Here is a 230,686-nt window from a genome sequence, read left to right on the forward strand (position 1 = left end):
ATCGCGCAGGACGCCGCCGGCCTGTGGAGCGTGGACGTGCCGGCCACCGCCCGCCGCCGTGGCGAAATCCGCCGCGAGCGCCTGGCCCGTGCCGTGCCGACCAGCGAGTGGATGCGCGAGGAGCGCGAACGCGTGCTGACCAAGCATGCCTCGCAGCAGGTGCGCCACATGTTCACCACCAGCTTCGGCCTGTCGGCGAAGTTCCTCGGCGACTTCCGCCGCTTCTGGAACCTGCCGGAGAGCTGGACGCTGACCGAAGCCGAACTGGAAGTGCCGTCCTACGGCTCGACCTATCGCATGGACCTGTCACTGCTGCCCGACGTGCACACCGTCGTGCTGGTCGAAGAGTGATGCGGCCGCATCAGCTCCCCTGAACAATTCACGGAGATAGTCCGATGTCCATGTACACGCAGGAACAGGTCAACAAGCTGGTCGACGGCAAGCTCGACTGGGATACCACGATGCGCATGCTGTCGATGCCGAAGGATCAGGAGCGCTTCCAGCTCTACCTGAAGTCGCTGCAGCAGAAGGTCGACTGGGAAGATCTCATCGTGCTGCCGCTCGGTCCGCACCTCTACATCGCCCAGTCGGCGGCGACCAAGCAGTGGAAGATCAAGTGCGACTGCGGTCACGAGTTCTGTGACTACCGCGAGAACTGGAAGCTGCACGCCCACATCTACGTGCGCGACACGCCCGAGGCGATGGCCGAGGTCTACCCGCAGCTGATGGCGCCCGACACCCAGTGGCAGGTGTATCGCGAGTACTACTGCCCGCAGTGCGGCACGATGCACGACGTCGAGGCACCGACCCCGTGGTACCCGGTGATCCACGACTTCGAGCCCGACATCGAGGGCTTCTACCAGGAGTGGATGGGCCTGCCGGTGCCGGAACGCGCCGACTGAGCCACCCGAGTCCGGGCACGGCTGCGCAGGCAGTCGTGCCCGCCGGCAGCGTCCCGGAGCCCCCGGGACGCCTGCCCCGTCGGCCACCAGGAGAGAGGCACGATGAAAGCACTGGTCTATCAGGGGCCCGGCCGGAAGGCCTGGGTGGACAAGCCGCAACCCGAGATCGTCAAACCCACCGACGCCATCGTGCGCATCACCCGCACGACGATCTGCGGCACCGATCTGCACATCCTCAAAGGCGACGTGCCCACCGTCGAAGCCGGCCGCACCCTCGGCCACGAAGGTGTCGGCGTCATCGAGGCGGTCGGCAGCGCCGTCACCAGTTTCCGTCCCGGCGACCGGGTGCTGATTTCCTGCATCAGTGCCTGCGGCCGCTGTGCCAACTGCAAGCAGCAGCTCTACGCCCACTGCTCGGATGGCGGCTGGATTCTCGGCCATCTGATCGACGGCACGCAGGCCGAGTACGTGCGCATCCCGCATGCCGACAACAGCCTGCATCACATTCCGGCCGGCGCCGATGAAGAAGCGCTGGTGATGCTCAGCGACATCCTGCCGACCGGGCTGGAAATCGGCGTGCTCAACGGCCAGGTCAAACCCGGCGACACGGTGCTCATCGTCGGCGCCGGGCCGGTCGGCATGGCGGCGCTGCTGACGGCGCAGTTCTACTCGCCGGCGCGGCTGATCATGGTCGACATGGATGAAAACCGGCTGGCCGCGGCACGCCGGCTCGGCGCCACCCACACCCTCAATGCGGCTCAGGGCGCGGTGATCGAACAGATCATGGCGCTGAGCGGCGGCCGCGGCGTCGATGTCGCCATCGAGGCGGTCGGCGTGCCGGCGACTTTCGACATCTGTCAGGAAGTCGTCGCGCCCGGCGGCCATATCGCCAACGTCGGCGTCCACGGCGTGCCGGTCAGTCTGCACATCGAGAAGCTGTGGCTCCGCAACATCACGCTGACCACCGGGCTGGTCAACACCAGCACCACACCGATGCTGCTGCAGGTGGTGCAGGCCGGTCGCGTGGCGCCGGGCAGCCTGATCACCCACCACTTTCCGCTGCAGCAGATCCTGGAGGCGTACCGCGTATTCGCGAATGCCGCCGAGGAAAACGCGATGAAGGTGATCCTCGTCGCCGACTGAGGACAGCCCCCCTCACGCCACTGGCCGCGCCCGACTGGCGCACCGGCCTCCCCCGGAGATTTCGACATGGCGAACAAACTCTATCCGAGCGCGGCCGCCGCGCTCGCCGACATCCTCGCCGACGGGCAGACGCTCGCCGTCGGCGGGTTCGGCCTCTGCGGCATCCCCGAAGCGCTGATCGTCGCGCTGCGCGACAGCGGCGTGCGCAATCTGACCTGCATCTCCAACAATGCCGGCGTCGACGGCTTCGGCCTCGGCCTGCTGCTGGCGACCCGGCAGATCCGCAAGATGATCTCGTCCTACGTCGGCGAGAACCGCGAGTTCGAACGCCAGTACCTGAGCGGCGAGCTGGAGCTGGAATTCACGCCGCAAGGCACGCTGGCCGAAAAGCTGCGCGCCGGTGGCGCCGGCATCCCGGCCTTCTTCACCCGCACCGGCGTCGGCACACCGATCGCCGAGGGCAAGGAAACCCGCGAGTTCGACGGCGAAACCTATCTGCTCGAACCGGCGCTGCGTGCCGACGTGGCACTGGTCAAGGCGTGGAAGGCCGACAGCGCCGGCAACCTCGTCTACCGCAAGACCGCGCGCAACTTCAATCCGCAGGTGGCCACCGCCGGACGCGTCACCGTCGCCGAGGTCGAGGAGATCGTCCCGCTCGGCACGCTCGACCCCGACACCATCCACACGCCCGGCGCTTTCATTCAGCGTCTGGTGCTCAATCCGGCGCCGGAAAAGCGCATCGAACAACGCACCGTGCGCCCGCGCGCCGCGGTCTCTGCCTGAGGATTGCCCGCATGTCCTGGACCCGCGATGAAATGGCGGCGCGCGCGGCGCTCGAACTGCACGACGGCTACTGCGTCAACCTCGGCATCGGCCTGCCGACGCTGGTCGCCAACCACATTCCGCCCGGTATCGACGTCTGGCTGCAGTCGGAAAACGGCCTGCTCGGCATCGGCCCGTTCCCGAGTGACGATGCCGTCGACGCCGACCTGATCAATGCCGGCAAGCAGACGGTGACCGCCGTGCCCGGCGCGGCGTTTTTCTCCTCGGCCGACTCCTTTGCGATGATCCGCGGCGGCCACATCGACCTCGCCATCCTCGGTGCGATGCAGGTCTCGGCCAGCGGCGATCTGGCCAACTGGATGATCCCCGGCAAGATGATCAAGGGCATGGGTGGGGCGATGGATCTGGTCGCCGGCGTCAAGCGCGTCGTCGTGCTGATGGAACACACCGCCAAGGACGGTGCGTCGAAGATCCTGCCGGCCTGCACGCTGCCGCTGACCGGCCAGCGTGTGGTCAACCGCATCATCACTGAGCTCGGCGTACTCGATGTCGGCGACGACGGCCTGCACCTGGTCGAGCTCGCCCCGGACGTCAGCCTGGCCGCCCTGCGCGCCGCCACCGGCGCACCGGTAAACGCTGATAAACAGGTGTCTCCTCCACCTCGGCCAGTGGGGGCTGGCTGAGGGTCGCTCTCCATCACCCCCACTGCGGGAGCGGTCGAGGCGTCGTGCCGCTCCCGCCTTTTTCTGCTGGCTGCGGAGAGGCCGCCATGAACATCGCTCACCTGCTCAACAACACGGCGCAGCGCTACGGCACGCGCCCGGCAGTGGCGCTGCACGATCGCGTGCTGCTGTCCTACCGCGAACTGGCGCAGCGCACGCGTCGCGTCGCCGCCGCGCTGCGCGCGCGCGGGCTGGCACCGGGCGACCGCGTCGGCCTGGCGATGGGCAATTACCCGGAATACTTCGAGATCCTGTTCGGCTGCTGGCAGGCCGGGCTGATCGCGGTGCCGATGAACCCGCGCCTGCACCCGAGCGAATTCGCCTGGATTCTCGGCCACAGCGGCGCCCGGCTGTGCTTCGTCGGCCCGGAGCTGGCCGGCGAGCTGGCGGCGTATCAGCACGACTGCCCGACGCTGCAGCGGCTGATCGCCATCGATGCGCCCGAATATCACGCCATCGCCGAGTATCCCGCCGGACTCGATTGCGCCGAGGTCGATGCGGCGGCGCCGGCCTGGCTGTTCTACACCAGCGGCACCACCGGCCGGCCGAAGGGCGCGATGCTGAGTCATCGCAATCTGCTGGCGATGACATTGGCCTACTTCGCCGATCTCGACCGCCCCGGGCCGCAGGACGCGATGCTGCATCTGGCACCGCTGTCGCACGGTTCCGGCCTGTACATGCTGCCGCACATCGCCCGTGGCGCCTGTCAGGTGATTCCAGAGAGCGACCATTTCGACCCGGAGGAAGTCTGGACGCTGCTGCGCGAGTATCCGGGCCTGAGCTTCTTTGCCGCGCCAGTGATGCTTCGCCGCCTGTGCACCAGCCACGTCGATGAAGCAGCGCTGCGTCATCTGCGCACCATCGTCTACGGTGGCGCGCCGATGTACCTGGCTGATCTGCGCTCGGCGCTCGATGTGCTCGGACCGAAGCTCGCGCAGATTTACGGCCAGGGTGAAAGCCCGATGACCATCACCGCGCTCGATCGCAGCGCCCACGCCGATATCGCCCATGCCGATTACGAGGCCCGCCTGGCCTCGGTCGGCTACCCGCGCAGCGGCGTCGAGGTGCGCGTCGTCGACGAGCTCGGTCAGCCGCTGGCCGACGGCGAAGCCGGTGAAGTCGTGGTTCGCGGCGACGTGGTGATGTCCGGCTACTGGCAGGACCCGGTGGCCAGCGCCCGCGCCCTGCAGGGCGGCTGGCTGCATACCGGCGATGTCGGCAGCTTCGGTGGCGACGGCTTTCTGATGCTGCGCGACCGCAGCAAGGATCTGATCATCAGCGGCGGCAGCAACATCTACCCGCGCGAGGTCGAGGAAGTCCTGCTGCGCCATCCGGGGGTGGCCGAGGTCTCGGTGATCGGCTGCCCGGATGCCGAATGGGGTGAGCAGGTGGTCGCCTGCCTGGTCGCCCGCGACCCGCAGCTGACACCGGGCAACGCCGAACTCGATGAGCTGTGTCTGCAGCACATCGCCCGCTACAAGCGCCCGAAGCAATACCTCTGGCTGCCGATGCTGCCGCGCAACAGCACCGGCAAAGTGCTCAAACGCGAGCTGCGCGCGCGCTTCAGTTGATCTCTGTCAGGCTGGCAGTCACAAATCTGTCATGCGCAGTCTCCGTGTGCCGACATATCCTGTCAGTACAAGAGGAGACGAGGATGGATACCAGCAGGCTACGCATCGAGGGCCGGTTCTGGCTGCAGCGCGACGAGCAGCCATTTCTCGGCCGGGGGCGTGTCGAACTGCTCGAACGTATCGACAGCTGCGGGTCGATCGCCGAGGCGGCACGACTGATGGGCATGGGCTACAAGACGGCGTGGGATAATGTCGATGCCATCAACAATCTGGCCGAACAGCCGTTGGTGGAACGGCAGAAAGGCGGCAAACACGGCGGCGGCACACGGCTGACCGCTTACGGCAAAGAGGTCATCGCGCTCTACCGCGAGCTCGAATCGGCGCACAGCCGCCTGCTCGACGGTCTGGTCGAGCGCTACCCGGCGGCAGCCGGTGTGCAGGCCCTGCTCGGCCGGCTCGGCATCGTCGCCAGTGCGCGCAATCAGCTGCTCACCCGCATCTGCAGCATCGAGCAGGAAGGCTGTGTGGCGCGCATCGAGCTCGATCTCGGTGGCGATGACCGGTTGTATGCGGAGCTGCTGCCGTCGAGCGTGCAGCGCCTGGCGCTGCAGAACGGCAGCTGGGTGATCGCGCTGATTAAGGCGACGGCCCTGCGTCTGTGCGGCGCGGCCGAAGCGGCACCACCCGTCGGCAACCGCTTCGTGGCGCGGATCGAACGCATCGGCGACGAGGGTGAAGTCGTCGTCAAACTCGGCGGCGGACGCATGCTGCACGCCGTGATGCCCTCCGGCACGCCATCCTGGCTGGCCGAAGGGGCGCAAGTGCGGATCATGGTCGAGCCTACGGATGTCATCCTGCTGACGACCGACATCCCCGTCCCGCGGACAGCGGCAGTGCAGGACACCTGAACCGGATCAGGGCTTGGTGAAACCGTAGCGTTCGAGTACCGCAATGCCAGCCGGTGAACGGACATACTCGATGAAGGACTTGCCAAGTTCGGCATTCTGCGTGGTCTTGATCTGCGCGATCGGGTACACGATCGGCTTTTCCAGAGGCACGCTGAAGGCGACTTTCACGTGCTCCTTGTCGGTTGCGGCGTCGGTGGCAAATACGAAGCCGACCTCCACCTCGCCGCGGCTGACGTAGTTCAGGCTCTGGCGCACGTTATCGGCGAGCACCAGCTTCGGCTCCAGCGACGCCCACAGCTTCGCCACTTCGAGGGCCGACTTGGCATAGCGGCCGTTCGGCACCGACGACGGATTGCCGATCGCGATGCGCTTGACCTCGTCAGCCTTCAGGTCGCTCAGCTTTTCCAGCTTCACTTTTGAATCCGCCGGCGTGACGACGACCAGCTGGTTGCCGGCAAAGTTGACGCGCGTGCCATCGAGGACATGCCCGCCGTCAGCCGCGCGATTCATGGTCTCCTGGTCGGCCGAAGCAAACACGTCCACTGGCGCGCCCTGGGAAATCTGCTGCAGCAGTGCGCCCGAGGCCGCGAAGTTCATCGTGACCTTGGCATCGGGATGCGCGGCTTCGAAGCCCTGACCGATTTCCTTGAACGCATTGGTCAGACTCGCCGCGGCAGAAACGATCAGCTCGCCAGCGGATACCGAAAGCGGCAGCAGCAGCGCTGCACACAGAGTTGCCAGGCGGTGGCGTGGCCGAATATTCATGGCAATAACAACCTCTCAGATCGGAATTGGCCGCAGTCGCGGCCCGGGAACGCTCGGGGGATGTTCGCAACGGCGATATGTCAGCAGTAACATATCGCAAAAGCAGACTCCAGCCGTGGATGTGCCTGCGGGCACCCGCTCGCCCGTTCCGTCCACCCTCCGCCGCGAGATCCGTCCGATGCCCGACACGCCACCGACCGAACTGCAGGCCGACAGCCGCTTCTGGCTGGAACGCGAGGGACGCCCGTTCCTCGGCCACTCCCGCGCCGAACTGCTCGAACACATCGATGCCACCGGCTCGATCGCCGAAGCCGCCCGCGCGATGGGCATGAGTTACAAGAACGCCTGGGATACCGTCGACGCGATGAACAACCTCGCCGAAGAGGCACTGGTCGAGCGTCAGAAAGGCGGTCGTCACGGCGGCGGTTCGTCGCTCACCGAATACGGACGGCGGGCGGTCGGCCTGTTCCGCGAGCTCGAACGCATCCACGCCCGCCTGCTCTCGGCGCTGGCCGAACGGCGCAGCGAAGCGGCCGAGGCACAGGCGCTGTACCTGCGCCTCGGACTGACGGTCAGCGCCAGCAACCAGCTGCTGGGCCGCGTGCGCGAGGTGCTCGACAACGGGCGCCGCCACGACGTCGTGCTCGACATCGGCGGCCTGCCGCTGCGTGCACGTCTGACCCGTTCGGCGATCAGCCGGCTGTCGCTGGCCCCCGAACGGGCGGTGATGGCGCTGATCAAGGCGACGACGATCAAGGTCTACCGCCACGACATACCGCAGGGCGACAACGTCTTCCGCGGTGTCATCGAAAGTGACGGTGACAGCGATCACCTCGCCATCCGCCTCAATCAGGGACGCGTGGTCTACGCCACCGGCTGCGTCGATGCACCACGACCACCGGCCGCCGGCACCGCGGTATGGGTGTCGATCGATCCCGAGGACGTCATGCTCGCGGTCGCCGACCCGGCGCTGCCGCTCTGAGGCGGAGCGTCCTCGCGCAGACGACCGTCCCGCAGCCAGAGCACGCGATCGGCCAGTCGCGCGCGATCCTCAGCCTGGTGTGTCACCAGCAGCGTGGCCAGCCCGAGTTCGCGCTGCAGCGTCAGCAGCAGGTCGCGCACGCTGTTACCCGTGTCGAGATCGAGATCGCTGAACGGCTCATCGAGCAGCAGCAGCGCCGGACGGCCGGCCAGCGCACGGGCCAGCGCCGCCCGCTGACGCTCCCCTCCGCTGACCTGCACCGGACGGCGCGCCAGCAGCGCCCCCAGGCCAACACGCTGCAGCCAGTGCGCGGCAGCCTCATGCTCCTGACGCCGGCCGAGGTGCAGGCGGCGCAGGCCGAGGCGGACGTTGTCGAGCAGACTCAGATGCGGGAACAGGTGCAGATCCTGGTCGACGTAACCCAGTCCGCGCGCATACACCGGCACACCGAGCAGGTCGCGCTCACCGAGCCAGACCTCGCCGTGCACCGGCGGCTGCAGACCGGCGACCGCCTTCAGCAGGGTGCTCTTGCCGGCTCCGGACGGCCCGCAGACGCAGACGATGCTGCCGGCGGCGACATCGAGATCGATACCGCTGAGGCAGCCAGCCGCCAACCCGCGGATGCGCAGGGCCGCGCCGCTCATGCCGGCAGCTCCGGGCGGCGCAGCAGACGCAGCGCGAGCAGCAGTCCGGCCGCGAGCAGCAGCTGCAGCAGTGCACAGACCACGGCGGTATCGGTATCGCCGCTGGCGATGTTCAGGTAGACCGCCATCGGCAGCGTTTCGGTGCGCAGGCGCGTGGCGCCGGCGACCATCAGCGTGGCGCCGAATTCACCGAGCGCCCGTGCCCAGGCGAGCACGGCCCCGGCCGCGATACCACGCATCGCCATTGGCAATTCGACATGGACGAATACTGCCAGCGGCTTCAGGCCGAGCGTGCTGGCACAGGCGGCATAGCCACTGTCGAGTGCGGCGAAGCTCGCCACCGAGCTGCGCAGCACCACCGCCATCGCGATGTACGCCTGCGCCAGCACCGCCCCGGCCGGCGAGAACAGCAGCTCGATGCCGAGGCTCGCCAGCGGTTCGCCGAGCATGCGCCGGCCGAACAGAAACAGCAGGCCGACGCCGACCACCAGCGGTGGCATCACCAGCGGCAGGTCGAGCACGGTTTCCAGCAGCATGCGGCCGCGGCCGCGCCACTGGCGCAGTGCCCAGGCCCCCGGTACACCGAGCAGCAGCGCGATCGCCAGCGCGGCCAGCGACACGCCGAGCGACTGCAGCAGCGCGAAGCGCACCTCCATCGACCCCAGCACTGCCAGCACCGTTGCCAGCTCGACACGCATACCGAGGGCGACGATCACAGCGACCACCAGCAGCGCGAACAGCAGCAGTGGCAGCAGAGCAAGACGCAGAAACACAGTCGAGGTCAGTGCGCGGCAGGGGCCGGCATCGCCATGTCGGCCGCGGTGGCGCGCGGGAAGCCGAAATGCTCGAAGGTAGTCAGCCCTTCCTCGCTGGCCATGAACTCGGCGAAGCGCTTGGCCAGCGCCGGATCAGCGGATGAGCGCAGCACCACGGCACCGGCGATTTCCGGCTTGAACCAGCCCGCCGGAATCGGCCGCAACACCAGTTTGTCGGCATGCTCGGCGTAATCGGTCGCGCCGATGATCGCCGCATCGACATCGCCATCGGCAACATAGAGCGCGAGCTGCTTGACGGTGGCGGCGCGCACCACGACGTTGGCTTCGATTTCGCTGCGCAGGCCTGAGTGATCGAGGATTTCAGCCGCGGTGCGTCCCAGCGCCATCGCTTGCGGGTCCCCCAAACCGATCTTGACGCCCGGTTTAGCCAGGTCAGCAAAAGTCTCGATGCGCTGCGCCGCAGCACGGTTGACGGCAATCACCGGCGCATGCTGCACCAGTGGCAACACCGCCAGTACTTCATTGCCGGCCTGCAGCGGCTCGGCATAACGCAGTGAACCTGGCACGAAGACATCACCACGGCCGCTTTCACGAATTCGGTTGAGCAGCGCGCCGGAGCCACCGTATTCGATCTGCACCGCGACATGTTCACGCTGCTGGAAACGCTCGGCCAGCTGCTGCACCGGCGAGCGCAGGCCGGCACCGGCAAACACCAGCAGCTCGGCCGCCGCCGCCGCGTGCACCAGCAACAGGCCAAGGCTCCCGCACAGAACCACCCGAGACCATCGACGCACCTTCACCCACTCCACGATCATTCCTCCGAGCGTTATCTCAGCCAGAACATAACGCTGTTTATCATGCGGTTTTTTGCATCGCAACAAAGGCAATGCTGCAGCGCTGGAGGAATCGGGAGCGCGCGCTGGGCCCGATCGGGTCCGCGCGTGTTGATAATCCGAAAGAAACGGCTCAGTCCTGAGCCGTGAGGGTGCCGCGCAGCTCGGCCAGCGTTTGCGGCTGACGTCCGTCCGCGGACTCTGCCACCGCCTGCAGCCAGGCTTCGAAAGCTGCCTGCCGCTGCGGCCAGTCGCAGTCCAGCATCGCGAACCAGGCGGTGTCACGGTTGCGGCCCTTGACCACCAGATGCTGGCGGAATACGCCCTCGAAACAGAAGCCGAAGCGTTCGGCGGCCCGCCGGGAACGGCGGTTCAGCGCATCGCACTTCCATTCCAGACGTCGGTAGCCAAGCTCGAAGGCGCGCCGCGCCAGCAGATAGATGGCCTCGGTCGCCGCCGTGCTGCGCTGCAGCGAGGCACCGAACCAGATATGACCGATTTCGATGACGCCGTGCTCGGGCGTGATGCGCAGATACGCCGCCATGCCGCAAGTGCACCCGCTGTGCTTGTCGACCAGCGCAAAAAACAGCGGATCGCTCGACGCAGCCTGCCGCTGCAGCCACTCGCCGAAAGCCTGGGCATCGGCGAACGGGCCGTAGGCCATGTAATCCCACAGATGCGGATCGCCACTGCAGGCGGCGGCATACAGCGCCGCGCCATGCCGTTCAGGATCGAGGGCTTCGAGACGCACGCAGCGCCCTTCGCAGTTTTCGGCACTGGGCAGCGGCACCGGACGCCAGTCGAGTGGCTGCCCCAGCGGGAATTCATCGGACATCGGACTGACCTCATCGAAGGGATCGCGGAGACGGCGCAGTATGGCCGTATCGCCCTGCGCTCACCCACTCATTGCGGATCAGAAAGCTCGCGGACGACCGGCGCCACCGCCGGCGGCAACTGGATCGTGAAGCAGGCCCCCTGTCCGCTGTTGTAGTACGCGAGCACACCGTCGAGGTCACGAATGATGCCGTAGGACAAGGCCAGTCCCAGCCCTGTCCCCTGACCCACCGGTTTGGTGGTGAAAAACGGCTCGAAGATGCGATCGCCGATGTCAGCGGGCACACCGCCGCCGCTGTCGCACACACACACCCCGGCCGCGCCGTCGCGTAACGGCGCGACGGTGATCAGTGCTGCGACGTCCGCACCCTCGCGACGACGGCGGGCGTTGATCGCATCGCGGGCATTGAGCAGCAGATTGATCAGTACCTGTTCGAGCAGCAGCAGATCGCCAAGCAGATGCATCGTCTCCAGCGCGGTATCGATGCGCAGCTCGATGCCGGCTTCGCTGAGCTGCGATCCGATGATCGTCAGCGCGCCCCGCAGCGCTTCGGCCGGTTCGATCGGCGCAATGTGTTTGTCGCTGCGCCGTCCATAGATGCGCATGTGATCGATGATGCGCGAAGCGCGGGTGACGTTGCGTTCGAGCTTGTCGAGCTTGCGCAGCAGGTATTCCTCGTCGAGTGCACCAGCGGCATGACGCGCAGCGACGTTGTCGAGTGTCAGGCGCATCGCGTTCAGCGGCTGGTTGAGCTCGTGCGCCAGCCCGGTGGCCATCTCGCCCAGGGTCACCAGTTTTCCCGACTGGTAGATCGCCAGTTCCGCTTCGTGCTGTTCGGTCAGGTCGAGGCCGATACCGACCAGATGACGCAGCGTACCCGCACTGTCATGCACGCCGGTCAGCGTCCAGGCGATCGAGCGCAGGCGCCCGCGCGTATCGGCCACCTGAGTTTCGCTGTGCATCGGTAACTGCTGACAGACGGCGTCGAAGGGACGGCGCGTCACGGCATTGAGCCAGGTGCCGTCCACCTCGGGACCGAAGGTCTGCTCGAACAGCGCATTCGCCATCACCAGCCGACCCTCACCGTCGGCGACAAAGACGATCGCGCCGGCGGTATCGATGATGCTGCGCATGAACTGCTGTTCGCGCGCGGCCGCCCAGGCTTCACGGTCGCGGCGCTCGGCGAGCAGGCGCTCATGGGCGTAGCGACGCAGCAGCCAGCCTGCCAGCACGATCATCAGCAACAGCGCCAGAAACAGCCCGCTGTAGGTCATGATGCTGCTGCGCAGTCCGTCGAAAGCCGTCGCGCGCGGCAGGCTGACCTCGACGATCAGCGGAAAATCCTTGATCCGGCGGTAGCTGACGAAAGCCGCCTCTCCCGTGGTGGCGTCGATGTTTTCATAGTCGCCCTCCGCCGCCGCCGCGTAGTGGGTAAACAGCGGACCGTGGCGGTAGTTGCGCTCGACCATCGCCGCAAAACGATCGACCTGCGAAGTCGCCCGCAGCTGGCCGTCCTCACCGAACAGGGAAACGACGATATCGTCACCGCTGGTCAGCGATTTATAGAAACGGCTCAGGTACAGCGGATCGAAGGACACGACGGCAACCCCCCGGAAGGCCCCGCTGTCGTCGACGATGCGCCGCGTGTACTGGATCGACCACTTGTGGCTGGCACGCCCCAGCAGCGCCTTGCTGATGTAGGTGCTGTCGGCATCCGGCTGCAGGTAATAGCGATAGTGCTCACGATCGGACAGGTCGATACCGATGCTCGAAGTACCGGTACTGGTGGCGTAGAGCCTGCCGCGGGCATCGATGATGGCGTACTGCACGGCCACATCGTCGACGTGCAGCAATTCCTGCAGACGTGCGGTCAACTCGGCGATATCGGGATAGCGCACGAAGTAGTCGGCAACGTAGCGGCTCTGCTGATCGAGCGCACGAAACGTGCGATAGATATGCTCATCGAAAGCACGCGCCAGCGTCGACGTGGCCTGCTGCGCGGTATCGATGCGATGTACGTACTCCTCCCGAATCGCCGTCGCCGTGATCAGCCCTGCCAGTAACAGCACACAGGCCGCGCCGATCACGTAGAGCGTGGTCAAAGAGCGAGTTCCTTCGAGCTTCCGAGCGGTGACCACGGTGAAGCCTCCCCATCGCTGAGATCCCGAACAGATGTTTAACCGCCAACAGGCTATGAAGCTGTGAGCGGTGTCTCTACTCTCAATTAGATCTAGTGCTGCTGACGGAAGAGTGTTCATGACCCATGTCGGGCCAAGCCGTATCCTGCTGGTCGAAGACGATGACGATGCCCGTGAAGAACTGGCCGAAGCGCTGGAGGCCGCCGCCTACACCTGTCGGGCAGTCGCTACGGCAGAGGCGGCTATCACCGCTTTCAGCGAAGAGGCCTTCGCTGTCGTCATCTCCGATCTCAAGCTGCCGACGGCCGACGGCAATGCTCTGATCCGCCAGCTCGGCGCGATCGCTCAGCGGGAAGGGCGCAACTGGCGCGCCATCCTCATCAGCGGCCATGCGGAAAAACACGATGTGATCGCCGCGATGCGCAGCGGCGTCATCGATTACATCGACAAACCGATCGAGACCGTACAGCTGGTTTGCGCCATTCAGCGCGCCGAGCAGCAACTGGCGGCGGAACACACGCAGGCCGACGCCCGCATCGAGCACATGAGTGCAACGCTGCACCAGCTCGGCCAATCGGTGCAGGCCCTGCGTGAGCACATCGAGCGCGGACAGCAGCGCCCGCTCGAATCCAGCGTGGAAGCCGCGCACGCTCCACTGCCTGAATTAACACCGCGGATGTGGGAGGTGCTCCGACACATCCGTGCCGGCAAGTCGAACTACGTGATCGCCTGCGACATGGGCATCTCGGAGAACACCGTCAAGCTCTACGTGTCGCAGATCCTGCACGCGACACCAGCGACCAACCGCACGCAGCTCGCGCTCTACGCCGAGCGCTGGCTGCCACGAGCCGAAGCCAGCGGCCTGCTGCCAAAGACATCGGCAGACTCCTGAGCTCATCGAGCCCACACGGCGGCCCCATGGCCCGTTTGCCAGGCAAACGGGCCCGTCCGAGACCTGCGACGAGAATCAGTCTTCGACCGGCGCCTGTGCAGCAATCACCGGCGTCATCGAACGCACGTCCGCGTTCTGCCCGCGCTGACGCAGCGCGTGATCCATCAGCACGATGGCCATCATCGCCTCGGCGATCGGCGTGGCGCGGATGCCGACACAGGGATCGTGGCGGCCGTGCGTCACCACTTCCACCGGCTCGCCGGCGCTGTCGATGCTGCGTCCCGGCAGGCGAATGCTGGAGGTCGGCTTCAGCGCGATGTGCGCGATGATGTCCTGGCCGGTGGAGATACCGCCGAGAATGCCGCCGGCGTGGTTGCTGAGAAACCCCTCCGGCGTCAGCTCATCGCGAAACTCCGTACCCAGCGCCTCGACACACTCGAAGCCGTCACCGATTTCCACGCCCTTGACGGCGTTGATGCTCATCAGCGCGTGTGCCAAATCGGCATCCAGCCGATCGAAAATCGGCTCGCCGAAACCGACCGGCACATGCTGCGCCACCACGGTGACCCGAGCACCGACGGAATTGCCGGACTTTCGCAGCTGATCCATGAAGATTTCGAGGTCATTGACCTTGGCCGGATCAGGGCAGAAGAACGGGTTGTTGCCGACTTCTTCCCAGATCAGCGCATTCGGCCGGATCGGCCCGAGCTGCGACAGGTAGCCACGCACGGTCATGCCGAACTGCTGGTGCAGCCACTTCTTGGCGATCGCGCCGGCGGCGACGCGCATCGCCGTCTCGCGCGCCGACGAACGGCCGCCACCGCGGTAGTCACGCAGACCATACTTCTGCTGATAGGTGTAATCGGCGTGGCCCGGGCGGAAGGTACTGGCGATCTTCGAATAATCCTGCGAGCGCTGATCCGTGTTTTCGATCAGCAGCGCGATCGGACACCCCGTCGTCCGCCCCTCGAAAACACCGGAGAGGATACGCACCCGATCCTCTTCCCGACGCTGGGTGGTATGACGACTGGTGCCCGGCTTGCGACGATCGAGATCGCCCTGCAGATCGGCCTCGCTCAGTTCGAGTCCAGGCGGGCAGCCATCGACAATCCCCACCAGCGCTGCGCCATGCGACTCGCCGGCAGTAGTGACAGTAAAAAGCTTGCCGTAGCTATTTCCAGACATGGTGAGGCCATCTGCTTGTGGAGCGGGTGCGCATTGTCGGCCGTGGCAGCAAACGCGCAAAGCGTTTTCTCATTTCGTCACATTTGCAGCGCCAGCCACACAGTTAGCGCACGCCGCTCAATACGCCCCATCCCCCTTCAACACCACTTTGATGGTCCGCAGCAGGATCACCACGTCATACCAGAGCGACCAGTTGCGCACGTACCAGGCGTCCAGATTGACACGCGTAGCATAAGTCGTATCGCTGCGGCCGCTGATCTGCCAAAGCCCGGTGATGCCCGGCCGCGCTTCCAGGTAATACTCCAGCTGATCACCGTACTCTTTCAATTCATCCCGAATAACCGGTCTGGGGCCAACGAGACTCATCTCGCCTCTCAGTACGTTCCATAACTGCGGCAGTTCGTCGAGGCTCGTTTTCTCAACAGGGCACCGATCCGTGTGACGCGGGGATCATTTTTCAGTTTGCGATCCTTTTCCCATTCCGCCAGCGCGGCCGGATCATTCTTCAGTAACTCCTGCAAGCGCAGCTGTGCATCAGGCACCATGGTTCTGAATTTCAGACAGCGGAAGGTATTGCCGCACTGCCCGATACGTTCATGGGCGAATACAGCCGCGCCACCATCCCTACGCACCGCCCAGGCAAGCCAAGCCAGCAACGGTGACAACAGCAGCAACAGCAGGGCTGAAACACTTATATCGAACAAGCGTTTTGCCAGCTGATGACCATAACGCCCAAGGTTATTCTTGACCTGCAGCAGCAGGACTTCATGGCTGAAAAAATGCCCCACGTCCATTCCACACAGGGGCAAACCGCGCAACGCTGGAATGACATATAACTCCGACGTCATACGCTGCAGGGAATGCAGCAAATGGGTATGAGCATTCAACCCACCCATTTCCAGCGCGACCACGATGACCGGTTTCTCCCATTCCACGAACATTTCCGCAGGATCACCGTGCAACGGTCGCACAGGGACTCGGCGTCCCTTCAAGGTACGTGTCCCATCGCAGGGAACCGGCTCGCCGTCCGGAACGAAAAAGCCCACGACCTTCAACCCCATCCAGCGCTCATCAGTCAATGCGGCGCCGCTTTCGAGTGCGTTGAAACCACCACCCACGATCACCGCCGGACGCTCCCAGCGATTGAATGCGCGCAGCACGGCACGGGCAAACCTGCGTGCGAATGGCAAGCCAAATACCGCCAGCGTCCAGGTCAGCAGCATCCCCAGGCGACTGGTGTCCGCCTTCACCAGCATTAACAAAGTAAAATTGACCAGTGCCAGTTTAAAGACGATTTCAACGATCTGTCGTACTTCATCCCAGAATGGCTGGCGCTTTGAATAATGGCCACGCACCCAAAATCGGTTAATTCCAATGGCGGCGGCAACCAGCGCATAAAGACTTGCATCGACCAGGCCGTTACGCGCCAACCAGATATCAAAAGAAAGATCTGAAATGTGATCGTTCAACCATGCCGACCACTGTCCCACCATAAAGCAGAGCAGTAAACAAATAGCATCAAAAATTATGATAGTGCTTTGTACGATGAAAAGATTCGTATCCAGCCACACCCGTTTACACGGATAATTCCGAAGCACTGGCTTAATCAACTTTGAGCTATCAACGTCTTCAGCCATCATAACTAAAACCTATTGTGTAATCTTTCTAGTTACACCGCAAAAAGCGACATGTTTGACTTATGTCCAAGACACAACAAAAAGTCACGCACATGAAACTTTGTTTGGTGCTTCAGTTCCTCCTTAGCATCCCTGCCAAAACATCTCGATAATCAATCGCGCCGACTTCCGGCGGATTCCTTAAACCACTGGTAAGTCTGTTCGATCCCCTCGCGCAGACCGATCCGCGCCCGCCAACCCAGCGCATTGAGCCGGTTCACATCCATCAACTTGCGTGGCGTGCCATCCGGCTTGCTCAGATCCTGCACGATCTCGCCCTTGAAACCAACAACGTCCCGGATGATTTCAGCCACTTCACGAATAGTCACATCATCGCCAATCCCGACATTAACGAAATCTTCACCGGAATAATGTTGCATCAGGAAAACCGCGGCGGCGCCGAGGTCATCGACATGCAGGAATTCCCGCCGCGGCGTGCCGGTTCCCCACATGACCACCTGCGCATCATCACGATGTTTAGCATCGTGAAACTTGCGGATCAGTGCGGGTAAGACATGAGATGTTTCCAAATTGAAATTATCGCCCGGCCCATAAAGATTAGTCGGCATCAGGGCAATGGCGTCGAAACCATATTGACGGCGATAAGCCTGACACATCTTGATACCGGCAATCTTGGCAATCGCATACCACTCGTTGGTCGGTTCCAGCTCGCCGGTGAGCAGGCAGCTTTCCGGCATCGGTTGCGGAGCAAATTTCGGGTAGATGCATGAAGAACCGAGGAATTGCAGCTTCTTCACACCGTGCAGCCAGGCCGAGTGAATGACGTTGGTCTGAATGGCCAGATTGTCGCGGAGGAATTCCGCCGGATAACTCGCATTGGCCTGAATTCCGCCAACCTTGGCGGCGGCAAGAAAGACATACTCCGGCTGCTCGGCGGCGAAAAAGGCCTCGACGGCACCCTGATCGGTCAGATCGAGCTCGGCATGCGTGCGCAAAACGAAATGGTCATAGCCAGCCGCCTGCAGGCTGCGCAGGATAGCTCCGCCGGCGAGACCGCGATGGCCGGCCACGTAAATCTTGGCGTGCGGGTCCATAGCGCTCCCTCACTCGTGATAATTGAAAGACTTGAAGCCGGCAAGTTTCACCAGGCTGTCACGCTTGGCGATCTTGAAGTCCTCTTCGACCATTTCGCGCACGAGCTCATCGAAGCTTGTCGTCGGAGTCCAGCCGAGTTTTTCACGCGCCTTGGTCGGATCGCCGAGCAGGGTCTCCACTTCTGCCGGGCGGAAATAGCGTGGATCGACAGCCACAATTTTCTGCCCGGGCCGGACATGGAGGTTCTCACCCTCCACTTTCTCAACGATACCGACTTCTTCGACGCCCTCGCCTTCAAATCGCAACGTGATACCCAGCTGTGCAGCGGCGCGCTGGACGAAATCGCGAACCGAGTACTGCACACCGGTCGCAATGACGAAATCTTCCGCCTGTGCCTGTTGCAGCATCAGCCACTGCATTTGCACGTAATCACGAGCATGCCCCCAATCGCGCAGGGAGTTCAGATTACCCAGGTACAGGCAGTCCTGCAGACCAATCGCAATCCGTGCAATTGCCCGGGTAATTTTTCGTGTGACGAAAGTTTCACCACGCAGCGGTGATTCGTGGTTGAACAGGATTCCGTTACAGGCATACATACCGTATGACTCACGATAATTAACGGTAATCCAGTAACCATACAATTTAGCGACCGCATACGGTGAACGTGGATAGAACGGCGTGGTTTCCTTCTGCGGAATCTCCTGCACCAGACCATACAGCTCCGAAGTCGAAGCCTGGTAGAAACGGGTCTTGTGCTCCAATCCAAGAATACGAATCGCCTCAAGCAGACGTAGTGTGCCGAGAGCATCACTGTTTGCAGTGTATTCGGGACTCTCGAACGATACGGCCACATGTGACTGCGCACCGAGATTATAAACCTCGTCCGGTTGCACCTCCTGCATAACACGGATCAGATTGGTCGAATCCGTCAAATCTCCGTAATGCAGCACGAAATGACGATTTTCGACATGCGGATCCTGATACAGGTGATCGATGCGGTCAGTATTGAACAGCGACGAGCGCCGTTTGATGCCATGCACTTCATAACCTTTTTTCAGCAGGAACTCTGACAGGTAGGCACCATCCTGACCAGTGACGCCGGTAATAAGTGCACGCTTATTCATGACAGCCTCTAAAATTTGAGCAAGAACCCGGTTACAAACACAAAAATTTATTTCTGTAACCAATAACGGTGATGCATGCTTAGTTTTTTCTTAACGGCAGGAGATAACTTTTTCTCGCTTCTGCCAAGCTTATATCCCGCAAATTTCAAAAACGTTCTGATGCAAGCAGACGGAATCAACCATGGAGCCTGTCTGGATAACATTTTTAATTCAGAAGATACAAATCGAGCGCCCTCACCTTCCGCTCCACCAAACTGATCCTGCAGCCAAGGCTCCCTGGAGTGAAAGACACCAATATCAAAATATCGTTTAAAATCCTCAAAAAAACCATAATCGTGTGAATGAAATACACAAGCCTCGGCGCAGTAGGCGACCTTCCAATCAGACAAAATCATTTTCGCAGCCACATAGGTATCTTCGTTCATAATGGTATTCGACGGAAACCCGCCAACCTGCTGCAAAGCAGATGTCCGATAAGCCGCAAAAGAATTAGATATAAAAGCTGTTTTTATTCCAAATTTATTGATATCTGCTTTGCTTTTAACACAGCTGGATGCTGGATAATTGAACAACCGTGCATGCGCACCAATAAGACCTGAATCTTTGTGTGGTAACTGCCGTCCATAGGCAGCACCAACCTTTTCATCGCAAAAACAATGCATCAGGTGCTCGATAGATTCACGGTGCGAAAACAAGGCGTCTTGTGTACAAAAAACTACAAATTCCAGATTATTCAAAAAATTCACACCAAACTGCCGGGTCCCTCCATGATTAAAGTCAACCTTGTTTATCTCATAAATCTTGCACCCTGCCGCCCGCGCCAGACGCACAGTGTCATCAGTTGAGCCCGAATCGATCACCAGACATCCCATCTCTGGAAGGCATGTCTGCTCTCGATATGCCTCCAGCCACTGCTCCCATACAGAACCAGGATTTAGAGTTGGAACAATTAACGCTCCCGGGAAAAACTTCGCAGTCATTACGACAACTCTTGTTGAGACTGAACCAACACATCCGCAGTCTTTTTCGCCGCGATATCCCAAGAAAAATCTTGCGCCCGGACTTTTCCTGCATTTTCAAATGCAGACACCGAGGCAGTATCGTCACACAAGGTTCGCAACCCTTCACCAATTGCGTCAAGCGAGTACGGATCAACAGCAATCCCTGCGTCTCCCATAATCTCCATCAAAACGGTCTTATCACTGGTCAAAACGGGAATACCGGAAGCCATCGCCTCCAAAACAGGTAAGCCAAAACCTTCATAGACCGACAGATAAGCAAACCCCCGAGCTCCCTGATACAGAGCCGGTAAAACATCATCCGGAACTCGTCCGACGAATTTTACGTTCGGGATATCATCAGGCAGATCAACTTCATTAAAAATTTTTGTATTACCAACACCACCGACCACCACCAGCAACATATCGTCATCAAGCTTGCTCTGAACCAAACTCCAAGCTTTCAATAAGCGAGCAAGATTCTTTCTTGGCTCGATCGAACCAACTGTCAGCAGATAACGTTTGTACTTGCAACCATAACGAGCACCGACATCAAATACATCTTCGTCTGAACACATTCCAAACCGATTATCCACGCCATTGTAGATCACCTCAATTTTCTCAGACTCCACCCCGCAGGCATCGGCAATGCGCGCTCTGGAGAAAGATGAAACGGTGATTATTTTATGTACATTTCGCACCAGCGGTGGAACAATAAAATTAAACCATGTAGAAAACTGCTTGCCAAACCACTCCGGATGATCGATCGGTGCGATATCATGCAAAGTCAAGACCTGATTCCTACAGTATATTGGCCCGGTATTACTCGGGCTCCATAAAATATCTTTTTTACCCACAGAAAACGGCAAAACAGTTTGTTCCCAAAAATGCCCCAACATGCCTTTGCCATTAACTTTTGGCGAAACACGCCTAAACCCTAAATCAAGCCTTTTATTCAGCTCCAACAAATATCGCTGAGCTCCGGTGAGCCCACCAAGCAAAGTTCTTTCATTAACAATAAACATATTCGATAATCTCTTCAAAAAACAGCCCCAGCAATTCGCTTTTCGAAAACAACCCTGACATTATAAACAACAAAAAATGCTATTAACATTTTCGGTATACTGTACATACTCATCACGTAAAACCCAGACCAAAAAAATCCAAAAACCGACAACCACAGCAATGCAATTGAAAATCTTACCTCATTGCCCTTAAAGGCAAATTGTTTACAGAAGCCAATACAGTTACCCAAAATAATTCCAGACAACAAAGGTACTATAACAACCCCGATCCAGCCAAAAGCCGAGTACCCCCAAATAGAAACAGGAAGACGAAAGCCTCCTGAAGATATTTCAGATACTTCTCCGCCATTTGTAATTTCAAGAGCATATACAGCCGGGTTCCATTCAAAATTACCAGGTACCATGCCACCCCAAAAAGTTTTCCCAAATGTCCATTGATGATGCTGCACAAACGCATCTAAAAATAGCAAATGATCAGAAATATCAGGTACCCCTTGCGCTATTAATTCAACAATACCTAAATCGTTATCAAAAATCCCCAAAAGATAAAAAACCGCACTTCCAAATGGAAAAATAAAGACAATAAGCAACAAATAAGCAATAAAAGCTTTACCACCTTTAGATGCGCAATAAATACCTAATGCCGTCAGTACTCCAAAGACAGCAGGGGCACGAGTCAAACTAAGGGCAATACCAACAACAGCAAAAAAGCATAATGCTCCAATAAGAATATTTTTTGCTCTATACCATAAAATACACGCCACCGGCACTAACGAAACCAGCAACATATATGATGATCTATATAGAACAGCAACTCTTATATATGCATCATGGTAAGGGCCTTTAAAAAATTTCGCCGCGAGGGGATCTTGTGCAAACATAGGAACGAATCCCATCGCTAAAAATGATAAAAACAACCCAACAACCCCGACCATCATTAAAACCATGATTTTTTTATAAACTAAAGCAAAACACTCAATTTCGTTTCCATCAAATGTCCGTGAAAAACCAAAAACTCTCAAACTTGGCAAGCCGGCACCACAAAACAATCCAATTAAATAAAAAACAGCACCAACCAATAAAATATCTCGATATAACAGGACGACATTTACTGATGTTTGATCAAAAACATTTAAAAAACAAATAGGCAAAACATGCGCCGTGATTGCAAACCCCAAATTCAAATGAGCCAATACATTCCAACGACTAAACCAAATAAAATATGTTCCGAGAGAATAAGTCAACAAAGAAAATAAAATCAAGAATTTATCGCTTTCGCTCATGAGCGCACGACCCAAAAAACACTAAAAATCAAAACCAGAATTACAACTTAACCTTATCTAGTCTTGAAAATATTTTTCTATAAAAAGATACGGCTCTATCAAATCCTGCCTTTTCCAAATTTTGCCGGATAAATATTTTTATCACATCGGAGACCACCCAAAAAAAATTTTTAATCGACGCTATTCCATGTTTTTCTCTAATAACAAAAACCTCTTTCTGGGTTGCGAACCAATGGCAATCTGACACTCCTCCTCTAGCCATATTTGCAACAACTTCATCAATGTAACTGAAACAAACGCCCCTCTTCTTAAAACGCAATATCAATTCATAATCCATTGCTCTTTTATATACTAAATCGAACACTCCATACCTATCATAAATTTCTTTTGGAACAAAAACTGTCGGATGCATAACAGACATTAGTCTGTCCATAATTTCGTCATTACCTCCAACCTCATAATAAGGCGTATTTTCGTCCGACCAGAAACGAACACGCCCATGTATTACACACTTGTTATTTTTCTTATATGCCTCGGCAATTTTGTAAAAAACATTATTTTCATACCAATCATCTGAATTCAAAAGCCCTATGACATCACCCGATGCCTTGGCAATACCTTTGTTGAATGCATCACTAATACCCTTATCCTTTTCACTGACCCAAAAATACAGTTTATCCTCATATTTTTTAATCACATCAACAGTTCCGTCCGTAGAACCACCATCAATAATTATATACTGAAGGTTATGGTAATTTTGAGAAAGAACGCTTTGTATCGCTCTTTCGATAAATTTCTCACCATTAAAGACAACAGTTACAACACTAATCTTTGGAAAATCGTCAACATTACTCATATCAGCATCACCAAGATTCAGTTCATGATCCAGCAACAGCTTCACGAAAGACTTTTTCTATATTATTAGAAAAAATGTCCTGCCTGTATCTACGTTCAGCAGTCAACCTAGCTGAATCTGTCATTTTTTTACCAGCCATTGATGAAACGTCATCAAAAACCAGCAATATGCTTTCAGCAAGTTTTTTCGTGGAAAAGCCATCCACTAAATAACCATTAACTCCATGATCAATAATTTCAGGAATTCCACCAACGGAAAAAGCGACGCACGGCAAACCACAGGACATGGACTCAAGCAAGGTGTTGGGCAAATTATCCTGCATCGATGGTGTTACAAAAACATCTGCAGCCCCGTAAAGCGTTGCGAGCTGAGTTTCATCAAAAATATTACCAACATAATGAGTGACAAGATTAATGCACTGATTCTCAGGTTTTTCTTTCGAGCCAAAAACTACAGCTTCAATCTTATTTTTTAATCCTTTAGACGCGATTTCATTCAATGCATCGCGCAAATAATTAAAGCCTTTCCGTGGATCAGAAGTACTGCTCGCTGCACCAAAGAGAATTAATTTTTTATCCGCTGGCAAGTTCCATTTTTTTCGACATAAAAGTTTATCCAGTGGACGAAAGATTTCCGTATCCAAGCCATTTGAAACAACATGTATTCTCTGATTCTTAAACAACATACTCGATTGCGCCTGAAACGCCATCCACTGACTCGGCGCAATTAATAAAAAACGTTTATTTTTCCACGACTTTATTTTCCTTCTCCAGACCCACTGATCCAGATCCAGTCCTTTATATTCTTGAGGACGATTTTTTTTTGTATACCCCTCGATAAACCGAAGTGTCATCAAGGGGTCGAAATAATGCTCAGCACCACAAAAAGGCCAAGTATCATGTAAGGTCCAGACAATCGGCTTACGTATCTCAGCAATTTCTTCAATCGAAATTGTTTCGTCGCAAACCCAATGTAAATTAACGACATCCGCGTCAGTGGAGTTTATATATTCAGCCAGTCCAGTTCTAAATACCGCAGGACTATGTAACACCGTATTTGATGTAGTTTGCAAACGCATCAGCCGCCGGGCCAATTGTCGACGGATACCAGCCATTAGTTTCGGCCACCCGTCCTGCACGATCTGTACGATCGACGGATCATCGTGGCTCTTGCGCACGACCAGCATCTCTGATGCAACGCCGTTTTTTTGTAACGCGATATGCAACCTGTGCGCAGCTATTGCTGCGCCACCGCCAGCATCTGCATGTGAAACCAGCAGAACTTTCATGAGGAAACTGCCTGGCGACCGAATTCTTTAGCCAGTATTGCGCTAAAAACAGAGGAAAACTCCAGCGCAGGCCGATCAACTACAGATTGCGACATTTGTCTGTGTAACAAGTCTGCAAGGCGGTTCGCATCAACATCGCGTAAATCAAGACACGGCACATTGAAACGTTGAGCAACCGATGCAACCTTACCCTGCCCCAGGGTGTAATCGAGCGCGACTGTCGGTAGCCCGCACGCAATAGAAAAAACAGAGGCATGAAAACGCATGGTTAAAGCCACATGCGCCTCTAAAAATGCCTCAAGATATTTTATTGGAGCGAGCTCTTCTGCCAAAAAACGTCTATCCAGCGCTTTTTTTATCGGCGTTGATGTTAATAATTTTCGATAAAAGAAACGGTCATCGTCACCGAAGTGATTGGTGCACATCGGCAGAGGAAGGATCACGAGTGATGGTTCGCGCTCGACTACCAGTTCCAACGCTGAGATCACCGCAGCTTCGAAACGATGCTTTATATCCAAAGCCTCAGGCTGGGACAGATGCGCAGCGTATTCACGATATGGCCAGTCCCGTAATCCCAACAACAGTGTCGGTCGATTCGTACGCGTTACGTGGCATTTATCAGCGTTAATCTTAACCCACTCGAATGCTGGATCTTCGGCGACGAAATCCCTGCCTGAAGAAATAACACCGAGTGCTTGCGCAGCCTTACTGGATGAATCATCTCGGTAGATTCGATAGCTTGCAGATTGCAGTAAATGTTTAATTGCCGCATTTTTATAGGCATCCCCCAAAGGCCCTACACCGCAGCCTGCAATTACTGACGGAACACCAAGCCCTTTTGCGATAGAGAACAGAGCATCCATGTCCGCCATCTCATCGATAGCCATCAATGGGCCACCGCCAAAGACAAGCAACGCTACTTCGCCCATACGCTTGGCAGCCTGCTGTACATCCACAATTTCTACCGGCGCAAGCTCCGGCATTTGCTCACAAGTTGAGCGTGATATGTATGAATTCAAACTTGCCAATAATAATTTAGAGTCTGGAAAAACGCTGCGGATAGAAGCCATCACGCCACCAAGGATAGCTTTATCACCAAGAGTTTCGGTACCGTACCAACCACAAACTAATATAGTTAAAGTATTTTTAGATGATGATTCACTACGATAGACAACGTTACTGAGTACACTTTTCTCGCGCTTTAAGAATCGCTGGCGAGCACGACGCTTTAACCATGTTTTCAAGCCTGGGAGACGCTTTATATCTGCTGCCTCCAAGCCAAATTTACCCAGCACTTCATTGAACGTTTCACGCAGTAAAACATTGCCTGCAGGCAGGCCAACGTAGTCATGTGCGCATTGAGCACAGTTGTTTTTAATAATTTCTTCCAGTTTTGGTTTATTCTCAAAATAAAGCTTTTCTGCATCTTCAACACGGGCATCGCCAAGCACCGGACTTTGTACGGCACAGTAAAGCAGCTCCCCTCTTGCAGATACCGTAACCCCCCGATGCTGCCAGTCGCATCCTGCTGTTCTAGGCGCATTTTCTATCAGTTGACCGATGAGCGACTGATAGAAATACCGTTGCTGCCACGACGGTTCATAATGCTTTATCAGTCCCCACAAAAACTCAGAAAAATGCACTCTAGCCTTAAAATCCAGATCATAAGGTCGAGTGAATATCCAAGTGCGTTTGCCGATCTGACGCGACTCCGCGGGTGCCGTGTACAATCGCTGATGAGGCACGCCCAAGCGATACTTAATATAAATATCACGTTCACGTGCGAAATCATAAAGATCATGTATACCGTAAACATTTTCACGTATTACGGTGCAGCCTATCCGGGTACTGTCGACACCTTCGTGCTGGCAAACATGCTCAAGCACTTTTATTGCATTACTAAAATTCCCCGGCCGTCCACGAACCCTGTCATGCACTTCACCGACGCCATCCAGAGAGACCATGACGTCCAGATAACCAGCGTGCTTTTTTACAACGGCCGCGAGATGATCGATCCTTTCCGCAACGCGATCAGCTTTTGTTCCATTCGTAATAAGGGAAATATGCCTGAGCTTCGGAAGCTTCTGATACAGAATATCCGCAATATCAGGCAAATCCGGGCGCAACGTCGGTTCGCCACCGTTTAACCCAATCCCTCTGACCTCAGAAAACAGAGGGTTAGAGAAAATTTTTTCTACTTCCGCCAGATTGACCTGTGTATCAAAATGCTGCTGCCAGATATTACACATCTGACATTTTGCATCACAGATATCATTTACTGGAAACTGTACGACCTGTGGTTTTCGCAGTTTCCAAGGTTTTTTTTGAAATGACTCAACAATATCAACAATTCGTCTGACAGCCACCACGGACTCCCCTAATTGCGAAATCGCCAACCATCAGCCTGATTTTAACTTCGCTGCTTTAAATGGAGACCAAATACCCTCTCCTTCACTCGGCCTTTCAATTTTCTTTTTCACGACAGCCGGGACACCCGCGACGAGACAACCAGCTGGCACATCAGCGACAACAACACTACCTGCAGCAATAACGGCGCCGTCGCCAATCGATACGCCGCCAAGAATCGTGACATTCACACCGCACCATACACCATTACCGATTATTATTGGTTTATTTATTGGCGCCATCGTCACTAAGTCATGAGCTCCGGAATTTATTGTGAGATTTCCGGCTGAAAGGAAATCATCCCCAATTGAAATCGGTGCGTAATTCCATATTCTGGCAAATCCACCAATAGAGCAACGCTCACCTAAGCTTAAATTTCCGGGCAATCGGATATAGACGTTATTGCCAACATTGACAGAGCCAGAACATTTTACACTTAGCGCACGTAGATACAGCCATGCAAATGGCTTCCAGCAGCGATGGCGCCCGCCAACCAGCCGAAATTCGAAATCCCGCAAAAATTCCAAAAGATAAACCAGCACCGACCTGAATGGAAACATCTCGCTTAGCTCCCTCAGGCTGCCAACAACAAAGATCGCAATTTGAGAAGACCCATTTTTTTCATAGGCGGATAAAACAAATCAAAAATAAAATAGGCGAACATAAAACTCAGCATCGTAGCAATGGCGGCACCAACAGGACCATAAACAGGAATCAGCGCAAAATTAAGCACAAGATTAATCACTGCCCCAAGCACATTACGAAACAGATTCAGACGAATTTTTTTCTCATTGACCAGCCAAGCGCCGGATACCTGAGCAAAGCAAACCATCAGTCCGCACCAGATGTGTATATATAAAACTGGTACCGACTCAACATAATCAGCGCCATAGACAAGTGGTATAAAATATGCGGCACTACTGAAAGTGATGATGAGAACGACATAAGACAAACCAACCAAAGCATTCATTAGCCGCCCCAGACGCTTCCAGTACAAAGCGTCTCCATGCTCTCGGCTTGCCACTATCGTTGGGAAAGCAGATGCAACAATTGCCACCGGCACGAAATACCACATTTCTGAAATTTTCGAAGCCGCACTGAACACTCCGACGGCATCAGGCCCTGCCAGGTTGGCCAGCATAATCTGATCAATGCGCATAAATAGCATTCCGCTGAATGCTGCAATAATTTCACTCCAAGACTCTGTCAGCATATTTTTTGCCGCCTTGAAATTAAACTGATTAAAATACAATGCTCCCCATTTCATCTTATATGTTATTTTCACAGCGACAGCGCTGAGTATCACATCAACCAAACACATAACCACAAATACTTGAAGACCTGCACCAAGAAAAAGCAAAATCATTTTTAAAACAGCCGAACCAAAGAAAACTATACTTCTGGCGCAGGCCACCGGTCTTGAATTTGTTCTGGCCTGGAACAATAATTCAAAAGTTTCAAAAGGCGTGAAAAAAAGACTAAAAGAAATAATGAATATATAATCCATGCGGGACTGGTTAAAAATAACACCAACGGCCACGCACACAACAAACAAAACAACTGCCGCCGACACTCTCATGCAAAATGCAGTAATAATTATTTCTTTCTCTTTTTCAGCATCTCCGCTTACATTGACAAGCTCTCGTACAACAATGCGATTCAGCCCCAAGGCGCTGATTATCGAAAACAAGCTTATGTATGCCTGTAGAAAACTCAGATTACCAAACTCCATTGGCCCCAGATGTCTGGCGATCAGGACACCGACAAACAAGCCAAGCAGCATCCGAGAAATCTGCTCGAACAACATCCAGCTGCTGTTGCCAAGTATTTTTCTAGTATTTGATCCAACTCTGGACAACACATATTTATGAAACATTTACATATGCATCCGTCATTGCACTAGCTATTCTTCGGAATTCTGCTGCGCCTTGGTTGGATATGCACGTTTCACAAGACTATGGATACACCCTAGAATCAGGCCAATAAAAAATCCTGCAATAATGATAACCAGTCTTTTAGGTCTGACTTTCTCTTCTGGCACTACCGGCGGATCGATAACCTTGAATGCAAATTCCGCATTGGCATTCGCCAGCATGCCTTTCTTGACTTCTGCCTCCATCAGTCGATAAATCGCCTGCTGCAATTCAACCGATGTCGCTGCCTTGGCCTGCTCCTGCAGATAAGCGAGATTATTTTCGACATGCTGCACGGCCTGTTGCCGCAGGTAGGCATTGGTGCGAGCAACCAGACCTGCAGCCCAGCGGGCTGCCAGCTCTGGATCTTTCCATTCAACCGATAAAGTCACCAAACCGGTTTTTTTATCGACATCGACTTTGCGAACTTTTTTCTCAATCAGCTTGAAGGCATCCCAAAGTGTCGGAATATCTTCCGGATCGGAGTCTTTCCAAGCGTTTTTATCCTGATCCCAGTCACTCGCAAACAAGATCGGCAGCAGATTGTTTTCCTTGACGTAGAGATCGGTCAGCACGCGTGACTGCAAGACTGCAATCGCTTCGTCTTTGCTACTGCTCGCCGTCCCGTTGACGTTGATACCGGCCAAAGCAGCGAGCCCGCCCAGCTGGCTGGTGACGCTGCTACCAGCATTTCCCTGATCATCAGTGACGGGAGATAACAGGACCTGGGCCTGGTAAATCGGGGTTATTACAAATGCCACGACGGTAGCCAGCAGCGCCGTCGCCAGCGTAATCAGCACGATACGCCGTCGGCCTTCACGCAAGGTATGCCAGATGTCGGCGAGGTTGATCTCGCTTTTCTGGGATGCCTGAGCCAACGGGGGATACGGGACGAAAAACCCCCCTCCCTGCATTGGGCTGGGGGCGGAGTCATTACGCTGCTCGTTCATCACAGTGCTCCGACCGAATGGAATGCAGCGACCGTCAGACCAACTTGTCCGATGATCTTGGTGACTTCACTCCAAAAGGCGAGCGGCTTCATGCGCTCAACATCCAGAGGCACGATGATGGTGTCGCCCGGTTGGATACTGGTCGCGGAGCGCGCAAAAATTCCGCTGCTGAAGAAGCCCTGATTGGCCGTATCGACCTGGCCGTTGGCGCGAACGATATAAATACGGGCGAGGTCCGCTTTAGGCGTCGTGCCACCGCTTTGACGGATGTAGTCGTCACGATCGAGATCGGACCGATACAGATGCGAGGTGCCATGAAACACTTCGCCGAGCACGGTCACTTCCTGAGTGTCACGCGGAACCACCAGACGATCACCGGGCTTGAGGGAGACATCCAGCTCCTCGTACTCCTCACGCGACATGCCGGCGATTTCCGGCCCCGCCAGCAGCGCCGGCAGGTTGATCACCAAGCGTCCGATGGCCTTGGTCGAGCGAATCTGCTGCACGACACTGCGGCTGACGGAGATGGCTTCCCTGTCGACATTGGCAGTGTTGGAATCCGTCGACTGCGTGCGCTCCAGTTGGGACTGCGCCAGTTCCGCCTCGATGCGTGCGGCCAGCTTGTCCATTTCATCCTGCTCACGCTGGCGCAGCGACTCGCGCGTGAACACCGCGCCACGCGGGAAGGCATACGTCGTCAGCCCGCCGGCGCGACGCAGCACGCTCGAAAGCGTCTCGCCGCGGCGGATGGTGTAATTGCCGGGGAAGCGCACCTCGCCAACCAGTTCGACGCTTTCCGCCTCCCCCCAGTTGGTGACCGGCTTGATGACCAGTCGATCATGCGGCTGCAACAGCACATTGGTATCCGGCCGACCGTCGAGAGCATCGCGCAGGGCGAAATTGACGTGGTCGACTTCGCGGACCTTGCCTTCGATGACCGCGAAGCGATTGAGCTCGGCGCCTAACGAGTAGGCGGATTCAGCCAGACCGCCGGCGACCTCGACGAGGTCGGCAATGCGCATGCCGGTATTGAGCGGGTAACGTCCCGGTTTTCGCACGGCACCGTCGATCTCGACGATGGCAGCACCGTCGCCGCGCACGGCCTGAGCCTGCAATTCATTGAGAATCGGCGCGAGCAGTTCCTGGCGATCCGCCGCCTTGCTGAAGACATAGAGTTCATCGCGCGGACGCAACTGGACGTTGGCGCCCGAGCGGGGATTCTGCAGGGCATCACCGAGCTTGATGGCGATCGTCTCGACGCGGCGTCCGCCTTCGACTTCACGTCGCAGCAAGGCGTACTCCAAATCGGTTTCCGGCAGGACGTCGAGGTTGGCCCGGATCGCGTCACGCACCGTCATACCCCCAACCAAGGGGTAGTCGCCCGGATGACGCAAGTTTCCCGACAGGGTGACGACCGGCTCCGGGCCGCCATTGCGCGTCTGCTGACGCAGCTGAAAGATCACGGGCGTCAAGGTCTTCGCGCGATCCTCGTCGAGGCCGAGCACGAGGACTTCGTCGCCCGGTTGCAGCAGCGGATCGCTGGCACCGCGTGGATGCGCCAGCGCGGCCCCCAGATCGGCGGACAGCACCTGCAGATTACGGGTGGGACGCTGCTCGCGCAGGATCAGCACATAGCCGGTATCGGGGCGCGGCTGCAGTTCACGCGTGGAACGCACGATCTGCGACAAGCGCATGCCCTTGCGCCACGGCACCGGGCCGGGCCGCAGCACATGGCCGCTGAGTGTGACGGAACTCTCGCGCTGCTGCAGAACGGACGGAACCCGCAGAATGTCGCCGTTGTTCAACTCGAAACGACCACTGGCGGCATTGTTCAGATCGAGATCGACCAGGGTGCGATCCTGATGCGCATCGATGCGTTCGAGCTGCGTGCCGGCCGTGTAGGCAGCCGGCTCCAGCCCGCCGGCCAGTGCGATCAGATCCGACACGCTGTGTTCGGTCGTCAGTTCATAGACCGCCGGACGGCGGACCGCCCCGTCGATACCAACCGTTTTGCCGACCGGCGGGACGAAGATCACGTCGCCGGGCTGCAGCCGGGCATCGTTACGGGTGTCGCCGCGCAGCAGCAGATCGTACAGATCAAGGGTAGCGACGATCTCTCCGCTGCGCTTCAGCTGTATGTTGCGCAGAGAACCGATCGGCTTGATGCCGCCACTCGCCAGCAGCGCGTTGGTCAGCGTCGACAGCGCGCTGACCGTGTAAGACCCCGGGCGGACCGCTTCGCCGAGCACGAAGACCCGGATCGAGCGCAGGGCACCCAGCGTCACATTGGCCCGCATGCCGATCATCTGCGTGGCGACGCGCTGCTCGATCTGCGCCCGCAGTTCGGAGAACTTCATGCCGGCGACCGGCACCGGACCGATATTTGGAAAATTGAGCGTACCGTCACGCGATACGGTCAGATCGAACTGGGCATTTTCCTTACCGAACAACTGGATCTGCACGACGTCGCCCGGACCTATCACGTAATCGACCGGCACCGGAATATCCGTGACCGGCGCGAAGGTCGACGCCGCGCCGGTGAACAGGTCGTAGCCAAACGGCCTGAGCCCGCCCGTTTCGCCGGTGTTCTCGATCGACGGCGACGGCGCGACGACGGCATCCCGATTGGTATCGGTACTGGCCGCTGCGGATACCACCGCCTCCTGTGCTGGCGCCGCCGGTGGCTCCAGGAACAGCAGCAACGCCGAGCGCTGTTCCTCGCTGAGGGTCCTCAGCGCTTCCATGACATCGTCAGGCAGGCCGCCCGGTTCGCGCCGTTCGCGCAGGGCACTGGCCAGATTGCGCCGATCCTGCAAGCTGAGGAGGGCCAGACGCCGCGCCAGCGACGACGGCAGCAGGTCGACTCCGCGCTCATTACTCAGGTCGGGACCGGCCGCCGCCTGGCTGACACTTGTCCAGGACAGTGCAAGTCCGCTGAGAATCAGCAGAATCCCCAGGAGCAACAGGTGTCTCCAGCACTTCAGCTCAGTCATATCGGCCTTTCCGGTTTATCCAATTTCTGTGCAGCCCCGTCTTCACCCGCAGACCTCTTCCTCAGCGGCCAAAGCCGGTCATCGGGTCGATCTTCATGCTGTTGGGACGGTTGAATTCGACGAGTCGGTAGAGATCGGACGGCGACACGACCATCTGCCCGACGTCACGACTCCATGGCGACAAAGCCATGCCTGCCGTGGAACGAGTATCCCGTGTCAGCAGGCTGCTCATCGGAATCGTGACGAAAAAACCTTTGTCGTAATACGGATTCGAAGGTGATCCCGGCGAAGTGATGTCGTCGCCGTTCGTCATCGTGTACCAGATGCCGATCTCGACACCGGAATCGAAACGGCGCGACAGCTCGAAGCGGACACCATCGTCCTTGGCCAGGAAACGGCCGGCGCGCAGCGTTGCCGTCACGCCCAGTTCCGGCAGGCGATAGTGCAGACTGGCAATGCCGGTCAAGGTGTTGTAGTCGCGGAAGCCGAAAGCACTGTAGGGATCGCGCTGGCGCAGCGCGTCGACCGCGATGTCGAACGCCCAGTTGCGCTCCTCAGGCCAGTAGAGCAGCTGCCCGCCCGCGCCCGCGAACATTTCTTCGTAGTAACCGGCCGAACCGCGCGCGTACCACTCCTTCGCCGGTTTGTAGAACTGGTTGAGCAGCAGGCGGTCGACACGGACCCGCTGTCCGCTCTTGTATTCAGCCACATCGCTGCGCACATGCGGCAGCAGGCTGTTGGACGGCTGGGTCACGCCACTGATGTTTTCGTAGATCGAGGCGCGCGCACTGCCGCTGGCGTAGAGACCATCACCCAACTGACGCGAAGCACTGACCCGCGTATAGACGTCATAGCGCAGGGCGCCGCTGGGGTCATTGAAAAAGGTATCGAGCTGAACCGGGCTCCAGGTCAAACTCGAACCCGGCGTATTTTCCGTGCGCAGGGCCAGAACCTTGCTCTCTTCCGTAATTTCGCCTTCGATTGCAGGGTCGGGTTTGTCGTCGAAGTCGAGCAGGTCTTCGCGCACGACGAAGGCGAAATAATCAGGATCACTGTTGTAGACGGCGACTGAGTTGCGCAGTGTGCGCAGCGGCAACTTGCCGGCAAAATACAGCTCCAGACCGCGAATGTCCTGGAACTGATAGGAAAGCAGCGGCATGTCGGCCGCCAGATAGGTGATCTCGATACGTTCGAGCCCTTTGGGCCCGCCCAGCACGATCGTGCGCGCTGCCCGGCCGACCGCGCGCCCCACCCGAGTGATACGACCGTTGGAAATCGACGCGCGCAATGTCGTGCCGTCGAGTGCCAGCCGCACATTGCGAAACCCCTGCTTGAGCAGGGCATCGACCAGCTCGCGCTGGTAGGACGCATCCGCCAGCCAGACGTCGACCGGCACCTGGGGGCCCGTCGGTTTATACGGCGCAGGCTCGTTGATCTTGGGTACGAACTCCGGCGCCATCAGCGGCAGCGACAAAAACAAGTTCGCCTGCCACTGTCCGTCGGTCGTACTCAACTGCGCGCCCCACAGCCGGTCGCGATACTCCAGCCCGTAGGCCCAGCCACCTTTACGCTCGGCCGCACCACTCTCGGCGGCAAACGGATCGGCGGCGTAGTCGATGGTATTGCGCTCGACCAGCAGGGCTGCGCCGCCCAGCCAGTCCGGCTTGAAACGTGCACCGCCGAATACACCCGACAGGCGATCGGTGCCGTACCCCAGAGTCAGATCGAACGCCGACACCCGTTTGGAGAACGCGATGTAGTTCGCGCCAAACAGCTGCGTGCCGAGAAAGTCCTGCGTGCCGATCGCCACCTGCGGCAACCAGTCTGTCTCTTCAAAGGCCATCCATTTGGCGTCGAAGGCCTTGTCCTTGTAGTCGCCATACTTGCTGTTGTTGGCGAACCCCTGAACGTGGCTAATCCGTGTATAGCGGCCGGAAACTTCCAGGCTTGGCAGCAAGGTCACGCTTCCCCAGAAAGTACGGTACGGATCGTCCCATGCGTATCCCACGCGCAGCTCACCGTCCGGCTCGATGCGAGCATCCGGCATGCTGATCAGACCTGACTGACCGGTCAGCGACGGTTCAGCCCACGCCGCCATCAGCGGCATGTACAAGCAACAGAACAGGATTGCGGTTCCGCGGTGGCGGCGCGGACTCGTCGACATCAAAAAACTCATCGCTGGCTAGGCTTCAGACACTAAAAAGGCTCCTGGCGGCCGACCAGGAGCCCCCTTTCGATGCACACCGAGGCGGCGGCAATCCAACCCCGCCTCACACCATAAGAAACGGTATCAGTGGTGGCTGGCAGGCGTGTGCTGCGGAGGAGTCACAGTACCGTCGCCGCCGTCGTTGTCATCGCCACCGGCGGCAATCGCCAAACCAACCGCCAGCGCGCCGGCAACCGCCAGCGGCACGACGGGAACCGCTGCGGGCGGCGGTGTCGGCGTACCGGGTGCCTGCGAAACCGGCTGTTCCGGCGGCATATCCGGTTTTCCCTGCGGATACCACGGCTCGGCATTCACCGGCAGCACCAGCGTCATCCCGAGCGCGCACGCCACGAGAATCGAATTCTGCTTGCACCAAGACATGGCGCGGACCTCCCGAAGAGTGATTGACGAGCGGTTTTTATCATACCCGGCACCAAGCATTGAAGCGCCGAATACAGGAACAATATCAACGCACATGCCACATTCCGAACTGAATCTGAACATGGCGCGAAGACGCGCACTGTTATTCCTCTCGGCGCAATAAATCGGTAACGCCGTGCATGAAGAATGTTTCATCTGCCCGCCGAACACCAGCAATACCTCTCCACCCCCTGTTCCGCGGCATTCCGACAGCCTATCGAGACCCGACCCATGCGCCAGTCCCTGATTCCTCTCGCCCTGCTGCTTGCCGGCGTTGCCAGCACCGCCGCCCACGCCTCGCCGGTGCTGCTTGCCGTCGGCACGCTGGATGCCAGCGGCGGCGATCTGTCCACGGCCACGGCCGCTGCGCTGGAAAACGGCGTCGCCGGCAATCTGCTCGGCGGTATCGGCTCCGGGCTGGCCTGGGCCGGCGGCAACACCTTCCTCGCGCTGCCGGATCGCGGCCCCAACGCGACCAGCTACAACGCGCTGATCGACGACACAAGCTCCTACATCCCGCGTTTCCAGACCGTGACGCTGACGCTGACTGCCAATCCGGTCGGCTCGACGCTGCCCTACTCGCTGACACCGACGCTGAGCGCCACAACGCTGCTGTCGAGCAGCACACCGCTGGTCTACGGCTCGGGCGCGGGGCTCGGTGTCGGCAGCGGCGCACCGGCACTCAACGCCGTCGACAATACCTATTACTTCAGCGGCCGTTCGGACAATTTCGATGCCAGCGCCAGCTCGACCAATCCGGACAATGCGCGCCTCGACCCAGAGAGCATCCGCGTCTCCAACGACGGCAAGAGCGTGTTCATCAGCGACGAATACGGCCCCTACGTCTATCAGTTCGACCGCGCCAGCGGCGAGCGCATCCGCACCTACACGCTGCCCGACCGTTTCGCCGCGACCACGCTGAGCGCGCAGGGCGATGTCGAGATCAGCGCCAACAGCAGTGGTCGTGTCGCCAACAAGGGCATGGAGGGTCTGGCGCTGACGCCGGACGGCAAAACGCTGGTCGGCATCATGCAGAGCCCGCTGCTGCAGGACGGCGGCACCGCCGCCGACACCGTGCGCATCGTCACCATCGACGTCGAGACCGGTGCGACCAAGGAATACGCCTACAAGCTGACCAACATCGGCACCGCCGCCGCACCGAAATATCCGACAGTCAGTGAAATCGTCGCCATCAACGACCACGAGTTCATCATCGACGAGCGCGACGGCAAGGGCCTCGGCGACGACAGCAAGGCGAAGTACAAGATGCTGTATCGCATCGACCTCGACGGGGCGACCGAAGTCTCGGCGATCACCGATCAGGCGGCACTGGCGGCCGCCGCGGTCGGCAAGACCGAATTCCTCGACGTCAAGACCGCGCTGGCCGACTACTTCGGCAGCGACAAGCTGGTGCCGGCGAAGATCGAGGGCCTGGCCTTCGGTGCCGACATGCTGATCGACGGCGTGCTGATGCACACGCTTTACGTCGCCAACGACAACGACTTCCTCAGCGAGGTCGACGATCCGCTCGGCAGCGGCGGCACGATCGCCAACCCGAACCAGTTCTTCGTCTTCGGCATCGCCGCCACCGCCGATGACGGCTTCGTCAGCCAGGCGTTCATCCCCGAGCCGGGCAGCGTCGCATTGTTCGGTCTCGGCCTGGCCGGCCTGGCCGCGCGTCGCCGCCGGCGCTGAAGCACAGCCATCGCGGCCTCAGCGCAGCGTTTCCGCCCACTGCGCCTCGGCCCAGCCCAACCGGGCGAAGGTCGCCTGCAGATCGGCCCCCGGCGGGCAGCGCAGATCGAGCGTTTCTCCAGTCGCGAACGGCTGCGGCAGGCGCAGCCGTGCAGCGTGCAGCAGCAGACGGTGGCTGGCGCAGTGCTCGCGGAACGCCCGGTTGTGACGGCCGTCGCCGTGTGTCGTATCACCGATCAGGTGATGCGAGATGTGGTGAAAATGCTTGCGGATCTGGTGCAACCGCCCGCTCAGCGGGCGCACTTCGAGCAGGGCATAGCGCGCGCTGGCGTAGCGGCCGACGGCGATCGGCAGCTCGGCACAGGCCAGTCGGCGCCATGTGGTCACGGCCGGCTGTGCGGCGCGGCCGGGCTCCTCGACCAGCGGATAGTCGATCGTGCCTGCCGCCGCCGGCCAGCCGCGCACCACGGCGAGATAGCGTTTATCGACGGCCTGCACCTCCCAGGCGGCGCAGGCCGCCCGCGCCGCTTCGGCATCCAGGCCGAACAGCACCACCCCCGAGGTCGGCCGGTCGAGACGGTGGACGATGTACACGCGCCGGCGGATCTGGTCACGCAGGCGCTGCAGCAGGAAATCATCGACGCGTTCGGCGATATCACTGCGATGCATCAGCAGGTCGGCCGGTTTGGCAACGGCGATGAAGCGCTCGTCGCGATAGAGCACGTCCAGATGTCGATCACGAGACATAACGACAACAACTCAAGAAAAATTTTTAACGGTTCAGACCTTGCTCCCCACTTTACGCCGCACGTCCAATGAGAAAGGACGCTCAACGAAAGCGAACAGCACGCTGGACATGACAAACGTCAAAATAAAAGCAACGACAATCGCGCTCCAGAACCAGCCAAATGCATGCCCCGACGGCGGCACCAGCTTGGCAAACAACAGAAAAAACCCATTCAAGACCATGCCGTGCAACAGATAATACGAGTAACTGATATTACCAAGCCATCGCACTGGCTTATAACGCAGGGTTTTAGAAAACCAACCATCAGAAGAAAAGCAGCCAACACACAGCGATATGAATGAAACAGCAAGAACAGCAAATTTCAACTGCCCATTGAATGCATAAACATTATGCATCACTGTAATGACCAAAGCGCCCGCCGCCCCCGCCACACCGAATACGCCACCCATCCTCAATTTTTTACCAGAAGACATGATTTCATAAGTCAAGATGCCAGCAATAAACATGGCAAAGCGGACATGTCCGCCAAAAACATCAGGCCAGATCAATACGCAGCTCGCCAGCAGAACAAAAAATATCTGCCTGTTTACAGACGACCACATACGTAAACCAAACACTTCTATGATGATCGGAACCGACAAATAAAAAAACATTTCATAGCTCAACGACCATGCGACGGTAATGATAGGTTCAATATCAAAAATGCCCGGAAACAGCAGAAAATTCTCCGACAAATAGCGCACAGCCGACCATAGCTGCACTGGAATCCTGTTATATTCCGGAAAAACATAAGATAAACCCAAATAAACAAAAAAAACCAAACTGAAAACTGGATAAATTCTTTCCACCCGCCGCCTCAAATAATCAATATATCCCTGCCTGCGCTTTATCAAAGACCCATAGATCAAGTATCCACTTAGAACAAAAAACAGATCCACACCTATATTACCCAGTGATCTGACGACTGAGGTTACTGCAAAAAAGCTTTTGCCATCAATAATCCATGGTTCAACCAACGTAGTGAAATGCACCAGAAAAACAAGAAACACCGCCAGGCCTCGCAACCCCTCGATTACATACATCGTTGCATGCCCGGAATGATTTATCTCATAAAGACTGTTCAGCCTCACCAATATGCTCATTTATATAACAGCCATCGCATACAGAAACTCCACTTCAAGCGCTTTAATGACGCACCACCTATTGCAACCATGCGATGACGTCACGCCTTTCACTGCAAAAAATAATGAATCGTCATGTAGTCCATGAACCAGGCGACATAGCATCAGCTGTAGTCACAGACGACGCGGCAGTGCTTCAGCAGCCAGCCAGCAGCGCGCGCAGATCAGCAACGAAGCGGTCGCGCTGCCAGAAATGCGGGTTGTGGTCAGTCCCGGCGTAGATTTCGAGCCGCGAGCCGTGGATCGCGGCAGCCACGTGGCGGGCTGTCGCCTGCGAGTAGAAATTGCTCTGCGCGCCGTAGACCAGCAGCGTCGGCCGGTCGATCAGGGCCAGAGCCGGACGGAAGTCGGTCGCCGTCAGTGACGCCCAGCAGGCGGTCAGCGCCGGCTGGTCGAGGGCGGCCAAATGCTCGCGCACACGCTGGAATTTTTCCGGCTCATGGGCATAGCGCTCGCGCATGCGCGGGTTGTGGCCGGCGGCGGCCAGTTCGAGCACGGATTCGGCGAAATCCTCGCGCTGGCGGGCGATGAACCAGCGATTGCGCAGCGCATCGAAGTCGCCGTAGATGCCGAACGACCAGTCCTCGTCGGTCAGCAGCTTCGGCGACTGGTCGATCAGGCACAGCCCGCCGATCACCGCCGTGCCGTGGCGCTTGATGTACTCCCAGATCGTCAGCACGCCCATCGAATGCCCGACCAGCAGCGGCCGCTGCAGGCCGAAATGCGCAATCAGCTCATCGAGGTCGTCGGCCATGCGCTGCACACTCGCCGCCTGCCCCTGCAGCGGGTGACCGGCATGCGCGCGGGCATCCCAGGCGAAGCTCTCGACCTCATCGGCGAGCGCCGTCGTGGTGTGCGTCCAATCGGCGTGGGTCGAAGTCCAGCCGTGCAGGAACACGACAGGCCGGCCGCGACCGCGGCGCTTCAGGTACAGCGTCTGACCATCGGAAGCGGTAAAGGAAACCAGCGGCTGCGTCATCGATGAAGTCTCTTGTGCATGGCGCGGTGAAGCTCTGCGCCCCCGAGCAGCGGCGGGCGCAGCGGTTGCGGCACGGGCTCAGCGCCCGTCCTTCATCGCTTCGAGTTCGTCCCAGCGCAGGTAGGCGGTTTCGAGCTCCTCGCCGAGCGCTGTCAGCCGCGCCAGCACGGCGGCCTGTGCCTCCTGCGGCTGCTGGTAGAAATTCGCCTCGCCGGTACGCGCGCTCAGCTCGGCCTGCTCGGTTTCGAGCGCTTCGATGCGTGCTGGCAGGCCGTCGAGTTCGCGCTGGTCCTTGTAGCTCAACTTGGCGGTCTTCTTCGCCGGCTCGGCTTTCGGCGCCGGCCTGGCCGCCTCGGGCGCACGCTCCACCGGCTTCGGCCTGGCGGGCTCGCGGCGCTGGCGCAGCCAGTCGCTGTAACCGCCGACGTATTCGCCGATGCGGGCATCGCCTTCGAAGACGAAGCAGCCGGTGACGACGTTGTCGAGGAAGGCACGATCGTGCGAGACCAGCAGCAGCGTGCCGGCATAGCCCATCAGCAGTTCTTCGAGCAGTTCCAGGGTTTCGATGTCGAGGTCGTTGGTCGGCTCGTCCATCACCAGCAGGTTGGCCGGCTGGCTGAACAGCCGCGCCAGCAGCAGGCGGTTGCGCTCGCCGCCGGACAGCGACTTCACCGGTGTGCGCGTGCGCTCCGGCGCGAACAGGAAGTCCTGCAGGTAACTGATGACGTGGCGGCGCTCGCCGTTGATCTCGATGAACTCGCGGCCTTCGGCGAGGTTGTCGATGACGGTTTTTTCCGGATCGAGCTGCGCACGCAGCTGGTCGAAGTAGGCGATCTCCAGTTTGGTGCCGAGGCGCACCGTGCCGCTGTCGGGCGCCAGGCGGCCGAGCAGCAGGCGCAGCAGCGTGGTCTTGCCGGCACCGTTCGGCCCGATCAGGCCGATGCGGTCGCCGCGCATGATGCGGGTGGAGAAATCGCGCACCACCGGCTGGCCGTCCCAGGCGTAGCTGAGCTGCGTTGCCTCGATCACCAGCTTGCCCGAGCTGGCGGCTTCTTCGAGGTTGAAGTTGGCCTTGCCCTGCAGCTCGCGGCGCTGCGCGCGCTCCTCGCGCAGCGCCTTCAGCGCACGCACGCGGCCCTCGTTGCGGGTGCGCCGCGCCTTGATGCCCTGGCGGATCCAGGCTTCCTCCTGCGCGAGCTTCTTGTCGAACAGCGCGTTGTGGCGCGCCTCCTCCTCCAGCGCGGCGGCTTTCTTGTCGAGGAAGTTGCGGTAGTCACCGGGCCAGGAGGTGAGCTGGCCGCGGTCGAGTTCGAGGATGCGCGTGGCGAGGCGTTCGAGCAGCGCGCGGTCGTGGGTGACGAACAGCACGCCGCCGCGAAATTCCAGCAGCTGTTCTTCCAGCCACTGGATGGCTTCGACGTCGAGGTGGTTGGTCGGCTCGTCGAGCAGCAGCAGATCGGGTTCGCAGACCAGCGCACGGCCGAGCAGCACGCGCCGACGCCAGCCGCCGGAGAGCTCGCCGAGCGTGGCGTCGGCCGGCAGCTGCAGCCGCGAGAGAATCTGCTCGACGCGCAGCGTCAGGCTCCAGCCGTCGCGCGCTTCGAGCTCGTGCTGCAGGCGCTCCATGCGCTTGAGCAGGGCCTCGGAATGATCGCTGGCGATGGCGTGGGTCAGCGCGTGGTACTCGGCGAGCAGGCGGCCGACCTCGGGCAAACCATCGGCGACCATCTCGAACACCGTCGCCGTGCCGACCTCGGGCATTTCCTGTTCGAGGCGGGCGATCTTCAGGCCCGGCTGGCGCCAGACCTCGCCGCTGTCGGCGTGCACGGCGTCGTCGACGATCTTCAGCAATGTCGACTTGCCGGCGCCGTTGCGCCCGATCAGGCAGACGCGCTCGCCGGCGTCGATCTGGAAGCTCGCATGGTCGAGCAGCGCGTGCAGACCGAAGGCGACGGAAACGTTATCGAAACTGAGCAGGGGCATGACGGGAACACTGGCAAGCGACGGAAAGTAAGTGATTCTACCAAGCCCGCCCGGCCCCCGGCCGCTCAGCAGCCGATCTCCGCTTCCTGCAGCGGTGATTCCTGACTCGCTTCGAGGATTTCCACGAAGCTTTCGCGCCAGCGCCGGGTGTCGTAGTCGCGCAGCGCCGCCATCAGCGTGTTCCAGCGCTCGCGGCGTTCATGCACGCGCATCTGCAGACCGGTATGGATCGCCTCGGCGACGGCATCGGCGTCGTAGGGATTGACGATCAGCGCCGCGTCGAGCTGCTCGGCGGCGCCGGCGAAGCGCGACAGCACCAGCACGCCGGGATTGTCCGGGTCCTGCGCGGCGATGTACTCCTTGGCGACCAGGTTCATGCCGTCGCGCAGCGGCGTCACCAGGCCGATGCGCGCACAGCGGTAGAAGCCGGCCAGCGCCACCCGCGACAGCGCGCGGTTGAGGTAGCGGATCGGCGCCCAGTCGAAGTCGGCGAAACGGCCGTTGATGTGGCCGGCCAGCGTCTCCAGCGTGTTGCGGATGTCGTTGTACTCGGGGACGTCCTCACGGCTGCTCGGCGCGATCTGCAGGAAGCTGACGCCGCCGAGGTGCTCCGGGTGGCGTTCGAGCAGGCGCTCGAAAGCGGCGAAGCGCTGCGGCAGGCCCTTGGAATAATCCAGGCGGTCGACGCCGACGATCAGCTCGCGGCCGACCAGGCTGCTGCGCAGCCGGCGCTCGTAGTCGCGCGCGGTGATGGTGCCGGCGAGGTGGGCGAAGTCCTCGACGTCGATGCCGACCGGGAACACCTCGACGCGCACGCTGCGGCCGAAGGCATACAGCCATTCATCGTCGCAGCAGTAACCGCCGATCTCGTGGACCACGTACTCGCGCAGCGCTCGGCGGTCGGCCTCGGTCTGCACGCCGATCAGGTCGTAGGCGAACAGCGACTGCACCAGGTCGGCATGTCCGGGCAGCGTGGTCAGCACCGACGGCGACGGAAACGGAATGTGCAGGAAAAACCCCATGCGCTGCGAACAGCCGAGCCCGCGCAGGTAACGGCCGAGCGGGATCAGCTGGTAGTCGTGCACCCAGATCAGGTCATCGGTATTGAGCAACGGTGCCAGCCGTTCGCCGAACAGACGATTGATTGCCAGGTAGCCGGCCTCGAAGTTGCGGTCGTAGACCACCAGGTCGGTGCGAAAGTGAAACAGCGGCCACAGCGAACGGTTGGCGTAGCCGTTGTAGTAGGCCTCGAACAGATCGCGCGGCAGGTCGAGCACCGCATAGCGCACCTTGCCGCGGCGCTGTTCGTGCAGGCTGGGCTCGCCCTCATCGAGCACCGTGCCGCTCCAGCCGAACCACAAGCCCTGATGCTGCTGCAGGGCTTCTTCGAGGGCCACCGCGAGGCCGCCGGCGGCCTGGCCATCGTTACGCGGCAGCGTGACGCGGTTCGATACCATCACCAGGCGGCTCACAGCACGTCCTCCCAGCGCCGGCTCAGGCGCATCGCACAGTAGATCATGCCGACCAGCGAGTAGGTCTGCGGGTAGTTGCCCCACAGCTCGCCGGTAACCGGGTCGAGATCCTCAGACAGCAGACCGATGTGATTGCAGCGCGCCAGCACCTCCTCGAAGATCACCCGCGCCTCGTCACGGCGACCGATCGCCGCCAGCGCCTGGATGTACCAGAAGGTGCAGATGTTGAACGCCGTCTCCGGCGTGCCGAAGTCATCGGCGGCGGCGTAGCGGAACATGTGCCGGCCGCGCAGCAGCTCGCGGCCGATCGCCTCGACGGTGCCGACGAAGCGCGGGTCGTGCGGCGGCAGGAAGTTGACCTCCGCCATCAGCAGCAGGCTGGCGTCGAGGTTCTCGCCATCGAAGGCATCGACGAAGCTGTTGCGCTCGGCGTTCCAGGCACGTTCACAGATGCGCGCATGGATCAGCTGCGCACGCTCCGCCCAGTAGCCGGCGCGCGCGCTCAGGCCGAGGTGCGCGGCGATCTTGGCCAGCCGATCGCAGGCCGCCCAGCACATCAGGCTCGACGAGGTGTGGATCTTCGCCATCGTGCGCAGCTCCCACATGCCGGCGTCGGGCTGGTCGTGCAGGCGGAAGGCCTGCTCGCCGACGGCTTCGAGCTGGTAGAAGTCCGCCTCGCCGGCCGGGCGCAGCAGGCGCTCATCGAAGAAGGCCTGCGTGGTCGCCAGGATCACATCGCCGTAGACGTCGTGCTGGTGGTGCTCATGGGCCTGATTGCCGACACGCACCGGGCCCATGCCGCGGTAGCCGGCCAGCGCTTCCTCCTGACGCTCGATCAGATGCTCTTCCAGACCGATGCCGAACACCGGCTGCAGATGCCCGTCCCGGCTGTTGGCGACGATGTTGCGCAGATAGCGCAGGTAGTTCTCCATGATGCCGACCGTGCCCAGACGGTTGAGCGCGTGGACGACGAAGAAGGCATCGCGCAGCCAGCAGTAGCGGTAGTCCCAGTTGCGGCCGGTGTTCGGCGCCTCCGGAATCGAGGTGGTCATCGCCGCGATGATCGCGCCGGTTTCCTCGTAGCTGCACAGCTTGAGCGTGATCGCCGCGCGCACCACCTGCTTCTGGTAATCCAGCGGCACCGCCAGCGTGCGCACCCATTCGCGCCAGTATTCGACGGTCTTGTCGAAAAAGCGCTCACCGAGTTCGAGCGGGCTTTCCGGGACCGACTCATCGGGGCCGAGCAGCAGCGTCAGCGGCCCTTCGAGCAGGAACGGCGTCTCGCCGATGACGTAGGACACCGGCGCATTGGTGGTCAGCCGCAGCGTGTCCTGCGGGCCGACGTAGCGGGCGTGATTGCTGCCGCGGGTGACCACCGGCTCGCTGGCGCCGTAGCCGAACACCGGGCGCAGCCGCAGCGTGATGCGCGGCCGCCCGGCCAGCGGACGGATGCGGCGCACGATCATCAGCGGCCGGTACTGGCGGCCGTGGAGCATGAAGCGGGGGGCGAAGTCGGTGATTTCGAGCGCGCTGCCGTCAGCCGAGGCCAGGCGCGTGACCAGCACAGCGGTGTTGTCGAGATAGCGCTGTTCGCAGCGGCTGAGGCCGTCGAGCACGATCTCGAAACGGCCGCCGCGCCGGGGCGACGCGGCGGCGCCGTCGTTGAGCAGATCGGCGAACACCGGGTCGCCGTCGAAGCGGGGCAGGCAGCACCAGACGATGCGGCCTTGAGGATCAATGAGCGCGCTGTATGCGCAGTTACCGATGACACCTAGGTTCAGATCGGACATGCAACCTCCGGGGCTCAGTCCTGCGGGGGGGCGGTCGCCAGCAGATGCAGCCAGTCGAGCACGGCGGCCACATCCGGCAGCTGGTAACGCGCGGCGGTCGCCGGGCTCATGCCACCGACGCGGATGCCGAAGCCGCCGAGCGCCTGTGCCATGCGAAAACCGAATTCGTCGGTGATGTCGTCACCGATGAACACCGGCTGGCGACCGTGAAACGGCGGGTGCTGCAGGAAAGCGGCGACCATGTGGCCTTTGTCGTGGCCGCTCGGACGCAGCTCGCAGACGCATTTGCCGTCGAGGCGGGTGAGCTGCCCCGCCGAGTCGGCGACCAGCCGGTCGATCAGATGACGGCAGGCGGCTTCGCGTTGCGGCGCCGCGCGGTAATGCAGCGCGATCGACAGCTGCTTGTCTTCGAGATGCACGTCCGGGTGATGGTCGATGAATTCGGCCAGTTCACCGCGCACCGCCGCCAGCGGCGCTGCGGCCTGCTCGTCACGGAACTGGCGGCCATCGGCCCAGCGCATCTCCAGACCGTGCAGGCCGGCGGCCGGCAGCTGCAGTGGCGCGAGGAAGGCATCGATCTGGGCCAGCGGCCGGCCGCTGACGATCGCCAGTGCACCACCGAGCGAGTGGCTGGCCTGGGCGAGCAGACCGGGCAGGCGGGAAGCCGGCTGAACGGCTTCGGGACGTGCCGCGATATCGACCAGCGTGCCGTCGAAATCGAGGAAAACCGCCATCGACGCAGAGTCGGGTTGGGGCATGATTGCGGGGTCCTCGCTTTGTAACAGGGACTTGACTTTCACCATAACATTCATTCGGAACTTCTGCGCAACCGCAATTTCGGCAGGCGCGCTAAGCTGGATGGCCTCCGATCCCGTCGAGAAACCCCGCGCATGCCAGCCCCGCTCCTGCCTCTCACCCCGGCCGTCGCCGTCGATGACGACGCCCTGCGCGCCGCCCTCGCCTGCGCCGAACGCTGCGCCGACGACGCCGGCGCGGTGATCCGCCCGCACTTCCGTGCCCGCCTCGTCGTCGACGACAAAGCCGGTGACGACGAGCTCTACGATCCGGTCACCATCGCCGACCGCGACGCCGAAACCGTCATCCGCAACCGCCTCGAACTGGAGCGGCCGCTCGACGGCCTCTATGGCGAGGAGCACGGTTTTCGCCCCGGCCGCTCCGGCCTGACCTGGGTGATCGACCCGATCGACGGCACCCGCGCCTTCATCAGCGGCATGCCGCTGTGGGGCACGCTGATCGCGCTCTACGACGGCGAACGGCCGATCGCCGGCGTCATGGACCAGCCGTTCACCGGCGAACGCTTCATCGGCTCACGCCTTGGCGCCACGCTGACCCACGGCGGCCGCACGACGCCGCTCGCCACCCGCCCCTGCGCGCAGCTGGAAGACGCCGTGCTGTATTCGACGCACCCGAAGCTGTTCACCGGCGCCTTCGAGCAGGCGGCCTTCGCCGACCTCTGCGCCCGCGTGCGCATGACGCGCTTTTCCGGCGACTGCTACGCCTACTGCATGCTCGCCGCCGGCCAGATCGACCTGATCGTCGAATCCGGCCTCAAACCCTACGACGTGCAGGCGCTGATCCCGATCATCGAGGCCGCCGGTGGCCGCATGAGCGGCTGGAAGGGCGAAAGCGGCGCCCACGGCGGGCGCATCGTCGCCGCCGGCGATCCGCTCCTGCACGCCGCAGCGCTCGAAGTGCTCGCCGAGGTGCCGTAACGCCATGCCGCCCCTGATCGAAGTCCGCGCGCTGGTCAAGCAGTACCCCGGCCTGCGCGCCGTCGACGGCGTCAGCTTCGCCATCGCGCCCGGCGTCTGCTTCGGCCTGCTCGGCCCCAACGGCGCCGGCAAGACCACCACCATCGAGATGATGGAAGGCATCAGCGAGCCGAGCGGCGGCGCCATCCTCTACAAGGGCGAACCGCTCGGCGCACGCTTTCGCGAAGAAGCCGGCATCATGTTCCAGAGCACCGCGCTGCAGGACTTCCTGACGGTGCGCGAATGCCTGCGCTTTTTCTCGCGGCTCTACCCGCGCCGCGCATCGCTCGACGAGCTGATCCAGGCCTGCGCGCTGGAAGAATTCCTCGACCGCGACCACCGCAAGCTCTCCGGCGGCCAGCGCCAGCGCCTGCTGCTCGCCGTCGCGCTGGTCAACGACCCCGACATCGTCTTCCTCGACGAGCCGACCACCGGCCTCGATCCGCAGGCGCGGCGCAAATTCTGGATGCTGGTCAACGCCATCAAGCAGCGCGGCAAGACCGTGGTGCTGACCACGCACTACATGGACGAGGCCTACCAGCTCTGCGACACCATCGCCATCATGGACCGCGGCCGCATCATCGCCGAGGGCAGCCCCGACGCCCTGCTCGCCCAGCATTTCGACGACCGCATCCTGCAGCTGCCGCTGGCCGACATCGACGGCCACGCCCTGCCGCCCGGCATGCAGGCCACCCGCCGTCGCGACCTCGCCGAGATTCCGACGCGCGACATCAACGCCGCCCTCGGCGCGCTGATCGCCGAAGGCATTCCGCTCGATCGCCTCGGCATCCGTGCCCGCACCCTCGATGACCTGTTCCTCGAACTGACCGGCAAGGAACTGCGCGAAGCCTGAGCCCCGCAACCCGTCACCACCAAGGATGGTCCCGATGCCCACCCCCTCCTCCCTGCGCCGCCTGCTCGCGCTGCTGCCCCTGCTCGCCAGCCTCGGCGCCCAGGCCGAAACCGCCGTCACCGACCAGCGCGGCGTCACCGTGCCGCTCGCCCTGCCGGCGCAGCGCGTGGTGTTCATCCCGCCGGTGATGTGGACTTACCTGACCGTCGACCAGGGCAGCCAGCACCTGGTCGGCACCAGTGCCTTCGCCCGCCGCGTCATCCAGCAGGGCCTGCTCGGCGAGCGCTACCCGGCCGCCGCCGAACTGCCGGACGTCACTAGCAACGGCTTTTTCGCGCCCAACGTCGAGGCGATCCTCGCGCTGCATCCCGACGTCATCTTCCAGACCAGCCAGATCGGCGCCGACGCTTACGCACCGCTGGAACAGCTCGGCCTGCCGGTGCTGGCCATCACCGGCGCCCACGGCGAGGCCGACTTCATCCGCTGGACGCGGCTCGCCGGCACCGTCGCCGGGCGCGATACGGCGGCACAGGCGCTGGTCGACCGCTTCGAACGCGAACGCGCCCGCCAGGAGGCGCGCTGGGCGGCGCTGCCCGACGCCGCCCGCCCGCGCGTGCTGCAACTGATGAGCATCGAACCGCTGCGCGCCCTCGCCGGCGGCAGCGCCATCGATCAGGCCATCCGCCACGCCGGCGGCCGCAACGTCGCTGCCGGCCTCAGCCGCTTCGGCACCATCGCCTTCGAGCAGGTGCTGGCCTGGGACCCGGACGTGATCCTGCTCAGCGGCTGGCCCGAGGAAAAAACCGTCCCCGCCGACCTGTTCGCCTCGGCCCAGTGGTCGGTACTGCGCGCCGTGCGCGAAAAGCGCGTCTACAAAGTCCCGCTCGGCGGCCAGCGCTTCGACGGCATCGTCGAAGCCCCGCTGTACTGGCAATGGCTCGCCGAACTCCTCCACCCCGAACGCAGCGAACCCCGCTTCCGCGACCTGTTCCGCAGCATCTACCGCGACACCTATCAGCTCGAACTGAGCGACGAGCGCATCGACACGGCGATCTACGCGCAGGCAAACCGGGAGTCGGCGGGATTCGGGAGATTGGTGGAACGGTGAATAACAACTCACGCATAAAGAGAGGCTGTTGGTCGTTTGAAGAGCAAAAAGCGTTTATAAAAACACATGTATGTTTGTGATAGGCATCACATTAAAATCATAAATTTTAATTTATATTTTAAAACATCAAAATGTTTTCCATAGGAACAGCAACTATAGAGTTTAATAAAACCATTTATTGCTCTTTAAATAATAATAAATAAAGATAATTTTTTAAAAACCTAATCAGAGCACAACAATTCACACCGTTAGGAGATTTTATGCCCGAGCAACAAAACAAAATCGCACTAATATGGGATTTCGACAAAACATTAATCCCTGAATATATGCAAGCGCCTTTATTTGATAAATACGGCATTGATCAAAAAGTATTTTGGGACGAAGTCAACTCAATTCCAGTGAAACTTGAAAAATCCGGATACAGAGTAAACAAAGAAATTTATTACCTTAATCATATATTAACTTACATAAAACAAGATCGCCTTAACGGACTCGACAATAAAACACTAAAAGAGTTAGGCAAAAAAATAGATTTTTTCCCAGGCGTGCTCGATTTTTTTCCTAAAATAAAAGAAATTATTGAAAAAAACGCAGAGTTTTCATCATTTGACATTGAAATAGAGCACTACATTATCAGTACTGGATTGGCCGAAATGATTAAGGGGTCAGACATAGCCCCTTTCGTTTGTGACATTTGGGGATGCGAGTATCTTGAAGAGCCTGATAGTGAAGGGAAAAAAACTTTATCTCAAATAATATATTCCATAGACAATACGACAAAAACAAAAGCCATTTTTGAAATAAACAAAGGGGTCAACAAACATCCAGAATACATTAACGTAAATTCATTGTTATCTGAAGAAGAGCGTAGAATACCTTTTTGCAACATGATATACATTGCAGATGGCCCTAGTGATATCCCTGTGTTTTCTGTAGTCAAACGCAATGGGGGACTCACTTATGCAGTATATAAACAGGGCGATGAAAAATCATTTGAACAGGCAGACAACCTAAGAGTCGATGGTCGCATCCACATGTATGGCCCAGCTAATTTCGAGGAAGATTCGCAAACAAGCAACTGGCTTATTCTTCAAGTCAAAAACATCGCCAAACGAATAGTTGAATCAAAAAAATCCATTTACACCAAAGCGGGCAGCCGCATTCCAGCGCACATCGTTGACGAAATATCAAACAACAACTAAGAGCACAATCCTAAATTTATTTAAAATATCAGGCCCCGGTTGATTCCTGACCTGCTTTATGAATCATTCCGGCTTGTCTTTCTGTCACTGCTTGAGCGCCTCGACCGGTGGTAGCGCCGGGCGGGCTCGTCAGGCATTTGCGGCAGGTACTGGATGTCGACGTGCAGGTAGCCCGGGTCATAGGGCTTGAAGCCTTTGGGCCGCGTAGCCAGCTCGGATATCGGCGGACACACGTCTTCGAGCCGCGCCATGCCGTGGCGGCACAGGCAGCATTTCACTCCTGAGCGGCTGACCTGAGCGTTGATGAAAGCGCGGGTGACGACCAGCAGGCCATCGAGCGGCAGCCGCCGCGTGCGGCGCAGCTTCCACCACGATCGCTTCCTGGACGCTGCTGAGAGTCGTCTGCAGGCGGTGCGCGGTATGCACGGTCCAGCGAGTCCTCGCGCGCCTGCCACTTGCGCGCCGTCATCTCACCGATTCCGTAACGCTGCGCCAAGACGGCCGCCGGTTCAGCCGACGCCTGCAACTCGGCGCGGATCTCCGGAGCGGTACGGGCGCTTTTGTGCAGGCGCATCAGCATCGATCGGACTCCGCACGGGGGGTTACACCGCGACGGCAGGACCGCACGAGCGCGGAAAAGTGGGTCGCTGCATTTTGCTATAGCACCGTCCTGAACCTGACATTGTGCTAACGGTGGAGACCTCAGAGCCGACGCTCTTCGAGGAGCGTTGGACAATCTGGCCCGTAATTGCGTTGTACGGGCTAACGCGCTTGGCATCAGTATCAAGTAGTCTCAGATCAGATATTTAAAGGAAACCTCAATGCCTGAAATTAGCGAGAACGCCCTGCTGATGTCGATCCAGGCGATTCACCAGATCGCCGAGCAGAACAGCAGCGAACGGAACGCTGTGACCGGGCAGGAACAGGCCGATTACGACGAAATTATCGAGGCTTATGAGATCGTGGCAATGGAGCTACGCGAGGTTTACGAGAAAGCGCGTGCGGAAGGTAGCGACCTGCCCCCTTACTCCAGCCTCGTAAGCTGACCGCCCCCGCACAGCACTGAATGAGCATCTCAAACAAGAAAGTCGCCTGACTCTTTAAAAAATGAATTCCGGCACAGTCATGTGAACGAGCCCACGGGCTGTTTGCGCGGCTCGGTCGTCGACAATCCGCATGATGCGCCGGCTGCTTTACCGCGGCATCAGCGCGAACACGCCCCAGCCCAGGTATTCACGCGTGTACGTGGCGTAGCGCTCGGGCTCCGAGCTCAGCTGGGCTCGGACTTCTTTCGCGAACTCGTCGTCGGGATTGGCCTCCAGCCATCGGCGCATGGTGAGCCACTTGGCTGCCTCGTATCGGTCCCAGCCGTCCTGATCCGCCAGAACCATTTCCACGACATCGCAGCCAAGGCGGCTGAACGACGCGAGCAGTTCCGGGAGCAGGAGGAAGTCGGCGATCGAATTGGCAAGACAGCCCCGGGCGACCTCTTCCGTCGGCGGCAGCTGCCGCCAGTAAGGCTCACCGATGAGGATGATCCCTCCCGCGCGCAGGCTCCGTGCCAGCAGCTCGATCGTGCCGGCGACACCGCCACCGATCCACGTGGCACCGACGCAGGCGGCCACATCGACCTTCTCATCCGCGACATAGCCGGCCGCATCGTCATGAATGAAGCTGACTCGATCAGCGACGCCAAGCGCTTCAGCACGATGTTTCGCCTGCTCGCTGAACAACGCACTCATGTCGATGCCGGTGCCCACGATGCCGTGGTCACGCGCCCAGGTGCACAGCATCTCCCCTGAGCCACTGCCGAGGTCGAGCACCCGGGCCCCTGATTGCAGACGCAGCGCCGCGCCGAGCGTGGCGAGCTTTTCTGCTGTGATCGGGTTGTGAATGCGGTGAGCACTCTCGGTGATGTTGAATATCCGCGGGATGTCCACTGTGGAAAATATCCTTACGGGTGTGAATGGATTCCATGCCGGCATTGAGCCACGCCGCGAAGCGCTACCGGCCTGAATGAATCATTATCTTTTTCAACCAGAAAACGATCTGGCTGCGTTGGCAGCTTGAAAGATGAAATGAATATCTTCACGCAGATCATCGCGTTTTGCTAATGCCAGAAAACAGATTTCGCCCGGCAAGCGCCTGGATCATTTGATCTTGGCAGGAAAATTGTTCACCAAACATTATTCGCTGACATCGAAACGATTAATTCCAGCCGATGATCGAATCTCACCGCCGCCCGAACACCGGCACGAACCCCAGCTCGCCCCCGTCCTCTCCCCCCACCCGCACCCTCCGTAATTCGATGCCATACAGGCGGGTCAGCGCGGCTTCGCTGAGGACTTCGCGGCTCGGGCCCCACAGGGCGCTGGCGTCGGGCATCAGCAGCAGGGCACTGTCGGCGACGCTGCTCGCGTGCTGCGGCTGGTGGGTGGTGAAGACGACGCTCAGGCCACGACGGGCGGCGAGCTTAGCGATGTGGTCGAGGATGATTTTCTGGTTGCGCAGATCGAGCGCGGCGCTCGGTTCGTCGAGGATCAGCAGTTCGCTCTCGGCCGCGAGGGCGCGGGCGAACAGCACCAGCTGGCGCTGGCCGCCGGAGAGCGTGGTGAACGCGCGTGCCGCCAGGGCGGCGATGCCCAGTTCGTCGAGCGCGGCGTGGGCGATCGCGTGGTCGTGGCGCGTCGGTGAGCGCAGCAGGCCGACGTGGCGGGCGCGGCCCATCAGCACCATGTCCAGCACGCTGTAGGGGAACGGCGTATTCAGCGCCTGCGGCACGTAGCCGATGCTGCCATCGACCGCGACCGTGCCCTGCGTCGGCCGCAGCTGGCCGAGCAGGATGTTGAGCAGCGTGGTCTTGCCACGGCCGTTCGGGCCGAGGATGGCGAGCACTTCGCCGCGACGCACCACGCCACTCAGCTCGCGGAACAGCCAGTCCTCGGCACCGTAGCGGTGACCGAGGCCGTCGAGGCGGATCGCTAGCTCCATAAGCCCCCCCCGCTGCGCCGCCGCCACAGCAGATAGGCGAACAGCGGCGTGCCGAGCAGCGCGGCGAGCAGGCCGACCGGCAGCTCCTGCGCACCGAGGCTGCGGGCGAGATCGTCGATCGCCAGCATCAGCAGCGCACCGAGCAGCGCCGAGGCCGGCAGCAGCACGCGGTGATCCGGGCCGACCAGCCGCCGCGCCAGATGCGGCACGATCAGCCCGACCCAGCCGATGCCGCCGGACACCGCCACCTGCGCGCCGACCAGCAGCGCCACCAGCGTCAGCAGCAGCCAGCGCGTCGCCACTACGGGCACGCCGAGGCTGGCGGCATCGGCGGCGTCGAGCGACAGCAGGTTGATGCGCCAGCGCAGCCGGTAGAGCAGCACGCCGCCGAGCAGCACCGGGCCGGCGAGCAGCGCCAGGCGCTGCGGATCGATGCGCGCGAAGCTGCCCATCAGCCAGTAGACGATGCCCGGCAGCTGCCGCTCCGGGTCGGCGCAGTAGACCAGCAGACTGACCAGTGCCGAGCAGAACTGGCCGATCACCAGCCCGGCGAGCACCAGCGTCATCAGCTCGCGCGGATCGCTGCGCCGGCTGATGGCGAACACCAGCGCCAGCGCCGCCAGGCCGCCGGCGAAGGCCAGCCCGGCCACCGCCAGACCCGGCCAGGCGAAGAACAGCGCCAGCACGCCACCACCGGCCGCGCCGCCGGAAATGCCGACGATGCCGGCATCGACCAGCGGATTGCGGAACACCCCCTGCAGCGTCGCGCCGGCCAGCGCCAGCGCCGCGCCGGCGAGCAGCGCGGCGAGCACGCGCGGCAGCCGCAGCTGCCAGACCACCAGCTGTTCGGCGGCGCTCCAGTGCACCTCGACCGGCCACAGCGGCGCGCGCAGGATGTCGACGACCGTGGCGAACGGCACGCTGTAGCGGCCGATGCCCAGCGAAGCCAGCGCCAGCAGCACCAGCAGCGCGCTGCCGATGACCGCGAGCAGGCGCCGGCGTGCCGGGGCGCCGCTCAAAAGTCGACGCTCAATGCCACGTTGACGCTGCGCCCGGCTTCGAGGATGTCGGCGGTGGCGCTGCTCGACTGGTAGACGCTGTAGCGCTTGTCGAACAGATTGCTGATGCCGAAATCGACGCGCAGCTGCCTGTGCGCCTGCCAGCTCAGCATCAGATCGTGCACGGCGTAGCCGGCGCGGCGGCGCAGCTCGGTGTCGTCGTAGTCCTGCGCGGCGACGAACAGCGCGTTCCAGTGCAGCGTCAGCTGCGGATCGGCGAAGCGGTAATCGAGCTGCCAGCTCAGCTTGTCCGGCGGTGAGAACAGGTTCTCGCCGCTGTCGGCGTCCTCGATGCGCACGCGGCTGTAGCCGAGTGCCAGCGCCAGCGGCCCGCGCTGGTAGTGAGCCTCCAGCTCGGCGCCATTGCGGGTGGCGTCGGCGACGTTCTGGTACTGGAAGATCAGGCCGCGGCCGCTGAACGGATAGCTGCGGGCATACGAGCCGACCACCGTGCTCGAAATCAGGTCGGACACCTTGGAATGGAACAGCGCCGCGCGCAGGCGCAGGCGGTCATCGCTGCTCAGCAGCGCCTCCTGATGGTAATTGGCGCCGAACTCCAGCGTGCGGTCGGTCTGCGGTTCGAGGTCGGGGTTCGGGCGGAAGTTGTACAGCGCGTTGTTGCGCGACAGGTTCTGGTACATCTCGCTCAGCGACGGCGCGCGGAAAGCCTCGCCGTAGCTCAGGTAAAAGCCGAGCTGCGGCTTGAACTGCCAGGCGATGGCGAGCTTCGGTGAAACGTGGCTGTCGAGCGAGCTGTCGGCGCCGTCGGCATCGGTATCGAAGCGGTCGGCGCGCAGGCTGGGGATCAGCCGCCAGTCCTCGGCGAAGGTGATCTCGTCCTGCACGTAGATGCCGGCGACTTTCTGTGTGCCGTCCGGCAGCACCGGATTGGCCGCGCCGGCGCTCTTCGCCCACTGGTGGTCCTTGTAGTAGTCGAGGCCGTAGCTCAGGCGCTGCTGCACGCTCGCCGCATCACCCCAGCGCAGCGTGTGCTGCAGGCTCAGGCCGTCGGTGTCGAGCTGGCTTTCGGTCGCCGGCAGCGCCGAGGTGGCATCGGCCGAACGCCGCAGCCGCGTCTGGTAGACGCTGGCGTCGAACAGCGGCGCGCCGTCGACATCGCTGTAGCTGCCCTTGAGCACGCTGGTGTCCTGCTTGATGTGATTGCGCTGCACCGGCACCGAGGACGGCGTGCCCAGCGCCAGATCCGACTGCGGATTGTTCGGCCGGCGGCTGTCCTCGCGATAGAACTGGTGCGAGGCGTCGAAACGCAGTTGATCGCTGGCCTGCCAGCCGAACTTCAGCAGGCCGTTGTCGGCAGTGCCGTCATTGGGCTCCAGGTAATCGCCGCCGCCCTGCCGGATGTGCCCCCACTCGGCCCGCCCCAGGGCCAGCAGACCGTCGACGCCGTCCTGGCGACCGTAGAGCCGGGCGTTGTAGTGCTGCGACAGATCGGCGCTGGCGTAGCCGACGCGGGCATCGCCGCCGAAGTCCTGCCCCGGCGCCAGCAGGTCGAGCGCGGAAACGGTACGAAACGACATCACGCCACCGAGGCCGCCACTGCCGTACAGCGACGAGGTCGGCCCGCGCACCACCTCGGCACGCTGCACCAGGTAGGAATCGAGGTACAGCGGCGAGGCGACGCTGGCCTCGTTGAGGCGCGCGCCGTCGAGCAGCAGCGTCATGTCCTTGCCGTAGAAACCGCGAATGCTCGGAATCTGGCCGGACGGCCGCGGGCTGCCGCCGAACTCCACCCCCGGCAGCTGGCGCATCACCTGGCCGACCGAGGCATTCGGCAGCGCCTCGAAGCGCTCGCGCCCGACTACGCTGACCGCGGCCGGAACCTGATCGAGCGGCGTGTCGGTGCGCGTCGCCGACACCACCACCTCCGTCAGCTGTGGCAACTCGTCATCGCTCATGTCGCCGGCACGGCCCGGCGTCTGCCAGGCCAGGGCCAGCGCCAGACCGAGCAGGCTGAGCCGGAAAACCGGCATCGGCGCCGGGGCGCCCTGAGTTGCACGCATGCAATCGCTCCTTTGTATCGTTGGATGGCGTCTCGAAGTCCGCTTCAGCAGGCCGGCAGCGGCACGGCCTGCCGACTCCGGCGGATGTGGCACTGCAGCCAGAGCACGACGCCGAGCTCCGGCAGCAACAGGTAGGCGAAGGTCAGCCACGGCTGCTCCAGGTACAGGCCGGCGGCGACCAGCGGCAGCCCCAGCCCCCAGCTCAGCGCGGTATCGACCCGCGTCACCGCGGCGAACTGGCGCTGCGCCTGCAGCAGCGCGCGCTGCAGCGCGCCGAGGTAGCGCAGCGGCAGCGCCAGCGCCAGCAGGCTCACCAGCGCCGACCACCAGACGCCGTCGAGGCCGTAGAGCGTGCGGCCAAGCCAGTCGCCGCCGAGGTAGAGCGCCGCCGCCGCCGCCAGCGTCCACGGCAGCAGCGTCCGGTGCAGGCCCTGCACCGCGGCCAGCGCCTGCCCGCCCGGCAGCGCGCCCAGGCGGAAGGCGAGAAAACGCAGCAGCGCCAGGCAGGGCATGAACAGCAGCAGACCGAGCGCCGTACCGGCCGCATACGCCGCAAAGCGCGGTAGCTGCTGCGCCGGATCGCCGACATTGGCGAACAGCAGCATCACCGCCAGCGCCGACAGCTGCGCCGAGGCCATGCGCTTGAGCTCCCAGCGGCACTGGCCGAGAAAGCCGCACAGCCAGGCGCGGCGCGGCGCGCGCGCCGGTCCGAGCCGCCGCCACAGCCGCTGCAGCGCCCACAGGCAGCCGAGCGCCGCCACCACGCCGCTGCTCTGGAACACGCCGACGAAGCCGGCGTGCAGCGCATAGACGCAGAGCAGATCGAGCCCGGCGTTGAGCGCGACCTCGGTGAGCTTCCAGCGCACGATGCGCGGCCCCTCGCCGAGCGCGTGCAGCGCCATCAGCGCCACCGCCGCCAGATGGCGGAACGGCGCCGCCAGCGCAAACCACAGCAGCGCCGCCGCGGCCAGCTCGCCGACCGCCGCCTCGGCCACCAGCTCGCGCGCCAGCCACGGATACAGCGTCAGGCCGAGCAGCGCCGTCGCCACGCCGACGCCCAGCGCCACCGTCAGCACGCCGCGCACGACGCGCGCCCGCTGCGCCGGCCGCGCCCGCGCCACCACCACCGAACTGACCGCGCTGAGCGCCATCAGCAGCACCGTATCCAGCACCGCCAGGCGCTGCGGCACGCTCCAGGCCGCGGTCTCCAGCGTGCCCAGGCGGGCGACGACAAGCAGATCGGTCTGCAGAATCAGGTGCACGCTGGCAAAGCTGAGCAGCACGGGGAGAAATCCCCGCATCAGCTCCCGCACACTCATCGCGGCACGGCCTGCCAGCCGTCGAAACGGTCGAGCGCGAAATCCGGCAGGGTGAAGTAGCCGAACTGCTCGTCCGGCTCGGGCAGCGGTGTCGCCAGCCCGACGCGCTCGATGGCGCGGCCGCCGTCGGGCGTGTGGCACTTCCAGCCGACCAGCAGATCGCCGTGCCCGGCCGCCGACAGCACGATGCCGCAGTCGGCGCTGCGATCCCCGGTCGCCCAGCGCGCCACCGAGGCCGCCATCAGCGTGAACACCAGTTCTTCATCGACGCGCGCGGCGAACTCCGACTGCTGCAGCCAGCGGCACAGCCACAGGTAGACGGCCCAGTTCATCGACAGCTGCTGCTGCGCCGCCCAGGCCATGAACGGGCGAAAGATCGCCAGCCCGTCGGGTCCGCTCAATTCGAGTAATTGCGGGCAGATGTCGAACAGCGTGTGCCAGTACACCCGCAGGCTGGTATCGATGCGCACGAAGGCCGCCGAATCGCGCGGGAAATTTCCCTGCAATGCCGGAATCAGCAGCGCATCGAGTAACTCGGCATCTTTCCATTGCGGTTCGGGCAAAACGGATTCAGGCGGCATCGGCGTGCTCCCGGTCATCGAGCCGCGGGAAAATCGCCCGCAATGCCGCGAGGTCGCGGTCGATTTCGGCCTCGTCGAAACGATCGTCGCGCTCGTAGGTCAGCGTCGCGCCCGGTTTGTCGAAATGCGTGCGGTAACGCGCGAGGAATTCGAGCGTATCGTCGGCGAGCGGCGCGTCGTGGGTATCCAGCGTCAGTTTCGGCGCCAGAATCGATTCACGATAACCGGCGATATGGAAATGCGTGGCCGCCTCGATCAATGGCAGCCAGGCCTCGGCGGCGATCACGCCATTACGCTGCGCGCAAATGGCATTGGAAACGTCGAACAGCAGACCGGCCCCGGTATCGCGGATCAGCCGCGCGAAAAACTCGGGCGCCGCCCGCCCGCCGCCCAGCAGCGAAGGGTAATTCTCCAGATGCAGGCGCTGCCCGAGGCGCGCCTGCCAGTATTCGACGCGATCGCGCACGTGCCGGTATTCGCTGTCGTAATCGATCTCAGCCAGGTGGTAGAGCTGGCGGCCACCGTGATTGAAACGGGCGATGTGATCGGACACATACAGCGGCTGCAGGGCCTCGATATGGCGATGCAGGCGCTCGGCCATCGCTTCCAGATAATCCACATCGCTTTCGAGAAATTTCGAAAACATGATGTGAAAACCGAGCGGACAGTCGAAAGCCGCCGCCAATTGCGCCGGCGGCACCTGCAGAAAATTGTCGATCAGCAGTTCGCAGTAATCGATGCGCCGCTCGCGGATCAGCCGCTGCACCAGCCCCATGGTCGAGCCGAGCGTGAAATTAAAGCCTATGCGCATGCTTCGTCCCTGAATGACACCACGCATGCCGCCACTGGCACGCATGACTGCGGGCGACGGCAAAACCGGGAAATGCCGCAAAGCCGATCATTGCGAGCGGCTTTGCGGCGGCTTCAATCACGGCTTACGGCGTGCTCAGTTGACGCCGACCGGCGCGCAGCACGAACCGCAGCACATGCCGGCACGGCCGGGGACGACGACGGTCTGCTTGGTGGTCACTTCGATACGCATGAGTATTCCCTCTCTATCGTTGATGACGAATGACCGCCCGCTACCGGGTAGCGGGCGGTCCGAGGGAATGGCAATTCCAGTGCCAGCGCCTAATGCGTTGAATGCAGATAAAACATTTATTAATGCGCTACGAATGACACGCTAAATGCCGCGGCGGCTGCGGGAAATCCAGCAGCACCGGGCAAAAAAAAGCCCGGCCGGAGCCGGGCAGGATGAGAGCGTCGGGCTTCAGCTGGCGCTGACCTTGGGTGCCCACAGATTGGCGACGACTTCGCCGAAGGGACTGATCGGCGCCGGCCCGGCATCGGGCTGCGTCCGCTCGATCGGCAGCAGCGGGAACAGCAGCTCGGCGACGCGGTAGGCTTCTTCGAGGTGCGGATAGCCGGACAGCACGAAGGTGTCGGCGCCGAGCGCGGCGTATTCGCGCAGGCGGGCGGCGACGGTTTCCGGGTCGCCGACCAGCGCGGTGCCGGCACCGCCGCGCACCAGGCCGACGCCGGCCCACAGATTCGGGCTGACTTCGAGACGATCGCGCCGGCCCTGGTGCAGCGCCGCCATGCGCTGCTGACCGACCGAGTCGAACCTGGAAAACGCCCGCTGCGCCGCCTCGACGGTGGCATCGTCGACGTACTGGATCAGCTCCTCGGCGGCCTTCCAAGCTTCGGCATTGGTCTCGCGGACGATGACATGCAGGCGCACGCCGTAGCGCAGCGTGCGGCCATAGGCAGCGGCACGACGCTTGACGTCGGCGATCTTCTCGGCGACCTGCGCCGGCGGCTCGCCCCAGGACAGATAGGTATCGAGCCGGCGCGCGGCCAGATCGTGGGCCGCCTCCGAGGAGCCACCGAAGTACAGCGGCGGGTACGGCCGCTGTACCGGCGGGTAGATGATGCGCGCGTCATCGACCTGCAGATGCTTGCCGTGGAAGCTCACCGAGGCCTCACTGAACAGCCGCGTCCAGATGTCGAGGAACTCATCGGTGAGCACGTAGCGTTCATCGTGATCGAGGTGCAGGCCGTCGCCGGCCAGCTCGGCGGCATCGCCACCGGTGACGACGTTGAGCAGCAGCCGGCCGGCCGAGAGCCGGTCGAGCGTGGCGGCCATGCGCGCTGCCACCGTCGGCGAGACGATGCCGGGCCGCAGCGCCACCAGAAACTTCAACCGCGTGGTCAGCGCCGCCATGTTCGCCGCCACCAGCCAGGAATCCTCACAGGAACGGCCGGTCGGGATCAGCACGCCGTGATAGCCGAGCTCATCGGCCGCCCGCGCGATCTGCGACAGATAGCCGTGACTGACGGCGCGCGCGCCCTTGGTGGTGCCGAGGTAACGGCTGTCGCCGTGAGTGGGCAGAAACCAGAAGATATTCATCGGGACGACTCCTTGGTCGATCTGAAATACGGGGATCTGCAACGGCGTCAGCGCGCGGCGGCGGCTGGGGCCTGCCACAGCACATCGGCGATGCGGATCGGTTTCGGGATCAGCTTCAGTGCGACGAAGGCGTCGGCGATCTTCTGCTGCTCGGCGGCGACCGCCGGCGTCAGGTAGTCGACGCCGTAGCTGTAGCGGCGCGCGGCGATCTCGGTGGTGGCGACGTCGAGGCCGATCGCCGGGGCGAGAAATGCGGCCACCGCGTGCGGATTGGCGGCGCCCCAGGCGTCGATCTTCGCCAGCTCCTCGACGATCGCGCGCACCACCTGCGGCTGGCGCTCGGCGTAGGGCCGCGCCGCCAGGTAGAACTGGTGATTGCTGACCAGGCCCTGGCCGTCGCGCAGCACGCGGGCCTGGATCTGCCCCTGCGCGGCGGCGAAGAACGGGTCCCAGATCACCCAGGCGTCGACCGCACCGCGCTCGAAGGCGGCGCGGGCATCGGCCGGCGGCAGGTAGACCGGCTCGATGTCGCGCAGCGTCAGCCCCGCCTCCTCCAGCGCGCGCAGCAGCAGGTAGTGGACGTTGGAGCCTTTGTTGAGGGCGACGCGCTTGCCGCGCAGCTCCTTGACCGAGTGCAGCGGTGAATCCTTCGCCACCAGAATCGCCTCGCTGGCCGGTGCCGGCGGCTCGTGGGCGACGTAGAGCAGATCGGCGCCGGCGGCCTGCGCGAACACCGGCGGCGCCTCACCGACGGTACCGAAATCGAGGCTGCCGACGTTGAGCGCTTCGAGCATCTGCGGGCCGGCGGCGAATTCGGTCCACCTGACCTCGATGCCGAACGGCGCCAGGCGCTGCTCCAGCGCCCCGCGGGCCTTGAGAATCACCAGCGTGCCGTATTTCTGGTAGCCGATGCGCACAGTCTCGGCTTGGGCAGCCGTACTGGCGAATACGCCGAACGCCAGCGCGGCGAACAGCGGCACACGCCGCCATCGGCGAAACAGGTTCAAAAGCATGGGAGCGTCCTCATTATTGAATGGCTGGGCGCGGACAAGCCGCGGCCGTCGGGCTGCCGGCGGCGCCCGCGAAATGACCGTGATGAAAGGAAGGGAATCCGGGGGCCGGTGCTGCGCTAGCCGCGACAGCGCACCCGCCGCGCGTGGCGCGGCACCATCCGCACCGTTGCCGCTTCGCTGCGCTGGCCGTCGAGGGCGTCGAGCAGGCGGCCGAGACCGGCTTCGAGGCGATTTTCAGTGGCGTGGTCGAGCACCAGCAGGCCGTCGTCATGCACGCGCAGGTGGTTTTCGGTGATGTACAGGCAGCCGAGCACCAGACGCGCGCCGACAGCGTCGAGCACTGGTTTGAGCGCGTGCTGGATCGACAGCTGATGGGTGTTGTCGCGGCCGACTGCGATCGGCAACACCACCTTGCCGCTCAGGGCATCGTCCGCCAGCAGGTCGAAACAGCTCTTCAGCAACCCGGAGTAAGCCCCCTGGCAGACCGGCGTCAGCACCACCACGGCACCGGCGCCGCTCAGCGCCCCGTCAAGCTGGCGCCGTGTCGCCCCGCTCGCCGCGCCACGCGCCAGCTCCCCGGCCGGCAGCTCACGTGCCGCCAGCGCCCGCACGTCCTGCGCGTTGTAGGCCAGACACTCGCCGAGATAGGCCAGCAGTTGCGCGGCACGCGAATCCGGCGAATGACTGCCATCCAGCGTGACGATGATCATGGTCGGCTCTCCCTTGAGTGGACCGCTCACGGCCTGCATGGCCGTCGGATGGCGGGACTCTAGCAAGCCGGCAAAATCTCAAAAAAGAATAAAAAATAAGCCATATATTCAAATACAGATATATAAAGAGCCTGACCGGCACGGTACAGTCCAGCGTGGATTGCCCCCTGCGGCCCTGTGCCGTGTTTCGACATCGGAGTGTCTTCGTTCATGTCTGTCCCTGTTATCGCCATCGTCGGCGCCGGTTTTTCCGGCACGCTGCTCGCCGTGCATTTGCTGCGCGAATCGCGCAACCCTTTGCGCATCGTGCTGATCGAACGCAGTGGCCGCTTCGGCCGCGGGCTGGCCTACGCCACCGCCAACGACTCGCATCTGCTCAATGTGCGGGCGGCCAATATGAGCGCGCTGCCGGAGCAGCCGGCCCACTTTCGCGACTGGCTGCGCCGCCGGGAGGCGCAGGACTACAGCGGCACCAGCGCCGACGATTTCGCCTTCGTGCCGCGCTGCACCTATGGCCGCTACCTGGAAGAACTGCTGCAGGAATCGATCGCCGGCGCCGCCCCCGGCGTGCGCTGTGAGCAGATCGCCACACAGGCCACCGGCGTGGCGCGCGAGCACGGCCGCTGGCGGCTGATGCTGGCCGGGCAGCGGCCGCTGGTCGCCGATCAGGTAGTGCTGTGCCTCGGCAATTTCCCGCCGGCACTGCCCTGCACCCGCATGCCGGCCGGGCTGGTACCGCCGCACTACATCGCCAACCCCTGGGATACGGTGTCGCTGGCGCAAGTGCCACACAGCGCGTCGGTGCTGATCGTCGGCACCGGACTGACGATGGTCGACGTGCTGCTCAGCCTGCTCGACCAGGGCCACAGCGGGCCGATCACCGCGCTGTCGCGCCGTGGCCTCTACCCGCAGCGCCACGCCGCGGTGGCGCAGGCATGGCCGACGCTCGGCGAGCAGGAGCACGTCCATCGCCTGCGTCCGCTGTTGCGCCAGGTGCGCGAGGCCAGCCAGGCGGCGGCCGATGTCGGCGGCTGGCGCGCGGTGATCGACGGCCTGCGCCCGCACACACAGCGGCTGTGGCGCGAACTGCCGGAGACCGAGCGCCGGCGCTTCCTGCGCCATCTGCGCCCGTACTGGGAGACCCACCGCCACCGTCTGGCGCCGGAAGTCGCCGAGCGCTTCGAGGCGGCACTGGCCGCCGGCCAGCTGGTGCTGCGTGCCGGACGGCTGCACGCGGTCGAGCGCCTCGACGACGGCCGCCTGCGCGCGCACTTCAACATGCGCGGCAGCGGCGAGGCCGGCCGGCTGGATGCCGACTGCCTGATCAACTGCACCGGCCCGCAGTGCGACTTCACCCGCATCGCTCAGCCGCTGGTACGCGCGCTGCTCGCCGACGGGCTGGTGCATGCCGACGCGCTCCACCTCGGCCTCGCCGTCAACGACTTCGGCCAGCTGCTCGGCACCGACGGCCAGCCGCAAAACGGCCTGTACGCCGTCGGCCCGCTGGCGCGCGGCAATGCCTGGGAGCTGACTGCGGTGCCGGAACTGCGCCTGGCCGCCGCCGCGCTCGGCCGGCGGCTGGCGCACACGGTGTCAGGCGCGCACGGCGGCTAGAGCCGGCAGCGCACCCAGCCGGTACCGCGACGGCGCGGCCGGCGCCGGCTCGACGCGCTGCACCAGCGCTTCGAGCAGCTGCTCGCCGCGCGGCCACGGGCCGAAGCCGGCGTCGACGTTGATGTGACCGCTGGCGCCGTGATCGACGAACTCGCTGCCCCAGGCGGCGGCGAACAGCTCGGCGCGCTCGAAGCGGCAGTAGGGATCGTTGCGGCTGGCGACCACCACGCTGGGGAACGGCAGCGGCACCAGCGGCACGCCGCCGAGCAGCGCGACGCGCTCGGAGTCGGCCGGTGCCACCAGCAGCGCCCCGGCGATCCGGCGCGTGTCGTGCTGCTGCGCCCAGGCGGCGACGGTGATGCAGCCGAGGCTGTGGGCGATCAGCAGCGTGCGCCCGGGGCGGCGCTGCAGCTCGGCCTCCAGCTCGCCGACCCATTCGCTGCGTGAGGGCTGCCACCAGTCACGCTGGTGGACGCGGCGGTGCTGCGGCCGCGCCGCCCACAGGCTCTGCCAGTGCTGCGGCCCGGAGTCACCGAGGCCGGGAACGATCAGGTATTCCAGTGACGAGCGGCTCATGCTGAACGCTCCTGTGAAGGGGTGGTCGCCGCCTCGGCCGCCTGCCAGCCGTCAGCGCCGAGTTCGAGCGCCAGCGCGCGCTGCGCCGCATCACCGACACCACGCAGCAGCGCCAGCGCGCCGGCGTCGTGGATGCGCGCGATGCGCTGCGCCAGCTCGGCGCGGTCGAGGCTCGACAGCGTCGCCGCCAGCAGCGCGCCCTGCGCGATGCGCACGGCATCGGGGCGCAGCGCCAGCAGCGCATCGAGCTGGGCGTCATCATCACCGCGCACGCCAAAGGCGATGCCGTAGCCGTGTTCGCGGAAGCCGGCGATGGCCTTGCTCAGATGGGCGCGGCCGAGGCGCTCGGTGTCGGTGAACTCCAGCACCACCTGCGACGGACGCAGGCCGCAGCGGCGCAGGATGCTGCCGAACACCGTGCCGTGGGCATCCGGCACCGCCCGCACGTGCAGCGGATGGATGCCGAGCCACAGCGGCCGGCCGTCGAGCGCGCTCAGCGCGTTGAGCACGTGCAGCGTGCGGATCAGGCGATCGAGGTGAGTGATCGCGCTGTTGTCGAGCACGCTGGCGTACGGCGTCCACGCCGACAGCGGCTGGCCGCCGGCGCTGAAGACTTCGGTGTCGGCGACATGGCCGAGCAGACCGCCGTCGCGCGCCAGCAGCGAGCGCAGCCGGGTGTGCAGGCGCAGGCCGTGGAAGCAGGCGATCAGCTCACCATGGCGCAGCACGAACGGCACTTCGCCGTCGTGACCGAGCGGATGGTGCAGAAAGTCACGGTTGAAGGGTTCGATCAGATCCGGCGTCGACATGTGCTTCTCCTGGCGGGCCTGCAGCCCGGTCGATACGTGATGCCGGCAGCGTAGAGCGAAATTTAAATAACAGAAAATAATAAAAGATATTTTTTAAATTCTTTTTACTAATAAAGCACCCTCCGTACAGTGCGGCGGCAACGGCCCACGGCCTCCCGATTCACACCTTGCACGGAGTCTGTTCAATGAAACCCGCCTTTCCCCTGCGCGCCCTCGTCCTCGGCCTGTCACTCGCCTGTGCCGCTGTGCCGGCCGGCGTGGCGGCCGCCGAAGTCTCGCTGCTCAACGTCTCCTACGATCCGACCCGCGAGCTGTATGCGGACTTCAATCAGGCCTTCGCCCGCGAATGGCAGCGCCAGAGCGGCGATACGCTGAGCATCAAACAGTCGCACGGCGGCTCCGGCAAACAGGGCCGCTCGGTGATCGACGGCCTCGAAGCCGACGTGGTGACGCTGGCGCTGGCCTACGACATCGATGCCATCGCCAAGAGCGGGCTGATCGCCAGCGACTGGCAGCAGCGCCTGCCGCACCATGCCGCGCCCTACACCTCGACCATCGTGTTTCTGGTGCGCAAGGGCAATCCGAAGGGCATCCACGACTGGGGCGATCTGATCCGCGACGGCGTCGAGGTGATCACGCCGAACCCGAAGACCTCAGGCGGCGCGCGCTGGAATTACCTCGCCGCCTGGGCCTGGGCCAAACACCAGCCGGGCGGCTCCGACAGCAGTGCACAGGCCTATCTCGGCGAGCTGTTCAAGCACGTGCCGGTGCTCGATTCCGGTGCCCGCGGCGCGACGACGACCTTCGTCGAGCGCGGCATCGGCGATGTGCTGCTGGCCTGGGAGAACGAGGCCTTCCTCGCGCGGCAGGAACTCGGCCCGGACAAATTCGACATCGTCGTGCCTTCGCTGAGCATCCTCGCCGAGCCGCCGGTGGCAGTGGTCGACAAGGTGGTCGACAAGCACGGCACGCGCGTCGTCGCCGAGGCGTATCTGCGCTACCTCTACAGCGATGTCGGCCAGGAGATCGCCGCGCGCCACTTCTACCGCCCGAGCAATCCGGCGATCGCCGCCAAGTACGCCGAGCGGTTCCCCAGGCTCAACCTGGTGACCATCGATGGCGAGTTCGGCGGCTGGCAGAAAGCGCAGCAGGAGCACTTCGCCGACGGTGGCAGCTTCGATCGCATCTACACGCACGCCCGCTGAAGCGACTTGCCGCTGGCGACAGCGGTTCACCGGCACGCGGGGGGCGCGTGCCGGTCTTTTTTTGCCGTACCAGTCCTGAGTGTTGCCGGGGATGAGGCGCCGCTCAATCGCTGCTCGGTGCCAGCCGGAATTCCAGCACGCCGGCTTCGCGGCGCAGCGCATCGCTCAGATGGCGCAGGTTCTCGGCCTGCATGGTGCGCAGTACCAGGTGATACTCGAAACGCCGACCGCCATCGGTCAGGCAGTAGCTGGTATGGGCGATGTGGAAGCCGAACATGTGCAGCCGCGCGCGCAGCGTGTCTTCATCGAGCACCCGGTCGGGCAGGAAGTGCACGTGCAGATGCGCGTAGCGATGCACCGGCAGCACCGATTCGATGCGCCGGAACAGCGACAGCGTGCCCAGCGTCAGCAGCGACACCAGCAGCCCCGGCAGAAACATGCCGATGCCGAAGAGGATGCCGAGCGCGGCGGTGATCCAGATCGAGGCCGCGGTGGTCAGCCCGCGCACCGTCAGCCCCTCCTTGAAGATCACGCCGGCGCCGAGAAAACCGATGCCGGTCATGATGCCCTGCGCCATGCGCGTCGGGTCGGTGCGGAAGGCATCGGCCTGCGGGCCGCTGATCCAGTGGCCCTGATACACCGTCACCAGCATCAGCAGCGCCGAGGCCAGGCACACCAGCGCGTGCGTGCGAAAACCCGCCGGGCGGCCGTGAAAACTGCGCTCAAGCCCGATCGCCGCACCGACCGCCCAGGCCGTGAGCACATGCCCGCACATCGCCAGCGCATCGCCGCGCAGCAGCAGGTTGCCGATAAACCGCTCGATCCCGTCCATCCAGCCGTCTCCCCCGCGCCATCTGCCGAAACCTGTCGGCAATCTAGCGTATAGACGCAGTCCAGCATCGAGGAGTACGCCGCGGCGCGCCGGCGGCGTCAAGCGCGGCTGCCGGCCGGGCGGCACCCGGCCTCATTCCCCCATCACCCGCGCCAGCACCTCGCCTTCAGCGCGGGCGAACGCCGCCTGACCGCGGCCGCGCGGACGCGGCAGCGCGATCGCCCGATCGAGGCCGACGCCACCGTCTTCGAGCAGGATCACGCGATCGGCGAGCGCGACCGCCTCGCCAACGTCGTGCGTCACCAGCACCGTGGTAAAGCCGCGCGCGCGCCACAGCCGCTCGACCAGACGCTGCATCTCGATGCGGGTCAGCGCATCGAGCGCGCCGAAGGGCTCGTCGAGCAGCAGCAGTTGCGGCTCGTGGATCAGCGCACGCGCCAGCGCCACCCGCTGGCGCTGGCCGCCGGAGAGCACCGCCGGCCACTCCCCGGCGCGATCGCCCAGCCCGACCTGATCCAGCCAGTGCGCGGCACGCTGGCGCCAGCCGCGCCCCGCCAGGCCGAGACCGACGTTGTCGATGACGCGCTTCCACGGCAGCAGCCGCGCTTCCTGAAACAGGATGCGGATGTCGGCGTGCGGGCCGTCGAGCGCAGCGCCGCCGACCTGCAGCCGGCCGCCGTCGGGGCGGTCGAGGCCGGCCAGCAGCCGCAGCAGCGTCGACTTGCCGCAACCGCTGCGGCCGACCAGGGCGACGAATTCGCCGGGTGCGATGTCGAGATCGAGGCTGGCGAGCACGCGGCGCTCACCGAAGCGGCGCACCACGCCGCGCAGCTCCAGGGGCACGCCACCCGGCGCGCGCGCAGCAGGCGCCAGCGCCTTAGGAAAGGACAGGACAGCGGACATCAGGCATCTCCTCGATCGGGTGTTCAGGCGCCGCGGTACAGCGGGTTCCAGCGCAGCCACCAGCGCTCCAGGCCCTTGGCGGCCAGATCCGCCGCCTTGCCGAGCACGGCGTAGAGCAGGATCGCCAGCACCACGACGTCGGTCTGCAGGAACTCGCGGGCATTCATCGCCAGGTAGCCGATGCCGCTGGAGGCGGAGATGGTCTCGGCGACGATCAGCGTCAGCCACATGAAGCCGAGCGCGAAGCGCACGCCGATCAGGATCGACGGCAGCGCGCCGGGCAGGATCACGTGGCGGAACAGCCCCAACCCGCGCAGGCCGTAGCTGCGCCCCATCTCGATCAGCGCCGGATCGACGCTGCGGATACCGTGGAAGGTGTTGAGATAAATCGGGAACAGCACGCCGAGCGCGACCAGGAACACCTTCGCGCTCTCATCGATGCCGAACCACAGGATCACCAGCGGAATCAGCGCCAGATGCGGCACGTTGCGCAGCATCTGCAGCGTCGAATCGAGCAGCCGCTCGGCGCCGTGCAGGCTGCCGGTGAGCAGGCCGAGCAGCAGGCCAAGGCCACCGCCGATGACAAAGCCGAGCAAGGCGCGGTGGAAACTGATCTGCAGATGTGCCAGCAGCTCACCGGACGCCGCCAGCGCATACCCGGCCTGCGCTACCGCCAGCGGCGCCGGCAGAATCCGGCTCGACAGCCAGCCCAGCCCGGCGGCCAGCTGCCAGATCGCCAGCAACGCCAGCGGCAACAGCCAGGGCAGCAGCAGCGAGCCGCTCTTGCGCAGCATGCTCATCGATCGCACTCCGTGGGGCGGGCGACGCGCCCGCGCTGCGCAGCACTGTAAGCGGCCTGATTAATTCAATTAAATAATAATAAATGCGCGTTTTATTCCTATTTATGAATATAAAACACGCACCCTGCTCAGCGCTGCGGGCGGCCGCAGCGTGCCCACAGCGTCAGCAGCGTCGGCCACAGCAGGGTATTGAGCAGGTCGTGCAGGCTGGCCGGCCAGCGCCAGCAGCCCAGGCTCGTCGCGCCGATCGGGCAGCTCGCCGGCCAGCGCCACCGCCAAGCACCGTCAGCCAGAGGGCCACGGTGAACGCAGCGGCCGCCGCCACAGCCCGGAAACGGCCAACAGCCGCCGCCGCCCGACGGGCGGGTGCAAGGCGTCCTTCGACAGACCAAGCACGGCGACGAGGTCGAGTTTGAGCGACTGGAAGGCGGAAGTTTCGATCATCGGCACGTGCAGCACGAGAAACCAGCGCCAAGCTGGTCGGCGCCGGCCTGAAAGCCAGCGCACGCTCAGCGCGTGCGCGCGACCAGTTCCATGTACGCCGGCAGATTCGCCACTTGCGAACGGGTCTCGCGGTACATCTGCTCCAGCGTGCGGGCGGCGTTGGTGTAACTGAGCAGCAGATCTTCCAGATCCGTGCCGGCATCGAGCGGACGCGCGGCCAGCTCTTGTTCGAGGTGATCGATCCTGAACTCGATGGCCTGGATGACCAGGGCCAGGGTCCTTCCGTTGATAGGCAGCATCTACTGATCCTCAACCGACGGTTACCGACAGACGGCCAGACACCGCACGCAAAAACGCTGCACGCCACCCGCTGCGGCTTCGCATCCTGCGGGGCCTTGGCAGCGGGCGGACACGGTGCAGTTTTAAGGTGTCCGGACCCATTCGCTTAATTCGATGTAAAGAGCATCCGGCAGGCTTGTTGCGTTTTTAATCGCACAGGCAACTGCTGCCTGGACACCTGCCCGCGGGCGCCTCCGGGCCGACCCGCCCATTCCGCGGACAGCTCAGGCCCCGAGAAAATCCACCCGGCGGAATTTGTCTTCGAGGAAGCGTCCGTTGGCCAGCAGCGCCTGGGCGTCGCTGGCGGCGACGTTGTTGACGATCTCGCGCAGCTTGGCGTCGAGCAGGCTGAGCTGTTCGCCGAGCAGCTGGCGTGCGGTACGCCCGTCCTGCAGCGGATGGCTGATGCGAAACACCGGCGGCAGTGCGACGTAATTGGCCAGGGTTTCCGGCAGGTAGCGCAGCACCGTCTCGTGCACGGTGAACAGATCGGCATCGTGGTGGCTGGCGCCGACCAGGCGCGGCAGCACTTCGGCGACCGAGGCGCGCACGCTGTCCAGATGGCGCGCGGCTTCGAGCTGCAGGTGCGGGCGTACCCGGGCGATCAGGCGATCGAGGCGGGCAAGCGTCTCGTCGGCATCGAGGCCGTCGGCGAGGTCGGCTTCGAGCGCCGGCGGCCGACGGCCGAGCAGCCAGCCGGCGGCATACAGGCCGGCGGTGATCGCCAGCCAGCCCGGGCCGATCACGCCGGCAAACAGCAGCAGCGGGCCGAGCAGCGCCAGCGCACAGCCGGCGATGTTGGCGTTGCTGTAGAGAAACAGCAGCAGCCGCAGCCTGAACGCGCGGGGCGGGCTCACTGATACCCCCGGATGTCCTTGAACACCTGCGCCAGCGCGGTCTTGCGGCCGTCGAAGGTGCGCCCGCCGGTCAGCTCGGCGAGCGCCTGCATCTCGGCAACGTTGCCCTCGCCGTAGAGGATCGGGAACACCCGCACCCACGGCTGGCTGCCCTGGCGCAGGCGGAAGTCCTCGAAGCGCAGGCCCTGATTGCTCTGCCCATCGGTGAGCAGCAGGATGCTGACGAGGCGCTGCGGATCGCGCGTGCGCTCATCGGAGCCGATGCGCTCGGCAAGCTCCAGCGCGTCGTAGACCGCGGTGCCGCCGCGGGCTTCGAGCCCGCCGGCGTAGTGCAGCACGGCGTCGCGGCCGCTGGCGATCTGCCCGGCGGCGAAGTCGATCTGCACGGGTGCCGAAACCTCGCTGGCGAAAGTGATCAACACCACCCGCTCGCGCGGCTGGAAGCGTGCATAACGCGCGCTGGCACGCTGCGCATCGGCACCGGCGAGCGCCTGCAGCGCCGCACGCACCGACTGCAGGCGCTCGCCGGCCATCGAGCCGCTGACATCGAGCACCAGGATCGAGGTCGCCGGCCGCCGCCAGTCACTCTGGTAGGCCGCGAGCACCGCGTCGACGACATCGAGGCGGTTGGGAAACGCCAGTTCGGCGACCGCCGTGTCCGGCAGCGCCGCCGCCGGCGCAGCGTCCGGGTTCGACGGCCGCAGATAGGCCGCCGCCACGGCATCGCGCTGGAAGGCTGCGGCCTTGAGCACGGCGACCAGGCGCTCATATTCGGCGCGGCGGGCGCCGTTGAGCAGCATCAGCGGGTAATCGGCGGAGATCACGCCGTCGCGCGGATAGATCAGCTGCAGCTGCGCGTCGGCCGGCAGGCGCTGGTTGGTCTGCAGGATCACCGCCTCGTAATTGACCATCGCGTCGAGGCGGTCGGCCTCGCGCACGAAGGCATCGGCGAGCCAGCCGGAGCTGCCGGCGGTCAGCGCCTGCCCGCGCAGGAAGGCGCGCAGCAGCGCGCCGTCGATCTCCTCGACGCGCAGGTCCTCGCTCTTGCCGGCGGCAGCCGAAGCCACCGCGAACAGCGCGCTCATGCCGGTGTTGGAAGCGGTCGGGTTGCTCATCGCGTAGCGCAGGCGGCCGGCGCCGGCGAGCTGGGCGATGTCGGCCCAGCTCGGTGCCTGCCGGTCCCAGCCCAGCGCCGCCACCAGCGGCGCTTTCACGCCGAGAGCGACGCGCGAATAGAACAGCTTCTCGCGGGCCAGCGGCGGCTGGCTCAGCGCCAGCACCGGATAGGCGCCGTTCGGCGGCAGGATGGCGTCGAAATGCTCGCCGGCCTCGATGCGCTCGACGATGTCGAGCGTGCCGGCGTACTCGAAGCGCAGCTCGACGCCGGCACCGTGCGCGGCCTGGCGGATGGCGGCTTCCAGCGGCTTGAGCTCGGAGCCGGCGAGGATCGAGAACGCCTGCGCATCCGCCTGCGCCGCGCGCTGGCCGTCGTCGCGGTCGCAGGCCGGCAGCAGCGCGAGGCACAGCAGCCAGGCCAGCGCCCGCAGCCAGCCGCGCAGGCGGACACGGCTCACAGCCGGACCTCCCCCGGCGCCGGCAGGGCCGCGCCCGGTGCCGCCTCGCCGCGCACGCGCTCGACGTATTCCTGCGCGCGCGAGACTTCCTGCGTCAGCGCATCGACGGTGGTCTGCATCGAGGCCAGCGCCCGGCCCTTGTATTCGGACAGCGCGTCCATCGCCGCGTAGACGTTCTGGAAGGCCTGCCGCAGCTGGTCGAGGTTGACCGTGCTCGACGCCGCCTGCTGGTGGATCGCGGTGCCCTGCTCGCGCAGCAGCTGGCTGGTGCCGGCGATCAGGTTGCCGGTGGTGGTGTTGAGCGCGGTGATCTGCTCCAGCACCAGCTTCTGGTTGGTCAGCGCCTGGGCGACGATGACCGCGGTGCGCAGCGCCGAAACGGTGGTGGTGGTCGCCCGGTCGACACCCTTGCTCAGCTCCAGATTGTTGCGGCGCACCACGTCAAGCGCCAGGTAACCCTGCACGTTGACGCTCATCTGCGTCAGCAGGTCCTGCACCTTCTGCCGGGTGTAGAACAGCATTTCCTCGCGCACCACGCGCGCCTTGTCCGGGTCGACGGCATCGAGCTGCGCGGCGCGGGCTTCCAGCTCGCCGTCGAGCTTGCGGCCGATGTAGACGTATTTCTCCAGCCGCTCCATCAGCCCCCACAGGTTGACCTTCTCCTGCTCGATCGCGGCGTTGTCGCGCAGCAGCTCGTCCTTGCCGCGCTTGAGCGAGGCGATGATGGCGTTGAGGTGCGACTGCGAGGAGCGGAAGCGGTCGAAGTACGCCGCCATGCGGTTGCCGAAGGGGATGAAGCCGAGCAGCCGGCGCGGTGCAAACAGATCGCCCTGCCGGGTCGGATCGAGCGTGTCGATCTGATGACGCAGCTCGACCAGGCCGCGGCCGATGTTGGAGTTCTCGTCGAACAGCCCGGTGTGCAGCGCCCCGACCGGACGTTCAAGCAGGCGGTTGGAGACCGAGGCCGAGGCCTCGATCTCGCGGCTGCCCATGCTGTGCACGCGCTCGACGGCGACCTTGAAGCGCGCGTCGTGAACGTCGTGCGCGGTGATCTCGTCGATGAAACCGCGCACCTGCGTGTCGAGCACCTGCAGGTCCTCGGGCTTTAGACGGACTTTGCCGGCCGCCGCCTCGGTCGGTACTGCCGCCACCGGCTGCGGCGGCTCCAGCGTGAACTCTTCGGCCGCCGCCGCCACGCCATTACCTGTGTCCATGGTCCTTACCTCATCGGTATTGCTGCTCGATGCCCTCGATGAGCCGCTCCAGCCATTCATGGCTCGGCGGCTCGATGACGTCGACGAGCTGCGCCGGCACTTTCACGCCCTGCTCACGCCAGCCACGCGGGCCGTGCTCATCGCCTCCGGTGCGAAAGCCGTATTCGTGCGCCAGCTTGCGCAGCTCGGGATCGTTCTCCAGCGCCTCGCCGAGGCGCGCACCGGCCGGCGTGAACGGCACCAGCACGTGCTTGGAATAAATGGTCGGCCGCGGATACAGCACGGCGATGTCGCCGCCGGCCTGCGGGTGGCGCAGGCGGAACTCGACGAGCTGCGATTCGTAGGCGACCAGCAGCGGCGCCTTGCCCATGCCGAGCGCCAGATAGTCCTCGAAGGGATCGGCCGAGGAGCTTTCCTGAAAGCCCTGGCGCAGGAACAGCGGCGCCACCTGCGGCAGCACCTGCGCCAGCTGCTCGCCGCTCTGCACCACCTGCTCGCCGTTGGCCAGGTAGCTCGCCAGCGACAGATACATCGCCGCGCTGTTGGAGCTGCGCACGTCGGTGCTCATCGGCAGCACCGACTTGCCGGTGGCGAAGGCCTCGCTGTGCGGCAGATCGCGCCAGCGACGGCCCTGCCCGACCAGCGCCAGCAGCGCCTTGAGATCGAGCTGGTAATCGCCGTCGGCGTCCGCGCGGGCGATGCCGTTGGCGACCAGGATGGCGGCGATCGGCTGCCAGCTGGCGATCACCAGCGGCGTGTAGAACGGCGTGTAGACGTTGGGGTTGCCGGCCAGGCGGCGCAGCTCGGCGGCCGCCGGCGCGCCGGACGGAAAGCCGAAGTCGTAATGCTGCGGGTCGAAGCGCGCGGCGATCGCCCGCGAGCCGGCCTTCTCGACGACGACATCGAGGCCGTGGCCGGCCAACACCTGCTGCACGCGGGCATCAGCGAAGAAAGCCGCTTTTTCCGAGCCGATCAGGCCATGCAGCACGGTCTGCCGGGTACTGCCCTGCTCGATCGCCGGACGCTCGGCGCCCAGCTGTTCATGTGAGTACCAGATGCCCGTGCCGACCGCGCCCAGCAGCAGCGCGGCAAGCAGCGGCGCGACGACCTTGCGAATTTCCACTCAACCCCGCCACGTCTGTTGCGCTCAAAATGCTTTGGAGCGTGCCGGGCTTCGATGACAGTTTCGCGACAGCCGCCTCTGCCGGCGGCCGCGCCGGCCGGCTCAGCGCGCCGCCACCGCCGGCGGCAGCGGCCCCGGCACGCGGTTGGCGACCGCCGGCAGCGATTGCAGGTAGGCGAACATCGCCGCCAGATCGCCGTCATCGAGCTTGCCGATGCCCTGCCACGGCATCGGCGGCAGCAGCGGCCGGCCATTGCCGAGGTGACGGCCGCTGCGCATGGTGGCGATGAACTGTTCGAGGCTCCAGTGACCGAGGCCGGTTTCAGCGTCAGGCGTCAGGTTGCTGGCGTAGCTCACGCCCCACGGCCCGTGAAACGCCGTCATGCTGGCCGAGCCACCCCAGATCCAGCCGCCGGCCGGCGCCGGCGGCGGGCTCACATCAAGCGCCTGCGGATGGCCGGCGAAGCCGAGCGCCAGATCCTTCTGCGGACCGCTCGCCCCCATCACGCTCGGCGTGTGGCAGTCGGCGCAGCCGATGGTCTCGACCAGATGGGCACCGCGCGCCAGCTGCGCGGCATCGGACACCGGCGCGGCGCCGGCAGCCGCGGCGCTCAGCGCCAGCGTACAGGCGGCCGCGCCGCGCGCGGCCAGGGACAGAGAGCGCTTCATACATTCACCTCGGCAACAGCAGGTTCGCGGGCACACAGGCGGTGGGCGGCGGCGGCGATCGCCGCCGGCTGCGGCGCAAACGCCTGTTCCAGCGGGAAACTGGCGGCGACCGGCGCGTCCGGTCCGCACAGGCGCACGATCGGCGCGCGCAGCGCCGACCAGGCGTGTTCGGCGACGCGCGCCGCCACCTCGGCACCGACGCCGCAGGACTGGCTCGCTTCATGGACGACGATCAGGCGCCCGCTGCGCCGCACCGAGGCCAGCACCGTCTCGGTATCCAGCGGCTTGAGCGTGCGCAGGTCGATCACCTCGGCCTCGATGCCGGCGGCCGCCAGCTGCGCGGCGGCTTCGAGGCAGGCACCGACGCTCTTGCCGTAGGCGACCAGGCTGACGTCGGTGCCGGCGCGCACCACGCGGGCACGGCCGAGCGGCACGATGTCGGCATCGAGCGCCACCTCGCCCGGCTGGTAGAGCAGGCCGATGTCGACGAAGAACAGCACCGGGTTGTCATCGCGGATCGCCGCCTTCAGCAGCCCGCGGGCATCGGCCGGCGTGCTCGGCATCACCACCTTCAGCCCCGGCGCGTGGACGAACCAGGCTTCGAGGTTGTGGTTGTGCTGCGCGCCGACGCCCCAGCCGCCGCCGCTCATCGCTAGCGTCACCAGCGGGAACTCGAACTGGCCGCCGGACATGAAGCGCAGCTTGCCGGCGCTGTTGACCAGCGCATCGGTCGCGTAGCAGAGGAACGGCGCGAACAGCAGGTCGGCGATCGGCCGCAGCCCGCTGGCGGCGGCGCCGACCGCGGTGCCGGCGATGATCGCCTCGGCCAGCGGCGTGTTGCGCACGCGCGCCGCACCGAACTCATCGAGCAGCGCGCAACGCTTGGTGGCGACGCCTTCGCCAAACATCAGCACGCGCGGATCACGGCGCATTTCCTCGGCGATCGCGGTGTCGAGCGCATCGCTCAGGCTCATCACCGCGTGATGCAGGCTGCTCGGATTTATGGAAGCGTTCTGGGTCATCACGGCGTCCTCAGGCGTAGACATCGGCCAGCAGCTCGTCGGCGGCCGGGTAAGGCGAGGCTTCGGCGAAGGCCAGCGCGGCCTCGATGCGCGCATGCGCGGCGCGGCTCATCCGCTCGATGCCGGCGGCATCGGCGTGGCCGCCGGCGAGCAGCGTCGCGATGCAGTGCCTGAGCGGATCGCGCTCGCGCCACAGCGCCAGCTCGGCGGCGTCGGCCGCCTGCGGATCGTCGGGTTCGAGGTGGCCGCGCAGGCGGTAGGTGCTGAGTTCGAGCAGGCGCGGCCGGCCATCGGCGCGGATGCGCTCGCAGGCGGCCTCGGCGGCGGCATGCACGGCGAACACGTCATTGCCGTCGACCCGCTCGGCCTCGACGCCGAGACTCTGCGCCCACGGCGCGATGTGCTCGCCGAGCATGGTCTCGCGACGGTGCACGTAGGCCTGCCACTGGTTGTTCTCGCAGACGTAGAGGATCGGCAGTCCCCAGGTCGCAGCGAGGTTCAGCGACTCATGGAAGATGCCCTCGCCGGCGGCGCCGTCGCCGAAGAAGCAGGCGACCAGGCCGCGGCGGCCGAGGGTCTGCTGCGCCAGCGCGACGCCGGTCGCCAGCGACAGCTCGCCGCCGACGATGGTCGAGGTCAGCACCACGCCCAGCTCGCGCGCGGCGATGTGCAGCGAGCCGCTGCGGCCGCGGCAGTAGCCGTCGACGCGGCCCATCACCTCGGCGAGCATGCGCCCGGGATCGGCGCCGCGCGCCAGCAGATGCCCGGCGCTGCGGTGATTGGTGAGGATCTGGTCGGCAGCGCCGAGCGCAGCGACGACGCCGACGGCGGCGGCCTCCTGGCCGAACGAACTGCAGACGGCGGGAAACTGCCCGCCGGCGCTCAGCGCGATGAGTTTTTCTTCGTAGGCACGGATCAGCAGCATGCGCTCAAGCAAGGCCAGCGCGCTGCCGGAAATGGCGGTGGATGACATGGCGACTCCGGGTACAGGTACAACCGGGGTCGACTCTAGCCAGCCGCCTGAAGCGGCACCGGTGAGGCCGCGCACAGTGAAGAATGATTTAGCTGCCGGTGAGCCAAGATTTAAGAAAGCGCCCGCCCGGCGGGTGCGGCTACAGCTCGCTCAGCCGCAGCGCCCCGGCCACGCACAGCTGCAGGCGGCCGCGGCCGGCAGGCAGCAGGCGGATGCCGGCGCCGCGCTCGTCGAGCCGGCGCCGCAGCAGCACCAGCCGCGCTTCGAGGTTGTCGCTGACGTCGGACAGACGGATGCGCGGATCGAGGCGTAGCTCGCGGTTGCTGAAATGGCTGCGGCCGCTGGCCAGATACTCGCTGAGCAGCACGTACAGGATCGCCCCGGCGACGCCCTTGATCAGGTAATCCTCGCCGAGGAACACGCTGTGATCGAAGGCGTAATGGCGCACTTCGAGCGCCGGCAGCGCCGCTGCCGGCGGGGCGAGCGCGTCGTCTGCGTCGTCGTCCTCCTCGCCGCTCTGCTGCAGCCATTGCAGCGCCAGCCCGAACTGGGCGGCGAAGCTCAGCAGCAGATCCTCGTCGTCGTAGCCGAAGTGCTCGTCGAGCACGCTTTCGACATAGAGCACGCCGAGCAGGCGCCGGAACGCCAGCACCGGCACGGCGAGCTGGCTGCGCGCGCTGGCCAGCCCCGGCAGCGGGATTTCGGTTTCCAGCCCGCTCGGCACGCCGCTGCGCTCGGCACTGTCGCGCAAGGCGCTGCGCACCGCGCGCTGGTAGCCGTATTCGGCGGTCATGTGGCCGATGCGGATCGCCGTGCGCTCGCGCGCCGCGACACCGATGACGCCCTCGCCGATGGCGATCTCCGAGCCGACACCGGAATGCGGATAGCCGCGGCTGGCGATGGTGTACAGCCGTTCGCTGTCGGCATCGAGCAGCAGGATCATCGCGTGATCGATGCCCAGTTCGAGTTCGAGCGCATCGAGCGCGGCCACCAGCAGCGCATCGAGATCAGCCGCCTGCTGCAGGCGGCCGATGCCGCGGCGCAGCGCCACCAGCGGATTGCACGCCGGCAGCGGCGGCGGCAGCGTCGGGCAGCACAGCGCCTCGATCGCGTGCACGCGGTAGATATCGGCACCGAGCAGGCGGAACACCCCGCTCATGCCGGTGTGCGAAGCGATGCCGGCGAGCTTGGCCTTCATCGCCTCGAACAGCGGCCCGGCCGACTCGGTGCGCAGGTATTCGAGCGTCAGCCGGTAGCGCTGCAGCGTCTGCGGACTGGTCAGCAGCAGCTTGGCGAACGGGTTCGCCAGCACGTTGCGGCGGGTCTTGTTGAAGAACTGGTAGGTCAGCGCGACGTGCTGGTCGTCGACGAACTGCACCTGCGACAGCTCGGCGATATTGGGCACGCCCTCGGCGTCGCAGGTGCCGAGCATGCCGGGAATGACACCGTCCATGCAGTCGCGGATCGCATCGAGACGGATCATGGCGCCAGCCCCAGCCCCAGCGCCTGCCCGGCCTGCGGCCCCGGCGTCTGGTCGAACGCCGTCTGCGGCGTGAAGGCCAGCGCCGTCAGATCCTGCGGCTCGTAGGCAAAGAAGTGACGGATCATCGCCTCGGTAAAGCCGAGCGGCATCACCTCCAGCACGAAGGCATCGACATTGGCGGCGATGATCGCCGCATCGCCCGACTCGATCGCGCAGCGGCGGGCGTCATCGGTCTTGAACTGCAGCGAGCGGTGCGTCGACGGCTGCGTGAACAGCGCCGCCAGGCGGCCGTTGCCGGCGACATCGGCGAGCAGCGCCGCCGAGGAGCGCAGCGGCAGGAACACCACCACCCGCGCGCCGTCCGCGCTCAGCCGACAGGCGATCCCCCGCGCCAGATTGACCTCCCGCCCCGCCCCGCAGCTGGCCAGACTGACCGCCAGCCCCAGACGCAGGAAGGCAATGTGAGCGGCATCGATCATCAGGCAGCCCCTCCACAAACAGGCCGGCACAGCACGGGCATCATGGAATCGGTTGGATGATTCGCCGGCACCTTGCAATCTCGGCGACCGCGTGGCGATGCCACGAGTATGCCGCCGACACGAGCCGCACGTGTCGTCTTACGTTCGCAGGCTGCATAACAGCTCCACCAACTCGAACACTGCGGTATACGGTGCCGGTGCACCGTAAGCATCTGACTGCTCAGCTAGAATCCGGGCATGGTGCTTCGCCGTATCGAGCCGGTCGCACGTCCTCGCGAACACATCGTTCGAACCCTTCGCATAGCCCGGGAAACGCACTCCGAGGCAACGCATGACTGTTTCGACATCGACTTGCCATGTCGAAACATCTTCGTAATGCAGTAACAGCCAGAGTTCGAAACAGGGGACGGAAGCAATGGCGCGAAAGCAAACCGATTCTTTTGCATCGTTGCGCCGCCTGCCATCCAGTGATTTGGCCAAATCCAGCGCCTCGCGATAGCTGTCGTGCTGATCACGATCGAATACCGCATAGACCCGCTCAAATGCCCGCGGCGATATGCCACGTTCGCAACTGCCTTTATCAAACAGATCGCGCGCGCACTCGACGACAGCGATAGGGGCAGTACCCCGCGTGCAGGGCAACACCGTCACACTCGCGGTGTGCAACCGATAAGCCCTGATGATCTCGCGAAAGTAGTTCGGCTCGGTCTTGCTGCCTTCGCACACGATCAGCACGCGGTCATGGCTCACGCGTTGCGGGCGCTTACGCGCCAGATCGCGGGCTTGACGATGTTTTGGCTGGCCGTCACGCCCCATTAGCTTTCAGACCCAGCGCATGATCAAGGAAGGGCACGCCCCCATAGCGCCCCAGCAGATAACCACGCTCCAGCGCCTCGGTCTTGCGCGGACTGAATTCCGCCAGTCCGATCAGCTGCGACGCCTGATCCTGTGCCTTCTTGACCAGCCATACCTGATCACGCCGGAACAAGCCCGTTGCATCGAGCAGCGAGGTATCGTGCGTCGTGAACACCAGCTGAGCGTTCTTGGTATTGATTTCGCGCTGATGGAACAGGCCCACCAGCTTGCGCACCAGCAAGGTATGCAGGCTGGTATCGAGCTCGTCGATGAACAACGTCAGCCCTTTATCGAGGATATCCAGTACCGGCCCGGCAAAGTGCAAAAGAACGCGCGTGCCGTTCGACTCATCCATCAAATCCAGATCGGCCGCCCCCCGCTCGGTTTCATGATGGAAGCGCAGCTGAAATTCCTCGGTCTCCTCCATCTTCACTTCGGTCTTACCCGCTGCCATGTCGATGTGGACGGACGGACCCTGCACCTTGCGCGTCTGGATATCGATGTCGGCGATGCTGATATCGGCCGCGCTGAGAAAATCGCAGATCCGCCGGTGCGCAGTGGGCTGCTGCAGCATCTGGAAGGAGGTCTGCAAACCGACCTGCGCCTGCTCATTGAAAATCACCAGCCGCCGGGCGAACCAGTCGAACACCGGCCGCAGCGCCTCACTGTTGAGCTGCACGGCCATCGACAGGAACAGCGCATTGGAGCGCGTCGCCGTCTCCCACAGGCTCTTGGCCCCCTTTAGTCCGGGGCCGAACGTGTAAGCCTCATTGCCCTCGTCATCGACTCGGCGCTCAAACCAGCGCTGCGGCTTGAACGCCTTGTAGACCAGCAGGTACTCGCGGACGATGCGCAGCGGCGTCAGCGCAAAGCCGTACTGATAACGCACTCCATCAAGGATGAACGTGACTTCGAAGCTCGTAGGCTCGCGCTCGGACTGGCGATCGAGACGGAAGGGCTGCACCGCATACGTCTGGCCCGGCTGCACCACCGTGGCCGATTCCACGACGACGGCCTTCATATACTGCAGCGCCTTGATCAAATTGGACTTACCGCTGGCATTGGCACCGTAGATCACGGCGCTGCGCAACACCTGAGGCGCGGCGTTGAGGCCGGTCGCGATGGTGTGCGTATCGCGCAGCGTCTTGTCGCTCGAAGCGACCAGACTGAGCACCTGCTCATCCCGCAGGCTGCGGAAATTTTCGACGCGAAACTCTACTAGCATCAGTTGCTCCAAAATAACTGATGTTTTTGCGTTTACCACGCAAAAATCCAATTTATTTGGATGAAGATTCTAGCGTGAAATTCCACGCACGCGCGTAGGACTCGTGCGAAAGCAATTTTCTGTTTGAAGAGTTCGCGTGGAATTTCACGCGCGCGGTGCACACGGTAAGCGGCACACTCCGAGCACCGCGCCGAGCCTATATCATGGCGCGAACCTTTCCCGCACGGGCCCTGCCGATGAACCTGCCGCCTCTCAGCGACCTGCTCACTCATTACCTGCTCGGCGTCAGCTCGCTGCTGGCGATCACCAATCCGTTCAGCACGATTCCGCTGCTGCTGACGCTGACCAGCGGCATGACCGAGCGCCAGCGCCGACAGCAGGCGACGCGGGCGGCACGCAACGCCACGATCATCATGCTGATCGCGCTGTTCATCGGCGGCCTGATCCTGGAGTTCTTCAGCATCTCGATTGCGGCGCTGCGCATCGCCGGCGGGCTGATCGTCGCCTTTCTCGGCTTTCGCATGCTGTTTCCGCAACCGGCGGTGAAAAGCGACGGCGTCGGCGAAAGCGTTGCCGAGCGCCGTCACGATTACTCGCTGATCCCGCTGGCGCTGCCGAGCATGGCCGGCGCCGGCTCGCTGGCGCTGGTGATGAGCTACTCGACGACGATCGCCGAACTCGACCACCCCACGCTCAAGCTGATCGGCTATGCGCTCGCCGTCGCCGGCATCAGCACCGTCGGCCTGATCGCCGCGCTGGTGCTGCGCGCCGGCTCGCGCATCGCCAACCGCCTCGGCAGCAACGGCCTCGATGCGCTGGCCCGCGTCATGGGCCTGCTGATGGTGTGCATCGGCGTGCAGTTCATCGGCAACGGCATCATCGAGTTCTTCCACATCCAGCGCTGAGGCGGCCGGGCCTGCCGGCGCCAGGCCGGCGCGCTGTGATTTTTCCCGCATCCCCGGCCCTTCCTCCTGAGCAGGAAGGGCCGCAGGGACAGGCTCAGCGGCTCGCCAGATAGGCCCGCCAGCCGCCGCAGGCAGTGATGTCGGTGGCGCTGGTGACGATGTGGCCTTCGCAGATGAAGCCCTTGATCCAGCGGCCGTCGGCCAGTTCGACGCTGCCGATGCCGAGCGGCGCCGGGATGCCGGCGACGAAGCTGCCGAGCTCGGCCAGCGGCATCGACCAGACCTCGACCTCGATCGCCGCGCCATTGGCCTCGTCGCGGATCAGCCCCGGGCGCAGCGGCGGTCCGCCGGCCAGCGCGTAGAAGCGGTAATGCGGCGCGGTGCGGGTGGCGCTGAGCAGCGTCGCGCCGCGCTCGGTGAGCTGGTGGTTGAGCGGCAGGCCGGACAGGTGCGCGCCGCACACCAGCAGTTCGATGCTCGGTGGCGCGGCGGCGGCGAAGCGCGCGCCAAAGGCAAGCAGGCGGCGATCGCTGCCGGCGGCCGCGAACAGCGTCACGCCCCACGGCAGACCGCTGCTCAACAGCCCCTCGCCGGGCACGGCGAGCGCGGCGTAGTCGAGCAGATTCATGAAGTTGGTGTAGAGGCCGAGGTTCGAGTTGAGGCGGATCGGCTCGGCGTCGACCTCAGCGAGGCGATAGGCGCGCGGCGCGGTCGGCGTGAGGATGAAATCGACGCCGGCGAGGATGGCGTCGGCCTGGCGCTTGAGTTCGAGCAGGCGGTACTGCGCCTTGAACGCCGCCACCGCGCCGAGCTGGCCGCCCGGCTCGATGATCGCGCGCGTCACCGGCAGCAGCGCCTGCGGCTGGCTGCGGATGAAGTCCTCGATCGCGGCGTAGCGCTCGGCCACCCACGGCCCTTCATAGAGCAGGCGCGCGGCCTCGGCGAAGGGCGTGAAGTCGATCGTCACCGCCTCGCCGCCGGCGGCGACCATCTGTGCCACTGCCGCGGCGAAGCGCGCCGGCATTTCCTCGTCGCCGCAGAATTCGAGCTGCGCCGCCGCCGGCACGCCGAAGCGAAAGCGTGGCGGCGTGTCGGCAGCGGCCAGCGGCAGCTCACGGGCATAGGCATCAGCAGCGTCGAAGCCGGCGGCAACGGCCAGCACGGCATCGGCATCGGCGGTATCCAGCGCGAAGATCGACACGCAGTCGAGGCTGCGGCAGGCCGGCACCACGCCGCGCGTCGACAGCAGGCCCTTGCTCGGTTTGACGCCGACCAGCGCATTGAACGCCGCCGGCACACGCCCGGAGCCGGCGGTGTCGGTGCCAAGCGAGAAGCTCGCCAGGCCGTGGGCGACGGCGACCGCCGAACCGCCGCTGGAGCCGCCGGAAACGTAGTCCGGGTTGTAGGCATTGCGCGTGGCGCCATACGGCGAACGCGCGCCGACCAGGCCGGTAGCGAACTGGTCGAGATTGCCCTTGCCGACCGGGAGCGCACCGGCGGCGATCAAGCGGGCGACCACCTGCGCCGACTCGACCGGCTGGTAGGCGAAAGCCGGGCAGGCGGCGGTGGTCGGCACGCCGGCGAGGTCGATGTTGTCCTTGATGACGAAGGGCACGCCGTACAGCGGCAGGCTGGCCGGGTCGCGGCCATCGAGCGCGGCCAGGTAGGGTTCGAGCTCGGCGGCGCTCAGCGCGTGGATGAAGATGTGATCGTCGGCGTGCTGCGGGATGCGCGCGAGGATCTCGGCAAGCACGCCGCGCGGCGTGCGCCGGCCGGCGAGGTAATCACGGCGCAGGCTGGCAATGCGCAGGTCGGGACGGGTAGGCATCGGTCGGTCTCCGGCAATCAGGCGGGCGGCGCCGAGCGCCGCCGGAATCAGGATTCACAGGCATGCAGGCCCGGGGCTGCGGCCCCGGGCAGACGGGCTCAGGCGCTGGCGGTATCGAGCACCAGCAGGCGCGCGCCGGCGGCGATCTGGCTGCCGGGCTTGCACAGCACGCGGCTGACGGTGCCGGCGGCCGGTGCGGCGAGCGTGATTTCCATCTTCATGCTCTCCAGCACCACCAGCGGCTGGCCGGCGCTGACGCTGGCGCCCTCCTCCACCAGCACCTGCCAGACGCTGCCCGGCACGTGCGCCTCGACGGCGATCTCGGCTTCGGCGAGGGCCAGCTCGGCGCCTTCGAGCGCGCTGTCGAGCTCCTCGGCACTGAACTGGTCCTGCCCGCTCTGCGCCCAGCGTGCGCGCTCGGCGGCGAAGGCGGCACTGCGCCGGGCCTCGAAGCGGGCGATCGATTCGGCGTTGGCATCGAGGAACTCGCGGTAGCGGCGCAGGCTGAAGCGGGTTTCCTCGATGCGCAGACCGAAGCGCCCCTGCGGGAAGTCCTCGCGCAGCTGCAGCAGTTCGTCCTCGCTGACTTCGTAGAAGCGGATCTGGTCGAAAAAGCGCAGCAGCCAGGGCTTGGGGAACTCGGCGGTGCGGTGGTAACGGTTCCACATCTGCACGGTGCGGCCGACGAACTGGTAGCCGCCGGGGCCTTCCATGCCGTAGACGCACAGGTAGGAGCCGCCGATGCCGACGGCGTTTTCCGGCGTCCAGGTGCGCGCCGGGTTGTACTTGGTGGTCACCAGGCGGTGGCGCGGGTCGAGCGGGGTCGCCACCGGCGCACCGAGGTAGACGTCACCGAGGCCCATGACCACGTAGCTGGCACCGAAGACGATCTCGCGGACCTGCTCGATCGAGTCCAGGCCGTTGATGCGGCGGATGAATTCGAGGTTGCTCGGGCACCACGGCGCGTCCTTGCGCACCGAGGTGGCGTATTTCTCGATCGCCCGCTGCGTCTGGCTGTCATTCCAGGCCAGCGGCAGGTGGACGATGCGCGCCGGCACCTCGACGTCGTCGACTTCGCCGAGTTTGCGCTCCAGATGCTGCAGGCGTTCGAGCAGCTGCAGCAGCGGCAGCGCGTCGGGCTGGTAGTGGATCTGCAGCGAGCGGATGCCCGGCGTCATCTCCAGCACGCCGTCCCAGCCGGCGGCGCGGATGCGCTCCATCAGCACCTGCGCGCGAAAGCGCAGCGCCAGGTCGAGCACGTGCGGGCCGTATTCGATCAGCAGGAAGTCATCGCCCGAGGGGCGGTAGACGACCTCGACCGGCGTGTCGCTGAGCCGCGCCAGCACCGGCGACTGCGGCGGCACCGGGGTGATTTCCGGCGCGCCGGCGACGAACTCGTCGACCCAGCGGCGCTGCGCCTCACGCAGCGCCGCGGCGCTGGCGAAGTCGACCGGCACGAAGCGCACGTGATCACCGGGGCGCAGCTGGCCGAGCATCCACAGGTCGGCCAGCACCACCGTCGCCGGGCAGACGAAGCCGCCGAGCGACGGCCCGTCCGGGCCAAGGATCACCGGCATGTCGCCGGTGAAATCGACGGTGCCGATGGCGTAGGCGTTGTCGTGGATGTTCGACGGATGCAGGCCGGCCTCGCCGCCGTCGCTGCGCGCCCACTGCGGCTTCGGCCCGACCAGGCGCACGCCGGTGCGGCTGGAGTTGTAGTGCACTTCCCAGGCGGTGGCGAAGAACGCCTCGATGCCGGCCGGCGTGAAGAAGTCCGGCGCGCCGTGCGGGCCGTAGATCACCCGCAGCGTCCACTCGCGGCCGTAGTGTGGGATCGCCGCGGCCGGCAGCGCGCGCTCGGAACCGTCGGCGGCGGTCGGTACGAAGTGCAGCACGTCGCCGGTGCGCAGCGCCCGTCCGCCGTGGCCGCCGAACTGGCCGAGCGTGAAGGTCGACTTCGAGCCGAGGTAGTACGGCACGTCGAGCCCGCCCTTGACCGCGAGGTAGGCGCGCGCGCCGTCGCTGGCCTGACCGATGCGCAGCACGCTGCCGGCGGCGACCTCCAGCGGCGCCCACTGCGCCACGCGCACGCCGTCGAGTTCGAGCGGCACGCTGGCGCCGGTGACGGCGATCACCGCCGGGGCGTAGAAGCGCAGCGTCGGGCCGTTGACGGTGATCTCCAGCCCGGCGGCCCCCTGAGGGTTGCCGACGATGCGGTTGGCGAGGCGGAAGGCCAGATCGTCCATCGGCCCGGACGGCGGCACGCCGACGTCCCAGTGGCCGCCGCGCCCCGGCCAGTCCTGCACCGTGGTCTGCGTGCCGCCGGCCAGCACCTCGATGGTGCGCGGGCGGAAGCTGAACCGCCCCAGCGTCGCGGTGATGTGGGTGCCGGCACTGAAGTCTTCCTGCGCCAGCACCTGACGCAGGTAGTCGAGATTGGTCTCGATGCCGGCCAGCCGGGTCGCGCCCAGCGCCTGGGCCAGCGCGGCCAGCGCCGCCGGGCGGTCGCCGGCGTGGACGATGACCTTGGCCAGCATCGGGTCGTAGTACGGCGGCACCTCGACGCCGGCCGCAACCCAGCTGTCGCAGCGCACGCCGGCGGGGAATTCGACCTGTGTCAGCAGCCCGGCCTGCGGCTGGAAATTGCGCGCCGGGTCTTCGGCGTAGACGCGCGCCTGGATCGCGTGACCGTGCGGCGTGACGCGCAGCGTCTGCAGCGGCGGCAGATCGCCGGCGGCGAGCTGCAGCATCCACGCCACCAGATCGACGCCGGTGACCAGCTCGGTGACGCCGTGCTCGACCTGCAGCCGGGTGTTGACCTCCAGGAAGTAAAACCGCTGCTCGGCGTCGTCATAGATGAACTCGACGGTGCCGGCCGAGCGGTAGGCGACGGCGCGCATCAGCCGCTCGGCGCTGGCCAGCAGCTCGGCGCGCACCGCCGGCGCCAGCCGCGGCGCCGGGGTTTCTTCGATGACTTTCTGGTTGCGCCGCTGCAGCGAGCAGTCGCGCTCGCCGAGCGCGATGACCTCGCCGCGCCCATCGCCGAACACCTGCACTTCGATGTGGCGGGCGCGCTCGACGAATTTCTCCAGAAACACGCCGGCGTTGCCGAAATTGTTGCGCCCGAGCCGCTGCACACTGGCGAAGGCTTCGCGCAGGCCGGCCTCGTCGCGGCACAGGCTCATGCCGATGCCGCCGCCGCCGGCGGTCGATTTGAGCATCAGCGGGTAACCGATCTGCGCGGCGGCGGCGACGGCGGCATCGAGCGATTCGATCAGCTCGGTGCCCGGCAGCAGCGGCGCGCCGTTGTCGGCGGCGATGCGCCGCGCGGTGTGCTTGAGGCCGAAGGCTTCCATCTGCGCCGCGGTCGGGCCGATGAAGGCGATGCCCTCCTGCTCGCAGGCCAGCGCGAAGGCCGCGTTCTCGGAGAGAAAGCCGTAACCGGGGTGGATCGCCTGGGCGCCGCTGGCGCGCGCGGCGGCGAGGATTTTTTCAGCGTCGAGGTAGCTGCTGGCGGCCAGGTTCTCGCCGATCAGGATCGCCTCGTCGGCTTCCTGCACGTGGCGGGAATGGCGGTCGGCGGTGGTGTAGACGGCGACCGAGCGCACGCCGAGCTGCCTGAGCGTGCGGATGATGCGACAGGCGATGGCGCCGCGATTGGCGATCAGGACGGTATCGAACATGGCGGATTTTCCATGCCGGTGGCGGGTCGTCCCGCCGGAAATCCGGAACACGCGCGGGGTCGTCCCCGTGCGCAGGCAAACGCCACAGGCGTCGGCCGTATCAGCGCCTCAGGCCGCCCACACCAGCATCCGCACCGGCGTCGGGTTGTAGGCATTGCAGGGGTTGTTGAGCTGCGGGCAGTTGGAGACCAGCACCAGCAGGTCCATCTCGGCGCGGATCTCGACGTACTTGCCCGGCGCCGAGACGCCGTCCTCGAAGGTCAGGCCGCCGGCCGGCGTCACCGGCACGTTCATGAAGAAGTTGATGTTGTGCGTCAGATCGCGCTTGTCCATGCGCCCGTCGCGGCTGATCGCCAGCAGGAAGCTGTCGCGGCAGGAGTGCATGTAGCGCTTTTCCAGCGCGTAGCGGATCTGGTTGGACTCGGCGGCACAGGCACCGCCCAGCGTGTCGTGGCGGCCGCAGGTGTCGGCGACGATCTCGCCCATCACCCGGTTCTCGGTCGACATCAGCCGGGTGCCGGCCGACAGGTACAGCGCGCCCTGCGCGCGGATGGTGTCGACGGCGCTGTAGCGCTCGCTCGGATCGCGGGCGTTGTAGAACAGCGTATCGACCGCCTGGTTGCCTTCGAGGTCGGCGATGCGCAGGGTCTGGCCGGCCTTGACCTCGTAGAGCCAGGGCTGGCCGGCGGGCACCACCTCGTCGTGGATGGCGGCGGCGGGATCGAGCGGACTTTCCTTCAACATGGCGGATTCCTCAGGCGTGCTCGTGCTGGCAGAAGCAGCGGCGGGTGTTCTCGTAGCCGCGGGCGTTTTCCGGGCGCGAGCGGTAGCAGATGTCGTCCGGCGTCATCGTGCCGGAGGCCCAGACTTCGAGCTGGACCGGCTTCGGCGCCCAGGCGCGCGCCGGGTCGAGCGGGTGCTGACAGGTGTTGAGCACCACCAGCACGTCCATCTCGGCGCGCAGGTCGACGTGATCGCCGGCCTTGGAATGACCGGCGACGTAGCTCAGCCGGCCTTCGCCGTCGGCGCTGACCTTGGAGAAGAAATTGACGTTCGCCGCCATGTCGCGCTTGCCCAGGCCGTGCTTGCCGAGCTCGATGAGGAAGCGCTCGCGGCCGCTGATGTGGAAACCGTTGCGCAGCGTCTGGTAGTCACCGACGCCGTACTTGGCCTCGGTCTCGGCACGGTCGGCGATGCCGCAGACGGTGTCGTGCCAGCCGACGCTGTCCTCGGCGATCGACAGCAGGATGTGGCCCATGTCCGAGTACAGGCAGTGGCCGGCGGTGAGCAGGAAGGTGTGCTGGCACTTCAGCGTGTCCGGCATGTTGTAGCGTTCGAGCGGCTGCGCGGCGTTGTAGGCCAGCAGGGCGACGTTGGCACCGCCCTCGATGTCGGTCAGGCGCAGCGTGTAGCCGCGACGCAGCACGAAGGACCAGCTCTCGGCGCCGTGCAGGCGCTCGGCATGGACGACCTTGTCGGGTGAATAGCTGCTCATCAGGACGCTTCCTCGTTGGGTGCCCCGGGGGCGGAAGAAAGGCGCTGCACCAGCGCGTCCGGCACCTGGCCCGGACGTCCACGCAGCGGAATGTCATAGGTGATGGTGGCGCCGTAGGCCTGCGGCGCCTGCGGGTCGATGCGCGGCTTGTCGAACACCAGCACGCGGCTGCCGAGGGCGAAGGCTTCCGGCAGGTCGTGGGTGATCATGAACACCGTCACCCCGGTTTGCTGCCAGATCTGGCGGATCAGCGCCTGCATGTCGCCGCGGATGCCCGGATCGAGCGCGCCGAAGGGCTCGTCGAGCAGCAGCACCTTCGGTGCGCTGACCAGCGACTGGGCGATCGCCAGACGCTGCTGCATGCCGCCCGACAGCTCGCTCGGGTAGCGGTCGAAGGCGTGCTCCAGGCCGACCGCGCGCAGCATCGCCGCGGCCTTGTCGCGGGCGATGCGCTTTTCGCGGGCGAACAGGCGGCCGAGCACCGGCGAGGCCGGCAGCTCCAGCGCCAGCGTGACGTTGTCCAGCGCGCTCAGGTGCGGGAACACCGAATAGCGCTGGAAGACGATGCCGCGCTCCGGCCCCGGCTCCGCCGGTAGCGGCTGACCGTCGAGCAGGATGGTGCCGCGCGTCGGGCTCTCCTGACCGAGCAGCATGCGCAGGAAGGTGGTCTTGCCGCAGCCCGAGGCGCCGACGATGGTGACGAATTCACCGCTCGCCACGTGCAGGTTGAGGCGTTCGAGCACGGTCTGGCCGGCGTATTCCTTCCAGACGTTGCGGATGGTGACGCCGCTCATCGGCCACCTCCGGCCACCCGCGCGAACCAGGGGAAGGCGCGGCGCTGCAGCGTGCGCAGACTCCAGTCGATGATGAAGGCGAGCAGCGTGATCCACGCCACGTAGGGCAGGATCACGTCCATCGACAGATAGCGGCGCATCAGGAAGATGCGGTAGCCGAGCCCCTCGCTGGCGGCGATCGCCTCGGCGGCGATCAGGAACAGCCAGGCGGCGCCGAGCGACAGGCGCAGCGCATCGAGCAGCCGCGGCAACACCTGCGGCAGCACCACGCGCAGCACCAGCGTCCAGGAATTGGCGCCGAGCGTCTGCGCCTTGATCAGCAGCTCCTGCGGCAGCTCCAGGGTGCGCGCCTGCAGGTCGCGCACGATCACCGGCGCGATGCCGATGACGATCAGCGCCACCTTGGAGACTTCACCGAGGCCGAAGACGATGAACAGGATCGGCAGGATCGCCATCGGTGGAATCAGCGACAGGCCGGCGAACAGCGGCGACAGCCCGGCGCGCACCAGCGGCAGCACGCCGTTGGCGACGCCGAACGCCAGGCCGATGGCGCCGGCGATGCCGAGCCCCCAGGCCAGGCGCACCAGGCTGGCGCCGGTGTCGGCCCACAGCAGCAGCTCGCCGGTGCGCCCGCTCGGCTCGCTGGCCATGCGCCAGAAGGCATCGGCGATGGCGCCGAACCCCGGCAGCAGCTTGTCATTGGGATTGGCGGCCAGGCGATCGGCCGAGGCGACCAGATACGCCGCCAGGATCAGCAGGAACGGCAGCAGGCCGAGGACCACGCGCGAGACGCGGTCCGGGTGCAGGTTGATCAGGCGCGTCATGGCGGCGGGCCTCCGGTCGAGCGTGGATCAGAGCTTGCCGTCGGCAGCCAGCGCCATGTAGGTCGGGTCGAAGCGCAGCTTGACGTTGCCGGCGTCGCCAACGGTCTTGCCGCCGGGGAAGCTCATGCCGACGACGTCGGCATTCGCCGCGCCCTCGCCGAGCAGGCCGTGAGCGAAGCTGAAGGCGGCGACGCGGTTCATCGTCGTCGGCAGCGCCGCGCTGTTGGTGAACTCGACCGCATCCTTCGCCGTGTAGAACATGCGCGTGGTCGCCAGCTGCGCGTCATAGCCGGCCAGGTCGGTGCCCGAGGCCTGCGCCATGTGGCTGCGCGCGGCCTTGGCTGCCGCGTCGGTGCCGCTCATCAGCTGCATGACTTCGTACCAGGCGCCGACCAGGGCCTTGCCGAGCGCCGGGTTCTTCTGCAGCGTCGCCGTGTTGACGACCATCATGTCGATGATTTCACCGGGGATCTTCGAGGAGTCGAAGACCTCGCTGGCCTGCGGCGTGGCCTTGACCTCGGCCAGCAGCGGATTCCAGGTGACCACCGCCTCGACCTCGGGCGTGGCCCAGGCGGCAACGATGTCGGCATCGGAGGTGTTGACGGTCTGCAGGTCTTTTTCGCTCAGGCCGACGCTTTCCAGCGCCCGCGCCAGCAGGTAGTGCGACACCGACAGCTCGACCAGATTGACCTTGCGGCCCTTGATGTCGGCGAGCTTGGCGCCCTTGCCCTTGAGCACGACCCCATCATTGCCGTTGGAGAAGTCGCCGACGATCAGCGCGGTGGAATCGACGCCGCCGACCGCCGGGATCGTCAGCGCGTCCATGTTGGTCATCACGCAGCCGTCGAAGGCGCCGGCGGTGTACTGGTTGATCGATTCGACGTAGTCGTTGATCTGCACGACTTCGATCTGGATGCCGTACTTCTTCGCCCATTTGTCGACGATGCCGCTGAACGCGGCGTAGTCCCACGGCATCCAGCCGGCGTAGATGGTCCAGGCGACGCGGAACTTGTTGCCCTCGGCGGCCTGCGCCGGTGCGCTGATCAGGGCACACGCCAGCAGCACGCTGGCCAGCAGGCCGGCACACAGACGGCGGGCGAAGGAAAGCAGGTTTTGCGGGGAACGGGACGGGCTCATGAACCACCTCCGGCGACACGGATGATCGGACTTCGAGCACAGGGAGACCGATGACGATCTCCCGGGCTTTTATCCCTCCGTGTAGCCCTCCGCCGAAGGAAGGCCGACCACTCTCGGACCAGTGATGCATCCGCGTGCTCGACGCGGACCGGAACCCTAGTGATCTAAGCAGTGCAGCTGGCGTGTGGACGCCATCTTTCTCGCTGACTCTGTGCTTATTACATACAAGTAATACGCCAGCATCAAGAAACCCCGGCAGGACGGGCCTGCCGAGGCCGCCGGCCTGCGCGTACCCGCCGTTTTGACAGCTTTTTACGCCCCGCGATGGAGCGCGACGCACCGCATCGGTGCTTTGACTTCTATCACTGCTGCCATACGGCGTTGCGGACTCGATGTGTGCGCACATCACTTCGCGCGCACGGCACGGACGGCTACGCTCGCTGTGTACTCAGGGAACCCGCCACATTGCGTACGGCCTGCCACCCCACGCCGCCCGCCATGGAGGAATCACGCCTTGTCTCATCTCATCGCGCGCAGCCCCATCCATGACGCCCGCCGCCGGGTACTTGCCTACGACCTGCTGTACTGCCCTGCCCCCGAGGTGGCCGGCAACGCCGACACCGAAACCGCCGACCTCGGCGTGGTGATGAGTGCCATCCTGGTGGTCGGCGTCGAGCGCCTGGCCGGCAGCCACTTCGTCTTCATCCCGGTGACGACGGCGCTGCTCGATCTGCCGGAACTGCGTCTGCTGCCGGCCGATCAGGTGGTGCTGACCCTGCCCTGCGACGCCAGTCTCGACGACAGCGTACTGCCGGCGCAGCTCGACGGCCTGCGCCAGGCCGGCTACCGCATCGCCCTCGGCGGCTATCGCGGCGCAGCGCCCGGGCTCGACGCACTGCTGCCGCAGCTCGATTATCTGCGCATCGACGTCGCGGCCATCGCCGTCGAGACGCTCGACGAGGTCGTGCGCGGGCTGCGCGCCCGCGGTTTCTGCGGCCAGCTGCTCGGCGAGGGCGTCGAAACCATTCAGCAGTACATCGCCGCCTTCGCCGCCGGCTGCGCGGCGCTGCAGGGGCCGCATCTGCACCGGCCGCAACCGGTGCCGGGCAGCGCGCTCGGCACCGCTTCGACCGCGGCGATGCAGCTGCTCTCGGCGCTGAACCGGCCGAACGTCTCGATGCGCCAGGTGCGCGAGCGGGTCTCACACGACGTCACGCTGACCTACAAGCTGCTGCGCTACGTCAGCTCGTCGTATTTCGGTCTCGGCGAAGTGCGCTCGGTCGATCACGCGATGGTCTACCTCGGCCTCGAACGCCTGCGCCTGTGGGCGATGCTGATCGCCATGAGCAACACCGGCGAGCACAGCCATGACCTGATCGAATGCGGGCTGGTGCGCGCCTTCATGTGCCGTGAGATCCAGCGCACCAAGGATGAAGGCGACCCGGATACGGCGATGATCGTCGGCCTGCTCTCGGTGCTCGATCTGCTGCTCGATCTGCCGATCGAACGCGCCATCGCCGAGCTGCAGCTCGCGCCGATGATCGTCGAGGCGCTGACCCGCCACGGCGGCCTCTATGGCCGCACGCTGGCCTGGGTGCTGGCCTATGAACACGGCGACTGGGAGGGCGTGCGCGACAGCGGTATGGATGAGCAGGTCTGCCAGGCCTATTTCGATGCGCTGTGCCTGGCCGCCGACGCCATCGCCCGTCTGCGCGCCGGCGGCTGAGGCCGACGACACTGCGCGCGGACTAACGCGGCGGCGCTTCCTCCAACAGAAAACGAATGATCCCGTTGATCAGCCGCGCCGCAGCGTCCAGATCGAAGTCGGGGTCGTTCAGCATGCGCAGCGTCAGGCCGTTGAACATCAGCGCGATCATCTGCAGGCGCATCTGCAGCTCGGCATCGTCGAGCGCTGCCGGGGCACCCACGCGCTGCACCAGCCTGAAGAACTGACCGCCGATCTCCCGTTCGCTGCGCTGCAGGATCTTGCGCACCGCCGGATTGCGCGCCGCTTCGGCGGCCAGTTCGAGCATCAGGCCGGCGTAGGCCGGATCGGTATTGCGCTCGACGATCTCGGCGGTCTGGCGGGTCAGCATGTCGACCAGCCCACCGCCCTCGCGGTCCTGTTCGAGTTTGCGCAGCAGCTCGGCGATGTCGTGCTCCTCGCGCTCGGCGATGGCCTCGACGATCGCCTCCTTGTTGGCGAAGTAGTGATAGATGTGCCCGGGGCTCATGCCGGCGGCCTGCGAGATGCGGGCGATGCTGCTGCCGTGAAAGCCCTCGCGGCGGAAGCACTCGGTCGCCGCTTCCAGCACCTGCTGGCGCCGCAGCTCGCCTTTGTCCGATTCACCGCGAGTCCGGCTGGCTGCACACATATTTTCAAATTCCTCACACGATCACACGGCGCATTATGGACTGGAATTGTAGTACGATCATTCTAGAATGAATGTTCGATCTAATTTGGTCAAAACCGCCATGTCCGCTCGCACACCCCTGCTGAAACCCCTCGCCGGCGCGCTGCTCGCCGTTGCAGCCATCGTCAGCCTCACCTTGTCCGTCAGCCGCGACGGCAGTGCCGACACCGCTCCACCGCAAGGCCCGCCGGAAGTCGGCGTGGTGACGCTGCAGGCGAGCGACGTGCCGCTGTCGACCGAGCTGCCCGGGCGCACCACGGCCTATCTGATCGCCGAGGTGCGCCCGCAGGTCGGCGGCATCCTGCTCAGACGGCTGTTCGAAGAAGGCAGCGACGTCAAAGCCGGGCAGCCGCTCTACCAGATCGACCCGGCGCCCTACCGCGCCACGCTGGCGCGCGCCGAAGCCAGTCTGGAATCGGCGCGGCTGCTGGCCGAGCGCTATGCGCGGCTGATCAAGCAGCAGGCGATCAGCCAGCAGGACAACGACGACGCCCAGTCGCAATACCTGCAGGCCAGGGCCAGCGCCGAGAGTGCGCGCATCGACCTCGGCTACACCCGCATCAGCGCGCCGATCTCCGGGCGCATCGGCCGCTCCTCGGTGACGCAGGGCGCCCTGCTGACCGCCAACCAGGCCACCGCGCTGGCCACGGTGCAGCAGCTCGATCCGATCTATGTCGACATCGTGCAGCCGTCGACGGCGCTGCTGCGCCTGAAGGAAGACCTCGCCAGCGGCCGGCTGCAGCGCAGCGCGGACGGCCGTGCCGAGGTGCATCTGATCCTCGAAAACGGCAAGCCCTACGCCCTCGCCGGCAAGCTGCAGTTCTCCGAGATCAGCGTCGATGAAGGCACCGGCGCGGTGACGCTGCGCGCGGTGTTCCCCAACCCGCAGGGATTGCTGCTGCCGGGCATGTTCGTGCGCGCGCAGCTGCAGGAAGGCGTGCGCAGTCAGGTGCTGCTGGTGCCGCAGCGCGGCGTCACCCGCGACCCGCGCGGCCAGGCCACGGCGCTGGTGGTCGGCGCCGACGACAAGGTCGAGCTGCGCGAGGTGACGGTCGAGCGCAGCGTCGGCCCGCACTGGCTGATCAGCGCCGGGCTCGCCGCCGGTGAGCGGCTGATCGTCGACGGCGTGCAGAACGTACGTCCCGGCATGCCGGTGCACAGCGTGCCCGCCGCCGACACTCCAGCGCCGGCCGCACAGTAAGGAGCCGCCGCCATGTCACGCTTTTTCATCGACCGACCGATCTTCGCCTGGGTCATCGCCATCGTCATCATGCTGGCCGGCGCACTGGCGATCCGCTCGCTGCCGATCAACCAGTATCCCAACATCGCCGCGCCGGCGATCCAGATCAGCGGCAGCTACCCCGGTGCCTCGGCGCAGACGGTGCAGGACACCGTGGTGCAGGTCATCGAGCAGCAGCTCAACGGCCTCGACGGCCTGCGCTACATCAAGTCCGAAAGCAACGCCGACGGCAGCTTCTCGATCACCGTCACCTTCAATCAGGGCACCAACCCCGACATCGCCCAGGTGCAGGTGCAGAACAAGCTGTCGCTGGCCACGCCGCTGATCCCCGAGGAGGTGCAGTCGCAGGGCATCCGCGTCGCCAAGTTCCAGATCAACTTCATGGTGGTGGTCGGCCTGGTCTCCAGCGACGGCAGCATGAGCGGCTACGACCTCGGCGACTACATCGTCTCCAATCTGCAGGACCCGCTGGCGCGCACGCCGGGCGTCGGCGACTTCATGATGATGGGTTCGCAGAACGCCATGCGCGTCTGGCTCGATCCGGCCAGGCTCAACAGCTACAGCCTGACGCCCGCCGATGTCAGCAGCGCGATCCAGACGCAGAACGTGCAGATCTCCTCCGGCCAGCTCGGCGGCCTGCCGACCCGCGGCGGCGTCCAGCTCAACGCCACCGTCGTCGGCAAGACCCGCTTCCAGACCCCGGAGCAGTTCGAGAACATCCTGCTCAAGGTCAACAGCGACGGCTCGCAGGTACGCCTGCGCGACGTCGCCCGTGTCGAACTGGGCGCGCAGACCTTCTCGATCCAGGCCAGCTACAACGGCAACCGGCCGTCCGCGGCGATCGCCCTGCGTCTGGCCACCGGCGCCAACGCGCTGTCGACCATCGAAGCGGTGCGCGCCACGCTCAAGGAGCTGGAGCCGACCTTCCCGCGCGGCCTGCAGATCATCTACCCCTACGACACCGAGCCGGTGATCAGCCAGTCGATCGAGGGCGTGGTGCACACGCTGCTCGAAGCGATCGTGCTGGTGTTCCTGGTGATGTTCCTATTCCTGCAGAACTGGCGCGCCACGCTGATCCCGACGCTGGCGGTGCCGGTGGTGCTGCTCGGCACCTTCGGCGTGATGGCGGCCTTCGGCTTCACCATCAACATCCTGACCATGTTCGGCCTGGTGCTGGCGATCGGCCTGCTGGTTGATGACGCCATCGTCGTCGTCGAGAACGTCGAGCGGCTGATGAGCGAGGAGCGGCTATCGCCGCTGGAGGCGTCGCGCAAGTCGATGGGGCAGATCTCCGGTGCGCTGGTCGGCATCGGCCTGGTGCTGTCGGCGGTGTTCGTGCCGATGGCGTTTTTCGGCGGCTCCACCGGCGTCATCTACCGCCAGTTCTCGATCACCATCGTCTCGGCGATGGCGCTGTCGGTGCTGGTGGCGCTGATTTTCACGCCGGCGCTGTGCGCCACCCTGCTCAAGCCGCTGGCGCACGATCACCACGATAAAGGCGGCTTCTTCGGCGCCTTCAACCGCTGGTTCGAGGCCAGCACGCGCCGCTACCAGGGCGGCGTGGTGCGCCTGCTCGGCGCGCGCAAGCGCGGCATGGCGGCCTTCGTGCTGATCGTGGCGGCCCTGGTGGTGCTGTTCCCGCAGCTGCCGACCTCGTTCCTGCCCGATGAGGACCAGGGCACGATGATGGTGCAGGTGCAGTTGCCGCCGAACAGCAGCACCGAACGCACCCAGCAGGTGCTGTCGCAGGTCGCCGACTATCTGGTCAAGGACGAGGCCGACACCGTCGCATCGGTGATGACCGTCGCCGGCTTCAACTTTGCCGGCCGCGGCCAGAGTTCGGGCATGGCCTTCGTCCAGCTCAAGCCCTGGGCCGAACGCCAGCACAGCGTGTTCGAACTGGTCGGCCGCTCGATGGCCCGCTTCAGCCGGATCAAGGAAGCCATGGTCATCGCCTTCGCGCCGCCGGCGGTGCTGGAGCTGGGCAACGCCACCGGCTTCGACCTGTTCCTCGAAGACCGCAGCGGCGGCGGCCACGAACGGCTGATGCAGGCGCGCAACCAGCTCCTCGGCATGGCCGCGCAGGAGCCGACGCTGCGCATGGTGCGGCCCAACGGCATGAACGACGAGCCGCAGTATCAGGTGCTGATCGACGACGAGAAGGTGCGCGCGCTGGGCCTGAGCCTGGCCGAGGTCAACACCACGATGTCCGCAGCCTGGGGCTCGGCCTACGTCAATGACTTCATCGACAAGGGCCGGGTAAAGAAAGTCTTCATCCAGGGCACCGCGCAGTCGCGCATCGCGCAGGAAGATTTCGACCAATGGTACGTGCGCAACAACGCCGGGCAGATGGTGTCCTTCGCCGCCTTCGCCAGCGGCCGCTGGATCTACGGCTCGCCGCGACTGGAGCGCTACAACGGCACGCCGGCGGTGGAGATTCTCGGTGAGCCGGCCGCCGGCAGGAGTTCCGGCGAAGCGATGGCCACCATCGAACGCCTCGCCGCCCAGCTGCCGCCGGGCATCCGCGTGGCCTGGACCGGGCTGTCCTACGAGGAGCGCCTGGCCGGCGCGCAGGCGCCGGCGCTGTACGCGCTGTCACTGCTGATCGTGTTCCTCTGTCTGGCCGCGCTCTACGAGAGCTGGTCGATTCCGTTCTCGGTGATGCTGGTGGTGCCGCTCGGCGTCATCGGCACGGTAGCCGCCACGCTGCTGCGCCAGCTCGGCAACGACGTGTTCTTCCAGGTCGGCCTGCTGACCACCATCGGTCTGTCGGCGAAGAACGCGATCCTCATCGTCGAGTTCGCCAAGGAGCTGGTCGAGCACCACGGCAAGCCGCTGGCCGAGGCTGCGATCGAAGCCGCACGCCTGCGCCTGCGCCCGATCGTGATGACCTCGCTGGCCTTCACCGTCGGCGTCATCCCGCTGGCGATCGCCAGCGGCGCCAGCTCCGGCAGCAAGCACGCCATCGGCACCGGCGTCATCGGCGGCATGATCACGGCGACGGTGCTGGCGATCTTCTTCGTGCCGCTGTTCTTCGTGGTGGTGGCGGGCCTGTTCGCCAAACGCCCGCAGACACCGGCTGCGGACGCTGAGCAGGCGCGCGCGCTGACGTCGGGAGAACAGCCATGAGCACGTGCCATTGGCCGGTACGCGGTACCCGTGCGCGGGCGCCGCGAGCAGCCACCCCGATTGTTTCCAGCCCGGTGCGAAATCCCATGACGTCCCCGCCTGAACCCGTCCGCCACGGCCACCGGCGCCAGCCGCTGAGCGTGGCACTGCTGCTGGCACTGCTCGCCGGCTGCTCGCTGATGCCGGACTACCAGCGCCCCGCGGCGCCGATTGCCGAGCAGTGGCCGACGCTGCCGGCCAGCGCCAGCGACAGCCGCGCCGCGGTCGACCTGCCCTGGCAGACGCTGTTCAGCGCGCCCAAGCTGCGCCAGCTGGTGCAGCTGGCGCTGGACAACAACCGCGACCTGCGCATCGCCGCGCTCAACATCGAAAAGGCGCGCGCGCAGTACCGCATCCAGCGCGCCGAGCTGATCCCGCAGGTCGGGCTGACGGCGAACGACACGGCGCAGCGCACGCCGGCCTCGCTGTCGACCAGCGGCTCGGCCTACGTCAGCCGCAGCTACAGCCTCGGCGTCGGCATCAGCGCCTACGAGCTCGACCTGTTCGGCCGCCTGCGCAGCCTCAAGGAAGAAGCCCTGCAGAGCTACCTCGCCACCGCTGCGACCCAGCGCGCCACGCACATCAGCCTGATCGCCGAGGTCGCCGGCAGTTACCTGACGCTGGCCGCCGATCAGGATCTGCAGCGCCTCACCCACGACACGCTGCGCAGCCGGCAGAAGTCCTACGCGCTGCAGCTCACGCGCGCGCAGGTCGGCAACGCCTCGCAGCTGGACCTGCGCCAGGCCGAAGGCGAGCTGGAAAGCGCCCGCGCCGACGTGCTCAGCGCCGACAAGCAGGTCGCCCTCGACCGCAACGCGCTGGAGCTGCTGGTCGGCGCCCCCGTGCCGGCCGAGCTGCTGCCCGGCAGCGGTGCGCTGGGCAAGCTGCTCGGTGTGCACGAGATCCCGCCGGGTCTGCCCTCGGACCTGCTGCGCAACCGCCCCGACATCCTCGCCGCCGAGCACACGCTGATCGGCGCCAATGCCGACATCGGCGCCGCGCGGGCGGCCTTCTTCCCCAGCATCAGCCTGACCACCAGCGCCGGGCGCGCCAGCGGTGAGCTGTCGGCGCTGTTCGACCACGGCGGCTCCAGCTGGAGCTTCGTGCCGCAGATCACGCTGCCGATCTTCAGCGCCGGGCGCCTGAGTGCACAGCTGGCAGTGTCCGAGGCCAACCGCGACATCGCCGTCGCCCAGTATGAACAGGCGATCCAGAGCGCCTTCCGCGAGGTCGCCGACGCATTGGCGCAGCGCAGCGTCATCGACGCCCAGCTGAGCGCGCAGCGCCGGCGCACGCAGGCCGCGCAGGCGGCCTTCGATCTGGTGCAGCTGCGCTACGCCAACGGCGTCGCCAGCTACCTGGAAGTGCTCGACGCCCAGCGCACGCTCTACGCCGCCCAGCAGACGCTGATCCAGACCGAACTGGCGCAGCAGAGCAGCCTGGTGACGCTGTACAAGGCGCTCGGCGGCGGCTGGAGCGAGGCGACCGACGGCCAGCTCGCCCACGCCGCGACCGGCACCGGCGGGCCGCGCACGACACCCGGAGCCTGACCATGTCGCATCTGCTCAAAGACATCGCCGTGTTCTTCGACGCCAGCGATGCCGGCCGCCAGATTCTCGACTGCGCCGCGCAGCTGGCCGGCGCCCAGCAGGCACACCTGATCGGCATCTGCGCCGCCAGCCCCGGCGAGCAGCCGCCGCAGGATGCCTACGCCTTCGGCCCGGCGCTGGAAGACGTCGCCGCCCGCCAGCAGAGCGCACGCGACACTCAGCTGCTGCAGGCCGGGCAGGCGCTGGCCATCGCCGCCGCGCGTCACGACATCCACGCTGAATTCCGCGTCATCCCCTACAGCGAAAGCGGCAGTGCCGCCGCGCTGCATGCGCTGTACTGCGATCTGCTGGTGGTCGCCGAGCCGGCGGTCGGCACGCCGCTGAGCTGGTCGACGACGCGGATGCTGCAGACCAGCGGTGTGCCGCTGCTGCGGGTGCCGGCGACCTGGCACAGCGAGACCATCGGCCGCCACATCGTGCTGGCCTGGAACGCCAGCCGCCCGGCGCGGCGCGCAGTCGCCGACGCCCTGCCGCTGCTGGTCACGGCCGCCACGGTCGACCTGCTGCTGATCGATGCCCAGCCGCAGACCGGCCGCTACGGCGATGATCCCGGCGCCGACATGGCCGCCTATCTGGCCCGTCACGGCGTGCATGTGGAACTGCGCAGCATCGCCTCGCACGACCACTCCGTCGCCGAGGCGATCCTCGCCGAAGCCGGCGCCCGCCATGCCGATCTGATCGTTTTCGGTGCCTACAGCCGGCTGCGACTGAGTGAGGCGGTGTTCGGCGGCGTCACCCGCAGCCTGCTCGCCGCCAGTCCGCTGCCGCTGTTCGTTTCCCCCTGAACCGCCGCCACGGCAAGGAGCCTGTGTGGCCCGACGATCCAAACGCGAAGCGCTGGCCACCCGCGCAAGCATTCTCGATGCCGCCGAGTGGTGCTTTCGCACGCAGGGGGTGTCAGCGACCAGCCTGGCGCAGATCGCGGCACGGGCGCAGTGCTCGCGCGGGGCGATCTACTGGCACTTCGCCGAGCCGCTCGACATCCTGCGCGGGGTGCTCGCACGCGGTCAGCCACCGCTGCTGCCGATCCTCGAAACAGTGGCCGATGCACCGCCACCGCTGCTGCCGACGCTGCAGCACAACCTGCTGCAGTGCCTGCGCACCATCGACCAGAACCCGCACATGCGCAGCGTGCTGGAAATCATCGTCTACCGCTGCGACTTCGCCGGCGACCGCGCGCCGATCCTCGACACCTGGCGCGCCGACCTCGAACGCATCCTCGGCCTGTTGCGCCGCATCCTCGAACGCGCCCAGCAGGCCGGCGAGCTGCGCCACGGCCTGAACGCCGCCGGCTGCGCTTCACTGATCGGCTTTGCGCTGCTCGGCGTGCTCGACTGCGCACTGCTGGCGGCGCAGCCGAGTTCGCTGGAACAGGCCGCCCGCGCCCCGCTCGACACCGCCTTCGCCAGCCTCGCCGCGCAACCTTAAGCACGGGATAAGTGGCGGCGAACTACGCTGGACGGCAAGCTGCAGCGATTGCGGCACATCGGCCAGCCGCGACTGGCCGCTCGTCCAGGACCCGGAAAATCATGCGCATCTTGCTGGTGGAAGACGACAGACTGCTCGGCGACGGCATCCGTGCCGGGCTGGCGCTCAACGGTGATCGCGTCGACTGGATCACCGACGGCCGCGCGGCCGGCGCGGCCCTGCAAACCGACCACTTCGACCTGGTCGTGCTCGATATCGGTCTGCCCTACCGCTCCGGGCTGGAGGTGCTGACGCAGATGCGCCACAACGGTAACGACACGCCGGTGCTGATGCTCACCGCGCGCGACACCGTCGCCGATCGCGTCGCCGGCCTCGATGCCGGCGCCGATGACTACCTGAGCAAACCCTTCGACCTCGATGAACTCGGCGCGCGCATCCGTGCGCTGACACGCCGGCGCTGCGGCCGCGCCTCGCCGCTGCTCAGCTGCGGCGACGTCACCCTCGACCCGGCCGCCCACCGCGTCACCAAAGACGGGCTGGACGTCGAACTGTCGCCGCGCGAATACGCGCTGCTGCGCCTGCTGCTCGAAGAAACCGGCAAGGTGCTGTCGCGGCCGCGACTGGAGGACGCCCTCTACGGCTGGGATGGCGAGATCGAAAGCAATGCCATCGAGGTGCACATCCACCACCTGCGACGCAAGCTCGGGGCCGAGCTGATCCGCACGGTGCGCGGTGTCGGCTACACCATTCCCACGGTCTGAGGCGATGCGCTCGATCCGCCGGCGCCTGCTGGTGCTGCTGCTCGGTCTGTTCATCTTCGGCTGGCTGGCGGCGCTGGCCGGCACCTGGCACACCACCGCGCTGCAGCTGTCGCGCACCTTCGACGCCGATCTGATCGACTTCGCCCGCGTGCTGCTCGGCGTGCTCGACACCCGCGACGAGGACAGCGCGCAGAACGCCCGCGAGCTGATCAGCGCCATTAACCAGCGCGCACCGCGCGAGATCGAGCCGCCGGCCTACCGCGTCTGGCTGCACGGCCACGAGCTGGTGGCGGCGCCGGACACGCCGGAACTGCCGCTGCCGGACGGCGACGGCTTCGCGCTGGTGCAGGCCGACGGCGAGGTCTGGCACACCTTTTCGGTCAACGACGAGGATTCCGGCCTGTTGCTGCAGGTCATCGAGCCGGATTCGGTGCGCCGGCAGCTGGTGTTCGAGCTGGCCAGCAGCGCGCTGGCACCGCTGGCGCTGGCGCTGCCGCTGCTCGGGCTGCTGATCTGGCTCGGCATCGGCCGCGGCCTGCAGCCGCTGCACGCACTGGCGCGCCAGGTGGCGCAGCGCTCGCCCGAGCGCCTGGAAGCACTGCCGACGCGCAACGTGCCCGAGGAAGTCGGCGGCCTGGTCACCGAACTCAACCAGCTGCTCGCCCGCCTGCAGGGGGCGCTGCTCGCCGAGCGCCGGCTGACCGCCGACGCCGCCCACGAGATCCGCACGCCGCTGGCCGGCCTGAAGACCCACGTGCAGGTGGCGCGCCGCTCGCCCGACCCGGAAGTGCACGGCCGCGCGCTGGCGCAGGTCGAGCGCAGCGTCGATCGCATCACCGGGCTGATGGAGCAGATCCTGCTGCTCGCCCGCCTCGACGCCAGCACCGCGGAAGCCGGCTTCGAGCGCATCGAGCTGCACCGCCTGGCCACCGAGATCGTCGCCGAACTGGCGCCGCGGGCGCTCGAACAGCAGCTCGACATCGCCCTGGAAGGCCACGCCGCCTGGGTGCAGGGCAACCGCCACGGCCTGCAGCTGCTGATCGGCAATCTGGTGCGCAATGCCATCCGCTACACCCCGGCCGGCGGCAGCATCGAGGTGCGCGTCGAGCAGCACGGCGACAGCGTCAGGCTGTGCGTCGCCGACAACGGCCCCGGCATCCCGCCCGATGAGCGCGAGCACGTGTTCGAGCGCTTCTACCGCGGCCGTGACGTGCAGGCGCCGGGCAACGGTCTCGGCCTGGCGATCGTCGCCCGCATCGCCGAGCTGCACGGGGCGCGACTGTCGATCGACGACGGCCTCGGCGGCGTCGGCACCCGCGTGTGCGTCGAGCTGGCGGTCGCGCCGGCGCGCTGAGACGCCGGCCCGCCACGCCATCAGCGCGGTCCGCGCAGCGGCGGCAGGGCCGTCAGCGGCCGCACCCGCGGATCGCGCAGCTGGCGGGCGATGGCACGGTCGACCAGCCCCGGCAGCAGGCGCTGCACCAGCACGAACAGCCGCTCGGCGCCACGCGGATAGACGCTGTCGGCATCGCGGGCCACGGCATCCCAGACCAGGCTGGCGACGCGCTGCGGCGGATCGAGGCGCATGCCGAGCGGCGCCACCAGTTCGGCGAAGGCGCTCGCCGCCGCCGTCTGCGTCGCCCGCGGCGCCGCGTAGGTGACGCCGATGCCGCTGCTGGCCAGCTCGCGGCGCAGCGCCATCGAAAAACCGCGCAGGCCGAACTTGCTCGCCGAATAAGCCGCGAACAGCGGATAGCCGATGTCGCCGAACACCGATCCGATGTTGACGATGCGCGCCGGCACGCTGCGTTGCAGCAGCGGCAGCAGCTCGCGGCTCAGGGCCATCGGCGCCAGCAGATTGGTCTGCAGCATGCGTTCAAGATCAGCGTCGCTGCAGCGCGCCAGAGCGCCGACGCCGACACTGCCGGCGCAGTTGACCAGCACGTCGAGGCCGCCCCAGCGCTCGCTCAGCGCCTGACGCAATCCCTCGCGCCCGGCCGCGGCGCAGACGTCGCTGGCAATCACCAGCGTTTCCGCCGCGGTCAGCTGACTCGCCGTTTCCTCCAGCGCCTCGCGCCGCCGCCCGGTCAGCGCCAGCCGTGCGCCGCGCGCCGCGGCCTCCAGGGCCAGCGCGCGGCCGATGCCGGAGCCGGCGCCGGTGATCAGTATGCGTTTGCCTTCAAGCTGCATCGCGCAAGTCTCCATGCCGGGCCGCGAGCTCGCGGAAGATGTCGCCGTAGAGGCCGTACATCAGCCGCGCGGTGTCGATGATCAGTGCCTGCGCCGCCGGCTGCTCAATGCCGTCGACCAGCTCGCGGAAGAACGCGGTGTGTTCGACATCCAGCGATCCGTGCGAGCGCAGGTAGGAAAAACCGGCCGCGTCGCCGCCGCCGAGGCGCGCGGCGATGGCGCCGGCGGCCTGCGTCGCCAGCACCACCGACATGCCTTCGAGCACGTGCACCATGCCGAGCAGTGCCCACGGCCCGTGCCAGACGATGGCGTAATGGGCGTAGCCGATCATCAGTTCGCAGGCGCGGCCGGGACGCCCCGCCCGCACCGCCCGGGCGTCACCGCCGAGTGCGGCGATGTCCTGCAGAATCCATTCATCGTGACCGCGCTCCTCGGCCAGATAGTCGAGCAGCGCGCGGCGGTAGCGGGCATCGTCGCTGTGCGCGAGCGCCAGCCCGAGCAGCGGGCAGGTATGGCGCACGTGGTGATAGGCCTCGGCGAGAAAATCCAGGTACAGCGCACGCGAGACACCGTGACGCACGGCGTGCTGCAGGATGGGGATGGCGAGAAAACGCTCGCGCTCGCCGGCGGTTGCGGCGATCAGGCGTTGGTGGAAAGACATGTTTCAGACTCCATCGACAGTGAGACAGGCGCGCGACCCGGCGTACAGCGCATCGATACGGGTCGCGAAATACTCCAGGGCGGCGCGCCGGCGCAGGCGGCCGTTGCCGGTGAGCAGGCCGGCGGCCTGCACTTCGCGCGGATCGAGCAGCAGGCTGCGCCGCGGCCGGGCGTAGGCCGGCAGCGGCGCGCACAGGGCATCGACGCGCGCCTGCAGCTCAGCGGTGCCGACGTGCGCCAGCGCGGCGGCGGCCTCCAGCCGCGGCAGCAGCAGCGCCACCGGATACGGGCGGGCATCGCCGGCAAGCAGCGCGTGGCTGAAGCGCATGTCGCCGAGCAGATGGCTCTCCACCCACTCCGGGCTGAGGTTGCGGCCGAAGGCGGTGACGAAAACGTTGTCGCGACGCCCGTGCAGCCACAGGTAACCGTCAGCGTCTAACGCGCCGAGATCGCCGGTACGCCAGCCGTCGGTCGGCGCCTGCCCGCCGAGATAGCCGGCCATCACCGAGGGGCCGTGGACGACGATTTCACCGGCGTCGATGCGCACATCGAGCCCCGGCAGCGGCCGGCCGACGCTGCCGGCGCGCCGCTCGCCGGGACGGTTCAGCGCCACCACCGAGCAGCACTCGGACAGGCCGTAGCCCTCGTAGAGCGGGATGCCGCAGGCCTCGGCCGCGGCGGCCAGCGCCGGCGCCACCGCCGCGCCGCCGACGGCGACGAAGCGCAGCGAAGCCGGCGCCCGCTCGCCACGCTGCTGCAGCTCGGCCACCCAGGCGGCGAGCAGCTGCGGCACCAGCACCAGCGCACTGGGTTGCTGTTCGCGGCAGGTCTGGCGCAGCGCGCGGGTCTCGCCGCGACCGCAGGCGGCGGCCAGCGCCGGGGCGAAATGCACGCGGGCACCGCGCAGCAGCGGCACATGCACCGCACACAGCGTTTCCAGCAGCAGCGGCAGCGGCAGCACCGACAGATAGCGGTCCGCTGCGCTGCTGGCGCTGGCCGTGGCCAGCGCCGCGGCACTCCAGTCGAGCTGGCGACGACCGAGGCGCACGCCCTTCGGCGCACCGGTGGTGCCCGAGGTGTAGACGATCAGGCCGCCGCCGGGCTGCGCCGCCGGCAGCGGCGCCTGCACCTGCGCCAAAGGCAGCACGTTGGCGCCGAGGCGCTGCACGCGCTCGACCCACGGCGCGCTGCACAGCACGGCGCCGACGCCGGCATCACGCAGGACGTGACCGAGCTGCGCATCGCTGAAGAAGGTCGGCAGCGGCACCAGCGTGCGCCCGGCGTACAGCGCCGCCAGCTCGGCGATCGCCCAGTCGCTGCCGTTGTCGGCGAGCAGGCCGAGCACCGGCGGCGCCGTCGCCAGCGTGCGCGCCAGCCCGCCGATGCTCGCCAGCAGAGTCGCGCGGTCGAGCTGCAGGCCGGGCTGGCTGAAGGCCGGCGCCTGTGCGGCGGCGGCGGCGTGGTACTGCAAAGCGGCGAACAGATCCTCAGCCACGGCACGCACTCCGCTGCCCCGACCAGGCACGCAGCCGCGCACCGTCGACGGCACAGACACTCGGCCCGCTCAGGTAGTAACGCCCCCAGCGGCCGGCGTCGGCGAGCCGCGCCGGGTCGGCGCCGGCCAGCGCCAGCAGCGGCAGGCCGAGGCGGCGCAGCAGCGCGCGCAGACGGTCGGTCGCCGTGAAGAACGCCCAGTCGAAGCCCTGCTGCTGGCCCCAGTCGACGATGTGACCGAGGAAACCCACCGCCGCCCCCGGCGCCTGGCTGGCCAGCGTGGTGACTTCGAAGATGCGCGCACGCTGCACCGCATGACCGGCGGCAGTGCCGAGCAGCGCTTCGATCGGCAGGTCCAGATACTGTTCGGAGAAGAAGCCATCCGTGGCGAAACGCAAACCGGCCGCGCACTGCGGCTGGCCGTTGGCATCGACGTGGGCGAGCAGGCGCACGGGAAAAGCGCTCGGCGTGGCCGCGTATTCATAGGCGTAGACGCGGCGGATCAGGGCTTCGGTGGCGGCGCGCAGAGGGTGCGCGGGCAGCACATCGACGAGGGTCATGGCAGGCTCCGCAAGGGGCCGACGCGGCCCCGATGGCATGACAGGCTGCGGGCCTACGCTTACTCCACCCTTACCGGTGAGGATTCGCCGCCAGCCTCGGCGCACGGCGGAAAATGCAATGTGAACAACGCGCCGCCGCCCGCGGCATCGTCGACCGAGACATGGCCGTGGTGCATCGCCAGCGTGCGCTCGACGATCGCCATGCCCAGCCCTGCGCCGCTGCCGCCGGCGCGGTCGCGCCGCCGGCCGCCCTGCCAGAAGCGGCGGAAAATCAGCTCGCGCTGCTCGGGCGGCACGCCCGGCCCGCGATCGCGCACTTCGACGCTGGGCGCGGGGCTGGTGCCGACGCGGATGCTGACGGTGGTGCCGCGCGGAGTATGCGCGAGGGCGTTTTCGACGACGTTGCGCAGCGCACGGAACAGGTAGTCATGCACGCCATTGACCACCACCGGCGCTTCAGCCCCGAGCACTTCCAGCGAACGGCCGGAATCGATGGCGAGCGGCGCCAGCTGCGTGGCCACCGCCACCGCCAGTCCGGCCAGATCGCAGCGGTCGTCGGCATGCAGCTGCAGCACTTCGAGGCGGCTGGCGTCGAGCAGCTGGTTGACCAGTCGTTCCATGCCGGCGACGTCCTCAGCGAGCGCGCGCACCGTCGCCGCATCGCCGAGCAGGTCGAGATGGGCCTTGAGCACCGCCAGCGGCGTGCGCAGGTCGTGGGCGACATCGGCGATGAACTGGCGCTGCACGCGGTAGCCGTTCTCCAGGCGCGTGAGCGCCGAATTCACCGCCTGCACCAGCGGCAGCACCTCGCGCGGCAGATCGACTTCCGGCAGGCGCGCGGCGACGTTCTCCGGGCCGATGCCGGCGGCAGTCGCCGAGACCTGGCGCAGCGGCAGCAGCGCGCGGCGGATGATCATCAGGTTGACCACCAGCAGGACCACCACGAACGGCACCCACAGCCAGGCCAGATGACCGATGAATTCTTCCAGCAGCGAGTCGCTCTGCAGTTCACGATCGGTCGACGCCACCTGAATCCACAACCGCCGCCCGCCGATCTCGACGCGCCGGCTGATGCCGTACAGCCGGCCGCTGCTCGCCGTCGGCGGCACCGTGAAGTATTCGCGCGGATGCTTTTCGTCGACCTTCTCCAGTGCCGCGGTGACCTGCTCGGAGGCGGCGAGCAGATGGCCGGCGGCATCGATGACGGCAAAGCGCGCGGCGCTGTCGCGCAGCGATTCGGTCAGCTCCGGCGGCAAGGGCAGATCGAGGTGGGCATCCGGGCCTTCGAGAAAACGCTGCAGCAGCCGCGATTCGCCCTGCAGCGTGTGTTCGCGCACGCGATCGTCGGTGCTGGCGAACTGCAGGTAGAGCAGGCCCGCAGCGCTGCACACCGCCAGCAGGCTGACCACGATCAGGCCGCGGGCGATGCGCGCCAGCAGTGAGGGCGGTGGCGCGGTGCTCACGGTTCGCGGTCCGACAGCAGGTAGCCGATACCGCGCAGGGTGTGGATGTGGGCGTCGGCGCCGGCGGCCTGCAAACGCTTGCGCAGGCGGTGGATCAGCACCTCGACGGCGTTCGAGCCGACCTCCTCGCCGAAGGCGTAGAGCGCGTCTTCGAGCGCCGGCTTCGACACCACCCGGCCGGCACGGCGCAGCAGCAGTTCGAGCGCGTCGGTCTCGCGGCGGCTGAGCAGCAGCGGCTCGCCGTCGATCTGCACTTCGCGGCTGACGGTGTCGAAGCCGAGATTGCCCTGGCGCAGCTGCAGGCCGAGTCCGCGCCCGGGCCGGCGCAGCAGCACGCGCACGCGGGCGACCAGCTCCTCCATCGCGAAGGGCTTGAGCAGGTAGTCGTCGGCGCCGCCGTTGAGCCCGCGCAGGCGGTCGTCGAGGCCGTCGCGGGCGGTGAGGATCAGCACCGGCGTCGAGTCCTCGCGCCGGCGCAGCGTCGCCAGCAGGCTCATGCCGTCGGCATCCGGCAGGCCGAGGTCGAGGATCGCCAGTTCGTAGGGTGTCGTCGTCAGCGCGTGCTCGCCGGCCTGCGCGGTGTGCACGGCGTCGACGGCAAAGCCAGCCTCGCCGAGACCGGCGGCGACCAGCTCGGCGAGGCGCAGATTGTCTTCAATCAACAGCAGGCGCATGCGCCCCCCAGATCGGCAAACGCGCCTCAGCGCAGGGCGTAAACGATTTCGGAGTCATCCTTGGCCTTGAAACGGACCTGCACCAGCTGGCCGCTGGCGTCGTACCAGAGATCGCGCTGCAGGCCACCGCTGAGCACGTAGTGATGGGCGTTGCGCGCCGCGCCGTGCACCTCGACCGGTTCGAGGCCGGCATCGTGCACCGTCACCGGCATCTGCGTGCCTTCGAGCGTGTTCAGCAGCGTGTGCTGACTGGTCAGCCGCGGGTTCCACAAGCTGGCGGTGACGATGTCGGCCGGCGCCGTCGACTGCTGCCCGTCCCCGTCGACCGTCAGGCCGCCGGCCGCCGCGCTGACGTGCAGCGTGTGCTTCTTGCCGTCGTCATTGGTCTGGGAATCGAGCTTGACCAGCTGCTGGCCGCGCCACTCCTCGTGCGCGTGGTGCTCGAAACGATAGACGGGAATCATCGCCATCGTGACGACGACATGCGTGTCGATGTCGACATGCGTCTGCTCGCCGTCGCGGGCGACGTGAATCAGGTCGTGGCCGACCTCGCTGCCATTGCGCAGCACGGTGAAATCGAGCTGCGTCGATGTCGCTGCCAGCGCCGGCAACGGCAGTACGGCGGCAAGCAGCAGGGGCGATGCGGTAATGAGTGCAGCACGCACACGGGACATGGTGACCTCGGCAGGCAATGAACGAGGGCGCCCACCCTGCCGATCCGGCCTTACCGCAAACTTACCGGGGCTTTTGCACGGCAACCGGGCCCGCTGACCCTGCGGCGCGGGCCGGTGGCCAGATTTCGATCAGTCGTGCATCAGCGACTTGTCGGTGAACAGGTAATCCTTGAGCTCGTGGTCGAAGTTGGGATCGTGGCGACGGATCCATTCGAGCAGCATCGAGGCGTGTTCCTTTTCCTCGTTGGCGTTGTGCTGCAGGATCGCCTTGAGCTCCGGCTCCTCGCAGGCATCGGCGCGCTGGTTGTACCAGTCGACGGCTTCGAGTTCTTCCATCAGCGAGACGATGGCGCGGTGCATCTCCAGCGTCTGTGCGGACATTTTCTCGATCGGCTCATGCAAGCCTTCACTGGACATGGTGTGTTCCTCGATTACGGATGAACAGGCCCGCCGGCGGCGCTCGGCCGTACCGGCGGACGACTCGCCTTTTACCGCGTCCGCGGGGTGCAGTGCCATGATCCTTGTACGTGGCGCACGGATGGCCCGTCGCCCGCGTAGCCGCTGACAGGCGTACCGCTTACACTGCAAGGAGTTACTGTCCGCCATCGTGCAAAGACCATACATCATGCTCTCCCGCCAAATGCTTTCCGCCGCCCTCGCCGCTGTGTTGCTCTGCAGCAGCGGCGCTGCCTTCGCCGACAATCCCGATCTGGGCCAGCTGCAGCAGGAACTGCAGCGCCTGCAGAGCCTGGACAAGCCCGAACCGGCCACGCCGAACGGCTGGAAACGCGGCGCGGCGGCACGCAGCGGCGAGCAGCTGCGGGCACGCCTGCAGGAATGGGGCTATGACCCCGGCCACGGCGACGCCGGACTGGAGGCCGCGCTCAAGGACTTCCAGCGCGTCAACCATCTCAAGGCGAGCGGCGTGCTCGACGCCAACACCCGCAAGCGCCTGCAACTGCCGCGGGAAGCGCGCATCGCCCGGCTCAGCAACCGGCTCGATACCGAGGCCGAAAAACCGGTCGACATGTCGAGCCCGCGCCACATCGTCGTCAACATTCCGGCCTTTCGCCTGCGCGCCTATGAAGACGGCAAGCCGGTGCTCGAATCGCCGGTAGTGGTCGGCCGGCCGAAGCGTCCGACGCCCGAGCTTTCCGTGGCGATGCGCGCGGTCAAGTACAACCCGACCTGGACCGCGCCGCCGACGATCGTCAAAGAAGATCTGCTGCCGCTGCTCAGCCGCGATCCGGCGGCCTTCGCCCGCCGCGGCATGGTCGTACTCGACTCGAAGAACCGCCAGATCTCGCCGTCGGCGATCGGCGGCATCAGCCCGGGCCGTTTCTATTCGGCCGGTTATCGGCTGGTGCAGCCGGCGGGTGACCGCAACGCGCTCGGCAAGCTGAAATTCGAGATCACCAACACGCCCAGCGTGTACATGCACGACACCAATCACCGCAGCGACTTCGGCAAGCCGGTGCGCGCGCTGTCCTCGGGCTGCGTGCGTGTGCAGCAGTACCTGCCGCTGGCCGCCTGGCTGCTGTCGCGCAACGAGGCCGACATCCAGTCGCGCATCGATCGCGGCCGTACCGCGTCCGAGGCGGCACCCGACATCCCGGTCGATTTCGTCTACTGGCTCGCCGAAGTCAACGACGGCCATATCGTTTATCTCGATGACGTCTACGACCGCCTCGACCAGCCGCGGCGCCCGGCGCCGAAGCCGGCAGCGGAGCCGGCCACGCCGAGCAGCGAACCGTCGGCACCGGCGGGCACCACCACGGCCTCCGCCGCGGTATCGTCGACGGACGTGGCCAGCATCACGCTGCAGCCGGCGACGCCGCCGAGCTTCCTGGAGACGACGCCGCCCCAGGTGACGCCGGTCGATCCGACGACGGCGGCCCGCTGAACGGGGCTGAGGCTTGCATTTTTCATCCGCGCCCTCACCACGGGCACATGGATCGTACCGAGGGGTGAAGACCCGTGATCGTCAGCTGCCCGCATTGCCATGCCAAGAACCGTCTTGCCGATGAGCGTCTGTCCGAGGCGCCGCGCTGCGGCGTCTGCCACCAGCCGCTGCTGAGTGGCGCGCCGCTGGCGCTCGACGGCGACAATTTCAACGCCCTGCTCGCCCATGCGCCGCGACCGGTGGTCGTCGATTTCTGGGCGCCGTGGTGCGGTCCCTGCCGCAGCTTTGCACCGGCCTTCGCGGCCACCGCCGCCGGCCCGCTGGGTGAACGGCTGATCTTTGCCAAGCTCGATACCGAGGCGCAGCCGGCGATCGCCCAGGCCCACGCCATCCGCAGCATCCCGACGCTTGCGGTATTTCAGCGCGGTCGCGAACTCGAACGCGTCTCCGGTGCGTTGCCGGCCGGCGAATTCGCCCGCTGGCTGGAACGCTTGGCCAACTGAATGGCATCACGCACTATCCACCTGAGCCTTGACCAGTGCGGCAGCAGCGCCGCCTGAACCACTGCTCCAGCCCACTCGACCCCGCTCGGCCATGAAGCTCGCATCGGCCGCGCGGGGTCTGTATTTCATGCTCGCCACCGGCCATCCGCTCCCAATGATCCACCACGAGGCCCTGTACCGCGCGCTCGGCGAACTGCGTACGCTGCTCGCCATCGCGGTGCCGCTGATGATTGCCCAGGTCGCACAGATGGCGATGGGCTTCGCCGACACGGTGATGGTCGGCCGCGTCGGTGCCGCCGAACTCGCGGCGGTCGGCATCGGGCTGTCGATGTGGCATCCGCTGTATCTGTTCGCCACCGGCGCACTGATGGCGGAAAGCGCGCTGATCGCCCGCCTGATCGGCAGCGGCCGCACCGGCCATATCGCTGCGCTGGCGCGCCGTGCCCGTCATCTGGCGTGGCTGTTCGCCGTACCCTGTGTGCTGCTGCTGCGTGCGGCGGATACCCTGCTGTTCCGCCATCTCGCCATCGATCCGGCCATCATCCCGGTGGCGCAGGAGTACCTCGACGCGCTGTCCTGGGGCGTACCGGGTGCCTTCCTCTACCTGGCGGCCCGTTTCGCCACGGAAGGACTCGGCCAGACCCGCCCGGTGCTGATCGCCGGGCTGAGCGCCTGTGCCGCCAACGTGCTGCTCAACTGGGTGCTGATCTACGGCCATCTGGGCTTTCCGGCGCTCGGTGCGCGCGGCTGCGGTTACGCCACCGCCGCCTGTCTGTGGCTGGAGGCGATCGGTCTGCTCTATATGAACCGCCGCCAGACACTGCTGCGGGGCGACGCTGGCGACGGGCCGGGCCTGCGCGAGCTGCTGCGGCTGGGGCTGCCGATCGGCTGTGCCGTGTTCTTCGAGACCGCCATCTTCGCCGCCGTGGCGATCGCACTGGGCCGCCTCGGTCCGGTCGCCGTGGCCGCCCACCAGATCGCGCTGAACACCTCCGGCCTGACCTTCATGATCCCGCTGGCGCTGTCAGCGGCGATCACCGTGCGCGTCGGCCGTGCCCTCGGTGCCGGCGATCTGCGCAGCGCGCGCCGCTCGGGCTTCACCGGCGTAGCGACGGCCGGGGTCTTCATGATGCTGTCGGCCTGCTGCATCGCGCTGGCCGCAGAACCGATCGCCGCGCTGTACACGCGCGATACGGCAGTGGCGACACTGGCGGTGACGCTGCTGCATCTGGCAGCGGCCTTCCAGGTCTCCGACGGCCTGCAGGTATCGGCCTCGGGCGCGCTGCGCGGGCTGCACGATGCGCGCGCGACGATGCTGATCACGCTGCTGGCCTACTGGGGGATCGGCTTCCCGTTCGGCTACGCGCTGGCGTTCCACTTCGGCTACGGCGCACCCGGGCTCTGGTTCGGACTGATCGCCGGCCTGTCATGTGCGGCCGTGCTGCTCAATCTGCGCTTTTTCCACGAAAGCCGGCGGCGGCTTGCTGCACCGCAAAATAATCCCGCCTAACGGAATCTTTGTTTAGCATGCGGGACACTTACGTTTTCGGAGCCGCCCGCATGAACGCCCCCCGCCAGACGCCCCCGCCCAGCGTGTACGGCCTGCACGCCCATCCGCAGCGCGGTGCACTCGACCGCGAAACCCACGCCCGCCCGCCGGAAGAACTGTGCGCGCCGGTGCGCGCCACCCACCTCGCCATGCTTTCGGGCACCGGCGCAGCGGCCATCGACAATGACCGTCGCGCCGTCGCCCGGCTGTGCGAGCACTACGGTGTGCGCCAGCCCGATGCCGACGCGGTGCACATCAGCGTCGAATGCGGCGGCTTCCGCCTGAAATGGGAACGGCACACCGAATTCTCCGCCTACAGCTTCTATCTGCACGAGACCTTCCTGCACCCGTTCGAGCGCCCGGCGATCAGCTTGCTGCCGCCGGAGTGGCTGCAGTCACTGCCCGGCTCAGTGCTGGTGGCTGCACACATGGCGATCGAGCCGGCACGCTCGACGCCGCGCGATACGGTCGACCTGCACGTGCTGTTCGGCACCAGCAATCTGGCCGGTGGCCGCGTGCTCGGTGGCAGCGCCACCGTGTGGAGTGATTTCCACATCCACGGCGACGGCTTCTCGCGCATCCTGATTCACGATCACGGCCTGCAGGAGCGTCAGGCCGGCCGCCTCGCCCAGCGGCTGCTCGACATCGAGACCTATCGCACGCTGGCCCTGCTCGGCTTTCCGCTGGCGCGCGAAGCCGGCGGCCGCCTCGATGCGCTCGATGCCCGCCTGGTGCAGCTGACGGCGAGCCTGGCCGCCGGCGGTATCGATTTCGCCGGCGAGCAGCGCCTGCTCGATGAACTGGCGCAGCTGGCGGCCGAATCGGAAAGCACGCTGGCGGCGACCAGCTACCGCTTCGCCGCCAGCCGCGCCTACCGCGCGCTGGTCGAAAAGCGCATCGCCGAACTGCGCGAGGAACGTATCGAGGGCATGCAGAGCATCGAGGAGTTCATGGACCGCCGCTTCAGCCCGGCGATGCGCACGCTGGAATCGGTGCGTGAACGCCAGGAGCACCTGTCGCGGCGCGTGTCCCGCGCCGCCACGCTGCTGCGCACCCGTGTCGAGGTCAAGCTCGAACGCCAGAACAGCGCCCTGCTCGATTCGATGAACCGCCGCGCGCAGCTGCAGCTGCGCCTGCAGGAAACCGTCGAAGGCCTGTCGGTGGTGGTGTTGACCTACTACCTGGTCAGCCTGATCGGCTATGCGCTCAAGGGCATACAAAAGCTCGGCGTGCCCTTCAACCTCGAAATCACCACAGCCATCGCGATCGCCCCGGCCGCGCTGCTGGTCCACCTCGGCCTGCGGCGCCTGCGCCGGCGGCTCGGCGTCGAGGAGGACCCGCACTGAGCCGCGGCGAGCTCAGCCGCGGCGGCTGGCGTCGATGACGTTGGGCAGCTGGGCCAGTTTGTCGAGCAGGCGCGACAGCTGGCCGACGTCGCAGATCTCGATCGTCAGCGTCATCCGCGCGGTGCCGGCAGCTTTGTCCGAGAGCGTGTTGACGGCGACGACGTTGATCTTGTCGTTGGCCAGCACCTGCGTGATGTCACGCAGCAGGCCGGTGCGGTCGTAGGCTTCGATCTGGATGTCGACGCTGTAGCTCGCCTCGATCTCGTCACCCCAGGACACTTCGATCAGACGTTCACTGTGGTGCTCTTCGAGATCGAGCAGATTCGGGCAGTCGCGGCGATGAATGGTCACGCCGCGGCCGATGGTGATGAAGCCGACGATCGCATCGTAGGGTACCGGATGGCAGCATTTCGCCATTTGCGTCAGCAGTTTGCCGACGCCGCGGATGTGCACCTCACCGCTTTCGGTGGCCCGTGGCGCCTGTGTCACCGGCAGTTCGGGTTCGACCTGCGGTGGCGGCAGGATCATATCCTGCGCCACCGACACGACGTGCGCGATGGTCGTTTCACCACGCCCGATCGCCGCGAACAGCTCTTCGGCCCTGGCGTGGCCGAGCTGTTCGGCCAGACGCTCCAGGTTGACGTTGCGCACGCCGAGGCGATGCAGCTCGCGCTCCAGCGCCTGGCGGCCGGAGCTGATGCTGTGCTCAAGATCGAGCTGGCGGAACCAGTTGCGCACCTTGGTCCGCGCCCGTGCCGAACGCAGGTAGCCCAGGTGCGGCAACAGCCAGTCGCGGCTCGGCGTGGCCGATTTCGCCGACAGAATCTCGATCTGTTCGCCGTTTTTAAGCTCATACGTCAGCGGCACGATACGGCCGTTGACCTTGGCGCCGCGGCAGCGATGCCCCAGCTCGGTGTGCACGTGATAGGCGAAGTCGAGCGGCGTCGCCCCCTGCGGCAGTTCGATGATCTGTCCGCGCGGCGTCAGTACGTAAACCCGATCCTGCAGCGCTTCGGCCTTGAAGCGGTCGAGCAGATCATCACCGTCGCCGTCCTCGTCTTTCCATTCGAGCATCTGCCGCAGCCAGGCGATCTGCTGCTCGAAGGCCGAACCGTGCGCGGTGCCGCCCTCTTTGTAGCGCCAGTGGGCGGCAACGCCGAGTTCGGCGTTCTGGTGCATCTCCAGCGTGCGGATCTGCACTTCGAGCGTGCGCCCCTCCGGCCCGAACACCGCAGTGTGCAGCGAGCGGTAGCCATTGGCCTTGGGGTTGGCGATGTAGTCGTCGAATTCCTTGCGGATGTGATTCCAGCGTGCGTGCACCACACCGAGCGCGGCGTAGCAGTCGGCCACCGAGTCGACGATCACGCGCACCGCGCGCACGTCGAAAATCTCGTTGAACGGCAGCCGCTTGCGCTGCATCTTCTTCCAGATGCTGTAGATGTGCTTGACGCGGCCGCTGACCTCGGCGCGGATGCCGGCACGCTGCAGCTCTTCACGCAGCGCCGCCATGGCCTCCTCGATGTAGGACTGGCGCTCGATACGCCGCTCGTCGAGAGCACGGGCGATCCCCTTGTAGGCGCGCGGTTCCAGATAACGCAGCGCGAGATCTTCCAGCTCCCATTTCAGGCTGCCGATGCCGAGCCGGTTGGCCAGCGGCGCGAACAGATCCTGCGTCTCGCGGGCGATGCGCACCTGCGTGCCCGGATCTTCGGCACCGAGACGGCGCATGCGCTCCAGGCGCATGGCCAGAGCGATCAGCACCACGCGCACATCCTGCGCCATCGCCAGCAGCATCTTGCGCAGGGCTTCGAGCTGCTCGCCGTGCGCATTCAGCTGCTGGTGGAAATCCCCGACGACGGCGATCTTGGCAATGCCGTCGAGCAGCGCGAGGACCGATTCGCCGAAACGTTCGGTGACATCGTCGCGTGCCAGGTCACCTTCAGCGTATTTCGGGTACAGCAGGGCCGCGCAGACCACCTCGTGGTCGAGCTTGAGGCCGGCGAGCACATCGGCCACCGCCAGCGCCGGCGGATGTGCCCCCGGATGCGGGGCTTCCTCGCAGGCCAGCGCATGCGCCTCGCGCACGCGTTCGATCTGTCCGGCGCGCCAGCGCACCGGCAGTGCCGCCAGCCAGGCATCAAAATCGGTCAGGACGACCGCAACGTCAGTACGTGCAACCACTTGACTCCGGATTCCTTTCTCTAGCTTGCGACCACCGGCCGATGGTCGCGCAGGGGCCCGGGATTGGAGCCGGGCGAAACTCAGAAGATCGAACGAACTTCAGGACCGCAGTCGTGGACGACACCGATCGCCTCGATCAGCTGCCAGGGTTCGAGGCGTGCCTCCTCCCAGACATCTTCATCGACGCAGGCACCCGCCTGCTCTTCATCCAGCTGATCGGGGGTTTCGACCCAGCCCACGGCCCGCGTTGCCATATGCAGGATCGCGGCATCGCGTGTTTGTTCCATCGCGCGCAGCGGCTGGTTCTGGCTGGCGACGATTTCGACCAGCGCCTCGGGCATGTTCCACTGCGCCAGCAGCTCGGCGCCGAGATCGGCATAACTGAAGCTCAGCACGGCCTTCTGTCGCACCCAGTCACTGGCGTCGCTCTGCGCCTGCTCGATTTCTGCGGCGAGCGTCGGCAGCTGCTGGAAGGCAACCAGGCGACCGATATCGTGCAGGATGCCGGCGACGAACAAGCGCTCGACCTCGCGCACCTTGCCCTCACGGCCGAGCTGGCGCGCCAGCATCGCCACATTGACGTTGCGCCACCAGAACGCCTCCAGATCGAAGTGTTCATCGCGCACGCTCTTGAACATGCCGGTCACTGCGCTGGCCAGCACCAGATTGCACAGCTCTTCGGTGCCGATCAGGTTGATCGCCCGCAGCACGCTCTCGATCTTGCTCGGTAAGCCGTAAAACGGGCTGTTGACCAGGCGCAGCAACCGCGCCGAAATCGCCGCATCCATACTGACGACATCGGCAAAGTCTTTCAGCGAAGAGTTCGGGTCCTCGGCGAGCGCCCGCACTTGCTGATACGAGTCCGGCAGCGTCGTCAGATCGGTGACGCTGGCAGCCAGTTCTTTTACATTCATCGGCAGTTCTCCCTAGCTGCAACGATTTTCGCACAGTGCCACGCCAAGCGAGCCGGGCCTTAATACCTTGTGACTGTTCACCAGGTGAAAACGTGCTGCAAGTACATCGCGAAATACACGAGGAACCTCAGCGACCGTGGAATACCTGCCGATTTTCCTGCGCCTGCGCGCTGAACCAGTTCTCGTCGTCGGTGGCGGCGAAGTAGCGGCACGCAAGGTTGCGTTGCTGCAAGCCGCCGGTGCGCAGGTAACCGTGGTCGCACCGAGCTGCGTCCCCACGCTCGAACAGCAGGCAACGCGCGGTGAACTGCGCTGGCTGCAACGCAACTTTCATGCCGACGACATTACCGAGGCCCGTCTGGTCGTCGCCGCCACCGATACGCAGGCGGTCAATGCCGAGGTATCGCGCTTGTGTCATGCCCTTGCGCGCCCGGTCAACGTCGTCGACCAGCCGCAGCTGTGCAGCTTCATCATGCCGGCGATCGTCGACCGTGATCCGGTATTGATCGCGCTGTCGACATCTGGTGCATCGCCGGTGCTCGCCCGCCTGCTGCGCGGACGCCTGGAATCGCTGATCCCCGCGGCCTACGGTCGCCTCGCCCGCCTGTGCGCCGAGTACCGCAGCAAAGTGCAGGCGGCACTGCCAGCGGCACGCCGCCGCGAATTCTGGGAAAACGCGCTGCAGGGTGCAGTCGCCGAGGATGTGCTTGCCGGGCGTGAGGACGCGGCGCGCCGTCGCCTCGACGCCCAGATGGCGACGGCGGACAGCACCGCGCCGGCCAGCGGCGAAGTTTATCTGGTCGGTGCCGGACCCGGCGACCCCGATCTGCTGACGTTTCGTGCGCTGCGCCTGATGCAGCAGGCCGACGTCGTCGTCCATGATCGTCTGGTCGCCGAACCGATACTCGAACGCGTACGCCGCGACGCCGAGCGCATCGACGTCGGCAAGAACGCCGCCCGCCACAGCCTGCCGCAAGAAGAGATCAATGCATTGCTGGTACGTCTGGCACGCGCGGGCAAACGCGTGCTGCGGCTCAAGGGGGGCGATCCGTTCATCTTCGGCCGTGGAGGCGAAGAAGTCGAAGCCCTCGCTGCGGCGGACATCGCCTTTCAGGTGGTCCCAGGCATCACCGCAGCCTCGGGCTGCGCCAGCTATGCCGGCATCCCGCTGACGCATCGCGACCATGCCGATGCCTGTGTGTTCGTCACCGGCCACCTGCGCAAGGACGGCAGCCTTGACCTGGACTGGCCGGCACTGGCCCGCCCGCGTCAGACCCTGGTGTTCTACATGGGGCTGCAGGCAGCCGCCGCGATCAGTGCCGGGCTGACCGGCCACGGCCTCGGCGCCGGAACGCCGGCAGCCATCGTCGAACGCGGTACCCAGCCCGGGCAGCAGGTGTACCTGAGCACGCTCGGCGAACTGCCGACGCTGGTCGCGACGCGCAGCATCGCCTCCCCCGCGCTGCTGATCGTCGGCGAGGTCGTGCAGCTGGCACGACTCGCCTGGCGCTGAGCGACGTTCAGGAAAGCGGCGCCGGCCCGCCCGCGAGCATCGGGAAAAAGTCACTGACCGGTCGCGGCCGGTCGACGTGGTAGCCCTGCGCGTAGTCGACACCGACGTCACGCAGCAGCGCCAGCGTGCGCTCATTCTCGACGTATTCGGCGATCGTGCGCTTGCCGAAGCCCACCGCGATCTGCTGCACCGCGCGCACGATCACCTGATCTTCCGGCGTGTCCGGCAGCTGGCGCACGAAGGAACCATCGAGCTTCAGGAAATCCACCGGGAAATGCTTGAGATAGGTGAACGACGAGAAACCGATGCCGAAATCATCGAGCGCGAAATGACAGCCCAGCGACTTGATGGCGAGGATCGTCGCCGACGCCTGGGCGAAGTCGGCAACCGCTGCCGTTTCAGTGATCTCGAAGATCAGGCAGCTCGGATCGACCCCGGAATCGAGGATCTCCTGACGCAGCAGAGGCAGCAGATCCGCGTCGCCGAAGGAATGCCCGGACAGATTGATCGAGAAATGGATCTGCCGACCGCTGCGGTGCAGCTCGGCAAGCAGCTTGATGGCGCGATGCACGACGAGGCGGTCGATCTGCAGGATCAGGCCGCTGCGCTCGGCGGCATCGACGAAGGCCGAAGCGCCATGCACCGTGCCGTCGACATCGAGCAGCCGCAGCAGTACCTCGTAATGCGACACGCTGCCGTCGCGGATGTTCATGATCGGCTGCAGGTACAGCTGGAAGCGATCCTCGGCCAGCGCGCGGGCCACACGGTCTTTCCACAGCACCCGATCCTGCAGACGCTCGCGGGCTCGATCGGCATCGGTATACAGATGCCAGTGGCCGGGACCGGCCTCCTTCGCCTGGTAGAGCGCATAGTCGGCGTGGGCCAGTAATTCATCGACACTGCTGCCGTAGGCCGGGAACAGCACCACGCCGACGCAGGCCGATACGTGATGCGACTGGCCGCTGATGGTGCAATACACCCGGCTGAGCACTGCATTGACCTGGCTGGCGATCGCCCCGATGGCGTCTTCCGATGTATCGCGCACCAGCAGTGCGAACTCGTCGCCGCCGAGCCGCGTCACCAGCTCGGCGTTGGCCATCTCGCGCACCAGGGCATTGGCGACGTTTTTCAGCAGCCGATCGCCGCTTTCGTGCGAATCGGCTTCGTTGACGTACTTGAACTGGTCGAGATCGAGCATCAGCAGCGCACCGATGCGCCCCTGGCGCTGCGCGGCGCTGAGCATCAGCGCCAGTTCTTCCTGCAGCCGCCGGCGGTTCGCCAGCCCGGTCAGCACGTCATGGTCGGCCAGCCAGGCCAGGCGGTTTTCCGCGCCGCGCCGCTCGGTGTTGTCCAGGCCGATCACCAGATAAACCGGATCACCGGGTTGCGTGCTGTGCAGACGCGTATGCTGCCAGGTGACGTTGCGCAGGTTGCCGTCACGGCCGGCCAGCAGGGAATCGTGACGCAGGTGCTGGTCGCTGGAGGCGAGTGCCTGCATGCGGGCGACGATGTCGAAGCCACCTTCGGCGAGCAGCAGCGTATCGAAACGCCGGCCAATCAGATCCAGCGGCGTGCAGGCGCACAGCGAGGCGGCGAATGCATTGGCTTTGACGATGCAGCAATCGGCGTCGAGCGTCAGGATCGCCACCTGGGCGGCTTCGAGCAGGCTGGAGACGAAATCGCGCTCGCGGGACAGTTCATCACGCTGGCGCGCCAGCGTGCGCGTGCGCGCATCGACCTCGCTTTCGAGTGCTTCGAGACGATCGGCGAGGTGCATGGTCGTCGCGTCGAGCCGGTCGATTTCATCACTCGTGCGCCAGCGTGCCGAACGCACCTGACGGGCAATGGTGCGCCGAACCAGATCGAAGCGGCCGTGCGCCAGCAGCGGCAGCGTGTTCGCCGTCGTGCGCAGCCGTGACATCGGCCGCCAGAGAATGCCGAGCAGCAGCAGCTCAGCCCCCAGCCAGCCGATACCACCGGCGGTGAGCACCTCGCGGGTGGCACTGCGGATGGCTTGCACCGAGCGGGAAATATCGGCGATGACCACCAGGCGGATCGGCGCATCCCCCGGCGCGGCCGGCAAAGGCGCGACGAGCACTTCATACGTGCGCTCATCGAGCCGCACCTGCACCAGCCCCGAGGAGCCCGGGTTCGGGTACGCCTCGCTGACCGCCTGCAGCACCGGCAGTGACGCCGCCGGATTGGTCAGTGCCGACACCTCGGCCGCCCAGGACTCGATCCGCCCGAGTGCCGGCTGACGATCGCCGTAGGGTCCGAACCGCAGCAGGCCGACGTCGGCGCCCGACACGGCAGCGAAGTTGCGCAGCAGATCGGCCAGATTGACGCCAAGGACGATGACGCCGACGCTGCGCCCGCCGGACAGCACCGGCTGCGCCAGGTACTGCACGCAGTACGGTCGGCAGTCGAGCACCGTCTGCGCCGTTTCCGTCTGCGCCGCGCGCGCGAGCATCGCCTCGAAGCGCGGACCAAGCTGTTGATCCGGCTCGACTTCCCAACGGGCAAGACGCTGGCCGTCGGCATCATAGAGACCGACGATATCGAGCCCCAGATCGAGCTGCAGCGCCGCCCACTGGGCATCGAGCGCCTGGAAAGCCGCCGTCTGGTCACGCTGCTGCAGCGCATTGCGCAGCCCCGGCAGCGACGGAATCAGCGCCGCGAGCTGGCGCAGGCGGTCGCCGGCCTGCGCCGTCAGCGCCTGCCATTCGCGCTGGCGCGCCGCACTGGCCTGCTCACGCTGCTCCAGTGACTGCGCGGTGAGATTGTGGTAACTCAACCAGGCGCTGCTCAAGGCCATCAGCAGCAGCACGATGCTGGTCAGCAGCAGTGCCCGCCACTTCAGACTGACAAAACAGCGTTTGCGCGCAGATTCAGAACTGTCCTTCAGCGGCTCATCCATAGCACCGATCCGACAGCTCACGCCCCATCGACGGCAGTGCCTGCGGCGCCACCGCGACCGGTCGCAAGGACATATCCATTCGACCCCGATCCGGGTCATCACGTGCGGCATCCCTTGCCGCAAGGTTATCATTGCGCGACGCCGTGCTTTTTGCACGTCGCTGTCCCTTTCCTTCCATCCGTATCGGGATGATCAGCTTGCCTTCCAATCCCGCTCCCCGTGTCGTCGTCGGTCTATCCGGCGGTGTCGATTCGGCCGTTTCCGTCTGGCTGCTGCGCGAGCAGGGTTTCGATGTGCAGGCGGTGTTCATGAAGAACTGGGAAGACACTTTTGAAGCCGGTTGGTGCAGTGTCGCCGAAGATCTTCGTGATGCCGAGGATATCTGCGCCACGCTCGATGTGCCGCTGCACACTGTGAACTTCGTTGCCGAGTACCGTGAGCGCGTCTTCGCGCGCTTTCTCGCCGAGCTGCAGGCCGGACGTACCCCGAACCCCGACGTGCTGTGCAACCGCGAGATCAAGTTCCGCGCCTTCCTCGATCACGCCCGCCGCCTCGGCGCCCAGTACCTCGCCACCGGCCACTATGCCCGCCGTGACGTGCAGGACGGTCGCAGCCGTTTGCTCAAAGGCTGCGATCCGGGCAAGGACCAGAGCTATTTCCTGCACGCCCTCGATCAGGCCCAGCTCGCCAATGTCCTGTTCCCGGTCGGTGAGCTGCCCAAGCGCGAAGTGCGGGCGATCGCCCGCCGCCTCGGGCTGGTCGTGCACGACAAGAAAGACTCGACCGGCATCTGCTTCATCGGCGAGCGCGATTTCCGCGAGTTTCTGGCACAGCACCTGCCGACCGAGCCGGGACCGATGCAGACCCCCGAAGGTGAAGTCGTCGGCCAGCATCTCGGCCTCGCCTTCTACACGCTCGGCCAGCGCCAGGGCCTGAACATCGGCGGTCGCCGCGGCGGCAGCGGCGCGCCGTGGTTCGTCGCCGGCAAGGACCGCGAGCACAACGCACTGATCGTCGTACAGGGCACGGATCACCCGGCCCTGCTGGCCGGCGGACTGCGTGCCTCACAGCTCAACTGGATCGCCGGTGAAGCGCCGGCAGCCCCGTTCAGCTGCGCGGCGAAGATCCGCTATCGCCAGGCCGATCAGCCATGCACCATCGTCGCCCTCGACGCCGACCGCTGCGAGGTGCGCTTCGCACAGCCGCAGCGCGCCGTCACACCGGGACAGTCGGTGGTGTTCTACAGCGCAGAGGTCTGCCTCGGCGGCGGCATCATCGATACCGCCTTGCCCTGAGCGGCCTTCGCCTCCATATCGTTTCCGTACAGTTTCCGACCTCCGATCATGCAGAAAACCGACCGCGAACGGGCCATCGCCCTCGCCGCCCTGTTCCAGGCCACCTCACTGGTACGGGACATCGCCTACACCGGCCAAGCCAATGCCGCCGATACCGAAACCTGCCTGCGCAGTCTGTTCAAGATCGATGCGACGGATATCGACGACGTCTTCGGCGGTCTGCAGGGCCTGCGTCGCGGCCTCTCGCTGCTGGCCGAGGAGCTGCGCACACCCAAGGAAATGGAGATCGCCCGCTACACCGTCAATCTGCTGGTGCTCGAACGCCGGCTGCGCGGCAACACGGTGATGAACGAGCGTCTGGCTGACGGCCTGCGCACCATCGAAACCCGCCTTGAGCATTTCCCGCTGCTGCACGAGAACATCATCGCCGCACTCGGCGAGCTCTACAGCAACACCATCTCGACGCTGCAGCCGCGCATCATGGTCAACGGCGAACAGATGCACCTGGCACAGACGGACAAAGCCTCGCGCATCCGCGCATTACTGCTGGCCGGCATCCGCGCCGCAGTGCTCTGGGCGCAGGCCGGCGGCGGCCGCTTCACGCTGCTGTGGCGCCGCCGAGCCCTGCTCGAAGAGGCCCAGCGTCTGCGCGCGCAGCTCGACGACTGATCGGCGCGCGCCGTCACGCCACCGTTCACAGATCGGCGACGGTCTGTGCGATGAGATCGTCGACCACCGCCCGCAAAGCCTGCGTGCGCTCGCGGCCGGCGAGAATCTCACGCTCATAGAGCGCGATCTGGCGCTCGGCGCTGGTGCCGCGGGCGTGAATCGTGCGCAGGTGTTCGATCTCGTCGCGACAGCCGAAATACTCGGCATCCTCGGCCACCAGCGTGATCAGCTCATCCAGCAGATCGGTGAAGGGCACGATCGCGCCGAGGCCGAAATCGACCAGGCCGGCGCCGCGGCCATAGCGCTGCGCGCGCCAGCGGTTCTCGTCGATCAGCATGCGCTTGTAGATACGCCAGCGCTGATTGGCACGGCGCAGACGCCAGAGCATGCGCAGCAGGCAGCGCGTCAGCGCCGCCAGCGCCAGCGCATCATCCAGGCGCGTGCAGACATCCGTGATGCGCAGCTCCAGCGTCGGGAAACGCGCCGAGGGCCGCAGATCCCACCACAGCTTGCTGGCATCGGCGATCAGCCCGGCATCGACCAGCACGCGCACGTGGCGCGCGTATTCCCCCCAGCTGGCGAACACCGGCGGAATGCCGGTGCGCGGCAGCTCGTTGAACACGCTGAGACGGTAGGAATGCAGGCCGGTGTTCTCGCCACGCCAGAACGGCGAGGAGGTCGACAGGGCCAGCAAATGCGGCAGGAAATAAGCGAGCTGCCCCATCAGCTCGATGCGCTCATCCTCGTCGTCGATCCCGACGTGCACGTGCATGCCGCAGATCAGCAGACGCCGGCCGACGCCTTGCAGATCATGCGCCAGCTCGCGATAGCGTTCGCTCTCACTGTGCTGCTGATCGTGCCAGCGTGCGAACGGATGTGTCGATGCCGCCAGCGGCGCAAAGCCGAACTGGCCGGCAACCTCGGCCAGCGTCGCGCGCAGCTCCGCCAGATCGGCGCGGGCGCTGCGCAGATCACCGCAGATGCGCGTGCCGACTTCGATCTGCGCGCGCAGGAATTCCGGCGTCACCCGGCCGCCGAGCCGGCGGTTGCATTCTTCGAGCATCAGCAGCGGAATGCGCCGCACCAGGTCGCGGGTATCGCGATCGACGAGGAAATACTCCTCCTCGATGCCGAGCGTGAACGCCGGCTGCGCGCGCGCCCCCATTCAGTAGAACGCCGTATGCTGCAGCTCGGGCAGGCGCAGAATCGGCGTCAGCGCGCCGGCGAGCACATCGGCCCAGTGCCGACAGCCGGCGGCATCCGCCAGCAGATCCTGGCGGATTTCGATCAGCACGTGCGGCAGACCGGCCGCCGCGGCGTGAGTCTCGACCGTGTAGTGGGTATCGCGCCCGGAATAGGGTTCGTTGTCGCCGACGCAGTAGCCGGCGGCCCGCAGACGTTCGATCAGCGCCTGTGCCATGCGCGGGTCGTGGTTCCACAACACGCCGATCTGCCAGGGGCGTGCAAAGCCCTGCATGCACGGAGTGAAGCTGTGAATCGCCACCACCGCCGGCACCCGCCCAGCATGCCGCGCCGCCGCCAGCCAGCGGGTGATGGCGTGGTGATACGGCCAGAAGCAGGCATCGATGCGCGCCGCGATGGCCGCATCGCTCAGGCCGAGATTGCCCGGCACCGGCGTGCCATCGCTGCATTCCGGAATCGAAGAGCCATCGCCCGGCGCGCGGTTGCAGTCGATCACCAGCCGCGAATAGCCGGCGAACACCGCCGCGCAGTCGAACTGCTCGGCGAGCCGCTCGGTGACGCACGCGGCACCGATGTCCCAGCCGATATGACGCTGCAGTTCATCCGCCGGCAGGCCGAGCTGCCGCAGGCTCGCCGGCACCGCGTGACTGGCGTGATCGCAGAGCAGCAGCAGCGGCGTCGTACTTTCGGCATTGCACAGCGAATACGCCGGCGGGTCCTGCGGCCCGACCAGTTCCGAGCAGGCTTGGCTCATGCGTTCTCCTTCGCGAGCGCGCGCCGCGCACCGCGCACGTTGATCACCGCCACCCCGGCCAGCGTCAGTGCGCCGCCGAGCAGCAGTTTCCAGCTTGGCTGATCGCCCCACAACAGCACACCGAAGATGATGGCCAGCACCGGCGCCAGCAGCATCAGCGGCGTCACCCGGCTAACCGCATGGCGCTGCAGCAGCCAGTAGACGATGCCATGCCCGACCAGCGAGGAGCCGATCGCCGAATAAGTCGGCGCCGCCCACTGCAGCGCATCGGCACTCGCCAGCGCCGGCCGCGGGTCACCTTCGGCCAGCAGCGCCAGCGGCCACAGGCCGAGCACCGCCGCCAGCGCCGTCCACGCCTGCATGGTGAACACGCCGACGTTCGGCATGCCGCGCATGCGCACCGAGCACCAGGCCAGCACCAGTGAGGCGACGGCAATCATCAGCAGTGCCAGCGGCCGCTGGAACACCACCGGATCGAAGCCGATCAGCATCACCCCGCCGAAGGCGATGGCGATACCGGCGATCCGCCGCGCGTCGAGCCGTTCGCCGAGCAGCCAGACACCGAGCAGCGCCGACATCGGCACATACAGCTGCGAAGCGATCGCCACCGAGGACACATCGGCGGCCACCGCCAGGCCACCGAAGGTCAAGCCGAAATGCACGATGCCCATCAAACCCGCCACCTCGAACAAGCGCCCGCTTGCTCCAGCCGTGCGCAGCCACGGCAGCAGCAGCAGCAACAGGATCGAGAAGCGCAGCGCGGTAAAGGTCAGCGGCTGAAAATGGGCGACGCCGGCCTTGCCGGCAATGAAATTGAAGGCCCAGGCCGCATTCGCGACCAGGGCCAGCAGAACGTGTGCAACAGGCATCGGGACTCCATGACCACCGGCAGGCGGCCGTGGATGTTAGCCGCGCAGCCTGTCCTCGGCGATGCTGTCGGCGACAGCCTGCGTCGAGCGCTGTTCACGCTCGGCCTGTTCGAGGATGGCGCTCAGAGTTTGCGGGATGCGGTGAACGCCATCGATGGTGCTGTCATGACTGGAGGTATTAAGTGTAAATTCATCCATGATGATATAAGAATCGGTATCAAAAACACGCTCACGCTCATGGAACACATCGATGAGACCGCCGGCGTTGATGACATAATCCGGCGCGTAGACGATGCCGCGCCGCCTCAGCAACTCGCCATGACGCGCTTCGGCGAGCTGGTTGTTGGCCGAGCCGGCCACGATGCGGGCCTTGAGCTGCGGGATGGTCACATCGTTGAGCACGGCGCCGAGCGCGCACGGTGCAAACACCTCGACGTCCTGCGCGTAGATCGCCTCGGGCTCGACGGCACGCGCGTTGAGCTCGGTCGCCGCCCGGTCGAGGTTCGGCCCCCAGCTGTCGCAGACCACCAGCTCGGCACCGGCATCGTGCAGGTAGCGACCCAGCCGGCGGCCGACATTGCCAACGCCCTGAATCGCCACGCGCACGCCGTGCAGCTCATCCCGGCCGAGGGCGTGCTGCACCGCCGCCCTGATGCCGAGGAACACGCCGAGCGCCGTCGCCGGCGACGGATCGCCCGAGCGCGTGCCACCATCGAGCCCTTCCTTGTCCAGCGTACCGCAGACGTGATCGGTGGTCTCGCTCATGACCTTGAGATCGGCGACCGCGGTGCCGGAATCCTCGGCGCCGATGTAACGCCCGCCGAGGCGCTCGATCGCCTCCCCCATCGCCCGCAGCAGGGCCGGCGTCTTCGCGCGATGCGGATCGCCGATGATCACCGACTTGCCGCCGCCGAGCGGCAAACCGGCGAGCGCGGCCTTGTAGCTCATGCCGCGCGCCAGGCGTAGCACGTCGGTCAACGCGTCTTCATCGCTGGCATAGGGATACATGCGGATGCCGCCGAGGGCCGGGCCGAGGTGCGTGCTGTGAATGGCGATGATCGCGCGCAGGCCGCTGGCGGCGTCGCGGCAGAACACCACCTGCTCGTGATCGTGAAACTCAGAATGTGAAAAAACGCTCATCTCCGCTCCTCCTGCTTTTGTCATCACCGCAGCGGATGACGCTGCGGTGTATCGGGTGAGCGCCGGGATCGCCGGTCGCTCACCGTGGCTTTGACTGCCTTGCGCCGGCGCCGTGCGCTCAGGCGGCGCGATGCGCCGGCAGCGGCTGACGCCAGCGCTGCAGCAGTTCGGCTTCGCGCGCCCTGGCCGTGGCCAGCTGGGCCGCGCGGACATGGCCATAGCCGCGAATCTGCAGCGGCAGTGCCGCCAGTTCACAGGCCAACGCGAGATTGTCGCGATCGAGGCTGCGCAGCAGCTCATCGAGCAGGGTTTCGTAATCGTCGATCAGCTGGCGCTCGCCACGGCGCTCGGCGGTCCAGCCGAAGGGATCGAAGCGCGTGCCGCGCAAACGCTTGAACCTGGCCAGCAGGCCGAAAGCGGTCATCAGCCACGCGCCGTAGCGGCGCTTGCGCGGCAGTCCGCTGAGCGGATCGCGAGGCGCCCACAGCGGCGGCGCCAGATGGAATTCCAGCCGGTAGTCGCCCTCGAAGGTCGCGGCCAGCTGCGCGGCAAAGCGGCCGTCGCTGAACAGCCGGGCCACCTCGTACTCGTCTTTGTAGGCCATCAGCTTGCCGAGGCTGCGCGCGACGTTACGGCTCAGGCGCTCGCTGCCGAACGCGGCTTCGGCACGGCGCACGCGCTCGACGACGCGGCGGTAGCGCGCCGCCCAAGCCGCGTCCTGATAGGCGCTGAGGTGCTCGGCATGACAGGCGATCAGCTCATCGAGCGTCTGCGGCCGCTGCAGCTCGACCACCTGTGCCGGCCGCGCCAGGCGCTCGACCGCGCCGCGATCGACCGCAGCCCGGCGGCCCCAGAGAAACGCCGCCTGATTGGCCTCGACGGCAGCGCCGTTGAGTTCGATCGCCCGTTCGATCGCGGCGGCCGACAACGGAATCAAGCCGCGCTGCCAGGCGAAGCCGAGCATGAACAGGTTCGCGGCGATCGAATCGCCGAGCAGCGCCGTAGCGATGTCGGTGGCATCGATGAATTCCGCCTGTCCGCACGCCGCCTCGATCGACTGGCGCATGCCTCCGGCCGGAAAACTGAGGTCCGGGTTGTGCAGGAAGCCGGCGGTCATCGACTCGTGACTGTTGACGAGCGCCTGCGAAATCTCGGCGTCGAGCTTCGACAGGGCCTCGGCGCCGGCGGCAACCACCAGGTCGCAGCCGAGCAGCAGCCGCGCACCGCCGGCGGCGATGCGCACGGCGTGGATCGCCTCGGGGCGCTCGGCGATGCGCACGTGCGAGACGACGGCGCCGTACTTCTGCGCCAGCCCGGTCATGTCCAGCACCGACACGCCCTTGCCTTCGAGGTGTGCGGCCATGCCGAGCAGCGCGCCGATGGTGACCACGCCGGTGCCGCCCACGCCGGTGATGACGATGCCGTAAGGCGCCTGACACGCCGGCAGTACCGGCTCGGGCAGCGACTGCGTCCACTCGGCCCCCGCGGCGGTGCGGCCTTTGCGCAGCCGGCCGCCGTGCACGGTGACGAAGCTCGGGCAGAAACCTTTGACGCAGGAGAAATCCTTGTTGCAGCTCGACTGATCGATCATGCGCTTGCGGCCGAACGGCGTTTCCTGCGGCACCACCGACAGGCAGTTCGACTGCTCGCCGCAGTCACCACAGCCCTCGCACACCGCGCTGTTGATGAAAGCGCGCCGGGGCGGATCGATCATCACGCCGCGCTTGCGCCGCCGGCGCTTTTCCGCAGCGCAGGTCTGCACATAAACGATCACCGTCGTGCCCGGCAGCGCCCGCAGCTCCTGCTGCACGGCGTCGAGCTCGTCGCGATGATGGAAGGTGCAGCCCTCGGCGAACGCCGCCCGCACGCTGAACTGCTCGGGGGCGTCGCTGACCACGGCGATGCGGCGCACGCCCTCGCCGTAGAGCTGGTGCGTGATCTGCGGCACCGTCAGCGTGCCGTCGACGTGCTGGCCGCCGGTCATCGCCACGGCGTCGTTGTAGAGGATCTTGTAGGTGATGTTGACCTTGGCGGCGATCGCCGCGCGGATCGCCAGCAGGCCGGAATGAAAGTATGTGCCGTCGCCAAGGTTCTGGAACACATGCGGCGTGCTGGTGAACGGCGCCTGGCCGATCCAGGTCACGCCCTCGCCGCCCATCTGTGTGAAGGTGTCGGTGGCACGGTCCATCCACGTCACCATGTAATGGCAGCCGATACCGGCCAGCGCGCGGCTGCCCGCGGGCACGCGCGTCGAGCTGTTGTGCGGGCAGCCGGAGCAGAAATGCGGTACGCGCTCGATCAGCTCGCGCGGCTGTGCCAGCGCCGCCTCCTTGGCTTCGAGGAAAGCCAGGCGGCGCTGGATGCGCTCGCTGGTATGGAAGCGCGCGATGCGCTCGGCAATGACGCGGGCGATCTGCGCCGGCGTCAGCTCGCCGGTCGACGGCAGGATCCAGCGGCGGTTCTCGTCGAATTTGCCGATGACACGCGGGCGCACGTCTTCGCGCCAGTTGTAGAGCTGCTCCTTGAACTGGTTCTCGATGACCGCGCGCTTTTCCTCGACGACCAGCACCTCCTCCAAGCCCTGGGCGAAGGCACGCACACCATCGCGCTCCAGCGGCCAGCTCATGCCGACCTTGTAGACGCGCAGACCGATCAGCCCGGCCTCGCGCTCGTCGATGCCGAGGTCTTCGAGCGCCTGCATGACGTCGAGATAGCTCTTGCCGGTGGTGACGATGCCGAAACGCGGCTCGGCGCTGTCGATGACGATGCGGTCGAGCCGATTGGCGCGGGCAAAGGCCAGCGCCGCATATAAACGGTACTTCTGGTGGATGAATTCCTGCTCCAGCGGCCGCGTCGGCCAACGGCCGTGCACACCTTCTGTCGGGAACTCGAAATCTTCGGGCTGCACGATCTGCACGCGCAGCGGGTCGACCTGCACGCTGGCCGAGGAATCGACGGTCTCGGCGATGGTTTTCAGCGCCACCCAGGCGCCCGAGTAGCGCGACAGCTCCCAGCCGAACACGCCGAGATCGAGGATTTCCTGCACGCCGGCCGGGTTGAGCACCGGCATCATCGCGTCCATGAACGCGTATTCGCTCTGATGTGGCAGCGTCGAGGACTTGCTGGCGTGATCGTCGCCGGCGATCACCAGCACGCCGCCGTGGCGCGCCGTGCCGAACAGGTTGCCGTGCTTGAAGACATCGCCGCTGCGATCGACGCCCGGCCCCTTGCCGTACCACAGGCCGAACACGCCGTCGTACTGGGCGCCCGGAAACAGCCCGACCTGTTGCGAGCCCCAGACCGCGGTCGCGGCGAGGTCTTCATTGAGGCCGGGCTGAAAGCGGATCTGTGCGGCGTCGAGAAAACGGCGGGCATTCCACAGCGCCTGGTCCAGGCCGCCCAGCGGCGAGCCGCGATAGCCGGAGACGAAGCCTGCCGTATTCAGTCCGTGGGCGCGGTCGCGGGCACGCTGCATCAGCAGCAGGCGCACCAGAGCCTGCGTACCGGTCAGGTACACGCGTCCGCTGTCCAGGGCGTATTTGTCGTCGAGGCTGACGTGGGCGAGATTCATGGCGGTCTCCCGGGCGGCGTGGGTGCGGATCACGCACCTGCAGTCGAGCGTAGTCGTACTGCGATCGCGGGTCGGGACAACCGGCGCAAGACCGGAGAACACACGTGGCCGGCGGGCGCTCACGTGGCTCCAATGAAGCTTCCCGGCCGCAGGATCGCTGACGGACTCGTGCTAGTCATCGGTGGAAAACGGCCCTTGTGGGGCCGCTCCACCGCAGCCTAGGAAGGCTTGACGCTTACGTCAATTCAGCGTGGAAATACGGGCTTACGCGCGTGCCAGCGCGCGCTCGTAGACCGCCAGGTAGCGTTCGACCATCGCCGCCATGCTGAAGCTGCTCTCGATGCGCGCCCGCCCCGCCTGACCGTGCCGCCGGCGCAGCTCGGCATCGTCCAGATAGGCGGCGATCGCCTCGGCCATCACGCCAGGCGCCGCGGGCGGCACCAGCATCCCGGTCTCGCCGTCGATCAGCAGCTCGGCGGCGGCACCGACGTCGGTGGCAACCACCGGCAACGCCGTCGCCATCGCCTCCAGAATGGTGTTGGAAACCCCCTCGGCGCGCGACGGCAGCACGAAGACATCGAGCGCGCGCAGCAACTCGGGCACGTCGGCGCGCTCGCCCGGCAGCCAGGCCAACTCGCGCGCCCCGGCCGCCGTGAGGATCGCCTCGACCTCACCGCGCAGTTCTCCCGCGCCGATCATCAGCAGCCGCAGTCGCGCCCGCGCCGCAGGCTCGCGCCCGAGCAGCTCGACGAACGCCCGGGCCAGCGTCGGCTGGTCCTTGACGTTCTGCATGCGACCGACAGTGCCGATGACGAGGCTGTCATCCGCCACGAAGCCTGCCGGCAGCAGCGCACGCCGCGCCGCGTCACCGGCGTGGAAACGCTCGGTATCGACACCGTTGTAGATGCGGCTGATATGCGCCGCCGGCACACCGATCTGCTGCTGCAGGTAGCGCTCGATTTCGCCACCAAGGGCGATGTACTCGCCGACGAACGGCCGCAGCCAGCGCCGCAGCCGGTGCCGGCTCGGCGGCTCGGCCTGCGGGCCGGGGCCGTTCCAGCCGTGCTCGCCGTGCACTCGCCCCGGCACGCGCGCCGCCCAGGCGACGGCAAGCGCCTCCTGCGTCCCGACGTTGCGTGTGTGCACGATCGCCGGTCGCAGGCGGCGCAGCGTCGTCAACAGGCGCCGATACAGGCCGAGATCCTGGCCGGGATGCTTATGCAGGTCGATGAGCTCGACATCCGGGCGGCGGATGCGCTGGGCGAAGTCGGTGTGATCGGTCAGGCAGATGACCGCATGCCGATAGTGCTCGACCGGCATGTGGTTGATCAGGTTGACGACGCCGTTTTCCAGACCGCCGACGGTCAAACGGTGGACGACGTGCGCGATCAGCGGCGCAGCCATCGGCGTACTCACGAGGAATGCGCCGCTTCGATGGCCGGCCAGGCAGCCTGCAGGAATGACTGCAGCGTCTCGCGTGCCTGCATCTCCCCCCCCGCCTCGTCGACCGACAGGACATGCACGGCACCAATCTGTGGCGCGCCGCGCAGGGCATTCCACGCCAGCAGCAATTTCCCCACTATCGGATACACGGTGTGTTGTGCGCCAATGTCGTACCAGAACCAGACCCGGCGATAGTGCGAACCATTGACCAGGCGCAGCTCTCGCACCTGTAAGGTTCGACTGCCGAGCTGCACCTCTCTTACCGCACTCGATGCCTGGATCCACGGCTTGTCATACGGCAGGTTGACCGAGCTGATCAGCCCGCTTTGCTCCTGCGCATGCGCGTAGGCGGCGACGACGTAAGCGAGCTGCGCCTGCCCATGCGTGTAGCGCACATTGAGCGTGGCGTCGGCATTGGCATAACGGATGGCCCAGTCGCTGGGCACCGAATCACTCCAGCCATGGACCACGGGTGCCTGCAGCACATGCACCGCCGGCACACTGACCTGGGCCAGGCGCAGACTCGCCAGCGGTCCGAGTGCCAGGACGGCGCACGCCCCCACGAACACCATGACGAAACGCCGTGCATCCGTGGCACTGACCGCCGTTGCCATCACTCGCGGTGGTGGCGGCGGATCACGCTCCTGCCACAAGCGGCCGACGGCAAACATCAGGAACACCACCAGCCCGAAGAACAGCCAGCCGTAGATCAGGTGATCAAAGCCTGTGGCGTATTTCATGCCACTGAGGTGGGCGATCATGACGATGCCATAGGCCCGCACACCGTTGGCGATCACCGGCACCACCACCGCCAACGCAATGAAGGCCAGTCGTCGCCAGATCGAGCGGTAACTCAGATAGGCGTAGAGGCAACCCAGCGCCAGCGATGCAATCAGGTAACGGATGCCGCTACAGGCTTCCGCCACTTCGAAATTGCCAGTCGGAATGGAGATATAGCGCCCTTCGGCGAACACCGGCACGCCCGTCAGACGAATCGCGTGGACGGTAAATACCGCGGTGAAATCCTGCAGCGGCGCAACCAGTGCCTCCCCCATCGGCACCGCAAAAAACAGATATGCCAGCGGAAATGCCGCTGCGCGCACGACCGATCCGCCGCACAAGGCCCAGACCAGTACGGGCAGCATTGCCACGAAACCGAGCTGGCTGACGACGTTGACGCTGGCGATATCGGCCAGCAGCCAGCCGAACACCAGCAATGCCAGCGCACCCAGTGCCGCAGGCACCGGATGCGGGGAAATGCAGAGAATTTCCGCGCGCCGTTCATACAGCATGAACAGCGCGATCGGACCGACGAGCATACCGTGGGCAAAAGTTTCGGAACGCCACCAGATCTCGGCCATACCGGCAGCGGTATTGAAATAGAATGCCGTCTGCACCAGCACCGCCAAGGCAAACAGCGACAGTGCCCTGCGCCAGGCCGGCGCAAGAACAGGCACAGTATCCAGCGCCGGCGCACGACTCATCATTGCTCCTCGTTCCACGATTCCTGTCCCGGCTGCAGCCAGCGTGCGAGGGACGCGAGATTGCGCTCCCAGTTGTAGTGCGCCTCCACCCAGTGGCGCCCCAGCGTCCCCAGCCCACCGACATCGCCTTCGTGCAGTAACGCGACCGTGCGGGCGGCCAGATCATCAACACTGTCGGCAACCAGCGCATCGAAGGCCGGATTGGGCTCGATGCCATCCATCGCCGCACGAGTGGCCAGCACCGGCTTGGCCATCGCCATGGCTTCGAGCACCTTGTTCTGTACTCCGCGCGCAATGCGCAGCGGAGCGACAACGGCCTGTGCGTGAGCAACGTAAGGGCGGACATCGGGCACACCGCCGGTGACGTGGACGCCCGGCAGCGCAGCCAGCGCACGCACATCCGCGGTCGGGCGGCCACCGACGATCCAGAACTGGGCAGACGGAATCACCTCACGCACGCGCGGCAGCACCTCGCGCGCGAACCAGACGACGGCATCGACATTGGCCCAGTAATCCATTGCCCCGGTGAAGGTCAGCGACGCGGCATCTGCAGAAAATGGATTATCGAAACTCAGCGCCGGGTCGAAAAATGCCGTATCCACGCCGTTATGCCAGCAATCGGTATGCTCAGCGGACTCTGGTGCCAGGCGGCGGAACAGCGCCGCCTCACCCTCGGAGACGAACAACGCCGCGCGGCTGACACTTGCGATACGCCGGTCGAAGGCGAGCAAACGCTCGCTTTCACGCCGATACAGCCAGCTCAGAGGCCATGATTTAGCCGCGGCGTACTGTCGCCACTTGTCGGAGTCGACGTCGCAGAAATCGACGATGCAGCAGACGTCATCCGCCTCGTGCTCGACGTATTGCGCCATCACCGAGGAAAACACCACGACCCGGCGGATACCGGCCGCGAGCTTGCTCTTGACCCAGGCGGCCATGGCGGCGTTGCGGTAATAGGCGACACTGAGCGCCTCGGCACTCAGCAGCCCGGTCAGCGAACGCAGTTTCGCGCGCCGGGGATCGAGTCCGATCAGGCAGATGTCAGTGCAGCAATCCTGCAGACGCTGCTGGTGAGCCCAGTCCTGCGCATCATCAACGAAAGCCCCGAGATGCACCCGGTAGCGTTGTGCCAGGAAGCGCAGCAGGTGAAACGAGCGGATCTTGTCACCCTTGTTCGGGGGATAAGGAATCCGGTGCACGAGGAGCAGCAGATCATCCATGCCTACCCTCGCCTCTTCTAACCCAGACTACGCGCGATCAACGGCCCAAGCAGTCTGCTGGCCCACAGCGGCAGACGCTTCCAGGTGGCGATGAACAGGCGGTATTTCGGATTCAGTGGATTGATGTCCGGCAGGGACTTGGCCCGCACCAGGTGAAACTCGTAGTGCAGAGGCTCCGGCTCGAAGCCCCAGTTCTTTTTGAAACTGTAGGAACCGGTGCCGACCTTGCTGCGACCATAGTCGAACAGACGGTAACCGCGCGCAGCCACCCTGCGCATCAACTCCCAGTACAGAAAGTCGTTGCCCTTGACGTCACGCGCATGAGCCGTACCCCCGCCGTAGTAAGGCAACACTTCATCGCGGAAGTAGAAACTCAGCACGCTGGCGATCAGCTGTCCGTCCTTGGTGATACTGAGGACGTCGCAGTCCTTGCCGAATACCTCGCGCAAAACAGTGAAGTAGCGCTTCGGGAAAACCGGTGTGCCGAGATTGCGCACGCTCTCCGAATAGGCCTCGAATAATCGTTCGACGCCGTCATCCATTTCACCCTGCAGGCCGGCTTCGATGCCCTTGCGCACCATCGCCCGCTGCTTGCGCGGAATCGCCTTCAGATTGGCCTCGTCATCACCGCTGATGGCTTTGCGGAACGTGACGTACAGCTCGCTCTTGCTCGGCCAGTCGGGGCACTGACGGCGCCGGTGCCGCAATTCGAGGTAATCGACCTGCAGTTCTTCCGCGAGTGCACACGCTCTTGCGAGCAGCGCATTTTTCGAATCCGCATCGAGTGCCACGACGCCGCCGTAAACGCAGAACGGCACGGAAATCAGCGCGTTGCCAAACAGCAGGCTTTTCACGTGCCCCAGCGGCAGTACGCCGGTAATCACGCCATCGCGTTCAGCATAGAGAAAGTAAGCCCGGTGGCCGAAGGCCTGCTCCAGCACCAGACTCCAGCCTGCACGATGGAAGAACGTTGCCTCGGCATGACCGATCACGAAGGCGTCCCAGCGATCGTGGTCTGCAGGGGTCAGCAGATGCACGCCGGGCGGTGCGGTCGTGGCCATGCCGGTCACGATCGTAGTCATCAGACAGCCTCCCCAATACGAAAAACGCGATCCATACGGTCCCAGCGGAAATCTCGCAGCAGGTGCTTGAGTCGACTTTCCGTCCGTTCCAGGTTCAGGTAGTGACGGATACGTGTGCGCAGGTCGATGCCATGCTGACGTGGCTGCCGCGGATCGATCTCCCAGGGATGGAAATAGAACAGGCCCGCCTGCCCATCCTGCTGATTGACCCGTGACAGCAGCCAGCGCGAAACCGCATACGGGAACAGCCGGAAAAACCCGCCGCCCGCCGCAGGCAGACGCCGTCCGAACAGATCGACCGTGGTGATCGGAATTTCCGTCAGCTCGGGGGCGTTCTCCGGGGTAAAGCGGAAACGCGGGGCGTCCGGCATGCCATAAAGATCGTGCTTGCCGGGAAAAATACTCGAACTGTAGACATAGCCTGCCGCCTGCAGCTCCTCCAGCGCCCAGAGGTTACTCGCGCCGATCGAGTAACTGGCCGCGCGATAACCACGGACACCGACACCACCGAGGTCCTCCAGCAGAGCCTTGGTCCGCCGGATATCCTCGCGGAACTGCTCGGGCGACTGGTGAATCACACGCACATGTTCGTATCCATGGCTGGCCAGCTCGTGCCCCTCAGCCACGATGCGTCTGACCACATCAGGATGACGCTCCGCGATCCAGCCAAGGACGAAAAACGTCGCGTGCACGCCAGCGCCGGCAAACAGATCAAGCACACGATGCGTGTTGACCCCAACTCGTCGGGGAATGGCATCCCATTCAGCACGCGGGATATATGGAGCGAGAGCCGAGACCTGGAAATAATCTTCCACGTCCACCGTCATCGCATTGGTGAGCGGACCCGCTGACATCACCTGACTCCTTGCAAGCGGGGAGCCTGACCTGCACTCCCCTGAATTCCGTCACATTCAGTGGGTAGAGCGCTGAGCACCGTTCAAATGCTCAAGCACCTCCGTCAGCCTTACAAAGCCTTCCTTCAAAGCAGCGACGGTTGGCTCAAGCTCACTGAGCCGACGCCCGATCTCTTCCTGGCTGCCACCGGAACTCTGCGCCAGCAACAAGCCGTTTACGGCCCGCTCGATACGTTCCAGGCGTTCATCGATGATGGGTTCGGACGGGACAGCAACCGCAGCGGCTGCCGGCACCGCAGCTGTCCGCGGAGCCAGAGACATAGTGGGGGCTGCTGCTGCGACCGAGGGTGCTCCGACTTCCTGCCCGAATTCGCGACGGGTCGCCAGTACGACGTCCTCATTGAACTCCGCCGCCTCCTCCAGAAAACCATGCAGCAGCACGCGGTCGCAAAACACGTTGATACGCCGCGGCACCCCTCGCGTGAAATCGTGTATGGCCGCAAAAGCACCATCAGTAAACGCCGGGTTACCCTTCCAACCGACTACCTGCAGCCGGTGCTCTATATAACGACGGGTCTCCTCTGCAGTCAGTGGGCTCAGGTGGCACGACGCAATGACGCGCTGGCGCAACTGCTCCAGTCCAGGCGAGGCCAGAGTCGATCTGAACTCCTCCTGGCCGAGCAGGAAGCTCTGCAGCAGGGGTTTTTCGCCGACCTGGAAGTTGGAGAGCATGCGCAGCTCTTCCAAGGAACGCGGCGGCAGGTTCTGCGCTTCATCAACAATCAGCAGAACCCGCCGACCATCGCGCGCGCAACTGCGCAGATAATCTTCGAAATACTTCAGCAACGACGCTTTGCTGACCGACTCGTGCGCCAGACCGAACGATGCCACCACCATACGCAGCAGGTCGTCCGCCTCCAGCTGCGTCGTTACCAGCTGCGCCGCAACCACCCGTGTCGGATCCAGTTCAGCGAAGAGACTGCGCACAAGGGTAGTCTTGCCAGTACCGATGCCACCGGTCACAACAATGAATCCTTCCCCCTGGCTGAGCCCATAACGCAAATACGCGAGTGCGCGTTTGTGTCCGCTACTGCCGAAAAAAAAACGTGGATCCGGGCTCAACTGAAATGGTTTTGCAGAGAACCCGTAGTACTGCGTATACACGACGTCAAAACCTCATGTTCAATGACAGCGTGAGCCTGTTTTCATCGTAAGCGGATGAAGATGAGCCGCTTCCTACGCCGCTACCTCCATCACTCGAAATGTGCTGATACTCCACAGCAGCGCTAGCGTCCGCAGAGAGGTCATGTGAAAGACCCACGCGCCCCCTCAGATAACCATCCCCCGATCCACTGCCAGTGCTGCTCGTCGTGTCAGTCGTCTGGTCGTTCACTTTCTGCCATGTCACACCGACGGTGGAGCGTGTGCGCGGCGCGAACTGCCATGTCCACGAAGCGTCGGCTCCGTATGAAGTTCCATCTCCCGTGCCATCGGAATAGCTCCGATCTTCGTGGAAGACTCGGCCAAATATTTGTGAATGGCCGCGGAAATAGGTAGTGCTCAATTCAAAGCGTTTTGTTTCATACGTTCCATTTCGCAAACCGAATGACTGATCTCGCGCAATCAACTGACCGGTCGTCGGATCAAGATAAATCGCCTGACCCGTTGTCGGGTCAACATACGTAAAATATCCACCGTTTTGCAGAGCCGAAGACTGCTGGGTAGTCACTTCATCGCTATACGTTGCAGTCCAGACACTGTTGGCTGTTTTCTGCGAAAAATTCATCGCCCAACTTGGACCTGTAACCAAGCCGACGCTGCGATCTCTCCAACTGACATCCAGTGCCGTCCGCTCTGTCGGGTTCCATTTAACTCTTACCTCCTTGTCACGCGACCCGTAATAGGTATCGACACCGAGATAACGACTTGGCGTCCAGCCGACACCACCACTCCAATACGAGCCATTGGTATCATTACTGGTTGAATCACTGAGTGTGTTCTGTTCGTTGCCTAAGCGCCCGAGCAACGACCAGTCTTCATTTAATTGCCATCGGGTATCGAAAGCAGAGTTGCGACGTTTGTCATCAGGCTGACCATCGTCATAAGAAGTCACCTCGTCATTGAACGCCGCCTGCCAACTCAGTCGGCCTGTCCCGGCAATTGAACCAATATTCCAAGAGAGTCCGCGAGTATCACTATTGCTCATGAGGGACGACGATGAAGCACCGCCGTCACTATTATTACTTGTCTGAGTACGCCCGAGAGTCAATTTAAATAGAGATTCAGCGACTCCACCAAATCGCTCTTTCCAATATGGGCTAAGAAAAAGTGTGCCAATATCAGATGCTTGCCCTGACAATCCTATGCTGTCTGAAGAAGTGGTACTGCTTGGCGAGTTGGCAACCTGAAAATACGATGCTCGCGCATCTAAAAAGAATCGACTATCAAGCAACTCCAGCGTACTATTTAACGACAACCGATTATTCAATGAATTACGGGAACTATCGTGTAAGAAATTTATTCCTGCCAATTCATAATAAATATCTGCCTGTACACGAGATCCCGTGCCAGACAGCGAGAAACCAGGCGTCACTTCTGTGATCAGGTCACCTTTGCTGACACCCTTACCCTCGTCTCCACGCGTTACGTTATCACTCAGCGTTTCACTGAAGGAAAGAAGGGGGCGAAAAGTCCAGTCGCCTGCTACACAGCTCCCACTGCAGCTGACGATCAGCAAAGCTCCTGTTAACGCCCCCCGGCGTGTGCCATTACTACTCACGCCCAGCCTCGCCATATGCGTAGTAATACGGGCCATAGTAATCATTACCAAGCGTGCCCCTGGACTTATTCAGCACAAAGCCCACGGTCATGTCTGGCTCAAGCAATGCGAGCGCTTCCTTGACCATCGACTGACGCGTCCGCTCAGCCTCTACCACCATGATCAACTGCCCTACCAGTCCAGCCAGCACTCGCGCCTCGGTTGTCGCCAGTAATGGCGGCGAATCCATGATGATGATGCGGTCCGAGTACCGCGTGCTCATTTCCTTGACAAGAGCATGCATAGACTCACTGCCCAGCAATTCCGTAGACAAATGGTGGCCGTTACCAGCCGGCAACAGAGTCAACGACGGAACACTCGTCTCGACCAGTACATCAGCAAGATCAAGCGTGTCATCGATTAAAAAGTCGACCAACCCCTGCCCCGTTTCCACACCAAAAAACTTTGACACAGTGGGTTTTAACACATCGGCGTCCACCAGCAATACGGTGCGGTCACGCTCGGCTGCGATGCTGAGTGCCAGATTGATCGACGTAAATGTCTTGCCTTCGCCGGGTTGTGAACTCGTCACCATGATGACGTTCGGGTTCTCCCGAACCGCCGCACCTTTCCCTGATGCATTCAACAATAATGGCCGTTTTACGTGCCGATACTCTTCTTTGATCCGGCTTCGATTTCCATCGGGGACAACCATGCCAGCATCGCGAATACGCTGCAGGTCCAGCGTAACCGAACGGCGGGTACGCTTGACGCCATGAAGAATCGTGGCCGGCTCCCGATTTTTCGGCTCCTGCTTGGCAGGCACACGAGCCTCAGCCGCCACAATTGGATCCACTGCCGGCGTCTCCGACAACGGTCCAGAAGCGTGCAGCTCCGTGGCACCGGCAGGCACAGGTGTTTCCACTGGAACGTTTCCGCCTTGTCTGGACAAACGCTCTATGGCTTTTTCGATGGTATCCATATTGATAACGTCCCAGAGCTGTTACAGCAGACGATGTCCAGTCAGCTGCGCAATCAGCAGCGCCCCATAAACCAGCAGTAGCAAAGTACTCGAACCGACATATCCGGCCAAGCTGATACGCTGGTGACGGATTGCCGCGGGCGAAATCACTACACTGACAGTTCCCAATACCGGGAAATTCGTCACATCAGCCAATATCCGTCGGTTATCGAATGTCGGACGCAGCTGCGACATAAGGAAGGCAACCACAATACCTGCGCCGATAGCGGCGACGAATACACCGGACATCAACGCAAGGCGATTCGGTCCACTCGGCTCATTGGGCACGCGCGGAGGATCGATAACCTTGAAACGAATATCTTCACTGGTTTGCCCCGCCTGCTGCGAAATTCTCGCTGACTCTCGACGAGAAAGCAGCTGGTCATAATTCTGTCTCGTCACATCATAATCACGATTGAGCGCTTTAAATTGCGCTTCGACTTCAGGCACGCTATTAACCAGCCCCTGCATTTCTGCCAAACGCTTTTTAAATGTATCAACACGCACCTGCAAACTCGCCACATTAGCTTCTTCATTACTCAACGCCAACATGATCTGTTGATACAGCAAATTTCCGCTATCGCCACCACTGGCCTCAATCGTCGTCGACTTTGCACTATTAATGGAAGCTAATTCCTGAGCGCGCTGTTTACGCAATTCATCCAATGTCTGCCTGACCGCAATAACATCCGGATGTTTATCGGTGTATTGCAGCAATAGTTGATCCAGGCGCTCCTCCATGGCCCTGATACGCCCGTCGACTGGCGCCGCTTCCGTAATACTGGGAACATTATTCGCTATCGTGCCTTTCGGGCCGATACCAAAAGTCGCCTGCTCGCCATCGACTTGCTGCTTAAGCACATCGCGGCGATTTTCCGCTTGCTTCAGCTCTAATTCCGCTGCGGACAGCTCGGTCGCAGCTTGCTGCATGCGCTCGAAGTGATCGCCCGCCGATGAGGGCATCAGGCCAACATTTTGACGTTTAAAGGCTTTAAGCCGTTCTTCTGCAGCCGATAGACGCGCCTCATATTCTGCAATCTGTTTGTCGAGGAAACGCTGGGCGCTATCCGAATCCTGCCGCGATTCACCGAGCGCATTTTCAACAAAAATAGTCAATAATGACTGCACGACTTTTTTGGCAAAAGTTGGATCTTTATCTTCGAATCCGATCGAATAAAGATTTTCTCTGCCAGCTGTCTGCAATGAGATTTTTTTGGCTAAACGGTCGAGCAGCGCATCCATCTGCGCATTATCTCGGGCGCGCAGATCAAGGTCAGTCATACGCGCCACTTTTTCCAGATTGGGCCGACTCAGCAGGGTGCGCGTCATCAATTGAATCTGCGCATCAGGATTGACATCGACGGCCAAACCACGCAGCAAGGGGCGCAATATCGATTGCGTATCCACATAAACCCGGGCCGACGCGACATACTGATCCGGCATTCTGTGCACGACAAACCAGCCGCCAAGACTGATGGTCCAGGCAATGATCAGTGCATACCAGCGATAACGCCATATCGCCCGGAGATAAGTGAAAATAAGTTCAACGATGTCATGCATGCTGATTTAGACCGCGTGCGTTGCGTTGGAGTCTTCAGAGCTACAGCCAAGACTCAGGTACTATCAGGATGTCGCCCGGCAGCATGTCCACATTGGCATTGATATTTCCGTCCTTGAGAAGATCATCAATGTGCACCTCATATTGCGTTTGCTTGCCGTCGACGATACGCACAATCTTCGCATGGTTACCGTCAGCGAATTGTGTCAATCCGCCAACTGCAATCATGACATCAAGCAGCGTCATCTTTTCCCGGTACGGCAGCGCCTGAGGCTTCGATGCCTCGCCGACAACGCGAATCTGCTCAGAGTACGGTCCAAGGAATCCGCCCATGATCACCGTGACGATCGGCTGGCGAATGTAGGTTTCAAGGACCTTCTCGATATCGCGCGCGAGCTGCGTCGGCGTCTTGCCACTCGCCTGCAGATCCTCGACCAGCGGGGTTGTAATTTTTCCATCCGGCCGCACGGTCACGGATTGTGATACTTCCGGATTGCGCCAGACGAAGATCTGCACGGAATCGCCCGGACCGATGATGTAGTCGTACTTGCTCGGATCAGTCGTCTGCGATCCATAGTTCCCTGAGCTCGGAAGTACCGGCAGGTCACCATCACTGGCACAACCGGCCAACCCGACCGAGATCGTCGCCGCGACCAAGGTTACCGCCGCCCTACGTCGCGAAGTCGCTCCCCTGACGCCCATTTCACCACCTTGTCCGGACACGTTGCACCGAATTGCCGCTAAGTATTTCAAAGACCGCGAAAAGATGTCGACAGAAAGTGGCTAAAACAGCCGTGAATTGCTGTTACGCTCTACTCATAAATATGACCGCCATCAGCTTTAGTGCCAAACGGTCGCATGCACCGGCCACTCGACCGACTGCCGACACCTGCATGAAACAAAACGTGAAGAATTCCGCTACTGAGGTCCTGAGAATGCAGGGCGTCAGTAAAGCCGTGCGCGAGGGTAGCAGTGCCCGCCCCCTATTGCACAGCGTTGACCTGCACATCGCCCACGGGGAAATCGTGGCCTTGCTGGGAGCGTCAGGGACGGGAAAATCGACGCTGCTCAATCTTGCGGCAGGCCTTGAGCCCCCGGACGAGGGCACGGTCTGCCTGGATGGCGTCCCGCTCGATCGCATCCATGAGACGGCTCGCACCCGGTTGCGACGGCGTGCCATAGGCTTCGTTTTCCAGTTCTTCAACCTGGTTCCGACGCTGAGCGTCCTGGAGAACGCACGCCTGCCGCTCGAACTGAACGGTCTCGACGATGCTGCCACCACCACACGACTGCATGCGCTGCTCGACGCCGTCGGGCTGGGCGCGCGCCTGCATGCATGGCCGGCGCAACTGTCCGGTGGCGAGCAGCAGCGCGTCGCCCTCGTGCGCGCGCTGGTGCACCGCCCTGCACTGCTGCTGGCTGACGAGCCGACCGGCAGTCTCGATGCTGAAAGCGGGCAACGCGTACTGCAGCTGTTGATCGAGCTGGCCCGCGAGCATCAGTCAGCGGTGCTCATCGTCACCCATGACGCCAGCGTCGCAGCTGTCGCCGATCGTCGACTGAAACTCGTCGCTGGTCGGCTCGAAATCTGCCCGGCATGAGACTGCTGCTGCGCGCCATGTTGCGCGAGCTGTCGCAGCACCCGCTGCTGAACGCACTGGCCATCTTCGGCATCGCCCTCGGCGTCGCCGCCGTGCTCGCGGTTCAAATCGCCTCGATCAGCGCCCGCGCAAGCTTCGAACGCTCGACTCAAACCCTGAGCGGCCATACCAATTACGTCATTGAAGGCGGGCCAGCCGGCGTACCCGAAGCCTTTTACCGAACGCTGCGCATCGAGCTGGGCATACGTGACAGTGCCCCCGTCGTCAGCGGCTGGGTTCAGCTCGAAACCGATGGCCGCTGGTGCGAACTGATCGGCCTCGACCCAATCGCCGAACTCGGCTTCGGCCGCCTGCGTGTAGCGTCGGAGGCATCTCGCTCGTTTTCGCCTGCGGACAATGGGGTTTGGGTCAGCACGCAGCTCGCGCACTCGCTGCCGCATGCGGCGGACGGCACGCTCACGCTGCGCGCTGCCGAGCGCAGCCACCGCCTGCCGCTCGCCGGGGTGATCGATATCCCCGGCTCGCGACTGTTCGCCGACATCGCCAGCGCTCAGGTAATCCTCGGCCGCGGCGGCTGGCTGTCACGCATCGAATTACAGCTCGACGACCGTCAGGCTCAGCACCTGCGCACGCAGCTGCCTGCCGACCTCACGCTGCGCTCACAGCGGGAGCGCAACGAACAGGTGACGCAACTGAGCAGCGCCTTCGATTTCAACCTCACCTCGCTCAGCCTGCTGGTGCTGCTGATCGGCGCCTTCCTGATCTTCAGCACGATGCAGTTTGTCGTCACCCGGCGGCGGACGCTGTACCGACGCCTGTACGCACTCGGCGTCACCCGCGGGGAACTGGCAGGGCTGATCGCGGTGGAAGCAGCGATCCTCGGCAGCCTCGGCACGCTGCTCGGCGGTGTGATCGGCCTGTGGCTCGGACACGGCGTACTGCCCTTGTTCGTGCGCACCGTCGACGACCTTTATTACCCGCTCGCGACAGCAACGCTGACACTCACGTCTGTCACGCTGCTCAAGGTCACCCTCCTCGGCCTCGGCGCGACCCTGCTCGCCGCCTGCTGGCCGGGTCGCGAAGCCCTGCGCGAACTGCACTCGCGCGCACCCGAGCATCAGGCTCGCGCTGACCAACGCCGCGTCCGACCGCTGCTCCTGGCGCTTGCGGGTATCGGCGCAGCCCTCGTCATCATTGCCGGCAGCCGTGGTTTGCCCGCCGGGTTCCTCGCGCTCGCGCTGCTGGTCACCGCCGCGGTCCTCGTGATGCCGGACGCGTTGCGCTGCTTGACACGGCGGCTGCACCCGCTGCCGCTGCTCCGGCGCTCGCTGCTGTGGCGGCTGGCCCTGCGCGATATCGACCGCCACCGGCAGCGCACAGCCATCGCCGTCGTCGCCCTGGCTGTCGCACTCGGTTCGGCACTGGCGATGGCGGTGATGATCGACAGCTTCCGCAGTGGCGTCGAACACTGGCTGCACCAGCTGCTGCAGGCCGACATCTATGTGCAGCCGCAAGCGGCCGTCGGCAATCATCAGGCGGTGCCGCTGGCGCCGGGCGTAGTCGAGCGGCTGCAGGCCAGCCCCGGCGTCGCCGCGGTCGCCACCTACCAGCGGGTCGAGACGCGCAGCGGCCAACGCAGCGTGCAACTGATCGCGCTCGACGCACCACCGCAGGCGCGCGCCGGCTATCAGCTGATCTCCGGCGAGATGGCCGCAGCGTGGGCGGCCTTCGATCACGGCGCGGTGCTGATTTCCGAGCCGCTGGCCTGGCATGCGCAGCTCGGCGTCGGTGACCAGCTCACGCTCGCCAGCGACCACGGTCCGCTGCGCCTGCGCGTCGCCGGCATTTTTCGCGACTACGGCTCGGAACACGGTCGCGTTCTGCTGGCACGCCCGTATTTTGCCCGCGCCTTCGCCGACGATCGCCCCGGTTCAGCCGGCCTGTTCCTGACGGCGGGTACGCCGACCGGCGAGGTACTCGGTCCGCTGGCCGCGCAGCTGTCACCGCTGCAGGCGCTGGATTTCCGCTCCGCCGCGGAAATCCTCACTGCCTCGCTCGCCGTCTTCGACCGCACCTTCAGCATCACGGCGCTGGTGCGCGTGATCGCGCTGACCGTCGCCGTCGCCGGCGTGCTCGGCAGCCTGCTGGCTCTGGCCATCGAGCGACGACGCGAATTTGCGATCCTGCGCGTACTCGGTTTGATGCCCGGTGAGCTGCTGCGCCTGCTGTTGCTGGAATGTGGCTGGCTCGGTCTGGCGGCCGGTCTGCTGGCTCTGCCGCTCGGCCTCGGCATGGCCTACATGCTGACCGCAGTCATCAACCGTCGCGCCTTCGGCTGGAGTCTGCCCTTCGAAATCAGTGCCGAGACCCTGCTCAGCACGCTGCTGCTGGCCGTGCTGGCCGCGCTGCTGGCTGGTATCTATCCCGCCCTGCAACTGGCGCGGACACCGGCGGCGCGGACACTGCATGAAGAGTGAGATGAAACACTGGCGCGCAGCCATTCTGCTGCTCGTGGTATGCGCGGCGCTGGCACTGCGCGCACTTCTGCAGCCCGCGCCGGCAAGCTCGTCGGTGGCGGCCATCGAGGTGGGCGATGCCCTCGGTTCGGCCAGCAGTGCAGGCTATGCCCGTGCCTACGCCCCGCGGTCCTTCGTGTTTCCGGCGGATCATGCGGCACATCCAGATTTTCGCAATGAGTGGTGGTATTTCACCGGCAATCTGCGCGACCCGGCCGGCCGGGCGTTCGGTTACCAGCTGACGCTGTTTCGCATCGCCATCGCTCCGGGCGCACCCGCAGAGGACTCCGCCTGGCGCACGCACACGGTGTACATGGGACATTTCGCCATCAGCGATCTGGGCGCCGCGCGCCACCTCGGCTTCGAGCGCTACAGCCGGGCGGCGCTCGGACTCGCCGGGGCAACGACCACCCCGCTGGCGATCTGGCTGGAGGACTGGCGCATCGAAGCCGGTGATGGAGCCAATCCGCGCTGGCACCTGCAGGCAGCGGCCAAAGACGTCACGCTGCAGCTGACGCTGGAGCCCGTGCGCGCGATCGTGCTGCAGGGTGACGACGGCCTCAGCCGCAAGAGTGCCGAACCCGGCAACGCCTCTTATTACTACTCGGTTCCGCGCCTGGCGACGCAGGGCACCCTGACACTCGACGGCCAGCGCTTTGCCGTCAGCGGCCAGTCCTGGCTCGACCGCGAATGGAGTACCAGTGCCCTCGGCAGCGGGCAGAGCGGCTGGGACTGGTTCGCCCTGCAATTCGACGACGGCCGCGAACTGATGTATTACCGCCTGCGGCGCAGCGACGGCAGCAGCGATCCTTTGTCCGCCGGCACGCTGAGCTCAGCGGCGGGCATACTGCGCCACCTGCACTCCACGGACCTCACCCTCGAAGCTCGCGGCGAGTGGCGCAGCCCGTACAGCGGACTGCGCTACCCGGCCGGCTGGCATCTCGCCGTACCCGCTGCCGGCATCGACGTACAGGTCGTACCCAAGCTCGCTGAGCAGGAGATGCGCCTGTCCGTGCACTACTGGGAAGGCGCGGTCAGCGTGACCGACGCCCAGGGCCGGCGCCTCGGCGAGGGCTATCTGGAGATGACGCAGGACGGCCCCGCCGTCAGGACAAGGTGGCGTTAAGGAGCGCTGTGTCTACAATGGCGCACCTCATTGCGCAGCGCACCATTCAACACAAGGAGTCGTCTTGGAAACCCTGGAACTACTGAAAGCCCTGATTCTCGGCCTGGTCGAAGGCGCCACTGAGTTCTTGCCCGTCTCCAGCACCGGCCATCAGATCATCGTCGCCGACTTCCTGAACTTTACCGGCGAGCGGGCTAAGACCTTCGAAATCTTCATCCAGCTCGGCGCCATCATCGCCGTCATCTGGTACTACCGCGAGCGCATCGCCCACGTGCTGCGCACACTCGGCAGCGAACGCGCCTCGCAGCGCATGATCACCAATCTGCTGATTGCCTTCATGCCGGCGGCGGTCATCGGCCTCGCCTTCAACAAGGCGATCAAAGCCCACCTGTTCAATCCGATCACCGTCTCCATCGCCCTGATCGTCGGCGGCTTCATCATCATGCTGATCGAGGCGCGCAAGACGCAGCCGACCGTCAACAACACTGACGACATCACACCACGCACGGCGCTGCTGATCGGCGTTGCACAGTGCTTCGCGCTGGTGCCCGGCACCTCGCGCTCAGGCTCGACGATCATGGGCTCGCTGCTATGCGGACTGTCACGCCCGGCGGCGGCGGAGTTCTCGTTCTTCCTGTCAATCCCGACGATGATCGCAGCGACGCTGTATTCCCTGTACAAGGCGCGCGACGTGCTCTCCGTCGCCGACGTGCCGATGTTCAGCGTCGGCTTCATCGCGGCGTTCTTCTCCGGTTTCTTTGTCGTCAAGCTGTTCCTGGCCTACATCTCCAAGCACAGCTTCGTCGCCTTCGCCTGGTACCGCATCGTCCTCGGCGTCGCCGTGCTCGCCTACTTCTGGTTCAGCGGTGACTCGCTGACGGCAGTGATGGCCGACTGACCACCGCTGCACGCAAAAAAGCCCGGCGCACTGGCCGGGCTTTTTTTATGGGCGCCGCAAGATCAGCGGCGGCGGTACAGCGGCAGCGGCTCGTCGGCAGCCGGCTGGTAGCGGACGCTGAACTCGGAGAATGCCTGCAAGGCCGCCTCGGCATCCTGATCTTCCCGCAGCGCGAACGCATCGAAACCGACGCGAGCCATGAAGAACAGCTGATCGCGCAGTACCGCACCGACGGCACGGATCTCACCGGTATAGGCAAAACGCTCGCGCAGCAGTCGCGCCAACGTGTAGCCGCGACCGTCGGCGAATTTCGGGAACTCGATGGCGACGACGGCCAGATGCGGCAGATCCGCCGCCAGCTCGGCCGCCGCCGTGGTATTCGCCACCTGGACGCCGAGCGCCTGCCCGCGCGCCAGCAAAGCCTCGCGCTGCGCCTGCCAGCGCGCCAGCGGCACGATCAGCGGCCCGTCCGGCAGCGGCGCGTCGGCATCGACGCTGATGAAACGGTCGGCGATCAGGCGCCCATTCTTGATCAGCTCAGGCATGTGCATGCTCCAGCGACGGGTTGCGCGGCCTGGCCGCGCCATAGACCCGCTCCTTGAACGGGCGCACGCCGATGCGGCGCACGGTATCGAGGAAACGCTCCTCGGGCTCACGCTGTTCGACGTAGACGGCAATCAGCTGCTCGACGGTCGCAGCGACATCGGCGCGTGCCACTGACGGCCCGATGACCTCGCCGAGCGAGGCATCGTTGCCGGAATTGCCGCCGACGGTGATCTGGTACCACTCCTCGCCGTTCTTATCGACGCCGAGCACGCCGATGTGGCCGACATGCTGGTGCGCGCAGGAATTCATGCAGCCGGAGATGTTCAGGCGCAGATCGCCGAGGTCATACAGGTAATCGAGGTCGCTGAAACGCGCCTGGATGTCCTTCGCCACCGGAATCGCGCTGGCATTGGCCAGGCTGCAGTAATCGAGGCCCGGGCAGGCAACGATGTCGGCCAGCGTGCCGATGTTCGGCGTCGCCAGATTGACCGCGTCGAGCACCTGCCACAGCGCGTACAGATCCCCCTGGCGCACATCGGCGAGCAACAGATTCTGCGTGTGTGTCGAGCGCACCTCGCCAAAGCTGTAGCGATCCGCCAGATCGGCGACGGCGTCGAGCTGCCCGGCGCTGATGTCACCCGGCGCCGCCGCACCGAAGGTCTTCAGCGAAACGAACACCGCACGGTAGCCCGGCTGCTTGTGCTCGACGGTGTTGCGAGCCAGCCAGCGGCGGAAACCGGCATCGGCCTCGCGCTGCTCGCTCCAGCTGTGATCCTGCTGCGCAGCGGTGTCATAGGCCGGCGGCACGAAGCAGGCGGCGACGCGGTCGATCTCGGCCTGCGTCAGCGTCAGCGCGGAATCGCGGATCTGCACCCATTCGGCCTCGACGCGACGGGCGAACTCCTCGATGCCGAGCGCTTTGACCAGGATCTTGATGCGCGCCTTGTAGAGATTGTCACGCCGGCCTTCGAGGTTGTAGACGCGCAGGATCGCTTCCAGGTAGCTCAGCAGATCCTGCTTGGGCAGGAACTCGCGCAGGGTCTGGCCGATGATCGGCGTACGCCCGAGCCCGCCGCCGACCAGCACCTGAAAACCGGTTTCGCCGGCAGCATTGCGCACCAGATACAGACCGACGTCGTGCACCTGCGCCGCCGCGCGATCGCGCTGTGCGCCGCTGACGGCAATCTTGAACTTACGTGGCAGATACGAAAACTCCGGGTGCAGCGTCGACCATTGGCGGATGATCTCGCACCAGACGCGCGTATCCTCCAGTTCATCGGCGGCGACGCCGGCCAGGTGATCGGTGGTGACGTTGCGGATGCAGTTACCGCTGGTCTGGATCGCATGCATCTGCACGCTGGCCAGCGCCGCGAGGATGTCCGGTACGTCCTCAAGCGCCGGCCAGTTGAACTGGATGTTCTGGCGTGTCGTGAAATGCCCGTAGCCCTTGTCCCAGGTGCGGGCGATGTGCGCCAGCATGCGCAGCTGTGCGGATGACAGCAGGCCGTAGGGCACGGCGATGCGCAGCATGTAGGCATGCGTCTGCAGGTAGACGCCGTTCATCAGACGCAACGGGCGGAATTCGTCGTCGGCCAGCTCACCCGCCAGATAACGCGCCACCTGGCCGCGGAACTGCTCGACGCGCTGATCGACAAGTGTCTGATCGTATTGATCGTAGAGGTACATGTACGTTTCCCGAACCGTAGACGAGGATGAGTCGCTGGGCCGACTCCCGTGACTTGGACGGCAACGTAACATGCAGGTATATATTATAAAAACATCAAATAAAAATAGATTTATTCTGTTTAGTAATAAAAGACAGAATTAAATTTTAGTTAGTCTGTCCATACGAACCGGCGGCGCGCGTCATTGCCACGTCCGCTGCATCACTCCCTGCCGGCACACGCCACAGGGCGTTTCCTCTGTCGAACGTGACCACCGCCGGCGAACGTCGATGAATGCAAGTCTTCCGCCTCTGCACCCGCGCTTGCGCACTCTGCTTGAGCATTGCGGCATCCGCGATGCCCAGGCTGCGATCCCGGCGCCGACCTGGCGACAACTGGTCGAAGCCACCAGCCGTCAGTTCGACGTTTATGACGAGGAACGACGCAGCCTCGACCAGTCGCTCGAAACGCTGTATCGGGAAGTCGCCCGGCTCGGCGCGAACCTCGAACACAACACCGCCGTGCGCCTGACGGCCGAGCGCAATCTGCTGCGTACCGTGGTGCATTCGATCGCCGACGGCGTGTTCGTCCTCGACCGTGACGGCTGTGAGCGCTTGTCCAACAGCGCCGCCGAAACCATGCTTGGCTGGCCAGTCGGCGAGCTGCGCGGCAAGCCGCTGCTCGAACGCATCCTGGCAGCCGGCACGCACGCCCCGGACTACGCTCGCCTGCTCGAAGCAGGCCAGCCCTGGCGCGACGATGACGCGCACTTCCTGCGTCGTGATGGCTCGCAGAGCGCCGTGTCCTACACGCTGAATCCGATCGCCGGTGAGCAGGGGCCGACCGGCGCCGTGCTGGTGTTCCGCGACGTCAGCCGCCAGCGCGAAATCGCCCGCCGGCTGTCGCATCGGGCTTCGCACGATCCATTGACCGGGCTGGTCAACCGCGCCGAGTTCGAAGAACGCCTGGCCCGGCTGATCGAAGGCCCGCTGCCAGCCACAGCCCGCGATGCAGAGCATGTATTGCTCTATCTCGACCTCGACCGCTTCAAGACGGTCAACGACATCTGCGGCCATGCCGCGGGCGATGCCCTGCTGCGTCAGGTCGCCCGTCTGCTCGGTCAGCAGCTGCGCACCAGCGACACCCTCGCCCGTCTCGGCGGTGATGAGTTCGCCGTGCTGCTGGAAAACTGCCCGGCCGAACAGGGCACACGCATCGCCGACAAGCTGCTTGCAGCGATCCGCTCGTTCCGCTTCGACTGGCTCGGTAAACACTTCGAGATCGGCGTCAGCATCGGCGTCGTGCCGCTGCGGGGCGAGTGGCCGGAGATCGGTGCCGCGATCGCGGCGGCCGATCGCGCCTGCTACCGCGCGAAAAACAGCGGTCGTGACCGCTGGTGCCTGCTCGACCCGCAGACCGTGGACGAGCGTGATCTCGCCCAGGAGCGGCCGAACTGGGCGCAGCGCCTGCGCGAAGCACTGAGCCTCGGCCAGCTCGGCCTGTACGCGCAGACCGTCCGGGCACTCGACGGCACCGAGCCGGACTCCTTCGAGCTGTTCCTGCGCCTGCTCGACCCGCACGACGGTGAAGTGCCGCCGGGGGCGTTTCTCGCCGCCGCGGAGCGGCTGGATCTGGCCACCACCCTTGATCGCTGGGTGATCGACACGGCCCTCGCCCACATCGCCGGGCTGCCCGACGACGGCAGCCGGTTTTCCGTCAACTTATCGGCCGCCAGCCTGCGCAGCGGCAACATGGCGGCGTTCATCGCTGAACGCCTGCATCACTACGCCGTCAGCGGCACGCGGCTGTGCATTGAGATCACCGCCACCGATGCCCTGTGCCACTGGGATCGCGCCAGCGACCTGTTCAACGCCCTGCGCGAGCTCGGCTGTCGCTGCGCGCTCGACGACGTCGGCAACGGCCTGCCGGCACTCGGCCAGCTCGAAGCGATGGCGCTCGATTATCTGAAGATCGACGGTGACCTGGTGCGCGGCATGCTCGTCAGCCGCACCGATGCAGCGATGGTCGAAGCCGTCACACGCATCGGCCATGCCCTCGGCCTGCGGCTGGTCGCCGAGACGGTGGAAACCGAAGCCGCGCTGGAGCACATCCGCCGCCTCGGCGTCGACTACGCCCAGGGCTGGGCCATCAGCACCCTGCAGCGCTGGGCCTGAAACCGGCTCACTGCTGCAGCCGGCGGCGCAGCGCGGCGATGTCGACGGCGGCCAGCAGGCGCTGCGCATCGTTTTCATCACTCAGGCTGCTGGCGCTCAGGTGCAGCAGCAGATGCTCGCCGAGCAACACGGACATCTCGACGTCGTCGCCATTGCGCTTGAGCACGCCGCGATACTCGCCGAGCCGAAACGACTTGGTGCCCGGATCACTCGCCAGCAGACTGGCATCGGTCAGCTGCAGCGCGATGCCGGCGGTCAGCGGCGAATCGAGCGCCACTTCGAGCGCCATTTCTTCTTCTTCGCGGAAGTAGCGACGGCTGATCTGCAAACCGCCGCCGCCGATGCCGGGAAGCGAAACCGGATGCACCTCGGTTTCGTCAGCCTCCCAGCCAGCCGGCGCCGGTGGCAGCAGATCGCGATACTCGCCGGCCAGGCGCTGCTGCACGGCGCTGGTAGCGGCCGAAAAATCCCGCAGCGCCGCCAGCAGATGCCCATCGCGATAGGCATCAAGCCCCTGCCTGGCCTGTGCCTCTATTTCGTCCGCACGCACGCACAGCACCGCGACGCACAACCCGGCAACGCCCAGCACGCCACGCAATACCACGTGTTTCATCGGTTTTTCTTCCCGAGTGTCACAGTGTGCAGCATGGTTTCATAAAGCCTCGCGATGCGGCAACGCATCGCAGCGCGCGACGGCACGACATGTCTTAATGTGTAAAAAGAAATGCGGCTGACGAAAACCAACCGACGATTTCGGCCACTGAACCTGCCGAGATCACCTATAAGAATGAGCGGTCGGGTGCACTGCACCTGGCGCTTCACCAGGGAGAGAACTGATGGCTGACAGCAACACCCCCTTCACCCTGCCGCAGATGAATCTGCCGGACAGCGCCCGTCTCGCCGAGAACTTCGAAAAGATCTCCGAGCGCAGCCAGCGACTGCTGCAGGAATTTGCTTCCCGCAACACGTTCCAGATCCCCGACCCGGGCATCGTCGCCAAATCTTTCGGCGAACTGTCACAGAAGCTGCTGAGCGATCCTGGCCGGCTGATTCAGGCGCAGATGAACTTCTGGCAGGAATACCTGAACGTCTGGCAGACCAGCGCCCAGCGCATGCTCGGCGCCGAAGTCGAGCCGGTGGTCAAGCCGGCGCCCGGCGACAAGCGCTTCAAGGATGATGCCTGGGTCGAAAACGCGATCTTCGACTTCATCAAGCAGAGCTATCTGCTGGCGGCACGCTCGATCCACGAAACCGCGGTCGGCGTCGAGGGGCTCGACGAAAAGAGCGCGCAGCGCATCGAGTTCTACACCCGCCAGTACATCGACGCGATGGCGCCGACCAATTTCGCGCTGACCAACCCGAAGGTGCTCAAGGAAACCCTGGAGAGCGGCGGCGAGAATCTGGTCAAGGGTCTTGCCAACCTGCTCGAAGACCTGGAGCGCGGCAACGGCCAGCTGCGCGTCAAGATGACCGACCTGGAAGCCTTCGAGCCCGGCAAGAACGTCGCTGCAACCCCCGGCAAGGTCGTTTACCAGACGCCGCTGATGCAGCTGATCCAGTACACGCCGACGACGGCGGAAGTCTTCGAGAAGCCGCTGCTGATCGTGCCGCCGTGGATCAACAAGTTCTACATCCTCGACCTCGGCCCGAAGAATTCCTTCATCAAGTGGGCGGTCGACCAGGGCTTCACGGTGTTCACGATTTCCTGGGTCAACCCCGACGAATCACTCGCCGACAAGAATTTCGAGGATTACCTCAAGGAAGGCACGCTGGCCGCGCTCGATGCGATCAAGGAGGCCACCGGCGAGAAGGAGGTCAACGCCGTCGCCTACTGCCTCGGCGGCACGCTGCTGATGTCGACGCTGGCCTACATGGCGGCCAAGCGTGACAGCCGCATCAAGAGCGCGACCTGCTTTACGACGATGCTCGACTTCAGTGAGCCGGGCGAGCTCGAAGTGTTCATCGACGAGGAGCAGATCGAGCTGATCGAAAAGCAGATGGCCGAGAAAGGCTATCTGGAAGGCACGGCGATGGCCGGCGTCTTCAACATGCTGCGCGCCAATGACCTGATCTGGTCTTTCGTCGTCAATAACTACCTGCTCGGCAAGGAGCCGATGGCCTTCGACCTGCTGTACTGGAACTCCGACTCGACACGCATGCCGCGGCGGATGCACAGCTTCTACCTGCGCAATATGTACCTGTACAACAAGCTCAAGGACGCCGGCGGCATCAGCCTGCTCGGCACGCCGATCGACCTGAAGAAGATCAAGGCACCGGTGTTCTTCCTCTCGGCCAAGGAAGATCACATCGCACCGTGGACCGCGACCTACAAAGGCACGCAGCTGACCGGCGGGCCGGTGAAGTTCGTGCTTGGCGGCTCAGGCCACATCGCCGGCGTCATCAACCCGGCCAGCTCGAAGAAGTACGGATTCCAGACCAACGACAAACTGCCGCCGAGCGCCGACGAATGGCTGGCCGGTGCCGAGCAGCACGAGGGTTCATGGTGGCCGTACTGGCTGCAGTGGGTGGCGCAGACCTCGGGTGAAAAAATCCCGGCACGCCAGCCGGGCGACGGCAAGCTGACGCCGATCGAGGAGGCTCCGGGCTCTTTCGTCAAGATCCGCATCTGACGCACCCCCGACTGCGATCCCTCCGAACCCCCGCTGTGCGGGGGTTCTTGTTTATCCGCGGCTATCGCCGCGCACGGCGGCCCGGCTATCGTTGCAGCTGGAGCCCGTCGCTGCCATGGAGTCCGGCCATGCCGCTCGTTTTGACCGTCCTGCTGCTGATGCTGTCCGCTTTCCCGGTCCACGCCCTCGAACCCGCCCAGGTCCCCGGGCCGCTGCACCCCTGGATCGACTGGGTCGTGCGCGACGAGCCGGCCGCCCTCTGCACGCCGCTGGACGCTCAGACGGATGCCTTTCCCTGCGTCTGGGCAACTGCGCTGCAGCTCGAACTGGCGACGGACGGCCTGCGCTTCAGCGGCCAGTGGCAGCTGCAGCGCAGCGACTGGGTCGAGCTGCCGGGCAAGCGGCCGGACTGGCCAAGCGGTGTACGCGTCGACGACCGCACGGCGCTGGTACTCGACCGCGACGGCCGTCCGGCCTTGTACCTGCCGGCCGGCACCCACCGTATCGAGGGCCGCATCGACTGGCGCCAACCGCCAGCGGTGCTGGCGCTGCCAGCGGCGCTCGCCGCCATCGACCTGCGTCGCGACGGTCAGCCGCTCGCCGTACGCCGGGACCGCGACGGCGGCCTGCTGCTCGCCGACGACGATGCCGGTGCAACGCAGGCCGACCGCCTCGACATCGAGGTGATGCGCCGGATCAGTGACGAAATCCCCGCCCGCCTCAGCACCGTGCTCAAGCTGCGCGTCTCCGGCGGCGTGCGCGAGGCGACGCTCGGCCAGCCGCTGCCCGCCGGCTACGTGCCGCTGGCGCTCGACAGTCCGCTGCCGGCGCGGCTGGAGGCCGACGGCCGCCTGCGCGTGCAGCTGCGCCCCGGCGTGTGGACGCTGCAGCTGACAGCCCGCCACGAGGGCCCGCTGACCACGCTGGCGATCGCCGCGCAGCCGGCGCCCTGGCCGGGCAGCGAAATCTGGAGCTGGGACGCGCGGCCGAACCTGCGCACGGTCACCGTCCGCGGCGGCCATCCGCTCGATCCGACGCAGACCGCGCTGCCGCCGGACTGGCGCCAGCTGCCGAGTTATCTGCTGCAGCCGGCGCAGCCGATCGAGCTGGTCGAGAATGCCCGCGGTCTGCTCGGTACCGATGACAGCGCCCTGCGCCTGGAGCGTACGCTGTGGCTGGACTTCGACGGCCACGGCTGGACCGCGCTCGATCACATCAGCGGCCGCAGCGGCGCGCTGGCCCGCCTCGATGCGCTCGCACCGCTGCAACCCGGGCGCATCAGCAGTGACGGCGAAGATCAGTTCATCTCCCGCCAGGGCAACGCCAGCGGCATCGAGCTGCGCCGCGCCACACTCGACGTCAGTGCCGCCAGCCGCATCGAGCAGGCCGCGAGTGCCACTCTGCCGGCCGTCGGCTGGGACTTTGCCGCGCAGTCGGCCAGCACCCAGCTGATGCTGCCGGCCGGCTGGCGCCTGCTCGCCGCCAGCGGCCCGGATGCGGTGCAATTCGGCTGGCTGGCGCTGTGGAACCTGCTCGACCTGTTCCTGCTGCTGGTCATCGCGCTCGCCTGCCAGCGCCTGTGGGGCTGGCCCGCCGCGCTGCTGGCCCTGCTCGGCCTGGGGCTCGGCTGGCACGAAAGCGATCTCGACCCAAGCCTGTGGCTTGGTCTGGCCGCAGCCACTGCCATCGGCCGCCAGCTCACCGCCGGACGCCTGGCCCGCACCATCGAGCTCTGGCGCGTGCTGAGCTGGTTGGCCCTGCTGCTGGTCGTCCTGAACTATGCCGTCCCGCAGCTGCGCGGTGCGCTCTATCCACAGCTGGCGCCGGCGGAAGCCGGCGGCATCGGGCTCGAAGTGGCTCGCCCGGCGGCGCTGCCGGCGGCGGCCCCGCGCTCGCTGGCCTTGCGCCAGAAGATGTCCGATGCCGCCGAGATCGAGCTGTCGACAAATGCCGAACCGCGGCAGCGCCCGTACGAACGCTATTCCACCGATGTCGTGGTGCAGACCGGGCCCGGTCTGCCGGAATGGAACGGCACCCGCATCCGCCTGCAGTGGAATGGTCCGCTGAACCGTGATGCCAGCCTGCAGCTGCATGCGCTCGGCCCGGACGGGATGCGGCTGTGGCGCCTGAGCAGCGTCATCGCCCTGTTCGGGCTGCTGTGGCTGACCCGCAGCAGCGCCAGACCCTCTTTGTGGCGTCGGCATACGGCCGCGCCGACCCTGGCGCTGCTCATCGGCCTGCCGCTCGCCAGCCTCACGCCACCACCGGCGAGTGCTGCCGACTTCCCGCCCGGCGAACTGCTCGAAGAGCTGCACCAGCGTTTGCTGGAAGCACCCGCCTGCGCACCGCACTGCGCCACTATCGAGGCCCTCGATCTCCAGGCCGACGGCACGCAACTGCAGCTCGCGGCAACGGTGCTCGCCGCCGAGTCGGTCGCCATTCCGCTGCCGCTGCCGGAGGGCCGCGTGCAGCTGCTCGCCGCCCGCCTCGATGCCGATTCGGCCTGGCTGCTGCGCGCCGACGACGGCCGGCTGTATGCCCGCATCCCCAGCGGGCGCCATACGCTGAGCTTGCGGGTGGCGCTGCCGTCGGCGCTGGCCACGCTCGATCTGCCGCTCGCACTGCCACCGGCACGCGTCAGCGCGCAGATGCAGGGCTGGCGCCTGCTCGGTGTGCTCGACGGCCGCCCGCAGGGCGGACAGCTGCAACTGCTGCGCGAAAGCGACGCAGCCGGCGGCGAACGCCTGGAGCCCGGTGCGATGCCGCCGTATGTACGCATCGTCCGCGAGCTGCACCTCGCTGCCAGCGAGTGGACGCTATCGACACGCATCGAACGCCTGTCACAGGTCGGCAGCGCCATCGCACTGCAGGTACCGCTGCTGCCCGGCGAACATCCGCTGGCGGCGGATCTGCGCACGGTCGACGGCAGCGTCGAAGTCACCCTGGCGGCGCAGACCGATGCCTTCACCTGGGAATCGACGCTTGAGCGTCTGCCGCAGTTCACGCTGCATGCCGGCGAGCGCTGGAACGAGGTCTGGCGCCTCGATGCCGCGCCGCAGTGGCACGTCGCAGTCAACGGGCTGGCGCTGGTACAGCGCTTCAACGAGACGGGCGACTGGCAGCCGGAATGGCGGCCATGGCCCGGCGAATCACTGCAGATCCGCATCGAGCGCCCGGGCAGCGCCGGTGGCGCCGTGCTGACGGTCGACAGCGTCAGCCTCGACGACTGGCCCGGTGCCGAGTCGGGACGCTCCCGCCTGAGCCTGGTACTGCGTGCCAGTCGCGGCCTCGACCACCGCCTGCAACTGCCGCCCGGCGCGATCCTGCAGGAAGTCAGCCTCGACGGCCGCCGCCTGCCGCTCGAAGCGCGTGACGGCGTGCTGACGATCCCGCTGCACCCCGGCCGGCAGACACTGCAACTGGGCTGGAGCAACCCCGGCGGAACACTCAGCACGCAGTACCGCACCCCGGCCTTCGATCTCGGCCTCGCCGCCAGCAACCAGCGCATCGCCCTGCACATGCCGGCCGATCGCTGGGCACTGTGGGTCAGCGGTCCGCTGCAGGGACCGGCGGTGCTGTTCTGGGGCATGCTGATCGTGCTGCTGGCAGCAGCCGTGGTACTCGGCCGCCGCCGCTTCGCGCCGCTCGGCGTATTGCAGTGGAGCCTGCTCGCCCTCGGCCTGACCCAGCTCGAACCGTTATCGCTGCTGGTGCTGGTCGGCTGGTTCGCCGCCCTCGACTGGCGTGCCCGCCATGCGGCAAGCCTCGGCAATGTGCGCTTCAACCTGCTGCAGCTGGCGCTGATCCTGCTCAGCCTGCTGGCGCTGACGACGCTCGCGCTCGGCATCCGCCAGGGCCTGCTCGGTCACCCTGACCTGCAGATCGTCGGCAACGGTTCGAGCGCCCGCCTGCTGCAGTGGTATCTCGATCGCAGCGGCGGTGAGCTCGCCAGTGGCAGTGTGATCTCGGCACCACTGTGGCTGTACCGTGTGCTGATGCTGCTGTGGGCCCTGTGGCTGGCGGCGGCGGTCATCGGCTGGCTGCGTTGGGCGTGGACCGGCTTTGCCAGCGGCGGCGTATGGCGTGCCTGGCGTCGGCCGCGGGCAACAGCAGAGGAAAAAGCACCGCCCCGGGAGATCGACGATTCACCATTTAACGGAGCCGGTGACTAGGCTTGAGCCGTAGTTACGCCTAGCGTGTGTGTCCTTTGCAGTCATCCGTGACGGTAACCGCATCATGTCCGAAGAACGCCGCATCTACTCCCGTATCCCGTTCGTCGCCCACGCCCGCCTGGAAGTGGACGGTACGGTGCATGAGGTCGAACTGCTCGACCTTTCGCTGAAGGGAGCGCTGCTGCAATTTTCCGGCACCGCCCCGGCGCCCGGCAGCGGCATGCGGATGCAGCTGGCGCTGGACCCAGCCGAAGAGATCGTGCTGGCGATGCACGGCATTCTGGTCCACACCGAGGGCGATCGGCTCGGCCTGCACTTCGATGCGGTCGACATCGACACGATGACGCACCTGCGCCGCCTGATGGAATTCAACCTCGGTGACCCCGAGCGCATCCGCCGCGAGGTCCACGAGATGGTGCAGATCGTCAGCTGAAGCGAATCCGCCTCGATAACAGCCAAAAACGGCGCCGCAAGGCGCCGTTGCTGTTCATGCGGCCGGGGCTCAGGCCGGGCCGTGGCAGATGCGCTCGACACCGCCCATGTAGGGGCGCAGCGCCTCAGGAATGTGCACCGAGCCGTCCGGCTCCTGATAGTTCTCCATGATCGCCACCAGCGTGCGGCCGACGGCCAGCCCGGAGCCGTTGAGGGTGTGCAGCAGCTCGGGCTTGCCGGTTTCCGGGTTGCGCCAGCGCGCCTGCATGCGTCGCGCCTGGAAGTCGGTCATGTTCGAGCACGAGGAAATCTCGCGGTACTTGCCCTGGCCAGGCAGCCAGACCTCGATGTCGTAGGTCTTGGCCGAGGCAAAACCCATGTCGCCGGTGCACAGCACGATAACCCGATACGGCAGCTCCAGCCGCTGCAGCACGCTCTCGGCATGCTGCGTCAGCCGTTCCAGCGCGGCGAAGGAATCCTCCGCACGCACCATGTGCACCATCTCGACCTTCTCGAACTGGTGCTGACGGATCAGGCCGCGCACGTCCTTGCCGTAGGAACCAGCCTCCGAGCGGAAGCACGGCGTGTGCGCGACATACTGGCGCGGCAGCTCCACCGCATCGAGGATCATGTCGCGCGCCAGATTGGTGACCGGCACCTCGGCGGTCGGAATCAGGTAGTACGGCATCTCGCCGGCGAGGCGGAACAGATCCTCCTCGAACTTCGGCAGCTGGCCGGTTCCGTACAGGCTGTCGGCGTTGACCATGTACGGAACGTAGATTTCCTCGTAGCCGTGCTCGCGCGTATGCAAATCGAGCATGAACTGGATCAGCGCCCGGTGCAGATGCGCCAGATCGCCGCGCAGCACGCTGAAACGCGCACCGGTCAGCTTGGCCGCCGACTCGAAGTCGAGGTGATTGGGCAGCAGGTCAGCATGATCGCGCGGCTGCCATTCGAAGGCGCGCGGCTCCCCCCAGCGACGGATCTCGACATTGTCGTTCTCGTCGCGGCCGTCCGGCACCGAGTCGTCGGGGATGTTCGGGATCGCCAGCTGGATGTCGCGCAGCTGCTGCTGCACCGCTTCGAGGTCCTGCTCGGTCTGCTTGAGTTCATCGCCCAGATGCGCGACCTCGGCCAGCAGCGGCTGGATGTCTTCACCGGCGGCCTTGGCCTTGCCGATCAGCTTCGAACGGGTGTTGCGCTCGTTCTGCAGATCCTGCGCGAGCACCTGCAGGGCCTTGCGCACGGTTTCGAGTTCACTGATGCGCGCCACGTCCAGCGTCATGCCGCGTCGCGCCAACTGGCGGGCGATCGTGTCGAGGTCGTTTCTGAGCAGCTTGGGGTCGAGCATCAGTGAGTCTCCGCAACGGTGGCCACCATCCGGCGGCAAGGGCGCGGATTATGCCGCCTGCGCCGGCAAACGCGAACCGGGCAAGGCCGGGTTCAGCACACGACGGCCGTGTCGCTGGACGCGCTGCTGTGCGTCAGCAGCCGTCGCGCGCCGCGCGATCCAGCGCGCGCAGGTGATCGAGCTTCTCGGCGATGCGGATCTCCAGCCCGCGCGGCGGCGGCTGGTAGTAGCGGCGCTCGCCCAGCGCCTCGGGAAAGTAGGTCTCGCCGGCGGCATAGGCCTGCGGCTCGTCGTGGGCATAGCGATAGGTCTTGCCGTAGCCGAGCTCTTTCATCAGCCGTGTCGGCGCGTTGCGCAGATGCTCCGGCACCTCCAGCGTGCCGCCGGCGCGCGCATCCTGCATCGCCGCCTTGAAGGCCATGTAGACCGCATTGCTCTTCGCCGCACAGGCCAGGTAGACCACCGCCTGCGCCAGCGCCAGCTCACCCTCCGGGCTGCCCAGACGCTCGTAGGTCTCGGCCGCATCGAGGGCGATGCGCAGGGCCCGCGGATCGGCGTTGCCGATGTCCTCACTGGCCATGCGCACGATGCGCCGGGCCAGATACAGCGGCTCGCAGCCGCCATCGAGCATGCGGCACAGCCAGTAGAGCGCGGCATCCGGCGCCGAGCCGCGCACGGACTTGTGCAGGGCCGAAATCTGGTCGTAGAACAGATCACCGCCCTTGTCGAAACGGCGCACGCCGCCGCTGACCACTTCCGGCACCGCCGCATCCAGCGCCCCCTGCTGCGCGGCCGCAAGCTCCGCCGCCAGTTCGAGCAAACCGAGCAGCCGACGCGCATCGCCATCGGCCGCTGTCACCAGCTGCTCGCGTGCCTCCGCATCAAGCGTCAGGCCGCGGCCACCGAGGCCGCGCTCGGTATCAGCGAGGGCGCGCTCGATCAGCGCCAGCAGGTCTTCGCTGTCGAGCCGGCGCAGCACGTAGACACGCGCCCGCGACAGCAGGGCGTTATTCAGTGCAAAGCTCGGATTCTCGGTGGTGGCACCGACGAAGATGACCGTGCCGTCCTCGACGAAGGGCAGGAAGGCATCCTGTTGCGACTTGTTGAAACGGTGCACCTCATCGACGAACAGCACCGTACGCCGCCCTTCCGCCGCCCAGACCTTCTGCGCCTCGTCGACCGCCGCGCGCACTTCCTTGACGCCGGCGAGCACGGCGGAAAGGGCGATGAAGTGTGCCCGGCCGTATTCGGCGATCATGCGCGCCAGCGTGGTCTTGCCGGTGCCCGGCGGCCCCCACAGCACCATCGAATGCGGCTGGCCGGACTCGATCGCCACGCGCAGCGGCTTACCCGGCGCAAACAGATGCGCCTGGCCGACGACTTCATCGAGCCGGCGCGGCCGCAGCCGGTCGGCCAGCGGTCGTGCCGCATCACGCGCCTGAGTATTCAAGATCACACGCTCAGGAACGATCGCCGATGACGTCGACACCCGCCGGCGGCGTGAATACGAACTCCGCGGCATCGAGCGCGGGATTGTGCTTGAGGCCGATGAAATCGAGCCGGGTACGCCCGCCGAGCTTGTCGAGCAACTCGATGGCTGCCAGCTCGCCGTCGCCGAAGCCGATGCGCAGGCTCTGGAAATCGCTGTCGGACGACTTCGGTGTCAGCGTGTACCAGTCGAGTCCCTGGATACGCTGCACCTTGCCGACGCTGAACGCCTGATCGATCGGCGCCACACCGGACAGCAGCGCCAGCGGCGTGCTGCCGAGCGCGTTGTCGAGCGGTTTGACCGTCACCTGCTCAAGCCCCGGGTCGTAGACCCACAGCCGCTTGCCGTCGGCGACGATGGTCTGCGGGCTGGGTTCGGTGTAATCCCAGCGGAAACGCGCCGGCTTCGCCATCGCCATGTGCCCGGCCGAACGCTGGGCGACACGGCCGTTGGCATCGAGGACAACCTGGCGGAAACCGGCATCCAGCGACTGCAGCTCGCGGAAATACTGGGTAACGGACACCTCGGCCTGCACGCTGAACGGCAGCAGCGCGAGCAGGGCCAGCGGGAACAAACGACGTAAGACTTGGAACACGAAGGGCATGGCGAATGGACTTGCGTGGGCAGGAACAGCGGATGGGACGACGAAACCGGCGCCGAGTTCAGGAAGCTCAGGCTTCCGACGGCGCGCCGGCCAGCACTTCGCGCGAGCCGTTCGACTGGATCGGGCCGACGATGCCGGCACGCTCCATCTCTTCGACCAGACGCGCGGCGCGGTTGTAGCCGATCTTCAGCCGCCGCTGCACGCCCGACACCGAGGCACGCCGGCTTTCGACGACGATGCGCACCGCCTGGTCATAGAGCGGGTCCTGTTCGGCGTCGGCACCGTCATTGGTGGCGAGCGGATCACCGGGAAAGGCCGGGCCGCCATCGGCCGGCTCGTCGAGGATGCCGGTGAGGTAATCCGGCTCGCCGACCTGGCGCAGGTACTCGACGACGGCGTTGACCTCATGGTCATCGACGAAGGCGCCGTGCACGCGCTGCGGCACGCCGGTGCCGGGCGGTGAATACAGCATGTCGCCGTGGCCGAGCAGCGCCTCGGCGCCCATCTGGTCGAGGATCGTGCGCGAGTCGATCTTCGAGGCCACGGTCAGCGCGATGCGCGTCGGGATGTTGGCCTTGATCAGGCCGGTGATGACATCGACCGAGGGGCGCTGGGTGGCCAGGATCAGGTGGATGCCGGCAGCACGCGCCTTCTGCGCCAGTCGCGCGATCAGTTCTTCGACCTTCTTGCCGACGATCATCATCATGTCGGCCAGCTCGTCGATGACAACGACGATATAGGGCAGCGGTTCCAGGCCCGGCGCTTCGTCATCGAGACTGTCGTCGGGCTTCCACAACGGATCGGCGATCGGCTCGCCGGCGTCGATCGCCTCCTCGATCAGCTTGTTGAAACCGGCGATATTGCGCACGCGCATCGCCGCCATCAGCCGGTAGCGCCGCTCCATCTCGGCAACACACCAGCGCAGCGCGTTCGCCGCGTCCTTCATGTCGGTAACCACCGGCGAGAGCAGATGCGGAATGCCCTCGTAGATCGACAGTTCAAGCATCTTCGGGTCGATCAGGATCAGCCGCAGCTGATCGGCGGTCGCCTTGTACAGCATGCTGATCAACATGCAGTTGACGGCGACGGACTTGCCGGAGCCGGTGGTACCGGCGATCAGCACGTGCGGCATCTTCGCCAGATTGCCGACGATCGGTCGGCCGCCGATGTCGACACCGAGCGATACGGTGAGCGGCGAGGTGGAATTCAGATACACCGGCGCGTCGAGAATCTCGCGCAACTGCACGATCTGCCGGCGCTTGTTCGGGATTTCCAGGCCGATCACCGATTTGCCCGGAATCACCTCGACCACGCGCACGCTGATCACCGACAGCCCGCGAGCAACGTCCTTGGCCAGATTGGTGATCTGGCTGACTTTGACGCCAGCCGCCAGATCGAGCTCGAAACGGGTGACGACCGGCCCCGGTTCGACGCCGACGACACGCACCTCGATGCCGAATTCCGCAAGCTTCGACTCGACCAGCCGGGACATCTCCTCCAGCACCTCCGGCGTATAGCCGGCGGTTTTTTCCCGTGGCTCGTCGAGCAGATCGATCGAAGGCAGCGGATCAAGTTCAGGTTTGGGCGGACGCAAGCCAAACAGGGCGGCGTGCGCCTCGCTCGGCGCCGCCTTTACGTCTGCGGCAGACTTTACGGTGTCGGGCGGCGGGTTATCGCCGGCCATCCCCACGCCCCCGGTGATCGACACCGCAGACGTCGCTGCCGGCTTGAGCAGCTCACTGCGCACCGCCGGGGCAACGGGAGCCACAGCCGGCATCGGCGCGACGACGATCGGCGCTACCGCGACTGCAGATTCACTCACCATCGGCGGGACGGGGATTGCGACAACGGGCTCTGCTGCCGGCACCTGCAATTCCGGTACGGAGACAGGCGCAGCGACCTCAGTCAGCGGTTTGCCGGCCGGCCGGCCGATGACCCAGTCAGCCACATCACTCTGCTCCCCTTCCGCAGCCGCCACGACAGGCGCTACGGCGGGCTGCACCACCGGCGGTGGAGTGTTCTCCCAGGGTGCGGGATCACTCTCGAAATCGTCATCACGCTTGACGACATCATTCGCAATCTCGGGTATCTCCGCGATCTGGGGGGCGACACTGACCGTCGGCAGCACGGCGGCGTCGAGCTGCGGGACACTGCGGCTGGCGCTGAGCCCGACCATGTCGGCAAGCTCGGGCGCCAGCGATTCGGCTGGCGGTATCTCTGCGTGTACAGCATGTCCAGGGGCTGCCAGCGGCACCTGCTCGGCCCGCGGCGACGCTTCCGCCACAGGATGCGGGGCGGCTGCAGGAACGGGCTCGTCCGTCTCCACGGCGTCGCGTCCGCGCCCGACGATCACACTCGAACTCAGCAACGCCAGCAGCCGCGACGCCAGCGCCCCCGCCTCCCAGACGCCGCGGCCGACCAGATCGACCAGAGACAGCCAGGACAGGCCGGAAGCCAACGTGACGCCGGCCAGGAACAGCACCAGCAGAAACAGGGTGCCACCGCTCGGCCCGAATGCCGTGACCAGGCCGTGCGCCGTGATGTTGCCGATGATGCCCCCCGCCGAGCCGGTGAGAAACTCTGCCGAAGGGCGCAGATGCAGCGCCGCCAGCCCACTGCCGGCACCGATGGAGACCAGCAGACCGACCGTGCGGAAAACGACGATCTCACCGTCGAGCTCGGCGATGCCATTGCGCTTGAACGCCGCCCAGCCGGCAATGGCAATCGACAACGGCAGCGCAAAAGCCACATAACCGAGAAAGTAATAAGCGATATCGGCAAACCAGGCACCGGCGACTCCACCGAGATTCGCAATCCGGCTGCTGTCACCCGTGTGCGTCCAGGCCGGATCGGCGCTGGTATAGGATGCCAAGGCAATAAACAGAAAGGCCGCGATCGCCGCCAGCAACAGAAAGCCGACCTCCCGCAAACCGTAGCTGATATGTCTGACGATCTTCACGCCCGCGGGCGTGACATTCTTTCTGCGCGCCTGGGCCACGCTGCCTTCCTTCACTTCCTGCCAATCGGGGAAACCGCCCGTCACCCGGCGGCGGTGCCGGGCAACTGGAACGAGCCGGCATTGTCCCACTCAAGCCACGGGCTGGCAAAGTCGCGCCGTTGACAGCTGATTTCTGTTACAAACCGAAGTCACGGCTCGCTCTTTGCGACGCTCGGCGACTCCGGAAGTGCTTTCAGGATTGCCAAAATGGAACTGCGCCGCCACCAGAGTTTTCTCGATCTGCCAAGCACGGACTGGAACCGCCTGGTGGCGGATGCCGATCCATTTCTCGACCACGCCTTCCTCTGCGCACTGGAACGTCACGGCTGTCTCGGCGAGGCCACCGGCTGGCACCCCCTGCCACTGACCGTGGTCGACGATGACGGCCAGCTGGTCGGCGCCTGTCCGCTGTTCATCAAGACCAACTCATACGGTGAGTTCGTGTTCGACTGGGCCTGGGCCGAAGCGTATGCCCGGCAAGGGCTGCGCTACTACCCGAAGCTGGTCAGCGCCATTCCCTTCACCCCGGCCACCGGCCAGCGGCTGCTGGTCGACGACGCCCTCGACAAGCACACCGAGATCCGACGTCTGCTGGCCGAGGGCATCGTCGAACTGACGCGGGAAACCGGCTGCTCGTCGGCGCACGTGTTGTTCCCGGATGAACGCGAGCTGCCGGCGCTGCGCAGCGCCGGTATGTCGCATCGCGTCGGATGCCAGTTCCATTGGCACAATCGCGCCTATCGCGATTTCGAGGATTTTCTCGATGCCCTCAGTGCCAAGAAACGCAAAAACCTGCGCCAGGAACGCCGGCGCGTCCACGAGGCAGGCATCGAGCTTGAGTGCATCGACGGCACCGCCATCACCGCAGCACAGTGGGCTCAGTTTCATACGTTCTATTGCGACACCTTCGATCGCCGTGGTGGCGTCCCGACCTTGACACTGGACTTCTTTCGCGCCGTCGGCTCGGCACTCGGAGCGCGCGTTCATCTGGTGCTGGCCCACGCTGAAGGCACGACCGTTGCCGCCGCGCTCAGCTACAGCAGTCGGCACACCTTGTATGGCCGACATTGGGGGTGCGCAGCGCATTTCGATTCGCTGCACTTCGAAGCCTGCTATTACCAAGGCATGGAGCTGTGTATGCGTAATGGCCTGACCCGCTTCGAACCCGGGGCTCAAGGCGAGCACAAGGTACCCCGCGGGTTCGTCCCGACGCTGACGCACTCGACCCATTGGATTGCCCACACCGGTTTCCGCCATGCGATTGACGATTTTCTGGAGCGTGAAACTCCAGCCGTCGCACGCTACGCGGAGGAGCTCTCCACCCACCTGCCCTACCGTCATTCCACATCCGCCACATGAAGCCGCTGAGCTGGTTGGACGCCCGCAATCCGGGCGCCCCATTTCCGAATCCGCAAAACGCCCTGCGCGAGCCGAACGGCCTGCTGGCCGTCGGCGGCGGCCTTGAACCGCAGCGGCTGCTCAACGCTTATCGCAGCGGCATCTTCCCCTGGTTCGATGCCGGTCAGCCGATCCTCTGGTGGTCTCCCGATCCGCGCACGATCTTTCTGCCCGACCACATTCACGTTTCCCACAGCCTGCGCAAACGGCTGCGAGGCGCCCACTATCGGTCGAGTTTCGATCATGCCTTCGCAGAGGTCATCGACGCGTGCGCCGCTCCGCGGCCCAATGCTCCATCGTCATGGATCACGGCGCAGATGCGCGATGCCTACTGCACGCTGCATGCGCTCGGCTACGCACATTCCGTGGAGACCTGGTATGACGACACCCTGATCGGCGGCCTCTATGGCGTCGCGCTCGGCGGGGTGTTCTTCGGCGAATCGATGTTCAGCCGCCGCTCTGATGCCTCCAAGGTCGCACTGGTGCAGCTCGCCGGGCTGCTGCTGCGACGCGGCTTCGGCTTCATCGACTGCCAGATGGAAACCGACCATCTGTTGAGCTTGGGCGCGCAGACGATTTCACGCGATCACTTCCTCTCTCTGCTGCGCGCGCAGGTCACGCGACCGTTGCCGGTCGACTCGTGGCGCCACGAACCTCCCATGGTATTCCGCTGATGGCCGCGCCCCGCTCGGAACTCGGCAGTCTGCGCCTGTTCCTGACTGACACCCATCCCTGCAGCTATCTCGAAGGACTGTCTGCGCGCAATCTGGTCGCTGATCCGCTCGCCGTCTGCGAAACACTGTATTCGGCCCTCGCCCGCCATGGTTTTCGCCGCAGTGGCGAGCACGTCTACCGCCCCCACTGCCATGGCTGTCACGCCTGCCAGTCATTGCGCATTCCGGTCATGCAATTCCGCGCGGACCGCAGTCAGAAACGGACCTGGCAGCGCAACCACGACCTTACCGCGCACAAGCTCGAACCGATATTCCGCGACGAACACTTTGCGCTGTTCGAGCGCTACCTAAAACTGCGCCACCCGGACGGCGGCATGGATGACGCCACCCCGGAGAGTTATCTCGGCTTCGTCAGCTCCACCTGGAGCCGTACTTACCTGACGGAATTCCGCTGCGATCAACGCCTGCTCGCGGTGGCCGTCATCGATGTTCTGGGGGACGGACTCTCTGCCGTATATACATATTATGATCCCGACTATCCCCAGCGATCGCTCGGTACCTATGCGGTGCTTTGGCAAATCATGGAGGCGTGCCGGCACGGCCTGCCGTACGTCTATCTCGGCTACTGGGTGCAGAACTGCCGGAAGATGAGTTACAAAATCCGTTTCCAGCCGCATGAATTATTCATCGATGGAGACTGGATAAGCAGCGATGCGGCTTGCTGAATCAACACCATTTGGCTATTTTGTCGCGCTGCATCAGGGCCGGCCCGACGGCACGTGCCCGATCCACGAGACAAGAGGCAATGTCGAAAGAAGATCACATCGAAATGGAAGGCACGGTCGTGGAGACCCTGCCCAACACCATGTTCCGCGTTGAGCTCGAAAACGGCCACGTTGTCACTGCCCATATTTCCGGGCGCATGCGCAAGCATTACATCCGCATATTGACCGGTGACAAGGTGCGCGTCGAGCTGACCCCTTATGACCTGAGCAAGGGTCGTATCACTTACCGCGGCCGTTAAAACCTGCGGCAATACAGCCCCGCTCCGCTTCAGCGAGCTGCACGATCAGCCTCTTCCTTCCAGAAAGAAAGAGGCTGATTGCCGTGTGCCTGATCAGGCCCCTGACACCTCGGTCGCCTCTTCCGCGACATCCAGTCTCAGTTCGTCGCCGACGCAGTCGATGGTCACATGGCCGCCTTCCACCAAGCGCCCAAACAGCAACTCCTCAGCCAAGGGCTTCTTGATGTGCTCCTGAATCACACGCGCCATTGGCCGTGCACCCATCTTGCGGTCGTAGCCACGCTCAGCCAGCCAAGAGCGTGCCGCATCGGTCACTTCCAGGTTCACATGCCGCGGCACCAGCTGCGCTTCCAGCTCAATGATGAACTTGTCGACGACGTGGCCGATGGTTGAAGACTCCAGCGCCGCAAACTGGATGATCGCATCGAGACGGTTGCGGAACTCCGGCGAGAACATGCGACGGATGACGTCCATGCTGTCGGTCGTATGATCCTCGGTGGTGAAACCGATACCAGAGCGCTCGAGCTGATCGGCGCCGGCATTGGTGGTCATCACCAGAATCACATTGCGGAAGTCCGCCTTGCGGCCGTTGTTGTCCGTCAGCGTGCCGTGATCCATGACCTGCAGCAGCAGGTTGAACACGTCCGGATGGGCCTTCTCGATCTCATCGAGCAACAGCACGGAATGCGGGTGCTTGAGGATCGCATCCGTCAGCAGCCCGCCCTGATCGAAGCCCACATAGCCAGGCGGCGCACCGATCAGACGCGACACCGTGTGCCGCTCCATGTATTCGGACATGTCGAAGCGGATCAATTCGATCCCCAGCGCCTTGGCCAACTGCCGCGTCACTTCCGTCTTGCCAACGCCCGTCGGACCCGCGAACAGGAACGAGCCGATCGGCTTCTCCTCATTGCCCAGCCCGGAACGCGCCATCTTGATCGAGTTGGCGAGTACGCCGATCGCCGGGTCCTGACCGAACACGACCAGCTTCAGATTGCGTTCGAGGTTACGCAGCGTGTCCTTGTCCGAGGCCGAGACGGTCTTCGGCGGAATGCGCGCAATCTTGGCAATGATCGCCTCGATTTCCGGCACGCCGATGGTCTTCTTGCGCCGGTTGAGCGGCAGCAGACGCTGGCTGGCACCGGCCTCGTCGATGACGTCGATCGCCTTGTCCGGCAGGTGCCGGTCATTGATGTAGCGCGCCGACAGCTCGACGGCGGCCCGCAGGCCCTTCATCGAGTAGCGCACATCGTGATGCTCCTCGAAACGCCCCTTGAGGCCCTTGAGGATCTGATACGTTTCTTCGACGGACGGCTCCGGCACGTCGATCTTCTGGAAACGCCGCGCCAAAGCGCGGTCCTTCTCGAAGATGCCGCGGTATTCCTGATAGGTGGTCGAACCGATGCACTTGAGGTCACCCGACGCCAGCGCCGGCTTGATCAGGTTGGAGGCATCCATGACGCCTCCCGACGCGGCACCGGCACCGATCACCGTGTGGATCTCGTCGATGAACAGGACAGCGTTCTTTTCCTTGCGCAGCTGGGTCAGAACAGCCTTCAGGCGTTTCTCGAAATCGCCGCGGTACTTGGTGCCCGCCACCAGCGAACCAAGATCCAGAGAGTAGATCGTGGCCTTCTTCAGCACGTCCGGCACTTTGCCTTCGACGATGAGCTTGGCAAGCCCCTCAGCGATCGCAGTCTTGCCGACGCCGGCCTCGCCGACGAACAAGGGGTTGTTCTTGCGGCGCCGGCACAGGATCTGCACCGTGCGCTCGATCTCCTCGGCACGGCCGATCAGCGGATCGATGCGCCCCTGCTTGGCCGCCTCATTCAGGTTAGTTGCGTAGGTATCGAGCGGCCGACCGCTCGGCTGCTCGGGCGCGTCCTCGTCGCTGCCATTCGCGGCACCGTTCTGCTCTCCTTCGTCGGCAACCTTGGAAATACCGTGCGAGATGTAGTTGATGACGTCCAGGCGGCTGATGTCTTGGCGTTTGAGCACATACACCGCCTGCGAATCCTGCTCACCGAAAATCGCGACCAGCACGTTGGCGCCGGTCACCTCCTTGTTGCCTGACGACTGCACATGCAGAACCGCACGCTGCAGCACCCGCTGGAAGCCGAGTGTCGGCTGTGTCTCCCGTGGATCGTCTGCCGAGAGCACTGGCGTGCTTTCCCGGATGAAGGCCTGCAGTTCGGTCTTTAGCTTCTCGATGTTTCCACCGCAGGCACGCAGGACCTCGGCGGCGGAAGGATTGTCGAGCAAAGCGAGCAGCAGGTGCTCAACCGTCATGAACTCGTGACGGCTGTCGCGCGCATCGCGGAAAGCCATATTGATGGTGAATTCCAATTCTTTGCTCAACATGTCGACAACCTCGTTCTGCTGAAACGTTAACGACGCGCTGCAACTCCCATTGTCAGGTTTCTTCCATGACGCAGAGCAATGGATGTTGGTGCGTCCGCGCAAAGGCATTCACCTGATTTACCTTGGTCTCTGCAACGTCGCGGCTGAAAACGCCGCATACTCCCTTGCCACGCGTATGCACATGAAGCATCACCTGTGTAGCTTTTTCACGATTCATGCCAAAAAAGCTTTCAAGCACCTGTACGACAAACTCCATCGGTGTGTAGTCATCGTTGAGCAACAAAACCTGATACATACGCGGCGGCCGAATCTCCGGTTTGGCCTTCTCTACGGCCAAACCACCATCGCCGTGTCTTGGAGCGTTTTCCTGAGACATTGGCAAACCCGAATCGATGTCAAAGCGATCGCGGCCCTGATCCTGATCACAGCCGCTACCTAGTTCTTAGATATACGGAAGCAACAGAGTTTCTTCCAGACCCACGCGAGCATGAAACGCGCAAAGAAAAACCCGGCAGCCGAAGCCGCCGGGTTTGATCATGCATTACTGCTGCCAGAAACTCAGTGGAACTGCTCTTCTTCCGTCGAGCCGGTCAGCGCGGTCAGCGAGGAGGTGCCGCCCGAGATGACCTGGGTCACGTCGTCGAAGTAACCGGTACCCACTTCGCGCTGGTGCTTGACGGCGGTGAAACCGCGGTCGACAGCGGCGAACTCGGCCTGCTGCAGCTCGACGAAGGCCGACATCTGGCGCTCGGCGTAGCCCTGAGCCAGGTTGAACATCGAGTAGTTCAGGCTGTGGAAACCGGCCAGCGTGATGAACTGGAACTTGAAGCCCATCGCACCGAGCTCGCGCTGGAACTTGGCGATGGTTGCATCGTCCAGGTTCTTCTTCCAGTTGAAGGACGGCGAGCAGTTGTAGGCCAGCATCTGCTCCGGATAGACCTTGTGGATGCCTTCGGCGAACTTCTTGGCCTGCTCCAGATCCGGCACGCCGGTCTCGCACCAGATCAGGTCGGAGTACGGGGCATACGAAATGCCACGGGCGATCGCCTGGTCCAGACCATTGCGGACACGGTAGAAGCCTTCGACCGTCCGCTCGCTGCTGACGATGAAGTCCTTGTCGCGCGGATCGATGTCGGAGGTGATCAGGTTGGCTGCTTCGGCATCGGTACGGGCGATGACGAGGGTCTGCGTACCCATGAGGTCAGCCGCCAGGCGGGCCGCGACGAGCTTGGCAATCGCTTCCTGCGTCGGCACCAGCACCTTGCCGCCCATGTGACCGCACTTCTTCGCCGAGGCGAGCTGGTCTTCCCAGTGCACGCCGGCGGCGCCGGCCTTGATCATCGCCTTCATCAGCTCGAAGGCGTTCAGCACGCCACCGAAACCGGCTTCAGCGTCCGCCACGATCGGCTGGAAGAAATCGATCGAATCGTTACCCTCGGCGTGATACAGCTCGTCGGCACGCATCAGGGTGTTATTGATACGCTCGACGACGGCCGGTACCGAGTTGACCGGGTACAGTGACTGGTCGGGATACATCGCACCGGCCAGGTTGGCATCGCCGGCAACCTGCCAGCCCGACAGATAGATGGCTTTGAGGCCGGCCTTGACCTGCTGCATCGCCTGATTGCCGGTGAGCGCGCCGAGCGCATTCACGAACGGCATTTCGTTGACGTACTTCCACAGCTTTTCGGCGCCCTTCTGCGCCAGGGTGTACTCGATGCCGGCGGTGCCGCGCAGACGCACGACTTCCTCAGCCGAATACGGACGGGTGATGCCCTTCCAGCGCGGGTTCTCGGCCCAGTCCTTCTTCAGCTGCTCAACGCTCAGGTGCGGCATTTCTCAGAATCTCCTGTACATACGAGGGGGCAAACGACAATCAAGACACTACCAAGCAAACACAGACCCATTCACCGGCGGGCAAGAACCTCTCCCGCCATGGAACACAGAGGGAAAAGGAACAACTGCCCAGCATCATTTCACATAATGAAAATGCAGTGCGTACCGAGAAATTGCGCGGAGTCTATGCGGCTATGCAGCAATTGACAAGCACGTTTCATTAATTGTTAGTATTTAAAAAATAAATAATTGAGCGATATCAATCCCACGTGAATACCTCGATCAACCGCCATTACTACAAGCACAACCTGCTGCAGCAGTTGCGAGGTTTCTGCTATGCGGTACAAACAGGGAGCATTTCCCGCGCTGCGGAGAAGATGTTTCTCAGCCAACCCTCTGTTTCACTTCAAATTCAAGCACTTGAAAGAGAGCTCGGGGTAACGCTGTTCGAGCGACGAGGGCCGAAGATTCGTCTCACGCCAGAGGGGCAGACCTTATATGAGATGGCTCTGCCGCTGCTTGAGGGGCTCGACAACCTGCCCGAAACTTTCATGGCGCGCAGGGACAGCATCGAAACCGGCGAGCTGAACATTACGGCCGGTGAGGCCACGATCCTCTATCTGCTGCCGGATATCGTGAAGCGCTTCTGTGCCGCGCATCCGGGCATTCGCGTGCGCTTCCATAATGTCCCGGGCCGCGAGGGGCTGCGGCTGATGCGCGACGACGCCGTCGATTTCGCCGTCGGTTCGTTCCGTGATGTACCGGACGACATCACCTACCAACCGATCTACGCCTTCGACCAGATGCTGATCACGCCCACGGAACATCCGCTGGCGAACAAACCCGACATCACGCTGGCCGATATCAGTGGCTACGAGTTCATCCTACCGCCGCGCGGCCTGAACACGTTGTCGATGGTCGAACTCGCCTTCCAGGAACAGGGGCTGAGTCTGAACGTGCGCCTGGAAGCCGGCGGCTGGGCGGTCATCAAGCACTACGTCGAGATGGGCCTGGGCATCTCCATCGTCTCCGGCATCTGCATCACACCGGAGGATCGCGTCGCAGCGCATTCCCTGAATCGCTACTTCCCGCGCCGCACCTACGGGGTGGTGATGCGCCGCGGCAAGTTCCTCACGCCGCAGGCCAAACGCTTCATCGAGTTCATCGACCCGAACTTTTTCATACTCGACCAGACCTTCGGTGAAGGCGGATGAACACCCTCAGGCGGTCGGCAAAGCGTCAATCTTGGCCGCCAGGATGTAATCGTTGACGTGCAATCCGGCGATGGCATGCGTGTAGACCACCACGTCAACATAGCCCCAGCCGAAATGCAGGTCCGGATGATGCCCCTCCTCTTCGGCCAGTGCGCCGATGCGGTTGACGAAAGCCAGCGCCGACACGAAATCCGGAAAACCGAAGTGCCGACGCAGACGTGTCGCACCGCCTTCGAGCATCCAGCCCGGTACTGAGGCAAGCAGATCATTCGCCTCGGTCATCGAAAGCGGCGGTATCCCGCCCCTGCATGGAGTACAACGCTGCTGTCTCAGATCCATATCCGAATCGTCCTCGCATCAAGGTCTGAAAGCCGGCCGGCCTCCACCAAACCGGGGCCTGCTGCGGCCGGGCCGCCGGATCATTCACCGGGCAGATTCGAAACACCGTAGGGAGGCTTGCCCCGCCATGCGCTGGTTTCCGCACGTTACTGTAGCGACGATCGTTGAACGCGATGGTCACTTTCTGATGGTTGAAGAAGACAAGGGAAGCGGCTCAGTGTTCAACCAGCCGGCGGGCCATCTTGAAAACGGTGAATCCCTGCTCGACGCCGCGCGGCGTGAAACGCTCGAAGAAACCGGATGGGACGTAGCTATCGACGGACTCATCGGCTTCTATCAATGGCGCAACCCGGGCAAGGACGAAACCTACCTGCGCGCCTGCTTCCATGCGACGCCGCTATCCCACGATCCCGCACGCCCGCTCGACACCGGCATCATCGCCGCGCACTGGCTGACGCGCGACACGCTCGGCAGCGCACAGATACGCCCGCGCAGCCCGCTGGTGCTCGCCTGCATCGACGACTACCTCGCCGGCCAGCGTTACCCGCTCGCGCTGCTGCACCAGCTCGTTTGAGCCTGCAGTCAAGCACCGTACGAAACACCTTCGTCGTCGGAATCCAACTGCAAAAAAGCGCAACGACTTTGCCAATCATGGCAAGAGTCGCCCGCAGGGTCTAAAGCAGGCGGGAAGCACGGCGCATGACGCCCTCTCGGGCGGCACGATGAGCGCCGCCCAGGAGGAAACGATGAGTGTCGTCGCCCATTTCGATGTCCATCGCGTCCAATACCTCGACGCCGGCAGTCACCTGGTTGCCGACGCACCCGCGCTGGCCCGCGACCGTGCCCACCTGAGTGCGCTGTACCGGGCGATGGTGCGCACACGGATCTTCGATGCCAAAGCCGTCGCCCTGCAGCGCACCGGACGCCTCGGCACCTATGCCGCCTGTCTGGGGCAGGAAGCCATCGGCGTCTGCATCGCCGACCGCATGCAGACGAATGACGTGCTGCTGCCCTCGTACCGGGAAACCGCGGCCTATCTGGGGCGGGGCGTGCGCATGGAAGAGCTGCTGCTGTACTGGGGCGGTGACGAGCGCGGCATGGACTTCGCCGACGATCGCGAAGATTTCCCGATCTGCGTACCGATCGCCACGCAGTTGACCCAGGCCACAGGCGTCGCAGCCGCCTTCGCCTACCGCAGCGAAGCGCGTGTCGCGGTGGCTGTCTGCGGTGATGGCGCCACCTCACAGGGCGATTTCTACGCCGCGTTGAACCTCGCCGGTGCGTGGACACTGCCGTTCATCTGCGTCGTCAACAACAATCAGTGGGCCATTTCCGTTGCCCGCAAAGCGCAGTCGGCCGCGCAGACGCTGGCACAGAAAGCCATCGCTGCCGGTATCCACGGCGTGCAGGTCGACGGCAACGACCCGATCGCACTGTGCAGCGTGCTCGATGTCGCCCTCGACCGTGCGCGACGCGGTGGTGGCGCCACGCTGATCGAGGCCCTGAGCTATCGCCTGTGTGACCACACCACCGCCGACGACGCTGCACGTTACCGCCCGCTCGAAGAAGTCGAAGCCGCACGGCAAAGCGAACCCGTCGTGCGTCTCAGGCGCTACCTGCATGCGCAGGGCTGGTGGAACGCCGATGATGAAGAAGCCCTGAAAAACGCCTGCAGCACCGAAGTCGACGGCGCGGTCGAACGCTATCTCGCCACGCCGGCACCCGAGCCGACGGCCATGTTCGATCATCTCTACGCGTCGCTGCCGGCACCCCTGCAGGCGCCGCGCGCGGCACTCGCCGCGAGGGGGAGCGATGCCTGAAATCACCCTGGTCGAAGCTATCAATCTGGCACTGGCCCGCGCGCTTGAAGAAGACGAACGCGTCCTCGTTTTCGGTGAGGATGTTGGTCACAACGGCGGCGTATTCCGTGCGACCAGCGGCTTGCAGGAACGCTTCGGTGAACGGCGCGTACGCGACACCCCGCTGAACGAAGCGATGATCGCCGGCATGGCGATCGGCATGGCAGCACAGGGGCTGCGACCCGTCGCCGAAATCCAGTTCAGCGGCTTCATCTATCCCGCGCTCGATCAGCTGATCAATCATGCCGCGCGGCTGCGCAATCGCACGCGCAGTCGCCTCAGCTGCCCGCTGGTGCTGCGCGCGCCGGCCGGTGGCGGCATCCGTGCGCCGGAGCACCACTCGGAATCCAATGAAGTGCTGCTGGCGCACATTCCCGGTCTGCGCGTCGTCATGCCCTCCTCACCGCGGCAGGCCTATGGACTGTTGCTGGCGGCGATCCGTGATCCCGATCCGGTGGTGTTCTTCGAGCCGACCCGGCTCTATCGCCTGCTGCGGGAAACCGTCGATGACGACGCCGCGGCACTGCCGCTCGACACCTGTTTCGTGCTGCGCGAAGGGCGCGACCTGACCCTGGTCGCCTGGGGCGCCAGCGTCCATGAAAGCCTGCTCGCCGCCGAACAGCTGGAGGCGCAGGCCATCTCGGCCGAGGTCATCGACGTCGCCACACTCAGCCCGCTGGACATGAGTACGATCCTCGCCTCGGTCGCCAAGACCGGGCGCTGCTGCATCGTGCACGAAGCACCGCGCAGCGGCGGCTGGGGCGCCGAGATCGCCGCACGCCTCGCCGATGAAGGACTGTTCAGCCTGCTGGCACCCGTCGCCCGCGTGACCGGCTACGACACGGTCATGCCGCTGTTCCGCCTGGAAGGCACTTACCTGCCTGACGCCGCACGCATCATTGCCGCCGCCAGACGCCTGTTGGAGTACGCCTGATGACGCCGCGCACATTCGCCCTCCCCGATCTGGGGGAAGGTCTCACGGAAGCGGAAATCGTCGCCTGGCATGTCAAAGTCGGCGACGAGGTGCATGCCGATCAGCCACTGCTGTCCGTGGAGACGGCCAAGGCGATCGTCGAGGTGCCGGCCCCTCGGGCTGGCCGCGTCGCCGCACTGTTCGGTGAGGTCGGCGATATCGTCCACGTCCATGACACACTGGTCGAATTCACCAACGGCGACAGCGACAGTGGCACCGTGGTCGGCGTGCTGGCCAGCGCCGCCTCCGCGCAGGCGGGCGCGCCGTCACCCGCGCGTGCCCATGCGGCCGCGGCTCAGGTACGGGCAACGCCCGCAGTGCGCGCCCTCGCCGCCCGCCTCGGCGTTGCCCTGAGCGATGTCACCCCGAGCGGACACGATGGCACGCTGTCGTCGGCGGACGTCGAACGCGCGGCGGCCCTCGCCAGCCGCGCCGGCCCCCTCGAACCCCTGCGCGGACCGCGGCGGGCGATGGCGCAGAACATGGCCCGCGCCCATGCGCAGGTCGTCCCGGTCAGCCTGCTCGACGAAGTCGACATCGATGCCTGGCCAGCCGCGAGCGACGTGACGCTGCGCCTGCTGCGGGCGCTGGCGGCCGGCATTGCCGCCGAGCCGGCACTGAATGCCTGGTTCGACAGTCACGCCGGCGGTCGCCGGCTGCTCAAGCAGATCGATGTCGGCATCGCCGTCGATACACCGGAATGCCTGTTCGTCCCGGTCATGCATGATGTCGGCCAGCGTAACCCGGCCAGTCTGCGTGCCGGACTGGAAGCGCTGAAATCTGCCGTGTGCCGGCGCTCGATCCCGGTCGAGGAGCTGCGCGGTGCGACAATTACGCTGTCGAACTTCGGCATGATCGCCGGCCGCCACGCCACACCGATCGTCCTGCCGCCGACTGTCGCCATTCTCGGCGCCGGCCGCATCCGGCCACAGCCGGTCGCACTCGGCACGACGATCGTCGTGCACCGCGTGCTGCCACTGTCACTGAGTTTCGATCACCGGGCTGTCACCGGCGGCGAAGCCGGCCGCTTTCTCGCGGCCGTGATGGCCGATCTGCAACGCGCGCAATAAGCCGCTGCGCTGGCTGCGGCCTCAGGCCGCGGCCGGCGCCTCGCCACCGAAGGCCGCCAGCAGCGCCGGGATGAACTCGGCGAATTCATGCGTCATCAGCGCAAAGCGCGCGTCCATTTCTTCCGCAGCGGTCTCGGCGGCAACGTCGTCCAGCTGTTCCTGCACCAGGTCGAGAAAACGCAGGCGACGCACGCACAGATCATCCGCCAGCTCACAGGCCAGACGCTGCGCCCACGCCACGGCGACGCGGGTCACCTGCTTGCCGGCTTCAAGGTGACCGCGCACTTCATCGGCCGCGAGATCCTGCCCGCGGCAACGCACGATGCCGCCCTCCTCGCCGGCATCGCGCAGCTCGCAGGCATCGCCGAGCTCGAAGCCGGCCGGCAGCGCCTGCGTTCCCGCCAGCCAGCCGGTCATGACCGCAGCGGGCGCATCGACCAGACGCAGCGGCGCGATCGGCAGCGTGCCGAGCACCTTGCGCAGGGCCGAGGTGAAATCGTCGACCGCCCGCCCGGGAGTGCCATTGACCACCAGCCAGCCACCGCGCGTATCGATATAGGCGTACAGGCGACGGCGACGCACGAAGGCGCGCGGCAGCAACTCCAGCAATACCGCGTCCTTGATCGCTTCTTTTTCCTTGCGCCGCACTTTGCGAGCTTCGCGGGCTTCGACTTCCTCGACGCGCTCATCGACGGCGTCGCGAATCACGCTTGCCGGCAACAGTTTGTCTTCGGTCTGCAAGCACACCAGCAGATAACCGGCCACAGCGTGTGCCAGCGCGCCCTCGTCCCCCCCCAGCGGGGCGACCCAGCCGTGGGTCTGCAGATCCTGGCTGCCACAGGGGCGGAACACCGCGCGCTCAAGGGCGGCCTGCAGGCTTTGTGCATCGCCTGCGAACGGCTCCGTGAAACGGAACAGGGTGAGATTTTTGAACCACATCGGGCTGCCGCATCCGTAGCCATCTAAGGGCCGCGCATTATGCGCGGAGCTTGGGGATCGCGTCACGAGTGCTACGGATTCATTAAATTGTTAAGGCCATGTACGGGTTTTGCCACGAAAAATTCCCATATTCCCAATGTTGCATCACAGCATTTGCTCCGCTATGCTGCTTAGCAACATCAGTAATTTTTACACCCACCCGCAAGTACAAAAGAGGATGCGAGCATGAACGAGCAGTTCGAAAAGATCTTCGCGCAGACCACGACCTTCACCGCCCCGATGCTCAAGGCCAGCAAGCTGGCGATCGCCGGTCTGGAAAAGCTGGTCGCGTTCGAGCTGGCCACGCTGCAGAGCTATTCGGACCTGACCATCGCCCGCCTGAAGGCGGCGACCGAGATCAGCGACGTCAAGGGTCTGCAGGATTTCTACACCACGCAGATCGAGGTGCTCAGCACCGTCCGCCAGAAGATGATGGACGACGCCAAGGCCCTGACCGACATCGGCTCCGGCGTCAAGGCCGAGTTCGACAAGCTGGCCGAGGAAACCGCTGCCGAGCTGCCGAAGGTGTTCACGCTGAAGGCTGCCTGATCGGCAAACTGCCCTCTGCCAGAACGCGAGCAAGGCCGCGGCACATCAATCGATGTCCGCGGCCTCGTCGTTTTTACTGTCGTCCCTCAGCCGCACCACTGCTCAGACCGCCAATATCCGAGGCGCGCACGTAGTGAATGCTCTGCCCCAGCATCTCGGGGGTAATCAGCACGACACCCTTCGGCGTAACCGTGAAACGGCGGCGATCCTCCGCCTCGTCGTAGCCAACCACCGTACCCTCCGGCACCTTGCAGCCGCGATCGATGACTGCCCGACGGATCCGGCAGTGACGGCCGACATCCACCCCCGGCAGCAGCACGGAATCCTCGACGTGCGACCACGAATGCACGGTCACCTTCGAAAACAGCAGTGAGTGCAACACCTCGGCGCCCGAGATCACACAGCCGCCTGAAACCATCGAGCGGATCGCCATACCGGTGCGCCCCGGCTCGTTGAACAGGAACTTGGCCGGCGGCAGCTGCACCTGGTGGGTCAGGATCGGCCACTCCTGGTCGTACAGATCGAGTTCAGGATGGGTTTCCAGCAATTCCATATTGGCCTGCCAGAACGCATCCACAGTACCGACGTCGCGCCAGTAGGGCTGGCGGCCGCTCTCCGGATCGCGGAACGGGTAGGCAAACACCCGGTGCGGACCGATCAGCGACGGAATCACGTCCATGCTGAAGTCGTGATGCGACTCCGGGTTGTCGGCATCGTGGATCAAATGGTCGAACAGGAATTCGGTGTTGAAGACGTAATTGCCCATCGAAGCCAGCGCCACGCCGGGGCGATCGGGCATCGACTCGGGATTTTCGGGCTTTTCGCTGAAGCGGGTCACGCGCCCTTCTTCATCGATCGACATCACACCGAAGGCGCGGGCCTCGTCGAGCGGGGTTTCGATGCAGGCGACGGTCATGTCTGCGCCCTTTTCGATGTGGTACGCCAACATCGGACCGTAATCCATCTTGTAGACATGGTCGCCCGCCAGCACGAGCACGAAGCGCGGCCGGTGCGAGCGGATGATGTCGAGATTCTGATACACCGCGTCCGCGGTGCCGGCGTACCACTCTTTCGAATAGCGCTGCGAAGCCGGCAACACCTCGACGAACTCGCCGAGCTCCCCGCGTAGCGTGCCCCAGGCATTGATCAGGTGGCGGATCAGCGAATAGGACTTGTATTGCGTCAACACGCAGACCCGGCGGATGCCGGAATTCATGCAGTTGGAAATCGGGAAATCGATGATGCGGAACTTGCCGCCGAAGTACACGCTGGGCTTCGCCCGCCAGCGCACGAGTTCCTGCAGTCGCCCGCCGCTGCCTCCGGCGAGAATCACTCCGAGCGTGTCTCGGGTCAGGCGGCTGATATAGCGGGGATGGTTGACCAGATCCATATGCGCGGACGCCTCGTGGGGAATACCATCGGAACCGTAATTCCCCCATCTTAGCATCAGCCGCCTGCCGCCCCCGGCAGACGCTCCAGGTCAATCGTCAATGCCCCCAATGAACACCGCCCTGATTCCTCCCGACGCCATTTATTCCATCGATACCGCCGCCCGCGTGCTCGGCGTGCAACGCCAGCACATCGAACGCTGGCTCTCGACCGGCATCCTCCACACCTGGGACCCGCACGGCGGCTGGCCACTGCGCGGCCAGGATCTGATCGATTTCCTGCGCCGTTTCGGCGACTGACAGCTCAGGCGTCGAGCTCGATCTGTGTGAAGTCAGCGACCTGGCGATGAGACACATCCTGCAGCGGTTCATCGTCACGCCGCAGCAGCCGCGTCGCCATACCGGCGGCGCGGGCCGCATCGAGCTCTTCGACGACGTCCGAAAGGAACAGAATCTGCCCGGCCGGCAGACCGATCGCCGCCGCGATGCGACAATAGGCAGCGGCCTCACGTTTGTGACCGCTGGTGGTATCGAAGTAGCCGCTGAACAGCGGCGTCAGATCGCCGCATTCGCTGTGCCCGAACATGAGCTTTTGCGCATGCACCGAGCCCGACGAATAGATATAGAGGGCAATGCCCGCGGCGTGCCAGGCGCGCAGAGCGGCGACGGCATCGGCATAGACATGTCCGCGGAACGCCCCGGCACGATAACCGGCCTCCCAGACCATGCCCTGCAACGCCTTCAGGGACGTCACCTTGCGATCGGCGTCGATCCATTCATGCAGCACGTCGATCAGAGCGCTCAGAGGCACCTCATCGGATAGCCCGGCTTCGCGCTGTACGGCGGCGATCTGCTCGGCGACGGCGGGCTCACTGGCGTGAGTCATCACGAATTCGCTGAGGTGTGCCCGGGCATAGGGAAACAGCACCTCGTGAACGAAGCGGATCGACGAGGTCGTTCCCTCGATATCAGTCAGGATGGCGCGGATCATGCAATGGCTCCGATACCGCCAGCGGCCGGCGGCGCACCGTCGCCATCCGCCGCCGCTGCGGGCGATGGCTCAGTTGGCGAGCGCCGGATAATGCTGGGCGATGTCACTGCCGGTGAAGTTCGCCACCCAGCCTTCCGGCGTGGTGAACAGGCGAATGCAGCGGAAGAACGGGTTCGGCCCCATGTCGAACCAGTGCGTCATGTTGGCCGGGATGCTGAGCAGGTCGCCCTGCGTGCAGCGCACGGCGAACACCTTGCCGTCGACATGGATGTAGAACAGTCCCTCGCCCTCGACGAAGAAACGCACCTCGTAGTCGGCATGCGTGTGTTCACTGAGGAACTTGTTGCGCATGGCATCCTTATCGGGATGCTGCGGGCTGATGCTGACGACATCGACCGACTTGAAACCGTAGCGCTGCGTCAGCTCGTCGATCGAGTCCCGGTAGGCGGCGATGATGTCGTCCTGCGTGGCATCGCCGCCGAGTTCACGATCGGCGCTCCAGCGCGAGAACAGGATGCCCGAGGGCTCCAGCGCGAGCGCAATGTCCGCTCCCAGCGTGTGCACCGCGACCGGCGCGGAAGAATCGGTGTCGGTGTAGACGCGCAGTTCACTCATGGCTGTCGAACCTCGTTTGCAGGAGCTCGCACTCGAAGAGAAATTCCAGGGCTTCGACGTGGCGCAGGGCATCGCTCACCGTCTCGCCCCAGGTGTAGAGACCGTGTCCGGCGATCAGGTAGCCGGGTGAGGCCGGCTCACGGTCGAGGTGACGTTCGACCTCCGCCGCCAGCCGCCCGATATCCTGATCGTTGGCGAAGACGGGAAGATGTACCTGACTGGTATGCGTCTCGATACCGGGGAAGGCCTTGAGCACTTCATAGTCACGCAGCCATACGCCTTGCGGCCGGCGCATCGACAGCACGGTCGCCCGCGCCGAGTGCGTATGCAGCACCGCACCAAGCTGCGGGTTACGGCGATACAGCAGTGTGTGCAGTCCGGTTTCAGCCGAGGGCCGTCTGCCCGGCGACAGCGACCGGCCATCGAGATCAGCCAGCATCAGGTCGTCGCGTTCGAGGCGCCCCTTGTGACGGCCGGACACCGTCAGCACGATGCGCCCGTCATCGAGCCGCGCCGAGAAATTGCCGCTGGTCGCGGGCACCCAGCCGCGTGAAAAGAAAAACCGCCCCGCCTCGATCAGTTGCCCGGCGAGCTCATCGAACCGGGATTCGTCCACATCAGCCATCGCGACCGGTCCGCACTGTTTTCAGGGGCTGCGCACTCTAGGGTAAACCGTCGCCCCGGTCCATCGACCGGGCGTTCACCAGCCTCGATGAACGCCCGGCGCATGGCTTGAGGCTGGCACTACTCCTTGAGCAGAGCGTACAGGCGATCTTTCAACTGCACGCGGCGTTTTTTCAGTTCTTCGGTGAAGTCGTCGGCATGGGCTTCGACGCCCTGCTCTATGCGATGAACCTGCTTGTCGAGGGTGTCATATTCCGCCATCAGGCTGCAGAACAGCCCGTCCCCCTGTGCCTTGAGCTGCTCGATGCGCTCGGCGAATTCCGGGAAGTCATGCGGCAGATCGTGCGGGTCAAGTGGCATCGGTTGCTCCTCCTGCTGAGGTTTCCGGTAAAACTAGTCCGCTAAAGTTGGTTTTCCCTCTTCGATTATGTCGAGCTGTACGACACAGCCGACTGACACGGATCATTTCCCGAGCCATGAAGCCTCCGCTGAGATGCCTGCCCGCGCTGCTGATCGCATTGACATGGCTCACGACCGCCTCGGCGGCGCCGACGGACGGGCTGCGCCTGCCGCCCGGATTCGTCATTGAGGAATGGGCCGGTGACGTGCCCGGAGCCCGCACGATGGTGCTCGGCGAGCGCGGCACGGTGTTCGTCGGCAGCCGTGACGAAGGCCGCATCTATGCCTTGCGCGATGACAGTGGCGACGGTCGTGCCGATCACCGCTGGATCGTCGCCAGCGGTCTGCAGATGCCCAACGGGCTGGCCTTGCGCGACGGCCAGCTCTACGTCGCCGACGTCGACCGCCTGCTGCGGCTGCCCGACATCGAACACTGGCTCGAACAACCGCCGCAGCCGATGCCGCTGCGCGTGCGCCTGCCCGCCGACCGCGCGCACGGCTGGCGCTACATCGCCTTCGGCCCCGACGGCTGGCTGTACGCCGGCGTCGGCGCTCCCTGCAACGTCTGTGAGCGCGACGGTTATGCACAGCTGCGCCGCATCAGCACCGACGGCGAACGCATGGAAGTCGTCGCTCAGGGCATCCGCAACACCGTTGGCTTCGCCTGGCGACCGGGTACCCGCGAGCTGTGGTTCACCGAGAACGGACGCGACTGGCTCGGCGACGACCGCCCCCCCGACGAGATCAACATCCTGTATTCCAGCCGCGCGCATTTCGGCTTTCCGTACTGTCATGGCGATGCGCTGGCCGACCCGCAATTCGGCGCCGGCCACGACTGCAGCGATTACACACCGCCGGCGCTGGCGCTGCCGGCCCATGTCGCCCCGCTGGGCATTTTGTTCTACACCGGCCAGCAGTTCCCCGCGGAGTACCGCCGGCGTGTGTTCATCGCCGAGCATGGCTCCTGGAACCGCAGCAGGAAAATCGGCTACCGCGTCATGATGGCCGATATCGTCGATGGCCGTCCGAGCAACTATCGACCGTTCATCGACGGCTTCCTGCAGGCCGACGGCAACGTCAGCGGCCGTCCCAGCTACTTGCTGCAACTGCCTGACGGCTCGCTGCTGCTCTCCGACGACCACTACGGCCGCATCTACCGCATCCGCTATGCCGCCGGCACACACTGAAACCGGCTCACCATGTTCGACGCCCTGCTGCTGCCCCCCGGCGGCCCGCTGCTGCTGACGCTGCTCGGACTGCTCATCTGCCGCTGGCGACCGCGTGCGGCACGCTGGCTGATCGGCACCGGCGTGCTGTTCGGCTACCTGGCGTCGATCTCGCTGAGCTCGGCTGTACTCGAACGCGGCCTCGACCTGCCTGCGCTGCGCACGCCTGCCGAACTCAGCGGCAGCGGCGCGCAAGCGATCGTAGTTCTCGCCGGCGGCCTGAAAACCCGTCAGCGCGAATACGGCGGTACCACCATCAACGATCTCACCTTCGGCCGCCTGCGCTTCGCCGCACGCCTGCAACGCGCCAGCGGTCTGCCGCTGCTGGTCAGTGGCGGCTACCGGGACCATGACGAGGAGCCCTCCGAAGCGGCAGCGATGGCCACCTGCCTGCGCGAAGATTTCGGCGTCGAGGTGCGCTGGCTGGAGGATCGCAGCCGCGACACTCACGGCAATGCCACGGAATCCGCGCGCATCCTGCTGCCGCTCGGCATCCGCCGCATCCTGCTGGTCAGCCATGCCGCGCACCTGCCGCGCGCCCGCGCAGCATTCATCCGCGCCGGCTTCGACGTCGTGCCGGCGCCGACACTGGCGTTCTCCTCAGGGAATGGCGAGCTGGATCTGAGCGACTGGTTGCCCAATGCCCGCACGGCCGTCGTCAACTGGTACCTGCTGCACGAGCTGCTCGGCCAATGGCTCTATCGCTGGCGCGACGGCGCTTAAGCGGCCTGACACACCCCGCATCGAACGGCAGTGAAGGCATCACGGCGGCCGCTGGCGAATCATCAAGCGCCCAGCCCGCTGCCCGACATGAGCTCACGGACGATCACCCCGCGGCGGCTGTGGTTAAAGCGCAGGGTGCAGCAAACCATGGATTTCCTGAACCAGACGATTCGCATTAAGCTATAGCGATTTTTCCGCAGCGTGGCAGGCATGCCCCGCGTGCGGGACCGAATGGACAGGGTTCCCAAACCGCCGCGCGTCGATAGACGTGACGGCGCAATCACGCTGAGAGGGGGTTATCCGTGCTAGACGCATACCGCAAACATGTCGAGGAACGCGCTGCCCAGGGCATTCCGGCACTGCCGCTGTCCGCGCAGCAGACCGCCGACCTGGTGGAACTCCTGAAGAACCCGCCGAAGGGCGAGGAAGAGTTCCTGGTCGACCTGCTGACGAATCGCGTCCCGGCCGGCGTCGATCAGGCTGCCTACGTCAAGGCGGCATTCCTGGCCGCCGTCGCCAAGGGTGAGGCCTCTTCTCCGCTGGTCAGCCGCGTGCAGGCCACCGAGCTGCTGGGCACGATGCTCGGCGGCTACAACATTCAGCCGCTGATCGATCTGCTCGACGACGCCGAGTGCGGCGCCGCTGCGGTCAAGGCTCTGTCGCACACGCTGCTGATGTTCGATTACAAGAACACCATCAAGGAAAAAGCCGACGCCGGCAGCGCCAACGCCAAGACCGTGCTGCAGTCCTGGGCCGATGCCGAGTGGTTCACCAGCCGCCCGAAGGTACCGGAAAGCGTCACCGTGACCGTGTTCAAGGTCACCGGCGAGACCAACACCGATGACCTGTCGCCGGCGCCCGACGCCTGGTCGCGCCCTGACATCCCGTTGCACGCGCTGGCCATGCTGAAGAACCCGCGCCCGGGCATCGAAGCCGACCAGCCCGGCAGCGTCGGCCCGATCAAGCAGCTCGCCGCGCTCAAGGCCAAGGGTCACCCGGTCGCCTACGTCGGTGACGTCGTCGGTACCGGCTCCAGCCGCAAGTCCGCCACCAACTCCGTGCTGTGGTGGACCGGTGAGGACATTCCCAACGTCCCCAACAAGCGCTTCGGCGGCTTCTGCTTCGGCGGCAAGATCGCCCCGATCTTCTTCAACACGATGGAAGACGCCGGCGCGCTGCCGGTCGAGCTCGATGTCTCGCAGATGGATATGGGCGACGCCGTCGAGCTGCGCCCCTACGAGGGCAAGGCGCTGAAGAACGGTGAAGTCATCGCCGACTTCAGCTTCAAGTCCGACGTGCTGCTCGACGAAGTCCAGGCCGGCGGCCGTATCAACCTGATCATCGGCCGTGGTCTGACCGACTGGGCGCGCGAGCAGCTCGGCCAGGGCCCGTCGCCGGTATTCCGCCGTCCGGCCGCACAGGTCGAATCCAGCCAGGGCTTCTCGCTGGCGCAGAAGATGGTCGGCAAGGCCTGCGGCGTGACCGGCATCCGCCCGGGCACCTACTGCGAACCGAAGATGACCACCGTCGGCTCGCAGGACACCACCGGCCCGATGACCCGCGACGAGCTCAAGGATCTGGCCTGCCTCGGCTTCTCCGCCGACATGGTGATGCAGTCCTTCTGCCACACCGCTGCCTATCCGAAGCCGGTCGACGTGCAGACCCACCACACGCTGCCGGACTTCATCTCCAGCCGCGCCGGTGTCGCGCTGCGTCCGGGTGACGGCGTCATCCACTCCTGGCTCAACCGCCTGCTGCTGCCGGATACCGTCGGCACCGGCGGCGACTCGCACACCCGCTTCCCGATCGGCATTTCCTTCCCGGCCGGCTCGGGCCTGGTCGCCTTCGCCGCGGCCACCGGCTCGATGCCGCTCGACATGCCGGAGTCGGTGTTGGTGCGCTTCAAGGGCCAGATGCAGCCCGGCATCACGCTGCGTGACCTGGTCAATGCGATCCCCTACTACGCGATCAAGCAGGGTCTGCTGACCGTCGCCAAGCAGGGCAAGAAGAACATCTTCTCCGGTCGCATCCTCGAAATCGAAGGTCTGCCGGATCTCAAGGTCGAGCAGGCCTTCGAGCTGTCCGACGCCTCCGCCGAGCGCTCTGCCGCCGGTTGCGCCGTCGCGCTCAACAAAGAGCCGATCATCGAGTACCTGAACTCGAACATCACGCTGATGAAGTGGATGATCGCCAACGGCTACCAGGACGCGAAGACCCTGGAGCGCCGCATCAAGGCGATGGAAGCCTGGCTGGCCGATCCGCAGCTGATGAAGGCCGACGCCGACGCCGACTACGCCGCGGTCATCGAGATCGACCTGGCCGACGTCAAGGAGCCGATCCTGGCCTGCCCGAACGACCCGGACGACGTCAAGCTGCTGTCCGAAGTCGCCGGCGACAAGATCGACGAGGTGTTCATCGGTTCGTGCATGACCAACATCGGTCACTTCCGCGCGGCCGGCAAGCTGCTCGACGGCAAGTCCGACATCCCGGTGCGCCTGTGGATCGCCCCGCCGACCAAGATGGACGCGATGATCCTCAGTGAGGAAGGCTACTACGGCATCCTCGGCCGCAGCGGCGCGCGCATGGAAATGCCGGGCTGCTCGCTGTGCATGGGCAACCAGGCGCAGATCCGCAAGGGCTCGACGGCCATCTCCACCTCGACCCGCAACTTCCCGAACCGCCTCGGCCTCGACACCCGCGTCTACCTCGGCTCCGCAGAGCTGGCGTCGATCTGCGCGATGCTCGGCAAGCTGCCGACGGTCGCGGAATACATGGCCAACATCGGCGTCATCAACGCCAAGGCCGACGAGATCTACCGCTACATGAACTTCGACAAGATCGGCGAGTTCAAGGATGTGGCGGACAAGGTGGAAGTCGCCTGAAGCTGCGCTGAATACTGAGCCCGCAGAGGCCTGCGGGCTCTAAATACAGCAAGCCCCGGACTTTACGGTTCGGGGCTTTTTTATTTCATCCATGCACGGGCAACGCAGCAATCACAGCCCATGCAAGCGGAGCTACTTTCACCGATCGAAACAGAGTAATGCCCAAATCATTTACCACAAGGAAATCTTCACCTGGCAATCCGGCAACACTGAAAAGCACACATAACGATGAGCTTCACCGCAAACCAGTTAAATGCAGCATACAGACAATAATTTTAATCACTTTTGGCAATAACCCATGCACGTTATTCATACATAAAACTGTGCTGCGGGCACCGTCATATCACTGGACATTCAGATAAATTGACTGTCAATTGTTTTTACATCCGCTGATCACAGATGCTACTTCATCTCAGTAAAAATCCGGTGTTTTTGTTAATGGTGCGTTTCATGCCTATGTAATTCCGCTCACCCAAACACTGCCTCGAACGCCTGCTGAGTATTGAGTAAGGAGGAAACCATGCGGCATCAATCCTTGTTCACCGCGTTCGCTTTATCGCTGTTGCCCACCGTCATTGCGAATGCCGGACCAATGCTCATCTTCAGCACGGGAGATCCTGACGGCCGGATGGCAATGGCGTCCCGCCCTGCAAGCACCGGAGAATTCGAAATCGAGACGGCCGATGACTTCGTGCTGACGCAAGGCGCCAGCATCAGCGGAGCAAGCTTCATCGGCCTGCTGACCAACCAGGCAAGCCCATCCTCCTTACTTTCCGTCAGCGTCGAGATTTACCGCGTATTTCCACTGGATTCCGATCTCACCCGCACGTCCGGCCCCGCGTCGTTTTCCACATCCTCGGTACCGACCCGCGTCAACTCACCGGCCGATGTCGCATTCGACAGTCGTGACAGTAATTCGGCGAGCCTGTCATTCAGCAGCACACTGCTCACCCCGTCATTTACCACCCTGAATTCCATTCAGGCCGGCGGCATACAGCCAACCCCCAATCAGACCACCGGAGGCAATGGCCCGATCACCGGTCAGGAAGTCCAGATCGACGTCACCTTCGATACGCCGATCGATCTGGCGGCAGGGCACTATTTTTTCGTTCCACAGGTGGAAGTCTCCGGAATCGACAGTTTTCTGTGGCTTTCGGCGCCCAGACCGATAAGTTTCGGCACCGGCCCGTTCAGCCCCGATTTACAGGCCTGGACCCGAGATGCGCAGCTTGACCCGGACTGGCTGCGGGTCGGCACCGATATCGTGGGCGGAAGCCCCGCCCCCACGTTCAATGGTGCATTTTCATTATTGGCAACCACCGTCGACGAGCCGGAATCCACAGCCTTGATCGGCATCGCCCTGCTGGCTTTGGCCATTGCGAAAAATCGCGAAAGACCACGCCTGGTCATTTAAATACGCAAGAGCGCATCGCTTTTCAGCACACGGCATGGCGAATGCGCTCGCAGCACACCGGCCTGCACGGCTTAAAAAACCACCCGTCGATTCTCCGCGGATTTCTTTAAATAAATGGAATGCCGCAGCTGGCCGATTCGACGCAAGGCCACGGCTACAGCCTTCGCTCGTCTGGCGCGGTTTGTTCGCATTCCGGCGTGGAAGCGCTTCAAGCGCGCAAGGCTGGACGCCGCAGACGGTGCAGGTGACAGTCTGCGTCCAAACTGGCCACCCGTTTCCAGCCCATGACCGACGATCTTGTCGCCCGCGCCCGCCGCTACGCCACCGAAGCCCACGCCCGCATCGACCAGCGCCGCAAGTACACCGGCCAGCCCTATGAGGCGCACCTGAAAGCCGTCGCCAAACAGGTTCAGGACGCCGGGGGTGACCATGCGATGGTCGCGGCCGCGTGGCTGCACGATACCGTCGAGGACACCCCGGCCACGCTCGGCGATATCGAGCGTGAGTTCGGTGCCGACGTCGCAGCGCTGGTGGCCGACCTTACCGACGTCAGCCGGCCGAGCGACGGCAACCGCGCCCAGCGCCGCGCCATCGACCGTGCTCATTCCGCGCAAGCCTGTGCCCGCGCACAGACGGTCAAGCTCGCCGATCTGATCGACAACTGCCGTGACATCAGCCGTCACGATCCGCAGTTCGCCCGCACCTTCATGGAGGAGATGGAACAGCTGCTCACCGTGCTCGAAGCTGCCGATCCGCGCCTGCGCCAGCAGGCCTACCGCACGCTCGAACGCTGCCGCGCCCAGCTCGACCGCGTCGCCGTCGCGGCTCCGGCCGAGGCCCTGCCGGCGCTGAGCGACGACGACGTGCAGCGCCGGCTGCGCCAGGTGCAGGTGTTCGCCCACGCCTTTGCCGCGCAGGACATCGCCGATACGCTCGCCTCCTTCGACGCCGAACACCCGGCCGCGCGCGCCGCCACCAGCATGCAAGCCAACGGCTGGCAGATCGCCGGCGTGCGGCGTGCCGGTCGCATCGACGGCTGCGTATCCCTCGATGCCCTGCAGACGCGGCCCGAGTCCAGCTGCGGCGAGCTGAGCCGGCCGCTCGAACGCTCCAGCCTGCTCGCCGCCGACGCCTCGCTCGCCGAAGTGGTGCATGTGCTGACGCGCCAGGATCACGCCTTCGTCACCACCCTCGGTGAGCCGGTGGCCCTGATCTCGCGTGCGCACATGCAAAAGCCGGTGGTACGCATGTGGCTGTTCGGCATCATCACCTTCGCCGAAATGGACTTCACCGACCGCATCCGCAGGCGCTGGCCCGGCGGCGAGTGGACCGCGCAGCTGTCGAGTGCTCGCCTGGAGAAAGCCCGCCTGCTACAGCAGGAACGCCAGCGCCGCGGTCACGTCTGCACGCTGCTCGACTGCCTGCAGTTCGGTGACAAGGCGCGTGTCCTCGCCAGCGATGCACAGGAGTGCGAACGGCTCGGCCTGCCCGGACGCAGCGCCGCCAAGCGGGTCATCGCCGACCTCGAATCGCTGCGCAATCATCTGGCCCATGCGCAGGACATCGTCAGCCACGACTGGGCTCAGATTGCCCGCCTGGCCCAGCGCGTCGAAGAGATGGTGGCGAACGTCAGCGTCCATCTGTAGCGTATCGCGTGACGCGGATCACAGGTTCGGAGAACGACGGTCTGCATCTTGCACAGTTTTTTTGACGTTCAGGGTTCACGGGCACAGGGTTGATGCAGATGAACACGATCGAACTGGACATTGCTGATCTCAAACGTGCTGCATCATTTCAGCTGCACCGGACAGCGCTGTTGCTGGTCAGCCGACTGCACGCTGACACTGCCGAGGACGCGCCATCGCTGATGCGTAAATGGCTGATTCGGCGCCGCCTGCGCACGATCATCCGCGAGCTGCTGCGTCGGCGCCGGCTCGACGAGGTCATGGCGATGGCGCGCAGCACCGCCGCCGACGTGCTCGAACAGTCACACATCGCCGACGTCTCGCAGCAGTATCTGCGCCTGATCGAACGCCTCGGACCCGATCAGTAACACCGGCGCCCGAACGGCCGACGCATCAGCCGATGTCGGCGGCCAGCCGGTCGCGCAACAATTGTGCGAGATGCACCGCACTGCGGCCGTCATTCAGCCGGATCTGCTCACGACAGGAAAAACCATTGGCCAGCACCCGCGCCTGCGGCTCGGCGCGCAGCGCCGGCAGCAGCGCCTGCTCGGCCATCGCATCGGCCGCCGCCGCGTGCTCGACCTCCAGCCCGTAGCCGCCGGCCATGCCGCAGCAGGCCGCCTCGACGAACTCGAAATCGACGCCGGGCAGCAGCTTCATCACCTTGCGCATCGACTTCATCGCGCCGACCGCCTTCTGGTGACAATGCCCGTGCACCAGCACACGCAGCGGAGTGTCGGTCGACTGCCAGCCCAGATTCAGGCGCCTGGCGGCGTGCTCACGGGCGATGAATTCCTCGAACAGGATCGACAATGCCGACAGCCGCTCTGCCGCCTCACCGAGGCCGAGCATGCGGTACTCGTCGCGCAGCGCGAGCAGGCAGGCCGGTTCCAGACCGAGCACCCAGCGCCCGGCGGCGACGTGCACTTCGAGCGCAGCGAGCACGCGGCGGGCTTCGGCACGCGCCGCCTCGATCATGCCGTTGGCGATCAGCGTGCGCCCGCAGCACAGCGGCCGCTGCGGCTCGGCGTCGTCAGCCGCCGCGGCGACGATGAACACCCGGTAGCCGGCGGCCTCCAGCACCTGGCGCGCCGCCACGGCAATATCCGGATCGAAATGCCGGGTGAAGGAATCGACGAACAGCACGACCTCGCGCCCGGCATCGGCCACCGGCGCGCTGGCGTAAGCCTCGGCCGGAAACGGCTGTGCGACGGGCTGCGGCAAGGCGCGATCGGCACGGATGCCAAGCAGGCGCTCACCGAGCCGGGCCAGCGCCGGCAGGCGATTGCGCAGCGCCAGCAGCCGCGGCAGCCAGCGGCGATGACGGTACAGATGGCGTGGCAGGCCGGCGAACAGACGCGTGCGCGGCCGCACACCCTGCTGTGCCTGACGCTGGGCGAGGTACTCGACCTTGATCGTCGCCATGTCGACCGAGTTTTCGCACTCGCGCTTGCAGCCCTTGCAGCCGACGCAGTCGTCCATCACTTCGGCGAGCTGCGGATCGGTGAACGGCAGGTCACCGAGTTCGCCGTTGAGCGCCGCCTTGAGCAGGCGCACACGACCACCGGTGGAAAACGCCGGATCACCGCTGACACGGTAGCTCGGGCACATCACGCCCTTGGGATTGAGCGTCTCGCACTGGCGACTGCCGATGCATACCGCCACGGCTTTCGCGAAGTCACCACCGCTCTTGGGAATGTCGGCGTAGGCATCGCCCATGCCGGCATTCTCATACGCGGACCAGTCGAGAAAGCTCTTCATCACCACACTCCCGGACATCGATATCGACGCCGAGGCAGCAAGAAACACGCCGCAGCCAACGGTGAGTGAATGCCCGAAAATCAAGCGACTAGCGCCCCCGCCGTTGTCGGCTTTGCGACAACGGCGGGGAGCAGGAGCGCAGGGCGCCATCGGCACTGCAGCCCGGCGAGCCGCGTCACCACGGGCGCATGTCGGTGTGCGAGGCAGCCGGTGCAATAAAAAATCGGCCGCGGATGCCATGAGCCTTGTCATCCACTCTCCGCATGCTACGGTCAGCTTCACAAAACTTCACAAAAAGACCGCGTTACCGCGTCGCCCTGCACTTGCCGGGACGGCGATGTCGTCAGGGAGGTTTCTGAAATGGCCGGATTTTGCCAAGCGTCGTCGTTTCCCAAATGCTTTTCCTGCCTGCGAAACCGTGACGGCGCATCGCGCCTGCGCTGACGCCTGCCATGGCCAGCCATCGCGCCGCAGAAGCCGCCATGCTCGCCATCGAGGCGGCGCTCAAGCGTGAGCAGCCCGCGGAACTGATTGCGCTCGGCGCGGTGCGGCTGCTCGGCAGCGCCGACCTCGCCCGCCAGGATCTCGGCAATCTGCTCGGCCTCTACCTGCACCGCATCGCACTCGATCCGGCCGCGCGCAACCGCTACCGCCAGCCGCCGCCGGCGGCCAATGCCGCGCCGCAGGCCCTGCTGCCGCTGACCCTGCATTTCCTGCTGTTCCCGTGGGTCGGCAGCGCCTCCTCCGAACTGCGCCTGCTCGGCTGGGGCATGCAGACACTGGCACGCATCTGCGAACTGGATGCCGCGCGCATCGGTGCCTTCGACAGCGAATGGGGCGAGCAGGAGCGTGCCCAGCTGCAACCCGAGGAGATGTCCGCCGAGGATCTGCTGCGCGTCTGGGACGGGCTGCCGCTGAAGTACCGGCCGAGCGTGCCCTACGTGGTGCGCACCGTGTTCGTCCACGACACGCCGCAGCCGGCCGCCGGGCCGGTGCGCACGCGGCTGTTCGGCTATGACGGTGAAGTGCCATGAGCGGCGAGAGCCTGCTGGTGCACGGCCATGCGCTGCTGCGTGCCGTCGATGCCGCCTCCGCCCCCGGCGACCCAGCGGCGATGCGCCCGGTCGACGCCGTGCTCGATTTCGAACTCGACGCAGCACCCGCCGGCCTGCGCCCGCTGCGCCGCGATGCCCGGCTGATCCTGCACTTCGGCCAGCCGCCCGAGCGCATCGCGGCACTGCCGCCGCTGAGCGCGGCACAGCTCGCCGTGCCCGCGGCACCGACACTGAGCCTGCACGGCCGCGTCAGCGATCCGCAGCGACGCTGGCAGCCGCGCCGCTTCGCGCTCGACCTGGCGCCGGGCAGCGTCACGCTGCTGCCGCTCTACCGCGCCCCGCTCGGCGTGCGCCGCAGTGCCGGCGGCACACTGTTCGGCACACTGCGACTGGAAGACGGCACGCCGGCCGCCTGGGCGCGGCTCGAAGTCGACGTCGAGGTCGCTCCGGCCAGCACGTTGCGCTTCGTCGCCCAGGCCGATGCCGCCGGCGACTTCCTGCTGACGCTCGACCGGCTGGCGCTGCCGCCGGCCGAGATCGCGAATTTCGCCGCGACGCTGCGCGTGCTGCATCGCGCCGGTCAGTGGCCCGACGGGCTCGATCCCGACACCCAGCAGGCTTTCAACGTCCAGGCGGCCGATGCCGCCGACTTTGCCGCCAGTTACGGCTTCGCCCTGCAGCCGGGCGCGACGACGCGGCTCATGAGCTTCCAGCGCGATGCGCTGGTGATCCGGGCGCCCTGACGCCCTGTACCGCACGAGGAGGCAGCGTCATGCCCGAGTACCTCGCCCCAGGCGTGTTCGTCGAGGAGACGAGCTTTCGGCAGAAGTCCATCGAAGGCGTCGGCACCAGCGTCGCCGCCATCGTCGGCCCGACCCGCTACGGACCGCTGCGCGGCCGCCCGGAAGTCGTCACCAGCTTCGCCGAGTTCACGCGCATCTATGGCGACGCCGCCGACCTGGTGTTCGAGGACACGGCCGAGCCCAACTACACGGCGATCGCCGCGCGCGCTTTCTTCGATAACGGCGGCAAGCAGCTGTTCGTCAGCCGCATCTGCCGCGACGTCAACCTGATCGACGCCAGTGGCGACAACGCCGACGCCGCCCGTGCCCGCCTGAACAGCGCGCCGCTCGGCTTCGCTGCGCGCTTTCCCGGTGCCGCCGGCAACTTCACGCTCGAACTGCGCTGGCGCGATGCCGCCAACCTGCTGCGCAGCGAGCGCATCGCCGCGCCACCGGCCGGCACCAGCGCGCTGCTGCAGGTCGCCGGCATACCGGCCACGGCGCGCATCGCCGGTGCCACGCTCGATGCCGCCCGCTTCCCGCTGCGGGTGACGGCGATCGTCAGCGCCGGCACGGTGTCCACCGACCCCAACGACGCCAACGCCCCGCTGGTGCCGGCCTGGCTGATCCAGGGCGCTGCCGCCGAGATCACCGACGCCGACGGCGAGGCGCTGACCGCCGCCGAGATCGCCACGCTCGGCGGCGCGCTGCTCAGCGCCGAGGTGCCGGCCTCGGCGACCTTCACCCGCGTCAGCGCCCGCGCGCCGGCCAGCGGTGCCCTGGTCGCCGGCGAACAGGCGGTGCTGCTGCTGTCGGCGCCGAGCTCGCTCGCGCCCTATCTCGGCGGTGTGACCTTCGGCAGCCGCCGCCTGCTGCGCGGCACGCTCAACGCCGCCGGCACCACGCTGTCGCTGACCGCCGCGCGCAACACGGTGATGAACGGCAATCAGGCCGATGCCGCGCGCAGCCTGTCGGCCGACGTGGTGCTGCCGCTCGCCGCGCTGGCCGCGCGCCCGGACGTCGCCTTCACGCTGTTCACGCTGCGGGCCTTCGACCTCGACGTGCTCAACGCCGGCGAGGCGGTCTACTCAGTGGCCGACATCGCCCCGGCCGCGGCGGCTGCGCGCAACCTCGCCGCCGTGCTGCCGCCGACGCCGGCGCGCCAGTCCGACCGCCTGGCGCAGCCGGTCGCCGCCACGCTCACCGCCGGCGCCAGCGCCGATGCCGTGCTCGATGCGCTGTTCGCGCTGGCCGACATCGCCGCCCTGCTGCCGGCCGCCAGCGCCCTCGCCGGCTCGCGCTGGCTGCTGCGCCTGACCGGCGGCAGCGACGGCGCCGTGCCCAACGCCGCCGACTACACCGGCGAGGCCGGCGTCGGCAACAGCGGCGCCACCGGCTTCGTCGCGCTCGAAGACATCGAAGACATCTCCATCATCTGCACGCCGGCCGCCGCCGCCCATCCGGCCAGCCACGCCCAGGTGGTACAGGCGATGTGGGCGCACTGCCGGCGCATGCGCTACCGCGTCGGCATCGTCGATGCCGAGGCCGGCATGAGCCTCAACGAGGTGCGCAGCTTCGCCGGCCAGTTCTCCGACAGCCTGCTGGCGCTGTACTACCCGTGGGTGGTCACCAGCGACCCGACCGGCGCGCGACCGGAGCTGACGGTGCCGCCCGGCGGCTTCATCGCCGGCGTCTACGCCGGCACCGACGTGCGCCGCGGCGTGCACAAGGCGCCGGCCAACGAGGTGTTGATCGGCGCCAGCGGCCTGGAGCTCGACGTCAACCGCTTCCAGCAGGAGCTGCTCAACCCCAACGGCATCAACTGCCTGCGCTTCTTCCCCGGCCGCGGCTACCGCGTCTGGGGCGCGCGCACGCTGAGCGACGATCCGGAATGGCGCTACGTCAACGTGCGCCGCTACTTCCTGTTCCTCGAACGCTCGATCGAGAAGTCCACGCAGTGGGCGGTGTTCGAGCCCAACGGCGAGGCGCTGTGGGCCAACGTGCGCTCGACCATCGAGGACTTTCTCTACAGCGAATGGGTCGGCGGCCACCTGCTCGGCAGCGCGCCGAAAGAAGCCTTCTTCGTGCGCTGCGACCGCTCGACGATGACGCAGAACGACCTCGACAACGGCCGCCTGGTGTGCCTGATCGGCGTCGCCCCGCTGCGGCCGGCCGAGTTCGTCATCTTCCGCATCGGCCAGAAGACCGCCGACGCCCAATGACCGCCGGAGGCCATGAACCATGCCCGTGTTCCGTGAAACGCCGTATTCCGCCTTCAACTTCCTGGTCGAGATCGAACCCGGCATCGGCCGCGAGGTGCGCGCCGGCTTCTCCGACGTCGCCGGCCTCAACAACGAGATGACCGTCGCCGAGTACCGCGCCGGCAACTCGCCGGTCAACCACGTGCAGAAGCTGCCCGGCATCTACAAGGCCGGCGACGTCACCCTCAAGCGCGGCGTCATCGGCGCGGCCGACTTGTGGGAGTGGATCACCGCCACCCGCGAAGGCCACCTCGACCTGGCCAAGCGCACCGTGGTCATCAGCCTGCTCGCCGAGAACCGCGAGGACGTGGTGGTGCGCTGGAAGCTGCAGCGGGCGATGCCGTTGAAGTGGACCGGACCGACGCTGGCCGGCAAGGGCGGCGGTGACGTCGCCATCGAAGAGCTGGTGCTGTCGGTCGAGTCGCTCGACCAGGAGTAAGCCGATGCTGCTCGCCGATGGCCGCGTCTACCTCAACCCGGCACCGCCGCCGGCACGCACGCCGGCACTGCCGGTGGCGCTGCTCGGCCACGTGCCGGGGCGCGCCCGCGTGCAGCGGCTGACGCGGGCGATGCGCGAGCAGTGGCGCGGCCTCGGCCTCAGTGCCAGCCGCACGCGCATCGAGCGCCTCGCCGGCGGTGGCGCTGCCGTCGACGACGAAGACGCCCGCCTCGCCGAGCTGCTGCACCTGCCGCTGGCGCTCGACAGCTACGCTCAGTTCCTCGACCTGTTCCCGGACGCGCGCAGCGCCGCCGCGCTCACCCAGCACACGCCGCTGGCCGGCAGCGCCTGCTGGCTGCCGCTGGCAGTCGAGGACTTCTTCGCCGCCGGCGGCGAACGGCTGTGGCTGGTGCGCGTGCCTGAAAGCGAAGGCCGCGACGGCCTGCTGCCGGCCGGCGAGCCGGACTTCAGCCACCCGGAGACGCTGCGCGGCATCGACGTCGCCCTCGGCATCCCGGAAATCGGCCTGCTCGCCCTGCCCGATCTCGAACGCCTGCAGGTCCCGCCGCAGATCCGTGCCGACGCTGTTGCTGTGCAGCGGCCGCTGCAGGCGCGCTTCGTGCCGCTCGGTCAGCTCGGCCCGCGCGAGCAGAACGTGCAGGCCGCCGACAGCGTACCGGCGACGCCGCCGTGGCCGTTCACCGAACTGCTCGCCCGCCTGCTGCCGCGCTGCGCGCGCTGGCGGCCCGACGTGCAATGCCTGCTGACGCTGCCGCTCGCCGCCGACCCCGCGCACGGTGCGCAGGCCGACGCCGACGCGCTCGCCCGCCTCGCCGCGCTCGACGGCGAGGCGCTGCGCCAGGCCCAGCGCCTGCAGCTGCTGTTCCCTTATCTGTGCGGACCGCGCGCCCCCCTGGCCAGCGCCGGCGGTCTGCTCGCCGGCCACATCGCTGCGCGCGCCGTCGACGGCGCCTGGCGCTCGATCGCCGGGCGCGCGCTCGCCAGCGATGCGCTGCCCTGGCCGCTGCTGGAGCGCCGCCAGGCGGCGGCGCTGCGTGAAACCCCCGGCATCGGCGTACTGCTCAACCGCGACGGCGCGCTGCAGCTCGACGACGAGCGCCTGTGCGGCGGCCTGCCGGGCACGCTGGCCGAACAGCCCGGACAGGCGGCGGCGAACAGCGGCATCTATTACTACCGCTCGGCGGAAGTCGTGCGCCTGATCGGCTGGCTGCTGCGCCAGCTCGCCGCCTTCGGCGAGCGCCTGGTGTTCGTCACCGACCCGGACGATCCGCGCCCCGGCCTGCTGCTCGAAGACTTCTTCCGCCGCCTGCATGCCCGCGGCGGCCTGCGCGGCGCGCGCTTTGAAGACGCCTGCCGCATCCGCCGCGTCGAGGCCGGTGCGGCGACCATCGCCTGGGACATCGAAATCGCGCCGGCGGTACCGATCGACACGCTGACGCTGTCGCTGCTGCACACCGACGGCGCCTGGCGCGCGCAGGTGGATCATGGCTGAGTCCGGCGCACGCCCCGGCACCGCCCCCGGCGACGAAGCCGTCTTCGTCCCCTTCCGCTTTCGCGTGCAGCTGTACTCGGCCGATGCCGGCGCGCCGGCAGCCCTGATCTGCGCCGGCGCCTTCAGCGAGCTCGGCGGCCTGGAAGCGACGATGACGCCAAAGGCGATCCGCGAGGGCGGGCGCAACTGGGGCGAGCTGCAGCGCGCCGGCACCACCAGCTTCGCCACCGTCGTGCTCAAGCGCGGCATGACCTCGGTCGGCGATCTGTGGACCTGGTTCGACAGCGTCAACCGCCGCAGCCTCTACGGCCTGCGCATGACCGCGCGCATCGAAGTCTTCGCCGGCGCCGGCAGCACGCCGGCGCTGGTGTGGACGCTGGAAAACGCCCTGCCGGTGAAGTTCAAGGGCGCCGACCTGTCGTCCAGCGCCGCGCAGGTGGCGATCGAGGAACTGCACCTCGTGCACGAGGGCATCACGCTGGAGCGTCCGGGCTGAGCGCCCGCCGCAGGAGCACGCGACATGGCCACCGACGATCCCGCCGTCACCCACGCCAGGCTGGTGCCCTGGCAGGGCAACACGCTGCTCGAAGCCAAAGCGATCAGCGTCGCCTTCAACCCGGTCAGCCTCAAGGTCGCGCTCAGCAACCAGCTCAAAACCGAATCCGGCAACAAGGGCCAGTCGAAAAACGCCGCGCAGTTCGTCGACAAGAGCGCCTCGACGCTGAGCTTCGAGCTGATCTTCGACACCAGCCGCGAGATCACCGACGTGCGCGAGCAGACGCGCAAGATCGCCGAGCTGTTCATGAAGCCGATCGCCCCCGGCGAGCCCGACTACAACGGCGACGGCAAACAGCCGACGGTGCCGCGGCGGCTGCGCTTCCAGTGGGGGCGCTTCGGCTTCGACGGCCTGATGCAGAGCTACGCCGAGACCCTCGACTACTTCTCGCCGGAGGGCGTGCCGCTGCGTGCGACGCTGTCGCTGACGCTCAACGAGGACCGCTTCCAGCATTTCTCGCTGCCCGGCGAACCGCCGCTGGCGCGCCTGCCGCCGGTGTTCGCGCCGAGCGGCCCCGGCTCGACGCTGGCCGACGCCGAACGCAGCGCCGGCAAGGAGGCGCCGGGGCGCGACTGGCGCTCGACGGCGCTGTTCAACGGCATCGAGACGCCGCGCTTCCCCGGTGGCAGCGGCGTGCTGGTGCCGCCGCTGGCGGCGCCGTCCGCCGAGGCCGCCTTCAGCTTCGGCGCCTCGGCCGAGCTCGGCACCACGCTCGGCGCCCGTGTTTCCGTGCGTTTCGGAGGTTGAAGCATGCCGGTCTACGTCAATGAACTCGACACCGAACTCGAAGAACCCGCGCCGCCGCCGGCCGCGGACGTCGCCGACAACGCCCCCCCGGCTCCCGATGCGGCAAGCCTCGCCGCGCTGCTCGACCTGCTCGCCGAACGCCGCGAGCGCCTGCAATTCGACTGACCCGGAGGCCACGGTTTGAGTCGCGATCCTGCCTTCCTCGCCGCGCGGCCCTGGTGCCGCCTCGACGGTGAGCTGAATACCGATCTGCAGACGGCACTGCTCGCCTGCGAGGCCGGCGGCCGCGAGGGCGAGCCGGCACACGCCGAGCTGCGCGCGCTCAACTGGGGCGGCCGCGACGGCGCCGATGCGCACTTTCTGTTCGGCGCGCTCAAGCCGGGGCAGACACTGGCGCTCGGCTTCGGCGATGACGAAGTGTTCAGCGGCGACATCAGCGCCATCGAGGAACGCTACGGCGACGGCGCGCCGCAGCTGCTGCTGCTCGCCGAAGACGCCCTGCAGCGCCTGGCGCGCACGCGCGCCAGCGCCAGCCATGCCGAACTCAGCCCGGCCGATCTGGTGCAGCGCATCGCCACAGCGGCCGGCCTGCAGGGCGACTGCAATCTCGACGCGCCGACCGCGACCTTCAACCAGCTCAACGAAAGCGACCTCGCCTTCCTGCTGCGCGTGCTCGGCCGCTACGGCGTGCTGCCGCGTGTCGACGGCCGGCGCCTGCTGGCGCGCACGCCGGAAAGCACCGGCACGCCGATCGAGGTCGACCTGATGCAGGGCGGCCGCGGCCGCCTGATCGCCGACCTCGCCCAACAGCCGACGCAGGTCGACGTGCGCGGCTACAACCTGGCGAGCGGCGAAGCGGTGCACGGCAGCCGCAGCGACGCCCCCGCGCACAGTGCCGCGGCACGCCTCGGCGCGCTCAGCTGGAACGCCGTCGAGGACTTTCCGCAGCCCTTCGCCGGCAGCCAGCACGACGCCGACGGCTTTGCCGCCACCGCGCTGCGCCGCCGCGCCGAGCGCTACGTGCACGGCACGCTGGAGCTTGCCGGCGACCCGCGGCTGCGCGCCGGCGTCGACATCGAGCTCAGCGGCGTGTCGCCGAACTTCGCCGGCCAGTACCGCATCGGCGGCGCCTGGCACCGCTTCGACACCGCCAGCGGCTACCGCACGCAGCTACAGCTCTACCGGGGGGACTGGCATGGCGCTTGAGTCGGGCGGACACAGCCTCGCCGGCGGCCTCGGCGCGCTGCACCTGGCCACCGTCAGCGACACCCGCGACCCGGAAGGCCGCGGCCGCGTGCGCGTGCGCCTGGCCGCGCTCGACGTCGAGCTGTGGGCGCCACTGCTGGTCGCCTCGGCCGGCAACGGCTACGGCGTCGCCTGCCTGCCGAAGAACGGCGAGATCGTCGCCGTCGGCTTCGTCGGCCCCGATCTGCCGCTGGTGCTCGGCAGCCTGTGGAGCGGCGGCGCACCACCGCAGGACGGCGCCGATCCGGCCGAAGAGCGCTACAGCGTGAAAACGCCGGCCGGCACCGAACTGCGCTTCGACGATGCCGACGGCCCGCAACTGCTGATCGAAACCCCGGCCGGCCAGCGCGTGCTGGTCACCGACGGCGAAGGCGGCCAGGTGCGCATCGAGGTCGGCGGCAACAGCATCACCGTCGACAGCGACAGCATCGCGCTGCAGGCGAGTTCGGAGGTCACCGTCAACGCCGGTCAGGTCAAAGTCAGCGCCGGCATGCTCAGCGTCGAGGCCGGCATGAGCAAGTTCAGCGGCGTCGTCAAATGCGACACGCTGATCAGCAACGCCGTGGTCTCGTCGAGCTACACGCCCGGCGCGGGGAACATCTGGTGAACGCGCGCCTCGATCCGCGCCGCCACGCCGGCGACATCGAAGTCGTCGCGCCCTGGTATGCCGCCGACGGCGGCTGCGCGCTGCACCGTTATCTCGATGAGGAATTCGTGCCGCGCTTCCTCGGCGAACTCGCCGCCGGCGGCCCGGCCGATCAGCGCTGGACGCAGCAGGACCGTTTCGCCGGCAGCGCCCAGCCGGTGCTGCGGCTGCCGCTGCACGGCGCTTTCTACCTGCTCGCCTGCGAAGTGCGCTGCGTGCAGCCGGGCCGCCCGGCGCTCGATCCGCGGCGCGTGGTCGATGCCGGCTGCGTGGTGCGCCGCCTCGACGGCAGCGGCGAGCGCGCCTGGCGGCTGGCCGGCGGCCGCCCGCTCGGCTGGCAGCCGCTGGCCGCCGACCAGGCCCGCCTCGACCCGCACGTCCAGCGCCGGCTGGTCGCCGCGCGGCGGCTGCCGGCCAGCGCGCTGCGCGCGCCCTACGACGGCGAGGAGATCCACCCGCTGCGCGCGCAGCTGGCGCGCGATGCCGGCGGCAAGGCGCACTGCGTGCTGTGGGGCTATCTGCCGCTCGGCGGCAGCGCACCCGGCCAGCGCCAGGCGCCGGCGGACGACGACCCGGCGGCGCTGGAACTGGGCAGCGAAATCGCCTGGCCGCTCGGCGGCCGCGGCCAATGGCAGACGGCCGACGGCGCGCTGCTGCAAAACGGCGCGGCCAGCGCGGCGCTGAGCGGCCTGCTGCGCGTGCTGGTGCTGCGCTACCGCCTCGGCAGCGACGGCGCCGCCCTGCAGGCCAGCCTCGCCGGCCTGGCGGCGGCGCTGCCGCTGCGTCAGGCCGACGGCTCGCCGTGGCAGCGCGACGGCCATGTTTACAGCCTGCTCGACTGGCTGCGCGAAGCCGAATCCGCGCTGCAGGAATGGCTGAACACGCCGAGCCCGGGCAGCTACCCGCCGCTGCCGGCCGGCGGCGGCGGCCTGTCGCTGAGCCTCGATGCAGCAACGGCGACGCAATGGCGGCTGGCGCTGGCCAATGCCCGCGAGGCGCTGCTCGGCACGCTGCAGGAGGCGATCGAGCTGCCGCGCTACGGCCAGGCCGCCGGCGACGTCTACCGCGTCTGGCCGTTCGTGCGCACGCTCGATGCCTGCGGCTGCGAGCGCGTCAGCTTCGGCCCACCGAGCTTTGCCTTCCGCGTCGCCGCACCGTGGGAACCGGAAGCCGCCAAGCCGCGCGTGATCAGCCTGCCGGGGCTCGACGCGCTGCGCCGCGGCATGGCGCGCGGCGCGAGTTTCCGCATGCCGGCGGACCTCGGCAGCCTGCTCGCCGGCCTGCGCGGCAAGGACAAGGCCAAGGACGCGCTCGACGGCAACGCGCCGCAGGGGCCGGCCTTCGACTTCGGCATGCTCTGCTCCTTCAGCCTGCCGATCCTCACCATCTGCGCGCTGATCCTGCTGATGATCGTCATCAACCTGCTCAATCTGGTGTTCCGCTGGCTGCCGTTCGTGCACATCTGCATTCCGTGGCCGCGCCGCGAGGGGGAATCCTGATGGCCGCAACACCCGTCGCGCCGCCGCGCGGCTGGCCGCTCGGCGGCCTCAGCGATCTCGCCGGGCAGCAGGCCGACGCCGATGCGCCGCAGCCGCCGGCCGCCGCCGACTGCTTCCGCCTGGCCTGGAGCAGCGGCGAGCGGGCGATCCGCGAGAGCCTGATCAATATCCTGCTGACCCGCCCCGGCGAGCGGCTGATGCGCCCGGACTTCGGCGCCGGCATCCGCGACTGGGTGCACCGGCCGAACGATGAAACCAGCCGCGGCCTGCTCGCCACCGTCATCGAGCGCGCCGTGCGCCGCCACGAGCCGCGCATCGCGCTCGATGCCGTCGAGGTCGTCGCTCACCCCGACGATCCGGCGCTGGTCGGCATCACCCTCCGCTACCGCATCCTCGCCAGCGGCGCGCGCGACGGCCTCGCGCTGACGCTGGCCCCCGAGCGCTAGGAGCCGCCATGTCGCTGCCGCTGCCGAACCTCGATGACCGCCGCTTCGATGACCTCGTCGCCGAGCTGCGCGCCCGCCTGAGCAGCCACCTGCCGGAATGGGAGCCGGTGTCCGGCGACCCCGGCATGGCGCTGATCGACCTGCTCGCCTGGCTCGCCGAAACCATTCTCTACCGCGCCAACCTGATCCCCGAGCGCCAGCGCCGCGCCTTCCTCGGCCTGCTCGGGCTGCCGCTGCGCGCGGCCAGCGCCGCCGCCGGCGTGGTCTGCATCGACAGCGTCGCCACCGCGCCGCAGCCGCCGGCGCTGCTCACGGCCGGCAGCCGCCTGCGCGCCGGGCCGCTGGTGTTCAGCACCGAAAGCGAATGCCTGCCGAGCAGCCTGCTGCTGCAGCTCGCACAGAAGGCCCGTCTCGACGAGGCCACGCTCGCCGCGCGCGGCATCAGCCGCAGCGATCTGGCCACGCTCTACAACCGCCCGGTGACGCCGTTCGAGCCGCGCACGCTCGCCGCCAGCGCCGGCGCGCGCTTCGCCGACGGCGTCGACGGCGTGCTCTGGCTGGCACTGCTGCGCCCGGCCAAGGCACCGCAGGACGCCGCCGCGCTGCGCACCGCCTTCGCCGGGCGCACGCTCGCGCTCGGCCTGGCACCGAGTGACGAAGCGCTCGACGGCCTGGTCGCCCGCGAGCTGCCGACGCGCCAGCTGCGCCTGGAACTGGTGCACGCGGTCGACGGCGGCGAACCGGCCTTTCTGCCGCTGGAGCTGGTCGGCGACAGCTCGCTCGGCGCGCGCCAGCCCGGCACGCTGCGCTTTCGCCTGCCGGCCAACCTGACGCTGGCGCCACCGCGCTATGACGACCCGAAAGACGCCGGCCTCGGCGCCCGGCCGCCGGCGCTCGCCGCCGAGCTCGACCCGGCCGACGTGGTCCACTGGCTGCGCCTGTCGAGCCCCGATGATCCGGCGCTGCAGCTGGCCTGGCTCGGCCTCAATGCCGTCGACGTGCGCGGCCTCGACCTGCGCCGCGACCTGCTGCTCGGCATCGGCGACGGCCGTCCCGAGCAGAGCCTGACGCTGCCCGACGGCGGCATCGACGCCGCCTCGCTGCAGCTCGAAGTCGAAACCGCCAGCGGCTGGGAGCCGTGGCAGGCCGTCGACAGCCTGGCCGGCGCGGCGCGCGATGCCGCGGTCTACCGGCTCGATGCCGCCAGCGGCCGCCTCGACTTCGGCGACGGCCTGCGCGGACGGGTGCCGCCGGCCGGCCGACGCATCCGTGCGGCGAGCTACCGCTACGGCGGCGGCGCTGCCGGCAACCTGCCGGCCGGCCGCATCCGCGAGGTGGTCGAGGCGCCGGCGCTGCGCGTGCGCCAGGAATGGCCGACGCGCGGCGGCGCCGAGGCCGAAACCGTCGCCGAGGCCGAACGCCGCCTGCCGGCCTGGCTCAACCACCGCGACCGCGCCGTCACCGCCGCCGACCTGCGCACGCTGGCGCTGGAGGCGCCGGGCAGCGGCATCGCCCGCGCCGAGGTGGTGCGCGGCCTGATCCCCGGCGACACGCTGGCGGCGCTGCGCCGCGACGTGCCGGGCGCGGTGGCGGTGTTCGTGCTCGGCCAGCGCGCCGCCGACGACCCGTCGCCGCCGCGGCCGACCCCGGCGCAGCTGCGCGAGGTCTACGCCCATCTGCGCGCCCGCTGCCCGATCGGCTGCGAGCTGTACGTGCTGTCGCCGCGCTTCGTGCCGCTGGCGCTGGCCTGCGCGCTCGGCGTGCGCGACCCGGCGAGCGAGCGCGAAACCCTCGACCGCGTCGCCGCGGCGCTGCGCGCCTGGCTGCGCGCGCTGGCACCGGGCGGCGCCGACGGGCGCGGCTGGCCGCTCGGGCGCAGCATCGACGCCGAAGAACTGCGCGCGGTCGCCGCCCGCGTCGACGGCGTCAGCCGCGTGCCACAGCTGCGGCTCTACGCGCCCGACGCCAGCGGCCAGTGGCAGACGCTCAACGGCACGCTGAGCCTGCAGGACTACGACCTGCCGGAGCTGCGCGCCGTCAGCGTGGTCAGCGGCGACACCGCGACGCCGCCGAGCGGCCTGTTCGACGGCGGCACCGGCGATGGCGGCGCCGCACCGGCGCCGGCGCCGGTCATCCCGGATCTGTGCTGATGGACGTCAACCGCACCCCCTGGCTGCTGCTCGCCGACGCTGCGGCCTTCGCCGCCGCCGAGGACGCGCTCGCCTGGGACGCCGGCGCCGGCTGCCTGCGCCTGCGCGAGGCCGCCGTGCCGCGCTGGCCGGCGCGCGCGCGTGATGCCGGCCATGCCGCGCGGGCGGCCAGCCCGCTGCGCGTGCTCGACGGCCACGGCCTGCTCGGCGTCGCCGACGGGGTGCGCATCGAGGTGATCCTCGCCGACGGCCGCCACCTGGCGGTACGCGACGCCGACGGCCAGCCGCTCGAAATCGCCGCCGGTGCACGCTTCACCGCGCTCGGCCTCGGCGGCGACGACCGTTTAGCAGCGAGCTGGAGCGATGCGGCGGCGGCCGATCCGGCGCAGCGCCACGGCCTGTTCGTGCTGCATCTGCGCCGGCGCTGGTGCGAACGCCTGCCGCTCGACTTCGCCGTCGACGCGCTGCACGTCGACGCCGACGGCGCGATCTGGCTGGCCGGCGGCGGCCAGCTCGCCCGCGTCGCCGGCGCGCCGCTGCCGCAGCCGTTCACGCCGCCGGCGGGGTTCCGCCCGCTCGCCGACAACCCGCAGCCGCTGCGCCTGCACGAGCGCACGCCGCATCCCAACGGCGAGGCGCTGGCGCTCTGCGGCGATGCCGACACGCTCTACCTGCTGCTCGGCCACGCCGACGCCGCGCAGGAAATCTGCACGCGGCCGCGCAGCGCGCAAGCGCCCGTCTGGCGCGTGCATCAGATCGCTGCCGACAGCCCGCTGCCGTGGGCCGGCGACCTGCTGCCGAGCGGCCGCGGCAGCCTGCTGCTGGCCTGTGCACCGCAGGCCGACGATACCGCCTTCGCCCGCTGCGACATCGCCGAAGTCGGCCTGCGCTTCGATGAACTCAACGGCGTCGGCGCGGTCGAGGCGATCGCCGTGCGCTGGCCGCAGATGGCGCGGCCGCTGTCGGTGCGCAGCGTCGTCAGCGCCGACGGCCGCCCGCGCTACCTCGCCGCCGACGGCCCGCGCGTGTGGCTGCCGCTGCCGCAGCGCGAGTACGCCCGCGCCGGCACGGCGACGCTGCTGGCGCCGCTCGACAGCCGTCAGGCCGGCGCCTGCTGGCACCGCATCTACCTCGATGCCTGCATCCCGCCCGGCTGCAGCCTGCGCCTGGCGGCACGCGCCGCCGACACGCTGGCCGAGCTGGCGCAGGCCGAGTTCCTCGACCAGCCGGCGCCGAGCTGGAACCCGCTGCCTTCGGAGCTGGGTTTTTTCCCCGGCCTGCTGGCGCAGCGCGCCGGCGAGAGCGGGCTGTTCGAGCTGCTGCTGCAGCGGCCGAGCGGCAATCTGCGCCGCCTCGACGGGCGCTTTCTGCAGCTGCAGCTGCACTTTGCCGGCGACGGCCGGCGCACGCCGCAGCTGCATGCGCTGCGCGTGTACGCACCGCGCTTCGACTATCAGGAGCACTACCTGCCGGAGCTGTTCCGCCAGCAGGAGGCGGCGCGTGATGCCGACGAGCCGGCCAACGGCGCCGATCTGCGCGAGCGCCTGCTCGCCGTCTGCGAGGGCCTGCTGACGCCGCTCGAAGGCCGCATCGCCGCCGCCGAGGCACTGCTCGATCCGCAGGCGGCACCGGCGGCGTTTCTGCCGTGGCTGGCGAGCTTCCTCGGCCGCACGCCGCTGGCCGACTGGCCCGAGGCGCGGGTGCGCCGCTGGCTGGCGCATCTCGGCGAGCTGCTGGCCTGGCGCGGCACGCTGCGCGGCGTGGCGCTGGCGCTCGACCTGGCCACCGACGGCGCCGTCGGCCGCGGCGAGATCGTGCCGGTGGAAAACTTCCGCCTGCGCCGCAGCATGGCGACGCTGCTCGGCCTGCTGCCGGACAGCGACGCCCATCCGCTGACGCTCGGCACCACCCGCTCGGGCAATTCCATCGTCGGCGACAGCCTGATCCTCAGCGAATCCGACACCCGCGCCTTCCTCGCGCTGTTCGCCCCCGAGCAGGCGCAGGCCGACGAGCGGGCGGCGGTGCAGACCTTCTTCCTGCATTACGCGCACCGCATCAGCGTGCTGCTGCACGGCCCCGGCCGCGCCTGGAGCACGGTGGTGGCGCGCGTGCTCGAAGAGGAGCTGCCGGCGCATCTGGCCTGGGACCTGTACCCGAGCGAGTACCCCTTCGTGCCCGGCCTGTCGCCGCTGCTCGCCTATGACACCTTCCTCGAACCGACGCCGGCGCCGGCCGGCGTGCGGCTCGGCACCACCCGCCTCGGCCGCGAGGGCCTGCTGCGCGATGCGCCGGCGCTCGTGCCGCTGGCTGCTGACGCGGGAGAAGCCGCACCATGACCGATGCCGTCTCGCCCCTCGCCCACGACGCCGAAACCGGGCCGCTCCTGCGCGTCACCTTCCAGCCGGGCATGCTGCTCGGCGTCGAGGCGATGCAGGCCGAGCAGGCCTACCACCGCCGCCGCCTCAACCGCCACGGCCGCCTGCTGCACGGCTACGGCACGCTCTACGGCCTGCTGGTGACGCTGGAGCCGGCGGCGGCGACGCTGCCGCTGCGCCTGGTCGTGCACCCCGGCCTGGCGCTCGACGCCCTCGGCCGCGAGCTGCTGCTGTCCGAACCCTACGGCGTCGACCTGCCGGCTTGGCTCGCCGAACAGGGCGCCGCGGCCCTCGCCGCCTTCGCCGTGCCGGCCGATGCCGCCGAGGGCGCCCCGCGCACGCTGACGCTGGAAGTCGCGGTGCGCTACGCCGACTGCGAACAGGGCCTGCAGCCGGTGCTGGCGGCGGCGACCAATGCCTCGACCGACGCCGTCGCCGCCAGCCGCGCCGGCGAAGCGGTCGAACTGCTGCTGCGCGGCGCCGATCCCAACCCGCCACCACCGCCGGCGCCGCCGGCCAGCCTGCCGACCGCCGTCGAGCAGGCCCGGCTCGACAACGCCGACGCCGCCACCCGCACCGTGCTGCAGGCGCAGCTCGACCGCCTGCACCGCACGCGCGGACTCGACGCGCTGCCGGCGCTCGGCGCGGACAGCGCCGAGCTGACGCTGGCGCGGCTGACGCTGCGGCTGACGACGCTGACCGCGCCGCAGCCGGCGCCGGCCGACATCGATCTCGACAATCTGGTCCGTCCGTTCCTCGACGTCGCCGTCGAGCCGTGAGGAGGCGCCGATGCCCACCGTCTTCCAGCCCGTCACACCGCTCGCCGCGGCGGCGCCACAGGCTCCGCTGCGGGCGACGCCGATCGACCCGCGGCTCAGTCGCACGTTCTACTTCGACGGCCGCCTGCTCAGCGCCGAGGACCTGATCCGCGATCAGCAATACCTCGACCAGCGCCTGCTCGACGTCGGCCGCAGCCTCGGCGACGGCATCGTCGACGGCCTGCAGCTCGACTTCAACGACCCGCTGCTGACGCTGCAGCCGGGCGTCGCCGTCTGCGCCAGCGGCCGCACGCTGCGCGTGGAAACCGCGATCAGCGCCGACCTCGGCGACCGCACCACGCTCGCCGTGCTCAACGCCGCCGATGACGCCACGCTCGCCGGCGGCCGCCTCAACAGCGGGCTGTACGCCGTCGCGCTCGGCGCCGCCGAGGACGGCTTCGGCAGTGCCGAGGTGTTCCCGCGCGACTTCGGCGCCAGCCGCACGCTGCAGTTCGACGCCATCCGCGAAGGCGTCGAGCTGCTGCTGGTGCCGCTGCCGCTGCCCGATCCGCCGCTGGAGCCGCTGGCGGCGCGCGCGCTGCTGGCGCGCACGCTGGTCGGCGCCGGCGCACTCGACCAGTGGCTGCCGAGCGAGGCGGTCGCGCTCGGCGTGCTCGCTGTCGCCGACGACGCCATCCGCTGGTGCGACCCCTGGCTGCTGCGCCATCCGCGCCGGCCCGATGCCGTGCTCGACGGCTTTCAGGAGGACCTGCTGGCGCATTACCGCGCGCTGCTCGCCGCGGTGCTCAGCGAGCGCGCCGGCGCCAGCTTTCACGCCGGCGAACACTTTCACCTGCTGCCGCCGCTCGGGCCGCTGCCGAAGGCCTGCATCGATCCGCTGCGCGGCCTGCAGACCTTTTTCCCGGCCGGCGTCGACGTGCAGATCGTGCCGCTGCGCGAGGACGACATGGAGGCGGCGCTGCAGAGCGCGCTGAGCCTGCCGCCGCTCGATCTCGACCAGACGCTGTCGGCCGAGGTGCTGGTGGTCGCCGCGCTGGCGCCGGCCGCTTACGCCGAACTGAGCGCGCGCCTGCTCGCCGCGGCACAGAACGATGCCGTCACCGGCGAGACAGTGCTCGAACCCAGCGTCAGCCTCGACGGCGAACCCGACCCGGCGAGCCCGTGGAACGGCCTCTGGGAGAACCTCGCCGAGGATCACGTCTGGTATCTGCGCCGGCCGCCGCGCGCCGCGGCCGACGGCCTCGCCGGCATCATTCTCGCCGCCGGCTACCAGGCACCGGCGCCGCTGCCGCCGCCGGTGGTGGAGCCGCCCGTGGAACCGCCGGTCGAGCCGCCGGCGGCGCGGCCGACGATTCCGCTGTCGCTGCAGGTCGACGGCATCGCGCGCTGGCGAGCGGCGCCGGCCGGCAGTGAGGATGCCGCCAAGGCGGTGCTCAAACGCATCGCCATCGAACAGGGCGAGAACCCGCCCGCCTCGATGCTGGAACTGACCGCAGCCGTCGTCGCGACGCTGATGCACATCAGCGCGCAGCTCGACACCGCGCTGTGGCCGACACTCGATGAGCTCAGCCCCGGCGGCGGCGAGACGGTGCTGAAGTGGCTGGAAATCCACCGCCAGGCCGAGGCCGACGGTGCCGATGTGTTCAAGGCGGCGATCACCGCCTGCAAAGAACTCGGCCTCAGCGACGCCGTCGTCAAGGGCTGGGATCAGCTGGGCTGAGGACAACGACGATGGCCGCCCCGATTCGCCTGACCTCTCCACAGCCGACGCCGGCCGGGCAGCTGCGCCCGCGGCTGTTCGCCGGCCGCAGCCTCGGCGCCAACGACTTCGAGCGCCTCGACACCTACCGCGACACGCGCATCGACAACCTGCTCGCCGGCCGCGCCGCCGGCATCGTCAGCGGCCTCGAACTCGCCGCACTGCCCGGCGACAGCGTGGTGGTGCGGCCCGGACTCGGCATCGGCGGTGGCGGGCGCAGCATCGCCCTGCGCACGCCGCTGCGCACGCCGTGGAGCGAGCTGATCGCGCCGCTGCAGGCCGACGGCGTCTATCTGCTGTGCTTGGAGCAGCGTGTGCACAAGCTGGCGCAGGACAGCGTGCCGCCGTGCCGGCGCAGCGAAATCGACCCGCGCCGCGACCTGCGCTTCGAGACCGAATCCTTCCTGGTGCTGCGCGGACCGCTGAGCGGCTATGCACCGGAGCCGGTCGACGGCGATGCCGTGCGCATCGCCAACCGCCTCAGCGCGCACTTTCTCGATGCGCCGCCGCGCGCGGCGATCGGCGACGGCATCGCGCTCGGCCTGGCCGGTGTGACGCAGCAGACGCTGCGCTGGCTCGACACAGCCGCCGGGCGCTTTCCGGCGCAGGCGGACGGCGCCCGCCAGGCGCTGCTGACGCAGACATTGACGGCGCTGCGCGGCGGGCATTTCGCCAGCCTCGAAGTGCTGCCGCCGGCGGCGCCGCTGCCGCGCGCCTGGCTGACGCTGCCACTGGCCGACGCCACGCTGCCGAGCTGCGCCAACCTGCCGCCGCAGCTGCAGCTGACGCTGCTGCCGGTGCGCGCCAGCGAGTTCGGCGCCGCGCTCGCCGCCGCGCAGACGCGCGGCCCGCTGCGCCTGGGCGCCGGCCTGGCCGATCGCGTGCATCTGCTGCTCGGCGTCGCCGACGGGGATTTCCGCGCCGACCTGCTGTCGATTCCGCAGCCCGACACGGCCACGCTGGATGCGCTCTACCGGGCCTGGCTCGGCGCGCAGCAGAACTGGGCGCAGGCGCGCAGCGCGCGCGAGGCGCTGTGGTTCGCCAGCGCGCAGGACCGCCAGCAGCTCCCGGAAGAAGTCATGACGGCGCTCGAACCCGACCCCGATCCGGTCGCCGCGCAGGCACCGGCCGAGCCCGCCCCGTTGCTCGCCCTGCTGGCACAGCGCCTGGCCAGCGAGGCCGTCAGCGCGCCGGCCGGCTATGCCGACTTCGGCCAGTGGACGCAGAACCATGCCGAGGCCGGGGCACCGGCGGCCGTGGTGATCAACGGCAGCGGCGCGCGCGTGCAGCTGGCCCTGGCCGCGCAGCGGCTCGCCCAGCTGCAGGCGGAGCTGGCGAACTTCACTGACCACGTCGAAACCCTGCGCGACTTCCTCGGCCGCCAGCGCCAGCAGCACGATGCGCTGACCGCCAGCCTGGCCGGCCTCGCCGGCGGCGTCGCCAGCGATGGCAGCGGCCTGAAGATCGCCCGCTGGCTGCCCTACGTGACGCTGAGCGCGCGCACCACGGAGCCGACCGCCAACGCCAACGCCAACGCCAACGCCAACCTCACGGTGCGCACGCTCGCCCTCAGCAACAACGTCACCAGCAACACCAGCAGCACGCTGCAGGCCACGACCACAACGATCAGCCGGCCGACCTTCACGGCGACGGCCTTCGACGTGGCCGGCGTGCAGACCCTGCAGCGCGTCAGCAGCTTCAGTACGGCGATGCTCGGCAGCCAGCTCTCCGAGAAACTGCAGCTGCAGCTCGACAGCATTCCGCGCATCGCCGAACCGATCACCGCCGCCGCCTACCAGGCGCAGAGCAATGACTTCGGCGTGCTGCAGCACGTGCTGCCGGAGGTCTACGCCATCAACGATGCCGGCGAGCGCTTCGCCGACCTGCGCGACGATCTCAACGCCGCCTTCGGCAGCATGACGCTGCCCGATTCAGTCAAGGAATGGCCGAAATTCGATGCCGGCGGCATCCGCGAGCGCACCAAGAACGTCGCCGCCGCGCAGCGCTACCCGCTGCTGGTCGACCTCGGCAAGCAGCTGCAGGGCGACACCCGCGACATCGAGCGCCTGCGCAGCGCCTTCGAAAGCGCAATCCGCAGCCGCCTGCTGCAGATCGGCAAGACGCAGGCGCAGATCGCCAGCCTGCAGACGCAGATCGTCGCCCTCGACGCCGAGCTCGCCACGCGGCTGGCGGCGCTGGCCGACGCCGCCCGCGATTACGCGATGGCACAGGCACTGACCGCTGACGACTGGCGCGCGGTCGCCGCCGCGCGCACGGCACGGCGCAAGGCGCTGGCCCGCGCGCGGCTGTTCGGCTACGTGCGCGCGCTGCCCTGGGAGCTGGCGCAGCCGCTGGCGCCGGCGGTGCGGCTGGTCCGCAGCGACGGCGACGAGCTGGTGCCGGGCCTGCGCCTGGCCGCCGACCTGCCGCTGCCCGATGCGCTCGACGAGTTCGTCGACGCCCTGTGGGAAATCCCGGTCGCCGAGCTGCGCGCGCTGCAACCGCTGCTCGACGAACTGCCCAAGCGCACGCTGCTCGACGAGGCGATCCTGCTGCGCCGCTACCGCCTCGGCCGCCGCGCGCAGCGCAACGACACCGCGAGCACGCGGCTGCAAACACTGCTCGGTGCCAGCCGCACGCTGTTCGGCCAGTACGCCGGCGCCAGCCTGGCGGTGAACGCCGGCAGCCTGAGCCAGCGCCGGGCACAGGCGGCGCGCGAGTTCGCGCTGCTCGACGCGCTGCAGGCGCCGCCCGGCAAGCTGCGCGACACCGCGGCGGCGCTGCGCGCGCGCTGTGAACAGGCGATCCGCGGCCTGCTCTACTACGCCCGCCGGCTGCCGGCACCGCTGCTGCTGGCGCTGGCCGACCGCGCCGACGAAGGCACGCTGGCGGTCGCCAGCCCGCAGAGCTGGCCGGGACCGACGCAGGCCAGCGTCGAAACACTCACCGACTGGCGCACGCTGCTGGCGCTGCTGCGCTGGCTCAACGGCCAGCTGCAGGAGCCGGCGCCGCTCGGCCGCGCCGCGCTCGATCACCTGGTGCGGGCGATCGTGCTCAGTGCCGCGCACGGCGATGTGGCGCTGGCCGCCAGCGGCCGCGTCATCGCCGCGGCGACGCTGCTGCCGGCGCAGCCGCTGCGCCTGCAGCTCGACCGCGAGCTGCGCCCGGGCAGCCTGCTCGAACTGCGCGATCCGCAGCAGCGCCTGGTCGGCCGCCTGCGCCTCGACGATATCGACGCCCAGGGCATCGCCAGCGCCCGCGTCATCGACGCGCTGCAGCCGCAGCTGGCGGTGACGCCGGCCTTCATCGTCAGTGCCGGTGCGCAGGCGCGATGAACGCCGGTGTGCACGTCGAGCGCCTGCAGCTGCGCGCGCGCGCCGCACGCATCGGCGCGCTGCGCAGCGCGCTCGACACCGCCGACTGGCCACAGGCCGGCGAGGCGATCGTCATCGTCCGCCGCCTGAGCGCGCGCGCGGCCACACCGCAAGCCATCGCCGCGCGCGCCACCGCGCAACTGGCGCAGCAGCTGCGCGAGGCGGTCGCCGCCGATTCACCGCTGGCCGCCCACGCCCCCGCCGTGCGCTTCGCCTCGGCCGCTGCGCTATACGCGCAGCTCGCGCTCGATCTGTACCGCGGCCGCGCCGCGCACTGCTGGTACTGGGCGCGCTGGCACCACTGGCTTGCGCTGCCGGTGCCGCAGGCCATCGCCAGCGTGCTCGGCAGCGAACCGCTGCAGCTCGCGGCGATCACCGCCGAACTCGAACGCCACGCTGCGCTGGCCAGCCTGTGGCAGGCCCTGTCGCCACCGGCCGCCGCCCGCCTCGCCGCCGAGCTGGCCGCAGCGAGCGCGCTGCCGGCCGTCACCGCGCCGATCGCCCAGCACATCGACCCCGCCACCGTGCCGCTGAACGCAGACGCACTGCCGCCGGCCCTGCTCCGCCGCTGGCGCGCGCCCTGCCACGGCCTGCCGGCAGACGATGCCCGCGTGCGCCTGGCGTTGCAGCTCGTGCTGCTCGAATGGCGCCCGGCGCTGCTGCACGATGCCGCCGTCTGCGCGGCGCTGCTGCAGCGGCTGGCGCCACCGGAACCGCCGGCAGGCGCTGCCCCCCGCCCGGTGCCGCCACCGACGGCGGACGCCGAGGAAGCCGCCACCGCAGTCCATACCCGCGATGTCGCCCCCCCGGTCCGACCGACAGCGGCGCCGAACGGACAGGCCACCGTGGCGGACGCGGTGACAACCTCGCCGCCAAGCGCAGCGCCCCGGGCCGTGCCCGCCAGCACACCGCCGCCGGAGCATCACAGCGCCAGGCCGGCGCCGCCGACCGCAGCCGTGGATGCAGCGCTCGACGCGATACCGGCGTCGCCAGTCACGCCCCGCGCCGCGACGGCCTCCCCCGCCAGCCGCCGGGCAGGCGCCGAAACAGCCGTCTCCGCAACGGCGCCGGCGCCACCGGCCCCGGCGCCGACCGCCACCGTCGCAGCGAGCTTCGCTGCCAGCGTTGCGAGCGCCGAGCTGCTGAGCGATTACGGCGGCACGCTGTATCTGCTCAACGTGCTCAACGACGGCCGTCTGCAACAGGCGCTCGGCGGAGCGTGCGGCATCGACCTGCGCAGCGGCTGGCACTGGCTGCTCAGCCTCGCCAGCACGCTCGGCCTGACGGCTGGCGATGCGCTCTACCGCTGGCTGCAGGCGCGCTGGCAGGCCCATCACGCCTGCGCCGAGGACTGGCAGCCGCGGCCGGATGATGCGCCGGTCGTCGCCCTCGCCGCGCGGCTGTGCGGACCGCGGTTGTGGACGCCTGAGCTGATCGCCGGCCCCGGCCGCCTGCGCTGGACACCGACGCACCTCGACCTGCAGCGCCCGCTTGGCTGCGTCAGCCTCGCCGTGCGCCGCGCCGGGCTCGACATCGACCCCGGCTGGCTGCCGTGGCTGGGGCGCGTGGTGCACTTTCATTATCTGGAGCGCTGGCCATGAGCGCCGCGGACAGCGAGCACGGCCACGCCACGCTGTCGGCCTGGGTGCGCGCCGGTCTGGCGCATTTCGCCGCCGACTGCTTCACCCAGCCGCCACCGGCGATCGCCGCGCTCGGTGCCCTGACCGAGGACTGGCCGCGCCGGCGGCGGCAGGATCTGGCGGTGCTGGCCAACACCGACGCAGCGCTCGGGCGGCTGGCGCGCGCCTTCGCGGCGCAGCCGGCGGAACTGTTCCTGCTGGCGCTGACCGGCGAGGTCGAGGCGGATTTTCTCGTCGATCTGGCGCTTGCCGAGCTGCAGGCACCGGAGCGTGCAGCGCGGCCGGCACTGCATCTGGCCTGCGCGCTGAGCGCAAGCCTGTTCCCGTCGGCGGCCCTGACGCCGCTGGCACTGGCCGAATCGGCGCTGGTGCGCAGCGGCCTGCTGCGCATCGGCGGCGACGGGCCGCTGCCGCTGCGCTGGCTGCACTGCGAGCCGCGCCTGTGGGCGGCGCTGTGCGGGGCGACGGCGCCGTGGCCGGGCACGCAGCGGCTGCAGGCGGCCGACACCGAACTGCCGGCGGCGACGCGCGCGCGCATCGACACCCTCGCCGCCGCGCTGGCCGAGGATGCGCTCGATGCGCTGGTGCTGCGCGGGGCGCCGTTCAGCGGTCGCGGCCGGCTGGCGGCGGCGCTGGCGCAGCGGCTCGGCCGCCCGGCACTGCTGATCGATGCCGAGACCTGGGCCGATGACGGCGCGCTCGCCGCCGCCTGCCAGTGGTGCGAATGGCTGCCGGTGCTGCGGCCGCGGCTCGGCCCCGGCGAGCAGTTCGTCGCACCGCCGCGGGCCGAATACGCCGGCCCGCTGCTGCTGCTGCTCGGTGAGGCCGGCGCCGTCGCCGGCGCGCAGGTGCTCGAAGAAACCCTGGCGGCGCCGAGCGCCGACGAGCGTCGCGCGCAGTGGGCCGCGGCCGGCGTCGCCGCACCGCCGGCGGCGCTGCTGGCCGGACCGGCGATCGGCGGGCTGTTGCGCCGCGCCGCCCGGCTGCAGGGCGACGACATCAGCGCGCGCCTGCTCGCCGCGCGCCGCCAGCTCGCCGCGCCGCAGTTGCGCCAGCTGGCGCAGCCGGTGGCGCCGGTGGCCGCGAACGCGCTGGTGCTGCCGGCGGCGATCGCCGCCGAACTCGATGAATTCGTCATCCGCTGCGAGCAGCGCGAGCGCGCCTGGCGCGATCTCGGGCCGAGCGCCTGTGCCGGCGCCGGCCCCGGCGTGCGCGCGCTGTTCGCCGGCGAATCCGGCACCGGCAAGACGCTGGCAGCGGCGGTGGTCGCCACCCGCCTCGGCGCGCCGCTGTACCGCGTCGACCTCGGTGCGCTGATGAACAAATACATCGGCGAGACCGAGAAAAACCTCGCCGCGCTGCTCGACCACGCCGCCGGCACCGACGTCATGCTGCTGTTCGACGAGGCCGATGCGCTGTTCGGCCGCCGTGGCGAAGGCGGCGACAGCGGCGAGCGCTACGCCAATATGCTCACCAACTACCTGCTGACGCGCATCGAGGCGCACCCCGGCATCGTCGTGTTGACCTGCAACCACCGCGGCCGCATCGACAGCGCCTTCACCCGCCGCCTCGACGCCATCGTCGATTTTCCGCTGCCCGGCCCGGCCGAGCGGCTGGCGCTGTGGCAGGCCCACCTCGGCGCGCGGGCGCCGGCCGAAGCCGAGCTGCGCCACCTGGCGACCTACGCCGACCTCGCCGGCGGCCACATCCGCAACGCGGTGATCGCCGCCGCCGCGCAATGCCCGCAGGGGCCGCTGCCGCTGGCGCTACTGGCGCGCATGCTCGGCCGCGAATACCGCAAGCTCGGCCGCGCGCTGCCGCCGGCGCTGCTCGCCCTGTCGTAGAGGACTGCCGCCATGCCCGTGCCGACGTTCCAGGTTCCGCATCCCGCACCGAGCCGCGCTGCGCAGGCGGCCGGGGCCGGCGCCGCGCCGCAGACGCCGGCCTACCTGCAGCAGAAGCTCGCCCCCGATCCGCAGCTGCTGGCCGCGGCGCGTGCGGCGCTCGCGCAGCTCGACAGCGCGCTGCACGCCGCCCGCCCGGAGCGGGTCAAGGTGATGAAGGACGCCGACCGCCGCAATGCCGTCGAGGCCCTGAACGCCGCCAGCGCCGAGGCCGCCGCGCGCCTCGATGCACTGCCGGCGGCAGCGCGGCGCACGCTGGTGCGCGAGCAGGCGGCGCAGAGCCCGCGCCTGGCCGCCTGGCTCGGCAAGCACGGTTACGAGGACTGAGTCGTGCCCGAGGCGCTCGCCGTCGCCCGCCGCCGCCGCACCAGCGCAGTGCCGGTGCAGACCGCCACTTCGCCGCGCCCGGCGGACAAACCGGCGCCGCTGGCGCTGCCGGCCTATCTGCAGGCCAGGCTGCGGCTGAGCCAGCCGGGCGATGCGCAGGAGCGCGAGGCCGAGCGCGCTGCCGAGGCCATCGCCCACGATACTGAGCCGCTGCCGGTACGGCAGGCGCCGGCAGCGCTGGCGCGCAGCGGCGGCGCGGAAACCGAGGTCGAGCCAGGCATCGAGCAGCGCATCGAGACGCGCCGCGGCAGCGGGCAGCCGCTGCCGGCGACGCTGCGCGGTGACCTGGAGGGACGTTTCGGCAGCGACTTCGGCGCGGTGCGCACGCACAGCGACGGGGAAGCGGCACAGCTCAACCAGGCACTCGACGCCGAGGCGTTCACCAGCGGTCACGACATCTACTTCGCCGCCGGCCGCTACGCGCCGGACTCCGCCAGCGGCCGCGCCCTGCTCGCCCACGAGCTGACCCACATCGTGCAGCAGAGCGCCGCGCCGGCCGCCGCGCGCCAGCTGCAGCGCGCCAAGGGCGACAACAGCGCCAAGGGCAAACCGGCGAAAACCGAAGTGCGCCTCGACGGCCAGAGCGTCCACATCCCCAAGCTCAAGCTCAGCGCCAAGAAGGCCGGGCGCAGCAAGCCGAACTATCCGCCCGGCACCCAGCTGCGCAAGGGGCCGCGCGACACCAAGCAGCGCAGCAAGTGGAGCAAGGAGCTCAAGCCGAAGGTCAGTGCGGCGCTGGAAAAAGACGTCAAGGCATCGAAGGGGCACTTCGTCGCGCTCAATGCCGACGGCTCGCTGTGCGGTGCCAAACTGCCGGGCGGCCGCCTGCTGATCGGCACGCAGAGCCAGGTCGCCGACGAGCTGACCTTGCCGAAGTGGACGAAGAAAGGTCAGTCGCTGCCGATGGACGTCGACCACTTCCTGGAGTGGCAGCTCGGCGGCCCGGATGAGCTCGGCAACTTCGTGCTCGGCGACGCGGCGCTGAACCAGGCGGCTGGCAGCATCACCGCCGCCGAGATCGAACGCGAAGTGGAGGGCGCACTCGACGAGCTGGCCAGCGACAGCGCCAACCCGGCCGACATCCGCGACTGGCAGAAGCTGAAGACACCGGGCGCAGCGGCCGCCGGCGCGGCAGCACCCGCCGCGCCCGCCGCAGCGGCGCCGGCACCGGGGAGCGGTGGCGCAGCGGGCGCCGGTGCCGCCAAACCGCAGCAGAGCCGCACGCGCACCGCGATCAAGGCGCTGCAGGCGCGCAATTTCGACTTCATCTTCGACCGCATCGAGGCGGCGGCGAACACTTCGGCCGGCTACTGGCTGCCGGGCGACATCGAGAGCGGCGACAGCCTGAAAGTGCCGCAGCGGCTCGACACCAAGACCGTCGAAATCCTCACCGGCAAGGCCGGCGGCATGCTGCTGCTGCCGCGGGAATGGGCCGGCACGCCGCTGCCGGCGAGCGGCGGCAAATGGCAGGGCTCGGGTGCCAAAGGCCCCGGCGTCACCGTGCAGAGCTACGCCGCGCCGAGCGCCGGCAAGGAAGGCTCGGTGGTGGTCGAGGTGCCGGTCAAGGACGCCGCGCCGGGCAGCGCACCGCCGGTGCTGACGCTGCCGGTGCGCCAGCACCCGGATCTGCCGGGCCTAGCGGCGGCGCGCATCACCCGCAAGATCCTCAGCGACAACAAGGGCAACGGCGGCGTCAGCGGCTTTCGCGTGAAGACGCTGAGCCCGGTCGAGTTCACCGAGCTCGGCCTCAGCGACAGCTGGGGAGTCGAAGGCAGCGGCATGCTGACCATCGACGGCCTGCCCTTCCTCAAGGGCGCGCAGATCGGCGTGATGCTGATCGACGGCGATCTCGGCTTCGCCGCGGTATTCGAGGCCGGCGAGTTCCACCTCGGCGGGCCGCTGCGCATGACCGGCGGCAACGTCGCGCTGGCGCTGGTGCCGGGCAGCACGCTGCAGGCCAGCGGGCGGGTGGACTTCGCCCTCGGTGAGTACGCCAGCGGTTCGATCAGCGCCAAAAGCGGCGGCAACGGCGTCGAACTCGACGGCTCGCTGGCTTTCGAGAAAGGGCTGTTCAGTGGCGAGGGCCATCTGCATTACGCCGGCGGCAAATGGGCGGCCGACGGCAAATTCGTGCTGGAGCAGAAATTCCCCGGCGTCGAGCGGCTGTCACTGAGCCTCGGCTACGACAGCGAGACGCAGCTGATCCACCTCGCCGGTGATGCCGACCTCAGCGTGCCGGGCTTCAAGAAGGCGAGCTGCGCGGTCGAAGCCGATGCCGCCGGCAATGTGACGATGAGCGGCCGCGCCGATCTCGCCGACAACGTACCGAAGATCAAGGCCGGCCACCTCGAACTGACGCTCAAGCGCAGCGCCGCCGGGGCCTGGAGCTTCGCCGGCGGCGGTGAACTCGAACCCGATCTCAAGGGCGTGCCGGCCTCGGCCAAGCTGATCCTGAGCTACGCCGACGGCCTGGTCACCGGCAAGCTCGATGCCGCCTACGCCACCCGAATGGTCGGCGGCACGCTGACGCTGAACGCCAAGGCCGGCGTCGGCGAGCAGCCCGAACCGCTGAAGGTCTGGGGCAGCGGCAAGGTCGATTTCACCGCCGCGCCGTGGCTGAAGGCGACGGTCGGGCTGACGCTCGCCGAGGACGGCACGCTGACGGCGGCCGGCAAGCTCGGCATTCCGGCGCCGATCGAGCTGTTCCCGAAGAAGGAATACAAGAAGCAGATCCTACCGCTGGCGGTGCCGGCGATCCCGATCTTCGGTTTCGCCGTCGCCGGCGTGAACGTCGGTGTGTTCCTCAACATCGACGGCTCGCTCGATTTCATCGCCAATTTCGGCCCCGGCCAGCTGACCAAGGCCGAAGTCGGCATCACCTGGAGCCCGGACGACGAGGACGCCACCGAACTGAGCGGTGGCGCGACCTTCGAGATCCCCGCCTACGCCGGACTGAAGCTGACGGTCGACGCCGGCCTCGGGGTCGGTGCCGCGGTGATCAGCGCCATCGGCGGCCTGCGCGTCTGGGGTGAGATGGGGGTGCAGGCCAAAGCCGGCCTCGGCGTCGACATCCGCTGGAAGCCGAGTCAGGGCATGGCGCTCGACGGCGAGGCCAAGGCCGAAGCCGAGGCGGTGCTCAAGCTCGGTGCCGGCGGCTTCATCAAGGTCGTCGCCAAGATCATCGGCACGATCTACGAGGAGGAATTCCCCGCCGGCGAGTTCACGCTCGGCTCGGGCCTGAAGATCGGCGTGCGCCTGCCGGTGCACTATGAGCCGGGCAAGGACTTCGCGCTCGATTTCTCGAAGATCGAGATCACCAAGCCCGACATCAGCGTCGATGACCTGATGGCAAAAGTGAAAAACCGCCTGCCGAGCCCCTGAACGCCGGCATACTCGAACGCCCCGGTCCGCGAACGAGGCCTGCGATGCCTGCCGTGCTCGATGCCGATGCCATCCGTCACGCCGAGCAGCGACTCGCCAGCGACGCGCAGCTGGCGGCGCTGGTCGCCCGCCACGGCCCCTGCCCGCTGGCCCCGCAAACCGGCGTCGAGCCATGGGCGGCGCTGGTCGAATCGGTGATCTACCAGCAGCTCGCCGGCAAGGCAGCGGCGGCGATCGAACGGCGCTTTCTGGCACTGTTCAGCGGCGCACCGAGTCCGCAGGACATCCTCCGGCTCGACGATGCCGAGCTGCGCGGCGCCGGCCTGTCGCGGCAGAAAAGCGCAGCGATCCGCGACATCGCCAGCCATGCCCTTGCCGGCCGGCTGCCGGATCGCCACTGCGCGCAAGACCTCGACGACGAAACATTGATCGCCCGCCTGAGTGCGCCGCGCGGGGTCGGTCGCTGGAGTGTGGAGATGTTCCTGATCTTCACGCTCGGCCGCGCTGATGTCTGGCCGGTCGATGACTACGGCGTGCGCAAGGGCTGGGCGAACACCCGCGCGCTGGCGCAGCCGCCGAGCCCGCGCGAGCTGCAGCCGCTCGGCGAACCCTGGCGACCGTGGCGCAGCGTGCTCGCCTGGTATCTGTGGCGTGCCGCCGAAGCAGCCCCGCCCACGGCTTGATTCGCACGGCCGGCGCAGGCCATCGTCAGCGCATCCGCTTTCCCCCGCACGAGGCCGAGACGATGAACTGGAAAACCGCGTGGCGCTCCTTCTATTACGCGGAGGCCCCCGAGCCCGCCGACCCGGTGCTCGCGCGCGACAGCACGGCGCTGCTGGTCATCGACGTGCAGAACACCTACGTCGAGCGCCCACCGCGCGAATCGCTGAGCACGATCGAACAGGCGCGCTGGGACACATGGACGCCATTCCATGAACGCATGCGTGACACTGTCATTCCCAATACCGCGGCGCTGATCGAACGCTTTCGCCGCGAAGGCATGGAAGTGCTTTTCGCCCGCATTGCCTGCCAGAAACCCGATGGCCGCGACCGTTCGCTGTCGCAGAAAAAACCCGGTTGGAATTACCTGCTTTTACCGAAAGACGAACACGCTTCGCAGATCGTGGCAGAACTGGCGCCACGATCTGACGAGATCGTCGTCTGCAAGACCACGGACAGCGCGCTGACCGGCACGAATCTGCGTCTATTGCTGAGCAATATGGGCATTCGCACTGTGGTCGTCGTCGGTATTTTTACAGATCAATGCGTTTCATCGACCGTGCGCAGTCTGGCGGACGAAAGTTTCGACGTACTGGTCATCGAGGATTGCTGTGCAGCCGGCAGCAGCGAGCTGCACGAGCGCGAACTCGAAATCATCAACATGATTTACTGTCATGTACTACGTCGGGCCGAGCTCGAAGCGCTGCTCACCCGCCCTTGTCAATAAGCAATTGATTTAATTCAACGACGGCGATGATTGTTCGGGCGTGCGCTGCGCTCCCCGCGGCGGGCATCGCCCCGCTCGTTCGTCGCCGTCCGTTCCGGCGTGGTGGGTTTCTGGGCGGCAAACAAATCGAGTGCGCGCTGCATGCCGCGCTCGAACAGTTTCACCTCAATGGCCTTTTCCAAGCGTTCGACCAACATGTGCAGTTCCTGCAAGCTCAGGGAACTCAGGTCGAGTGTCGGTAATGAATTGTGTTGCGGCATGGCGCCGTAGTCTCCCTCCGCGTATTCGGACTGGACAAAGCCGCCGGCTGAATATCAGTACTGTTAAGGCGGCAAGACAAAGTTAATGAAAACAACGTTAAGTAAAGCACGGCAAATCAATCGCACGTATCTGCGACTGATGCATAGCTCAAAAAACGGCAGGTAGTGAATCCTTTCTTGACGATGTGAGCGGAAGACAATCCGAATCGTCACATCCGGCCAGACAGAGAGCGGCCCGGCCCCCAGGGTCGGGAAGCCGTCACCGATATTAAACCACTCCGTATTGAGTTCGCACAGTCGACAAAATAAGAAAACGTTAAGACCGGTTGCGGCTGTAATTACCGGCGAACGTAAAAACGGGGAGCAAGCCCGCAGGCCGTATCGTATTTCGGCCGCTGAAACCACGCCGGCCGCGTGAGCTGACGGACATGCCGTACTGACGGGGCAGCAGTACAGCGGGCACAAGCATAAAACCGTAATATGGTTGTTATTTTTCGCATTGCGAACAAGCAAAAAGCAGATCGACGGCTGCCAGTCGCACATATTCAGTGCAATGCTTCAGGTTTGGGCCTTTCTTTCGGGCACCAAGGTGCTCCCTTCGCGCTCTCGCATTTTCATCAAACAGACTTTGTTTCGAATCATGAAAATATGAGTTCACATATCAGTCGTGCGCCCTGCCGGTGCACCGTGCAAAGCACGGAATTTATGTTGTAAGTCATGAATTACTCAGGAGAAATCCCTATACTTCGCGCCCCCTCACTCGGAAGCAGTCGACTGCCCATGACTTCGTACATGCTCAACGCCCCCGCCGTCAGCCTGGGACCGGACCACGGTTATGCCTTCAATGGCGAGCAGGTTCACCTGCATGCCGCTATCCGGCAGCAGGCAGCGGCTGCCGGCCTTTCCCTGCAGCTGTGGGCCTGCGCAACGCCGTACACCGGTGGCTCGCTGCACGGCACCAAGGTTGCTGAAGTCAACGTCGATGCCGGCGCCGCCAATGACGCGCTGCTGCTTGATCAGACCGTCAATGCCCGCCTGCCGGCCGGACACGGCGAGCATGTGATGGTGCTGGTGCTCGCAGCAGCCAACGAGTGCGGCACGACAGTCGTCGATTTCGCCAATTACCCGCGCCCCGAAACGTTCCCGCTGCCGCAGCTGCGCGGCCAGAGTGACTATCGCATCGACGGCGACAGCGTCACCCTCACGGTCGAATGCGTCGAGAATCCGCGTGATGAGCTCAACCTCAGCGGCTCGCTCGATCTTGAGTTGTGGGCACTCGATGCTCCGTACAGTGACGATGCCTTCAACGGCTGGCTGCTCGGACGCGCCGCGCTGGGCACCCTGAACGGGCAGAGCATGCTGCAGAATCTGGCCATCCAGGTGCCGTTCACCCCGGCCCCGGCCGGTGAATGGCACATTGCGCTGCTGCTGCGCGAGTGGACTGCCGACGGCTACCGCACCCGTGATTTCGCCAACTTCGCGCTGACCGCGCGCTGGGATGCGGAGCCGACTGCCGAACCGGCCGCGGTGCTGACGCCTGAGCAGCCGGTCAGCGAAGTCGCCGCCGTTGCCGTCGCCGAAGCAACCGCGCCGGTTGCGGTCGAGATCGCCGCTCCGGTCGCACCGGCGCCGGTGGTCATCGTCGCCGAGCAGGAAGTACCTGCCCCGACAAAGGGCAAGAGCAAAGCGAAAGCCGCCGCCAGCATCGTCTCGGTCAACACCGCCACTGCCGCCGAGCTGGCCGCGGTCAAAGGCCTGTCGAAGGCGCTCGCGGCTGCGATCGTCGCCGCACGTCCGTTCACGCAGCTCGAAGATCTGTTGAAGGTCAAGGGCATGGGACAGAAGACCCTCGAACGCCTGCGCGCCAGCCTGACGCTGTAAGCACCACGACCAGCGTTCCGGCGCCCGCCCTGGCGCGCCGGACGCAGGGTTTGCCGCACCAACGGCACGAACATTGCTTGGTTTTGCCGATTTCCTCGTTAAAACTGAGGGTACGGCAACGATGACGGATACGCTGGCGGTCCCTCCGGGTGCGTCGATGACGCTGTCCGTCATGCCGGTTGGCCACAGCACCAATATGGTCGGCCTGCCGACCGCACTGCTGGCCTCGCCTACGTACAACGACTCCCCCGTCGCCCTGCACATCGCCGGCGTGCGCGAAACCAATCGCGGTCTGTTCTCACTGCTCGAAGCATGCGAGGACGCCGAATCCGCCGCGCGCATTTTTCAGGATTACGTCGAAGTCGCCTTCGGCCTGCATGAAACCCCGCTGCCGCCGCAGGCCGGCCGCCGCCGCTACCGCGCCAGCTATCTGCGCCTGTTGCGCGGCTGGGCTTTCGACTGCAGTACCGCTGCCGGTGCCGTCCTCAAGGGCTGGGTGGAAAGTCGCTTCGGTCTGTTCCCGACCTGGCACCGAGAGCCGCTGCGGCGGCTGCTGTCACCGGCGTGGATGCACTACGTCGAAGAAAAAATGACGCCGCGTTTCCACAACAACGCGATCTACTCCCAGCTCGATCTGCTCTATGAGTTCTGCCAGTGGCGCCTGCAGCGCTTCCCGCTGGCCTCCGGACGCCACCTGATGCTGTATCGCGGCGTCTATCGTCATGACCTGCCGTCGGCCGCACAGACCGACCCGCGCGCGCCACTGCTGGTACATCTGAACAATCTCAGCTCGTTCAGCAATGACCGCCGCGTCGGCGAAGCTTTTGGCGACTGCCTGCTGCTGGCACGCGTGCCGCTGACCAAGATTCTGTTCTTCAACGCCCTGCTGCCGCACCACATGCTCAAGGGCGAAAGTGAATTCCTGGTGATCGGCGGCGCCTACCGCGTGCGCCCGATCCCGCTCTGAGCCTGCAGGAGAACGCAATCATGGATGCTCCGAGCCCATCCATTGCACTCAGCGAGCGCGCCCTCGGTGCCTACCTCGGGCTGGCGATCGGCGATGCCCTCGGCGCGACGCTGGAGTTCATGACTCCGCGCGAAATCGCCACGACCTATGGCACGCACCGCGAGATCATCGGTGGCGGCTGGCTGCGCCTGAAAGCCGGCCAGGTCACCGACGATACGCAGATGTCACTGGCGCTCGGTTCGGCACTGATCGCGCACGACGGCTGGAACCTCGCCGCCGTCGCCGACGCCTTCGTCGCCTGGCTGCGCACGCGCCCGCCGGACGTCGGCAACACCTGCCGCCGCGGCATCCGCCGCTACATGCAGGACGGCAGCCTCAGCGCCGTGCCGTCCGACGGTGACGCCGGCAACGGCGCGGCGATGCGCAATCTGCCGGTAGCGCTGGCCACGCTCGGCGATCCTTCGGCTTTCCGCCATCGCAGCCTGGCGCAGGCGCACATCACCCACTGGCATCCGCTGTCGGACGCCGCCACGCTCGCGCTCGGGCAGATGACGCAGGTGCTGATTACCAGTGGCGACGTGCGCGAGGCGCGGCGCATCGCCATCGAACTGGTCGACCAGCACCGCGACTTCCGTTTCGACCCCTGGCCGGGACGCGCCAGCGGCTACATCGTCGATACCATGCAAACGGTGCTGGAAGCCTTCTTCAACACCGCGAGCTTCGAGGACTGCCTGGTCACCGTCGTCAACCGCGGCGGCGATGCCGACACCACCGGCGCGCTGGCCGGGCAGCTGGCCGGTGCGCTGTATGGCGTGCAGGGCATCCCCGCGCGCTGGCTGCGCAAGCTCGACGCCGAGGTCAGCGCGCAAATCCGCACACAGACCGAGCAGCTGCTCTCGCTGGCCCTGCGCGCCCGCTAGAATCGGCCGCGGGCGCGGCGGACGCTGCGTCCGCCTCGACCCGCGACAGGAGTTGCCCGCTTGCGTCTGCTGCACACCGCCGACTGGCACCTCGGCCAGAATCTGCACGGTTTCGACCGTGCCGACGAACACGCCGCCTTCCTCGACTGGCTGCTCGATACGCTGGAACGCGAACGCGCCGACGC

General features: G+C 65.8%; 196 protein-coding genes, 1 pseudogene and 1 riboswitch (2 of these 198 running past the window's edge). Of the genes and pseudogenes, 85 read left to right on the top strand and 112 right to left on the bottom strand.

The features are described 5' to 3' along the window. The 7 genes from C7443_RS00460 to C7443_RS00490 form a co-directional block, all read left to right on the top strand. Positions 1-351, top strand: the 3' portion of a protein-coding gene (locus C7443_RS00460; protein WP_110016612.1) for a hydantoinase B/oxoprolinase family protein. It extends 1,974 nt beyond the left edge of the window; 351 of the gene's 2,325 nt are visible here — the last part of the coding sequence; its start codon lies beyond the left edge, outside the window; it ends in the stop codon at positions 349-351. Positions 352-395: 44 nt separating this feature from the next. Further along, positions 396-902, top strand: a complete 507-nt coding sequence (locus C7443_RS00465; protein WP_110016613.1) for an acetone carboxylase subunit gamma — start codon at positions 396-398, stop codon at positions 900-902. Positions 903-1,004: 102 nt separating this feature from the next. Next, the gene (locus tag C7443_RS00470) at positions 1,005-2,045 is read left to right on the top strand and encodes a zinc-dependent alcohol dehydrogenase family protein (RefSeq protein ID WP_110016614.1); all 1,041 of its coding nucleotides are present in this window, start codon (positions 1,005-1,007) and stop codon (positions 2,043-2,045) included. Between the two features lie 66 nt (positions 2,046-2,111). Further along, positions 2,112-2,828, top strand: a complete 717-nt coding sequence (locus tag C7443_RS00475) for a CoA transferase subunit A (protein ID WP_110016615.1) — start codon at positions 2,112-2,114, stop codon at positions 2,826-2,828. Positions 2,829-2,839: 11 nt separating this feature from the next. Beyond that, positions 2,840-3,511 (top strand): CoA transferase subunit B, encoded by a 672-nt coding sequence (locus C7443_RS00480; protein ID WP_110016616.1) that lies wholly within the window; start codon positions 2,840-2,842, stop codon positions 3,509-3,511. An 86-nt stretch (positions 3,512-3,597) separates the two neighbouring features. Continuing rightward, on the top strand, positions 3,598-5,121 hold the full coding sequence (locus C7443_RS00485; protein WP_110016617.1) for an AMP-binding protein: 1,524 nt from the start codon (positions 3,598-3,600) through the stop codon (positions 5,119-5,121). Positions 5,122-5,204: 83 nt separating this feature from the next. After that, positions 5,205-6,029 carry a molybdenum-dependent transcriptional regulator gene (locus tag C7443_RS00490; protein ID WP_110016618.1) on the top strand — a complete coding sequence of 275 codons (825 nt, stop codon included), beginning with the start codon at positions 5,205-5,207 and terminating at the stop codon, positions 6,027-6,029. Positions 6,030-6,035: 6 nt separating this feature from the next. Here C7443_RS00490 and modA (C7443_RS00495) read toward each other — a convergent pair whose 3' ends face one another. Next, positions 6,036-6,794, bottom strand: a complete 759-nt coding sequence (modA, locus tag C7443_RS00495) for a molybdate ABC transporter substrate-binding protein (protein ID WP_110016619.1) — start codon at positions 6,792-6,794, stop codon at positions 6,036-6,038. Between the two features lie 178 nt (positions 6,795-6,972). Here modA (C7443_RS00495) and C7443_RS00500 point away from each other — a divergent pair, with 178 nt between their 5' ends. Then, positions 6,973-7,776 (top strand): molybdenum-dependent transcriptional regulator, encoded by an 804-nt coding sequence (locus C7443_RS00500; protein WP_170123424.1) that lies wholly within the window; start codon positions 6,973-6,975, stop codon positions 7,774-7,776. Here C7443_RS00500 and C7443_RS00505 read toward each other — a convergent pair. The 5 genes from C7443_RS00505 to C7443_RS00525 form a co-directional block, all read right to left on the bottom strand. After that, on the bottom strand, positions 7,659-8,420 hold the full coding sequence (locus C7443_RS00505; protein ID WP_110016621.1) for an ABC transporter ATP-binding protein: 762 nt from the start codon (positions 8,418-8,420) through the stop codon (positions 7,659-7,661). The genes C7443_RS00500 and C7443_RS00505 overlap by 118 nt on opposite strands. Beyond that, positions 8,417-9,193: an ABC transporter permease gene (locus C7443_RS00510; RefSeq protein WP_246004482.1), complete on the bottom strand. Its 777-nt coding sequence runs from the start codon at positions 9,191-9,193 to the stop codon at positions 8,417-8,419. Before C7443_RS00510 ends, C7443_RS00505 begins: the two co-directional genes overlap by 4 nt. Positions 9,194-9,201: 8 nt before the next feature. Beyond that, complete coding sequence (modA, locus tag C7443_RS00515; protein ID WP_170123425.1) at positions 9,202-9,990, bottom strand: molybdate ABC transporter substrate-binding protein; 789 nt, start codon at positions 9,988-9,990, stop codon at positions 9,202-9,204. 172 nt (positions 9,991-10,162) lie between these two features. Continuing rightward, positions 10,163-10,846, bottom strand: coding sequence for a GNAT family N-acetyltransferase (locus C7443_RS00520; protein WP_110017007.1), 684 nt, complete (start codon positions 10,844-10,846; stop codon positions 10,163-10,165). A gap of 86 nt (positions 10,847-10,932) precedes the next feature. Continuing rightward, on the bottom strand, positions 10,933-12,966 hold the full coding sequence (locus tag C7443_RS00525; RefSeq protein ID WP_170123426.1) for an ATP-binding protein: 2,034 nt from the start codon (positions 12,964-12,966) through the stop codon (positions 10,933-10,935). A 154-nt stretch (positions 12,967-13,120) separates the two neighbouring features. Here C7443_RS00525 and C7443_RS00530 point away from each other — a divergent pair, with 154 nt between their 5' ends. Beyond that, complete coding sequence (locus C7443_RS00530; RefSeq protein WP_110016624.1) at positions 13,121-13,894, top strand: response regulator transcription factor; 774 nt, start codon at positions 13,121-13,123, stop codon at positions 13,892-13,894. Positions 13,895-13,969: 75 nt separating this feature from the next. On the opposite strand, the gene aroC is transcribed toward C7443_RS00530, so the two are convergent. From aroC to C7443_RS19745, 16 genes and pseudogenes are all read right to left on the bottom strand, one after another. Continuing rightward, entirely contained in the window at positions 13,970-15,079 is a 1,110-nt protein-coding gene (gene aroC / locus C7443_RS00535; protein WP_110016625.1) for a chorismate synthase, read from the bottom strand. A 117-nt stretch (positions 15,080-15,196) separates the two neighbouring features. After that, positions 15,197-16,719, bottom strand: a pseudogene (wbaP, locus tag C7443_RS00545) (undecaprenyl-phosphate galactose phosphotransferase WbaP). Positions 16,720-16,868: 149 nt separating this feature from the next. Continuing rightward, positions 16,869-17,810, bottom strand: a complete 942-nt coding sequence (gene fcl / locus C7443_RS00550) for a GDP-L-fucose synthase (protein WP_110016628.1) — start codon at positions 17,808-17,810, stop codon at positions 16,869-16,871. A gap of 9 nt (positions 17,811-17,819) precedes the next feature. Beyond that, complete coding sequence (gene gmd / locus C7443_RS00555) at positions 17,820-18,935, bottom strand: GDP-mannose 4,6-dehydratase (protein WP_110016629.1); 1,116 nt, start codon at positions 18,933-18,935, stop codon at positions 17,820-17,822. A 47-nt stretch (positions 18,936-18,982) separates the two neighbouring features. Further along, positions 18,983-19,915, bottom strand: a complete 933-nt coding sequence (locus tag C7443_RS00560; RefSeq protein ID WP_110016630.1) for a glycosyltransferase family 2 protein — start codon at positions 19,913-19,915, stop codon at positions 18,983-18,985. Beyond that, a complete protein-coding gene (locus tag C7443_RS00565; RefSeq protein WP_110016631.1) occupies positions 19,915-20,958 on the bottom strand; it encodes a glycosyltransferase family 4 protein in 1,044 nt (347 codons plus the stop codon). The genes C7443_RS00560 and C7443_RS00565 overlap by 1 nt, the downstream gene beginning before the upstream one ends. 14 nt (positions 20,959-20,972) lie before the next feature. Beyond that, the gene (locus C7443_RS19740; RefSeq protein ID WP_146213200.1) at positions 20,973-22,241 is read right to left on the bottom strand and encodes a hypothetical protein; all 1,269 of its coding nucleotides are present in this window, start codon (positions 22,239-22,241) and stop codon (positions 20,973-20,975) included. Positions 22,242-22,281: 40 nt separating this feature from the next. Further along, positions 22,282-23,142 carry a glycosyltransferase family 2 protein gene (locus tag C7443_RS00570; protein ID WP_146213201.1) on the bottom strand — a complete coding sequence of 287 codons (861 nt, stop codon included), beginning with the start codon at positions 23,140-23,142 and terminating at the stop codon, positions 22,282-22,284. Next, positions 23,120-24,385 carry a glycosyltransferase gene (locus tag C7443_RS00575; RefSeq protein ID WP_110016633.1) on the bottom strand — a complete coding sequence of 422 codons (1,266 nt, stop codon included), beginning with the start codon at positions 24,383-24,385 and terminating at the stop codon, positions 23,120-23,122. The genes C7443_RS00570 and C7443_RS00575 overlap by 23 nt, the downstream gene beginning before the upstream one ends. Then, positions 24,382-26,751 (bottom strand): radical SAM protein, encoded by a 2,370-nt coding sequence (locus tag C7443_RS00580; RefSeq protein ID WP_146213202.1) that lies wholly within the window; start codon positions 26,749-26,751, stop codon positions 24,382-24,384. The genes C7443_RS00575 and C7443_RS00580 overlap by 4 nt, the downstream gene beginning before the upstream one ends. Positions 26,752-26,784: 33 nt before the next feature. Beyond that, positions 26,785-27,351, bottom strand: coding sequence for an acyltransferase (locus C7443_RS00585; protein ID WP_110016635.1), 567 nt, complete (start codon positions 27,349-27,351; stop codon positions 26,785-26,787). 14 nt (positions 27,352-27,365) lie between these two features. After that, positions 27,366-28,667 (bottom strand): flippase, encoded by a 1,302-nt coding sequence (locus C7443_RS00590; RefSeq protein ID WP_110016636.1) that lies wholly within the window; start codon positions 28,665-28,667, stop codon positions 27,366-27,368. Between the two features lie 27 nt (positions 28,668-28,694). After that, complete coding sequence (locus C7443_RS00595; protein WP_110016637.1) at positions 28,695-29,654, bottom strand: Wzz/FepE/Etk N-terminal domain-containing protein; 960 nt, start codon at positions 29,652-29,654, stop codon at positions 28,695-28,697. Continuing rightward, the gene (locus C7443_RS00600) at positions 29,654-32,647 is read right to left on the bottom strand and encodes an SLBB domain-containing protein (protein WP_110016638.1); all 2,994 of its coding nucleotides are present in this window, start codon (positions 32,645-32,647) and stop codon (positions 29,654-29,656) included. The genes C7443_RS00595 and C7443_RS00600 overlap by 1 nt, the downstream gene beginning before the upstream one ends. 61 nt (positions 32,648-32,708) lie before the next feature. After that, positions 32,709-34,811: a YjbH domain-containing protein gene (locus tag C7443_RS00605; RefSeq protein ID WP_170123427.1), complete on the bottom strand. Its 2,103-nt coding sequence runs from the start codon at positions 34,809-34,811 to the stop codon at positions 32,709-32,711. Positions 34,812-34,937: 126 nt separating this feature from the next. After that, the gene (locus C7443_RS19745) at positions 34,938-35,450 is read right to left on the bottom strand and encodes a hypothetical protein (protein ID WP_146213203.1); all 513 of its coding nucleotides are present in this window, start codon (positions 35,448-35,450) and stop codon (positions 34,938-34,940) included. Between the two features lie 54 nt (positions 35,451-35,504). Between C7443_RS19745 and C7443_RS00615 the strand changes: the two genes are divergently transcribed. After that, positions 35,505-36,968, top strand: coding sequence for an esterase-like activity of phytase family protein (locus C7443_RS00615; protein WP_110016641.1), 1,464 nt, complete (start codon positions 35,505-35,507; stop codon positions 36,966-36,968). Positions 36,969-36,986: 18 nt separating this feature from the next. Here C7443_RS00615 and C7443_RS00620 read toward each other — a convergent pair whose 3' ends face one another. The 7 genes from C7443_RS00620 to otsB form a co-directional block, all read right to left on the bottom strand. Beyond that, on the bottom strand, positions 36,987-37,715 hold the full coding sequence (locus C7443_RS00620) for a pseudouridine synthase (protein WP_110016642.1): 729 nt from the start codon (positions 37,713-37,715) through the stop codon (positions 36,987-36,989). A gap of 33 nt (positions 37,716-37,748) precedes the next feature. Further along, positions 37,749-38,846: an acyltransferase family protein gene (locus tag C7443_RS00625; RefSeq protein ID WP_170123428.1), complete on the bottom strand. Its 1,098-nt coding sequence runs from the start codon at positions 38,844-38,846 to the stop codon at positions 37,749-37,751. Between the two features lie 187 nt (positions 38,847-39,033). Then, entirely contained in the window at positions 39,034-39,876 is an 843-nt protein-coding gene (locus C7443_RS00630; protein WP_246004484.1) for an alpha/beta fold hydrolase, read from the bottom strand. Between the two features lie 78 nt (positions 39,877-39,954). Continuing rightward, positions 39,955-41,859: an ATP-binding cassette ATPase Uup gene (uup, locus tag C7443_RS00635; RefSeq protein WP_110016644.1), complete on the bottom strand. Its 1,905-nt coding sequence runs from the start codon at positions 41,857-41,859 to the stop codon at positions 39,955-39,957. Positions 41,860-41,924: 65 nt separating this feature from the next. Next, positions 41,925-43,331, bottom strand: a complete 1,407-nt coding sequence (locus C7443_RS00640; RefSeq protein WP_110016645.1) for an alpha,alpha-trehalose-phosphate synthase (UDP-forming) — start codon at positions 43,329-43,331, stop codon at positions 41,925-41,927. Next, positions 43,328-45,121 (bottom strand): glycoside hydrolase family 15 protein, encoded by a 1,794-nt coding sequence (locus tag C7443_RS00645; protein WP_110016646.1) that lies wholly within the window; start codon positions 45,119-45,121, stop codon positions 43,328-43,330. The genes C7443_RS00640 and C7443_RS00645 overlap by 4 nt, the downstream gene beginning before the upstream one ends. Before the next feature lie 14 nt (positions 45,122-45,135). Next, positions 45,136-45,879, bottom strand: coding sequence for a trehalose-phosphatase (gene otsB / locus C7443_RS00650; RefSeq protein WP_110016647.1), 744 nt, complete (start codon positions 45,877-45,879; stop codon positions 45,136-45,138). A gap of 132 nt (positions 45,880-46,011) precedes the next feature. On the opposite strand from otsB, the gene hisN reads away from it, so the two are divergent. The 4 genes from hisN to C7443_RS00670 all read left to right on the top strand — a co-directional run bounded on the left by hisN (position 46,012) and on the right by C7443_RS00670 (position 50,056). Beyond that, the gene (gene hisN / locus C7443_RS00655) at positions 46,012-46,854 is read left to right on the top strand and encodes a histidinol-phosphatase (protein WP_110016648.1); all 843 of its coding nucleotides are present in this window, start codon (positions 46,012-46,014) and stop codon (positions 46,852-46,854) included. 4 nt (positions 46,855-46,858) lie between these two features. After that, positions 46,859-47,746 (top strand): ABC transporter ATP-binding protein, encoded by an 888-nt coding sequence (locus C7443_RS00660; protein WP_211346126.1) that lies wholly within the window; start codon positions 46,859-46,861, stop codon positions 47,744-47,746. Positions 47,747-47,780: 34 nt separating this feature from the next. Beyond that, on the top strand, positions 47,781-48,854 hold the full coding sequence (locus C7443_RS00665; RefSeq protein ID WP_170123429.1) for an ABC transporter substrate-binding protein: 1,074 nt from the start codon (positions 47,781-47,783) through the stop codon (positions 48,852-48,854). 260 nt (positions 48,855-49,114) lie between these two features. Further along, on the top strand, positions 49,115-50,056 hold the full coding sequence (locus tag C7443_RS00670) for a haloacid dehalogenase-like hydrolase (RefSeq protein WP_211346128.1): 942 nt from the start codon (positions 49,115-49,117) through the stop codon (positions 50,054-50,056). 274 nt (positions 50,057-50,330) lie between these two features. Here the strand turns inward: C7443_RS00670 and C7443_RS19750 are convergent, their stop codons facing one another. Further along, the gene (locus C7443_RS19750) at positions 50,331-50,636 is read right to left on the bottom strand and encodes a hypothetical protein (protein WP_146213204.1); all 306 of its coding nucleotides are present in this window, start codon (positions 50,634-50,636) and stop codon (positions 50,331-50,333) included. A 241-nt stretch (positions 50,637-50,877) separates the two neighbouring features. Between C7443_RS19750 and C7443_RS00680 the strand changes: the two genes are divergently transcribed. Then, a complete protein-coding gene (locus tag C7443_RS00680; protein WP_110016651.1) occupies positions 50,878-51,102 on the top strand; it encodes a hypothetical protein in 225 nt (74 codons plus the stop codon). A 147-nt stretch (positions 51,103-51,249) separates the two neighbouring features. Here C7443_RS00680 and C7443_RS00685 read toward each other — a convergent pair whose 3' ends face one another. From C7443_RS00685 to C7443_RS00735, 11 genes are all read right to left on the bottom strand, one after another. Next, positions 51,250-51,996, bottom strand: a complete 747-nt coding sequence (locus C7443_RS00685; protein ID WP_110016652.1) for an SAM-dependent methyltransferase — start codon at positions 51,994-51,996, stop codon at positions 51,250-51,252. Positions 51,997-52,288: 292 nt separating this feature from the next. Beyond that, complete coding sequence (locus C7443_RS00690; RefSeq protein ID WP_110016653.1) at positions 52,289-53,047, bottom strand: ABC transporter ATP-binding protein; 759 nt, start codon at positions 53,045-53,047, stop codon at positions 52,289-52,291. Next, positions 53,038-54,066, bottom strand: a complete 1,029-nt coding sequence (locus C7443_RS00695) for a FecCD family ABC transporter permease (protein ID WP_246004485.1) — start codon at positions 54,064-54,066, stop codon at positions 53,038-53,040. Before C7443_RS00695 ends, C7443_RS00690 begins: the two co-directional genes overlap by 10 nt. After that, on the bottom strand, positions 54,063-56,126 hold the full coding sequence (locus C7443_RS00700; protein WP_110016654.1) for a TonB-dependent hemoglobin/transferrin/lactoferrin family receptor: 2,064 nt from the start codon (positions 56,124-56,126) through the stop codon (positions 54,063-54,065). Before C7443_RS00700 ends, C7443_RS00695 begins: the two co-directional genes overlap by 4 nt. Positions 56,127-56,170: 44 nt before the next feature. Continuing rightward, complete coding sequence (mbnM, locus tag C7443_RS00705) at positions 56,171-57,445, bottom strand: MATE family efflux transporter (protein ID WP_110016655.1); 1,275 nt, start codon at positions 57,443-57,445, stop codon at positions 56,171-56,173. Continuing rightward, the gene (gene mbnC / locus C7443_RS00710; protein ID WP_110016656.1) at positions 57,442-58,026 is read right to left on the bottom strand and encodes a methanobactin biosynthesis protein MbnC; all 585 of its coding nucleotides are present in this window, start codon (positions 58,024-58,026) and stop codon (positions 57,442-57,444) included. The genes mbnM and mbnC overlap by 4 nt, the downstream gene beginning before the upstream one ends. Continuing rightward, positions 58,016-58,837, bottom strand: coding sequence for a methanobactin biosynthesis protein MbnB (gene mbnB / locus C7443_RS00715; RefSeq protein WP_110016657.1), 822 nt, complete (start codon positions 58,835-58,837; stop codon positions 58,016-58,018). The genes mbnC and mbnB overlap by 11 nt, the downstream gene beginning before the upstream one ends. Positions 58,838-58,972: 135 nt before the next feature. After that, positions 58,973-59,068, bottom strand: coding sequence for a methanobactin (gene mbnA, locus C7443_RS00720; protein WP_110016658.1), 96 nt, complete (start codon positions 59,066-59,068; stop codon positions 58,973-58,975). A 228-nt stretch (positions 59,069-59,296) separates the two neighbouring features. Continuing rightward, positions 59,297-60,436, bottom strand: a complete 1,140-nt coding sequence (ssuD, locus tag C7443_RS00725; RefSeq protein ID WP_110016659.1) for an FMNH2-dependent alkanesulfonate monooxygenase — start codon at positions 60,434-60,436, stop codon at positions 59,297-59,299. A 47-nt stretch (positions 60,437-60,483) separates the two neighbouring features. After that, positions 60,484-61,449 (bottom strand): sulfonate ABC transporter substrate-binding protein, encoded by a 966-nt coding sequence (locus C7443_RS00730; RefSeq protein WP_110016660.1) that lies wholly within the window; start codon positions 61,447-61,449, stop codon positions 60,484-60,486. Between the two features lie 116 nt (positions 61,450-61,565). Then, positions 61,566-62,159, bottom strand: coding sequence for an NAD(P)H-dependent oxidoreductase (locus C7443_RS00735; protein WP_170123431.1), 594 nt, complete (start codon positions 62,157-62,159; stop codon positions 61,566-61,568). 210 nt (positions 62,160-62,369) lie between these two features. Between C7443_RS00735 and C7443_RS00740 the strand changes: the two genes are divergently transcribed. Beyond that, on the top strand, positions 62,370-63,773 hold the full coding sequence (locus C7443_RS00740; RefSeq protein ID WP_110016662.1) for an FAD/NAD(P)-binding protein: 1,404 nt from the start codon (positions 62,370-62,372) through the stop codon (positions 63,771-63,773). Here the strand turns inward: C7443_RS00740 and C7443_RS00745 are convergent. Then, a complete protein-coding gene (locus C7443_RS00745; protein WP_110016663.1) occupies positions 63,753-64,349 on the bottom strand; it encodes an RBBP9/YdeN family alpha/beta hydrolase in 597 nt (198 codons plus the stop codon). The genes C7443_RS00740 and C7443_RS00745 overlap by 21 nt on opposite strands. Continuing rightward, positions 64,346-65,158 (bottom strand): EAL domain-containing protein, encoded by an 813-nt coding sequence (locus tag C7443_RS00750; protein WP_110016664.1) that lies wholly within the window; start codon positions 65,156-65,158, stop codon positions 64,346-64,348. The genes C7443_RS00745 and C7443_RS00750 overlap by 4 nt, the downstream gene beginning before the upstream one ends. A gap of 185 nt (positions 65,159-65,343) precedes the next feature. On the opposite strand from C7443_RS00750, the gene C7443_RS00755 reads away from it, so the two are divergent. Continuing rightward, positions 65,344-66,363, top strand: coding sequence for a sulfate ABC transporter substrate-binding protein (locus C7443_RS00755; protein ID WP_110016665.1), 1,020 nt, complete (start codon positions 65,344-65,346; stop codon positions 66,361-66,363). A 103-nt stretch (positions 66,364-66,466) separates the two neighbouring features. On the opposite strand, the gene C7443_RS00760 is transcribed toward C7443_RS00755, so the two are convergent. The 16 genes from C7443_RS00760 to C7443_RS00830 form a co-directional block, all read right to left on the bottom strand. Next, on the bottom strand, positions 66,467-67,195 hold the full coding sequence (locus C7443_RS00760; RefSeq protein WP_425467057.1) for an MgtC/SapB family protein: 729 nt from the start codon (positions 67,193-67,195) through the stop codon (positions 66,467-66,469). Positions 67,196-67,327: 132 nt separating this feature from the next. Then, positions 67,328-68,098 carry an ATP-binding cassette domain-containing protein gene (locus C7443_RS00765; protein WP_110016666.1) on the bottom strand — a complete coding sequence of 257 codons (771 nt, stop codon included), beginning with the start codon at positions 68,096-68,098 and terminating at the stop codon, positions 67,328-67,330. Positions 68,099-68,121: 23 nt separating this feature from the next. Next, on the bottom strand, positions 68,122-68,898 hold the full coding sequence (ssuC, locus tag C7443_RS00770) for an aliphatic sulfonate ABC transporter permease SsuC (protein WP_110016667.1): 777 nt from the start codon (positions 68,896-68,898) through the stop codon (positions 68,122-68,124). Positions 68,899-69,183: 285 nt separating this feature from the next. Further along, on the bottom strand, positions 69,184-69,342 hold the full coding sequence (locus C7443_RS20300) for a hypothetical protein (protein ID WP_246004486.1): 159 nt from the start codon (positions 69,340-69,342) through the stop codon (positions 69,184-69,186). Positions 69,343-69,407: 65 nt separating this feature from the next. Beyond that, a complete protein-coding gene (locus tag C7443_RS00775) occupies positions 69,408-69,641 on the bottom strand; it encodes a Tsi2 family anti-toxin (protein WP_110016668.1) in 234 nt (77 codons plus the stop codon). 264 nt (positions 69,642-69,905) lie between these two features. Continuing rightward, positions 69,906-70,538, bottom strand: coding sequence for a hypothetical protein (locus C7443_RS00780; protein WP_246004487.1), 633 nt, complete (start codon positions 70,536-70,538; stop codon positions 69,906-69,908). Beyond that, a complete protein-coding gene (locus C7443_RS00785; RefSeq protein WP_110016669.1) occupies positions 70,535-72,112 on the bottom strand; it encodes a VWA domain-containing protein in 1,578 nt (525 codons plus the stop codon). Before C7443_RS00785 ends, C7443_RS00780 begins: the two co-directional genes overlap by 4 nt. After that, complete coding sequence (locus tag C7443_RS00790; RefSeq protein ID WP_110016670.1) at positions 72,109-73,326, bottom strand: toxic anion resistance protein; 1,218 nt, start codon at positions 73,324-73,326, stop codon at positions 72,109-72,111. Before C7443_RS00790 ends, C7443_RS00785 begins: the two co-directional genes overlap by 4 nt. Before the next feature lie 10 nt (positions 73,327-73,336). Continuing rightward, positions 73,337-74,449, bottom strand: a complete 1,113-nt coding sequence (locus C7443_RS00795; RefSeq protein ID WP_110016671.1) for a hypothetical protein — start codon at positions 74,447-74,449, stop codon at positions 73,337-73,339. A gap of 102 nt (positions 74,450-74,551) precedes the next feature. Then, positions 74,552-75,118 carry a c-type cytochrome gene (locus C7443_RS00800; protein WP_110016672.1) on the bottom strand — a complete coding sequence of 189 codons (567 nt, stop codon included), beginning with the start codon at positions 75,116-75,118 and terminating at the stop codon, positions 74,552-74,554. Then, positions 75,115-76,140: an alpha-ketoacid dehydrogenase subunit beta gene (locus tag C7443_RS00805; RefSeq protein ID WP_110016673.1), complete on the bottom strand. Its 1,026-nt coding sequence runs from the start codon at positions 76,138-76,140 to the stop codon at positions 75,115-75,117. The genes C7443_RS00800 and C7443_RS00805 overlap by 4 nt, the downstream gene beginning before the upstream one ends. 10 nt (positions 76,141-76,150) lie before the next feature. Further along, positions 76,151-77,113 carry a thiamine pyrophosphate-dependent dehydrogenase E1 component subunit alpha gene (locus tag C7443_RS00810; protein ID WP_110016674.1) on the bottom strand — a complete coding sequence of 321 codons (963 nt, stop codon included), beginning with the start codon at positions 77,111-77,113 and terminating at the stop codon, positions 76,151-76,153. Positions 77,114-77,252: 139 nt separating this feature from the next. Beyond that, positions 77,253-78,596: a GAF domain-containing protein gene (locus C7443_RS00815; protein WP_110016675.1), complete on the bottom strand. Its 1,344-nt coding sequence runs from the start codon at positions 78,594-78,596 to the stop codon at positions 77,253-77,255. Then, entirely contained in the window at positions 78,593-79,075 is a 483-nt protein-coding gene (locus C7443_RS00820) for a hypothetical protein (protein ID WP_110016676.1), read from the bottom strand. Before C7443_RS00820 ends, C7443_RS00815 begins: the two co-directional genes overlap by 4 nt. A 138-nt stretch (positions 79,076-79,213) precedes the next feature. Then, entirely contained in the window at positions 79,214-79,891 is a 678-nt protein-coding gene (locus C7443_RS00825; protein WP_110016677.1) for an RloB family protein, read from the bottom strand. Next, a complete protein-coding gene (locus tag C7443_RS00830; protein ID WP_425467058.1) occupies positions 79,881-81,167 on the bottom strand; it encodes an AAA family ATPase in 1,287 nt (428 codons plus the stop codon). Before C7443_RS00830 ends, C7443_RS00825 begins: the two co-directional genes overlap by 11 nt. Before the next feature lie 224 nt (positions 81,168-81,391). Here C7443_RS00830 and C7443_RS00835 point away from each other — a divergent pair, with 224 nt between their 5' ends. Next, positions 81,392-82,060, top strand: a complete 669-nt coding sequence (locus tag C7443_RS00835; RefSeq protein WP_170123432.1) for a MarC family NAAT transporter — start codon at positions 81,392-81,394, stop codon at positions 82,058-82,060. A 94-nt stretch (positions 82,061-82,154) separates the two neighbouring features. On the opposite strand, the gene atzF is transcribed toward C7443_RS00835, so the two are convergent. The 7 genes from atzF to C7443_RS00870 form a co-directional block, all read right to left on the bottom strand. Next, complete coding sequence (gene atzF / locus C7443_RS00840; protein ID WP_110016680.1) at positions 82,155-83,888, bottom strand: allophanate hydrolase; 1,734 nt, start codon at positions 83,886-83,888, stop codon at positions 82,155-82,157. Between the two features lie 98 nt (positions 83,889-83,986). Then, positions 83,987-87,571, bottom strand: a complete 3,585-nt coding sequence (uca, locus tag C7443_RS00845) for an urea carboxylase (protein ID WP_110016681.1) — start codon at positions 87,569-87,571, stop codon at positions 83,987-83,989. 108 nt (positions 87,572-87,679) lie between these two features. Next, positions 87,680-88,315, bottom strand: coding sequence for an urea amidolyase associated protein UAAP2 (locus C7443_RS00850; protein WP_110016682.1), 636 nt, complete (start codon positions 88,313-88,315; stop codon positions 87,680-87,682). 10 nt (positions 88,316-88,325) lie between these two features. Further along, positions 88,326-89,066 (bottom strand): urea amidolyase associated protein UAAP1, encoded by a 741-nt coding sequence (locus tag C7443_RS00855; protein WP_110016683.1) that lies wholly within the window; start codon positions 89,064-89,066, stop codon positions 88,326-88,328. Continuing rightward, a complete protein-coding gene (locus tag C7443_RS00860) occupies positions 89,066-89,860 on the bottom strand; it encodes an ABC transporter ATP-binding protein (protein WP_110016684.1) in 795 nt (264 codons plus the stop codon). The genes C7443_RS00855 and C7443_RS00860 overlap by 1 nt, the downstream gene beginning before the upstream one ends. Then, positions 89,857-90,684 carry an ABC transporter permease gene (locus tag C7443_RS00865; RefSeq protein WP_110016685.1) on the bottom strand — a complete coding sequence of 276 codons (828 nt, stop codon included), beginning with the start codon at positions 90,682-90,684 and terminating at the stop codon, positions 89,857-89,859. The genes C7443_RS00860 and C7443_RS00865 overlap by 4 nt, the downstream gene beginning before the upstream one ends. Before the next feature lie 27 nt (positions 90,685-90,711). Next, positions 90,712-91,821 carry a putative urea ABC transporter substrate-binding protein gene (locus C7443_RS00870; RefSeq protein WP_110016686.1) on the bottom strand — a complete coding sequence of 370 codons (1,110 nt, stop codon included), beginning with the start codon at positions 91,819-91,821 and terminating at the stop codon, positions 90,712-90,714. Between the two features lie 56 nt (positions 91,822-91,877). Next, a riboswitch (guanidine-I (ykkC/yxkD leader) is annotated at positions 91,878-91,992 on the bottom strand. Positions 91,993-92,335: 343 nt separating this feature from the next. Here C7443_RS00870 and C7443_RS00875 point away from each other — a divergent pair. Then, complete coding sequence (locus C7443_RS00875; protein ID WP_110016687.1) at positions 92,336-93,547, top strand: EAL and HDOD domain-containing protein; 1,212 nt, start codon at positions 92,336-92,338, stop codon at positions 93,545-93,547. Between the two features lie 22 nt (positions 93,548-93,569). Here the strand turns inward: C7443_RS00875 and C7443_RS00880 are convergent, their stop codons facing one another. Continuing rightward, complete coding sequence (locus C7443_RS00880; RefSeq protein ID WP_110016688.1) at positions 93,570-94,196, bottom strand: TetR/AcrR family transcriptional regulator; 627 nt, start codon at positions 94,194-94,196, stop codon at positions 93,570-93,572. A 100-nt stretch (positions 94,197-94,296) separates the two neighbouring features. On the opposite strand from C7443_RS00880, the gene C7443_RS00885 reads away from it, so the two are divergent. The 7 genes from C7443_RS00885 to C7443_RS00915 all read left to right on the top strand — a co-directional run bounded on the left by C7443_RS00885 (position 94,297) and on the right by C7443_RS00915 (position 103,796). After that, positions 94,297-95,436, top strand: a complete 1,140-nt coding sequence (locus C7443_RS00885; protein ID WP_110016689.1) for an efflux RND transporter periplasmic adaptor subunit — start codon at positions 94,297-94,299, stop codon at positions 95,434-95,436. A 12-nt stretch (positions 95,437-95,448) separates the two neighbouring features. Beyond that, positions 95,449-98,604, top strand: coding sequence for an efflux RND transporter permease subunit (locus C7443_RS00890; protein WP_110016690.1), 3,156 nt, complete (start codon positions 95,449-95,451; stop codon positions 98,602-98,604). Between the two features lie 86 nt (positions 98,605-98,690). Next, positions 98,691-100,193, top strand: coding sequence for an efflux transporter outer membrane subunit (locus C7443_RS00895; RefSeq protein ID WP_110016691.1), 1,503 nt, complete (start codon positions 98,691-98,693; stop codon positions 100,191-100,193). Positions 100,194-100,195: 2 nt separating this feature from the next. Next, complete coding sequence (locus tag C7443_RS00900; protein WP_110016692.1) at positions 100,196-101,038, top strand: universal stress protein; 843 nt, start codon at positions 100,196-100,198, stop codon at positions 101,036-101,038. A 25-nt stretch (positions 101,039-101,063) separates the two neighbouring features. Further along, positions 101,064-101,681: a TetR family transcriptional regulator gene (locus C7443_RS00905; protein WP_170123433.1), complete on the top strand. Its 618-nt coding sequence runs from the start codon at positions 101,064-101,066 to the stop codon at positions 101,679-101,681. A gap of 101 nt (positions 101,682-101,782) precedes the next feature. After that, complete coding sequence (locus C7443_RS00910; protein ID WP_110016694.1) at positions 101,783-102,442, top strand: response regulator; 660 nt, start codon at positions 101,783-101,785, stop codon at positions 102,440-102,442. A gap of 4 nt (positions 102,443-102,446) precedes the next feature. Continuing rightward, entirely contained in the window at positions 102,447-103,796 is a 1,350-nt protein-coding gene (locus tag C7443_RS00915) for a sensor histidine kinase (RefSeq protein ID WP_110016695.1), read from the top strand. A gap of 20 nt (positions 103,797-103,816) precedes the next feature. Here C7443_RS00915 and C7443_RS00920 read toward each other — a convergent pair whose 3' ends face one another. The 8 genes from C7443_RS00920 to C7443_RS00955 form a co-directional block, all read right to left on the bottom strand. Then, the gene (locus C7443_RS00920) at positions 103,817-104,632 is read right to left on the bottom strand and encodes an SDR family oxidoreductase (protein WP_110016696.1); all 816 of its coding nucleotides are present in this window, start codon (positions 104,630-104,632) and stop codon (positions 103,817-103,819) included. Continuing rightward, positions 104,622-105,293 (bottom strand): iron-containing redox enzyme family protein, encoded by a 672-nt coding sequence (locus C7443_RS00925; RefSeq protein WP_110016697.1) that lies wholly within the window; start codon positions 105,291-105,293, stop codon positions 104,622-104,624. The genes C7443_RS00920 and C7443_RS00925 overlap by 11 nt, the downstream gene beginning before the upstream one ends. Before the next feature lie 3 nt (positions 105,294-105,296). Then, positions 105,297-106,787, bottom strand: a complete 1,491-nt coding sequence (locus tag C7443_RS00930; RefSeq protein ID WP_110016698.1) for an AMP-binding protein — start codon at positions 106,785-106,787, stop codon at positions 105,297-105,299. Beyond that, positions 106,780-107,346 (bottom strand): thermostable hemolysin, encoded by a 567-nt coding sequence (locus tag C7443_RS00935; protein ID WP_170123434.1) that lies wholly within the window; start codon positions 107,344-107,346, stop codon positions 106,780-106,782. Before C7443_RS00935 ends, C7443_RS00930 begins: the two co-directional genes overlap by 8 nt. Positions 107,347-107,405: 59 nt before the next feature. Then, the gene (locus C7443_RS00940; protein ID WP_110016700.1) at positions 107,406-108,809 is read right to left on the bottom strand and encodes a sensor histidine kinase; all 1,404 of its coding nucleotides are present in this window, start codon (positions 108,807-108,809) and stop codon (positions 107,406-107,408) included. Beyond that, positions 108,806-109,483: a response regulator gene (locus tag C7443_RS00945; protein WP_110016701.1), complete on the bottom strand. Its 678-nt coding sequence runs from the start codon at positions 109,481-109,483 to the stop codon at positions 108,806-108,808. The genes C7443_RS00940 and C7443_RS00945 overlap by 4 nt, the downstream gene beginning before the upstream one ends. 26 nt (positions 109,484-109,509) lie before the next feature. Further along, positions 109,510-110,157 carry a DUF6134 family protein gene (locus tag C7443_RS00950; protein WP_110016702.1) on the bottom strand — a complete coding sequence of 216 codons (648 nt, stop codon included), beginning with the start codon at positions 110,155-110,157 and terminating at the stop codon, positions 109,510-109,512. A gap of 129 nt (positions 110,158-110,286) precedes the next feature. Then, positions 110,287-110,574: an encapsulin-associated ferritin-like protein gene (locus tag C7443_RS00955; protein WP_110016703.1), complete on the bottom strand. Its 288-nt coding sequence runs from the start codon at positions 110,572-110,574 to the stop codon at positions 110,287-110,289. Positions 110,575-110,782: 208 nt separating this feature from the next. Between C7443_RS00955 and C7443_RS00960 the strand changes: the two genes are divergently transcribed. The 4 genes from C7443_RS00960 (at position 110,783) to C7443_RS00975 (ending at position 115,458) form a co-directional block, all read left to right on the top strand. Beyond that, positions 110,783-112,060, top strand: a complete 1,278-nt coding sequence (locus C7443_RS00960) for a L,D-transpeptidase family protein (protein ID WP_110016704.1) — start codon at positions 110,783-110,785, stop codon at positions 112,058-112,060. Between the two features lie 74 nt (positions 112,061-112,134). After that, a complete protein-coding gene (trxC, locus tag C7443_RS00965) occupies positions 112,135-112,563 on the top strand; it encodes a thioredoxin TrxC (RefSeq protein ID WP_110016705.1) in 429 nt (142 codons plus the stop codon). A gap of 91 nt (positions 112,564-112,654) precedes the next feature. After that, positions 112,655-114,073, top strand: coding sequence for an MATE family efflux transporter (locus tag C7443_RS00970; protein WP_110016706.1), 1,419 nt, complete (start codon positions 112,655-112,657; stop codon positions 114,071-114,073). A gap of 50 nt (positions 114,074-114,123) precedes the next feature. Further along, positions 114,124-115,458: a DUF3422 family protein gene (locus C7443_RS00975; protein WP_170123435.1), complete on the top strand. Its 1,335-nt coding sequence runs from the start codon at positions 114,124-114,126 to the stop codon at positions 115,456-115,458. A gap of 12 nt (positions 115,459-115,470) precedes the next feature. Here the strand turns inward: C7443_RS00975 and relA are convergent, their stop codons facing one another. Together relA and C7443_RS00985 are read right to left on the bottom strand one after the other, a co-directional pair. Then, positions 115,471-117,639, bottom strand: a complete 2,169-nt coding sequence (gene relA, locus C7443_RS00980; RefSeq protein ID WP_246004488.1) for a GTP diphosphokinase — start codon at positions 117,637-117,639, stop codon at positions 115,471-115,473. A gap of 80 nt (positions 117,640-117,719) precedes the next feature. Beyond that, positions 117,720-118,553: an HDOD domain-containing protein gene (locus C7443_RS00985; RefSeq protein ID WP_110016709.1), complete on the bottom strand. Its 834-nt coding sequence runs from the start codon at positions 118,551-118,553 to the stop codon at positions 117,720-117,722. 136 nt (positions 118,554-118,689) lie between these two features. On the opposite strand from C7443_RS00985, the gene cysG reads away from it, so the two are divergent. Beyond that, positions 118,690-120,066: a siroheme synthase CysG gene (cysG, locus tag C7443_RS00990; RefSeq protein ID WP_110016710.1), complete on the top strand. Its 1,377-nt coding sequence runs from the start codon at positions 118,690-118,692 to the stop codon at positions 120,064-120,066. A 7-nt stretch (positions 120,067-120,073) separates the two neighbouring features. Here cysG and C7443_RS00995 read toward each other — a convergent pair whose 3' ends face one another. Continuing rightward, on the bottom strand, positions 120,074-122,983 hold the full coding sequence (locus tag C7443_RS00995) for a bifunctional diguanylate cyclase/phosphodiesterase (protein WP_170123436.1): 2,910 nt from the start codon (positions 122,981-122,983) through the stop codon (positions 120,074-120,076). Positions 122,984-123,171: 188 nt separating this feature from the next. Here C7443_RS00995 and mnmA point away from each other — a divergent pair, with 188 nt between their 5' ends. Further along, positions 123,172-124,278: a tRNA 2-thiouridine(34) synthase MnmA gene (mnmA, locus tag C7443_RS01000; protein WP_110016712.1), complete on the top strand. Its 1,107-nt coding sequence runs from the start codon at positions 123,172-123,174 to the stop codon at positions 124,276-124,278. Between the two features lie 48 nt (positions 124,279-124,326). Continuing rightward, positions 124,327-124,947: a high frequency lysogenization protein HflD gene (gene hflD / locus C7443_RS01005; protein ID WP_110016713.1), complete on the top strand. Its 621-nt coding sequence runs from the start codon at positions 124,327-124,329 to the stop codon at positions 124,945-124,947. Positions 124,948-124,972: 25 nt separating this feature from the next. On the opposite strand, the gene C7443_RS01010 is transcribed toward hflD, so the two are convergent. From C7443_RS01010 to C7443_RS01080, 15 genes are all read right to left on the bottom strand, one after another. Continuing rightward, on the bottom strand, positions 124,973-126,112 hold the full coding sequence (locus C7443_RS01010; protein WP_110016714.1) for a carboxylate-amine ligase: 1,140 nt from the start codon (positions 126,110-126,112) through the stop codon (positions 124,973-124,975). Continuing rightward, entirely contained in the window at positions 126,113-126,904 is a 792-nt protein-coding gene (locus C7443_RS01015; protein ID WP_110016715.1) for an N-formylglutamate amidohydrolase, read from the bottom strand. After that, complete coding sequence (locus tag C7443_RS01020) at positions 126,901-127,773, bottom strand: DMT family transporter (RefSeq protein WP_110016716.1); 873 nt, start codon at positions 127,771-127,773, stop codon at positions 126,901-126,903. Before C7443_RS01020 ends, C7443_RS01015 begins: the two co-directional genes overlap by 4 nt. A 36-nt stretch (positions 127,774-127,809) precedes the next feature. After that, entirely contained in the window at positions 127,810-128,913 is a 1,104-nt protein-coding gene (locus tag C7443_RS01025; protein WP_110016717.1) for a Glu/Leu/Phe/Val family dehydrogenase, read from the bottom strand. A 118-nt stretch (positions 128,914-129,031) separates the two neighbouring features. Continuing rightward, positions 129,032-132,484, bottom strand: a complete 3,453-nt coding sequence (locus C7443_RS01030; RefSeq protein ID WP_110016718.1) for an indolepyruvate ferredoxin oxidoreductase family protein — start codon at positions 132,482-132,484, stop codon at positions 129,032-129,034. Positions 132,485-132,748: 264 nt separating this feature from the next. Next, positions 132,749-133,900 carry a TIGR03088 family PEP-CTERM/XrtA system glycosyltransferase gene (locus tag C7443_RS01035; protein ID WP_425467059.1) on the bottom strand — a complete coding sequence of 384 codons (1,152 nt, stop codon included), beginning with the start codon at positions 133,898-133,900 and terminating at the stop codon, positions 132,749-132,751. Continuing rightward, positions 133,897-135,411 (bottom strand): exosortase A, encoded by a 1,515-nt coding sequence (gene xrtA, locus C7443_RS01040; RefSeq protein WP_170123437.1) that lies wholly within the window; start codon positions 135,409-135,411, stop codon positions 133,897-133,899. The genes C7443_RS01035 and xrtA overlap by 4 nt, the downstream gene beginning before the upstream one ends. Further along, positions 135,411-136,631, bottom strand: coding sequence for a TIGR03087 family PEP-CTERM/XrtA system glycosyltransferase (locus tag C7443_RS01045; protein ID WP_110016721.1), 1,221 nt, complete (start codon positions 136,629-136,631; stop codon positions 135,411-135,413). The genes xrtA and C7443_RS01045 overlap by 1 nt, the downstream gene beginning before the upstream one ends. 17 nt (positions 136,632-136,648) lie before the next feature. Beyond that, the gene (locus C7443_RS01050; protein WP_425467060.1) at positions 136,649-137,713 is read right to left on the bottom strand and encodes a FemAB family XrtA/PEP-CTERM system-associated protein; all 1,065 of its coding nucleotides are present in this window, start codon (positions 137,711-137,713) and stop codon (positions 136,649-136,651) included. Beyond that, positions 137,713-138,567, bottom strand: coding sequence for an XrtA system polysaccharide deacetylase (locus C7443_RS01055; protein ID WP_246004489.1), 855 nt, complete (start codon positions 138,565-138,567; stop codon positions 137,713-137,715). Before C7443_RS01055 ends, C7443_RS01050 begins: the two co-directional genes overlap by 1 nt. A 57-nt stretch (positions 138,568-138,624) precedes the next feature. Then, complete coding sequence (locus C7443_RS01060; protein WP_110016722.1) at positions 138,625-139,731, bottom strand: XrtA/PEP-CTERM system-associated ATPase; 1,107 nt, start codon at positions 139,729-139,731, stop codon at positions 138,625-138,627. 4 nt (positions 139,732-139,735) lie between these two features. After that, positions 139,736-141,304 (bottom strand): TIGR03016 family PEP-CTERM system-associated outer membrane protein, encoded by a 1,569-nt coding sequence (locus C7443_RS01065; RefSeq protein WP_170123438.1) that lies wholly within the window; start codon positions 141,302-141,304, stop codon positions 139,736-139,738. Between the two features lie 34 nt (positions 141,305-141,338). Continuing rightward, positions 141,339-142,307, bottom strand: coding sequence for an XrtA-associated tyrosine autokinase (locus C7443_RS01070; RefSeq protein ID WP_110016724.1), 969 nt, complete (start codon positions 142,305-142,307; stop codon positions 141,339-141,341). Positions 142,308-142,328: 21 nt separating this feature from the next. After that, complete coding sequence (locus C7443_RS01075; RefSeq protein ID WP_110016725.1) at positions 142,329-143,906, bottom strand: XrtA system polysaccharide chain length determinant; 1,578 nt, start codon at positions 143,904-143,906, stop codon at positions 142,329-142,331. A gap of 40 nt (positions 143,907-143,946) precedes the next feature. After that, a complete protein-coding gene (locus C7443_RS01080; RefSeq protein ID WP_110016726.1) occupies positions 143,947-144,606 on the bottom strand; it encodes an XrtA/PEP-CTERM system exopolysaccharide export protein in 660 nt (219 codons plus the stop codon). Between the two features lie 191 nt (positions 144,607-144,797). Between C7443_RS01080 and C7443_RS01085 the strand changes: the two genes are divergently transcribed. The 4 genes from C7443_RS01085 (at position 144,798) to C7443_RS01100 (ending at position 150,045) form a co-directional block, all read left to right on the top strand. Further along, a complete protein-coding gene (locus tag C7443_RS01085; protein WP_211346130.1) occupies positions 144,798-145,505 on the top strand; it encodes an ABC transporter ATP-binding protein in 708 nt (235 codons plus the stop codon). Continuing rightward, entirely contained in the window at positions 145,502-147,982 is a 2,481-nt protein-coding gene (locus C7443_RS01090) for an ABC transporter permease (RefSeq protein ID WP_110016728.1), read from the top strand. Before C7443_RS01085 ends, C7443_RS01090 begins: the two co-directional genes overlap by 4 nt. A gap of 1 nt (position 147,983) precedes the next feature. After that, entirely contained in the window at positions 147,984-149,147 is a 1,164-nt protein-coding gene (locus C7443_RS01095; RefSeq protein ID WP_246004490.1) for a lipocalin-like domain-containing protein, read from the top strand. A gap of 64 nt (positions 149,148-149,211) precedes the next feature. Then, entirely contained in the window at positions 149,212-150,045 is an 834-nt protein-coding gene (locus C7443_RS01100; protein WP_110016730.1) for an undecaprenyl-diphosphate phosphatase, read from the top strand. Between the two features lie 62 nt (positions 150,046-150,107). Here the strand turns inward: C7443_RS01100 and C7443_RS01105 are convergent, their stop codons facing one another. Beyond that, the gene (locus C7443_RS01105; protein WP_110016731.1) at positions 150,108-150,590 is read right to left on the bottom strand and encodes a DUF934 domain-containing protein; all 483 of its coding nucleotides are present in this window, start codon (positions 150,588-150,590) and stop codon (positions 150,108-150,110) included. Further along, positions 150,583-152,277, bottom strand: a complete 1,695-nt coding sequence (locus C7443_RS01110) for a nitrite/sulfite reductase (RefSeq protein WP_110016732.1) — start codon at positions 152,275-152,277, stop codon at positions 150,583-150,585. The genes C7443_RS01105 and C7443_RS01110 overlap by 8 nt, the downstream gene beginning before the upstream one ends. Before the next feature lie 268 nt (positions 152,278-152,545). On the opposite strand from C7443_RS01110, the gene C7443_RS01115 reads away from it, so the two are divergent. Then, entirely contained in the window at positions 152,546-154,429 is a 1,884-nt protein-coding gene (locus C7443_RS01115; protein ID WP_110016733.1) for an EAL domain-containing protein, read from the top strand. Positions 154,430-154,436: 7 nt separating this feature from the next. Here C7443_RS01115 and C7443_RS01120 read toward each other — a convergent pair whose 3' ends face one another. Further along, positions 154,437-155,042 carry a hypothetical protein gene (locus C7443_RS01120; RefSeq protein ID WP_110016734.1) on the bottom strand — a complete coding sequence of 202 codons (606 nt, stop codon included), beginning with the start codon at positions 155,040-155,042 and terminating at the stop codon, positions 154,437-154,439. A gap of 223 nt (positions 155,043-155,265) precedes the next feature. Here C7443_RS01120 and C7443_RS01125 point away from each other — a divergent pair, with 223 nt between their 5' ends. The 3 genes from C7443_RS01125 (at position 155,266) to C7443_RS01135 (ending at position 161,664) form a co-directional block, all read left to right on the top strand. After that, positions 155,266-157,059, top strand: coding sequence for a PHA/PHB synthase family protein (locus C7443_RS01125; protein WP_110016735.1), 1,794 nt, complete (start codon positions 155,266-155,268; stop codon positions 157,057-157,059). A gap of 128 nt (positions 157,060-157,187) precedes the next feature. After that, positions 157,188-161,231, top strand: a complete 4,044-nt coding sequence (locus tag C7443_RS01130; protein ID WP_110016736.1) for a hypothetical protein — start codon at positions 157,188-157,190, stop codon at positions 161,229-161,231. Between the two features lie 64 nt (positions 161,232-161,295). Then, the gene (locus C7443_RS01135; RefSeq protein WP_110016737.1) at positions 161,296-161,664 is read left to right on the top strand and encodes a PilZ domain-containing protein; all 369 of its coding nucleotides are present in this window, start codon (positions 161,296-161,298) and stop codon (positions 161,662-161,664) included. A 69-nt stretch (positions 161,665-161,733) separates the two neighbouring features. Here C7443_RS01135 and serS read toward each other — a convergent pair whose 3' ends face one another. The 4 genes from serS to C7443_RS20510 form a co-directional block, all read right to left on the bottom strand. Next, positions 161,734-163,014 (bottom strand): serine--tRNA ligase, encoded by a 1,281-nt coding sequence (gene serS, locus C7443_RS01140; RefSeq protein ID WP_110016738.1) that lies wholly within the window; start codon positions 163,012-163,014, stop codon positions 161,734-161,736. Positions 163,015-163,147: 133 nt separating this feature from the next. After that, on the bottom strand, positions 163,148-164,464 hold the full coding sequence (locus C7443_RS01145; RefSeq protein WP_246004491.1) for a replication-associated recombination protein A: 1,317 nt from the start codon (positions 164,462-164,464) through the stop codon (positions 163,148-163,150). A 10-nt stretch (positions 164,465-164,474) separates the two neighbouring features. Continuing rightward, complete coding sequence (gene lolA / locus C7443_RS01150; RefSeq protein ID WP_110016740.1) at positions 164,475-165,107, bottom strand: outer membrane lipoprotein periplasmic chaperone LolA; 633 nt, start codon at positions 165,105-165,107, stop codon at positions 164,475-164,477. A 67-nt stretch (positions 165,108-165,174) separates the two neighbouring features. Continuing rightward, a complete protein-coding gene (locus C7443_RS20510; RefSeq protein ID WP_110017015.1) occupies positions 165,175-168,066 on the bottom strand; it encodes a DNA translocase FtsK in 2,892 nt (963 codons plus the stop codon). A gap of 246 nt (positions 168,067-168,312) precedes the next feature. Here C7443_RS20510 and C7443_RS01160 point away from each other — a divergent pair, with 246 nt between their 5' ends. From C7443_RS01160 to infA, 4 genes are all read left to right on the top strand, one after another. Further along, positions 168,313-169,464 carry a GNAT family N-acetyltransferase gene (locus C7443_RS01160; protein ID WP_110016741.1) on the top strand — a complete coding sequence of 384 codons (1,152 nt, stop codon included), beginning with the start codon at positions 168,313-168,315 and terminating at the stop codon, positions 169,462-169,464. Continuing rightward, on the top strand, positions 169,461-170,177 hold the full coding sequence (gene aat, locus C7443_RS01165) for a leucyl/phenylalanyl-tRNA--protein transferase (protein ID WP_110016742.1): 717 nt from the start codon (positions 169,461-169,463) through the stop codon (positions 170,175-170,177). The genes C7443_RS01160 and aat overlap by 4 nt, the downstream gene beginning before the upstream one ends. Continuing rightward, positions 170,177-170,902: an arginyltransferase gene (locus C7443_RS01170; protein WP_110016743.1), complete on the top strand. Its 726-nt coding sequence runs from the start codon at positions 170,177-170,179 to the stop codon at positions 170,900-170,902. Before aat ends, C7443_RS01170 begins: the two co-directional genes overlap by 1 nt. An 80-nt stretch (positions 170,903-170,982) precedes the next feature. Beyond that, the gene (infA, locus tag C7443_RS01175; RefSeq protein WP_110016744.1) at positions 170,983-171,201 is read left to right on the top strand and encodes a translation initiation factor IF-1; all 219 of its coding nucleotides are present in this window, start codon (positions 170,983-170,985) and stop codon (positions 171,199-171,201) included. Positions 171,202-171,294: 93 nt separating this feature from the next. On the opposite strand, the gene clpA is transcribed toward infA, so the two are convergent. From clpA to aceA, 3 genes are all read right to left on the bottom strand, one after another. Next, positions 171,295-173,562: an ATP-dependent Clp protease ATP-binding subunit ClpA gene (clpA, locus tag C7443_RS01180; RefSeq protein WP_110016745.1), complete on the bottom strand. Its 2,268-nt coding sequence runs from the start codon at positions 173,560-173,562 to the stop codon at positions 171,295-171,297. A 52-nt stretch (positions 173,563-173,614) separates the two neighbouring features. Then, positions 173,615-173,938: an ATP-dependent Clp protease adapter ClpS gene (clpS, locus tag C7443_RS01185; RefSeq protein WP_110016746.1), complete on the bottom strand. Its 324-nt coding sequence runs from the start codon at positions 173,936-173,938 to the stop codon at positions 173,615-173,617. A gap of 182 nt (positions 173,939-174,120) precedes the next feature. Further along, the gene (aceA, locus tag C7443_RS01190; RefSeq protein WP_110016747.1) at positions 174,121-175,398 is read right to left on the bottom strand and encodes an isocitrate lyase; all 1,278 of its coding nucleotides are present in this window, start codon (positions 175,396-175,398) and stop codon (positions 174,121-174,123) included. 269 nt (positions 175,399-175,667) lie between these two features. Between aceA and C7443_RS01195 the strand changes: the two genes are divergently transcribed. Next, a complete protein-coding gene (locus C7443_RS01195) occupies positions 175,668-176,612 on the top strand; it encodes a LysR family transcriptional regulator (protein ID WP_110016748.1) in 945 nt (314 codons plus the stop codon). Positions 176,613-176,618: 6 nt separating this feature from the next. On the opposite strand, the gene C7443_RS01200 is transcribed toward C7443_RS01195, so the two are convergent. Beyond that, positions 176,619-176,951 (bottom strand): 4a-hydroxytetrahydrobiopterin dehydratase, encoded by a 333-nt coding sequence (locus tag C7443_RS01200; protein ID WP_110016749.1) that lies wholly within the window; start codon positions 176,949-176,951, stop codon positions 176,619-176,621. Between the two features lie 127 nt (positions 176,952-177,078). Between C7443_RS01200 and C7443_RS01205 the strand changes: the two genes are divergently transcribed. The 4 genes from C7443_RS01205 to C7443_RS01220 all read left to right on the top strand — a co-directional run bounded on the left by C7443_RS01205 (position 177,079) and on the right by C7443_RS01220 (position 180,853). Further along, positions 177,079-177,525: an NUDIX hydrolase gene (locus tag C7443_RS01205; protein WP_110016750.1), complete on the top strand. Its 447-nt coding sequence runs from the start codon at positions 177,079-177,081 to the stop codon at positions 177,523-177,525. A 172-nt stretch (positions 177,526-177,697) separates the two neighbouring features. Beyond that, on the top strand, positions 177,698-178,771 hold the full coding sequence (pdhA, locus tag C7443_RS01210) for a pyruvate dehydrogenase (acetyl-transferring) E1 component subunit alpha (protein ID WP_110016751.1): 1,074 nt from the start codon (positions 177,698-177,700) through the stop codon (positions 178,769-178,771). Continuing rightward, positions 178,764-179,744 carry an alpha-ketoacid dehydrogenase subunit beta gene (locus C7443_RS01215; protein WP_110016752.1) on the top strand — a complete coding sequence of 327 codons (981 nt, stop codon included), beginning with the start codon at positions 178,764-178,766 and terminating at the stop codon, positions 179,742-179,744. Before pdhA ends, C7443_RS01215 begins: the two co-directional genes overlap by 8 nt. Beyond that, positions 179,744-180,853 (top strand): dihydrolipoamide acetyltransferase family protein, encoded by a 1,110-nt coding sequence (locus tag C7443_RS01220; protein ID WP_110016753.1) that lies wholly within the window; start codon positions 179,744-179,746, stop codon positions 180,851-180,853. Before C7443_RS01215 ends, C7443_RS01220 begins: the two co-directional genes overlap by 1 nt. Before the next feature lie 21 nt (positions 180,854-180,874). On the opposite strand, the gene rdgC is transcribed toward C7443_RS01220, so the two are convergent. Further along, a complete protein-coding gene (gene rdgC, locus C7443_RS01225) occupies positions 180,875-181,792 on the bottom strand; it encodes a recombination-associated protein RdgC (protein WP_110016754.1) in 918 nt (305 codons plus the stop codon). Between the two features lie 225 nt (positions 181,793-182,017). Between rdgC and C7443_RS01230 the strand changes: the two genes are divergently transcribed. Then, positions 182,018-182,380 carry a phasin family protein gene (locus tag C7443_RS01230; protein ID WP_110016755.1) on the top strand — a complete coding sequence of 121 codons (363 nt, stop codon included), beginning with the start codon at positions 182,018-182,020 and terminating at the stop codon, positions 182,378-182,380. A 73-nt stretch (positions 182,381-182,453) separates the two neighbouring features. Here the strand turns inward: C7443_RS01230 and glgC are convergent, their stop codons facing one another. Continuing rightward, entirely contained in the window at positions 182,454-183,770 is a 1,317-nt protein-coding gene (glgC, locus tag C7443_RS01235) for a glucose-1-phosphate adenylyltransferase (protein WP_110016756.1), read from the bottom strand. A 109-nt stretch (positions 183,771-183,879) separates the two neighbouring features. Between glgC and C7443_RS01240 the strand changes: the two genes are divergently transcribed. Then, the gene (locus C7443_RS01240) at positions 183,880-184,068 is read left to right on the top strand and encodes a helix-turn-helix domain-containing protein (RefSeq protein ID WP_110016757.1); all 189 of its coding nucleotides are present in this window, start codon (positions 183,880-183,882) and stop codon (positions 184,066-184,068) included. Positions 184,069-184,072: 4 nt separating this feature from the next. On the opposite strand, the gene mtnC is transcribed toward C7443_RS01240, so the two are convergent. The 4 genes from mtnC to C7443_RS01260 all read right to left on the bottom strand — a co-directional run bounded on the left by mtnC (position 184,073) and on the right by C7443_RS01260 (position 186,358). Further along, positions 184,073-184,759 carry an acireductone synthase gene (mtnC, locus tag C7443_RS01245; protein ID WP_110016758.1) on the bottom strand — a complete coding sequence of 229 codons (687 nt, stop codon included), beginning with the start codon at positions 184,757-184,759 and terminating at the stop codon, positions 184,073-184,075. 69 nt (positions 184,760-184,828) lie between these two features. Further along, positions 184,829-185,374 (bottom strand): 1,2-dihydroxy-3-keto-5-methylthiopentene dioxygenase, encoded by a 546-nt coding sequence (locus tag C7443_RS01250; RefSeq protein WP_110016759.1) that lies wholly within the window; start codon positions 185,372-185,374, stop codon positions 184,829-184,831. After that, on the bottom strand, positions 185,367-185,990 hold the full coding sequence (locus C7443_RS01255) for a methylthioribulose 1-phosphate dehydratase (protein WP_246004512.1): 624 nt from the start codon (positions 185,988-185,990) through the stop codon (positions 185,367-185,369). The genes C7443_RS01250 and C7443_RS01255 overlap by 8 nt, the downstream gene beginning before the upstream one ends. Positions 185,991-186,118: 128 nt before the next feature. Then, positions 186,119-186,358 carry an HP1242/YdcH family protein gene (locus C7443_RS01260; protein WP_110016761.1) on the bottom strand — a complete coding sequence of 80 codons (240 nt, stop codon included), beginning with the start codon at positions 186,356-186,358 and terminating at the stop codon, positions 186,119-186,121. A 116-nt stretch (positions 186,359-186,474) separates the two neighbouring features. On the opposite strand from C7443_RS01260, the gene C7443_RS01265 reads away from it, so the two are divergent. From C7443_RS01265 to C7443_RS01290, 6 genes are all read left to right on the top strand, one after another. Continuing rightward, on the top strand, positions 186,475-187,584 hold the full coding sequence (locus tag C7443_RS01265) for a PQQ-dependent sugar dehydrogenase (protein WP_110016762.1): 1,110 nt from the start codon (positions 186,475-186,477) through the stop codon (positions 187,582-187,584). A gap of 12 nt (positions 187,585-187,596) precedes the next feature. Further along, positions 187,597-188,346, top strand: coding sequence for a YdcF family protein (locus C7443_RS01270; RefSeq protein WP_110016763.1), 750 nt, complete (start codon positions 187,597-187,599; stop codon positions 188,344-188,346). A gap of 302 nt (positions 188,347-188,648) precedes the next feature. Continuing rightward, positions 188,649-191,228: a bifunctional aconitate hydratase 2/2-methylisocitrate dehydratase gene (acnB, locus tag C7443_RS01275; protein WP_110016764.1), complete on the top strand. Its 2,580-nt coding sequence runs from the start codon at positions 188,649-188,651 to the stop codon at positions 191,226-191,228. A 520-nt stretch (positions 191,229-191,748) separates the two neighbouring features. Then, complete coding sequence (locus C7443_RS01280; RefSeq protein WP_110016765.1) at positions 191,749-192,642, top strand: PEP-CTERM sorting domain-containing protein; 894 nt, start codon at positions 191,749-191,751, stop codon at positions 192,640-192,642. 284 nt (positions 192,643-192,926) lie between these two features. Beyond that, positions 192,927-194,288, top strand: coding sequence for an HD domain-containing protein (locus C7443_RS01285; RefSeq protein WP_110016766.1), 1,362 nt, complete (start codon positions 192,927-192,929; stop codon positions 194,286-194,288). 98 nt (positions 194,289-194,386) lie between these two features. Continuing rightward, positions 194,387-194,695 carry a hypothetical protein gene (locus C7443_RS01290; protein ID WP_110016767.1) on the top strand — a complete coding sequence of 103 codons (309 nt, stop codon included), beginning with the start codon at positions 194,387-194,389 and terminating at the stop codon, positions 194,693-194,695. Positions 194,696-194,720: 25 nt separating this feature from the next. Here the strand turns inward: C7443_RS01290 and C7443_RS01295 are convergent, their stop codons facing one another. Further along, positions 194,721-196,088 carry a (Fe-S)-binding protein gene (locus C7443_RS01295; RefSeq protein WP_110016768.1) on the bottom strand — a complete coding sequence of 456 codons (1,368 nt, stop codon included), beginning with the start codon at positions 196,086-196,088 and terminating at the stop codon, positions 194,721-194,723. A gap of 452 nt (positions 196,089-196,540) precedes the next feature. On the opposite strand from C7443_RS01295, the gene C7443_RS01300 reads away from it, so the two are divergent. The 23 genes from C7443_RS01300 to C7443_RS01405 all read left to right on the top strand — a co-directional run bounded on the left by C7443_RS01300 (position 196,541) and on the right by C7443_RS01405 (position 226,473). After that, positions 196,541-197,122 carry a Pvc16 family protein gene (locus C7443_RS01300; protein WP_110016769.1) on the top strand — a complete coding sequence of 194 codons (582 nt, stop codon included), beginning with the start codon at positions 196,541-196,543 and terminating at the stop codon, positions 197,120-197,122. Further along, complete coding sequence (locus C7443_RS01305; protein ID WP_110016770.1) at positions 197,119-197,886, top strand: hypothetical protein; 768 nt, start codon at positions 197,119-197,121, stop codon at positions 197,884-197,886. Before C7443_RS01300 ends, C7443_RS01305 begins: the two co-directional genes overlap by 4 nt. Before the next feature lie 29 nt (positions 197,887-197,915). Next, entirely contained in the window at positions 197,916-200,147 is a 2,232-nt protein-coding gene (locus tag C7443_RS01310) for a phage tail sheath subtilisin-like domain-containing protein (protein ID WP_110016771.1), read from the top strand. Positions 200,148-200,166: 19 nt separating this feature from the next. Beyond that, a complete protein-coding gene (locus C7443_RS01315; protein WP_110016772.1) occupies positions 200,167-200,625 on the top strand; it encodes a phage tail protein in 459 nt (152 codons plus the stop codon). 4 nt (positions 200,626-200,629) lie between these two features. Then, the gene (locus C7443_RS01320) at positions 200,630-202,138 is read left to right on the top strand and encodes a hypothetical protein (protein WP_110016773.1); all 1,509 of its coding nucleotides are present in this window, start codon (positions 200,630-200,632) and stop codon (positions 202,136-202,138) included. Beyond that, positions 202,131-202,634 carry a phage tail protein gene (locus C7443_RS01325; protein ID WP_110016774.1) on the top strand — a complete coding sequence of 168 codons (504 nt, stop codon included), beginning with the start codon at positions 202,131-202,133 and terminating at the stop codon, positions 202,632-202,634. The genes C7443_RS01320 and C7443_RS01325 overlap by 8 nt, the downstream gene beginning before the upstream one ends. A gap of 24 nt (positions 202,635-202,658) precedes the next feature. After that, a complete protein-coding gene (locus C7443_RS01330; protein WP_211346131.1) occupies positions 202,659-203,441 on the top strand; it encodes a CIS tube protein in 783 nt (260 codons plus the stop codon). A 3-nt stretch (positions 203,442-203,444) separates the two neighbouring features. After that, the gene (locus C7443_RS20010; protein WP_170123439.1) at positions 203,445-203,606 is read left to right on the top strand and encodes a hypothetical protein; all 162 of its coding nucleotides are present in this window, start codon (positions 203,445-203,447) and stop codon (positions 203,604-203,606) included. A gap of 15 nt (positions 203,607-203,621) precedes the next feature. Further along, a complete protein-coding gene (locus C7443_RS01335; RefSeq protein WP_110016775.1) occupies positions 203,622-204,647 on the top strand; it encodes a phage late control D family protein in 1,026 nt (341 codons plus the stop codon). After that, positions 204,637-205,293, top strand: coding sequence for a phage baseplate assembly protein V (locus C7443_RS01340; RefSeq protein WP_110016776.1), 657 nt, complete (start codon positions 204,637-204,639; stop codon positions 205,291-205,293). Before C7443_RS01335 ends, C7443_RS01340 begins: the two co-directional genes overlap by 11 nt. Then, positions 205,290-206,831: a hypothetical protein gene (locus C7443_RS01345; protein ID WP_110016777.1), complete on the top strand. Its 1,542-nt coding sequence runs from the start codon at positions 205,290-205,292 to the stop codon at positions 206,829-206,831. Before C7443_RS01340 ends, C7443_RS01345 begins: the two co-directional genes overlap by 4 nt. Next, on the top strand, positions 206,831-207,277 hold the full coding sequence (locus tag C7443_RS01350) for a GPW/gp25 family protein (RefSeq protein WP_110016778.1): 447 nt from the start codon (positions 206,831-206,833) through the stop codon (positions 207,275-207,277). Before C7443_RS01345 ends, C7443_RS01350 begins: the two co-directional genes overlap by 1 nt. Before the next feature lie 8 nt (positions 207,278-207,285). Continuing rightward, complete coding sequence (locus C7443_RS01355) at positions 207,286-209,427, top strand: putative baseplate assembly protein (protein WP_110016779.1); 2,142 nt, start codon at positions 207,286-207,288, stop codon at positions 209,425-209,427. Next, positions 209,427-211,763 (top strand): phage tail protein, encoded by a 2,337-nt coding sequence (locus C7443_RS01360; RefSeq protein ID WP_110016780.1) that lies wholly within the window; start codon positions 209,427-209,429, stop codon positions 211,761-211,763. Before C7443_RS01355 ends, C7443_RS01360 begins: the two co-directional genes overlap by 1 nt. Further along, positions 211,760-212,581, top strand: coding sequence for a hypothetical protein (locus C7443_RS01365; RefSeq protein ID WP_110016781.1), 822 nt, complete (start codon positions 211,760-211,762; stop codon positions 212,579-212,581). Before C7443_RS01360 ends, C7443_RS01365 begins: the two co-directional genes overlap by 4 nt. A gap of 10 nt (positions 212,582-212,591) precedes the next feature. Next, complete coding sequence (locus C7443_RS01370) at positions 212,592-214,301, top strand: hypothetical protein (protein WP_110016782.1); 1,710 nt, start codon at positions 212,592-212,594, stop codon at positions 214,299-214,301. A gap of 11 nt (positions 214,302-214,312) precedes the next feature. Next, positions 214,313-217,675 carry a hypothetical protein gene (locus C7443_RS01375; protein WP_110016783.1) on the top strand — a complete coding sequence of 1,121 codons (3,363 nt, stop codon included), beginning with the start codon at positions 214,313-214,315 and terminating at the stop codon, positions 217,673-217,675. Then, positions 217,672-219,315, top strand: coding sequence for a hypothetical protein (locus C7443_RS01380; protein ID WP_110016784.1), 1,644 nt, complete (start codon positions 217,672-217,674; stop codon positions 219,313-219,315). Before C7443_RS01375 ends, C7443_RS01380 begins: the two co-directional genes overlap by 4 nt. Beyond that, positions 219,312-221,198 (top strand): AAA family ATPase, encoded by a 1,887-nt coding sequence (locus C7443_RS01385; RefSeq protein ID WP_110016785.1) that lies wholly within the window; start codon positions 219,312-219,314, stop codon positions 221,196-221,198. The genes C7443_RS01380 and C7443_RS01385 overlap by 4 nt, the downstream gene beginning before the upstream one ends. Positions 221,199-221,210: 12 nt before the next feature. Beyond that, positions 221,211-221,585, top strand: a complete 375-nt coding sequence (locus tag C7443_RS01390) for a hypothetical protein (protein WP_110016786.1) — start codon at positions 221,211-221,213, stop codon at positions 221,583-221,585. Between the two features lie 3 nt (positions 221,586-221,588). Next, positions 221,589-225,026 (top strand): eCIS core domain-containing protein, encoded by a 3,438-nt coding sequence (locus tag C7443_RS01395; RefSeq protein ID WP_110016787.1) that lies wholly within the window; start codon positions 221,589-221,591, stop codon positions 225,024-225,026. A 44-nt stretch (positions 225,027-225,070) separates the two neighbouring features. After that, the gene (locus tag C7443_RS01400; protein WP_110016788.1) at positions 225,071-225,709 is read left to right on the top strand and encodes a DNA-3-methyladenine glycosylase family protein; all 639 of its coding nucleotides are present in this window, start codon (positions 225,071-225,073) and stop codon (positions 225,707-225,709) included. Positions 225,710-225,771: 62 nt separating this feature from the next. Then, positions 225,772-226,473: a cysteine hydrolase family protein gene (locus C7443_RS01405; protein WP_110016789.1), complete on the top strand. Its 702-nt coding sequence runs from the start codon at positions 225,772-225,774 to the stop codon at positions 226,471-226,473. Between the two features lie 14 nt (positions 226,474-226,487). Here C7443_RS01405 and C7443_RS01410 read toward each other — a convergent pair whose 3' ends face one another. After that, on the bottom strand, positions 226,488-226,733 hold the full coding sequence (locus C7443_RS01410; protein WP_146213205.1) for a hypothetical protein: 246 nt from the start codon (positions 226,731-226,733) through the stop codon (positions 226,488-226,490). A gap of 780 nt (positions 226,734-227,513) precedes the next feature. On the opposite strand from C7443_RS01410, the gene C7443_RS01415 reads away from it, so the two are divergent. The 4 genes from C7443_RS01415 to C7443_RS01430 all read left to right on the top strand — a co-directional run. Beyond that, the gene (locus tag C7443_RS01415) at positions 227,514-228,614 is read left to right on the top strand and encodes a ComEA family DNA-binding protein (RefSeq protein WP_170123440.1); all 1,101 of its coding nucleotides are present in this window, start codon (positions 227,514-227,516) and stop codon (positions 228,612-228,614) included. A gap of 157 nt (positions 228,615-228,771) precedes the next feature. Next, positions 228,772-229,581: an NAD(+)--dinitrogen-reductase ADP-D-ribosyltransferase gene (locus tag C7443_RS01420; protein ID WP_110016792.1), complete on the top strand. Its 810-nt coding sequence runs from the start codon at positions 228,772-228,774 to the stop codon at positions 229,579-229,581. A 20-nt stretch (positions 229,582-229,601) separates the two neighbouring features. Further along, positions 229,602-230,501 (top strand): ADP-ribosyl-[dinitrogen reductase] hydrolase, encoded by a 900-nt coding sequence (gene draG, locus C7443_RS01425; RefSeq protein ID WP_110016793.1) that lies wholly within the window; start codon positions 229,602-229,604, stop codon positions 230,499-230,501. 60 nt (positions 230,502-230,561) lie between these two features. Then, positions 230,562-230,686 carry the start of an exonuclease SbcCD subunit D C-terminal domain-containing protein gene (locus C7443_RS01430; protein ID WP_110016794.1) on the top strand. Its footprint extends 1,102 nt past the window's final position, so 125 of the gene's 1,227 nt are visible here — the first part of the coding sequence; the start codon lies at positions 230,562-230,564; its stop codon lies beyond the right edge, outside the window.

This window comes from Plasticicumulans acidivorans (genome assembly GCF_003182095.1).
Classification (GTDB): Bacteria; Pseudomonadota; Gammaproteobacteria; order Competibacterales; family Competibacteraceae; genus Plasticicumulans; species Plasticicumulans acidivorans.

What these genes read in the sequence shown, in the direction of transcription:
- mbnB (WP_110016657.1), bottom strand. Translation starts at nt 58,837, where the DNA reads ATGCGCATAGGCTTTAATTTCACGCTCGGCTCGACCATGGGGCTGGTG.
- C7443_RS01160 (WP_110016741.1), top strand. Translation starts at nt 168,313, where the DNA reads ATGGAACTGCGCCGCCACCAGAGTTTTCTCGATCTGCCAAGCACGGAC.
- C7443_RS00870 (WP_110016686.1), bottom strand. Translation starts at nt 91,821, where the DNA reads ATGAGCCCGTCCCGTTCCCCGCAAAACCTGCTTTCCTTCGCCCGCCGT.
- C7443_RS01220 (WP_110016753.1), top strand. Translation starts at nt 179,744, where the DNA reads ATGACGCCGCGCACATTCGCCCTCCCCGATCTGGGGGAAGGTCTCACG.
- C7443_RS00665 (WP_170123429.1), top strand. Translation starts at nt 47,781, where the DNA reads ATGCCCACCCCCTCCTCCCTGCGCCGCCTGCTCGCGCTGCTGCCCCTG.
- C7443_RS00730 (WP_110016660.1), bottom strand. Translation starts at nt 61,449, where the DNA reads ATGCTTTTGAACCTGTTTCGCCGATGGCGGCGTGTGCCGCTGTTCGCC.
- C7443_RS19750 (WP_146213204.1), bottom strand. Translation starts at nt 50,636, where the DNA reads ATGCTGATGCGCCTGCACAAAAGCGCCCGTACCGCTCCGGAGATCCGC.
- C7443_RS00475 (WP_110016615.1), top strand. Translation starts at nt 2,112, where the DNA reads ATGGCGAACAAACTCTATCCGAGCGCGGCCGCCGCGCTCGCCGACATC.
- C7443_RS00775 (WP_110016668.1), bottom strand. Translation starts at nt 69,641, where the DNA reads ATGCTGCCTATCAACGGAAGGACCCTGGCCCTGGTCATCCAGGCCATC.
- C7443_RS00880 (WP_110016688.1), bottom strand. Translation starts at nt 94,196, where the DNA reads ATGTGTGCAGCCAGCCGGACTCGCGGTGAATCGGACAAAGGCGAGCTG.
- C7443_RS00825 (WP_110016677.1), bottom strand. Translation starts at nt 79,891, where the DNA reads ATGGGGCGTGACGGCCAGCCAAAACATCGTCAAGCCCGCGATCTGGCG.
- modA (WP_110016619.1), bottom strand. Translation starts at nt 6,794, where the DNA reads ATGAATATTCGGCCACGCCACCGCCTGGCAACTCTGTGTGCAGCGCTG.
- C7443_RS00885 (WP_110016689.1), top strand. Translation starts at nt 94,297, where the DNA reads ATGTCCGCTCGCACACCCCTGCTGAAACCCCTCGCCGGCGCGCTGCTC.
- C7443_RS01030 (WP_110016718.1), bottom strand. Translation starts at nt 132,484, where the DNA reads ATGAATCTCGCCCACGTCAGCCTCGACGACAAATACGCCCTGGACAGC.
- C7443_RS00645 (WP_110016646.1), bottom strand. Translation starts at nt 45,121, where the DNA reads ATGTCCGATCTGAACCTAGGTGTCATCGGTAACTGCGCATACAGCGCG.
- C7443_RS01340 (WP_110016776.1), top strand. Translation starts at nt 204,637, where the DNA reads ATGGCGCTTGAGTCGGGCGGACACAGCCTCGCCGGCGGCCTCGGCGCG.
- C7443_RS01025 (WP_110016717.1), bottom strand. Translation starts at nt 128,913, where the DNA reads ATGAGCGTTTTTTCACATTCTGAGTTTCACGATCACGAGCAGGTGGTG.
- C7443_RS01360 (WP_110016780.1), top strand. Translation starts at nt 209,427, where the DNA reads ATGGACGTCAACCGCACCCCCTGGCTGCTGCTCGCCGACGCTGCGGCC.
- C7443_RS00595 (WP_110016637.1), bottom strand. Translation starts at nt 29,654, where the DNA reads ATGAACGAGCAGCGTAATGACTCCGCCCCCAGCCCAATGCAGGGAGGG.
- C7443_RS01095 (WP_246004490.1), top strand. Translation starts at nt 147,984, where the DNA reads ATGAAACACTGGCGCGCAGCCATTCTGCTGCTCGTGGTATGCGCGGCG.
- C7443_RS01280 (WP_110016765.1), top strand. Translation starts at nt 191,749, where the DNA reads ATGCGGCATCAATCCTTGTTCACCGCGTTCGCTTTATCGCTGTTGCCC.
- gmd (WP_110016629.1), bottom strand. Translation starts at nt 18,935, where the DNA reads ATGAATAAGCGTGCACTTATTACCGGCGTCACTGGTCAGGATGGTGCC.
- C7443_RS00855 (WP_110016683.1), bottom strand. Translation starts at nt 89,066, where the DNA reads ATGAGCAGCTATTCACCCGACAAGGTCGTCCATGCCGAGCGCCTGCAC.
- C7443_RS01310 (WP_110016771.1), top strand. Translation starts at nt 197,916, where the DNA reads ATGCCCGAGTACCTCGCCCCAGGCGTGTTCGTCGAGGAGACGAGCTTT.
- C7443_RS01085 (WP_211346130.1), top strand. Translation starts at nt 144,798, where the DNA reads ATGAAACAAAACGTGAAGAATTCCGCTACTGAGGTCCTGAGAATGCAG.
- C7443_RS01115 (WP_110016733.1), top strand. Translation starts at nt 152,546, where the DNA reads ATGAATGCAAGTCTTCCGCCTCTGCACCCGCGCTTGCGCACTCTGCTT.
- C7443_RS00915 (WP_110016695.1), top strand. Translation starts at nt 102,447, where the DNA reads ATGCGCTCGATCCGCCGGCGCCTGCTGGTGCTGCTGCTCGGTCTGTTC.
- C7443_RS00690 (WP_110016653.1), bottom strand. Translation starts at nt 53,047, where the DNA reads ATGGAGCTAGCGATCCGCCTCGACGGCCTCGGTCACCGCTACGGTGCC.
- C7443_RS01170 (WP_110016743.1), top strand. Translation starts at nt 170,177, where the DNA reads ATGGCCGCGCCCCGCTCGGAACTCGGCAGTCTGCGCCTGTTCCTGACT.
- C7443_RS00615 (WP_110016641.1), top strand. Translation starts at nt 35,505, where the DNA reads ATGCGCCAGTCCCTGATTCCTCTCGCCCTGCTGCTTGCCGGCGTTGCC.
- C7443_RS01325 (WP_110016774.1), top strand. Translation starts at nt 202,131, where the DNA reads ATGGCTGAGTCCGGCGCACGCCCCGGCACCGCCCCCGGCGACGAAGCC.
- C7443_RS00955 (WP_110016703.1), bottom strand. Translation starts at nt 110,574, where the DNA reads ATGTCCAGTGAAGGCTTGCATGAGCCGATCGAGAAAATGTCCGCACAG.
- C7443_RS00680 (WP_110016651.1), top strand. Translation starts at nt 50,878, where the DNA reads ATGCCTGAAATTAGCGAGAACGCCCTGCTGATGTCGATCCAGGCGATT.
- C7443_RS00620 (WP_110016642.1), bottom strand. Translation starts at nt 37,715, where the DNA reads ATGTCTCGTGATCGACATCTGGACGTGCTCTATCGCGACGAGCGCTTC.
- C7443_RS01045 (WP_110016721.1), bottom strand. Translation starts at nt 136,631, where the DNA reads ATGGATGATCTGCTGCTCCTCGTGCACCGGATTCCTTATCCCCCGAAC.
- C7443_RS00585 (WP_110016635.1), bottom strand. Translation starts at nt 27,351, where the DNA reads ATGTTTCCATTCAGGTCGGTGCTGGTTTATCTTTTGGAATTTTTGCGG.
- C7443_RS01415 (WP_170123440.1), top strand. Translation starts at nt 227,514, where the DNA reads ATGACTTCGTACATGCTCAACGCCCCCGCCGTCAGCCTGGGACCGGAC.
- C7443_RS00935 (WP_170123434.1), bottom strand. Translation starts at nt 107,346, where the DNA reads ATGACCCTCGTCGATGTGCTGCCCGCGCACCCTCTGCGCGCCGCCACC.
- C7443_RS00920 (WP_110016696.1), bottom strand. Translation starts at nt 104,632, where the DNA reads ATGCAGCTTGAAGGCAAACGCATACTGATCACCGGCGCCGGCTCCGGC.
- C7443_RS00910 (WP_110016694.1), top strand. Translation starts at nt 101,783, where the DNA reads ATGCGCATCTTGCTGGTGGAAGACGACAGACTGCTCGGCGACGGCATC.
- C7443_RS01320 (WP_110016773.1), top strand. Translation starts at nt 200,630, where the DNA reads ATGCTGCTCGCCGATGGCCGCGTCTACCTCAACCCGGCACCGCCGCCG.
- C7443_RS00960 (WP_110016704.1), top strand. Translation starts at nt 110,783, where the DNA reads ATGCTCTCCCGCCAAATGCTTTCCGCCGCCCTCGCCGCTGTGTTGCTC.
- C7443_RS01200 (WP_110016749.1), bottom strand. Translation starts at nt 176,951, where the DNA reads ATGGATCTGAGACAGCAGCGTTGTACTCCATGCAGGGGCGGGATACCG.
- C7443_RS00670 (WP_211346128.1), top strand. Translation starts at nt 49,115, where the DNA reads ATGCCCGAGCAACAAAACAAAATCGCACTAATATGGGATTTCGACAAA.
- C7443_RS01380 (WP_110016784.1), top strand. Translation starts at nt 217,672, where the DNA reads ATGAACGCCGGTGTGCACGTCGAGCGCCTGCAGCTGCGCGCGCGCGCC.
- C7443_RS01070 (WP_110016724.1), bottom strand. Translation starts at nt 142,307, where the DNA reads ATGGATACCATCGAAAAAGCCATAGAGCGTTTGTCCAGACAAGGCGGA.
- C7443_RS01370 (WP_110016782.1), top strand. Translation starts at nt 212,592, where the DNA reads ATGCCCACCGTCTTCCAGCCCGTCACACCGCTCGCCGCGGCGGCGCCA.
- mbnA (WP_110016658.1), bottom strand. Translation starts at nt 59,068, where the DNA reads ATGCGTATCGAAGTGACCACCAAGCAGACCGTCGTCGTCCCCGGCCGT.
- otsB (WP_110016647.1), bottom strand. Translation starts at nt 45,879, where the DNA reads ATGCCCCAACCCGACTCTGCGTCGATGGCGGTTTTCCTCGATTTCGAC.
- C7443_RS01405 (WP_110016789.1), top strand. Translation starts at nt 225,772, where the DNA reads ATGAACTGGAAAACCGCGTGGCGCTCCTTCTATTACGCGGAGGCCCCC.
- xrtA (WP_170123437.1), bottom strand. Translation starts at nt 135,411, where the DNA reads ATGAGTCGTGCGCCGGCGCTGGATACTGTGCCTGTTCTTGCGCCGGCC.
- ssuD (WP_110016659.1), bottom strand. Translation starts at nt 60,436, where the DNA reads ATGAATATCTTCTGGTTTCTGCCCACTCACGGCGACAGCCGTTACCTC.
- C7443_RS01105 (WP_110016731.1), bottom strand. Translation starts at nt 150,590, where the DNA reads ATGCCTGAGCTGATCAAGAATGGGCGCCTGATCGCCGACCGTTTCATC.
- C7443_RS00890 (WP_110016690.1), top strand. Translation starts at nt 95,449, where the DNA reads ATGTCACGCTTTTTCATCGACCGACCGATCTTCGCCTGGGTCATCGCC.
- C7443_RS00465 (WP_110016613.1), top strand. Translation starts at nt 396, where the DNA reads ATGTCCATGTACACGCAGGAACAGGTCAACAAGCTGGTCGACGGCAAG.
- mbnM (WP_110016655.1), bottom strand. Translation starts at nt 57,445, where the DNA reads ATGAGTGTGCGGGAGCTGATGCGGGGATTTCTCCCCGTGCTGCTCAGC.
- C7443_RS00630 (WP_246004484.1), bottom strand. Translation starts at nt 39,876, where the DNA reads ATGACGCAGCCGCTGGTTTCCTTTACCGCTTCCGATGGTCAGACGCTG.
- C7443_RS00860 (WP_110016684.1), bottom strand. Translation starts at nt 89,860, where the DNA reads ATGAGCGGCGTCACCATCCGCAACGTCTGGAAGGAATACGCCGGCCAG.
- C7443_RS01270 (WP_110016763.1), top strand. Translation starts at nt 187,597, where the DNA reads ATGTTCGACGCCCTGCTGCTGCCCCCCGGCGGCCCGCTGCTGCTGACG.
- mbnC (WP_110016656.1), bottom strand. Translation starts at nt 58,026, where the DNA reads ATGCCGCCTGAATCCGTTTTGCCCGAACCGCAATGGAAAGATGCCGAG.
- C7443_RS01120 (WP_110016734.1), bottom strand. Translation starts at nt 155,042, where the DNA reads ATGAAACACGTGGTATTGCGTGGCGTGCTGGGCGTTGCCGGGTTGTGC.
- C7443_RS00750 (WP_110016664.1), bottom strand. Translation starts at nt 65,158, where the DNA reads ATGTCGACGCCGGATCTGATCGAACCCTTCAACCGTGACTTTCTGCAC.
- uca (WP_110016681.1), bottom strand. Translation starts at nt 87,571, where the DNA reads ATGTTCGATACCGTCCTGATCGCCAATCGCGGCGCCATCGCCTGTCGC.
- C7443_RS00485 (WP_110016617.1), top strand. Translation starts at nt 3,598, where the DNA reads ATGAACATCGCTCACCTGCTCAACAACACGGCGCAGCGCTACGGCACG.
- C7443_RS00800 (WP_110016672.1), bottom strand. Translation starts at nt 75,118, where the DNA reads ATGAAGCGCTCTCTGTCCCTGGCCGCGCGCGGCGCGGCCGCCTGTACG.
- C7443_RS00975 (WP_170123435.1), top strand. Translation starts at nt 114,124, where the DNA reads ATGAACGCCCCCCGCCAGACGCCCCCGCCCAGCGTGTACGGCCTGCAC.
- C7443_RS01250 (WP_110016759.1), bottom strand. Translation starts at nt 185,374, where the DNA reads ATGAGTGAACTGCGCGTCTACACCGACACCGATTCTTCCGCGCCGGTC.
- C7443_RS00900 (WP_110016692.1), top strand. Translation starts at nt 100,196, where the DNA reads ATGTCGCATCTGCTCAAAGACATCGCCGTGTTCTTCGACGCCAGCGAT.
- clpS (WP_110016746.1), bottom strand. Translation starts at nt 173,938, where the DNA reads ATGTCTCAGGAAAACGCTCCAAGACACGGCGATGGTGGTTTGGCCGTA.
- C7443_RS00480 (WP_110016616.1), top strand. Translation starts at nt 2,840, where the DNA reads ATGTCCTGGACCCGCGATGAAATGGCGGCGCGCGCGGCGCTCGAACTG.
- C7443_RS00850 (WP_110016682.1), bottom strand. Translation starts at nt 88,315, where the DNA reads ATGTTGAAGGAAAGTCCGCTCGATCCCGCCGCCGCCATCCACGACGAG.
- C7443_RS00575 (WP_110016633.1), bottom strand. Translation starts at nt 24,385, where the DNA reads ATGAAAGTTCTGCTGGTTTCACATGCAGATGCTGGCGGTGGCGCAGCA.
- C7443_RS00865 (WP_110016685.1), bottom strand. Translation starts at nt 90,684, where the DNA reads ATGACGCGCCTGATCAACCTGCACCCGGACCGCGTCTCGCGCGTGGTC.
- C7443_RS00820 (WP_110016676.1), bottom strand. Translation starts at nt 79,075, where the DNA reads ATGATCGATGCCGCTCACATTGCCTTCCTGCGTCTGGGGCTGGCGGTC.
- aat (WP_110016742.1), top strand. Translation starts at nt 169,461, where the DNA reads ATGAAGCCGCTGAGCTGGTTGGACGCCCGCAATCCGGGCGCCCCATTT.
- C7443_RS01080 (WP_110016726.1), bottom strand. Translation starts at nt 144,606, where the DNA reads ATGGGCGTCAGGGGAGCGACTTCGCGACGTAGGGCGGCGGTAACCTTG.
- C7443_RS00500 (WP_170123424.1), top strand. Translation starts at nt 6,973, where the DNA reads ATGCCCGACACGCCACCGACCGAACTGCAGGCCGACAGCCGCTTCTGG.
- C7443_RS01205 (WP_110016750.1), top strand. Translation starts at nt 177,079, where the DNA reads ATGCGCTGGTTTCCGCACGTTACTGTAGCGACGATCGTTGAACGCGAT.
- C7443_RS00565 (WP_110016631.1), bottom strand. Translation starts at nt 20,958, where the DNA reads ATGTTTATTGTTAATGAAAGAACTTTGCTTGGTGGGCTCACCGGAGCT.
- C7443_RS00945 (WP_110016701.1), bottom strand. Translation starts at nt 109,483, where the DNA reads ATGCGCCTGCTGTTGATTGAAGACAATCTGCGCCTCGCCGAGCTGGTC.
- C7443_RS01410 (WP_146213205.1), bottom strand. Translation starts at nt 226,733, where the DNA reads ATGCCGCAACACAATTCATTACCGACACTCGACCTGAGTTCCCTGAGC.
- aroC (WP_110016625.1), bottom strand. Translation starts at nt 15,079, where the DNA reads ATGTCTGGAAATAGCTACGGCAAGCTTTTTACTGTCACTACTGCCGGC.
- C7443_RS00740 (WP_110016662.1), top strand. Translation starts at nt 62,370, where the DNA reads ATGTCTGTCCCTGTTATCGCCATCGTCGGCGCCGGTTTTTCCGGCACG.
- C7443_RS00835 (WP_170123432.1), top strand. Translation starts at nt 81,392, where the DNA reads ATGAACCTGCCGCCTCTCAGCGACCTGCTCACTCATTACCTGCTCGGC.
- pdhA (WP_110016751.1), top strand. Translation starts at nt 177,698, where the DNA reads ATGAGTGTCGTCGCCCATTTCGATGTCCATCGCGTCCAATACCTCGAC.
- C7443_RS01130 (WP_110016736.1), top strand. Translation starts at nt 157,188, where the DNA reads ATGCCGCTCGTTTTGACCGTCCTGCTGCTGATGCTGTCCGCTTTCCCG.
- C7443_RS01315 (WP_110016772.1), top strand. Translation starts at nt 200,167, where the DNA reads ATGCCCGTGTTCCGTGAAACGCCGTATTCCGCCTTCAACTTCCTGGTC.
- draG (WP_110016793.1), top strand. Translation starts at nt 229,602, where the DNA reads ATGGATGCTCCGAGCCCATCCATTGCACTCAGCGAGCGCGCCCTCGGT.
- C7443_RS01420 (WP_110016792.1), top strand. Translation starts at nt 228,772, where the DNA reads ATGACGCTGTCCGTCATGCCGGTTGGCCACAGCACCAATATGGTCGGC.
- C7443_RS00765 (WP_110016666.1), bottom strand. Translation starts at nt 68,098, where the DNA reads ATGTCCGCTGTCCTGTCCTTTCCTAAGGCGCTGGCGCCTGCTGCGCGC.
- ssuC (WP_110016667.1), bottom strand. Translation starts at nt 68,898, where the DNA reads ATGAGCATGCTGCGCAAGAGCGGCTCGCTGCTGCTGCCCTGGCTGTTG.
- C7443_RS01330 (WP_211346131.1), top strand. Translation starts at nt 202,659, where the DNA reads ATGGCCACCGACGATCCCGCCGTCACCCACGCCAGGCTGGTGCCCTGG.
- C7443_RS00985 (WP_110016709.1), bottom strand. Translation starts at nt 118,553, where the DNA reads ATGAATGTAAAAGAACTGGCTGCCAGCGTCACCGATCTGACGACGCTG.
- C7443_RS20010 (WP_170123439.1), top strand. Translation starts at nt 203,445, where the DNA reads ATGCCGGTCTACGTCAATGAACTCGACACCGAACTCGAAGAACCCGCG.
- rdgC (WP_110016754.1), bottom strand. Translation starts at nt 181,792, where the DNA reads ATGTGGTTCAAAAATCTCACCCTGTTCCGTTTCACGGAGCCGTTCGCA.
- C7443_RS00600 (WP_110016638.1), bottom strand. Translation starts at nt 32,647, where the DNA reads ATGACTGAGCTGAAGTGCTGGAGACACCTGTTGCTCCTGGGGATTCTG.
- C7443_RS01265 (WP_110016762.1), top strand. Translation starts at nt 186,475, where the DNA reads ATGAAGCCTCCGCTGAGATGCCTGCCCGCGCTGCTGATCGCATTGACA.
- C7443_RS00925 (WP_110016697.1), bottom strand. Translation starts at nt 105,293, where the DNA reads ATGTCTTTCCACCAACGCCTGATCGCCGCAACCGCCGGCGAGCGCGAG.
- C7443_RS00490 (WP_110016618.1), top strand. Translation starts at nt 5,205, where the DNA reads ATGGATACCAGCAGGCTACGCATCGAGGGCCGGTTCTGGCTGCAGCGC.
- atzF (WP_110016680.1), bottom strand. Translation starts at nt 83,888, where the DNA reads ATGCCTACCCGTCCCGACCTGCGCATTGCCAGCCTGCGCCGTGATTAC.
- C7443_RS01365 (WP_110016781.1), top strand. Translation starts at nt 211,760, where the DNA reads ATGACCGATGCCGTCTCGCCCCTCGCCCACGACGCCGAAACCGGGCCG.
- C7443_RS00745 (WP_110016663.1), bottom strand. Translation starts at nt 64,349, where the DNA reads ATGAGCCGCTCGTCACTGGAATACCTGATCGTTCCCGGCCTCGGTGAC.
- C7443_RS00530 (WP_110016624.1), top strand. Translation starts at nt 13,121, where the DNA reads ATGACCCATGTCGGGCCAAGCCGTATCCTGCTGGTCGAAGACGATGAC.
- C7443_RS00995 (WP_170123436.1), bottom strand. Translation starts at nt 122,983, where the DNA reads ATGGATGAGCCGCTGAAGGACAGTTCTGAATCTGCGCGCAAACGCTGT.
- C7443_RS00950 (WP_110016702.1), bottom strand. Translation starts at nt 110,157, where the DNA reads ATGTCCCGTGTGCGTGCTGCACTCATTACCGCATCGCCCCTGCTGCTT.
- C7443_RS01050 (WP_425467060.1), bottom strand. Translation starts at nt 137,713, where the DNA reads ATGACTACGATCGTGACCGGCATGGCCACGACCGCACCGCCCGGCGTG.
- C7443_RS01355 (WP_110016779.1), top strand. Translation starts at nt 207,286, where the DNA reads ATGTCGCTGCCGCTGCCGAACCTCGATGACCGCCGCTTCGATGACCTC.
- C7443_RS01090 (WP_110016728.1), top strand. Translation starts at nt 145,502, where the DNA reads ATGAGACTGCTGCTGCGCGCCATGTTGCGCGAGCTGTCGCAGCACCCG.
- C7443_RS00810 (WP_110016674.1), bottom strand. Translation starts at nt 77,113, where the DNA reads ATGTCATCCACCGCCATTTCCGGCAGCGCGCTGGCCTTGCTTGAGCGC.
- C7443_RS01230 (WP_110016755.1), top strand. Translation starts at nt 182,018, where the DNA reads ATGAACGAGCAGTTCGAAAAGATCTTCGCGCAGACCACGACCTTCACC.
- C7443_RS00790 (WP_110016670.1), bottom strand. Translation starts at nt 73,326, where the DNA reads ATGGACACAGGTAATGGCGTGGCGGCGGCGGCCGAAGAGTTCACGCTG.
- serS (WP_110016738.1), bottom strand. Translation starts at nt 163,014, where the DNA reads ATGCTCGACCCCAAGCTGCTCAGAAACGACCTCGACACGATCGCCCGC.
- C7443_RS00590 (WP_110016636.1), bottom strand. Translation starts at nt 28,667, where the DNA reads ATGTTTCATAAATATGTGTTGTCCAGAGTTGGATCAAATACTAGAAAA.
- C7443_RS01390 (WP_110016786.1), top strand. Translation starts at nt 221,211, where the DNA reads ATGCCCGTGCCGACGTTCCAGGTTCCGCATCCCGCACCGAGCCGCGCT.
- C7443_RS00760 (WP_425467057.1), bottom strand. Translation starts at nt 67,195, where the DNA reads ATGGACGGGATCGAGCGGTTTATCGGCAACCTGCTGCTGCGCGGCGAT.
- mtnC (WP_110016758.1), bottom strand. Translation starts at nt 184,759, where the DNA reads ATGATCCGCGCCATCCTGACTGATATCGAGGGAACGACCTCGTCGATC.
- infA (WP_110016744.1), top strand. Translation starts at nt 170,983, where the DNA reads ATGTCGAAAGAAGATCACATCGAAATGGAAGGCACGGTCGTGGAGACC.
- C7443_RS00470 (WP_110016614.1), top strand. Translation starts at nt 1,005, where the DNA reads ATGAAAGCACTGGTCTATCAGGGGCCCGGCCGGAAGGCCTGGGTGGAC.
- C7443_RS20300 (WP_246004486.1), bottom strand. Translation starts at nt 69,342, where the DNA reads ATGATCGAAACTTCCGCCTTCCAGTCGCTCAAACTCGACCTCGTCGCC.
- C7443_RS00605 (WP_170123427.1), bottom strand. Translation starts at nt 34,811, where the DNA reads ATGTCGACGAGTCCGCGCCGCCACCGCGGAACCGCAATCCTGTTCTGT.
- hflD (WP_110016713.1), top strand. Translation starts at nt 124,327, where the DNA reads ATGCAGAAAACCGACCGCGAACGGGCCATCGCCCTCGCCGCCCTGTTC.
- C7443_RS01300 (WP_110016769.1), top strand. Translation starts at nt 196,541, where the DNA reads ATGGCCAGCCATCGCGCCGCAGAAGCCGCCATGCTCGCCATCGAGGCG.
- C7443_RS00805 (WP_110016673.1), bottom strand. Translation starts at nt 76,140, where the DNA reads ATGACCCAGAACGCTTCCATAAATCCGAGCAGCCTGCATCACGCGGTG.
- hisN (WP_110016648.1), top strand. Translation starts at nt 46,012, where the DNA reads ATGCCAGCCCCGCTCCTGCCTCTCACCCCGGCCGTCGCCGTCGATGAC.
- C7443_RS01305 (WP_110016770.1), top strand. Translation starts at nt 197,119, where the DNA reads ATGAGCGGCGAGAGCCTGCTGGTGCACGGCCATGCGCTGCTGCGTGCC.
- C7443_RS00895 (WP_110016691.1), top strand. Translation starts at nt 98,691, where the DNA reads ATGACGTCCCCGCCTGAACCCGTCCGCCACGGCCACCGGCGCCAGCCG.
- C7443_RS01125 (WP_110016735.1), top strand. Translation starts at nt 155,266, where the DNA reads ATGGCTGACAGCAACACCCCCTTCACCCTGCCGCAGATGAATCTGCCG.
- C7443_RS01215 (WP_110016752.1), top strand. Translation starts at nt 178,764, where the DNA reads ATGCCTGAAATCACCCTGGTCGAAGCTATCAATCTGGCACTGGCCCGC.
- C7443_RS01075 (WP_110016725.1), bottom strand. Translation starts at nt 143,906, where the DNA reads ATGCATGACATCGTTGAACTTATTTTCACTTATCTCCGGGCGATATGG.
- C7443_RS01015 (WP_110016715.1), bottom strand. Translation starts at nt 126,904, where the DNA reads ATGAGCCAAGCCTGCTCGGAACTGGTCGGGCCGCAGGACCCGCCGGCG.
- C7443_RS01110 (WP_110016732.1), bottom strand. Translation starts at nt 152,277, where the DNA reads ATGTACCTCTACGATCAATACGATCAGACACTTGTCGATCAGCGCGTC.
- C7443_RS00970 (WP_110016706.1), top strand. Translation starts at nt 112,655, where the DNA reads ATGAAGCTCGCATCGGCCGCGCGGGGTCTGTATTTCATGCTCGCCACC.
- C7443_RS00815 (WP_110016675.1), bottom strand. Translation starts at nt 78,596, where the DNA reads ATGATCCGTCTCGATGCGATCCGCGACTGCATGGACGGTGTCATTCCC.
- C7443_RS01350 (WP_110016778.1), top strand. Translation starts at nt 206,831, where the DNA reads ATGGCCGCAACACCCGTCGCGCCGCCGCGCGGCTGGCCGCTCGGCGGC.
- C7443_RS01135 (WP_110016737.1), top strand. Translation starts at nt 161,296, where the DNA reads ATGTCCGAAGAACGCCGCATCTACTCCCGTATCCCGTTCGTCGCCCAC.
- C7443_RS00735 (WP_170123431.1), bottom strand. Translation starts at nt 62,159, where the DNA reads ATGATCATCGTCACGCTGGATGGCAGTCATTCGCCGGATTCGCGTGCC.
- C7443_RS01400 (WP_110016788.1), top strand. Translation starts at nt 225,071, where the DNA reads ATGCCTGCCGTGCTCGATGCCGATGCCATCCGTCACGCCGAGCAGCGA.
- C7443_RS01385 (WP_110016785.1), top strand. Translation starts at nt 219,312, where the DNA reads ATGAGCGCCGCGGACAGCGAGCACGGCCACGCCACGCTGTCGGCCTGG.
- C7443_RS01055 (WP_246004489.1), bottom strand. Translation starts at nt 138,567, where the DNA reads ATGTCAGCGGGTCCGCTCACCAATGCGATGACGGTGGACGTGGAAGAT.
- glgC (WP_110016756.1), bottom strand. Translation starts at nt 183,770, where the DNA reads ATGGATCTGGTCAACCATCCCCGCTATATCAGCCGCCTGACCCGAGAC.
- C7443_RS00700 (WP_110016654.1), bottom strand. Translation starts at nt 56,126, where the DNA reads ATGCGTGCAACTCAGGGCGCCCCGGCGCCGATGCCGGTTTTCCGGCTC.
- C7443_RS01240 (WP_110016757.1), top strand. Translation starts at nt 183,880, where the DNA reads ATGAACACCGCCCTGATTCCTCCCGACGCCATTTATTCCATCGATACC.
- C7443_RS00660 (WP_211346126.1), top strand. Translation starts at nt 46,859, where the DNA reads ATGCCGCCCCTGATCGAAGTCCGCGCGCTGGTCAAGCAGTACCCCGGC.
- fcl (WP_110016628.1), bottom strand. Translation starts at nt 17,810, where the DNA reads ATGGACCCGCACGCCAAGATTTACGTGGCCGGCCATCGCGGTCTCGCC.
- C7443_RS01260 (WP_110016761.1), bottom strand. Translation starts at nt 186,358, where the DNA reads ATGCCACTTGACCCGCACGATCTGCCGCATGACTTCCCGGAATTCGCC.
- C7443_RS01295 (WP_110016768.1), bottom strand. Translation starts at nt 196,088, where the DNA reads ATGAAGAGCTTTCTCGACTGGTCCGCGTATGAGAATGCCGGCATGGGC.
- C7443_RS00755 (WP_110016665.1), top strand. Translation starts at nt 65,344, where the DNA reads ATGAAACCCGCCTTTCCCCTGCGCGCCCTCGTCCTCGGCCTGTCACTC.
- C7443_RS01010 (WP_110016714.1), bottom strand. Translation starts at nt 126,112, where the DNA reads ATGGGGGCGCGCGCGCAGCCGGCGTTCACGCTCGGCATCGAGGAGGAG.
- C7443_RS00505 (WP_110016621.1), bottom strand. Translation starts at nt 8,420, where the DNA reads ATGAGCGGCGCGGCCCTGCGCATCCGCGGGTTGGCGGCTGGCTGCCTC.
- lolA (WP_110016740.1), bottom strand. Translation starts at nt 165,107, where the DNA reads ATGCCCTTCGTGTTCCAAGTCTTACGTCGTTTGTTCCCGCTGGCCCTG.
- C7443_RS19740 (WP_146213200.1), bottom strand. Translation starts at nt 22,241, where the DNA reads ATGAGCGAAAGCGATAAATTCTTGATTTTATTTTCTTTGTTGACTTAT.
- aceA (WP_110016747.1), bottom strand. Translation starts at nt 175,398, where the DNA reads ATGCCGCACCTGAGCGTTGAGCAGCTGAAGAAGGACTGGGCCGAGAAC.
- mnmA (WP_110016712.1), top strand. Translation starts at nt 123,172, where the DNA reads ATGATCAGCTTGCCTTCCAATCCCGCTCCCCGTGTCGTCGTCGGTCTA.
- C7443_RS01285 (WP_110016766.1), top strand. Translation starts at nt 192,927, where the DNA reads ATGACCGACGATCTTGTCGCCCGCGCCCGCCGCTACGCCACCGAAGCC.
- uup (WP_110016644.1), bottom strand. Translation starts at nt 41,859, where the DNA reads ATGCCCCTGCTCAGTTTCGATAACGTTTCCGTCGCCTTCGGTCTGCAC.
- clpA (WP_110016745.1), bottom strand. Translation starts at nt 173,562, where the DNA reads ATGTTGAGCAAAGAATTGGAATTCACCATCAATATGGCTTTCCGCGAT.
- C7443_RS00560 (WP_110016630.1), bottom strand. Translation starts at nt 19,915, where the DNA reads ATGACTGCGAAGTTTTTCCCGGGAGCGTTAATTGTTCCAACTCTAAAT.
- C7443_RS01290 (WP_110016767.1), top strand. Translation starts at nt 194,387, where the DNA reads ATGAACACGATCGAACTGGACATTGCTGATCTCAAACGTGCTGCATCA.
- C7443_RS01375 (WP_110016783.1), top strand. Translation starts at nt 214,313, where the DNA reads ATGGCCGCCCCGATTCGCCTGACCTCTCCACAGCCGACGCCGGCCGGG.
- C7443_RS01020 (WP_110016716.1), bottom strand. Translation starts at nt 127,773, where the DNA reads ATGCCTGTTGCACACGTTCTGCTGGCCCTGGTCGCGAATGCGGCCTGG.